At 50.0% G+C, this 230212-nt stretch carries 231 protein-coding genes, 5 tRNA genes and 2 riboswitches (1 of these 238 only partly in view); of the genes, 35 read left to right on the top strand and 201 right to left on the bottom strand.

Translation table 11 applies throughout. The features are described from left to right. Positions 1-67: 67 nt before the first annotated feature. The 29 genes from gltA to ACRQU7_RS09610 all read right to left on the bottom strand — a co-directional run bounded on the left by gltA (position 68) and on the right by ACRQU7_RS09610 (position 28266). Positions 68-1471 carry an NADPH-dependent glutamate synthase gene (gltA, locus tag ACRQU7_RS09750; RefSeq protein ID WP_141825214.1) on the bottom strand — a complete coding sequence of 468 codons (1404 nt, stop codon included), beginning with the start codon at positions 1469-1471 and terminating at the stop codon, positions 68-70. Then, the gene (locus ACRQU7_RS09745) at positions 1464-2312 is read right to left on the bottom strand and encodes a sulfide/dihydroorotate dehydrogenase-like FAD/NAD-binding protein (RefSeq protein ID WP_038325347.1); all 849 of its coding nucleotides are present in this window, start codon (positions 2310-2312) and stop codon (positions 1464-1466) included. Before ACRQU7_RS09745 ends, gltA begins: the two co-directional genes overlap by 8 nt. A gap of 137 nt (positions 2313-2449) precedes the next feature. Then, positions 2450-3928 (bottom strand): stage IV sporulation protein A, encoded by a 1479-nt coding sequence (spoIVA, locus tag ACRQU7_RS09740; RefSeq protein ID WP_038324143.1) that lies wholly within the window; start codon positions 3926-3928, stop codon positions 2450-2452. Positions 3929-3986: 58 nt separating this feature from the next. Continuing rightward, a complete protein-coding gene (locus ACRQU7_RS09735) occupies positions 3987-5522 on the bottom strand; it encodes an SPOCS domain-containing protein (RefSeq protein ID WP_444640480.1) in 1536 nt (511 codons plus the stop codon). Positions 5523-5967: 445 nt separating this feature from the next. Continuing rightward, complete coding sequence (locus tag ACRQU7_RS09730) at positions 5968-6603, bottom strand: thiamine diphosphokinase (RefSeq protein ID WP_243122449.1); 636 nt, start codon at positions 6601-6603, stop codon at positions 5968-5970. Beyond that, a complete protein-coding gene (gene rsgA, locus ACRQU7_RS09725) occupies positions 6588-7475 on the bottom strand; it encodes a ribosome small subunit-dependent GTPase A (protein ID WP_444640477.1) in 888 nt (295 codons plus the stop codon). The genes ACRQU7_RS09730 and rsgA overlap by 16 nt, the downstream gene beginning before the upstream one ends. A 5-nt stretch (positions 7476-7480) precedes the next feature. After that, on the bottom strand, positions 7481-9514 hold the full coding sequence (pknB, locus tag ACRQU7_RS09720; protein WP_141825212.1) for a Stk1 family PASTA domain-containing Ser/Thr kinase: 2034 nt from the start codon (positions 9512-9514) through the stop codon (positions 7481-7483). 14 nt (positions 9515-9528) lie between these two features. Further along, on the bottom strand, positions 9529-10266 hold the full coding sequence (locus ACRQU7_RS09715) for a Stp1/IreP family PP2C-type Ser/Thr phosphatase (protein ID WP_444640475.1): 738 nt from the start codon (positions 10264-10266) through the stop codon (positions 9529-9531). Beyond that, the gene (rlmN, locus tag ACRQU7_RS09710; RefSeq protein WP_444645573.1) at positions 10247-11278 is read right to left on the bottom strand and encodes a 23S rRNA (adenine(2503)-C(2))-methyltransferase RlmN; all 1032 of its coding nucleotides are present in this window, start codon (positions 11276-11278) and stop codon (positions 10247-10249) included. Before rlmN ends, ACRQU7_RS09715 begins: the two co-directional genes overlap by 20 nt. A 20-nt stretch (positions 11279-11298) precedes the next feature. Next, the gene (rsmB, locus tag ACRQU7_RS09705) at positions 11299-12651 is read right to left on the bottom strand and encodes a 16S rRNA (cytosine(967)-C(5))-methyltransferase RsmB (RefSeq protein ID WP_444640473.1); all 1353 of its coding nucleotides are present in this window, start codon (positions 12649-12651) and stop codon (positions 11299-11301) included. Continuing rightward, positions 12651-13355: a zinc metallopeptidase gene (locus ACRQU7_RS09700; RefSeq protein WP_444645571.1), complete on the bottom strand. Its 705-nt coding sequence runs from the start codon at positions 13353-13355 to the stop codon at positions 12651-12653. Before ACRQU7_RS09700 ends, rsmB begins: the two co-directional genes overlap by 1 nt. 28 nt (positions 13356-13383) lie before the next feature. Next, on the bottom strand, positions 13384-14310 hold the full coding sequence (gene fmt, locus ACRQU7_RS09695) for a methionyl-tRNA formyltransferase (protein ID WP_444640471.1): 927 nt from the start codon (positions 14308-14310) through the stop codon (positions 13384-13386). A gap of 17 nt (positions 14311-14327) precedes the next feature. Then, on the bottom strand, positions 14328-14801 hold the full coding sequence (def, locus tag ACRQU7_RS09690) for a peptide deformylase (protein ID WP_444640469.1): 474 nt from the start codon (positions 14799-14801) through the stop codon (positions 14328-14330). A gap of 15 nt (positions 14802-14816) precedes the next feature. Further along, the gene (priA, locus tag ACRQU7_RS09685; protein WP_444640467.1) at positions 14817-17270 is read right to left on the bottom strand and encodes a replication restart helicase PriA; all 2454 of its coding nucleotides are present in this window, start codon (positions 17268-17270) and stop codon (positions 14817-14819) included. 16 nt (positions 17271-17286) lie between these two features. Continuing rightward, positions 17287-17496 carry a DNA-directed RNA polymerase subunit omega gene (locus tag ACRQU7_RS09680; protein WP_038324132.1) on the bottom strand — a complete coding sequence of 70 codons (210 nt, stop codon included), beginning with the start codon at positions 17494-17496 and terminating at the stop codon, positions 17287-17289. Continuing rightward, positions 17489-18100 (bottom strand): guanylate kinase, encoded by a 612-nt coding sequence (gene gmk, locus ACRQU7_RS09675; protein WP_444645569.1) that lies wholly within the window; start codon positions 18098-18100, stop codon positions 17489-17491. Before gmk ends, ACRQU7_RS09680 begins: the two co-directional genes overlap by 8 nt. After that, a complete protein-coding gene (gene remA, locus ACRQU7_RS09670) occupies positions 18090-18368 on the bottom strand; it encodes an extracellular matrix/biofilm regulator RemA (RefSeq protein ID WP_038324128.1) in 279 nt (92 codons plus the stop codon). The genes gmk and remA overlap by 11 nt, the downstream gene beginning before the upstream one ends. 32 nt (positions 18369-18400) lie before the next feature. Then, complete coding sequence (locus ACRQU7_RS09665; RefSeq protein ID WP_038324127.1) at positions 18401-19279, bottom strand: YicC/YloC family endoribonuclease; 879 nt, start codon at positions 19277-19279, stop codon at positions 18401-18403. Positions 19280-19440: 161 nt separating this feature from the next. Further along, positions 19441-20841 carry an oxaloacetate decarboxylase subunit alpha gene (locus ACRQU7_RS09660; RefSeq protein WP_038324126.1) on the bottom strand — a complete coding sequence of 467 codons (1401 nt, stop codon included), beginning with the start codon at positions 20839-20841 and terminating at the stop codon, positions 19441-19443. Positions 20842-20853: 12 nt separating this feature from the next. Beyond that, complete coding sequence (locus ACRQU7_RS09655) at positions 20854-21270, bottom strand: biotin/lipoyl-containing protein (RefSeq protein ID WP_038324125.1); 417 nt, start codon at positions 21268-21270, stop codon at positions 20854-20856. Positions 21271-21310: 40 nt separating this feature from the next. Continuing rightward, a complete protein-coding gene (locus ACRQU7_RS09650; RefSeq protein WP_444640463.1) occupies positions 21311-22669 on the bottom strand; it encodes an acyl-CoA carboxylase subunit beta in 1359 nt (452 codons plus the stop codon). Between the two features lie 108 nt (positions 22670-22777). Next, positions 22778-23077 carry a hypothetical protein gene (locus tag ACRQU7_RS09645; protein WP_444640461.1) on the bottom strand — a complete coding sequence of 100 codons (300 nt, stop codon included), beginning with the start codon at positions 23075-23077 and terminating at the stop codon, positions 22778-22780. 16 nt (positions 23078-23093) lie between these two features. Further along, complete coding sequence (locus ACRQU7_RS09640) at positions 23094-23927, bottom strand: pseudouridine synthase (protein WP_444640459.1); 834 nt, start codon at positions 23925-23927, stop codon at positions 23094-23096. A gap of 26 nt (positions 23928-23953) precedes the next feature. After that, entirely contained in the window at positions 23954-25102 is a 1149-nt protein-coding gene (locus ACRQU7_RS09635; protein ID WP_444640457.1) for a D-alanyl-D-alanine carboxypeptidase family protein, read from the bottom strand. 45 nt (positions 25103-25147) lie between these two features. After that, entirely contained in the window at positions 25148-25609 is a 462-nt protein-coding gene (gene ytfJ, locus ACRQU7_RS09630; protein WP_141825200.1) for a GerW family sporulation protein, read from the bottom strand. Positions 25610-25611: 2 nt separating this feature from the next. After that, a complete protein-coding gene (locus ACRQU7_RS09625) occupies positions 25612-26259 on the bottom strand; it encodes a DUF2953 domain-containing protein (RefSeq protein ID WP_038324118.1) in 648 nt (215 codons plus the stop codon). A gap of 31 nt (positions 26260-26290) precedes the next feature. Next, positions 26291-26851: an SMC-Scp complex subunit ScpB gene (scpB, locus tag ACRQU7_RS09620; protein ID WP_038324116.1), complete on the bottom strand. Its 561-nt coding sequence runs from the start codon at positions 26849-26851 to the stop codon at positions 26291-26293. Beyond that, a complete protein-coding gene (locus tag ACRQU7_RS09615) occupies positions 26821-27561 on the bottom strand; it encodes a segregation and condensation protein A (protein WP_444640454.1) in 741 nt (246 codons plus the stop codon). The genes scpB and ACRQU7_RS09615 overlap by 31 nt, the downstream gene beginning before the upstream one ends. 12 nt (positions 27562-27573) lie before the next feature. Then, entirely contained in the window at positions 27574-28266 is a 693-nt protein-coding gene (locus ACRQU7_RS09610) for a site-2 protease family protein (protein WP_042081815.1), read from the bottom strand. 212 nt (positions 28267-28478) lie between these two features. Between ACRQU7_RS09610 and rpmB the strand changes: the two genes are divergently transcribed. Continuing rightward, a complete protein-coding gene (gene rpmB, locus ACRQU7_RS09605; protein WP_081928271.1) occupies positions 28479-28667 on the top strand; it encodes a 50S ribosomal protein L28 in 189 nt (62 codons plus the stop codon). 108 nt (positions 28668-28775) lie between these two features. Here rpmB and plsY read toward each other — a convergent pair whose 3' ends face one another. From plsY to hisH, 10 genes are all read right to left on the bottom strand, one after another. Further along, the gene (gene plsY / locus ACRQU7_RS09600) at positions 28776-29507 is read right to left on the bottom strand and encodes a glycerol-3-phosphate 1-O-acyltransferase PlsY (protein WP_444640451.1); all 732 of its coding nucleotides are present in this window, start codon (positions 29505-29507) and stop codon (positions 28776-28778) included. A gap of 13 nt (positions 29508-29520) precedes the next feature. Next, positions 29521-30843 carry a ribosome biogenesis GTPase Der gene (gene der, locus ACRQU7_RS09595; RefSeq protein WP_444640449.1) on the bottom strand — a complete coding sequence of 441 codons (1323 nt, stop codon included), beginning with the start codon at positions 30841-30843 and terminating at the stop codon, positions 29521-29523. A gap of 5 nt (positions 30844-30848) precedes the next feature. Next, the gene (locus ACRQU7_RS09590; protein ID WP_444640447.1) at positions 30849-32153 is read right to left on the bottom strand and encodes a DUF512 domain-containing protein; all 1305 of its coding nucleotides are present in this window, start codon (positions 32151-32153) and stop codon (positions 30849-30851) included. Positions 32154-32239: 86 nt separating this feature from the next. Further along, on the bottom strand, positions 32240-32422 hold the full coding sequence (rpmF, locus tag ACRQU7_RS09585; RefSeq protein WP_038324106.1) for a 50S ribosomal protein L32: 183 nt from the start codon (positions 32420-32422) through the stop codon (positions 32240-32242). Positions 32423-32449: 27 nt separating this feature from the next. Further along, positions 32450-32944, bottom strand: a complete 495-nt coding sequence (locus tag ACRQU7_RS09580) for a YceD family protein (protein ID WP_444640445.1) — start codon at positions 32942-32944, stop codon at positions 32450-32452. 141 nt (positions 32945-33085) lie between these two features. Then, a complete protein-coding gene (locus tag ACRQU7_RS09575) occupies positions 33086-33502 on the bottom strand; it encodes a hypothetical protein (RefSeq protein WP_444640443.1) in 417 nt (138 codons plus the stop codon). Between the two features lie 57 nt (positions 33503-33559). Then, positions 33560-34900, bottom strand: coding sequence for a glucose-6-phosphate isomerase (locus tag ACRQU7_RS09570; protein WP_444640441.1), 1341 nt, complete (start codon positions 34898-34900; stop codon positions 33560-33562). A 106-nt stretch (positions 34901-35006) separates the two neighbouring features. Beyond that, positions 35007-36155 (bottom strand): D-alanyl-D-alanine carboxypeptidase family protein, encoded by a 1149-nt coding sequence (locus ACRQU7_RS09565; protein ID WP_038324098.1) that lies wholly within the window; start codon positions 36153-36155, stop codon positions 35007-35009. Positions 36156-36246: 91 nt separating this feature from the next. Continuing rightward, positions 36247-37005, bottom strand: coding sequence for an imidazole glycerol phosphate synthase subunit HisF (hisF, locus tag ACRQU7_RS09560; protein WP_444640439.1), 759 nt, complete (start codon positions 37003-37005; stop codon positions 36247-36249). Positions 37006-37028: 23 nt separating this feature from the next. Continuing rightward, on the bottom strand, positions 37029-37640 hold the full coding sequence (gene hisH, locus ACRQU7_RS09555) for an imidazole glycerol phosphate synthase subunit HisH (RefSeq protein ID WP_444640437.1): 612 nt from the start codon (positions 37638-37640) through the stop codon (positions 37029-37031). A gap of 195 nt (positions 37641-37835) precedes the next feature. Here hisH and ACRQU7_RS09550 point away from each other — a divergent pair, with 195 nt between their 5' ends. Continuing rightward, complete coding sequence (locus ACRQU7_RS09550) at positions 37836-38423, top strand: manganese efflux pump MntP (RefSeq protein ID WP_038324090.1); 588 nt, start codon at positions 37836-37838, stop codon at positions 38421-38423. Here ACRQU7_RS09550 and ACRQU7_RS09545 read toward each other — a convergent pair. Beyond that, positions 38416-39429, bottom strand: coding sequence for a helix-turn-helix transcriptional regulator (locus tag ACRQU7_RS09545; protein WP_141825192.1), 1014 nt, complete (start codon positions 39427-39429; stop codon positions 38416-38418). The genes ACRQU7_RS09550 and ACRQU7_RS09545 overlap by 8 nt on opposite strands. A 190-nt stretch (positions 39430-39619) precedes the next feature. On the opposite strand from ACRQU7_RS09545, the gene ACRQU7_RS09540 reads away from it, so the two are divergent. Next, the gene (locus ACRQU7_RS09540) at positions 39620-41179 is read left to right on the top strand and encodes a CoA-transferase (RefSeq protein WP_038324088.1); all 1560 of its coding nucleotides are present in this window, start codon (positions 39620-39622) and stop codon (positions 41177-41179) included. A gap of 141 nt (positions 41180-41320) precedes the next feature. On the opposite strand, the gene ACRQU7_RS09535 is transcribed toward ACRQU7_RS09540, so the two are convergent. The 9 genes from ACRQU7_RS09535 to ACRQU7_RS09495 all read right to left on the bottom strand — a co-directional run bounded on the left by ACRQU7_RS09535 (position 41321) and on the right by ACRQU7_RS09495 (position 50868). Further along, entirely contained in the window at positions 41321-42340 is a 1020-nt protein-coding gene (locus tag ACRQU7_RS09535; protein ID WP_038324086.1) for an electron transfer flavoprotein subunit alpha/FixB family protein, read from the bottom strand. Between the two features lie 18 nt (positions 42341-42358). Continuing rightward, a complete protein-coding gene (locus ACRQU7_RS09530; RefSeq protein WP_444645480.1) occupies positions 42359-43141 on the bottom strand; it encodes an electron transfer flavoprotein subunit beta/FixA family protein in 783 nt (260 codons plus the stop codon). A 29-nt stretch (positions 43142-43170) separates the two neighbouring features. Next, positions 43171-44310: an acyl-CoA dehydrogenase gene (locus ACRQU7_RS09525; protein ID WP_038324084.1), complete on the bottom strand. Its 1140-nt coding sequence runs from the start codon at positions 44308-44310 to the stop codon at positions 43171-43173. Between the two features lie 43 nt (positions 44311-44353). Then, positions 44354-45193 (bottom strand): 3-hydroxyacyl-CoA dehydrogenase NAD-binding domain-containing protein, encoded by an 840-nt coding sequence (locus tag ACRQU7_RS09520; protein WP_038324083.1) that lies wholly within the window; start codon positions 45191-45193, stop codon positions 44354-44356. A gap of 36 nt (positions 45194-45229) precedes the next feature. Next, entirely contained in the window at positions 45230-46006 is a 777-nt protein-coding gene (locus ACRQU7_RS09515) for an enoyl-CoA hydratase-related protein (protein WP_444645477.1), read from the bottom strand. A 38-nt stretch (positions 46007-46044) separates the two neighbouring features. Next, a complete protein-coding gene (locus ACRQU7_RS09510) occupies positions 46045-47235 on the bottom strand; it encodes an acetyl-CoA C-acetyltransferase (protein ID WP_038324076.1) in 1191 nt (396 codons plus the stop codon). A 366-nt stretch (positions 47236-47601) separates the two neighbouring features. Then, positions 47602-48630 (bottom strand): threonine aldolase family protein, encoded by a 1029-nt coding sequence (locus tag ACRQU7_RS09505; RefSeq protein WP_444645474.1) that lies wholly within the window; start codon positions 48628-48630, stop codon positions 47602-47604. Positions 48631-48646: 16 nt separating this feature from the next. Beyond that, positions 48647-49810, bottom strand: a complete 1164-nt coding sequence (locus tag ACRQU7_RS09500) for an alanyl-tRNA editing protein (protein WP_444645472.1) — start codon at positions 49808-49810, stop codon at positions 48647-48649. Between the two features lie 179 nt (positions 49811-49989). Further along, complete coding sequence (locus tag ACRQU7_RS09495) at positions 49990-50868, bottom strand: DMT family transporter (protein WP_444645470.1); 879 nt, start codon at positions 50866-50868, stop codon at positions 49990-49992. Positions 50869-51148: 280 nt separating this feature from the next. Here ACRQU7_RS09495 and ACRQU7_RS09490 point away from each other — a divergent pair, with 280 nt between their 5' ends. After that, on the top strand, positions 51149-53239 hold the full coding sequence (locus ACRQU7_RS09490; protein ID WP_444645468.1) for a sodium-translocating pyrophosphatase: 2091 nt from the start codon (positions 51149-51151) through the stop codon (positions 53237-53239). A gap of 76 nt (positions 53240-53315) precedes the next feature. Here ACRQU7_RS09490 and ACRQU7_RS09485 read toward each other — a convergent pair whose 3' ends face one another. Both ACRQU7_RS09485 and ACRQU7_RS09480 read right to left on the bottom strand, forming a co-directional pair. Next, positions 53316-54188, bottom strand: coding sequence for a DegV family protein (locus tag ACRQU7_RS09485; RefSeq protein ID WP_444645466.1), 873 nt, complete (start codon positions 54186-54188; stop codon positions 53316-53318). A gap of 114 nt (positions 54189-54302) precedes the next feature. After that, positions 54303-54665, bottom strand: coding sequence for a winged helix-turn-helix transcriptional regulator (locus ACRQU7_RS09480; RefSeq protein ID WP_444645464.1), 363 nt, complete (start codon positions 54663-54665; stop codon positions 54303-54305). 281 nt (positions 54666-54946) lie between these two features. Between ACRQU7_RS09480 and ACRQU7_RS09475 the strand changes: the two genes are divergently transcribed. After that, entirely contained in the window at positions 54947-55495 is a 549-nt protein-coding gene (locus ACRQU7_RS09475) for a flavodoxin family protein (RefSeq protein WP_444645462.1), read from the top strand. 202 nt (positions 55496-55697) lie between these two features. On the opposite strand, the gene ACRQU7_RS09470 is transcribed toward ACRQU7_RS09475, so the two are convergent. The 4 genes from ACRQU7_RS09470 to ACRQU7_RS09455 all read right to left on the bottom strand — a co-directional run bounded on the left by ACRQU7_RS09470 (position 55698) and on the right by ACRQU7_RS09455 (position 57696). Continuing rightward, positions 55698-55850, bottom strand: coding sequence for a hypothetical protein (locus ACRQU7_RS09470; protein ID WP_444645460.1), 153 nt, complete (start codon positions 55848-55850; stop codon positions 55698-55700). Between the two features lie 132 nt (positions 55851-55982). Beyond that, a tRNA-Leu gene (locus tag ACRQU7_RS09465) sits at positions 55983-56069 on the bottom strand. A 114-nt stretch (positions 56070-56183) separates the two neighbouring features. Then, the gene (locus ACRQU7_RS09460) at positions 56184-56657 is read right to left on the bottom strand and encodes a putative ABC transporter permease (protein ID WP_444645458.1); all 474 of its coding nucleotides are present in this window, start codon (positions 56655-56657) and stop codon (positions 56184-56186) included. A 307-nt stretch (positions 56658-56964) separates the two neighbouring features. Then, entirely contained in the window at positions 56965-57696 is a 732-nt protein-coding gene (locus ACRQU7_RS09455; RefSeq protein ID WP_444645456.1) for a transglycosylase SLT domain-containing protein, read from the bottom strand. A 282-nt stretch (positions 57697-57978) separates the two neighbouring features. On the opposite strand from ACRQU7_RS09455, the gene ACRQU7_RS09450 reads away from it, so the two are divergent. Beyond that, on the top strand, positions 57979-58506 hold the full coding sequence (locus ACRQU7_RS09450; RefSeq protein WP_444645454.1) for a DUF6512 family protein: 528 nt from the start codon (positions 57979-57981) through the stop codon (positions 58504-58506). Between the two features lie 50 nt (positions 58507-58556). Here the strand turns inward: ACRQU7_RS09450 and ACRQU7_RS09445 are convergent, their stop codons facing one another. Next, positions 58557-59399, bottom strand: coding sequence for a deoxyribonuclease IV (locus ACRQU7_RS09445; protein ID WP_444645452.1), 843 nt, complete (start codon positions 59397-59399; stop codon positions 58557-58559). A gap of 178 nt (positions 59400-59577) precedes the next feature. Between ACRQU7_RS09445 and ACRQU7_RS09440 the strand changes: the two genes are divergently transcribed. Continuing rightward, positions 59578-60852 carry a M14 family metallopeptidase gene (locus ACRQU7_RS09440; RefSeq protein ID WP_444645450.1) on the top strand — a complete coding sequence of 425 codons (1275 nt, stop codon included), beginning with the start codon at positions 59578-59580 and terminating at the stop codon, positions 60850-60852. Between the two features lie 100 nt (positions 60853-60952). Here ACRQU7_RS09440 and ACRQU7_RS09435 read toward each other — a convergent pair whose 3' ends face one another. The 4 genes from ACRQU7_RS09435 to pdaA all read right to left on the bottom strand — a co-directional run bounded on the left by ACRQU7_RS09435 (position 60953) and on the right by pdaA (position 63038). Then, entirely contained in the window at positions 60953-61144 is a 192-nt protein-coding gene (locus ACRQU7_RS09435; RefSeq protein WP_038324061.1) for an alpha/beta-type small acid-soluble spore protein, read from the bottom strand. Between the two features lie 114 nt (positions 61145-61258). Continuing rightward, positions 61259-61801, bottom strand: a complete 543-nt coding sequence (locus ACRQU7_RS09430) for a hypothetical protein (protein ID WP_038324059.1) — start codon at positions 61799-61801, stop codon at positions 61259-61261. Positions 61802-61879: 78 nt separating this feature from the next. Further along, entirely contained in the window at positions 61880-62098 is a 219-nt protein-coding gene (locus tag ACRQU7_RS09425) for a hypothetical protein (protein ID WP_038324058.1), read from the bottom strand. Between the two features lie 130 nt (positions 62099-62228). Next, positions 62229-63038, bottom strand: a complete 810-nt coding sequence (gene pdaA, locus ACRQU7_RS09420) for a delta-lactam-biosynthetic de-N-acetylase (protein WP_444645447.1) — start codon at positions 63036-63038, stop codon at positions 62229-62231. A 642-nt stretch (positions 63039-63680) separates the two neighbouring features. Here pdaA and ACRQU7_RS09415 point away from each other — a divergent pair. Next, positions 63681-63920: a hypothetical protein gene (locus ACRQU7_RS09415; protein WP_038324057.1), complete on the top strand. Its 240-nt coding sequence runs from the start codon at positions 63681-63683 to the stop codon at positions 63918-63920. Between the two features lie 197 nt (positions 63921-64117). On the opposite strand, the gene ACRQU7_RS09410 is transcribed toward ACRQU7_RS09415, so the two are convergent. Together ACRQU7_RS09410 and ACRQU7_RS09405 are read right to left on the bottom strand one after the other, a co-directional pair. Further along, on the bottom strand, positions 64118-64885 hold the full coding sequence (locus ACRQU7_RS09410; RefSeq protein WP_444645444.1) for a polysaccharide deacetylase family protein: 768 nt from the start codon (positions 64883-64885) through the stop codon (positions 64118-64120). A 106-nt stretch (positions 64886-64991) separates the two neighbouring features. Next, positions 64992-66671: a GGDEF domain-containing protein gene (locus ACRQU7_RS09405; RefSeq protein WP_444645442.1), complete on the bottom strand. Its 1680-nt coding sequence runs from the start codon at positions 66669-66671 to the stop codon at positions 64992-64994. A gap of 201 nt (positions 66672-66872) precedes the next feature. Between ACRQU7_RS09405 and ACRQU7_RS09400 the strand changes: the two genes are divergently transcribed. Continuing rightward, positions 66873-67451 (top strand): thymidine kinase, encoded by a 579-nt coding sequence (locus ACRQU7_RS09400; RefSeq protein WP_038324053.1) that lies wholly within the window; start codon positions 66873-66875, stop codon positions 67449-67451. Positions 67452-67509: 58 nt separating this feature from the next. On the opposite strand, the gene ACRQU7_RS09395 is transcribed toward ACRQU7_RS09400, so the two are convergent. From ACRQU7_RS09395 to rpsU, 10 genes are all read right to left on the bottom strand, one after another. Then, positions 67510-69420 carry a polysaccharide biosynthesis protein gene (locus ACRQU7_RS09395; RefSeq protein ID WP_444645440.1) on the bottom strand — a complete coding sequence of 637 codons (1911 nt, stop codon included), beginning with the start codon at positions 69418-69420 and terminating at the stop codon, positions 67510-67512. Between the two features lie 115 nt (positions 69421-69535). Beyond that, positions 69536-70156, bottom strand: coding sequence for an ABC transporter ATP-binding protein (locus ACRQU7_RS09390; protein WP_444645438.1), 621 nt, complete (start codon positions 70154-70156; stop codon positions 69536-69538). A gap of 14 nt (positions 70157-70170) precedes the next feature. Beyond that, positions 70171-70953, bottom strand: coding sequence for an ABC transporter permease (locus ACRQU7_RS09385; RefSeq protein ID WP_444645436.1), 783 nt, complete (start codon positions 70951-70953; stop codon positions 70171-70173). Beyond that, complete coding sequence (locus tag ACRQU7_RS09380) at positions 70931-71971, bottom strand: ABC transporter substrate-binding protein (RefSeq protein WP_444645567.1); 1041 nt, start codon at positions 71969-71971, stop codon at positions 70931-70933. The genes ACRQU7_RS09385 and ACRQU7_RS09380 overlap by 23 nt, the downstream gene beginning before the upstream one ends. A 36-nt stretch (positions 71972-72007) precedes the next feature. Beyond that, complete coding sequence (locus ACRQU7_RS09375; protein WP_444645434.1) at positions 72008-72712, bottom strand: Crp/Fnr family transcriptional regulator; 705 nt, start codon at positions 72710-72712, stop codon at positions 72008-72010. Between the two features lie 131 nt (positions 72713-72843). Beyond that, positions 72844-73257 (bottom strand): CD1247 N-terminal domain-containing protein, encoded by a 414-nt coding sequence (locus ACRQU7_RS09370; RefSeq protein ID WP_141825170.1) that lies wholly within the window; start codon positions 73255-73257, stop codon positions 72844-72846. 46 nt (positions 73258-73303) lie between these two features. Then, positions 73304-73861: an elongation factor P gene (gene efp / locus ACRQU7_RS09365; protein ID WP_038324043.1), complete on the bottom strand. Its 558-nt coding sequence runs from the start codon at positions 73859-73861 to the stop codon at positions 73304-73306. Between the two features lie 79 nt (positions 73862-73940). Continuing rightward, positions 73941-74378, bottom strand: a complete 438-nt coding sequence (aroQ, locus tag ACRQU7_RS09360) for a type II 3-dehydroquinate dehydratase (protein ID WP_141825169.1) — start codon at positions 74376-74378, stop codon at positions 73941-73943. A gap of 12 nt (positions 74379-74390) precedes the next feature. Continuing rightward, entirely contained in the window at positions 74391-74906 is a 516-nt protein-coding gene (locus ACRQU7_RS09355) for a YqeG family HAD IIIA-type phosphatase (RefSeq protein ID WP_444645431.1), read from the bottom strand. Between the two features lie 85 nt (positions 74907-74991). Next, the gene (rpsU, locus tag ACRQU7_RS09350; RefSeq protein WP_009060718.1) at positions 74992-75168 is read right to left on the bottom strand and encodes a 30S ribosomal protein S21; all 177 of its coding nucleotides are present in this window, start codon (positions 75166-75168) and stop codon (positions 74992-74994) included. A 201-nt stretch (positions 75169-75369) separates the two neighbouring features. Here rpsU and ACRQU7_RS09345 point away from each other — a divergent pair. After that, positions 75370-75445, top strand: a tRNA-Trp gene (locus ACRQU7_RS09345). 103 nt (positions 75446-75548) lie between these two features. Here ACRQU7_RS09345 and cutA read toward each other — a convergent pair. Both cutA and ACRQU7_RS09335 read right to left on the bottom strand, forming a co-directional pair. Beyond that, complete coding sequence (cutA, locus tag ACRQU7_RS09340) at positions 75549-75896, bottom strand: divalent cation tolerance protein CutA (RefSeq protein WP_444645428.1); 348 nt, start codon at positions 75894-75896, stop codon at positions 75549-75551. Between the two features lie 11 nt (positions 75897-75907). Continuing rightward, positions 75908-76390, bottom strand: a complete 483-nt coding sequence (locus ACRQU7_RS09335; RefSeq protein WP_185741068.1) for an LURP-one-related/scramblase family protein — start codon at positions 76388-76390, stop codon at positions 75908-75910. Positions 76391-76608: 218 nt separating this feature from the next. Between ACRQU7_RS09335 and ACRQU7_RS09330 the strand changes: the two genes are divergently transcribed. The 7 genes from ACRQU7_RS09330 (at position 76609) to ACRQU7_RS09300 (ending at position 81822) form a co-directional block, all read left to right on the top strand. After that, a complete protein-coding gene (locus tag ACRQU7_RS09330) occupies positions 76609-77334 on the top strand; it encodes an ABC transporter ATP-binding protein (RefSeq protein ID WP_444645426.1) in 726 nt (241 codons plus the stop codon). Positions 77335-77690: 356 nt separating this feature from the next. After that, a complete protein-coding gene (locus tag ACRQU7_RS09325; RefSeq protein ID WP_444645424.1) occupies positions 77691-79139 on the top strand; it encodes a cell adhesion protein in 1449 nt (482 codons plus the stop codon). Then, a complete protein-coding gene (locus tag ACRQU7_RS09320; RefSeq protein ID WP_444645422.1) occupies positions 79136-80485 on the top strand; it encodes an ABC transporter permease in 1350 nt (449 codons plus the stop codon). The genes ACRQU7_RS09325 and ACRQU7_RS09320 overlap by 4 nt, the downstream gene beginning before the upstream one ends. 122 nt (positions 80486-80607) lie before the next feature. After that, a tRNA-Asp gene (locus ACRQU7_RS09315) sits at positions 80608-80684 on the top strand. Positions 80685-80687: 3 nt separating this feature from the next. After that, positions 80688-80763 (top strand) — tRNA-Thr (locus ACRQU7_RS09310). Between the two features lie 192 nt (positions 80764-80955). Beyond that, the gene (locus ACRQU7_RS09305) at positions 80956-81297 is read left to right on the top strand and encodes a FlxA-like family protein (protein ID WP_141825162.1); all 342 of its coding nucleotides are present in this window, start codon (positions 80956-80958) and stop codon (positions 81295-81297) included. Positions 81298-81444: 147 nt separating this feature from the next. Next, on the top strand, positions 81445-81822 hold the full coding sequence (locus ACRQU7_RS09300; RefSeq protein WP_185741067.1) for a VOC family protein: 378 nt from the start codon (positions 81445-81447) through the stop codon (positions 81820-81822). A 104-nt stretch (positions 81823-81926) separates the two neighbouring features. Here ACRQU7_RS09300 and ACRQU7_RS09295 read toward each other — a convergent pair whose 3' ends face one another. The 3 genes from ACRQU7_RS09295 to ACRQU7_RS09285 form a co-directional block, all read right to left on the bottom strand. Further along, a complete protein-coding gene (locus ACRQU7_RS09295; RefSeq protein ID WP_243122443.1) occupies positions 81927-82532 on the bottom strand; it encodes a zinc dependent phospholipase C family protein in 606 nt (201 codons plus the stop codon). Between the two features lie 905 nt (positions 82533-83437). Beyond that, the gene (locus ACRQU7_RS09290) at positions 83438-84460 is read right to left on the bottom strand and encodes a hypothetical protein (RefSeq protein ID WP_444645419.1); all 1023 of its coding nucleotides are present in this window, start codon (positions 84458-84460) and stop codon (positions 83438-83440) included. A 124-nt stretch (positions 84461-84584) separates the two neighbouring features. Continuing rightward, complete coding sequence (locus tag ACRQU7_RS09285; RefSeq protein ID WP_444645417.1) at positions 84585-87314, bottom strand: AAA domain-containing protein; 2730 nt, start codon at positions 87312-87314, stop codon at positions 84585-84587. 759 nt (positions 87315-88073) lie between these two features. Here ACRQU7_RS09285 and ACRQU7_RS09280 point away from each other — a divergent pair. Together ACRQU7_RS09280 and ACRQU7_RS09275 are read left to right on the top strand one after the other, a co-directional pair. Then, positions 88074-89522, top strand: a complete 1449-nt coding sequence (locus ACRQU7_RS09280) for a tyrosine-type recombinase/integrase (RefSeq protein WP_444645415.1) — start codon at positions 88074-88076, stop codon at positions 89520-89522. A gap of 505 nt (positions 89523-90027) precedes the next feature. Beyond that, complete coding sequence (locus ACRQU7_RS09275) at positions 90028-91086, top strand: site-specific integrase (protein ID WP_444645413.1); 1059 nt, start codon at positions 90028-90030, stop codon at positions 91084-91086. Between the two features lie 87 nt (positions 91087-91173). Here ACRQU7_RS09275 and guaA read toward each other — a convergent pair whose 3' ends face one another. The 12 genes from guaA to glnA form a co-directional block, all read right to left on the bottom strand. After that, entirely contained in the window at positions 91174-92709 is a 1536-nt protein-coding gene (guaA, locus tag ACRQU7_RS09270; protein WP_444645565.1) for a glutamine-hydrolyzing GMP synthase, read from the bottom strand. A 66-nt stretch (positions 92710-92775) separates the two neighbouring features. Further along, positions 92776-94602 carry a glutamine--fructose-6-phosphate transaminase (isomerizing) gene (glmS, locus tag ACRQU7_RS09265; RefSeq protein ID WP_444645411.1) on the bottom strand — a complete coding sequence of 609 codons (1827 nt, stop codon included), beginning with the start codon at positions 94600-94602 and terminating at the stop codon, positions 92776-92778. 89 nt (positions 94603-94691) lie between these two features. Further along, complete coding sequence (locus tag ACRQU7_RS09260) at positions 94692-95969, bottom strand: adenylosuccinate synthase (protein WP_444645409.1); 1278 nt, start codon at positions 95967-95969, stop codon at positions 94692-94694. A 157-nt stretch (positions 95970-96126) separates the two neighbouring features. Beyond that, the gene (gene purB, locus ACRQU7_RS09255) at positions 96127-97557 is read right to left on the bottom strand and encodes an adenylosuccinate lyase (protein ID WP_444645407.1); all 1431 of its coding nucleotides are present in this window, start codon (positions 97555-97557) and stop codon (positions 96127-96129) included. A gap of 24 nt (positions 97558-97581) precedes the next feature. Beyond that, positions 97582-99015: an amidophosphoribosyltransferase gene (purF, locus tag ACRQU7_RS09250; RefSeq protein WP_444645563.1), complete on the bottom strand. Its 1434-nt coding sequence runs from the start codon at positions 99013-99015 to the stop codon at positions 97582-97584. Positions 99016-99050: 35 nt separating this feature from the next. Continuing rightward, a complete protein-coding gene (purC, locus tag ACRQU7_RS09245; RefSeq protein ID WP_141827914.1) occupies positions 99051-99755 on the bottom strand; it encodes a phosphoribosylaminoimidazolesuccinocarboxamide synthase in 705 nt (234 codons plus the stop codon). Positions 99756-99835: 80 nt separating this feature from the next. Next, positions 99836-103051, bottom strand: coding sequence for a carbamoyl-phosphate synthase large subunit (carB, locus tag ACRQU7_RS09240; RefSeq protein WP_444645405.1), 3216 nt, complete (start codon positions 103049-103051; stop codon positions 99836-99838). Further along, a complete protein-coding gene (locus ACRQU7_RS09235; RefSeq protein ID WP_444645403.1) occupies positions 103048-104124 on the bottom strand; it encodes a carbamoyl phosphate synthase small subunit in 1077 nt (358 codons plus the stop codon). The genes carB and ACRQU7_RS09235 overlap by 4 nt, the downstream gene beginning before the upstream one ends. Positions 104125-104218: 94 nt before the next feature. Beyond that, positions 104219-105439 carry an LL-diaminopimelate aminotransferase gene (locus ACRQU7_RS09230; RefSeq protein WP_444645401.1) on the bottom strand — a complete coding sequence of 407 codons (1221 nt, stop codon included), beginning with the start codon at positions 105437-105439 and terminating at the stop codon, positions 104219-104221. 45 nt (positions 105440-105484) lie between these two features. Further along, complete coding sequence (gene dapF, locus ACRQU7_RS09225; protein ID WP_444645561.1) at positions 105485-106318, bottom strand: diaminopimelate epimerase; 834 nt, start codon at positions 106316-106318, stop codon at positions 105485-105487. Between the two features lie 13 nt (positions 106319-106331). Further along, entirely contained in the window at positions 106332-106874 is a 543-nt protein-coding gene (locus tag ACRQU7_RS09220) for an ANTAR domain-containing response regulator (RefSeq protein WP_444645399.1), read from the bottom strand. A 46-nt stretch (positions 106875-106920) separates the two neighbouring features. Then, positions 106921-108252: a type I glutamate--ammonia ligase gene (glnA, locus tag ACRQU7_RS09215; RefSeq protein WP_444645397.1), complete on the bottom strand. Its 1332-nt coding sequence runs from the start codon at positions 108250-108252 to the stop codon at positions 106921-106923. Between the two features lie 346 nt (positions 108253-108598). On the opposite strand from glnA, the gene gdhA reads away from it, so the two are divergent. After that, positions 108599-109930: an NADP-specific glutamate dehydrogenase gene (gene gdhA, locus ACRQU7_RS09210; protein ID WP_141825153.1), complete on the top strand. Its 1332-nt coding sequence runs from the start codon at positions 108599-108601 to the stop codon at positions 109928-109930. 86 nt (positions 109931-110016) lie between these two features. On the opposite strand, the gene rlmH is transcribed toward gdhA, so the two are convergent. The 12 genes from rlmH to ACRQU7_RS09150 all read right to left on the bottom strand — a co-directional run bounded on the left by rlmH (position 110017) and on the right by ACRQU7_RS09150 (position 122228). Beyond that, a complete protein-coding gene (gene rlmH / locus ACRQU7_RS09205; RefSeq protein ID WP_444645394.1) occupies positions 110017-110496 on the bottom strand; it encodes a 23S rRNA (pseudouridine(1915)-N(3))-methyltransferase RlmH in 480 nt (159 codons plus the stop codon). Positions 110497-110504: 8 nt separating this feature from the next. Beyond that, the gene (locus ACRQU7_RS09200) at positions 110505-111299 is read right to left on the bottom strand and encodes an MBL fold metallo-hydrolase (protein ID WP_038324013.1); all 795 of its coding nucleotides are present in this window, start codon (positions 111297-111299) and stop codon (positions 110505-110507) included. A gap of 66 nt (positions 111300-111365) precedes the next feature. After that, complete coding sequence (locus tag ACRQU7_RS09195; protein ID WP_038324007.1) at positions 111366-112649, bottom strand: UDP-N-acetylglucosamine 1-carboxyvinyltransferase; 1284 nt, start codon at positions 112647-112649, stop codon at positions 111366-111368. 298 nt (positions 112650-112947) lie between these two features. Beyond that, a complete protein-coding gene (locus tag ACRQU7_RS09190; protein WP_038324471.1) occupies positions 112948-114600 on the bottom strand; it encodes a M23 family metallopeptidase in 1653 nt (550 codons plus the stop codon). A 191-nt stretch (positions 114601-114791) separates the two neighbouring features. Next, on the bottom strand, positions 114792-115250 hold the full coding sequence (locus tag ACRQU7_RS09185; protein ID WP_444645391.1) for an S-ribosylhomocysteine lyase: 459 nt from the start codon (positions 115248-115250) through the stop codon (positions 114792-114794). Positions 115251-115264: 14 nt separating this feature from the next. Beyond that, the gene (locus ACRQU7_RS09180) at positions 115265-116155 is read right to left on the bottom strand and encodes a zinc dependent phospholipase C family protein (protein WP_444645389.1); all 891 of its coding nucleotides are present in this window, start codon (positions 116153-116155) and stop codon (positions 115265-115267) included. A 76-nt stretch (positions 116156-116231) separates the two neighbouring features. After that, positions 116232-116966 carry an amino acid ABC transporter ATP-binding protein gene (locus ACRQU7_RS09175; RefSeq protein WP_444645387.1) on the bottom strand — a complete coding sequence of 245 codons (735 nt, stop codon included), beginning with the start codon at positions 116964-116966 and terminating at the stop codon, positions 116232-116234. After that, positions 116953-117690 (bottom strand): ABC transporter permease subunit, encoded by a 738-nt coding sequence (locus tag ACRQU7_RS09170; protein WP_081928264.1) that lies wholly within the window; start codon positions 117688-117690, stop codon positions 116953-116955. The genes ACRQU7_RS09175 and ACRQU7_RS09170 overlap by 14 nt, the downstream gene beginning before the upstream one ends. 78 nt (positions 117691-117768) lie before the next feature. After that, positions 117769-118611, bottom strand: coding sequence for a transporter substrate-binding domain-containing protein (locus ACRQU7_RS09165; protein WP_444645385.1), 843 nt, complete (start codon positions 118609-118611; stop codon positions 117769-117771). Positions 118612-118757: 146 nt separating this feature from the next. After that, positions 118758-119651 carry an RluA family pseudouridine synthase gene (locus ACRQU7_RS09160; protein ID WP_444645383.1) on the bottom strand — a complete coding sequence of 298 codons (894 nt, stop codon included), beginning with the start codon at positions 119649-119651 and terminating at the stop codon, positions 118758-118760. A gap of 63 nt (positions 119652-119714) precedes the next feature. Then, positions 119715-120785 carry a branched-chain amino acid aminotransferase gene (locus tag ACRQU7_RS09155; protein ID WP_444645381.1) on the bottom strand — a complete coding sequence of 357 codons (1071 nt, stop codon included), beginning with the start codon at positions 120783-120785 and terminating at the stop codon, positions 119715-119717. A 111-nt stretch (positions 120786-120896) separates the two neighbouring features. Beyond that, positions 120897-122228: an RsmB/NOP family class I SAM-dependent RNA methyltransferase gene (locus ACRQU7_RS09150; protein ID WP_444645379.1), complete on the bottom strand. Its 1332-nt coding sequence runs from the start codon at positions 122226-122228 to the stop codon at positions 120897-120899. Between the two features lie 74 nt (positions 122229-122302). Between ACRQU7_RS09150 and ACRQU7_RS09145 the strand changes: the two genes are divergently transcribed. Further along, the gene (locus ACRQU7_RS09145) at positions 122303-122494 is read left to right on the top strand and encodes a hypothetical protein (protein WP_052010555.1); all 192 of its coding nucleotides are present in this window, start codon (positions 122303-122305) and stop codon (positions 122492-122494) included. An 80-nt stretch (positions 122495-122574) separates the two neighbouring features. Here ACRQU7_RS09145 and ACRQU7_RS09140 read toward each other — a convergent pair whose 3' ends face one another. The 34 genes from ACRQU7_RS09140 to ACRQU7_RS08975 form a co-directional block, all read right to left on the bottom strand. Further along, positions 122575-123510, bottom strand: a complete 936-nt coding sequence (locus ACRQU7_RS09140) for a YitT family protein (protein ID WP_444645376.1) — start codon at positions 123508-123510, stop codon at positions 122575-122577. 21 nt (positions 123511-123531) lie between these two features. Next, on the bottom strand, positions 123532-123924 hold the full coding sequence (locus tag ACRQU7_RS09135) for a ribonuclease III domain-containing protein (RefSeq protein WP_038323995.1): 393 nt from the start codon (positions 123922-123924) through the stop codon (positions 123532-123534). Between the two features lie 46 nt (positions 123925-123970). Beyond that, positions 123971-125242, bottom strand: coding sequence for a GTPase ObgE (gene obgE, locus ACRQU7_RS09130; protein WP_444645374.1), 1272 nt, complete (start codon positions 125240-125242; stop codon positions 123971-123973). A gap of 119 nt (positions 125243-125361) precedes the next feature. Further along, positions 125362-125646: a 50S ribosomal protein L27 gene (gene rpmA / locus ACRQU7_RS09125; RefSeq protein WP_038323988.1), complete on the bottom strand. Its 285-nt coding sequence runs from the start codon at positions 125644-125646 to the stop codon at positions 125362-125364. Between the two features lie 4 nt (positions 125647-125650). After that, entirely contained in the window at positions 125651-125965 is a 315-nt protein-coding gene (locus tag ACRQU7_RS09120) for a ribosomal-processing cysteine protease Prp (RefSeq protein ID WP_038323987.1), read from the bottom strand. A 5-nt stretch (positions 125966-125970) separates the two neighbouring features. Beyond that, positions 125971-126279 (bottom strand): 50S ribosomal protein L21, encoded by a 309-nt coding sequence (rplU, locus tag ACRQU7_RS09115; RefSeq protein ID WP_444645371.1) that lies wholly within the window; start codon positions 126277-126279, stop codon positions 125971-125973. Between the two features lie 131 nt (positions 126280-126410). Next, positions 126411-127298: a polyprenyl synthetase family protein gene (locus tag ACRQU7_RS09110; protein ID WP_444645369.1), complete on the bottom strand. Its 888-nt coding sequence runs from the start codon at positions 127296-127298 to the stop codon at positions 126411-126413. Beyond that, the gene (locus tag ACRQU7_RS09105; protein ID WP_038323985.1) at positions 127291-127506 is read right to left on the bottom strand and encodes an exodeoxyribonuclease VII small subunit; all 216 of its coding nucleotides are present in this window, start codon (positions 127504-127506) and stop codon (positions 127291-127293) included. The genes ACRQU7_RS09110 and ACRQU7_RS09105 overlap by 8 nt, the downstream gene beginning before the upstream one ends. Further along, positions 127499-128719: an exodeoxyribonuclease VII large subunit gene (gene xseA / locus ACRQU7_RS09100; protein ID WP_444645366.1), complete on the bottom strand. Its 1221-nt coding sequence runs from the start codon at positions 128717-128719 to the stop codon at positions 127499-127501. Before xseA ends, ACRQU7_RS09105 begins: the two co-directional genes overlap by 8 nt. A 5-nt stretch (positions 128720-128724) precedes the next feature. Then, complete coding sequence (locus tag ACRQU7_RS09095; protein ID WP_444645364.1) at positions 128725-129657, bottom strand: peptidase M22; 933 nt, start codon at positions 129655-129657, stop codon at positions 128725-128727. Then, positions 129641-130063 carry a transcription antitermination factor NusB gene (nusB, locus tag ACRQU7_RS09090; protein WP_444645362.1) on the bottom strand — a complete coding sequence of 141 codons (423 nt, stop codon included), beginning with the start codon at positions 130061-130063 and terminating at the stop codon, positions 129641-129643. Before nusB ends, ACRQU7_RS09095 begins: the two co-directional genes overlap by 17 nt. Positions 130064-130431: 368 nt before the next feature. Next, the gene (locus ACRQU7_RS09085) at positions 130432-131010 is read right to left on the bottom strand and encodes a SpoIIIAH-like family protein (protein ID WP_444645360.1); all 579 of its coding nucleotides are present in this window, start codon (positions 131008-131010) and stop codon (positions 130432-130434) included. A gap of 24 nt (positions 131011-131034) precedes the next feature. Further along, on the bottom strand, positions 131035-131625 hold the full coding sequence (locus ACRQU7_RS09080; RefSeq protein ID WP_444645358.1) for a stage III sporulation protein AG: 591 nt from the start codon (positions 131623-131625) through the stop codon (positions 131035-131037). Further along, positions 131615-132091 (bottom strand): stage III sporulation protein AF, encoded by a 477-nt coding sequence (locus tag ACRQU7_RS09075; protein WP_038323978.1) that lies wholly within the window; start codon positions 132089-132091, stop codon positions 131615-131617. The genes ACRQU7_RS09080 and ACRQU7_RS09075 overlap by 11 nt, the downstream gene beginning before the upstream one ends. Then, complete coding sequence (locus ACRQU7_RS09070) at positions 132088-133227, bottom strand: stage III sporulation protein AE (RefSeq protein WP_141825133.1); 1140 nt, start codon at positions 133225-133227, stop codon at positions 132088-132090. The genes ACRQU7_RS09075 and ACRQU7_RS09070 overlap by 4 nt, the downstream gene beginning before the upstream one ends. A 2-nt stretch (positions 133228-133229) precedes the next feature. After that, entirely contained in the window at positions 133230-133619 is a 390-nt protein-coding gene (locus ACRQU7_RS09065) for a SpoIIIAC/SpoIIIAD family protein (RefSeq protein ID WP_141825132.1), read from the bottom strand. 3 nt (positions 133620-133622) lie between these two features. After that, positions 133623-133817, bottom strand: coding sequence for a stage III sporulation protein AC (spoIIIAC, locus tag ACRQU7_RS09060; protein WP_038323975.1), 195 nt, complete (start codon positions 133815-133817; stop codon positions 133623-133625). 18 nt (positions 133818-133835) lie between these two features. Beyond that, positions 133836-134276, bottom strand: coding sequence for a stage III sporulation protein AB (locus tag ACRQU7_RS09055; RefSeq protein ID WP_038323973.1), 441 nt, complete (start codon positions 134274-134276; stop codon positions 133836-133838). Beyond that, positions 134263-135282, bottom strand: a complete 1020-nt coding sequence (locus ACRQU7_RS09050; RefSeq protein WP_444645354.1) for a stage III sporulation protein AA — start codon at positions 135280-135282, stop codon at positions 134263-134265. Before ACRQU7_RS09050 ends, ACRQU7_RS09055 begins: the two co-directional genes overlap by 14 nt. 106 nt (positions 135283-135388) lie before the next feature. Further along, entirely contained in the window at positions 135389-136963 is a 1575-nt protein-coding gene (locus ACRQU7_RS09045) for a DUF4153 domain-containing protein (protein WP_444645352.1), read from the bottom strand. 11 nt (positions 136964-136974) lie between these two features. Continuing rightward, positions 136975-137184, bottom strand: coding sequence for a helix-turn-helix domain-containing protein (locus ACRQU7_RS09040; protein ID WP_038323972.1), 210 nt, complete (start codon positions 137182-137184; stop codon positions 136975-136977). 13 nt (positions 137185-137197) lie between these two features. Next, the gene (locus ACRQU7_RS09035; protein ID WP_444645350.1) at positions 137198-137644 is read right to left on the bottom strand and encodes a DUF2975 domain-containing protein; all 447 of its coding nucleotides are present in this window, start codon (positions 137642-137644) and stop codon (positions 137198-137200) included. A gap of 66 nt (positions 137645-137710) precedes the next feature. Beyond that, complete coding sequence (locus ACRQU7_RS09030; RefSeq protein WP_444645348.1) at positions 137711-138226, bottom strand: hypothetical protein; 516 nt, start codon at positions 138224-138226, stop codon at positions 137711-137713. A 231-nt stretch (positions 138227-138457) separates the two neighbouring features. Continuing rightward, positions 138458-140437 carry an NAD-dependent DNA ligase LigA gene (gene ligA, locus ACRQU7_RS09025; protein ID WP_444645346.1) on the bottom strand — a complete coding sequence of 660 codons (1980 nt, stop codon included), beginning with the start codon at positions 140435-140437 and terminating at the stop codon, positions 138458-138460. Positions 140438-140471: 34 nt separating this feature from the next. Further along, a complete protein-coding gene (gene yunB, locus ACRQU7_RS09020) occupies positions 140472-141119 on the bottom strand; it encodes a sporulation protein YunB (RefSeq protein ID WP_141825126.1) in 648 nt (215 codons plus the stop codon). A gap of 116 nt (positions 141120-141235) precedes the next feature. Further along, positions 141236-143209: a bifunctional 4-hydroxy-3-methylbut-2-enyl diphosphate reductase/30S ribosomal protein S1 gene (locus ACRQU7_RS09015; RefSeq protein ID WP_038323966.1), complete on the bottom strand. Its 1974-nt coding sequence runs from the start codon at positions 143207-143209 to the stop codon at positions 141236-141238. Next, positions 143206-143805, bottom strand: a complete 600-nt coding sequence (locus tag ACRQU7_RS09010; RefSeq protein WP_444645343.1) for a lysophospholipid acyltransferase family protein — start codon at positions 143803-143805, stop codon at positions 143206-143208. The genes ACRQU7_RS09015 and ACRQU7_RS09010 overlap by 4 nt, the downstream gene beginning before the upstream one ends. Positions 143806-143809: 4 nt before the next feature. Further along, positions 143810-144445 carry a lysophospholipid acyltransferase family protein gene (locus ACRQU7_RS09005; protein WP_444645341.1) on the bottom strand — a complete coding sequence of 212 codons (636 nt, stop codon included), beginning with the start codon at positions 144443-144445 and terminating at the stop codon, positions 143810-143812. 13 nt (positions 144446-144458) lie between these two features. After that, complete coding sequence (gene cmk / locus ACRQU7_RS09000; protein WP_141825122.1) at positions 144459-145133, bottom strand: (d)CMP kinase; 675 nt, start codon at positions 145131-145133, stop codon at positions 144459-144461. Beyond that, a complete protein-coding gene (locus ACRQU7_RS08995; protein ID WP_444645339.1) occupies positions 145130-146398 on the bottom strand; it encodes an NAD(P)/FAD-dependent oxidoreductase in 1269 nt (422 codons plus the stop codon). The genes cmk and ACRQU7_RS08995 overlap by 4 nt, the downstream gene beginning before the upstream one ends. Next, a complete protein-coding gene (locus tag ACRQU7_RS08990; protein WP_444645336.1) occupies positions 146370-147254 on the bottom strand; it encodes a MurR/RpiR family transcriptional regulator in 885 nt (294 codons plus the stop codon). The genes ACRQU7_RS08995 and ACRQU7_RS08990 overlap by 29 nt, the downstream gene beginning before the upstream one ends. Positions 147255-147407: 153 nt before the next feature. Beyond that, positions 147408-147941: a hypothetical protein gene (locus ACRQU7_RS08985; protein WP_444645334.1), complete on the bottom strand. Its 534-nt coding sequence runs from the start codon at positions 147939-147941 to the stop codon at positions 147408-147410. Between the two features lie 22 nt (positions 147942-147963). After that, positions 147964-148605, bottom strand: coding sequence for a DnaJ domain-containing protein (locus ACRQU7_RS08980; protein ID WP_444645332.1), 642 nt, complete (start codon positions 148603-148605; stop codon positions 147964-147966). Further along, positions 148589-149494, bottom strand: coding sequence for a DUF5685 family protein (locus ACRQU7_RS08975; protein WP_444645330.1), 906 nt, complete (start codon positions 149492-149494; stop codon positions 148589-148591). Before ACRQU7_RS08975 ends, ACRQU7_RS08980 begins: the two co-directional genes overlap by 17 nt. Before the next feature lie 352 nt (positions 149495-149846). Here ACRQU7_RS08975 and ACRQU7_RS08970 point away from each other — a divergent pair, with 352 nt between their 5' ends. Next, positions 149847-150083 (top strand): hypothetical protein, encoded by a 237-nt coding sequence (locus ACRQU7_RS08970; RefSeq protein ID WP_141825118.1) that lies wholly within the window; start codon positions 149847-149849, stop codon positions 150081-150083. A 69-nt stretch (positions 150084-150152) separates the two neighbouring features. Here ACRQU7_RS08970 and ACRQU7_RS08965 read toward each other — a convergent pair whose 3' ends face one another. From ACRQU7_RS08965 to ACRQU7_RS08865, 21 genes are all read right to left on the bottom strand, one after another. Continuing rightward, positions 150153-152204, bottom strand: a complete 2052-nt coding sequence (locus tag ACRQU7_RS08965) for a methyl-accepting chemotaxis protein (RefSeq protein WP_444645328.1) — start codon at positions 152202-152204, stop codon at positions 150153-150155. Between the two features lie 179 nt (positions 152205-152383). Then, a complete protein-coding gene (locus ACRQU7_RS08960) occupies positions 152384-153409 on the bottom strand; it encodes a rod shape-determining protein (RefSeq protein ID WP_038323951.1) in 1026 nt (341 codons plus the stop codon). A 61-nt stretch (positions 153410-153470) separates the two neighbouring features. Then, on the bottom strand, positions 153471-154133 hold the full coding sequence (locus ACRQU7_RS08955) for a ComF family protein (RefSeq protein ID WP_444645325.1): 663 nt from the start codon (positions 154131-154133) through the stop codon (positions 153471-153473). Then, positions 154123-156339: an SF1B family DNA helicase RecD2 gene (gene recD2, locus ACRQU7_RS08950; protein ID WP_444645323.1), complete on the bottom strand. Its 2217-nt coding sequence runs from the start codon at positions 156337-156339 to the stop codon at positions 154123-154125. Before recD2 ends, ACRQU7_RS08955 begins: the two co-directional genes overlap by 11 nt. Before the next feature lie 64 nt (positions 156340-156403). Further along, entirely contained in the window at positions 156404-156739 is a 336-nt protein-coding gene (locus ACRQU7_RS08945) for a hypothetical protein (protein WP_038323944.1), read from the bottom strand. A gap of 50 nt (positions 156740-156789) precedes the next feature. Next, positions 156790-157974 carry a methionine adenosyltransferase gene (metK, locus tag ACRQU7_RS08940; RefSeq protein ID WP_038323942.1) on the bottom strand — a complete coding sequence of 395 codons (1185 nt, stop codon included), beginning with the start codon at positions 157972-157974 and terminating at the stop codon, positions 156790-156792. 68 nt (positions 157975-158042) lie between these two features. After that, a riboswitch (SAM riboswitch) is annotated at positions 158043-158139 on the bottom strand. A 113-nt stretch (positions 158140-158252) separates the two neighbouring features. Continuing rightward, positions 158253-158888 carry an ECF transporter S component gene (locus tag ACRQU7_RS08935; protein ID WP_038323938.1) on the bottom strand — a complete coding sequence of 212 codons (636 nt, stop codon included), beginning with the start codon at positions 158886-158888 and terminating at the stop codon, positions 158253-158255. A 174-nt stretch (positions 158889-159062) separates the two neighbouring features. Next, positions 159063-159191: riboswitch (FMN riboswitch) on the bottom strand. A gap of 41 nt (positions 159192-159232) precedes the next feature. Then, a complete protein-coding gene (locus ACRQU7_RS08930) occupies positions 159233-160483 on the bottom strand; it encodes a CapA family protein (protein WP_444645320.1) in 1251 nt (416 codons plus the stop codon). Between the two features lie 199 nt (positions 160484-160682). Continuing rightward, a complete protein-coding gene (gene tuf, locus ACRQU7_RS08925) occupies positions 160683-161888 on the bottom strand; it encodes an elongation factor Tu (protein WP_038323936.1) in 1206 nt (401 codons plus the stop codon). Between the two features lie 102 nt (positions 161889-161990). Further along, on the bottom strand, positions 161991-164072 hold the full coding sequence (fusA, locus tag ACRQU7_RS08920) for an elongation factor G (RefSeq protein WP_444645318.1): 2082 nt from the start codon (positions 164070-164072) through the stop codon (positions 161991-161993). 71 nt (positions 164073-164143) lie between these two features. Beyond that, positions 164144-164614, bottom strand: a complete 471-nt coding sequence (gene rpsG / locus ACRQU7_RS08915; RefSeq protein ID WP_038323934.1) for a 30S ribosomal protein S7 — start codon at positions 164612-164614, stop codon at positions 164144-164146. 148 nt (positions 164615-164762) lie between these two features. Further along, on the bottom strand, positions 164763-165200 hold the full coding sequence (gene rpsL, locus ACRQU7_RS08910) for a 30S ribosomal protein S12 (RefSeq protein WP_038323933.1): 438 nt from the start codon (positions 165198-165200) through the stop codon (positions 164763-164765). Positions 165201-165364: 164 nt separating this feature from the next. Next, positions 165365-168907: a DNA-directed RNA polymerase subunit beta' gene (gene rpoC, locus ACRQU7_RS08905; RefSeq protein ID WP_444645315.1), complete on the bottom strand. Its 3543-nt coding sequence runs from the start codon at positions 168905-168907 to the stop codon at positions 165365-165367. Positions 168908-168924: 17 nt separating this feature from the next. Continuing rightward, on the bottom strand, positions 168925-172683 hold the full coding sequence (gene rpoB, locus ACRQU7_RS08900) for a DNA-directed RNA polymerase subunit beta (protein WP_444645559.1): 3759 nt from the start codon (positions 172681-172683) through the stop codon (positions 168925-168927). Between the two features lie 281 nt (positions 172684-172964). Further along, the gene (locus ACRQU7_RS08895; RefSeq protein ID WP_038323928.1) at positions 172965-173396 is read right to left on the bottom strand and encodes an RrF2 family transcriptional regulator; all 432 of its coding nucleotides are present in this window, start codon (positions 173394-173396) and stop codon (positions 172965-172967) included. A 14-nt stretch (positions 173397-173410) separates the two neighbouring features. Then, positions 173411-174505, bottom strand: a complete 1095-nt coding sequence (gene rpoD / locus ACRQU7_RS08890) for an RNA polymerase sigma factor RpoD (protein WP_141825110.1) — start codon at positions 174503-174505, stop codon at positions 173411-173413. 12 nt (positions 174506-174517) lie between these two features. After that, complete coding sequence (gene dnaG / locus ACRQU7_RS08885; protein WP_444645312.1) at positions 174518-176284, bottom strand: DNA primase; 1767 nt, start codon at positions 176282-176284, stop codon at positions 174518-174520. Positions 176285-176309: 25 nt separating this feature from the next. Beyond that, positions 176310-177308, bottom strand: coding sequence for a deoxyguanosinetriphosphate triphosphohydrolase (locus tag ACRQU7_RS08880; RefSeq protein ID WP_444645310.1), 999 nt, complete (start codon positions 177306-177308; stop codon positions 176310-176312). A 77-nt stretch (positions 177309-177385) separates the two neighbouring features. After that, positions 177386-178009 (bottom strand): IMPACT family protein, encoded by a 624-nt coding sequence (locus ACRQU7_RS08875; RefSeq protein WP_444645308.1) that lies wholly within the window; start codon positions 178007-178009, stop codon positions 177386-177388. 77 nt (positions 178010-178086) lie between these two features. Further along, complete coding sequence (gene rpmE / locus ACRQU7_RS08870; RefSeq protein ID WP_038323919.1) at positions 178087-178290, bottom strand: 50S ribosomal protein L31; 204 nt, start codon at positions 178288-178290, stop codon at positions 178087-178089. A 102-nt stretch (positions 178291-178392) separates the two neighbouring features. Continuing rightward, positions 178393-179184, bottom strand: coding sequence for a M15 family metallopeptidase (locus ACRQU7_RS08865; protein ID WP_444645305.1), 792 nt, complete (start codon positions 179182-179184; stop codon positions 178393-178395). 280 nt (positions 179185-179464) lie between these two features. Between ACRQU7_RS08865 and pyk the strand changes: the two genes are divergently transcribed. Continuing rightward, complete coding sequence (pyk, locus tag ACRQU7_RS08860; protein WP_444645303.1) at positions 179465-181222, top strand: pyruvate kinase; 1758 nt, start codon at positions 179465-179467, stop codon at positions 181220-181222. A gap of 110 nt (positions 181223-181332) precedes the next feature. On the opposite strand, the gene ACRQU7_RS08855 is transcribed toward pyk, so the two are convergent. The 7 genes from ACRQU7_RS08855 to ACRQU7_RS08825 are packed head-to-tail and all read right to left on the bottom strand — an operon-like array spanning position 181333 to position 187337. Continuing rightward, positions 181333-182343: a hypothetical protein gene (locus ACRQU7_RS08855; RefSeq protein ID WP_444645301.1), complete on the bottom strand. Its 1011-nt coding sequence runs from the start codon at positions 182341-182343 to the stop codon at positions 181333-181335. A 35-nt stretch (positions 182344-182378) separates the two neighbouring features. After that, positions 182379-183791 carry an aminopeptidase gene (locus ACRQU7_RS08850; protein ID WP_141825105.1) on the bottom strand — a complete coding sequence of 471 codons (1413 nt, stop codon included), beginning with the start codon at positions 183789-183791 and terminating at the stop codon, positions 182379-182381. Further along, complete coding sequence (locus tag ACRQU7_RS08845) at positions 183784-184383, bottom strand: lytic transglycosylase domain-containing protein (RefSeq protein WP_038323912.1); 600 nt, start codon at positions 184381-184383, stop codon at positions 183784-183786. The genes ACRQU7_RS08850 and ACRQU7_RS08845 overlap by 8 nt, the downstream gene beginning before the upstream one ends. Then, positions 184380-184985, bottom strand: coding sequence for a dephospho-CoA kinase (gene coaE, locus ACRQU7_RS08840; RefSeq protein WP_185741062.1), 606 nt, complete (start codon positions 184983-184985; stop codon positions 184380-184382). Before coaE ends, ACRQU7_RS08845 begins: the two co-directional genes overlap by 4 nt. Continuing rightward, positions 184978-186000: an L-threonylcarbamoyladenylate synthase gene (locus ACRQU7_RS08835; RefSeq protein WP_444645298.1), complete on the bottom strand. Its 1023-nt coding sequence runs from the start codon at positions 185998-186000 to the stop codon at positions 184978-184980. Before ACRQU7_RS08835 ends, coaE begins: the two co-directional genes overlap by 8 nt. Before the next feature lie 4 nt (positions 186001-186004). Further along, a complete protein-coding gene (prfA, locus tag ACRQU7_RS08830) occupies positions 186005-187099 on the bottom strand; it encodes a peptide chain release factor 1 (RefSeq protein WP_444645296.1) in 1095 nt (364 codons plus the stop codon). A 40-nt stretch (positions 187100-187139) separates the two neighbouring features. Next, the gene (locus ACRQU7_RS08825; RefSeq protein ID WP_038323909.1) at positions 187140-187337 is read right to left on the bottom strand and encodes a DUF951 domain-containing protein; all 198 of its coding nucleotides are present in this window, start codon (positions 187335-187337) and stop codon (positions 187140-187142) included. A gap of 163 nt (positions 187338-187500) precedes the next feature. On the opposite strand from ACRQU7_RS08825, the gene ACRQU7_RS08820 reads away from it, so the two are divergent. Then, positions 187501-188481, top strand: a complete 981-nt coding sequence (locus ACRQU7_RS08820; RefSeq protein WP_444645294.1) for a biotin--[acetyl-CoA-carboxylase] ligase — start codon at positions 187501-187503, stop codon at positions 188479-188481. Positions 188482-188520: 39 nt separating this feature from the next. On the opposite strand, the gene ACRQU7_RS08815 is transcribed toward ACRQU7_RS08820, so the two are convergent. The 3 genes from ACRQU7_RS08815 to ACRQU7_RS08805 all read right to left on the bottom strand — a co-directional run bounded on the left by ACRQU7_RS08815 (position 188521) and on the right by ACRQU7_RS08805 (position 192572). After that, the gene (locus ACRQU7_RS08815) at positions 188521-190206 is read right to left on the bottom strand and encodes a glutamine--tRNA ligase/YqeY domain fusion protein (protein WP_444645292.1); all 1686 of its coding nucleotides are present in this window, start codon (positions 190204-190206) and stop codon (positions 188521-188523) included. Between the two features lie 15 nt (positions 190207-190221). Next, positions 190222-191691, bottom strand: coding sequence for a glutamate--tRNA ligase (gene gltX, locus ACRQU7_RS08810; RefSeq protein WP_444645290.1), 1470 nt, complete (start codon positions 191689-191691; stop codon positions 190222-190224). 77 nt (positions 191692-191768) lie between these two features. Further along, positions 191769-192572, bottom strand: a complete 804-nt coding sequence (locus ACRQU7_RS08805; protein ID WP_444645288.1) for a M15 family metallopeptidase — start codon at positions 192570-192572, stop codon at positions 191769-191771. Positions 192573-192704: 132 nt separating this feature from the next. Between ACRQU7_RS08805 and ACRQU7_RS08800 the strand changes: the two genes are divergently transcribed. The 4 genes from ACRQU7_RS08800 to ACRQU7_RS08785 all read left to right on the top strand — a co-directional run bounded on the left by ACRQU7_RS08800 (position 192705) and on the right by ACRQU7_RS08785 (position 194019). After that, positions 192705-193322 carry a superoxide dismutase gene (locus ACRQU7_RS08800; RefSeq protein WP_444645286.1) on the top strand — a complete coding sequence of 206 codons (618 nt, stop codon included), beginning with the start codon at positions 192705-192707 and terminating at the stop codon, positions 193320-193322. Positions 193323-193328: 6 nt separating this feature from the next. Continuing rightward, positions 193329-193541, top strand: a complete 213-nt coding sequence (locus ACRQU7_RS08795) for a DUF6774 domain-containing protein (RefSeq protein ID WP_141397594.1) — start codon at positions 193329-193331, stop codon at positions 193539-193541. Positions 193542-193581: 40 nt separating this feature from the next. After that, positions 193582-193767 (top strand): hypothetical protein, encoded by a 186-nt coding sequence (locus ACRQU7_RS08790; protein WP_444645284.1) that lies wholly within the window; start codon positions 193582-193584, stop codon positions 193765-193767. Between the two features lie 176 nt (positions 193768-193943). Then, positions 193944-194019 (top strand) — tRNA-Pro (locus tag ACRQU7_RS08785). Positions 194020-194069: 50 nt separating this feature from the next. On the opposite strand, the gene ACRQU7_RS08780 is transcribed toward ACRQU7_RS08785, so the two are convergent. The 10 genes from ACRQU7_RS08780 to ACRQU7_RS08735 form a co-directional block, all read right to left on the bottom strand. Further along, complete coding sequence (locus ACRQU7_RS08780; RefSeq protein ID WP_444645282.1) at positions 194070-195779, bottom strand: recombinase family protein; 1710 nt, start codon at positions 195777-195779, stop codon at positions 194070-194072. A 41-nt stretch (positions 195780-195820) separates the two neighbouring features. Continuing rightward, positions 195821-196012 (bottom strand): hypothetical protein, encoded by a 192-nt coding sequence (locus tag ACRQU7_RS08775; RefSeq protein WP_444645280.1) that lies wholly within the window; start codon positions 196010-196012, stop codon positions 195821-195823. Positions 196013-196145: 133 nt separating this feature from the next. Further along, the gene (locus ACRQU7_RS08770; RefSeq protein WP_444645278.1) at positions 196146-196340 is read right to left on the bottom strand and encodes a hypothetical protein; all 195 of its coding nucleotides are present in this window, start codon (positions 196338-196340) and stop codon (positions 196146-196148) included. 542 nt (positions 196341-196882) lie between these two features. Continuing rightward, positions 196883-197125: a helix-turn-helix domain-containing protein gene (locus tag ACRQU7_RS08765; RefSeq protein WP_415534138.1), complete on the bottom strand. Its 243-nt coding sequence runs from the start codon at positions 197123-197125 to the stop codon at positions 196883-196885. 150 nt (positions 197126-197275) lie between these two features. Continuing rightward, positions 197276-197692, bottom strand: a complete 417-nt coding sequence (locus tag ACRQU7_RS08760; RefSeq protein WP_444645276.1) for an RNA polymerase sigma factor — start codon at positions 197690-197692, stop codon at positions 197276-197278. Positions 197693-198266: 574 nt separating this feature from the next. Further along, positions 198267-198770 carry an AAA family ATPase gene (locus ACRQU7_RS08755; protein ID WP_444645274.1) on the bottom strand — a complete coding sequence of 168 codons (504 nt, stop codon included), beginning with the start codon at positions 198768-198770 and terminating at the stop codon, positions 198267-198269. Next, positions 198767-199438, bottom strand: coding sequence for a class I SAM-dependent methyltransferase (locus ACRQU7_RS08750; protein ID WP_444645272.1), 672 nt, complete (start codon positions 199436-199438; stop codon positions 198767-198769). Before ACRQU7_RS08750 ends, ACRQU7_RS08755 begins: the two co-directional genes overlap by 4 nt. Then, the gene (locus tag ACRQU7_RS08745; protein WP_444645270.1) at positions 199431-200003 is read right to left on the bottom strand and encodes a TetR/AcrR family transcriptional regulator; all 573 of its coding nucleotides are present in this window, start codon (positions 200001-200003) and stop codon (positions 199431-199433) included. Before ACRQU7_RS08745 ends, ACRQU7_RS08750 begins: the two co-directional genes overlap by 8 nt. A 337-nt stretch (positions 200004-200340) precedes the next feature. Then, positions 200341-201756, bottom strand: a complete 1416-nt coding sequence (locus tag ACRQU7_RS08740) for a relaxase/mobilization nuclease domain-containing protein (protein WP_444645268.1) — start codon at positions 201754-201756, stop codon at positions 200341-200343. Between the two features lie 67 nt (positions 201757-201823). Next, positions 201824-202114, bottom strand: coding sequence for a CD1845 family protein (locus ACRQU7_RS08735; protein ID WP_412368054.1), 291 nt, complete (start codon positions 202112-202114; stop codon positions 201824-201826). A 184-nt stretch (positions 202115-202298) separates the two neighbouring features. On the opposite strand from ACRQU7_RS08735, the gene ACRQU7_RS08730 reads away from it, so the two are divergent. The 4 genes from ACRQU7_RS08730 (at position 202299) to ACRQU7_RS08715 (ending at position 207079) form a co-directional block, all read left to right on the top strand. Further along, entirely contained in the window at positions 202299-202616 is a 318-nt protein-coding gene (locus ACRQU7_RS08730) for a hypothetical protein (protein WP_444645265.1), read from the top strand. A gap of 74 nt (positions 202617-202690) precedes the next feature. Beyond that, positions 202691-203896, top strand: coding sequence for a DNA cytosine methyltransferase (locus ACRQU7_RS08725; protein ID WP_444645263.1), 1206 nt, complete (start codon positions 202691-202693; stop codon positions 203894-203896). Next, entirely contained in the window at positions 203874-206108 is a 2235-nt protein-coding gene (locus ACRQU7_RS08720) for a sensor histidine kinase (protein WP_444645261.1), read from the top strand. The genes ACRQU7_RS08725 and ACRQU7_RS08720 overlap by 23 nt, the downstream gene beginning before the upstream one ends. 131 nt (positions 206109-206239) lie before the next feature. After that, positions 206240-207079 carry a hypothetical protein gene (locus tag ACRQU7_RS08715; protein WP_444645259.1) on the top strand — a complete coding sequence of 280 codons (840 nt, stop codon included), beginning with the start codon at positions 206240-206242 and terminating at the stop codon, positions 207077-207079. A gap of 156 nt (positions 207080-207235) precedes the next feature. On the opposite strand, the gene ACRQU7_RS08710 is transcribed toward ACRQU7_RS08715, so the two are convergent. From ACRQU7_RS08710 to ACRQU7_RS08600, 23 genes are all read right to left on the bottom strand, one after another. After that, the gene (locus ACRQU7_RS08710; protein ID WP_444645557.1) at positions 207236-207577 is read right to left on the bottom strand and encodes a plasmid mobilization protein; all 342 of its coding nucleotides are present in this window, start codon (positions 207575-207577) and stop codon (positions 207236-207238) included. 2 nt (positions 207578-207579) lie between these two features. Continuing rightward, positions 207580-207768 carry a DUF4316 domain-containing protein gene (locus tag ACRQU7_RS08705; protein ID WP_444645257.1) on the bottom strand — a complete coding sequence of 63 codons (189 nt, stop codon included), beginning with the start codon at positions 207766-207768 and terminating at the stop codon, positions 207580-207582. Positions 207769-207818: 50 nt separating this feature from the next. Beyond that, positions 207819-208613 (bottom strand): defense against restriction DarA-related protein, encoded by a 795-nt coding sequence (locus tag ACRQU7_RS08700; RefSeq protein ID WP_444645255.1) that lies wholly within the window; start codon positions 208611-208613, stop codon positions 207819-207821. Between the two features lie 125 nt (positions 208614-208738). Further along, complete coding sequence (locus tag ACRQU7_RS08695) at positions 208739-209110, bottom strand: cysteine-rich VLP protein (protein ID WP_444645253.1); 372 nt, start codon at positions 209108-209110, stop codon at positions 208739-208741. 202 nt (positions 209111-209312) lie between these two features. Beyond that, positions 209313-210074, bottom strand: a complete 762-nt coding sequence (locus ACRQU7_RS08690; protein ID WP_444645251.1) for a DUF4366 domain-containing protein — start codon at positions 210072-210074, stop codon at positions 209313-209315. Next, positions 210071-210340 (bottom strand): DUF4315 family protein, encoded by a 270-nt coding sequence (locus ACRQU7_RS08685; RefSeq protein ID WP_444645249.1) that lies wholly within the window; start codon positions 210338-210340, stop codon positions 210071-210073. Before ACRQU7_RS08685 ends, ACRQU7_RS08690 begins: the two co-directional genes overlap by 4 nt. Positions 210341-210353: 13 nt before the next feature. After that, a complete protein-coding gene (locus ACRQU7_RS08680; protein WP_444645555.1) occupies positions 210354-212039 on the bottom strand; it encodes a C40 family peptidase in 1686 nt (561 codons plus the stop codon). A 466-nt stretch (positions 212040-212505) separates the two neighbouring features. Continuing rightward, positions 212506-214887 carry a VirB4-like conjugal transfer ATPase, CD1110 family gene (locus ACRQU7_RS08675; protein ID WP_444645247.1) on the bottom strand — a complete coding sequence of 794 codons (2382 nt, stop codon included), beginning with the start codon at positions 214885-214887 and terminating at the stop codon, positions 212506-212508. Further along, positions 214832-215230 (bottom strand): PrgI family protein, encoded by a 399-nt coding sequence (locus ACRQU7_RS08670; protein WP_444645245.1) that lies wholly within the window; start codon positions 215228-215230, stop codon positions 214832-214834. The genes ACRQU7_RS08675 and ACRQU7_RS08670 overlap by 56 nt, the downstream gene beginning before the upstream one ends. 44 nt (positions 215231-215274) lie before the next feature. Then, complete coding sequence (locus tag ACRQU7_RS08665) at positions 215275-215793, bottom strand: MT-A70 family methyltransferase (RefSeq protein ID WP_444645553.1); 519 nt, start codon at positions 215791-215793, stop codon at positions 215275-215277. Between the two features lie 173 nt (positions 215794-215966). After that, entirely contained in the window at positions 215967-216362 is a 396-nt protein-coding gene (locus tag ACRQU7_RS08660) for a DUF7007 domain-containing protein (protein ID WP_444645243.1), read from the bottom strand. A gap of 42 nt (positions 216363-216404) precedes the next feature. Then, the gene (locus tag ACRQU7_RS08655; protein ID WP_444645241.1) at positions 216405-216875 is read right to left on the bottom strand and encodes a septation protein SpoVG family protein; all 471 of its coding nucleotides are present in this window, start codon (positions 216873-216875) and stop codon (positions 216405-216407) included. A 58-nt stretch (positions 216876-216933) separates the two neighbouring features. Further along, positions 216934-217800 carry a VirB6/TrbL-like conjugal transfer protein, CD1112 family gene (locus ACRQU7_RS08650; RefSeq protein WP_444645239.1) on the bottom strand — a complete coding sequence of 289 codons (867 nt, stop codon included), beginning with the start codon at positions 217798-217800 and terminating at the stop codon, positions 216934-216936. 12 nt (positions 217801-217812) lie between these two features. Continuing rightward, positions 217813-218028, bottom strand: coding sequence for a Maff2 family mobile element protein (locus ACRQU7_RS08645; RefSeq protein ID WP_444645237.1), 216 nt, complete (start codon positions 218026-218028; stop codon positions 217813-217815). Between the two features lie 84 nt (positions 218029-218112). After that, the gene (locus ACRQU7_RS08640) at positions 218113-219942 is read right to left on the bottom strand and encodes a VirD4-like conjugal transfer protein, CD1115 family (RefSeq protein WP_444645235.1); all 1830 of its coding nucleotides are present in this window, start codon (positions 219940-219942) and stop codon (positions 218113-218115) included. Then, positions 219932-220405, bottom strand: coding sequence for a PcfB family protein (locus ACRQU7_RS08635; protein ID WP_444645233.1), 474 nt, complete (start codon positions 220403-220405; stop codon positions 219932-219934). The genes ACRQU7_RS08640 and ACRQU7_RS08635 overlap by 11 nt, the downstream gene beginning before the upstream one ends. A 93-nt stretch (positions 220406-220498) precedes the next feature. Beyond that, positions 220499-221290 carry a DUF6674 family protein gene (locus ACRQU7_RS08630; RefSeq protein WP_444645231.1) on the bottom strand — a complete coding sequence of 264 codons (792 nt, stop codon included), beginning with the start codon at positions 221288-221290 and terminating at the stop codon, positions 220499-220501. A 50-nt stretch (positions 221291-221340) separates the two neighbouring features. Continuing rightward, positions 221341-222054, bottom strand: a complete 714-nt coding sequence (locus ACRQU7_RS08625; RefSeq protein ID WP_444645229.1) for an antirestriction protein ArdA — start codon at positions 222052-222054, stop codon at positions 221341-221343. Beyond that, entirely contained in the window at positions 222041-222403 is a 363-nt protein-coding gene (locus ACRQU7_RS08620; protein WP_444645227.1) for a DUF7768 domain-containing protein, read from the bottom strand. The genes ACRQU7_RS08625 and ACRQU7_RS08620 overlap by 14 nt, the downstream gene beginning before the upstream one ends. 296 nt (positions 222404-222699) lie before the next feature. Further along, complete coding sequence (locus ACRQU7_RS08615) at positions 222700-224091, bottom strand: ParB/RepB/Spo0J family partition protein (protein ID WP_444645225.1); 1392 nt, start codon at positions 224089-224091, stop codon at positions 222700-222702. Positions 224092-224188: 97 nt separating this feature from the next. Beyond that, positions 224189-226051: a DUF5057 domain-containing protein gene (locus tag ACRQU7_RS08610; RefSeq protein WP_444645223.1), complete on the bottom strand. Its 1863-nt coding sequence runs from the start codon at positions 226049-226051 to the stop codon at positions 224189-224191. Between the two features lie 67 nt (positions 226052-226118). Next, entirely contained in the window at positions 226119-226709 is a 591-nt protein-coding gene (locus ACRQU7_RS08605; protein ID WP_444645221.1) for a hypothetical protein, read from the bottom strand. Between the two features lie 45 nt (positions 226710-226754). Continuing rightward, complete coding sequence (locus tag ACRQU7_RS08600) at positions 226755-227342, bottom strand: hypothetical protein (RefSeq protein WP_444645219.1); 588 nt, start codon at positions 227340-227342, stop codon at positions 226755-226757. A 365-nt stretch (positions 227343-227707) separates the two neighbouring features. On the opposite strand from ACRQU7_RS08600, the gene ACRQU7_RS08595 reads away from it, so the two are divergent. Together ACRQU7_RS08595 and ACRQU7_RS08590 are read left to right on the top strand one after the other, a co-directional pair. Continuing rightward, entirely contained in the window at positions 227708-228274 is a 567-nt protein-coding gene (locus tag ACRQU7_RS08595) for a class I SAM-dependent methyltransferase (RefSeq protein WP_038323903.1), read from the top strand. Positions 228275-228582: 308 nt separating this feature from the next. Next, entirely contained in the window at positions 228583-228732 is a 150-nt protein-coding gene (locus ACRQU7_RS08590; protein WP_185741061.1) for a hypothetical protein, read from the top strand. Here ACRQU7_RS08590 and ACRQU7_RS08585 read toward each other — a convergent pair whose 3' ends face one another. Both ACRQU7_RS08585 and ACRQU7_RS08580 read right to left on the bottom strand, forming a co-directional pair. Next, complete coding sequence (locus ACRQU7_RS08585) at positions 228733-228906, bottom strand: hypothetical protein (protein WP_444645216.1); 174 nt, start codon at positions 228904-228906, stop codon at positions 228733-228735. A gap of 483 nt (positions 228907-229389) precedes the next feature. Beyond that, positions 229390-229752 (bottom strand): VOC family protein, encoded by a 363-nt coding sequence (locus ACRQU7_RS08580; protein WP_141825092.1) that lies wholly within the window; start codon positions 229750-229752, stop codon positions 229390-229392. 304 nt (positions 229753-230056) lie between these two features. Between ACRQU7_RS08580 and ACRQU7_RS08575 the strand changes: the two genes are divergently transcribed. Further along, positions 230057-230212, top strand: the 5' portion of a protein-coding gene (locus ACRQU7_RS08575) for a hypothetical protein (RefSeq protein WP_243122439.1). It continues 138 nt past the right edge of the window; 156 of the gene's 294 nt are visible here — the first part of the coding sequence; the start codon lies at positions 230057-230059; the stop codon falls past the right edge of the window.

Raw genomic sequence — 230212 nt, 5'->3', positions numbered from 1 at the left:
ATGCCGGCGGAAGATGCCCTGATATAAAAAAACCGCCGTAAAATACGGCGGTTTGGTCGGTTTGTCCCTATTTTGCTTTATCTGCTTTGGCCTGAATGTACTGATCGATGGAGCGTGCGGCTTCCTTGCCGCCGCCCATGGCCAGGATCACGGTTGCGGCGCCGCTGACGGCGTCGCCCGCGGCGTAAACGCCCTCCCGGGTCGTCGCCATGGTCGCTTCATCCACAACGATACAGCCCTTCCTGTTTGCTTCCAGACCCTCGGTCGTAGAGCGGATCAGCGGGTTCGGCGAGTTGCCGATCGCCATGACCACACAGTCCACCGGGATCTCAAAGTTCGAGCCCTCTTTGGGCACCGGCTTGCGTCTGCCGGAGGCGTCCGGCTCGCCAAGCTCCATCTCGATGCACTCGATCGACCTGACCCTGCCGTTTTCGTCGCCGTGAATGGCAACGGGATTGCGCAGAAGGTTGAAAAGGATGCCTTCTTCCTTTGCGTGGTGGATTTCCTCTTTCCGCGCGGGCATCTGCTCTTCGGCGCGGCGGTACACAATATACACATTCTCCGCGCCCAGACGCTTGGCGGTCCTCGCGGCATCCATCGCCACGTTGCCGCCGCCCACGACGGCGACGTTCTTCGGCCGGATGATCGGGGTGTCGTATTCGTCCAGATAGGCCTTCATCAAGTTTACTCTCGTCAGGAATTCATTGGCCGAGTATGTCCCCACCAGCTCCTCGCCCGGAATATTCATAAAGCTGGGCAGTCCGGCGCCGGTGCCGATGAATACGGCTTCATAGCCCATTTCAAACAGCTCGTCTACCGACAGCACCTTGCCCATGACCATATCGGTCCGGATGTCGACGCCCTTGTCCTTCAGGCCGTCGATTTCCTTCTGCACGATCTCCTTCGGCAGTCTGAACTGCGGGATGCCGTACATCAGTACGCCGCCCGCGGTATGCAGCGCTTCGAACACGGTAACGGAGTATCCCAGGGCCGCCAGATCCCCGGCGCAGGTCAGGCCCGCGGGGCCCGCCCCGATCACGGCGACCTTGTGTCCATTCGGCTTTTCCTCAAATGTCTCAGCCCCGCCGTGCTTCATGTGCCAGTCGGCCACATAGCGCTCCAGCCGGCCGATTCCTACCGGCTCCCCTTTGATGCCGCGCACACATTTTTGCTCGCACTGGGATTCCTGCGGGCAGACCCTTCCGCAGACGGCGGGAAGGGAGTTCGTCGTCTTAATGATCCTGTACGCGTTTTCCATATCGCCGGAAGCGACGCAGCCGATAAACTCGGGAATGCGCACGCCGACCGGGCATCCGCCGACACACGGCTTGTTTTTGCAGTTCAGGCACCGCTTGGCTTCTTCCATGGCCATTTCTTCCGTGTAGCCGAGCGAGACCTCTTCAAAGTTCTTGTTGCGCACATTGGGGTCCTGCTCCGGCATCGGCGTTTTTACTTTGGACATATTAGGCATTTTTCGCACCCTCCATCAAGCGGCAGTTGTATTCGCGCGTCGCTTCTTTTTCCGACTCAGAATAGGTCCTCGATCTTTTGATGGCCTCGTCAAAGTCCACCTCGTGGCCGTCGAAATCCGGACCGTCCACACAGGCGAATTTGGTCTTTCCGCCGACCGTCAATCTGCATCCGCCGCACATGCCGGTCCCGTCGATCATAATGGGGTTCATGCTGATCAGCGTTTTGATGCTGTATTCCTTTGTCAGGCTGCAGACGGCGCGCATCATGACGAGCGGCCCGATGGCGATGACCAGGTCATACCCGGCGCCGTCCTCAATATTTTTACGCAGGGCGTCGGTCACAAAGCCCTTGTTGCCGTTGGAACCGTCGTCCGTGGTTAAAATCAGATGGTCGCTGACCGCCTTCATCTCGTCTTCCAGGATGATGATGTCTTTGTTCCGGAACCCCGCGATCATGTCCACCTTCGCGCCCATGCCGTGCAGGGCCTTCGCCTGCGGGTACGCGATCGCGCAGCCGGCGCCGCCGCCGATCACCGCCACGTTTTTATAGCCTTCCAGCTCGGTCGCTTTTCCCAAAGGCCCGATGAAATCCAGAATCGCGTCGCCGACATTCAGCTGATCCAGCATCAGGGTCGTCTTTCCGACCTTCTGATAAATAATGGTAATGGTTCCCTTCTCGCGGTCGTAATCCGCTACCGTCAGAGGAATCCTTTCCCCGAATTCATTGACACGCAGAATAATGAACTGGCCGGCCTTCGCCTTTTTCGCAATATATGGCGCTTCTACCGCCATCAATGTCATTGAATCATTCAATATCCGCTTTTCCACAATCGTAAACATCGGTACACTCCCTTTTCTTTAACGAGTAGTAAAACATAGTCTTTTTTTATTATAAAGGTTTGTATCAGATTTATCAATAAAAAAATGTGATTCGGCTAATTTTGCCGAATCACATTTGCGGTTGTATTTTATACATTTCACAGGATAATGCATATCAGGCCGTTGCAGCCTTCATTGATGATCCGCTCTATCGTCTCGCGCACCTTATCCCGTGCGTCCGTAGGCATTCTGTACAGCTTGTTGTGAAGTCCCTCGTTGACAAGCTCATGCAGGCTCTTGCCGAAGATATTGGATTCCCAGATTTTGGAGGGACTTTCCTCAAATTCCTTCAGCATATACATGATCAGATCCTGCGACTGCTGCTCGGAACCCACAATCGGCGTCAGCTCCGTCGTGATTTTCGTCTTCATCATGTGGATGGAAGGCGCGGCGGCTTTCAGGCGCACCCCGTATTTGCCGCCCTGCTTGATAATTTCGGGCTCGTCGAGCGTAAGCTCCTCAATATCCGGCATCACAATTCCGTAGCCGGTGTCCTGCACATCCTGATAGGCGTCTTTGATCTTGTTGTATTTATCCCGGATTTTTGCAAGTCCGAGGATGCTGTCGAGAAGCCCGCCCTCATCCTCAATATCGATACCGGTTTTTTCACCCAGAATTTTATAGAACAGATTCGGCTGGAGATTGACGGCGACCCGCGCGTTGCCGGTTCCCAGATCGATGGATTCGGTTTTCGCCCCGCTAACATATTCGCATTGATTGATATCGTTGACGATTGATCCGACTTCCCGTATCCGGGAGATTTTCGAAGCTGAATTCTGGATGGTGCCGTAGACGGCGGAACGCAGCCAATGATTTTTTTCAAGGCTGGAAAGCCAGCGCGGCATATCGACCTTAATTGCCTTCACCGGGAATTCAAACAGCACTTTGGAAAGAATATCCCTGATTTGCCCCTCTTCCATTTCAAGGCAGTTGACGGGCGCGACGGGCACCTTGTATTTCTCCTGCATCTGCGAAGCCATGGAAGCCGAGGAATTCGAATTCGGGTCGGTACAGTTGAGAAGGACAATAAAAGGCTTGTTGATTTCCTTCAGCTCTTTCACGACCCTCTCTTCCGCTTCCTCGTATTCCTCCCGGGGAATATCGCTGATGCTGCCGTCGGTCGTGATGACCAGCCCGATGGTCGAATGCTCCGTAATGACCTTCTTGGTCCCGATTTCCGCAGCCATGTTGAACGGAATCGGCTCGTCGTACCACGGGGTCATCACCATGCGCGGCTGATCGTTCTCTATGTATCCGAGCGCGCTTGGAACGATGTAGCCGACGCAGTCGATCATGCGCACCGAGAAGGTGGCGCTGTCATCCACTTTTACTTTGACGGCCTGTTCCGGAATGAATTTCGGCTCCGTCGTCATAATGGTACGTCCTGCGGCGGACTGCGGCATTTCATCGATTGCGCGGTCGCGCCTGTAGCTTGAATCCATGTTCGGAACGACGATGGTATCCATGAATTTCTTAATAAAAGTGGATTTTCCGGTTCTTACCGGGCCTACCACCCCAATATAAATATCACCGTTCGTGCGCTGGGAAATGTCACTGTAAATATTGCGTTCTTCCATTTTACCTCCCCCTCAGGCAGAGAAATTTAATTTTTATTGCGAATGTCTCTCAAGGAATCTACATAGGAATCAGCAGCATCCCCCTGTTCTCAACGACATCACCGGCAAGGTCGTTTTCCAGTTTAATCGCATTGACCGAGGTGCAGTATTCACGGGCGATATTCCATAAGCTTTCACCCGCATTGGCGTAGTAAATACTTAATGCCGCGGATTTGTCCTGTGCCCTGGGTTTGGTTTCGTCAGCTGCGACATCTGTGATCAGCTTCAGGCTGTACTGGCTGTAAATTCCGGCGCTGAGCCTTAATTCAACCTTCAGATCAATTCCTCCGCCCGTAATCCGGTAGCTGATTCCCGCTACAAGCATCGAAGCGCTGCATTTGATATTATCCTCTTTCGCCTGGTAAGGACGGGCATATTCAAAATCCATCAGCCGTTCAAAATAGACCGGCTTATTGTCCGGATTCAGAGCAAGCACACAGATATTGAATTTCCCTCTATAATTGATCTGTCCGTTCGCATAGTCGGCGGAAACAGTGCTCATTTCATTCCAGATATCGATAATCTTCGAAATCGGTACATCCTCCAGTGCCAGAGAACCCTTGTGAATATCGGTATCGTTGATGAATTCAACAGCATTTTCGATGTTTTTCTGTTTGGAGTTGATGTTTAGCTCGTACTGTTTGGAGTAGGCGTCCGTTACCATGGTAACGTCGGAATTCTGATAGGCGGATGCGTTCACAAACACCCTGGCCTGAACGTCAAAGTAGGTCTGGTCACCGGAATAATCGTTTTTGATCTGTGCTTCCAGCCCGGAAACATTCAGCTGAATATTGAAGATGCAGTTTTCTGAAGCTCCCTCACAGTCAACCATTTCATTGAACGGAAGCGCGTACTCCATCACTTCCAGAGCAGCTTCGTTATCCGCTGTGGAATACAGGAATTTTACGCATACTTCTCCCTTGATCATCAGCTTGTTTGCGACGGGAGTGTAGTCCTGAAGCACCGCAAACGCGTCGGAACGGACCAGATTATCCGCGGGCGGTTTGCCCTGCCCGAGCTCCAGCACCTCTTCCACCGTAAACTGCTGCTGAGCGAACCCGGCCATCTTGTTGATTGACAGAGTTTTTTTCTGCTCTTCCACTCCCTCGCCGTCTATGTTGGAGACCACCTCGTTCTCCCCCTGCGCAATCACTTTCGCGCATGCGGAAAAAGAACCGTGTATGTCCAGGCGCCGGGGGCTGGTCGCACGGCAGTTAATATATTCCACCCTGGTAAACGCAAAAATCTGCGCGTTGTCGGCAGTCTGCTTCAACTGGATGGCAGCGGAAAACGACTGACTGGTTTCATAGCAGTGAACAGCCGTACCGCCGGGATCAAGATAGAGTATTTTCACGGTATAACTGCCCTCCAGCGCCAGTCTGTCCCCTGTAATGCTTCTGGAGCTAATGTGCGGATAAACCTGACACTTTAAAATGCGCTGTATATCGGGGCAGTAGTCAGGCAGGCTGATGTCGAGATCCACCGGCTGCTCCTGGCAGCCATCATAAATCACTTCGCTGGCGGCCAATGCCTCACGGTTAAGCATATAATCCATAAAGGTTCTCTCCTTTTCCTGTTTCTATCTAATTGTTATTCTAATCTTGTACGGTTTATGCGCATTCGCATAAAAAATTACCGGCTGCATCAGCAGCCGGCATCCATTTTTTAATATTCTTTTTTTATGTTAAAAAACTTTCGTAATACAAATCCTAAAAATTTCGAGCTCTTCAAAACGACTACTTTCATCTCACAAACCTCCCATTATGTTCCACACCTTAAAAGTGTGATTCCCAATATGATCATGATGATCGCTACTATAAACAGGATTAATCCCGTTGGGCAAAAACAAGAGGCAGCCAGCCCGAGCCCAAAAGCAACCGAGCATTTTGCAATTAAGCAATTATTTCGTTGCCACATCCAGCTCACCGCCATTATCAAAATAAGACGATATTTCTTTTGTCTTATCCTCATTATATTCAGCGGCAAAGATTTTGGTTCGCTTACGACAGTAAAAAAATCAGGGCATTTCCGCTGTGAACAAAAATCTGCGCCTGATCTTCCGTGATCTCATTGCTGACGCCGAGCGGATAAGCGGAGGAAATGGACGCTTCCCTGAGCGGATATTTCATTCCCTCATAGCTCACCGTACAGAAACCGACGCCAAAAGGGAAAACGGAAATCATCCGGCCTTTCAGCCCGCTCAGCGTCAGACGGCCGCCGGAAAGCAGGAATACCCGGCAGTCCCTGTCCGCAATCACCGCTTTACAGCCCTGAGAAGCCAGATACTGCAAAGCGCAGAAATTGGAAAAGGAATGATCGATCCTGCCGCCCAGAGCACCGAAAAGAGTAAAATCGCGGTATCCTCTTTTGATCGCTTCCTTGATGGCCGCCATCATGTCGGTATCGTCTTTTTCCTTGTTCAGACGGATGGTTTCAATGTTTTTCGGCAATTCATTCTTTACAGAGTCGAAATCGCCGATGAGCAGATCGGGCGTAAGATGATGCTCCAGCGCAACGTCCAGACCGCCATCGGCGCAAATAATAAAAGAATGATCACGATCGATTTCATTCAGAATCCCGCCGTATTCGCAGGGCGACGAACCGATAATCACGCATTTTTTCATTTCATATTCCATTCTTTCAAATCTTTTACCTCATTGTACATGGCGACATAGCTTTCGTGACGGGATTTACTGATCGTCCCCTCTTCCACCGCTTTCAGAACTGCACAGCCCTTTTCGCAGGTGTGGGAGCAGGAGACAAATTTGCACTGATTCAGATAGGGTTCAAATTCCCGGAAACAATACTGAAGGTTTTCCTTTTTCACCAGATCGTAGCGTTCCACGCTGATGGAAGAAAAGCCCGGCGTATCCGCAACATAGGTATTCTCCCCCAGCTTTAAAAACTCAACCTGTCTTGTGGTGTGCCGGCCGCGTCCAAGCTTCTGGCTGATTTCTCCGGTCTGAAGATGGAAGCGCGAATCGATCCTGTTCAGCAGAGAGGATTTTCCGACCCCGGAATTTCCGGTAAAAGCTGAAATTTTTCCTTTCAGCAGCTTCTCTACTTCTTCAACTCCCTCTCCCGTAGCCGAAGAAATCGTAAGCAGCGGAATCCCGGTTGTCTGATAAATATCGTTCAGCCACTGGCAGTCTTTCAAATCGCTTTTGGAGATCACGATAACAGGCTCAATGCCCTTGTCCTCCGCCGCAGCAATGGTTTTGTCAATTATCAGCGTACTGGGGGACGGATCGCAGATCGACACAACGATCACCAGCTGATCGATGTTGGCAACCGGCGGGCGCACCAAGGAATTCTTTCGCGGGAATATTTTCTCAATCGTGCCTGTCCCGTCTTTCTCCAGACTGACGGTTACACGGTCGCCGACGAAAGGGGTCACCTTGTTTTTCCGGAAAACGCCCCTGGCTTTGCATTCATACAGCGTATCGGCGGCCTCCACATAGTAGAAACCGCCGATACCTTTTATAATGGTACCGTTTATCTTATCCATAGGCATCAGTCCGAAGGAGTGATGATGCCGCTCGGGATATCGCTGCTTCCCCCCGTACTGCTGGCATTGTTATACGGATAGCTTTCCCCTGCCGTGGAAGTGCCCGCGTCAAAGTCAAGCGTAAACTCCTGATACTTGTTTCCGTCCAGCTGAATAATCAGCTGCTTTTTGCCGCTGCTGCCTTTAAAAGTAAGCTGACATACGTCATTATAGGACGGGTTCACGGTCTTTTCCGTCTGGAGCTCGTTGCCCAAATACGCTTTCAGGTTGATGTCGTGTGTCACTTCTTTCGGGAGCTTGACAAAGACATCGATGGATTTCTCCGATTTCTTACCGGAACTGATGACGATGGATACCGCGCTGCCTTTCACGACCTGCACGCCGGGCAGGGGGGAGGTTTCGATGACCACGTTCTTTGCTTTATCGCTGTCATCCTGTGCGGTAATATCCCCGACTGTCAGACCCGCCGCGATAATTTCCGTTTTGGCATCCTCTATATTTTTGTCGATCACGGCAGGAACGGCCGTCTTTTCTTCCTCGCCGCCGGTGCTGATATAAATCTTCACCTTTGTTCCTTCCGTAACCTGCGTTCCCGCGGCCGGATCGGTATATTTTACATGACCCTTCTCGGTTTGATCGTCGATCACCGGCAAAGCGTCGTACAGCAGATTTACTTTTTCCAGGTCGGCAATCGCTTCCTCCTGTGTCTTGTTGGAAACGTCGGGGACAGAGACCGGTTTGCCGCCCGCATTAATGGTAAGGGTGATTTCCGCATTGGCTTTTACGGTTGTACCCTCTTTGGGGCTTTGGCTCAGAACAATGCCCGTTTTCTGAGTAGAATCGTTTTTCGTTTCGGTAACAAAGGTCAGATTTTTATACTGATCGTTGTTCTTTACTTCTTCTTTTACCTCATCGTAGGTTTTTCCTTTGAAATCCGGTAAAACAATATTTCCGACTCCACTGTTGCAGCTGTGAAACAGTGCGGCGATTCCAAAGCCGATGACGACAATCAGAAACGCAGAGGCAATCCCCGCGATCACTAAAGAGGCGGTCGACTTTTTCTTCTTCTTTTTGGGTGCTCTGGACGGTTCTTCCTCATATTCATAATTATCGTTGTACGCGGAAGGTTCCGCTCCCTTTACCGTGTTGATCGCGTCAATATATTTGGTAGGCTTCTCATCGATAAAATATTTGTACTGAAAGCTGATGCTGGGATTTCTCCGGAAAGCTTCGATATCTCTGAGCATTTCGGCGGCGGACTGATACCTTTGCGTGGGATTTTTCTGCATCGCCTTTAACGTGATTTCCTCCAGGCCTTCCGGCACGGAGGGATTGATTTCCTTGGGAGGCTTGGGGTCTGCCTGCAGCTGCATAATGGCGACGGAGACAGCGCTGTCGGCTTCAAACGGGAGACGGCCCGTAATCATTTCGTAAAGCATGACCCCTACGGAGTAAATGTCCGCCTTTTCGTCGGTCAGATCTCCCCTTGCCTGCTCCGGCGCGATGTAATGGACCGACCCGATCGCTTTGTCCGTCATCGTCCGCGTTTCACTGCGTGAGAAACGGGCAATGCCGAAATCGGTCACTTTAATCGTCCCGTCCTGCAGCAGCATAATGTTCTGGGGCTTTATGTCACGGTGGACAATTCCCTTCTCATGAGCGTGCTGAAGCGCGCGCAGAATCTGGACGGTAAAATGGATGGCTTCTTTCCATTTGATTTCCTTCTGCTGATCCAGATATTCCTTTAACGTGATTCCATCGATAAATTCTTCAACAATATACTGAATTCTGTCACCAAAGCTGACGTCGTAAACCTTGACAATGTTCGGGTGGGAAAGCACTGCAATTGCCTTGGACTCATTTTTGAAGCGGCGGATAAACTCGTCGTTTCCCAAAAACTCGTCCTTGAGTATTTTGATTGCGACCGTACGGTCGTCAATCGTATCATACGCGCGGTAAACCAGAGCCATTCCGCCGGTACCGATCAGTTCATGTATTTCATAGCGTCCGTCGAGCCGTTTCCCTGTGTACTTATCCATAAAATCAACTCCTGTCAGCAGTAGTTTTCAATGATGACAACCGTAATGTTGTCACCGCCCCCACAGTCTTTCGCGAGCGTTACAAGCTTGTCTGTCAGGCTTTCGGCGTCCATGGTTTTGGACAGCGCAAAAATCTGTTTGGCATCGATATAATTCGTAAGACCGTCCGTACAGATCAAAAGCATGCTGCCGGAACGAAACTCATTTTCGCAGTAATCAATTTGAATGGAAGGTTCGACTCCAAGTGCACGGGTGATAATGTTTTTCTGGGGATGGATTTTTGCCTGCTGCTCCGTAATATCCCCATTATTAACCATTTCCTGTACCATGGAGTGGTCCGTAGTCAATTGCCGAATATTATTTTCCGTTATTAAATACGCCCTGCTGTCCCCGGCATGGGCAATATGGGCAACCCCGTCCGAAACGATCACCGCAACCACGGTCGTTCCCATACCGGTAAGCTGGATATGGTTCATTGCTTCGTCATGGATGGCGAGATTGGCGTTGTGAATCGCCGCCATCATCAGATTCTTTAGGGAACTGTCAGTCATCCCTTCATGATAGGATGCGGCAATGCTTTCGGAAATTTTCTCTACCGCAATTTCACTCGCAACATTGCCTCCGTTGACACCGCCCATTCCGTCACAGACAACGGCCCACGCGGAATGCTCGGAAAAGGTACCGCTCTTGCAGGCGTCCTGATTGGTTTGTCTGACAAGGCCAATATCACTTTTACTGAATACTCTCAACATTGGCCACCTCCTCTTTGTACCTGCGTCTGAGCTGTCCGCAGGAAGCATTGATATCCGAGCCGAGCGTCCTCCGGACGGTGACGGTGATTCCCTTACCCGAAAGGACGCGGCTGAATTTTTGCAGTCTGTCGGCAGAGCTTTTTTTAAATCCGGCTCCGCTGACATCATTGACAGGGATCAAATTGACATGGCTGAGTATCCCGCTGAGTCTTCCCGCAAGCTCCCTTGCACAGGCGTCGCTGTCGTTCACCCCGTGAATCATGGCATACTCAAAGGAAATCCGGCGGCCCGTCATATCGGCATAGTACCGGCACGCTTTCATCAACTCCTCCATTCCCCATTTCCGGTTGACCGGCATGGTTCTGGAGCGGATTTCGTCGTTCGGCGCGTGCAAGGACACCGACAGGGTAAGCTGAAGCTTCTTTTCCGCCAGATCATAGATTTTATCCACAACGCCGCAGGTGGAAAGAGAAATGTGCCTCATCCCGATGTTCATTCCCTCATCGGAAGAAACCAGCTCCAGAAAGCGAAGCACGTTCTGATAGTTATCCAGCGGTTCTCCCATCCCCATCATCACAACATTTGATATCCGGATACCGGCATCCTTCTGGGCCGACTGAATCTGCGCAAGCATTTCGGAAGCCGTCAGGTTCCGTGAAAAACCGCTTTTCCCCGTTGCGCAGAACGCACAGTTCATTTTGCAGCCGACCTGTGTGGAAATACAGATCGTATGACCGTGATGATAGTCCATCAGAACGCTTTCCACATATTCTCCGTCATTCAGGCGAAACAGATATTTTACGGTTTCATCCAAACGGGATTCCAGTTTTTTTTCTATCACAGCATTCGCTATGTAATATTTTTCCGACAGTACCTGCCGAAAGGCTTTGGACTGATCGGACATTTGTTCAAAATCTTCAACTCCTCGATGCAGCCATTTATAAACCTGCAAAGCACGAAAAGCCGGTTGGCCGTCAGCGGCAAAATCGGCTTTGATTTCTTCGAGAGTCATTGATTTCAGATCCTGCAAACTCAAGACATCCACTCCTGTTTTCTTCGAAAAGCCGCGATAAAGAAGCCGTCCGTCCCGTGAACGTGAGGCATCAGCGTCAGCTGGTTCTCCGGTTCCCCTTCGACGGCATGGCAAACCTGATCGGGCAGATTGAGCGGCAAAGGCTCAAAGTCATGGTTGTTGCGAAGGAATCTTTCCGCCACCTCGCCGTTCTCTTTCGGGTTCAAAGTGCAGGTTGAATAAAATAAAGTTCCATTCGTCTTGACCAGTTTTGATGATTTACACAGAATAAGGTACTGCAAATCAGGCAGACTGTCAATAGCTGACGGTAATTTATACTTAATTTCCGGTTTCCTGCGAATGATTCCGAGACCGGAGCACGGTACGTCGCAAAGGACTTTATCCGCCGGGGCCAGATCGTCTTCCGCTACGGAAGCGTCCCGTACGGCGGCGCTGATTACAGAGAGCTTTAAACGCTGCGCTCCCTGACGGATCAGGTTCACCTTTCCTTTATATTTGTCAAAGGCGAGAAGCTCGCCCTTGTTTTCCATGAGTTCGGCCATGGTAAAGGCTTTTCCTCCGGGCGCGGAGCATACATCGATGACCCGCTCGCCGGGAAGCGGATGAAATAAAAAACAGCAAAGCTGAGAAGAAAGATCCTGTATGTGAAACAAGCCCTCCCGGTAGCTTTCCGACTGGCCGATTGCGCCCGTCTGCTGCAATTCGACTGCCTGATCTATCCATGTAATGGGGATGGCCTTTACGCCTTCCATATTCAGCTTTTCAATTAAGTTTTCCTCAGAAATACAAATATTATTCGTTCTGGCAAATACGGGCGGCTTTGAAAAAGTGCTCTCCAGCAAACGGAGCGTACATTCTTCCCCATATGATTTCTGCCACAGAGCAATCAGCCATTGCGGGCACGAATATTGAATGCTGAGAGACAGCAGTTGATCCTTTTCGGCATCCAAAATGTTTAAATTTTCAAGATTTCGGATCAAAGACCGAAGAACCGCATTAATAAAGCCAGATGCCTTTACAGCATCATTTTCTTTTGCAAGAATAACAGATTCGTTGACCGCAGCCGACTTTGGAATTTTTTCAAGATATAAAATCTGATAAGCGCCCATACGCAGGATTTCCAGCACCTGCGGCGAAAGCTTTTTAAGCGGCATTTTGGAAAATCGGCTGATGAAGTAGTCCAGCGTGATCCGGCGTTCCAGCACTCCGTAAAAAATCGCGGAGGCAAGCGCTTTGTCGCGCGTTTCCAAAGAAAAGGAAGCCAGCGTTTTGTCCAGAACAATATTGGAATAGCCTTCGTTCACATCGACATGCAAAAGAGCGGCAAGTGCTGCGGCTCTCGCACTGTCCATCAATCTCTGCCCCTTCTGTTTCCGGCGAGTACAAGCAGTCTCAGCAGGGACATAATGGCGGTAAAGCTTGCAGCCAGATATGTCATTGCCGCCGCCCGCAGAACTTTTTTTGCGCCCTCCAGCTCATCAGGATACAAAATACCGGCCTCGTCCAACGCGCGGATTGCACGGAAACTGGCGTTGAACTCTACAGGAAGCGTTGCGAGCTGGAACAATACGGCAAAGCTGTAAAGGGCAATTCCCAGATTCACAACAAAGTCGTACTGAACAGGCAAAAACAGTCCGACAATAATCAGCGGAACCGCGAGCCGGGACCCAAAATTCGTGATGGGAACCAGAACGGTGCGGATTTTGTTCGGCAGGTATCCCTGCGCGTGCTGAATCGCGTGACCCGCTTCATGAGCGGCCACACCAAGCGCCGCAATAGAGGTAGAAGCGTAAACCTGGTCGGAAAGGCTGATCGTATTGTCCCGGGGATCAAAATGGTCGGTCAGGCTACCGGATATGCGCTGTACCTGTACGCCGGGGGCGCCGCCGAACTGCGCGACACTGGAGGCCACCTGTGCTCCCGTCATATTTCTTGCCGTTGAGATACGGGAATATTTCTCAAAAGTCGACTTTACCCGAAACTGTGCAATCATTGTCACAATCAGCGCAGGTACAATATATACGAAGTATGTATAGTCAAAATAATAAAATCCCATACCCATCATAATCCCTCCGTTACTTCCTTTATTTTACCATAAAATCTTCGCCGGTTGGATGCCCGCGAAGAAAATCTTTTCCGTTCATTTTTTTCCCGCCTTCGTATTGAACCTCCAGAAGTTCGAGGGCGGTCTTTTCCCCGCAGCAGACAACAAACGAACCGTCCGCCGTCAGAATTTCGCCTGGCTTGCCTTTGTTTTGGCCCGCCGGTCCGGTTCTGTGAATTTTCAAAAGCTTGCCGTGATAGGTCGTATTTGCCACAGGCCACGGGGAAAGTCCCCGAACCAGATTGTGGATCTTACCGGCCGGCTGGTTCCAGTCAATACGGGAAAGCTCTTTTGTCAGCATGGAGGCATAGCAGGTGTTTTCCTCGCTCTGCGGAATACGCTGAATCGTTCCGTCTTTTACTTTTTGAAGAGTTTCAACGATCAGATTCGCGCCCATCAAAGAAAGCCGGTCATGCAGCTCGCCGGAGGTTTCCTCCGGTCCGATTTCCGTCCGGGCGGTCAGCAGCATGTCTCCGGTGTCCAGCCCCTCCGACATATACATTGTGGTAACACCCGTGGTCTTTTCACCGTTGATCACGGACCATTGAATCGGGGCAGCCCCGCGGTATTTCGGTAAAAGGGACGCGTGAACATTGATACAGCCGTAAGGAGGAATCTCCAGAACCTCTTTCGGCAGTATTTTCCCGTAGGCGACGACGACGATCACATCGGGGGTCAGATTCCGGATCGTTTCGGCGGCTTCGGCGGTGCGAAGCGTTTTCGGCTGGAAGACCTCGATATTTTTCTCGCCGGCCAGCACCTTGACCGGAGGCGGCGTAAGCGTATAGCCTCTCCCCTTCGGTTTGTCGGGCTGCGTAAAAACAGCGCAGACATCATGCCCCGCGTCAATCAGGCTTTTCAGGCACGGAACGGCAAAGTCCGGCGTTCCCATAAAAACAATACGCATTGAATCACCCGCTTTTCTTATTTTAACTTCGCCAGTTCTTCATCACTCAGCATATGAATCACATGCGATTTAAACAAAATACCGTCCAGATGGTCGATCTCATGACACATCACCGTGGCGAGCAGTTCTTCCCCTTCTATTTCAAAGAATTCCCCTTTACGGTTCTGCGCGCGAACCTTTACATGCATCGGGCGCTTCGTAATGCCGTATTGCCCCGGAGCGGACAAACAGCCTTCCAGACATTCCTGCTCCCCGCTCTGTTCCAGAAAAACAGGATTGATCAGCTCGATCGGACCTTCGCCGATATCGATGACAACGGCCCTTCTCAAAATTCCCACCTGCGGCGCGGCAAGGCCGACTCCGTCGGCGCTGTGCATGGTTTCCTGCATATCGTCCAGCAGGGTTGCTAGCTTTTTGTCAAATTTATCTACCGGACGGGAGACTTTATTCAGAAACGGATCTCCCTCTTTTATAATGTTTCGTATCGCCATAATTATACCTCCAAGTTACATAATACTGTCAGGGTTCATATCCGCAAATACCGATACCGAGGAAAATTCACGCACTCCCGCAAACTGAATCAGCAGGCGAGAGATCATTTCCCTGAATTTTGTATGATTGCGGCATTTAATGATCAATTTATATCTATATTTATTACTTACTTTCCCGATTAATGCCGGAGAGGGGTTCAGCACTCTCATCGGCTGCCCGGAATACTCGCTTTGTGCAAGAGTTCTCAGCATATTTAAAAAGGCTTTGCTGGCTTCCCGCACTTTCGCTTCCGTACCGCCTACAAAACCGACAACACAAATATCTGAAAAAGGAGGATAGAGCATCGCTTTTCGGATCGCAATTTCCCCTTCATAGTATTCCTGATAATCCTGCCTGGCGGCAAGCTTGATAATATCGTTTTCCGGGGTAAAGGTCTGAATAATTGCTTTCCCCGCAAACTGACCGCGACCCGAACGGCCGACTACCTGTGTCAGAAGGTCGAACGCACGCTCATAGCTCCTGAAATCATCGCTGTAAAGTGTCTGATCAGCCGAAAGCACACCGACAAGCGTAACATTTTCAAAATCAAGTCCTTTTGCGACCATCTGCGTCCCGATGATAATATCGTATTCTCCTTCGGCAAACTGCCGGAGTTTTTTCTCATAGGCAAACCGCGTCATCGTCGAGTCGGTGTCCAGCCTCAGAATACGCGCATCGGGCAAGAGCTCCCGCAGCTGCTGTTCGGCCCGCTGCGTGCCATAACCGGTGAAGTGGACCTTATTTTCATGGCACTGGGGGCACTCTTTGACCAGCGGCATGGAATAGCCGCAGTAATGGCACATCAGGCGGTGATTGGCAGAGTGGTATGTCAGCGAAATGCTGCAGTTCGGACACGTCATTACATGGCCGCAGGCCTTGCAGGAAACAAATGTGTTATATCCCCTGCGGTTCAGCAGAATAATCGACTGACGGCCGTTTTTCAGATTCTCATCCAACGACTGATGCAGAACCGAACTCAGAATCGTATTGTTTCCGCTTTCCACTTCCGCATTCATATCCACCACCGTTACTTCGGGAAGGACGGCATTGCCGTAGCGGGTGGAAAGCATATTGAAGCTGTAACGCCCATTCTGTGCAAGATAATGGCTTTCAATGGACGGAGTCGCCGAGGACAGTACAAGCAGCGCCTTATGGTAGGCGCAGCGAAACTTTGCCACATCCCGCGCATGATAGCGCGGAGACGATTCCGATTTATAGGTGTATTCCTGTTCCTCATCCAAAATGATGAGTCCCAGATTGTCAAACGGAGCAAAAACCGCTGAACGCGTTCCAACAGCGATCAGCGCTTCCCCGTTTCTGACTCTTTTCCATTCGTCCATACGCTCCCCAAGGGTCAGTCCGCTGTGAAAAACAGCAACATCCCTTCCGTAGCGCTGGTGAAACAAAAAGATCGTCTGAGGGGTGAGGGATATCTCCGGCACCATCACAATCACGCCGCGGCCGTCCGATCTGACCGCATCGATCAGCTTCATAAAAACGGACGTTTTTCCGCTGCCGGTAACACCGTACAGCAAAGAAACCCCGCCGCTGCCGGAAGTGTATTGCCGGTATAAATTCGCGTATGCCTGCTGCTGCTCCGCAGAAAGGATGATATCTTCCGCGGGCCCGCCGTTCTGAATATGATCGTAGGGATTCCGATAAATTTCAATCTCGTAGTATTGCGCAATATCCTTTTTGACCAGCGCGTCCACAACCACAGGGGTAACACCCGCAAAATAACAGAGCTCCTTTAAAGAAGCGTTGCCGACATCGCTGAGAAGATTGTAAACGCTTTTCTGTTTCAACGTCAGTTTATGCGGTTCCTGATTTTCGGTTAACCGCACCATTTTCTGCGAGGCGTCTCCTATCTGCCGGACAGTTCCGCTGCTTTTTACCAGGATGTTCGCCTTACAGAGCTTTTCAGGGACATTGGAATCACCGGAAAGTCCCAGCTCCTTTAAAAGCTTATCACGGTCGACGCAGGCGCCGGCATGGGAAAGATAGAAAACGATCTGTCTTTCAACTTCGTCCAAGCTATCCATATCCAAAGAAGGAACGGGAACGGCAAGCGAATATTCCGTCCTGATTTTAAAGTTGATTCCCGTTGGCAAAAGCAGTTTGACGGCATCATAAAGCGTGCAGAAATAATGTTCTTTCAGCCAGACAACAAGGCGAAGTGACTCCTGAGAAAGGAGCGGAGCCGGGTCCAGAAACTCCAAAACCGGCTTCAGCTTTTCCGCACTGTCCTGATGGGTTAGTGCGAGGACCATTCCCTGCCGCTTACTGTCAGCCCCGCCGAAAGGTACCATTACACGGCATCCCGGCTTAACCGATGCGAGAAGCCCGGAAGGAACCGTATAGTCAAAAGCTTTATCAAAATGATAAACGGTTTTATCTACCGCTACTTTTGCAATGGTAAAATCGGACATTTTATACCTCGCCGGATCATTCTTTGGAACGGCTGTCAGGCTCGACAATCTTGTATTTATTTTCCATCAATTCGTGAACGGCCACATCAACCGGTTTTTCAATCAGGATTTCTCCCCTGTTTTCAGCATCGGCCGCAATTTCTCTCGCTCTTTTTGAAACAGCGATCACAAGGGAATAACGGCTTTGATTTGGTTTTACAATCAAATCTGCAGATGGTTTAAGCATGATTCAGTATCCTTTCAATTAAAAGATTATCTCTCTTTACTTTATGCTTTTCGGCACAAATAATGTGAATAATTTCGTCGACCGCATGATCGACCGTATCGTTAATCACGGCGTAATCGTAGTGGACTGCTTCCAGGATTTCATTTCTGGCGACAGCAAGCCTTTTTTGTATCGCTTCTTCGCTTTCCGTTCCGCGGTCCTTCAGCCGCTGCTCAAGCGCCGCGAGAGACGGAGGAAGGATAAAAATGCTGACGCTGTCGGGACATTTATTTTTAATCTGGGACCCGCCCTGCACTTCGATTTCTAAAATGACATCATCCCCATTTGCAAGCCAATTATCAATGGGTTTGCGCGGAGTGCCGTAAAAATTTTCGCAGTATTCCGCGCTTTCAATCATTTCGTCCTGTTGTGTCATTCTGATAAATTCATCTCTGTCCACAAAAAAATAATCTCTGCCGTGGACTTCTCCCTCACGGGGCTGACGGGTTGTAGCCGATATGGATAAGCGGACGTTCGGATTCTTTTCCAGCAGCTTTTTCAGGATAGTATCTTTTCCCGCACCTGACGGACCGGAAAACACAATCAGAAGCCCCTTATTCTTCATCGTCATCAAGCTCCTCATCGGTAAGGTCTTCCTCGCGGTCATTCAGCCTGTTGGCGACGGTCTCCGGCTGCACGGCGGACAGAATCACATGGTCGCTGTCCGTGATAATCACCGCTCTGGTGCGGCGGCCGTAGGTTGCGTCGATCAAAGTGCCGCGCTCCTTCGCGTCCTGTATCACGCGTTTGATCGGAGCGGATTCCGGACTGACAATCGCAACAAGCCGGTTGGCGGAAACCATGTTGCCAAATCCGATATTAATAAGCTTCATAAAGATATCCCCCTCCATTGCCTTGGCAATGATTACTCAATATTTTGTATCTGTTCGCGGATTTTTTCAATCTCCGCTTTGATATCCACAACCATGTACGCGATTTGGGAATCAATGCATTTGGAACCGATGGTATTTGCCTCACGGTTCATTTCCTGTACGATAAAATCCAGCTTACGGCCGATCGCCTCATTGGAATTCAGCATATTGGAGAACTGTTCAAAATGGCTGCGAAGCCGTACGGTTTCTTCAGAGACAGCAATCTTGTCGGCGAAAATAGCAGTTTCAGTCAGGATTCTCTGTTCGTCGATATTGCTGTCGCTCAACAGCTCGGTCAGCTTCTGGGTCAGCTTCTGCTGATATTCGCTTACGGTCTGCGGAGACCGCTCCTCGATTTTCCCGACCGTCTGCAGAATCGTTTCCGCACGCTGCAAAACATCCGCCTTTAAGCGTTCCCCCTCTATTTCTCTCATTTTCAAAAACGCAGCCAACGCCTGGTCGGTGACCTGCCGGACGGAATCCCAAATGATCTGCTCGTCTTCGGGCGCTTTATGGACGGTAAAGATATCGGAATATCTTGAAACGGTCCCCACGGAAATATCGTCCCGCAGACTGTATCGCTGCGCAAGCTCCCGCAGCGCATTCACATATCCCGCCGCCAGAGAATGGTTGACCAGAACCTGGGCATCCGTATCCTCCATGGTCTCAATGAAAGCATAAACGTCGATTTTCCCTCTGGAAATTTTGCTTTGCAGGTATGATTTCAATTTCTCATCCAAAAAACCGTATCCGCGGGTAATCCGGGATGAAAACTCAAAATACCTGTGATTCACGGATTTAATCTCAATGATAATGTCCCTTCCGTTGATCACCTCTTCGCATCTTCCAAAGCCCGTCATGCTTTTAATCACGCAGTATCATCTCAATTCACTTTAAATTTATCGTGCAGAGCTTTCTGCCATTTTGAACAAAGAGCATTATTAACAATAATATCAGTTTTCCATAGGAATTGTCAACTAGAGCAAAACAATTCAGCCCCAATTTTGGGGCTGAATTGATCGAGAAAAGGATATTAGACTGGATGAACCATATTTTCGGCATCTGCGTGCTTTCCGTCAATGCCGTATTTTTTCTCCGCGCGTTTCTTAAAGAAGTCGGTCGCGACCTTCGGGAACTGGGCATAGGAAAGAACGTCTTCCTCCTGTTCCGTCCACTGGGCGCACTCTTTGCGAAGAGATTCGAGTTCGGGCTGCAGCAGGTCGGCCGGACGGCATGTGACTCTCGGCGTATCGCCGATAATCTTCTTCGCAAACTCGTCGTCTATCGGCAAAGGAGTGGAGCCGTATTTTCCGGCGACCAGATCCTTAAATTCATTCGTACACATTTTGTAACGCTCGCCGGTGATGATATTGTACACAGCCTGCGTGCCGACGATCTGGGACGTAGGCGTAACCAGCGGCGGATAACCGGAATCCTTGCGGACACGCGGGACTTCCTGAAGAACCTCTTCCAGTTTGTCTGCCTTGCCGGCCTGCTTCAGCTGTGAAAGCAGGTTGGACAGCATTCCGCCCGGCACCTGATAAATCAGGGCCTTCGTGTTGGTCGCCAGCATGCTGGGGTCGAGCAGGCCGCTCTTGATGTACTTCGCTCTCAGGGTCATGAAATATTCCCTGATTTCGTTGAGCAGCACCAAATCCAGGCCGGTATCGTATTCCGTTCCCTTGAACGCCGCCACCATGGACTCCGTCGGAGTGTGGGAGGTTCCCAGCGCCATAGGAGACATGGCCGTGTCAAGCAGATCGGCACCGGCTTCCACGGCTTTCAGCTCACACATGGAAGCAAGGCCGGAGGTATAATGCGTATGCAGCTGAACCGGGATTTTTACCACGGATTTGATGGCTTTGACAAGATCGTAGGTCTCATAAGGCGTTAAAAGGGCGGCCATATCTTTAACGCAGATGGAATCCGCTCCGGTTTCCTCGATCCTCTTCGCATAGTCAATATAATATTCATGAGTAAAAATCGGGCCGGTCGTATAGGAAATGGCGACCTGTGCGTGAGCGCCCTCTTTTTTGGCGGCCTTGATAGCGACATTCAAATTCTTGATATCATTCAAGGCGTCAAAAATTCTGATAATGTCAATGCCGTTCGCTACGGAACGCTGGACAAAATATTCCAGTACATCGTCGGCGTAATGACGGTAGCCAAGCATATTCTGCCCTCTGAAAAGCATCTGAAGCTTTGTGTTCGGGCAATTTTTGCGCAGGGTCCTCAATCTTTCCCACGGGTCCTCGTTCAGGAAGCGCAGACAGGCGTCAAAGGTGGCACCGCCCCAGCATTCCAGAGAATGATACCCGACCTTGTCGAGCTTATCAAGGATGGGCAGCATGTCTTCAATGGGCATTCTGGTTGCAATCAAAGACTGATGAGCGTCGCGCAGAATCGTTTCGGTAATTCCAATTTTTTTAGCCATGATAATGCCCCCTTACTGGAGGGAAACAAGAGGAGTGCCGGAATCAACACTGTCCCCTTTGTTTACATGAACCGCCGCGACGGCAGCGTCGTGCGGAGCCATAATCTCATTCTCCATCTTCATTGCCTCTAAAACCAGCAGGACGTCGCCCTTTTTCACAGCCTGGCCAGGGGTCACGTTAACGGAAACGATCGTGCCCGGCATTGGGGAGGAAATCAGTTCCGCATCGGCCGGAACAGCCGCCTTCGGAGCGGGAGCCGGTGTCGGCGCCGGTGCAGCGGGAGCACTTGCCTGAGCAGGTGCGGGGGCCGCAGCCTTGGCAGCCGGGGCGACGGGCGCGGAAGCCGCGGCTCCAGGAGCAGAACCGCTTACTTCTTCAACCTGAACATCATAAACAGTGCCGTTAACGGTTATCTTAAGGTTTTTCATATGTTTGACCTCCTAAATAATTCAAATTGATCTGCGGTAACTATATTTGAATGTTGCTGTGTTTCTTGGGAAGACCGGAAACTCTTTTGCCCGATATCATCTGCAGAGCGGCAATCACGCGGATTCTTGTTTCTTCCGGAAGAATAATGTCTTCCACAAATCCGTGGGCAGCAGCGCCAAACGGAGACGCTTCCGTTGTTTCATATTCTTCAATCAGCTGCTTACGGTCCGCAACAGGATCGGCGGAGCCCGCCAGACGGTCATTCCAGAGAAATACGGCCGCGGTTTCCGGTGCAAGCGGAGAAACCACCGCGTTCGGCCAGACCATAGTATAATCGGCATTGGCTCCGCGTCCGGCTGTCGCAACGTAAACAGGACCGTAAGCCGAGCCGGTAATGACGGCGACTTTTCCGGTCGTTGCTTCCGAATAGCAGCTGGACAGCTTAGAGGCCTCCCGCAGGGAAGTGAATTTTTCAGCGTTTACAAAGGTGACGACTGGCAGCGAAAACGCATCGCAGAATCTTATAAAGCGTGCCGCCTTGGCGCAGGCATCTGCATCCAGCACGCCGGTCAAGGCAATGACGCCTGTGGTTGAGCCGTCGATCTCGGACAGTCCCGTAACAGCGGCTTTGCCGTATTTTTCACTGAGCTCCAGAAAGCTGTCATCATCGCAAACCGCCGAAAGAATGGAATGGATATCGGAGTCATCGGTCAGGTCGGCCGTGTCGGCAGAACCCTGCATATCCAAGACCGGGGCCCCGGAAAGATTATTGGAAGGCAGAAGGGTAACCAGCTTGCGTACGGAAGAAATCGCGTCCTGCTCGTCACCGGCAGCAAGATGGCAAACGCCCAGCTCCGCGGCCTCCTCTGCGGAACCGTGTTCCCCATTGGTATCGATGGTCAGTTCGCCCTTATCCGACATCACCACAATGTCGGCGCTGGCGGCGATCATCGCGGATGTACCGATGCAGGGACCCAGCACAAGTGAAATCTGAGGAACAACTCCCGAAAGATTATTGGCGGTCAACAGAATGTCGCCGTAAGCCGCCAGCATATTGCCGCCCTCTTTCAGCCGGCCGCCGATAGAATCGTAGATCCCAACGACAGGAAGTCCTGTTTTGAGGGCGAGATTATATAGCTTTTTGATTTTTGCAGCCTGAGCGCTCGACATGGCACCGCCCGCAACGTCGCTGTTCTGGGCAAAAGCATAAGCGGGGACGCCTTCAATTGTGCCATAACCCGCAACAACTTCCGCATAGTCTTCCCCAGACCTGGCCAAGCTGTCGATTTCATTGAAGCTACCTACGTCAAATAGAGTGCTGATACGTCGATGGCCTGCCGCATTTTTCGCCGTGTCACGGGCGGTGCGCAGCCGTTCCGCACAATCGACCTTACTCATTTTCCATTCCTCCGTTTTATATTGAATTTTCATGTAAAAAAATTAACGAAATCAAATTAAGTATAATATATTACAAAGAAGTTAGCAAGTATTTCCGGAAAATTTTGTTTATTTTTGACATATCTTTATAAAATTCGACAGAGGACTTGTGAACTTATCATTTGACCATAAAAAACCGCATCCTGAAAGGAACTCCTGAAGCCCGTCTATCCGGGATTCCATCCGATAGGCGCCGATCGCCGCTCCATAGGAGGCGGCAGCCCGGAGCATGCTGTCCGCGCACAAACGGCCATGGGCATCCAACTCTTCCAGGCTTTCGCACCCGGTGATCTCCATTTTCAGCATCCGGATCACCGAAGACTGCATATCGACGGCCACATAGCCCAGCTCCCGCCTCCCATCCATCATCACGAGAACCTTCGCATTATTTTCTGCGGCGGGAACGGTCCGTATGATTTGGGCGGCTCTGTCTTGGTCGTTTAATGTCAGAATGGAAATCATCCGCTTCACTCCCCGCTTCTTTACTCTGCTTGTCCGCTTTTGCCCCGGCAGTGAGCTTTTTAACTTCCTCGGAGGTAAGGGGACGCCACGTTCCGGGCTGGAGCATTCCAAGCTTTACAGGACCGACCGCAATCCGCTTCAGCCGTGCTACTTCCAGACCGAGCTGTTCGCACATTTTGCGGATCTGGCGGTTTCTTCCTTCGTACAGTACGATTTCCAGCACCACGCGCCCGGCTTCCTGGGAAAGAACATTGACCTTGGCGGGTGCGGTTTTTCTGCCGTCGATTACGATGCCCACCGCTATCTGGGTCAGCTGATCTTCCGAAATGGAAGGATGCACCGTTACGCGATAGGTTTTGGGAATGTGCAGCGACGGGTGGGTCATCGCGTTGGCAAACTCCCCGTCGTTCGTCATCAGCAGAAGCCCTTCGGACTCCCGGTCCAGACGGCCCACCGGATAAATACGCTCTGGCACATCCTTAATGAGCTCTGCCACACATTTCCGGTCCATCTCATCACTCATGGTGGTGATAAAGCCGCGCGGCTTGTTCAGCATGATATAGATCGGCTTCACATGAGTGTCCAGCAGTCTGCCGTTCACGCTGACCTTATCCTTTTTCGGATCTACCTTATCGCCGATTTTTGCTGTAACGCCATTTACCTTTACTTCCCCGGCGGAAATCATTTCTTCCGCCTTTCTTCTGGAAGCAACCCCGCAGTCCGCAAGCATTTTTTGCAGCCTAACATCTTTTGCCATTGTATAATACATCCTTTATATTTAATTTATAAAAACAAATTTTTTACCCAGTCCCCAAATATCTGGAACGGATTTTTGTGGATCGCAGCTCCCGGGACCTGCCCTTCGGCAATCAGGTCCGTGGTGGCAAGCGTTTTCCCATTCAACGTGTACCTGACAACGCCAAGCGTCTGCCCTTCTTGTACGGGCGCATAAAAAAAAGAGGGCAGTTCAACAGTCCTTTTTATGTTCGGTATTTCATCAGCGGTCACAACGATTTCTTTCCCCGCGCTGCCCTTCACCATAATCTGGTTCGACGAACCGCCCACAACCGGGATCTGCACAGTGAAAGATGAGTCGTCAACGGGATACGAGGATAATTGCGCGAACCCGTAATTCAGCATTTTCTGATGATCGTTCCAGTCGTCGGGCGCATCCAGCGTAACCGCGACCAGACAGACCCCCTCCCGTTCCGCCGAGGAAACCAGACATCTTCCGGATTTTTTGGTGAAGCCCGTTTTTACCCCGATACAGCCCTCGTACATGCTCAGCAGCTTGTTGTGATTGGTAAAACGAATGGTCTGAACCGGATTCACATATTGCACAGTGACCGCCTTTTGGGAGGCGATGGCCGCAAAATCAGTATTCTGCATTGCCGCCATAGCCAATTTGGCCAGATCACTGGCCGTTGTATAATGCTCCGAATTGTCCAGGCCCGAGGGCGTGACAAAATGGGTGTCCTTCATCCCTAACTGCTGCGCCCTTTTATTCATTAGCTCCGCAAAGGCATCTAAGGAACCGCCTATGGCGATGGCCGCGGAATTGGCCGCGTCATTTCCCGAAACGACCAGCATCCCTTCCGCCAGAGACTTCAGGCTGAGCTTGTTGCCGGGCTTCAGGCCCATGGAGGAGCCCTCTACCCGAACCATGCTGTCCGTTATGGTAACGATTTTATTATCCACCGCGGCGGTTTCCAGCGTAATCAGAGCAGTCATGATTTTTGTCGTGCTTGCCATGGGCCGTTTGTCATCTTCGTTCTTCGCGTATAGTACCTGCCCATTGTCCGCATTCATCAATACCGCCGATTTTGCGGAAACCTGCGGCTGGACATCCGCCCATACGAAAACCGGAAAGGAAAAAGAGAAAAATAACAGACATAAAAATAAAGATATTTTCTTTTTTAACAAAACAACCACCTGCCTATAAATTTATATGCAAGCGGTTGCTTCAATATTGAAAAATTATATTTGCGGATCGTCCAGTTTCACATCTTTTGTCTGTGAAACATCATCCCCGTTTTTGTTTTCAGCATTCTTTGATTTTTTTCCTTCGCCCTTTTTGTTAAAAAGACCGCTGATTTTATCGACCATATCGGGGAACATGCCGATCACTCTGTCCGCGGTATTGTTGTAAGGATCAATCTGCAGCATTTTCACCGAGCCGTTGCAAATCGTAATGAAAGCCACCGGATTGATGGAAACGCCGGCTCCGGTACCTCCGCCGAAAAAGTTTTTTTCCGACTGGACTTTACTCGGGAAGTCGGAACCGCCGGAAGCGAATCCATAGCTGATTTTGGAAATCGGAATAATAATGGAGCCATCCGGTGCGGTAATCGGGTCGCCGACAATGGAATTGATGTCAACCATTTGTTTGATTTTTTCCAGAGTTGTATTCATCATGCCTTCAATAGGATGATCGCTCATTTTTAATGCACCGCCTTATCTGTCGTTTTATTTATTTTAGTCGGGTTTATTTTTATTTTTTTCAGCAGCATCAGTGATTTTAATAGCGCGGGCAGCATAGACGAAAGAATAAAAAGCAGCTTTGTTTTTATTTCGCAGGTAAAGAAAATCCGGCACTCCTTCTCGTTGAAGTCGGGAGCGATATGGATATGATAGTCCTTGCATTTCACTCGGGTAACAAGCACCGCCATTGCAGGATAAACCACGGAACAGGTGCATCCGTAGAAAATGGCGGCCTGAGCGGCGTCTTCATCCGCAACCGCAATATCAACAAAAATACGCTGAATGACAACGTGAGAAAAAAGTTTTTTAGCCGCCCCTGTGGCAATAGAGGCAAATTCACTGATGATGTCCAAAAAGCCGGATAAGCCCTTACGCTTTATTATGTCCCTGAATTTTGAATATGCGTCACTTTTTTCTCCTGTTTCTTCCTTTCCAGTTTTTTCCGGTTCCCCGGTTTCCTGGGATTCCGATGGAATTTGATAGCTGAAAAACAAATACTTGATTTTCGCGGAAAATTCCTGTTCAAAACAGGCGGAAACAGAAACGGGAAAGAGCAGAAGGACAAAAAGAAACAGGACAATTCCCAAAACGATCAATAAAGCTGTCATAATGCCTCCTGCAGTTTATCCATTTATCCGGTCATCCGGCGGAAACGTCCGCCATTTCCTCTGCCTCGTTTTCCTCCTGCCGTGATTTTTCAAGAGGAGGAAGCTCGCTGAGAGAAGAAATATTCAAGCACCGCAAAAAATTAGGCGTAGTACCGTAAAGCAGCGGCCTTCCCGGAAGCTCCAGCCGGCCCCGCTCTTCGATCAGTCCCTTTGAAGTCAGACTGCCCAGCACCCCGGAACAGTCCACACCGCGGACCTGCTCTACAAAAGCCTTTGTTACCGGCTGATTATAGGCAACAATGGCAAGCACCTCCATGCCCGCCTGGGACAGGGGGGTGTTGCGGCGCATATCCAGAATCCGCCGGACATATTCGGCATATTGAGGATTGGAACACATCTGATAATGATCTTCCAGCTTTACAATCTGGACGCCCGCCTCTTCACGGTTGAACTCGTCCATCAGGTTTTGAAGCATTTTCGCGACGGTGGACTTGTCCAGCTCCAGCGCGTCCGCTATTCTGTCAATGGAAACCGGATCTCCGCTTGAGAAAAGGATCGCTTCTATTGCTCCCTGAAATTTCTTGATCTCCAATTTTTCACACCGCCATTGATTAATTTTACCACCGCGCTGCAGCTTCCGCCTTCGATACGCACCCGCTTCCCTTTCACCAGCTCCAGGACCGCCAAAAAAGTAGCCACCAGATCGGATTTGTCCCGTTTTTCCTCAAACAATTCTTCGTATCTGATGCCGTCTCTCTGCCAAAGGCGGCGCAGTACATAGATAATCCTGGAGGAAACCGTTACGGTTTTGTGCGTAACAAGGTGGGAAAACGCTTCGGGAGGCGGCGGAATCAGACGCCTGCCCCTCCCCACCGCGTTATGGTAAGCATGAAAAAGCTCCGCGGGCGTATGATTGCGCCGGTAAGTGGGATCAACCTGTATTTCAGAAGGTTCGCGGACAAAAGCGTTAAAACTGAAATGTTCGGCTAAAACCTGAGCGATACGCTTGCACTCCTGATATTCGAGAAGCTGTCCGCTCAGTTCCCGCCGAAGCTCGTCCGCTTCCTCGTGCTTAGGGAGCAGATAAACGGTTTTCATATAGACCAGCCGCGCCGCCATTTCCAGAAAATCGCTCGCGATATCCATATCCTGTTCCTTCATCGCCTGTATGTGCTCCGTGTACTGATCCAGAAGCTCGGCAATCGGAATCTCACAGATATTCAGCTTATTTTTGGCAATCAGATAGAGCAGCAGGTCAAGAGGCCCTTCAAAAACAGGCAGCCTATAGGATAGTTTTTCCATAATCCTTCCCTTTTATAACAGGCCGAACAGTTTGAACGGAAGTTCCGCCAGCCACAGCACAACGTTCAGGCAGGCACTCTGCAGAACGGCAAGGGGAACGCGGAGCATACCGCTGAACAATACTACGAAGGCAATCATGATGATAATGTTCTGGTACCTGTAATAATTGTAAAGCGCTTTACTGGACAGAAAGGCGCCCAGAATTTTGGAACCGTCCAGCGGCGGCAGCGGAATCATATTAAACACCGCAAGGGCGACATTGATCGTGATATAGGCGATAAAGAAGGTCTGGACAAACGCAGGGACATTCGCCTTCATCGCAATCCAAAGCCCTTGATAAATCACGGCGCCGACGAGAGACGCCAGCAGGTTGGACAAGGGTCCCGCCAAAGCCGTAATGGCCATGTCGCGTTTCGGGTTTTTAAAGTACCGGGAATCAACCGGAACCGGTTTCGCCCAGCCGAAGCCGAACAGAAGAAGGAACAGCGAACCGACCGGGTCAATGCTGGCGAGCGGATTCAAAGTCAGTCTGCCGCTGTATTTGGCCGTTTTGTCGCCAAGCTTGTAGGCAACCCAGCCGTGCGCACATTCGTGCAGAGGCAGAATGCAGAAAATGATAAACAGGGTAGCCAGTATTTGGGATAAAGCGGAAGCCATATCAAACGGCTGTCCTGAAAAAACGTCACTGATCATGTTAAACAGCATATCATAGTCTCCTTTATGGGATATTATTATAATACCTTTCGGCCTAAAAAACAAGCAAGGCGATAAAAACCGGAAGATTTATCGCTGAAATTCATTTTTCTGGGATAATATCATCAAAAAAGGCCGGAAAAGGCTTGCATTTACATTTATTATCTGATAGAATACTACTGTTGCGATTCTATAAACAGTCCTTTTAAAGGAGGTGCAGACACATGGCAAAATGTGATGTTTGTGGCAAGGATATGGCTTTCGGTATTAGGGTCTCCCACTCACACAGACGTGCGAACAGAACTTGGAAGCCCAATATTAAACGTGTTAAAGCAGTTGTGAACGGTACTCCTAAGCGTATTTACGCCTGCACCCGTTGCTTGCGTTCCGGCAAGGTAACCCGGGCCGTCTGATCAAAAAAACATTATGTTTAGAGGAGCCTTAAAGGGCTCCTTTTTTCTGCATAAAAACGGATAAAAGCAGTGCCGCTATGACCGGAATCCATAGCGGCACTGCGATTTTTATGTTTTGTGGTTAATCGTGATTTTCTTTTCGGTCCCGTTCTTGATTCTTTCAATATTGGTTCTGTGCTTATAAATCAGAACAAAGCCCATACAAAATGAAACGGCGGTCGTGATCCATACATAAGAAATCGGAACCGGCCCGGCGGCCGCCTGATTTCCTCTGAAATCGATAAAAAAAGTAATGATGAATGTGGCAACCGGGAAAGTCGCCGCCGCGCAGATGGAGGACAGAGAGACAATCCGGGTGGTCAGGAACAAAACCAGAAACACACCGATCACGATTAGGAACACACGCCAGTCGATCAATGCGATCATCGCGGCGCTGGTCAGTACGCCCTTTCCGCCCTTGAAACCGAAATAGACCGGATAAATATGTCCGAAAACGCAGGCCACACCCGCAATATAGGCACCGTACTGCGCCACAACGTGCGGATTTATCATCAGGGGCGCCGCAGCCTGGCTGCAAACATACTGAAAAACCGCCCTGCCAATCATAACGGAGACCGCGCCTTTGGCGAAATCAAAAATAAAGGTAAAAATCGCAGCTTTGACGCCAACGGAACGCAGAACATTGGTAGCTCCCGCGTTTCCGCTGCCCAGCGTGCGGATATCCACATTATTATCGAATGCTTTTGTAAAAATGATAGAAGAACTGATACTTCCTAAAAAATATGAAACAAGCGCTACTAAAACCGATGGCAGTGCAAAATCCCTAAAATAACTGAACATCAGTAACTCCTCCTTACTTATCTCCTCGCTCACGCACAATAAGCCGAATGGGGGTGCCTTCCAGTCCAAAAGTCTCTCGGATTCGGTTTTCAAGGTACCTTTGGTATGAAAAGTGGAACAGCTGTGCGGAATTTACAAAGCATACAAAGGTAGGCGGTTTGACCGTCGCCTGTGTCATGTAATAGATTTTCAACCTCCTTCCCTTGTCCGTCGGCGGCTGGACTCTGGCCACAGCCTGCGCCAGGACATCGTTGAGCATGCCTGTGGCAATCCGCATGGAGTTGGAGTTTGCGGCATGCTTGATCAGGTCAAAGAGACGGTCGAGCCTCTGGCCTGTTTTTGCTGAAATAAAGATCATAGGGGCATAGGACATGAAAGAAAAGTCGTCTTCCAGCTTTTTGCGGTATTCTATCATGGTACGGTCGTCTTTTTCTATGATATCCCATTTGTTGACGACAATGACGCAGCCCTTCCCCGCTTCGTGCGCCAGACCGGCCACCTTGGAATCCTGATCGGTAAACCCGACCGAGGCGTCTATCATAATCACACAGACGTCGGCCCGTTCTATCGCCATCTGCGCACGGATGACACTGTATTTTTCAATGGAATCGTCCACTTTGCTTTTTCTGCGGAGCCCGGCGGTATCGATCAGCGTGAAACGTCCATGCTGATTTTCAATGGTCGTATCGATCGCGTCCCGCGTTGTGCCGGCAATATCGGAAACAATGCACCTTTCCTCGCCGGAAATCTTGTTCACAAGAGAGGATTTTCCCACGTTCGGCTTGCCGATAATGGCAACCTTAATGATTTCACTGTCGGTCTCGTCTTCTTCCTCATCGGGAAGATGCTCCACAATCCTGTCGAGCAAATCGCCAGTGCCGTGGCCGTGAACGGAAGAAACCGCCACCGGGTCGCCGAGCCCCAGATTGTAAAACTCGTAAAATTCCGCCGGAGGCTCCCCGATCGTATCGCACTTATTGACGCAGAGGATTACGGGTCTTCCGCTTTTCAGCAGCATGGCCGCTATGTCGGAGTCCGTGGCCACAACGCCTGTACGGATATCCGTAACAAGCACGATCACATCAGCCGCGTCGATCGCAAGCTGGGCCTGCATCCTCATCTGGGTTAAAATTACGTCGCTGGAATCGGGTTCAATCCCGCCCGTATCAACAATGGAAAACGTTCGGTTCCCCCACTCGCATTCTCCATAAATTCTGTCCCTGGTAACCCCAGGGGTATTGTCTACAATGGAAAGCCGTTCACCGATCAATTTATTAAAAAGTGTCGATTTTCCGACATTTGGTCTGCCTACAATTGCAACTATAGGTTTAGCCAATCACATCAACTCCCTAATACTGTATTCAAAAGCTCATATCCGTCATTGGGAGATACGGTAACTTTTATATTCAAGGCTTTGCTCAGATCGTCAAGGGAAATATCGTCCAGAAAAACATCCCCCTCGCGGCGAAGCATAACGGCGGGCACAATCAGCTCGTCGCCTAAATCTTTTCCCTTTAACTGCTGTATGATATCGGTACCGGTTACCAGCCCCGTAACATTTATGGTTTCCCCAAAATAATGATTCATGATAGGAATTAGATTACATGCTAAATTATTGCATTTTATTCTTAATTCGTCAAGTAAAGAGTTCAGAAAATTATAAACGCTTGTCCCCGTTACCAGCGTAACGCGGCGGGGCTTGGAAGGAGCCTGAAAATCTTCCAGAGCGCTTTCAAATTCCTGTTTCAGATTCGCCATCAGGCCCACCCCGTTTTCCAGCTGATCGAAATCGCCGTAGAATTCGGCCGGCGGAATGGGACGCCCCGCCTTCAGGTAAAATTCGTCCGCGGCATAGCAGATTCTTTCCCCGAACTCGGCTGTAAAGCGGTCCCCGAATTCCTCCAGAATCCGGACGGCCGCTTCCGCAGAATCCCTGTCGAACGACTCAAGCGGGAACAGTCCTTCCCTGAACCGGGTCAGCCCGACCGGTACGGCGGCAATGCTCTGCACCGCGGGATAAAGGTTTCCCAAATCGGTTAAGCTGCGTTTTAACTCTTCTCCGTCGTTGATTCCCTTACAGACAACGAGCTGCGTATTCATTTTAATGCCCGCCTGTGCGAGCCGGTACAAAATTTGAAGCGATTTCCCGGCAAAGCGGTTCCCCATCATTTTTACCCGAAGCTCGGGATTGGTGGTATGAACCGATATGTTCACGGGGCTGATGTGCATTTTTATGATTCTGTCGACATCATGGTCGCTCATATTGGTCAGAGTAATGTAATTGCCGAACAAAAAAGAGAGACGGGAATCATCGTCTTTGAAGTAAAGGGTGCTGCGCATTCCCTTCGGCAGCTGGTCAATAAAGCAGAAAATGCATTTGTTGCGGCAGGAATGCTGTTCGTCCATCAAATAAGTCTCGAATTCCAGCCCGATCGACTCGTATTCCCCTTTTCGGATGGAAATCGTACGGCGATTCCGGTCTCTGTCCGTCAGCAGGAGGGACAGGTTCTTGCTCGTCTCGTAAAATCGGTAGTCCAGAACGTCGTTAATCTCATTGCCGTTGATGGAAACAAGCGTTTCCCCCGGCAATATCTTCTTTTTTTCGGCAGGGCTGTCCTGATCGACCGATAGAATCTTAACTGACATAATAACTCCTCTGCTGCACAAAGATTTCATAAAAAAATAAGAGAAGGATTGCTCCTTCTCTACATTTTTGGAAAATCAAACAAAGCTTATGCTTCTTTTTTGATTACTTCCCTGCCGTTGTAGTAACCACAACTGCCACAAACTCTGTGCGGAGTTTTAAACTCGCCACATTTAGGGCATTTCACCAGAGCAGGAGCACTCATCTTCCAAACATTTGAACGTCTTTTATTCTGTCTTGCACTCGACACTTTTCTCTTTGGTACCGCCATCTTCAGCACCTCCTTATAAAACTCAGACTAATCTATTAGTTTTTTAAGAGCCTCCAAACGAGGATCAATCTGATGAAAATCACAATTGCATGTTCCATCATTCAAATTTTTCCCGCAGGAAGGACACAGGCCTTTGCAATCATCGCTGCATAAATACTTGGACGGCAGCTCAAGCAAAATATCCGCCCGGATCAGCTCGTCCAAATCCAACTGGTAATCGGGAACCTCCACATAGCTGACATCGTCCTCATTTTCCAAAGACAACACCAAGGTATGCCAAAAGGTATAATGATAGCATTTGTCGATCTGCTTCGTGCATCGGTCGCACGGAATGGAAAACTCAAACGAAACCTCGGCGTTAAGCTGCGCAAAGCCGTCCTGACCTTTCACGGTACCCCGAACCTTCACAGGCGAAACAAAAGGATGATAGCCATTGATATCAGTAGATGACAAATCCAGCAGGTAGTCAAAGGAACAGCTTTCCTCCCTGTCGGAAAACACCTTTTTCAAATCAAGAAGCATAATTACACCTCAGCGCTACATTAGCTTATTATATAGATTTATCTATGTTTTGTCAATAGAAAATTACAATATATTCATATTCATAAAGATGCTGCCGAAGACGAAACGCCTGCGGCAGCATTATGAAAGAAAGGTTTGCCCTTAGCTCTCAACGGAGAAGGAGCGGATTTCCTCCGGCAGCTCCTCTTTGCTCGCGGAAACAAGAAGTGAAATGTTGGTATCTGCCTGCGTGGAAAGGGCATTCATTTTTTCAGTAAACTGTACGAGGGCTTTCATATCATGCCCAATTATCTTTAAGGTGGAATCAACAAAAATATCCGTCAAGTCATAGTTGCCTGCACAAATACCGCTGATAAAACCAACGAGTGCGTCCGCACCCTGAATTCCATATGCATCGCTGTCGATCAGCCTTACCTGATGGGATAAATCGTAGGTCAATTTCAGACCTTTTTCAATGACTACAACATTGCCGTTTGACTTTTTCGCTGCGTCGTTTGCACTTTCGATCAGCTTTTTTGTTTTTCCTGAACCTTTTTTGCCAACGATAAGAGTTATCATGAAAACTCCTCCTATATTATATTATTTCCGCAAAAGCGGAGAAAACTCCTGCTTTTGCTAGTTCTTTAATCTCGCCTCCAAAGCACTCTTTTCCGATTCATAACCCGGCTTGCCAAGAAGAGCAAACATGTTTTTCTTGTAGCTTTCGACCCCGGGCTGGTTGAAGGGGTTTACACCGAGCAGGCTTCCGGAAATCGCACAGGCCTTTTCAAAGAAATAAACCATGTAGCCGAGACTCTCTTCAGAAAAATCGGGTGCGCGGAGTACAACGCTGGGGACACCTCCGTCAGCGTGTGCCAGAACAGTTCCCTCAAATGCTTTTTCATTGATATAGGCCATACTCTTTCCCTGCAGAAAGTTCAAGCCGTCAACATTTTCAGGGTCTGTTTCTATAAACAAATCTTTTTTCGCTTTATCGAATAAAACAACCGTCTCAAATAGGGAACGTCTGCCGTCCTGAATGTATTGACCCATGGAATGCAAATCGGTCGAGAAAATAACCGAAGCCGGGAAAAGGCCCTTATGATCCTTGCCTTCGCTCTCGCCGAACAGCTGCTTCCACCATTCGCACATCATGGAGTAACACGGCTCATAGCTGACAAGGACTTCAATTTCTTTTCCCTTGCGGTATAAAAGGTTGCGGGCGGCTACGTACTGATAGCACGCATTGGAATCCACATCCGGATTGTTCAGTTCCTGCTGTGCCTTTGCCGCTCCGGCCATCAGCGCGTCGATATCGGCTCCGCTGACCGCGATGGGCAGAAGGCCGACTGCCGTCAGCACGGAATATCTGCCGCCGACGTCATCCGGAATCACAAAGGTTTCATAGCCTTCCTCCGTCGCAAGCTGCTTCAATGTGCCGCGCGCCTTGTCGGTGGTGCAGTAAATCCTCTTGCGTGCTTCTTCCTTGCCGTATTTCTTTTCCAGAAGCTTGCGGAGCACCCGGAAAGCGATTGCCGGCTCGGTCGTAGTGCCGGATTTGGAAATCATGTTGATGGAAACGTTCCTGCCCTCGCAGAGCTCCAGAAGCTCGCTCAGCGCGGAAGAACTGATGCTGTTGCCGGTAAAATAAATATCCGGGGTATTTTTCCTGACCAGGTTATAATTCGGGGAATTTAAAAATTCGATAGCCGCGCGTGCACCAAGATAAGAACCGCCGATGCCGATCACAATAAAAACATCGGTATCCGACTTGATTTTTTCCGCCGCCGCTTTAATCCGGGAAAATTCCTCTTTATCATAATCGGTAGGAAGGTTTACCCATCCGATAAAATCATTGCCCACACAATTTCCTGAGTGCAGAGCCTCATGGGCCTGACGGATCTGCGGGGCAATCGCCGTGTATTCATTTTGTCCGATGAAACTTGAAAGATGTTTTAATTCCAGTCTGACAGACATTTTTAGCTTCCTCCTAAATGATACGTTCGATATGATTATATTACAATATATTGGCTACATTTGCAAGGAGGAGCACTATATTTTATAATTATTTCATAAATTCTATTCAAAGCATTTTGAGCAGATATTTTGCCAGAAGCCGGAAGGCGGAGCCAAACGTTATCTCGGAAACAGAATTTTTTGCACAGATATTATACTCCTTCACAACCTCGTCCCCAAGCTTGCAGGTGATTTTTCCCACGACCTGACCCTTCGTCACCGGGGCCGTTATTTCCGGCTGAAAAGAAACGCTGTATTTGATTTCTCCGGCCTTTCCTTTCGGTACCAGAATGCTGCCGTCCGTTTCGGCGGTTGTCTCAACCGTATCGCTCATCCCGTTCAGCACGGGGACAGGCTTGGCAGCCTCCTGCGGAACGGCGGGAGTGGTCACAGACCAGTTGGCAAAACCGTAGTCCAGCAAAGCGGACGCAGCAGAAAACCGCGTCTTTGTGTCCGCCGCGCCCAGTATAACCGAGATCAGCTTCACATTGTCGCGTTCGGCGGTGGCCGTCATACAGCTGCCCGCCTTTCCGGTGGTTCCGGTTTTCAACCCGGTGATCCCCTTATAGGTCTTCAGCAGCTTATTGGTGTTGACCAGCTGAGTCTTGCCGTCACGGATATTTTCCATCCAGATTTTTGTATAGTCAAAGATTTTCGTATGTTTTATCAGCTCACGGGACATCAGCGCGACATCGTACGCGGAGGTGACATGCCCGTCTTCGTCAAGGCCGTTGCAGTTCTTGAAAACGGTGTCCTTCATGCCGAGGGTCTTTGCTTTCTGATTCATCTGCTGCAAAAATTCATCCTCGCTGCCGGAAACATACTCCGCCAGCGCTACGGCCGCGTCATTCGCACTGGCGACTACCGTAGCTTTCAGCATGTCGTCCACCGACATCGTCTCCCCCGGCTTCAGCCAGATGTCGGAGCCGCCCATGGACGCCGCGTGTTCGCTTGTGGACACCATATCGGTAAGCTTGATTTTACCGGAATCAAGCGCTTCCATGACGAGAAGCAGCGTCATGACCTTCGTAATGGACGCGCAAGGGCGCTTTTCATGTGAATTCTTCTCGTAAAGTATTTTTCCGGTCTGCGACTCCATCAGTACGGCTGACGGGGCTTTCACCTCCGTGTCGGACAGTGCAGCCGCTTTCACCGGCAAAACTGAAATAAGCATCAGAACCACGAGGAAGCATGCCGACAATTTTTTTAACTTCATCTCCAGCACCTCCAATTTATTAGTAATTCTTATGCCAAAAAAAGAGGTTCTATCCATAAAAAATGAGGCCGAATCAAATTCGGCCTCATTTTTACTGTCTGACAGGGATTCCTCTTTGCGCGAGATATGTTTTCAGTTCCGGAATCGTGATTTCCCCGAAATGGAAGAGCGAAGCCGCCAGAACCGCGTCCGCTTTTCCCGCGGTAAACGCATCGTAAAAATGCTCAAGCTTTCCCGCCCCGCCGGAAGCAATCACCGGAATATTGACGCTTTGCGAGATCGCCGCGGTCAGTTCCAGATCATACCCGTTCTTCACGCCGTCACAGTCCATGCTGGTCAGAAGGATTTCACCCGCTCCCAGCCGGGCCGCTTCCACCGCCCATTCCACGGCGTTTTTTCCCGTATCGATGCGGCCTCCGTTTTGATAGACCGTCCAGCCGCCCTCTCCCCTGCGTTTCGCATCAATCGCGCACACAACGCATTGGCTGCCGAACTTTTCCGCGGCCTCGCTGATCACGGCGGGGCGGTTCAACGCGGCGGAGTTGACGGAAACCTTGTCCGCACCCGCCCGCAGCAGGGCTGTAAAGTCATCCACCGTTCTGATTCCGCCGCCGACTGTGAACGGAATAAAAATCTGTTCGGCCACCTTGCTGACGATGTTCAGCATAATGCCGCGTTCATCGGACGACGCAGTAATATCCAGCAGCACAAGCTCGTCCGCACCCTGTTTGTCATATTCAATGGCAGCCTGCACCGGGTCTCCCGCATCGCGCAGATTGACAAAGGAAGTTCCTTTTACGACTCTGCCGCCGTTTACATCCAGGCAGGGAATAATCCGTTTTGCATACATAATCATAACCTCCGCGCAAAAAATCAAGAAACAAACGATACGAAATTTTTCAGCATCTGCAAGCCTGTTTTCCCGCTTTTTTCCGGATGGAACTGGGTCGCAAACAGATTGCCGCGCTGGACGGAGGCGTCGATGGCGACCCCGTAGTCGGTGGTCGAAGAGACGACCTCCGGGTCCTCCGCTTTCAGATAGTAGGAATGGACAAAATAGACATAGGGATTGGGCTCCATATTTTGAAAAAGTCCGTTGCTTTTTTTCACAGAAAGAGAATTCCACCCGATATGCGGGATTTTCAGTCCCGTCTCCGCGGGAATCTTTTGAATTTTTCCTTTTAATACGCCAAGCCCGCTGATTCCCGGAGTTTCCTCGCTTCCTTCAAAGAGAAGCTGCAAACCGAGGCAAATTCCCAGAAAGGGCTTGCCGCTCTCTATAAAATCCAGCACCGGGGTCACGAAATCGGCTTTTTTCAGGCAGCTCATCGCGTCGCCAAACGCGCCCACACCGGGCAGTACCGCAGCGGAAGCGTGTTTCAGTTCCTCCTTGTCCGCCGTAACGAGGATGTCACAGCCGATAAAATGAAATGCCTTTACAACGCTTTGCAGGTTTCCGGCACCGTAATCGATCACAGCAATCATAATTCATTATCCTTCTCATTAAACTTGCATCCGATTGTACCTAAATTTTATCATGAATAAAACAAAAACTCAATTGATTTAACATATTAATTTATTACTATATTAAAGCAAAAGCTTGTCCATCGTTATGATTGACATCGCTTCAATAAAAAGGTATGATAATATTCATGTCTTTTTTGATTCGGAGGAAAAACCATGGATTACATTTCATTGGTCGGCATTGCTTTGGGTCTTGCCATGGACGCGTTTGCAGTCAGCATTACAAACGGGGCCACGATCCGAAAAGTCACACCGAGATTCTCCTTAAAGCTTGCATTCAGCTTCGGACTTTTTCAGGCATTTATGCCCATGCTCGGCTGGCTCATTGGAAAAGCGGGAGAAGGTTTTATCAATGCGGTGGATCACTGGATCGCTTTGGTTCTTCTTTCTTACCTGGGAATCAAAATGATGATGGAATCCTCTAAAGAACCGGAAGATAAAAGCACCGGTCAAAGACAAAACGACATCGGTTTCAAAACCCTTGTTACTCTTTCCGTTGCGACCAGCATTGACGCTCTGGCTACCGGAATTCTTCTTCCGTCCGCAGTGGGCGCAAAAACGGCAGCCCTGATGGTTTCTTCCGTGGGAATCATCGGAACCGTCACCTTTTTCCTCTGCCTGATCGGCGTTTATATCGGAAAAAATTTTGGGAAGCTGCTTTCTTCAAAAGCGGAACTGTTTGGCGGGACCGTCCTGACGGGCATTGGCGTCAAGATTTTCGTGGAACACATGTTTTTTACGTGATTTGATACGCGGCTCGCATTGCTTCGATCCGCTTGAGCATCTCGTCTTTCAGCGTCTGCGGCGACAGAACGATCACCCGGTCCCCGTACTGCAGCAGCCACTCAATCAGGCCGTCGCTGACATACACGGAGGCCCTCACGGTGAAGGCGTTGCTGTCGTGACAGGAAAACTCGATGTCCCCGCCGAATTTATCGACGATCGTCTCGAGCAGGCTGTTGGAGCACCGCAGCACAATGCGCTCCTGTTCCCCGTTGTACATATTGAATGTTCTGCGAAGATAGTCCGCGGTATCGAAATAATCCCGATAGGAGCAGACCTCGCTGAACGGACGCGCCTCCAAAGCGGTCAAGGCGATCCGTTTCATCCGGTCCAGCCGGTAATTGCTGATCGTATCGTATTTTTCATAATTCCCCGCCAGGTAATATTTATCGTTCGCCCACAGAAGCGCGTAGGGGCTGATGGTAAATTCCCGGCCTTCATCCAGCTGCGCTTTCCCGCCCGCAATCACGCGATGGTGATAGGAAAACGATACTTTTTTATGCTGGGCAACCGCCCGGTTGATGGTATCGATATTATAATAGATTTCTTCATTATCAAATTTTATGCGTTGATCCACATAAATTTGTTTCAAAACCGTTTCAGCCTGATGACAGCTGAGAAGCTCACAAAGCTTGTCCGTCAATTCGGCTGTTTTTTTATTGGTGATAAAGGGCGCCGTAAGCACGGCGTCCATTAGCAGACGGACTTCAGCCAGTTCAAAATCGCGTTTTGCTATAAAGAAGCCCTGCCGAGGGGAACGGGTATAGACAATATCCACCCCGAATTTCGTCAGGACATCAAGATCGCGGTAGACGGATTTTCGCTCTGTCCCGATCCCCTCCTGCTCCAACAGACGGCAAAGCTCCACCGCGGAAACCGGATGCTCGTCATCGGAATATTTTCTCAGCAGCTTTAATAATAATAGAAGTTTCATTTTCGCGTTGCCATGGTCTGTCAAACGTTTCACCTGCTTTCCTTCTCTTAAATTATTTTACCATAATATGGCAGAATTTGGTATCATTCTTTACCAATCTGTCAAAAGATCGTATCTTTTGACCGTATTGGCCACTAAAAGACATATTTTGGTACAAAGGAACTTGTAATTTTACACGGAAATGATATAATATTAACAAAGTATTTTTTCGGAGGATTGAAGAATGGGTGTAAAGATATTGACTGCGCGGCAAGCGGCCGATCTGGTGCCAAACAATATTAATTTCGCGACAAACGGATTTATGGGCGCCTCGGTTGCCGAGGAAATCGCAATGGAAATTGAAAACCGTTTTCTGGAAACCGGCGAACCGAATAACCTTACCCTGCTGTTTTGCGCTGCTCAGGGCGACGGAAAAACAAAGGGCCTGAACCATCTGGCCCACGAGGGTCTGGTGCGCCGGGGAATCGGCGGCCACTGGGGGATGGCGCCCAGACTCGGCAAACTGGTCATTGAGAACAAAATACTGGCGTATGATTTCCCTCAGGGCGTTACCACCCACATGTTCCGCGATACAGCGGCACATAAACCGGGTACCATCTCCCAGGTGGGCCTCGGTACCTTTGTCGACCCCCGCAGCCTGGGAGGGAAGCTGAATCCCCTTACACGGGAAGCGGAGGATTTGGTCAGCCTAATGGAAATCGACGGAAAAGAATTTCTTTTTTACAAGACCCATCCCGTTGATTTTGCCATTCTGGGCGGCACCTATGCGGACGAGAACGGAAATATTTCCATAGAGCGTGAAGGCGTTCGTACGGAAACGCTCGCGGTGGCACAGGCATGCAAAAATTCCGGCGGCACCGTGATCGTTCAGGTCGAAAAAGTCGTGGAAGCGGGATCTCTCGACCCGCAAAAAGTGGAAATCCCGGGAGTTCTGGTGGATGCGGTGGTCGTTGTCAGCGATATCAAATATCATATGCAGAACTATGGCACACAGTATAATCCCGGTTTCTCTGGAGAACACAGAATGGGGCTTTCCGAATTTACCCCGGCACCTCTGAACAACAAGAAAATCATTGCCCGCCGCGCGGCGATGGAGCTGAAAGACGGCAGTATTGTCAATCTTGGGATCGGTATCCCGGAATACATCTCTTCCGTCGCTCAGGAAGAAGGCATCACAAATAAATTTTCTTTGACCGTAGAGTCCGGTATCTTTGGGGGCAATCCGCAAAGCAGCATAGACTTCGGCGTCAGCCTGAACCCTGAGTCCATCATTTCCATGCCCTCCATGTTCGACTTCTATCAGGGCGGCGGACTCGACCAGGCGTTCCTGGGCTTCGCCGAATCCGATAAGGAAGGCAATGTAAACGTATCCAAATTCGGTGCGAAGCTGCCCGGCTGCGGCGGATTCATTGATATCTCCCAAAACTCCAAACAGGTGTTTTTCTGTGGGACCTTTACGGCGAACGGTTTAAAAACCGAAATAAAGGACGGCAAACTCCATATTTTGCACGAGGGCAGTGCCAATAAGTTCCGTGAGAGCGTCGAACATATTACATTCAGCGTAAAGACAGCCATCAAGAATCATCTTCCGGTTATGTACATTACGGAACGCGCCGTGTTCAAGCTGACAGAGGACGGCGTTATGCTGACGGAAACCGCCCCCGGTATTGATCTGGAAAAAGATGTGTTTGCCCATATGCCCATGAAGCCGATCATATCCCCCGACCTGAAACAGATGGACGCACGTATCTTTATAGACGAAAAAATGGGTCTGAAAGAATAAACCTGAAGGAAAACAAATGACCATCCACCTGAATAGAATGATAAGGGAGTTTCCCCGGCTTGGCCGGGGAAACTCCCTTAATTTATACATAAAAGGACTCCGTGCACAATTACACGGAGTCCTGATTTTAGCAGTGCGAAATCACGCGTTGCGGGCAGCCATTGCCTTTTTGACCTCTTCTGTAAACAGAGGCAGAATTTTGGTAACATCTCCGACAATGCCGTAATCGGCTACTTCAAAGATCGGAGCGGTTTCGTCCTTGTTGACAGCAATAATCACATCGGACTCTTCCATACCGGCAAGGTGCTGGATAGCGCCGGAAATACCGCAGGCAATGTAGAGATTCGGGCGGACCGTCTTCCCTGTCTGACCGACCTGAATGTCTTTCTCCACCCAGCCGGCATCAACACATGCTCTGGAGGAGCTGACGGTGCCGCCGAGCGCGTCGGCCAAATCCTTGAGCAGGGAAAAATTCTCGGGACAGCCCATGCCGCGGCCACCGGAAACGAGGATTTTTGCGTCCTGGATATCCATTTTATTGGATACCTTCTTGATGATATCAACGATTTCCACATTCTGGTGGTCCCCGCCGATTTCAAGATCATACTTTTCGACCGGAACTTCCGCTCCCTCGATCGGCTTGATCTTCTGCATAACGCCGGGGCGCACGGTTGCCATTTGCGGACGGTGATCCGGGCAAAGGATCGTCGCCATGATGTTTCCGCCGAATGCGGGACGGGTCATTCTCAGGTTCTTGGAGCCGTCGTCCGCGACTTCAAGCTTTGTACAGTCGGCTGTCAGACCGGTTTTCACTCTGGCGGATACGCGCGGAGCCAGGTCGCGGCCGATCGCGGTTGCACCGTAAAGGACAACTGCGGGTTTGTATTTTTCAATGACGTGATACATGCTGTGTGCATAAGGCTCCGTGGCATAAACCTCGAGCGCCTTGTTGTCGACCATGATAATCTTATCGGCGCCATGTCTGGCCAGCTCTTTGCAAAGGCCGGATACGTTGTAACCAAGCAGAACAGCGGTCACTTCTGTTTCCATGTCTTTAGCAAGTTCCCTGGCTTTTCCAAGAAGCTCAAAAGAAACGCCGGCTATTTTGTTGTCGACCTGCTGTACGAAAATAAATACGCCTTTATATTCTTGAATATCCATACTGCTCACCACTTTCAACTATATAATGAATTTTTCTCTGAGTTTCTCGAGCATATACTCAGCCGACTCCTGTGGGTCAAGGTTTACAAGCTGACCCGCCGCCTTCAAGCTCTTTGTAAATGTCTGTGCAACTCTGGTTGGTGAGCCTTTTAATCCGATTTGAGCGTCATCCACTTCAATGTCCGCACGGGTAATGGTTTTGACTTCTTTGCTTCTGTATGCGTCAAAAATTCCGCCCGGAGTCATGTAGCGCGGCTGATTCAATTCGCTTAAAGCAGTAATCAGGCAGGGCGTTTTCAACTTGAGGATGTGATATCTGTCTTCATACTGGCGTTTTACGGTGATGGAATCGCCCTCAACTTTGATTTCCTCCGCATAGCTGACATTCGGAATGCCGAGGTGCTCGGCAATCTGGGGGCCAACCTGAGCGGTATCGCCGTCGATGGCCTGGCGGCCTGTGATAATCAGGTCGTATGGAAGTGTTTTGACCGCTGCGGCGATCGTAGTGGAAGTTGCCAGAGTGTCGGCGCCGCCGAAAGCCCTGTCTGTTACCAGAATCGCTTCGTCCGCGCCCATCGCAAGCGCTTCGCGCAGAGCGGCATCGGCCTGCGGCGGGCCCATGGACAAAACGGTAACGTGCGCGCCCTGCTCGTCTTTCAGGCGAAGGGCGGCTTCCAGGCCGGCCTTATCATCGGGATTGATGATGCTGGGCACGCCTTCTCTGATCAGTGTTCCGGTTACCGGGTCCAGCTTCACTTCGTTGGTGTTTGGAACTTGTTTTATGCAAACAACAATATTCAAAGATTGTCACTCCTTTTGGGCTTTTATAGTTATTTAAGTTCGTTCGAGGAAATAACCATGCGCTGAACTTCGCTGGTACCTTCGTAAATCTCGGTGATTTTGGCATCACGCATCATGCGCTCAACTGGATATTCTCTCGTGTAACCATAACCGCCATGAAGCTGAACTGCTTTTGTGGTAACTTCCATTGCAACTTCAGCCGCAAACAGCTTTGCCATTGCAGCTTCTTCTGAATAAACCTTCTGGGCATCCTTTGCCATAGCGGCGCGATAAACAAGCAACTGGGCCGCTTTGATCTTTGTTGCCATATCCGCGATCTGGAACTGTGTGTTCTGGAATTTCGCAATCGGTTTGCCGAACTGCTTTCTTTCCTTCACATACTTGACGGTTTCCTCATAAGCGCCTTCCGCAAGACCCAAAGCCTGGGCAGCGATGCCGATACGGCCGCCGTCGAGTGTGTTCATGGCGATTCCAAAGCCCTTGCCCTCTTTGCCGAGCAGGTTTTCCTTCGGAACGATGCAGTTTTCAAAAATGAGCTCACAGGTAGAAGAACCGCGGATACCCATCTTCTTTTCTTTCTTGCCTACGCTGAAGCCCGGGAAGTCCTTCTCAACGATGAACGCGGAGATGCCCTTTGTTCCCTTGCTCTTGTCCGTCATGGCAATGATAATATAAGTATCGGCATAGCCGGCATTTGTGATAAAGATTTTGCTGCCGTTCAGCACATAGTGGTCACCCTCCAGGACAGCTTTCGTCTGTTGCATGGATGCATCAGTACCCGCGTTCGGCTCTGTCAGAGCGAAAGCGCCTAATTTGTCACCCTTTGCGAGCGGAACAAAATACTTTTCAATCTGCTCGGGAGTACCGAATTTTAAAATCGGGGAAGCGCCCAGGGAAGTATGTCCGGACACAACCACGCTGGTCGTGCCGCAAACCTTCGCAATCTCTTCAATGCACATGACATATGCAAGCGTATCGCAGCCCTGGCCGCCGTATTCCTTCGGGAAGGGAATTCCTAAAAAACCATACTTGTGCAGTTTTTCGACTGTTTCTACAGGAAAGCGCTCTTCTTCATCCAGTTCCTGGGCAAGAGGCTTTATTTCATTTTCTGCAAATTCTTTGTACAGCGTGCGAAGCATCTCATGCTCCTTGCTAAGTACGAAATCCATACTCGTTCCTCCAAAATCTATAATTTGCAACAATCAACCATCTTTATTTTGTATAATCGTAAAAACCCTTACCGGTCTTTCTGCCCAGCAATCCGCCGCGGACCATTTTTCTGAGTAAGGGATGAGGACGGTATTTACTGTCGCCCGTTTCGGACTGAAGCACTTCCATAACAGCAAGAACGACATCCAGACCGATCAGATCGCCCAGAGCCAGGGGGCCCATCGGATGGTTGGCGCCCAGCTTCATTGCCGTATCGATATCTTCAGCGGAAGCGGTGCCGTCGGCATAGATTCCAACCGCTTCATTAATCATAGGAACAAGAATTCTGTTGACAACGAAACCGGCAGCTTCCTTGACCTGTACAGGAGTTTTACCGATTTCAACAGAGATAGCCTTGATTTTTTCGACCGTCTCGTCCGGAGTCGTGATGCCGGCAATTACTTCGACCAGCTTCATAACCGGAGCGGGGTTGAAGAAATGCATGCCTACGACCGCTCTGTCGAGCCCGTTGGAAATTTCCGTAATGGAAAGAGATGACGTATTGGTGGCAAAAATCGCATCGGGCTTGCAGATGCCCTGCAGAGCCTGGAACAGTTCCTTCTTCAGATCCATTCTTTCAAGAGCGGCTTCAACAACCAAGTCACAGTCGGAAACAATTTCTCTTGTCCCGGTTGTGATTTTGGCAAGAATTTCGTCGGCCTTTGCCTGATCCATCTTTCCTTTGGCAATCAGTCTCTCAAATCCTTTGGCGATTTTCTTTTTCCCGCCGGCGGCAAACTCTTCGTTAATATCGCAAAGCTTAACCGTATATCCATCGGTCTGAGCAAACGCCTGGGCAATTCCGGAGCCCATGGTTCCGGCGCCGATAATACCAACTTTCATTTTAATTCCTCCTAAATTAATGATTATTTATAGAAATTATTTGTTTACGAAAGGATCCGGTTTGCGCTTTTCACAGAAAGCCGCCATGGCGTTTTTCTGATCTTCCGTTTCAAAGCAGGTACCGAACTGAGCGGCCTCAATGGCAATTCCGGAATCGATGTCGACCTGGATCCCGTCATTGACCGCTTTTTTGGTGGCGCGGACAGCGATCGGAGCGTTGCCCGCGATTCTGCCGGCAAGCTTCAAAGCTTCTTCCATCAGCTGCTCCGCCGGATAAACCGCGTTGACAAGGCCCAGCCTCAGGGCTTCCTCCGCCTTGACCTTACCGCAGGTGTAGAGCATTTCCTTGGCTTTGCCGATGCCGATGGTACGGGCAAGCCTTTGGGTTCCGCCAAACCCGGCGGTAATGCCGAGGCCCGCTTCGGGCTGTGCAAACACTGCGTTTTCAGCAGCGATGCGGATGTCGCAGCTTAAAGAAAGCTCGCAGCCTCCGCCAAGAGCAAACCCGTTTACCGCGGCGATCACCGGAATCGGGAAAGTTTCGATTTTTCTGAAAACAGCGTTGCCCTTTGCACTGAAGGCTTCCCCTTCCGCCCGTGTTTTGCTGCTCATTTCGGCGATATCCGCTCCGGCGACAAAGGACTTCTGTCCGGCGCCGGTAATGATCAGGCATCTGGTAGTATCGATGGAAACACTGTCCAGCACAGCCTCAAGATCGGTCAGAACCTCGCTGTTCAGGGCATTCAGCGCCTTTTCGCGGTCAATGGTAATAATCCCGACAAAATCCTTTTGCTCGTATTTTACGTAACTCATAATTCAATAACCTTCTTTCTGCAGTTGCAGTTTATTAATTATTCGTCATCGCCCATTTTTACGATTGTGGAAACGCCCATGCCGCCGCCTACGCAGAGTGTGGCAAGGCCGTACTTGGATTTTCTGCGCTGCATTTCATACAGAAGGGTAACCAGAATTCTGCATCCGGAACATCCTACCGGGTGGCCCAGCGCGATAGCGCCGCCGTTTACGTTGACCTTGGACTGGTCGAATTTCAGATCGTGCGCAACGGCAAGAGTCTGAGCAGCGAAAGCTTCGTTTGCTTCAATCAGGTCCATATCATCCACGGTCATGCCTGTCTTCTCCATAACCTTGCGGGTGCTGTAGATCGGGCCGAGACCCATAACGGAAGGATCCACACCGGCGGAAGCACCGCCAACCCAGGTTGCCATCGGTTTTACGCCGAGTTCTTTTGCTTTTTCTTCGCTCATCAGAACGATGGCGGCAGCGCCGTCGTTAATGCCGGAAGCGTTTGCGGCGGTAACGGTGCCGTCTTTCTTAAATGCTGGCTTCAGCTTGGAAATACCTTCCGCTGTAACGCCTGCACGAGGGCCTTCGTCCTTTGCAAACAGAACGGTTTCTTTTTTTACTTTAATCGGAACGGGAACGATTTCTTCGTCAAATTTGCCTTCCGCCTGTGCCTTTTCGCACTTCTGCTGGCTGAATGCGGAAAACTCGTCCTGCATTTCACGGGTAATTCCGTACTGCTCCGCAACATTTTCAGCAGTGATGCCCATGTGGTAGTGGTTGAAGGTATCTTCCAGACCGTCGTGAATCATGGAATCGAGCAGCTCGCCGTTATTCATGCGATAGCCGAAACGGGCATCTTTCAGAAGGTACGGAGCGCCGGACATGCTTTCCATACCGCCGGCCACGATGATGTCAGCTTCGCCGGATTCAATCAGCGCAGCAGCAACGTTGACGGTTTTCAGAGCGGAACCGCAGAGATTGTTAAGAGTGAACGCCGGAACAGTTACCGGAATGCCTGCATAAACAGCGGACTGACGGGCGACGTTCTGGCCAAGGCCGGCCTGATACACACAGCCCATAATGACTTCGTCAACCTGCTCCGGTGCTACGTTTGCACGCTTCAAAGCCTCTTTAATAACAATGGTACCGAGGGTTGGGGTCGGGACGTTGGAAAGTGCGCCGCCCATCTTGCCGATGGCTGTACGGCACGCGCCTGCTAAAACAACTTTTCTTGACATAAAAATTTTTCCTCCATTCATGTTTTTGCAATTCGTCCAATTGCGAAGCATCATGTTCTTCAATTTACAACATTTTACTGAACGCGGGTATGTGTTAAATATATCACAATATCCTTCGATTTGCAATACAATTAAAATGAATATCTCAAAAAGTGTTACAAAATTATCAAAAATTGTCACATAAATAAAAGCAGCGCATTTAAAAAAACCAGTAGAATTCTATAAGAAAGCCAAAAAAACCGCCTCTATGAGCCGGTTTTCTTTTGAGATTATGAAGGATGATGTCAAGATCACTGCATATTTACAAAAATCCATAACCGGTCTTTGCTCTGGGGTCAGCATAAAAAATTAAAAAAATTCTTTGATTCACCGAACAAAACCAAGAAAATCCTTCATAAAAGCTTCCGCTTCCGACTTTGGCGTAGCCCAGGAAGTGACCAGACGAATCGCTGAAGTGGATGCATCGATCTTTGCCCAAAATTCAAAGCCGTACTTTTCCCTGAGCTTTTCAATGAGAGTATCCGGAAGAATCGGGAAAATCTGATTGGTCGGAGACGGGGCCAGAAATGGAAATCCCGCCCCGGCAATCCCTTCCCGAAGGAAAGCCGCCATTTCGTTTGCGTGCTTTGCCAGATCAAAATATAAATGATCCCGGAACAGTTCTTCAAACTGGACGCCAAGGACCATCCCCTTGGCGGCAACGGCTCCCCTCTGCTTCTGCATATAGCGGAAATCTTCTTTCAGCTCCGGGTTGCAGATCACAAGCGCTTCTCCCAGTAAAGCAGCGTTTTTGGTACCTCCAATATAAAATGCGTCCGTAAGATCGGCCAGGTCCCGCAGGGTCAGGTCGTTTTCGCCGCAGGTGAGTGCCGAGGCCAGCCGTGCGCCGTCCAGATACAAATAAAGCTGATTGGCTCTGCAGAATTCGCTTAACGCGGAAAGGGAAGCCTTGGTGTAAATCGTTCCGATTTCGGTTGAGTCGGATACATAGACCAGCTTCGGGCGGACCATATGCTCATCCGTATGTCCGTCCAGTACCTCCTGAACCATTTCGGGAGTCAGCGTTCCGTCTTCCGTATGTACCGTTAACACCTTATGTCCCGTAGCCTCTATGGCCCCGGTTTCATGCACATTGATATGCCCTGTTTCGGCAGCCACGGCGGCCTGATAAGGACGTAAAAACGCTGAAATCGCTGTCAGATTCGTCTGAGTCCCGCCTTCCAGAAAATGCACCGCAACGTCGTCACGGCCAATGCGCTGCCGGATCAGTTCAGCTGCGTGCAGGCTGTGGGGGTCATTTCCGTATACGGCGTTCTGCTCCCGGCTTGCTTTTGCGAGCGCCTCCAAAATTCTCGGGTGGGCACCTTCACTGTAATCATTACGAAAACTGTACATTTCTACTCCTCCGCCATCAAAGATGATCTTCTATAAAAGATTTGATTTCCTGCTGTAATCCCCGAACGGTACCCTGTACAAGCTCTTTGGAGCCTCCGCCCCTTCCGTTGAAAGCCTGGTTCAGTTCCTTTCCAAACGCACGGACATCTTCCTTTGCGCTGCCCACTGCATACTGATATCCGTCAGCGTCATCTCCCGAAAGGACGGCGGCAACTCCGGAACAGCGGTCACACAACAGCAGGCAAAAGATACGAAGGTCCGCCGGTGCAAGATCCGGCTCAAACAAACAGATATTTTTCGTCCCTTCCGGCACCTGATCGCATTTGGAAACAAAAATCTGATTTTTCAGGGAAGTCAGCTGCTGCTTCAAAGCGTTGGTTTCTTCCAGCAGATGCTCCACCGCTTCTTTTATTTTCTCCGGCTTCGCGGACAGAAGCACTGAAACGGCACCGACGCTGTCTGTTTTTTCATTGTAATCATCCACCGCTTTTTTGCCGCATAATAGGCCGACACGCGTGCCGCCTTTATAATGCTGGGCGGATACCAGCTTAACGATCCCGATCTCCCCGGTTTTTGCGACATGCGTGCCGCAGCAGGCACAGACATCGTACCCGGGGATTGTTACAATGCGCACCTCCCCGGTCAGCTCTTTCTTGCTCCGGTAGGAAAGCGCAGAAAGCGCCTGCGCGTCGGGATAAGACGTTCCAATGGGAACATTCCGGTAAATCACTTCGTTCGCCAGGGCTTCCACCAGCGAAAGATCATCCTGGCTGAGCTCTCCGTTAAAATCGACGGTTATGGCCTTGGACCCCATGCGAAAACCGACGTTGTCCAGACCAAAAAGACGGTTTACAATTCCCGAAACGATATGTTCCCCCGAATGCTGCTGCATCAGCGTAAACCGGTGCGGCCAGTTGATCCCTCCCGTTACCGCAGAATCCACGGGAAGCGGCCTGTCCGTCGTATGAACGATCCAGCCGTCCTGCTCATGTACATCCAGAACATTGACCGTGTTCAGCACCCCGATATCCGCGGGCTGTCCCCCGCCCTCCGGATAAAACAGCGTCCTGTCCAGCACAACGCCGTAATGCTCTCCCTGCTTTTCACAGCGGAGAACCTTTGCTCGGAAGGTTCTGAAATACGTATTTTTATAATATAATTTTTCCGTTTCCTGATTCATTCCATTTCCCGCTTTCTAAAAAACTTCACAATCACTATCTCCGCACAGCCGGCGGACTGGCGGAACATAAAACCGGCGTTATCATAACCCGTTGCGGTTATTATAGCACAGAATCGAAAAAGGACCAACAGCTTACGCCGCGGCCCTGACAAAATGTATTCCGACGTTCAAAACAAATTCTAATCGTTCAGAGAATTCTGAGAATTGACTGAAACAAAACGGTCTCTCCAGACACACCATCCGGTTACGGCGGCAATCACAATGGCTCCGCCCAGAAGAGCGAATTTTCCTGGCCGCTCTCCGTCAAAAAGAAAGACCCAAAGAGGATTCAGCAGCGGTTCAATCGCGCCGACCAGCGAGCATGCAAGCGGTGGACAGTCCTTCACCGCAAGCCCATACAGGATATACGGAATGCCAAGCTGTATGACGCCCAACGCCAGAATACTGATTACCGCGGTGGAAGAAACGGGAGTCGGAAAGATAAAAATCATCGGAACTCCGATCACTGCAGTAAGCAGATGGCCGAAAAGGATGCCGCTCATACGCGAGTCGTCATCCGTACGCCCGGTAATCACATACATTCCCGCCATAAACAGTCCGGCGAGGATTGCAAGGCAATTGCCAATCAGCTTACCCGCGCCAAGCTTATCAAAGAAAAACAGAGAAATTCCAAACAGCGTTACCACTACGGTAATAAGATCCATCCTGTGGAAATGCTGATGGAAAACCAGCGCGGAAATAATCAAAATGAAGACAGGCGAGGTAAACTGCAGCACAATGGCGTTGGCAGCCGTGGTCATTTTATTGGCGGAAACAAAGGCAAAAAACGTTGCCGCAATACAGACGCCGCTCTGAAAGGAGGACGAATTCAGCTTAACCCGGCGCCCGGTCATACGCATAAATACCAATACCACTACTGCTGCAATCAGGCTGCGAAATCCCGCGATAACCATTGCGTTCCACGGGACCAGTTTGATGAAAATACCAGCAATGCTCCACAGACCGGCACAGACGGCCATAAGCCCGACGGAACGCCTTTGGGAAGAAGATGAAGCCATTTTACATATCCTCTAATATCTGAATTTTTTCATTCAGCGCGTCGGGCAAGCCCCGCGCCTTTCACATACCTCAATATAATACTTGAACCGCAATAAAATTGCAATAAAAAACGACAAAAATTACGGTACCTAATTTGTCACTTTAAAAGGCTTTATTATGAAAAACATCAAAATATACAATATTTAGGTGAAAAAACCGTCTATTTTAATCTGTATTTACATGGTTCATCGTGATATAATGCAAAATAAATGAACATTTTATTAACAAGGAGTTGGTACCATGCAATTCACCGTCACATTTTTCCTATTGATTTCCATCGTGATCTCAGCTCTCTCCTTTCTCTTCGCAGGCTGGCTGTATCAATGGGTCAAGAAACGCCCGTCTTCCAACAAACGCATTGCAGAAGTCGGCACTCTGATTAGAAATGGAGCAAATACATTTCTAACCAAAGAGTATGCGGTTCTCGCGAAATTCGCCGGTATTGCGGCAATCCTTATCCTTATATTTTTGCCAACACCAATTTGGAAGGGGAATCCTCTTGACAATCTGGTAATGGCTTTGGCGTATCTGGGCGGCACTGTTTTTTCCGCGATCGCAGGCGTCATCGGCATCAGAATCGCCACTATTGCGAATGTGAAAACAGCGGAAGCAGCGCAAAACGGCATTAAGCCGTCCTTCATGTCAGGGTTCCGCGGCGGCGCGGTCATGGGCATGGCCGTTGTGGGAAGCACCCTGCTCGGCGTCACGCTGGTAATGCTGATTACAAACAACACGACCGCCCTGCTTGGCTTCAGCTTCGGCGCAAGCTCTCTTGCCCTGTTTGCGAAAGCCGGAGGCGGTATTTTCACAAAAACGGCCGATATCAGCGCCGACCTGGTCGGCAAGGTTGAACTCGGCATTCCCGAAGACGACCCCAGAAACCCCGCGGTCATCGCGGACAACGTAGGCGATAATGTGGGCGACGTCGCCGGTATGGGCGCCGACCTGTTTGATTCCAACGTTGCTTCTATGGCGGCTGCGCTTGTTCTTGCGGCCTCTCTGGATAAAGCGGCCGGCGGAACCATAAACACAAGCACGGTGTTCTGCTACGCGGCCCTCGGGCTGCTGGCGTCGATCATCGGTGTTGCGACCGCCAGAATGGGCAAACACGGCAACCCGACAAAGGCACTGAACAGCAGCACCTATGTAACGACAGCGCTGTTTGGCGTTTTGACGGCGCTTGCCACCTGGATATTCAACTTCCAATGGCGCATTTGGGGCGCTAGCGCAGTCGGCCTTCTGGTCGGCGTCGTCATCGGAATTGCAAGCGACTATTTTACAGACGACACAAAGAAACCCGTACATAATGTAGCAAAAGCATCCGAAACCGGCCCGGCGTTTACCATCCTGTCCGGTATTTCTTACGGATTCCTAAGCACTCTGCCCGCCATGATCGGCATTGCGATTTCCGCTCTGGCAGCTTACAAGCTCTGTGACCCGATCGGCCCCGGATATGCCATGTACGGCATTGCAATGGCGGCCGTCGGTATGCTTTCCATTGTCGGTATGATTATCTCCAACGACGCTTACGGGCCCATTGTCGATAACGCGCGCGGACTTGCGGAAATGGGTAACCTCGGCGATGACGTTCTGGAAATTACGGATTCTCTTGACAGTGCCGGCAATACCGTTAAAGCGGTCACAAAGGGATTCGCAATCGGAGCCGCAGGCTTAACCGTTATTTCCCTGCTCGGCGCATTTATCAGCCAGGTAAATGATTCCGCGGCGGTACTTGGATTAGAGGGAATAACCGGCTTCGACATCATGAACCCCATCGTTTTCTTTGGACTGCTTATTGGCGCCGCCGTGCCTGCGGTATTCTCCGCAATGCTGATGCTCGGCGTGGACCGCAACGCCCAGAGAATGGTTTCCGAAATCCACCGTCAGTTCCGGGAAATCCTCGGCCTGAAGGAAGGCAAAGAAGGCGTTGTTCCTGAATACGACAAATGTATTGAAATTGCCACCTTCGGCGCTTTGAAGGAATTGATTCCGGCCGGACTTGTCACGATCATCATCACCTTGCTGGTCGGATTTATCGGCGGCGTCCAGGCCATAGGCGGGTACCTCGGCGGCAATATTATCAGCGGTCTGCTTCTGGCGCTGTTCATGAGCAACGCCGGCGGACTTTGGGATAATTCAAAAAAATTCATAGAGTCCGGCAACAACGGCGGCAAGGGTTCCGACGCGCATAAAGCGGCGGTAGTCGGCGATACGGTCGGCGATCCTTTCAAGGACACCGCGGGCCCCTCGATCAACACGCAGATTACCGTGGTTTCCCTCGTTGCTTCCCTGATGTCCACTCTGTTCCTGACTTTATCCATCTTCCATTAATCAATGATTGATCTCATTCCTATAAAAGGGGCTCCCGCTGAAAACAGCCGGGAGCCCCTTTCGCAGTTAAGGAAACTTATTTTTCCGTTCCGATAAAGAACAGAGCGGCAATACCGCAACCGGTGTGGCTTCCGATCACGGGACCCATATCGCTGATGATGATTTCCTTCACGGAGAATTTTTCCTGAACAAGGGATTCCAAAAATTCAGCCGCTTCCATATCATCTCCGTGGCCGATAAAAATAGTCTGGTCCTCAGGATGGACACAGGTTTTGACCATATGGTCAACCAACGCTTCCAAAGATTTTTTGCGCCCTCTCACATTGGCAACAGGAAGCAATTTCCCCTCCTTGTCGACATGGAGCACGGGCTTGATTCCCAGCGCCGTTCCTACTACGGCGGATACCGCGGAAACCCTTCCTCCGCGTTTTAGATGGTTCAGGTCGTCGACCGTAAACCAGTGACACATATGATCACGGTTTATTTCTACCCATTGCTCCAGTTCCTCCAGCCCGAGGCCCTCCCGCTTTTTCCGGGCAGCGTAATAAACAAGCATTCCTTCTCCCACCGAGGCGGCTTTGGAATCGATACAGACAATTTTTCTGCCCGGGTACCGCTCCATCAGATCGTCCGCAGAAATCCGGGACGCCTGATAGGTACCGCTTAAATTAGACGAAAACGCGATATACAAAATGTCCTTCCCCTGTTCGAGAATCGGACGGAAGTATTTTTCATAGGTAATGCTGTTGATTTGGGAAGTGACGGACATCTCCCCGTTTTTCGTTCTCTCATAAAAGGTGTGAAAGCTCATTTCCCGTGCGTCGGGGAAATGCCGATACACTTTTCCGCTCATCGTAAATTCCATCGGGATAACAACGATTTCAAGCTGCTCCGTCAAAGCAGCCGGAAGGTCGCAGGTGGCATCTGATACAATAACATACTGATTCATACTTGCACTCCTTCTAATTTGCTTTTTCACCATTTCCGCGTTTATGTGCCAATGTTCCTGCAGAATCTCGGAAAAACAGTCTTAACCGTCTCTCTTAACATTGTGCTGACAATTCTATCTGCAATTTTTTGAATGGGGCAATCGATTTCTTTCGCCCCACTCACACATCATATCTAAGACGGGAATCAAAGACTTTCCTCGTTTTGAAAGAGTGTATTCCACCTTTGGCGGTATTTGTGGGTACTCTGTGCGGATAATTAGCTGGTCGGCTTCCATGTCTTTCAATGTACTGCTGAGCGTTTTGTAGGTGATCGTACCAATGCAGCGCTTCAATTCATTAAACCTCATAATCTGCTTATGCTCTGAAAGCCAATACATGATAATCATTTTATATTTGCCGCCTATGATCGACAAAGTATAGCCAAAACCAGTACTTTCAATAACTGCCCCTGTTGGGCTGCAATCTTCAATCGCCATCTCACACTCTCCCTTAGTATAGTATATATCTCAAATGTGCGTACTTGACTTATAATATATATACACTATTCTTATCTTAGTGTCAATCAGAAAAGACGGCCGAACAACAGAAAAAACTTTCAGCTGAATTTATTACGCTCGAGAAAAGTCATACAACCGGCTTTCAGCTGCGACATTCCAAACAGCGCAATTCCAGTCAGTCCTCTCAAAGTGCTGAGATTCATCACAGATGAGGATGGTAAACACTGGTGAATAAAAATATATGAAGGGATGAATTAAAAATGGGCAAAAAAATCCTGGTACTTACGGGCAGCCCCAGAAAAGGAGGCAACAGCGATTTAATGGCGGATGCATTTATGAAAGGAGCGCAGACCGTCGGACATACTGTAACAAAATATGAAGCAGGCCTAAACAAAATCAATGGCTGTAAAGCCTGTAACAGATGTTACTCCAAAGCGGAAGCCTGCGTATTTGAAGACGATTTCAATACATTGGCTCCATTCTTGGAAGAAAGTGATATGCTCGTTCTTGCAACACCCATGTATTGGTTTACCTTTCCGGCACAGCTTAAAGCAGCTTTAGATAAAATGTATGCACTGCTGATCGGCGGCAGGCAGAGCAATATCAAAGAAAGTATTTTACTTGCCTGTGCCGAAACTGAAGAAATGGCTGATTTTGACGGTTTGGTCAGAACCTATGAGCTGATCGCATCCTATCAAAAATGGACCGACCGTGCTCGTCTATTGATTCCATCCGTCGCGGAAAAAGGAGATATTCTGCAGACGGATGCACTGAAAAGGGTGGAAAGCCTTGGATTATCAATAAAATAAACCATACTGATCTGTCTCTTTCCGATTGTTTCGAACCCGGTCCGGCGCGAGAGCGATGTTTTCCCCGTCTGCCCATAGCAAAAAACAGCAGTCCAACCTTACCGGTTAAACTGCTGTTTTTGTTAAAATGGTAGAAAAAAATTTTGAATGAAACCTTCAATCTTTCAATTATACTTCAAATCTCATACGCTAAAATTATTTTTTACTTTTTGTGTCTAACAGACCATAGAATAAACGCACCCATGGTAGCAATTGCAGCGATGCTGCCGGCTCCAAATATATGAGATCCTGCACCAATAGCCTCTGCAAACACACCCACAATGATGGTTGCCACAAATGCAATGATTTCAAACATAAAGACTACCTCTCCCCTATTTGTGTTTCACCATTTATCGGTGAATACAAAAATACCACTGCATCCATAATATCACATTGTTTTATAAAAAAGAAGACATACATTCCCCTTAGCGGAAAAAGTATGTCTTCTTGGTGCGAGGGGGGGGACTTGAACCCCCATGAAATTGCTTTCACATGGACCTGAACCATGCGCGTCTGCCAATTCCGCCACTCTCGCGTGACGACTCAATTATATTATCATATCAGTACCCATGTGTCAATATCAAAAATGAAGTTTTTAACAGAAAATGTCGTTTTTCATCCAGAAACGAGCTGATCCACGACGGAGCAATCAAGTTTTGCCGTGGAACCGGCTTCTTGTTTTCAGCTTTTTATGAAAAAGGTAATAACGCGGCTGCTCCTCTTCAAAAATCCAGCAGCGCAGATAATCGTCCAGAACAATCCCCACCGCAGAAAGAAAATACCATCCTATACTGGAAGACAGACAGATCTGCCCGAACAGGTTGAACGGCTTTTGCGAGTAATCCCAGACCTCCCAACCAAAATGGACATTCACAATCATGCCGGTGATCAATTCCAATGCCGTTATCAAAAGCATTCCGATCAGCATCTGTAAAACCAGCGGCGTTTCCCAGGACAGGAAACGGTTGATATATCCCAATCCTAAAAAGCAGACGCCGCCTAAAATAAACATGCTCCAATGGGAGTATCCCCGGTAACAGATTTCCATGATAAGATAAATATCCCCGCCGATCACGAGCAGAAGGGCATCCTTCAACAAGAAATTCCGGACCTTACACAGCATAACATCACCCCCTTGATTGTATTCCGGCAACGGTTTCCCTATTCCCGGAACAGAAAGAAAAGGATGTTATGCATTACAAACAAAGTAAGCATGAACAGTATAATTGCTTTACAGTTTCGACAAAATCCTCTGTAATCAATACAAATGACAGATCGGGAATCCCTTGGTATCAAATCGGCTCAAAAAGCGCTTAAACAAGATATCTGTTTTCAATCAGCGACCAAGATCCGGCAAATTCCCACCACCTGTAAAGCTCTATAACTTTTCAGATGGCGAGAAATTTTCCTTTCTTTACCAGCCAAATCCATTATGCTTCTTTTTTAATTTTATTCATCTGATCAATCACTTTTCTGGAATAGGGCGTAGAATAAACCCCCTGTTTCCAAAGCTTCTGCGCACCGGCTTCTCCGTTGTTGTAGACCATCAGGGCCTGATTCATGTTGCTGTACTTATTGACGATCCACGAAAGCATATGGACACCGGCTTTAATATTCTGCTTGCTGTCCAGCAGATCCGTAACCTGCAGGTCCCGTTCCAAAGATTCCTTGTGACAGATATTAATCTGCATCAAGCCGTAATCGTTGGTCTTGCTGATGCTTTTTGAGTTGTAATGGCTCTCAACACCGATCAGAGCGATTACCAGATCCTCCGGGACGTTTTTGGTTTTGCATTCGCTGAAAATGGTGTCCTGTATATCTGTGGCCAGTGGAATGTCATAATATTGCGGTGACTGAATCTGTTCCGTTACTTCCTGCGACTTTGATTCCTGCGATTCCGTCGTTTTCTCTGTCTTCGACTCGGGTTTTTCTGCCATAGAATTCTGTTCCTGCCGGCTGGCTTCGTCAGATACCACCTCGCTGGACGCCTGAGAGGAACTTTGTGAAAGCTGGCTTTGTGAGGACGAACTTTGGGTGACGACAGGAGTTTCTGCCGGAAGTGTCTGGTTATGAAAGGATCGCCCGATACAGAAGATCGCAGCTATCATGCACAGCGCATAAATAGTTTCTATCCTGCAATGTATTTTTCCTGGAGTTTTCATTCTTTCTCCCCCGTTATTTTTAAGAACCTTTCCTTTGAAATCGTTAGCCAATACGGCAATTGGGAGCTTCCTTTGATTTAGAATCTCCTATTTTGCAATTTTTGACCTTTCTTTCAGAAAATATTCAGAAAACGGTTGAGACGCAAAAATCAGTCGCGTTATCCGCCTATCGCGGCCGGAGGATGAAAACTTCTGAAACTCCATTTTATAAAGCAATTTCGATGATTTAAACTCCTATTTTCTTAAGCCACATCATAGAATTAAACGAAAAGGAGGGATACCATGCAAAATTTACTTGCCTGGGAAAGCATCGGTTTTATTTTCGTGATAATTTTTGGCACTATTCTGCATTTCCTTTACAATTGGACGGGAAACAACCGGGTGATAGGAATGTTCAGCCCGATCAACGAAAGCGTATGGGAACATTTAAAAATGCTCTTTTTCCCCATGCTTCTATTCAGCATCGTGGAATATTTCGCTGTCGGAAAAGAGTATGGAAATTTTATTACGGCAAAATCACTCGGCATCCTGCTCGGGCTGCTTTTTATCATCGTCTTCTTTTACACTTACGCCGGAATGATCGGAAAAAATTATCTTTGGCTGGACATCCTCACCTTTATTTCAGGGGTTCTGATTGCTTTCCGTTACAGCGGAGGAAAGATTTCCGAATCCTCCAAGTCCGGTACCGAAACAGGCTGGGAAGGACTGCTGTTCCTTGCGGTGCTTGCCCTCAGCTTCTTTGTTTTTACTTTCCGTCCCCCGCATATCGGGCTGTTTTCCGCCCCGGCTTCAAAAAAAGCAAGTAAATAATGGGTACGCGGCTTATTCAGCAATTATAAAGAAGAAGCTCCCGCTTTGTCTTAAGAAGGAGTCTCTTCATAGACACTCCGAAGAAGCTTGATTTCTGCGGCGTAACCGTCAAGATCGTTCGGCGTCTCCAGATAAAACGGCAAATGCCGTAAAGCAGGATGGTTGATCACGCGGGTGATCGCCTCGAGCCCGATCTTCCCTTCCCCGATTCGAGCGTGACGGTCTTTATGGCTGCCCAGAGAATTGAGGCTGTCGTTCAGATGAACGGCCTTCAGCCGGTCGAGCCCAACGACTTCGTCAAAGTGGTTCAGAACGTCGTCAAGACCGTTTACAATGTCATATCCGGCGTCAAACACATGGCAGGTGTCGAGGCAAACACCCATTTGTTCCTTCCGCTCGACCCCGTCCAGAATCAGCCGTAGCTCCTCAAAAGTACGGCCTACCTCCGTGCCTTTTCCGGCCATTGTCTCCAGCAGAACCGTCGTATGCTGCTCCGGCTTCAAAATCGCATTGAGCATTGCGGTAATCAGTTCTATTCCCTTTTCCGTTCCCTGCCCCACATGGCCGCCGGGATGAAAATTATAAAGATTCCCCGGCAAAAACTCCATCCGGTTAAGGTCGTCCTCCATTGTTTCCATGGCGAAGCTTCTGGTTCTCTCATCAGCCGAACAGGCGTTCAGCGTATAGGGAGCATGCGCAAGGATGGGTGCGAACCGGTTTTCTTCCATCAGCTCCAGCAATGCCCGGACATCCTCCGGATTGATTTCCTTCGCTTTACTCCCTCTGGGATTCCGTGTAAAGAACTGGAACGTATTCGCCTGTATGGTAAGGGCATCCTTTCCCATGGCCAGAAATCCTTTGGACACGGAAAGATGGCAGCCTATTTTCAGCATTTTTATTGACTCCTTTCAGGGCTTTTCTTTGTCTTCCTTTTCCCGCTGCTTTACGGAGAAAACGAAAAATCGAAAGAAACGTCCATGGAAAATATAGCATAAAGCCTCACTTTCCGCAATACATTAGTACCATGAATCAATGAGCGGTTTTCAAAAAAGAATTTTGAGGTGAGCCATCATGAGAACACTGCGATTGGGGATGTCCGGGACGGATGTCATGGAAATTCAGGCAATGCTGCAAAAGATCGGCTACAACCCCGGCCCCATTGATGGAACCTTCGGCCAGCAGATGCGCCGGGCAGTCCTGCAATTTCAGCGCGCGTTCGGTCTTACTCAGGACGGCATCATCGGCCCGGCTACCTATAGGGTCATGGAACGATACCTGCTGGGATATGATCTGTACCGGATAAGACCGGGTGATACCTTTTACAGCATAGCCCGTCGGTACCATACGTCCCTTCCTCTGCTGCTCGGAGCAAACCCCGGTCTTAATGCCGGAAACCTCACGGTCGGCCAGCAAATCGTTGTTCCTTACGGCATGGACGTAGTGGACACCAATATTGACTATACTTATCAGATTTTAGAGCGGGACATTCAGGGGCTGAAAGCACGGTATCCCTTTTTAGAGGTCGGCGTTGCCGGGCTCAGCGTCCTTGGAAAAAACCTGTATTATCTAAGGCTTGGCTCGGGTCCGAATCAGGTTTTCTATAATGCAGCCCATCACGCTCTGGAGTGGATCACGTCCCCCCTGCTGATGAAGTTTACGGAAAATTTCCTATATACCTATACCCTGAACCAAACGCTGGGCGACGGATATAACCCCAGGGAAATCTGGAACCAGAGCAGTATTTACATCATTCCCATGGTAAATCCCGACGGAGTGGACCTGGTCCTGAACGGCCTGCAGCCTGACAATCCGTATTATCAGGACCTGATTGCCTGGAATAACGGCAGCACCGATTTCTCTACGGTATGGCAGGCAAACAACCACGGTGTGGATCTAAACCATAATTATAACGCCGCGTGGCAGGAATCAAAGGATGCGGAAGCAGAATACGGCATTACCGGTCCCGGCCCGACAAGATATTCGGGGCCGTTTCCCGTGTCGGAACCGGAAACACAGACCGTCGTCAATTTTACGCAGACCCACGATTTCCGGCTGGTGATCGCCTACCACACGCAGGGAAGGGTCATCTACTGGAATTTCATGGATATGGCTCCCCCGGAAGGCAGAACCATTGGAGAGGAATTTGCGGCAATCAGCGGCTACCGGTTGGACCAGACTGCCGGAATTGCTTCTTACGCAGGCTACAAGGACTGGTTTATTCAGGATTACCGCAGGCCCGGCTATACGATTGAAGTCGGTCTGGGCAGAAATCCGATTTCTATTTCGCAGTTTAACACCATTTATCAGGAAAACATCAACGTGCTGCTTCATGCCGCCACTGTATAAAACAATTTCTTATACAAAGCCCGCATAGATAAATCTATGCGGGCTTTCAAAAAATTGGAGCGCCATACCGAACGGCATGACGCTCCAACAATGGAAATTTTTACTTCATGTTCTGCTCGTAGCTTTTAATCATATTTTTGACCATCTGGCCACCGACGGAACCGGCTTCTCTAGAAGTCAAATCACCGTTATAACCTTGCTTTAAGTTGACGCCGACTTCAGAAGCGGCTTCCATCTTAAACTTGTTCAGAGCTTCTCTTGCTTCAGGAACTACATTCTGTTTACTTGCCATAATCAAAACACTCCTTCAATAATTTTCAATTCGTTTTTGAATTTTGATTTGTTTTGCGTTTGCTTTCCTATTTTGTGTACATGGGGTGTTTTTATGAATGTTAATTTTTGCAAGTTAAAGCTCATAACCATTTGCGGAATCGATACCGGACAGCAGAAGCACGGCGCACACCGCTAAAATACGCGTAGGACTGAGCTTTGGCGGGAATCTGACCGTAAAATCGCGGGGCTCCACCATTTTTCCGTCAAGCGTCATCACACTGCGCTGAAGGCTCAGCGCAGCACTCGTTTCATCGATACCGGCAATACTGAGCGTATCTTTGGAACTTGTGCCGCAGGTAATCGCCGCGGCTCCGGTTCCATTGAGCAATTCCGCCGCGCTTGCATTTTTCATTTCCAGAATGGACAAGAATCCCTCCGGAATCAAAATTTTTTCTGAAGAATGAAAACTGTTTTTAAACAGGATGATGCCGCTTTCCAGCTCGATTTGCGGCAGTTTTTCGCAGTCATAGAGAAAAAATTCGACCTTGTCGCTTCCAAGACGCACAAGTTGCCGCGTATTGAAATACTGTACTCCGCCGTATTTTTCCAGCGCCGGAAGCAAAGCACATGAAACAGATGTGTCGGTAGATTTGCCACACAAAATAATGTTTGTCATTTTACACTCACTCCCGTAAATCAGTACAAACATTATTTGCGTTTGCTCGTAAAGTATGTAGCTAAGAAAAGAATTCATTCATGATTTATTTAAAAATTCATTTAAATAATTCCGAAGTCTTTCCGCCATTTCCGTATTCAGCTGCACATTCAGCGGACAGGTCTCCAAACCGGATTCCTGTCCTGCGGCGTGAACCCAAATGGAGAAATATTCCTGATTAAAGTTTACGTCCATTGCGGTCTTGTTATAAGCGCTGATCAGTCTGCCGCACTTTCTTATATCTGTTATTTTCGCCATTTTTGTCCTCCTTGTTTTTATAATCACGATTTCCTTGACGAAGCATGACATGTGATTTACATAAAATCATTAGAACTATTGTAGCATTCGTGTATTCACAAAACAAGCATATTTCGTGAAATGATTTTTCCTATTTCCCGCTTAATTCGTTCAGGGTCCCAAAGGTATACCCGGCGGTTTCCCATTTGGAGAGCAATTCGTCTAATATCTCGGAATTTGTTTTGGAGGTACTGTGCAGCAGCACGATTGCCCCGGGGTGGATACGGGGAATCAGCTTGTCAAAGGCCTGTTCCTTCGTCGGCTGCTTATCCTGGTACCAGTCCACATAAGCGAGGCTCCAGAAAATCGTTTTATATCCGAGCTCGCTGGCCTGCTTCAGGTTATTTACACTGTATTTTCCCTGTGGGGGACGATAATATTTCTGCATATCCTGCCCGGTGATTTCCTTGAATTTCGTTTCCACCGCTGAAATCTCCTTTTGAAACGATGTCATATCTGAAATTTTTGACATATCGGGATGCGTATTGGTGTGGTTTCCGACAATATGGCCTTCCGCAAGCATCCGTTTCACGAGATCAGGGCTTGTATTCAGATAATTCCCCACTACAAAAAAAGTCGCTTTTACATTATGTTTTTTCAGCGCATCCAAAATCGCCGGCGTATACCCATTTTCATACCCGGCATCAAACGTCAGGTAAATCACTTTTTTATCTAACGCCCCCACATAATAGGCGTTATACTGTTTTAAAAAATCCGCGGAGGCATTTCCCGTAGGCTGCTTGCCGTTTTCCCCAAAGCCGAGCCCCCAGTTGGTATTGGCGGCGGCCGTCTGTACGGCGATTTCCTGCTGACGATGGGTAAGCGTAAGTATGCCTGCCAGCAGAAAAATAAAGACTGCCATGACAATTTCAATTTGCTTTTTTCTAACGGTTATATACACGGTATTTGTCACCTGCCTTACAGTAAAATATATTATGCCATCGCAGATAATATCAGAAAAATTTTCAGAAAATAAAAAATCCCTCCCAACCGCAATACAGGGTTGAGCGGGAATGGAAAAGAAAGCCGGGATGATACCGTAATAGGAACAGAAACGGGACAAAACCCGGTAATAATAAAAGCACCTTTTATAAAGATGTGGATATCGGTCCGTTAATTTAACACTGAACAAGATTTATTTCTCTTATAAATTGACAAATTTTCTTTTTCAGAACCGTATTCAGCTAAAATATTATCTATATTTCGTTAAAACTTCCCCAAAATATATGTTGACATTCATTGAAAAGTGTAATATTCTTTAATCGTAAATAAGAATGATAATCGGGAGTTATGCGTTATGAAAATAATCGAACCGGAATAGTATCGTCAGATGGCGGATCTGTCCCCCCAAAAAGTAATATTCCTCCATATTGACAACCGGTTGCTTGCAATTGAATTTATGGAGGGCCTTTCATGACCACTCCCTATTGGATTGGTCATTTTTATTATAAATCATCCTATCAAGATTCGAGGTGAAAAGAAATTGGACATTATTAAAACCCTGTTCACATCTGTGCGTTCGCCATAAGAAAGGAGATTCATTATGAAAACGAATGCCCGTTCCGTGGTCATCTGGAAAAAAACCTACGACACCGTTACAAAGGATGAAGGAAAACGTCATGAAGTGAAAACGATTCAATGGTGTCTGCCGAACATTAATTCAAAGACCCTTCTGAAGGCTCTGAATGTCTTTCTGCTCATTCTTTTACTGATTGCCATTCTTACGGACAAAATGAAAGAAGTTGCCCCAATAATGACGTTCATCTTGGAGCAACTTCGCTGAAAAAAAGCACATAAGCCAATACACATTATCCTGCAATGTGTATAAACTCTAGTTTTTAAATTAACATAAAATTCATATTCTGTCAATGTTTATTTCACAAAAATAATTATATTCCGGCACAAAAGGGTACCGCATGAATTCGCGGTGCCCTTTTTCTATCGATTTCCCTCCTTTGAAAGGCAAAGCGGAATGGAATTTTATCCGTTTTCTTTCACCTGCATTCCGGTATGGTCTATGGTGTAGTTGTCTTTATAGATCAGCTGGGATACGGGAACGATCTGGTAACCCTGACTCTGCAGCGCCTCTATGATTTTGGGAAGGGCCGCCGGTGTGTTTTTCGCGCCGTTATGGAACAAAACAATGGAACCGGGTTTTACCGTGGTGGTCACCCGGGTAACGATAGCGTTCGGCGGCGGGTTTTTCCAATCCAGACTGTCCACGTCCCACTGAACACAGTACATATTAAGAGATTTTACGGTTTCCATCACAGGATTGTTATAATCGCCGTAAGGCGCACGGAAAAGCAGCGGACTGGTACCGGTGACATTTTTGATTTTATTGTTGCATTCCGCCACCTGTGCTGTCATTTCCGTCTGCCCGAGCTTCGGCATATGGGGATGCGTGTTGGAATGATTGCAGACCTCATGTCCGGCAGCCGCAAGTGCCTTGACGGATTCGGGATATTTATCTACCCAGGCGCCCACCACAAAAAAAGTCGTTTTGACGTTGTATTTATTCAGAATATCGATCAACGTCTGTGTCTCTTCATTTCCCCACGCCGCGTCGAATGAGATCGCAATCTTCTTTTCATCCGTTTTTACGCAGTAAATTGGAATCAGACGCTTACTGGAAGATGCCCTGATTGCCGCTACGCCCTGAAATGCAAGAAACACAGCCAATATACCGCAAATCAGGCAGCATAAAACCGTCAGTATTCTTTTTCTGGTCAGAATCAAAAATCTCATGACAATGCCCCCTTGGCACAATTATATGCACACGGAGGGTTTTCCTATTTTCTTTTTCACTCAGTTTTCTTAAATTTCTGCTTATTCCTTCAACCGGCTCCCTGCGTTAAAGTCCTTTTGAATATACGGTGTCTTTCATTTGTTTTTTATTCTCATACATCAGCTTATCCGCACGGTTCAGTGTTTCAAATAAATTTTTGTCATTTGGCTCGTATTCCGCGTAGCCGTAGGCGATTTCGATCCGGCTGGGATTTTTTTGGTTGTATTCGTTTAACAGCCTTCTAAAATCATGGACACATGCTTTGGTACTGCTGACCAGATAGTTTTCAATAATCACTGCAAATTCATCCCCACCGATACGGTAGCAGCTTCCATACCCTTCAAAGCTCTGCTGGATCACGTCCGAAGCCGCCAGAATCAGTTCATCCCCGCATTTGTGCCCAAAGTTATCGTTGACCATCTTTAAATTATTTACATCAAACGCCACAATCGCCACATGGGAACGGTCACGCTGAAGGTTTAACGCTTCCATTTTGATTTCAAAGGCTGTCCGGTTCTTTTTCTGTGTCAGCACATCAAGATAGGCAAGACGTTTCAGAACGCGGGCTTCCATGCCAAGCTCAATCATCGAAAAATATTGGGAAACCGTATCAATAGAAGGAAGAACGACAAAGAAGAAAAGCCCCGAGCGGCAAAACAGCGCCCCGTCCTGATAAACACCCGTGTAATACCGGACCATATCGACCATAAAAAGAATAAACATCAAACCAAGCCCGGTCAAAAAAGGAATTACTTTACGGTCTTTATACTTCAATAAATTTTCAAGCGCGGTATAAACAGAAAGAACGAGAGCCAACGCCATAATAATATGGGTCAAAAAGACTGTTTCAGGAAAATCCAACAAATTGAATACCTGCAAAAACGTGCAGATCAAAAAATTCGCCACGGCGGCGACACAGAGCAGATCGAACAGCTCCGCGTGGTGTTTCGCATAAACCGTCTTGATGAACAGTAAATATGGAATGGGACAGAGCATGAGCGAAAAATACATGATATAGCCAAGCGCCAGAACATTTCCGGTTACAAGCTGCAGAACCGACGTTTCCGTTAATGCGGAAACAGAGATGCTGATGGCAAACAGGCTCTGATACAGAAGAGCAAGATTGTTTTTCATCCTTGTCCGGGCAATAAAATACAGCATCAGCAGCACAACTCCAAAAATCAGGACCAGAGAACTGATCATCGTGCTGAGGAAAAATTTCTGCATCAAATAGATAATATTCGCGCTTCTCGTCCCTATGGTAATTGCATTGAATGTAGATGCATATTTCGTATAAGGAGAACAGATTTCAATGGTAACCATCTTTCCCGCCGAGGCTTCCGGCAGAGGAACAATATGCCACGCCGTACATGCCGGGGATTTTCCAAACAGGAGATGCGTTTGATATCCAAACTCATCAATTAATTTGTCTCCTACAAAGACACGCATCCTTGCATGATAGGTCGGAAAAGAGAGCGTCATTTCACTGCCGAGATCAGAAGGAAGCTTGTTGGAAATAGAATCGGCCCTGTTTTTTTCGGCTCCCGGTACGGAGCGCGCCGGCAAATCGATTTTCAGACTGTTCCCGCTACTGCCTGTAAACAGCCACCCCGTGTTAAAATCGGTTACTCCTCCCCCATCCAGCCTGATTTGTTCCGCTTGAAAAGTGACGTAAATAAAGGCAATGACCACCGCAGACAAACTCACAAGAAAAAACTGAACATACAGCATTTTAGGTCTGCTCAAACGGTTCACCGCCTTTTTCTAAATTTAGCATACAGAAAATTATAGCATATCCAATCTTAATCAGCAATCATTTATTGAATCAGACATTTTGTGGCTATTATTTTTAAATATTGTATTCATCACCAAATTTTAGTATTTCATAAGTAAATAAAGGATGCTATACTTAGGAAAGATTTTCAAAAATAAACCGGAGGAATGAAAATGCCGAAATTGTATTTCAAATATGGCGCAATGGGCAGCAGCAAAACGGCACAGGCGCTGATGGTGAAATTTAACTATGAAGAAAAAGGTTACCGGGTAGGTTTATTAAAACCCTCTGTGGACAACAGGGATGGCCTTACCATTGTAAAATCCAGGATCGGTCTGAAAGATACCGGTATTTTAATTGATAAGAGCGTGGACCTGTATCAATGGTTCCAGCAAAACCATTACGATGTCCTGATCATAGACGAAGCGCAGTTCTTATCCGCCCCTCAAATCGATCAGCTGAAGGATATCGCGATCGAGTTTGTCCCTGTTCTCTGTTTCGGATTAAAGACCGATTTTCAGACGCATATGTTTGAAGGCAGCAAGCGTCTGTTTGAAATCGCGGACTCTCTGACGGAAATCAAATCCGTTTGTACCTGCGGACGCAAGGCGGAAGTAAACGCAAGAATTTGCAACGGAAAAATCATACGGGAAGGGGAACAGGTCTTTATCGGGGGTAATGAAAGTTATATCGGCCTATGCTATGAGTGCTGGAAAAACGACAGGATAGACAATCCCCGAAAACAGAAATAGAATGAGGAAAGCCCGCGGCCAGTAAATGGACTGACCGCGGGCTTTTATTTTATGAAAATCAATTTGCAAGTGCATCCGTCTCTTCAGCATGGCCGGAATAAGTCGGTACCAGCTCATGAACGACATTCATCATTTCTACATTATTGGAACCGGCGACATCCCTCAGCTTTTCAATCTGATTGATAAACGTATCCTCATTGAACGGGATCGGTGTACCAATATAGATCAATTCATGGGAAGTCTTCTGACATCCGCCTTCGCTGTCCAGAAGAAGCTCTTCATAAAGCTTCTCACCGGGACGCAGCCCCGTGTATTCGATTTTAATATCAACATCCGGCTGCAAACCCGAAAGGCGAATCAGGTTTTTTGCCAGATCCACAATTTTCACCGGCTGACCCATATCCAGCACAAAGATTTCACCGCCGCGCGCCATGCCTCCGGCCTGGATCACCAGACGTGCCGCTTCGGGAATCGTCATAAAATACCGGATGATATCCGGATGGGTAACGGTGACCGGGCCTCCGGCCGCAATCTGCTTCTTAAAAAGAGGAATGACGCTGCCGTTGCTGCCCAAAACGTTGCCAAAACGGACGGCGACATAATCGGTCTTGCTGTGACGGCTGCTGTACTGAATGATCAATTCACAGATACGTTTCGTCGCACCCATGATATTCGTCGGGTTGACCGCCTTGTCGGTCGAAATCAGCACCATGCGCTTCACGCCGTATTTGTCGCAGGCCTGCGCCACATTCAGCGTACCGAACACATTGTTTTTTACCGCTTCTCCGGGGCTCAGCTCCATCAAAGGCACATGCTTATGGGCGGCGGCGTGAAAAACGACGTCCGGTTTGCAGACGGAAAAAACATGCTCGATTCTTCCCTTGTCGCGGACTGAACCGATCAGGACTTCCAGATTCAAATGCTTGAAGCGCATCAGAAGCTCATTCTGCAAATCGTAGGCGTTATTTTCGTATATATCAAAAATAATCAATTTTTTCGGATTAAAATAAGCGATCTGACGGCACAGCTCGCTGCCGATGGAACCTCCGCCGCCGGTTACCAATACGGTTTTATTTTTGAGATAACCGCTGATTTCCGCAATATTCAGCTTGATTTCATCTCTTCCCAGAAGGTCTATAATATCGACGTTCCTGACTTTCAGAGGATCGGCGCTGTCCTCGATGATTTCATACAGCGCGGGAATCGTCTTCAGCTGACAGCCTGTTTTCGCACAGATGCTCAGGATATCCTGCTTGTCCTTTTTACTGGCCGATGCAATCGCCAGCACAATCTGGTCGATATTATAGCGAACGGCCATTTTCGGAATGCTTTCACGGCCGCCGACCACCTTGACGCCATGAATTCTGGTTCCCCGTTTGCTTTTGCTGTCGTCAATGGCGATCACAGGGATACCCTTGCTTTCAGGGGCGGCCTTCATATCCTTGATGACCATGGAGCCCATTTCCCCCGCGCCGATAATCATCACGCGGTGAAACTCCTCGCCGTCTTCCCTGTTGATCTGACTTCTGCGCTTCATTCTGCGGATCAGCCGGAAGCTGAACCGGGAAGCACCCACCAAAAAAATGGTCAATACCCAGCCGATAACATAGACACCCCATGGAAAACGCCTGACTCGAAAAAGGCCCCATGAAATTTGCTGCGCGAAGGTAAAACCCAGAATGGTTACAAGTAACGCCGCAAAGGTGGCTCCGTAAAAAATCAGCAATAATTCATCAAGGCTGGCAAACTGCCACATTGTCTTATAAAACCGAAAAACCGTAAAGGATGCAATATAAATGATCGAAATCCACGGAATCCAGGTACAGAAGGATTCCCAGTCATAAGTGGGGAGATAAATCTTCCCGTCATAACGTAAAACAAAAGCAATCCAGTAGCTGAAAAATACACAGAGAACATCTATTATGATTTGAGCGAATGTTCTTCCAAAAGTAGCCCTTTGATTCTTCATATCATAAATTACCCCTACTAAAACAAATTTAACTGCATTAGTATAGCACAAACCATACACAAATGAAAGACACAATTTGTAAAGGAACACAGCGGTATGGGAAGAATCTGCAGATTTATACAGGATTTTTTACAATTATGTCAGCAATTCTGACCGGAGGACCTTCCAGAATATAAATGACGTCGGCCAGCATTTCCGCCTCCTCAAAATCGTGGGTAACAATGATTTTCAGCGCGCCTGCCGTTTCCTTTTGAAGCAAAGCGATCATTTCATCCCTGCGCTCCGCGTCCAGCCCCTGAAAGGGCTCATCCATAAGATACAGATCCCCGCCGTAAGCAAGCGCCCGCGCAAGGGCGACCCGCCGCCGCATTCCGCCGCTCAGCTCCGCCGGTCTTTTATTCCCCGCTTCCGCCAGACCGACCAGGCTGAGCCATTTTTCCGCCTGCTCCGCGTTCTGCCCGGCTTTTCCGCGAAGAACAGCGGTAATATTATCTTTGGCAGAAATCCATGGCAGTAGGCGGTTTTCCTGAAAAAGATAGGAAATCCTCCCATTGCCGGTTCCCTCAATTTCGCCGGAATCAAAGGGCTCCAGGCCCGCTATGCAATTTAAAAGCGTCGTTTTTCCACAGCCGGAAGGGCCGAACAGACAGACCGTTCCGGTTGAAGGAAGCTGGAGAGAAAACTGCTCCAGTACCGTTTTTCCATTATAATTTTTCGTCAAATGATCAATTTTCAATTCACACCGCTCCATCACTGCACAACGTTGTATTTCTGTCCTACTTTTTTCATGAACCGGACCATCAGCCATTCCAGAATGACGCTCATGACAATGACGAGCACCGTCCATGCAAACAAATCATCCGTTTCAATATAGATTTTGGAATTATAGATTTGCCTGCCGATCGACAGCGGAGTGACGGAAAGCACCTCGGCTGAGATGCCGGCCTTCCAGGCAAGCCCCATCCCGGTTGTACAGGCTGCGGTAAAATACGGCATAACGGAAGGCAGATAGACGCGTTTGACGGTTTTTACCAGTCCGAACCGATAGGACGCGGCCATCTGCAGAAGGTTTTTGTCGGTCTTTTTAATGCCGTTGACCATGTTTGCCCATATAATCGGCGTCACCATCAAAAAGGACGTAAACGAAGGCACATGAGTGGACGGAATCCATACAAGCGCAAGAATGATAAACGAAGCCACGGGCGTTGCCTTGATGATGCTGATGACCGGATAAAAAATATCGTACATCATACGCGAAACGGAAGTCAGGACCGCCAGCACGCTTCCGAAAGCCACGCCAAGCAAAAAGCCTTCCACTATGCGGAGCATGGACAAAAACGCAGTCAGCCAGAATTCTTTGGTCTGGGAAAGCTCAGACAGCCTTTGCAAAACACGAACAGGAGATACGATCAGTATCTCCTGTTTTACAGTAAAATAGGCCAGCTGCCATAGGCCAATCCAAAATACGGCGGCCAGAAAGGTTCTGAACCCTTTGTATTGAAAAAGATTCTTATTTTGTGTAGTAGAAGTCATCACCCGGTAATTTACCTCCAACGGACTTCTGATTGGCTGTGAACAGAACATTCAAAAAATCAGGAATTTTCGCTTTCATTTCGTCTCCGTCCATATAAACGATATTGCAGTTGGGAATCGCCTTTTTGGCGACCGCAGCAGGCATGATATCGTATTTTTCGGACAGGGCAGCCGCTTCCTCCACCTTCGTATTGGTATAATCGGTGGATTCCTTGTATTCTTTGAGGAACGCGTCAAAAGCTTCCTTATGCTGCTCTGCAAAATCCTTGCGGACAATCAGACATCCCATGGTCAGAACGCTCTTTCCGCCCGCAACCTTATTCCATTCATCCGTGATATTCAGCGCAATTTTTACGTCCTTATCCTTCGCCGTCACCTGAGTGACAAACGGTTCAGGAAGAACGGCGATCTTTGCCTTTCCGGAAACCATCAGCGCAGCAAGCTCCGCGTGTTCCGCTTTATATTCTACCTTAACATCCTTACCGACTTCAAGACCGTTTTGGCTTAAAATGTAATTTAATGCATACTCCGGTGTGGAGCCCTGGCCGGAAGAATAGATGGTTTTCCCCTTCAGGTCCTTGATGCTGGAAATGTCCTCTCCCTTTGTCAGGATGGAAAGCACACCGAGCGTGTTGACGGCGGCCATCTGGACCTTTCCCTCCGTCTTGTTATACAGCGTAGCGGCAAGGTTGGTGGGAACGGCAGCCACGTCCACTTCCCCTTTGGAAATCTTGGATACGATTTCGTCCGGAGCGCCTACAATCGTAAATTCATAGTTTTCGGCGGCGGTCTTGGCATCGTTGTCGCTCATCAGCTTTAACATGCCCAGTCCGGTCGGCCCTTTGAGGGCCGCAATCTTAATGGTCGTCTTTTCAGCAGCGGCAGAACTCGGCTGCGCGCTGGATACCGCTTCGCTGGAAGCCGGCTCACCGGAGGATGCCGCCGCAGGTCCGGCGCATCCCGCAAGAACGGACAGAGCCATACAGGCGCTTAATCCCAGTGATATTATTTTTTTCATCAGTCTCATTTTTCTCCCTCTTTATCTATCGTTAAATTATGATTCATCACCAAACTGACCGGACCGCAGCCGCTCAATCTGATTGATTGTCACCTTTCTTCCTCCGCGTGTGATGACGCCTGTATCGGATAAATCATCGAAAGCGCGGTACAGGGAAGCACGGCCAATGTTCAGCGTATTGGCAAGCTGGGTCAGCGTACACGGCAGCTCCAATACAAGGGAATATTCATTCTGGGCGGACAGCGAAAGGAGGAACGTCGCCAGGCGGCAAACAGCAGTTCCCCCGGTGAAATTGTCAATCCTGCTATTTAAGAAACAGATCCGGTCCGACAGATAGCTGATGTAATTCTCAGCAATCCTTGTATGGTTCTCGAAAAGCTCATGCAGAAGCTGCTGGGACAAAAACAAAACGCGGCTCTTCTTGACGGCAATAATCTCGGATACATACCGGCGCGAGTTGTTAAAAAGGCAGGCAACCCCAAAAATTCCTCCCGAATAAAAGGTATTCATAATCAGGTTTTCGTTTTCCGGCTTCATGGCCTTTACAACCCCGGAAAAAACGATTCCCAGGCTTTTTTTATAATTGCTTCTGGTATATATTTTCTCACCGGCTTCGTATTCCATACAGCTGCATTCGCCGTTTTGAAAAGCGGCTTCCGCTACGCCCTTTTCAATCCCATTGAACAGAAAACACTGTGCCAGCAGCAGACAGTATTTGTTTTGCTTTTTAATCGGTTTCATAAATGTTCACTTTCTGTTTCATTTGATACACTTTTTTTACTATTATAAGCATTTTACCGAAATCTGTCAATATAAAAGCAAAAAAGAGCACTGCACGGAGCAGCACTCTTTTCCTTCAGCCAAAAAGCTTTTTATTCGTGATTACAGTCCTCGCAGCCGCAATCGCATTCTTCTTCGTCAATATCGAATTCCAGCGTTTCGCCGCAATTCGGGCAGTCCATCTGGCCATCCTCAATAATATCTTCGGACAGGCAAATCGTCTCATGGCAATTCGGACAGGTTACTTCATAGTAGCAGTCCCCGTCGTCCTCATCCTCATCTTCGTCCTCATAAAAATCTTCTTCCAGAGAACCAAGATCCTCGTCGACCGCATCCAGCTGGTCAGCCATGTCGTCAAAGCTGTCCTGCATATCGGATACGGATGTCGCCATGTCGTCCAATAAATCAATTATTGCGTTAATGACCTTTACTTCCTTTTTGTTCTCATCAAGCTCAAGGCCTTCCGCAAGGCCGCGAATGTAAGCAACCTTCTCTGTGTTTGTCATAATTCTGCCTCCTTAAACATCATTTACTGAACATGCATAGTGTTGGTTATGCGCGTTCCATATATTCGCCGGTACGGGTATCTATTCTGATTCTTTCGCCTTCCTCGATAAAAAGAGGAACATTGATTTCAGCACCGGTTTCAACTGTGGCAGGTTTCAGGGCGTTGGTCGCCGTGTTGCCCTTGAAGCCCGGGTCCGTTTTGGTGATTTCCAGCTCTACAAAGTTTGGCGGCTCAACACCGAAAACATTGCCTTTGTAGGAAAGCACCTTGCAGGTCATATTCTCCAGAACGAATTTAAAGTTGTCGCCTAGAACACTCTGATTGATCGGAGTCTGCTCAAAGGTCTCCAGATCCATGAAGTAATAGAGGTCGCCGTCATTATAAAGATATTGCATATCCTTACGCTCAATATAAGCGGTAGGGTATTTATCGTTTGGATTGAAAGTTCTTTCTACCACGCTGCCGGTAATGACGTTTCTGATCTTGGTGCGGACGAAAGCCGCGCCTTTTCCCGGCTTAACATGCTGGAACTCAATAATGGAAACGACGTTTCCGTCCATTTCAAAGGTAACGCCATTCCTAAAATCGCCTGCAGATATCATCGTATTATCCTCCAATAATTTTTTCCGATTATTATCTTATAATAATTTCAGAAAATTTTCAAGACATTTTTATACGGAACTACATTAAATCCCTCAGCGCCGCCAGCGCCAGAAAATAGCTGTTTTTCCCGAACCCGGAAATCTGGCCCGCGCACACTTCGGATATCACGCTTTTATGCCGGAAATCCTCACGCGCGTAAATGTTGCTCATGTGGGTTTCCACGAAAGGAATTCTGACACAGGCGATCGCATCGCGCAGCGCATAGCTGTAATGCGTAAGAGCGCCGGCGTTGATCACCACGCCCTGATAGGTCCCGCGTGCGCTGTGGATTTTGTCAATCAGATCGCCTTCGTGATTGGACTGAAAGATATCGCAGTCGTAATCCAGCTTTTTAGCATTCTCAATAATCTGAAGATGAATACTTTCGGCAGTTTCGTCCCCGTAGACGCCCTTTTCCCGGACGCCGATCATATTGAGGTTTGGCCCAAGAAGCACAAGAACCTTTTTCCTGCTCATTCTAACACCTTCTCAACCAAAATATTTCTTTCCACGCCCCGCTGCCTTGATGATGTAGCGGATCGGTTTTTCCAAACCGCGGCGTATTTTGAAAGAAAATGAACTTTCCTTGCCCGCAGGAACGAGCAGAATCGATTTCATAAACGACAAATTGGAGCCGACTATATCCGTAAAGACCTGATCCCCAACTGCGACCACTTCGCTGCGCTTGACACCCATTTTACGGATGGCGCGGAAATAGCCCAGGGGGATCGGCTTTAACGAAAGGGACAAAAAAGGAAGATCGTATTTCGCCGCAAATGGTTCAACCCGTTTTTTAGAATTGTTTGACATAATGATAATACTGATACCGTTTTCGCGCATGTGACGCGTCCATTCCACGGTACCCTCGAAAGGAGTCGGAGAATCATGAATAGCCAAGGTGTTATCCACATCGAGAATAAGGGCCCTGGCGTGCATGGCACGAATCAGTTCCGGAGTAATATCCGTAACTTTGTCCACAGCAACAGTAGGCAGAAACAATGCCAATAACCATACCTCCATTTCGGAGAAAATAAAACCAGGCTAAAAAAGCGGGCAATCAAGCCCGCTTTTCCGAATCATTTTTGTACTGTTACTTAAACTTGCGTTTGCGGGCTGCTTCGGACTTCTTCTTACGCTTAACAGAAGGCTTTTCATAAGCTTCTCTCTTACGAACCTCAGCAATAACCCCGGCTCTTGCGCACTGTTTCTTAAACCTTCTCAGAGCACTGTCCAAGGACTCATTGTCTTTAATTCTAATTTCAGCCATTTATCTTTTCCCTCCCATCCGCCATAAGGCAGGGGTATTAGTAAGTCATATTACATAAAAATAATTATACATAACGTACCGGAATATGTCAAGCCCAATGTTGCTAACTTTGCATAAGTTACACCGAGTTGTGAATTTTGTATTGACAGGAAAAACAGAAAATGATAAGATAGTATCCGCAGTCCAAGCAGGAAATCATATAGGGGTATAGCTCAGTTGGTAGAGCAGTGGTCTCCAAAACCACGTGCCGAGGGTTCAAGTCCTTCTGCCCCTGCCAGTCAAGAGTCTCGATACGCAATTTGCGTACGGGGCTTTTTTTTTTATTTCTGTGCCCGCGTCAAGGCCTTCCCGTGGGCGCGTTTTATTGTGCCCAAAATAAATCAGCCATCATTTCCCCTGTCAAAAAGGTCGTTGACAAGCGGCAGAATATTGATCACCGGCTCTTCATAGGGATGGATGCTTTTGATCACCCGGACCGCGTTCGCGGCCAATTCCCTTCTGCACCGGATTTCCATTTTGCACTCTTCCCCCAAACAGATTTCTCCAGCCGTACCCTGATAGGGCTGAGCGCCGTCCAGCGGGCGCCAGTATCCGCTGACCTTCGACACGGAAACGCAGTGATCGTAGCTCCCGATTTTCCCTGCTCCCACACGGCTTAAAGCATCCCGGATAGGAACCACAAACTCTTCCGGCACAAAAATCTCCAGCTTTACTTCACGGAACTCCAACGGTAAGCCCCCTATTGGTTGGATTCGTTATGCATACAGTTGTCAATGGCAATCACCATGCTGGTAAAGAATGCGGCGTTCTCCGGATTTGCTACCGTCAGGCAGTAAGTATCCCCCCAGGAAAGCCATTTTTTATGAATTTCACCGAAAACCTGCCCGTTGTGATAAATGGAAAAATCCATTTCCATAAAGCCGCCCTCAATTTCAAAATCGCCGTAGCTGCTCTGCACATTCAGCCTTGGGGTGAAGAAGGAAAACTCCTTCTTGATCCTTGCACAAAACTGTTCACCGACAAAAATTTCATATTCAGGCAGAAAGGTCAGCACCTTCTGTTTAATATAATATAGCTCTCTGCCCATCAAATCATACAGATGAATTTTCGCTCCCCAGGTGAAAAGCTCTCCCTCCACCGTATAAACCGGTTCGCCAAGCTCATTACAAACGCTGTATTTATCTTTCAAAGAAAATATTTTCTGCTTAATGTACAGATCCAAAGAAATACCTCCATTATCAGGCGGCAGTGTCATTCCGCTCTTTTATATTAATCTTATCATAAACAGAAGAATATGCAAGCATGACTTTTATTTTCCGATTCAGAATGATTACATATTTGTTTGTTGTTTTCATACGGGAATCATATTAGAATAGAAATTACCAAAATATTACTTTTTTCTTTTCTTATTTAATATTTATTTAAGTTTGGAGAATCCGTATGAGCCTGATTTGTTTAAAGGATGTCCGCAAGGTTTACCATGTGGACAAAGAAAAAATTGTGGCGCTCGGCCGAATCAATATCACGATTGAGCCTCGGGAAATCTGCTGCGTGCTCGGAACCTCCGGCTCCGGAAAATCGACTCTGCTGAATATGATGGCGGGACTGGAGAAGGCAACCAAGGGCAGTATTCTCATTGACGGAAAGGACGTCACGAATTTTTCCGAAAAACAATGGGCGCTTTTCCGGCAGAAAACCATCGGTTTCGTCTTTCAGTCCTACAACCTGATGCCGACGATGACCGCGATCGAAAACGTGGCGATGCCCCTGATGTTCAAGGGCATGAGCAAAAACGAGCGGGTCAAAAGGGCGGTACATATGCTGAAAATCGTCAACCTGGGCGACCGGCTGCTGCACAAGCCGACACAGATGAGCGGCGGACAGCAGCAGCGGGTAGGAATCGCCCGCGCGTTTATCGCGCGGCCCAAAATTGTGTTTGCGGACGAACCCACGGGCAATCTGGACAGCAGGACCAGCCGTGAGGTAATGGAAATCATGGTGGCCATGGCAAAGAAATACCATGAGACTTTGATTATTGTAACGCACGACAGGGAAATCGCCAAATATGCCGACCGGGTGATTACGATCCACGACGGCAGCGTGCAAAGCGACGTAAGGAACCTGTCTGTTAACAGTGGGGTAAACGAGGAGGAATTAAGTTCATGAAAAGAACGGGGAAACAGCGTGTTTCACTTATTTTGACGGTATTGCTGATCGCGGCTTTTTGTTTTAGCGGTCTTCCCGCTTCGGCAACGACGGATGAACCGGACCCAATTGTCCAAAGCGAAAAGCTGACGGTGGCAAAGGGTAGTCCTTTTGAAGCAACTTTTGATTTTTTTCATGACAATTATGGAGATCGTAACAAAGTGGATAGAGACAAAATTGTCATTAATGTGAGCAGTTCCAATGGTGCTATTTCCTTAGGAAAAAAAACATTTTCTGCCGCTAAAGGAGAAATTGAAATTGATCCTGACGAGGACAATTCCACGTTTGATTATCGTTTAGTTATCCCAGAAAAATATATGAAACGTTCTACTGACCGTGCCGGAACACTAAAATTTTCAATAACTTACTATGATGGGGATACTAAGCTGGACACCTTTACCGTACAGAAAACCATCTTTGACCCTGACAGCACCAGCAGCGACACGGAGGATCAGGGCAAACTGGTCGTGCAGTCCTATCGGCTTGACCATACGCCGGTCAAAGAGGGCGAAAAATTCAATCTGACCTTTACGCTGAAAAACACCGGCAGCGTCGTCTGCGACAACATCATGGCCGTGCTGGACATCTCCACAGCGGAAGGAGTCAGCATCAACGGCGTCACGGATACGCAGTACATCAACACGCTGGACACCGGCGCCACCGCCACCATTTCCTATCCTATGACTTGTCTCTCAAAAATGACAACCAACAACTACGTCGTAAGCCTGATTCTTTCCGCGGATGAGCTGGACAAATCCGTTACTTCAAAAGTCTTTATTCCCGTGACCGGTACCAAGACGGACAAGGACGAAACCACCAATGAAAGCAAGCCGCTGATTATCATAGAAAATTACGATTACGGTGGAAAAGCAGTGATGGGCGGTAAAGAATTCAATCTTGCCATGCGGTTTAAAAACACCAGCGCCAACACGCAGATTGAAAACCTGAAAATCACCGTCTCTTCCGTGGCCGGGGACGACGACAAATCCGTGGCGGGCGCGTTCACCCCCGCAAAATCTTCCAATACCTTTTATATTCCCAAGGTCGGCCCAAACGCGGTCTTTGCCGAACAGATCGCCCTGATTCCCAAAGCCGACGCCACCCCGAATTCCTACGGCGTTTCCATCGCCTTCAATTATGAGGCCGTTCTGGACGGCAAGCGGGATGCCATTGAGGCAACGGAAACGATCTCTATCCCTCTGTCTCAGTCCGACCGCTTTGAAGCAAATGAAGCGGAGCTGCAGGGCCCGATTTCTCTGGGAGACTCCGGCCAGCTGAATATTAATTACGTCAATAAGGGAAAAAGCAAAATATTCAATCTTTCCGTCAAGCTGGACGGAAACTTTACAACGGGTGAATCAAACACCTATATCGGCAACGTGGACTCCGGAGTCGGCGACACCTTTCAGGCCACGCTGAACCCCACCGAAGAAGGGACCATGACCGGTACGGCGACGTTCAGTTACGAGGACGCAAACGGAGAAATCAAAAATCTGGTCAAGGAGTTTTCCTGCGAGGTAATGGCCGCAATGGGTCCGGGCGAAGGAATCGATTCCGAACCCGCCGTTCCGGCAAACGCGGGCGCTTCTTCCCCGCCGCTCTGGTGGGTTCTCGGTGGAATCGGAGGAGTAGTAGCGGGAATCATCGTATTAGTCATCATACTTAAAAAACGGAAAGCAAAGAAGCTGAAGCAGCTGGAGCAAAGCGACGATTACGACGACCTTCCCATAGAGGCCGGTCAGCCGTTCAATGAGGAAAAGCCATGAAATGGAAAGATATGCTTTCAATGGCGCTTGGCAATCTGTTCAAGCGTAAGGTCAGAACCCTTCTGACGGTGATGGGCGTTGTGATCGGAACCTGTGCTATTGTCGTCATGATGTCGTTCGGCATCGGGATCAAGCAGTCCATGGAAACCATGATGCAGAACATGGGCGACCTGACGGTTATCACGATCAACAATGAGTCCCAGACTCCGGATTCCGCGGCGCTGGATGACAAAACTCTGGAACAGGTAAAAGCCATAAAGGATGTTGTGGCTGTCACTCCCGTCTTTTACCTTGACCCTTCCGCCGTTACCATTAAAAGCCGGAAATACAGCTATCAGGGAATGATTTACGGCGTTTCGATGAGTGCGCTGAAAGAATTCGGGTATCAGGCGGAAACCGGAACGCTCCCGGCGGAAGGAGCCCCGGAAACGACCATTTTGTTTGGCAAGGACGCGGAATATGATTTTATCGACAGCCAGAAATCCAGCAACAACATGATTTTTCCGCAGGCCGATAAAAACGGCAAGATGCCCGACCCTTATGTTTCCGCCCTCACCGACAAATTTCAGGCCGAAATCAACCTGCCGGAGGACTCTACCGCGAAAACCAAGCCGATCAAGCTTCAATGCGTCGGTACTTTGGTGGAAGACTGGGGAAAGAATCCCTCCCCCAGCCATTCCGTTTTTATGGATGTCACCCTTGCGAAGCAGCTCCGTGATAAATACAACAAGCTGAACAATATCAAAAAGGACCCCAACAAAAAAGACGGATACGACAGCGCAAGCGTGAAGGTCGCTTCCGTTGAGGCTGTCCCGGACGCGGAGAAGGCAATACAGGATATGGGATTCTCCACCTACAGTATGGAAAGCGTCCGCAAACCGCTTGAGGAGCAGATGAGAACCATTCAGATGATTCTGGGCGGCCTTGGCGCGATCTCGCTTCTGGTGGCGGCTCTGGGGATTACAAACACCATGATTATGTCCATCTACGAAAGAACCCGTGAAATCGGCATCATGAAGGTACTCGGCTGTGTCGTTCGGAATATCCGCACCATGTTTCTGGTTGAAGCCGGAGCTATCGGGTTTATGGGCGGCGCCATCGGGATTGCACAGAGCTATGCGATCTCTTTTCTGATCAACACCCTGTACGCCGCACAGAACGCGGGCGGCGGAGATGCAATGGGAGCCGCGGCCGGAGGAGGCGCCGCCGCTCAGATCTCCATCATTCCGGTCTGGCTGGCACTGGGGGCACTTGTCTTCTCCACCATGGTCGGTCTGGTTTCCGGATTCCATCCCGCGAACCGGGCTGTCAAAATCAGCGCGCTGACCGCAATCAAGCAGGAATAGCGGCAACCCTCCCCGAAAATCGGGGAGGGTTTGTCAAATAAAAAATAATTATTTTTTTGTCGTTTATCTGTTGACAAGTAACGGCCTTTTCAGTATAATGATATTCGTTGTCCACGGTAAATGGCTCGGTAGTTCAGCTGGTTAGAACGCTAGCCTGTCACGCTAGAGGTCGTCGGTTCGATCCCGATCCGAGTCGCCATTTGCTGCTATGGCTCAGTTGGCAGAGCACATCCTTGGTAAGGATGAGGTCATGCGTTCGAATCGCATTAGCAGCTCCATAAAAACCCGCTAAAACTTGGTTTTAGCGGGTTTTTTGTGTTATCTGTAACTTTGTAAAGCCCTCCCCTCTGCCTAATCCCATTGAAACATAAAGCAAACTTAAATTTCAAAAAAAGCATTCATTTCCATGTGAAGGTACCGATATCATTCATAAGAGGAAAATTTATCAATAAAAAGGACAGTGATTCATTATGAGTATTTCAGCGGTTTCAGGCATCGGCAGCTACACCGCGACATCAGGTACCAGCAGCCAAAGCGAAATCAGCAAATTAAGAGCGCAGGAAAAACAATTGCAGCAGGAGCTTACCGAATTGGACACCGATTCCTCCGGACAGGATTCCAATCAGATTCAGGAGCAGAAGGCTCTGCTCCAACAGCAGATTTCCCAGATTCAGCAGCAAATTCAGCAGCTTCAAAATGAGGCAAATAAAAAGGTGCAGGAAACGCAAATGACCGATGCCGCACAGGCGGGCAACAGGATCGGAGATTCCGTCACTTCTTTAAGCGATCATCTTCTTGATATTACCGTATAAACCACGAGAGCCCTCCCGGCTATAAGATCGGGAGGGTTGAATTTTTTATTGACTTTATCCTTTACCGCATGTAATATTAAAACGATACAAATTTGTGTGATGTGTGACAATCAGCAAGGGATTTGACGAAATATGGAGGATGAAAAAATGATAAAAAATGTTCCTACGGGCCTCGCTCACGTGGCAATTCCAGCCGGAGACTTTACCACTACAGTAGAATTCTATAAAAACCTTGGTTTTGTCCCGGTTGTGATGCATGAATTTTCCTGCATTTTGGGAAACGGAAGCTGCCGTTTGGAAATTTACCGCCGCCGTGTGGATGAGAAGCCTGCCGGTGCGATTGATCATATCGCCTTAGTAAGTGAAAATATCGATGCGGCATACGAGGAAATCGTTGCAATGGGGTGTAAGATTGTCAGCAACGGAATCGAATCAAACGAAATGTTTGCTCCCAGAAGCAATCGCTTTTTTCTGTTCCTGGGGCCTAACAATGAGCGGATTGAATTCGCTCAGGTTTCAGATTAAACCCAGTCGGTTGAAGCTGCAAACAAAAACCCGTCCAAACTTACGTTTGACGGGTTTTTCTTTTATCATAAGTATTCAGTAAAAGTACGATAAGGATCAAAAATCTATGCCGTCTTTCTCATTCCCAGCTCCTGCTGCAGCACTTGACTGTACTGCGAAAGAATAGCAAGGCTGACGGAAAGCACCAGTATGGCACACGCCTGGATGGCACAGAACAGTTCCGTACCAAAATCGTATTCCTTTGCCGGTTTCTTTTCAATCAGGCCGCGCATCCTGTTGTTGATTTCCGTTACACTCACCGGAACGGCCGCATTTGCTACATAATCCATCCCGCGAAAAGCGGAGTAATTTTCCCTCATAAACTGCAGCAATTCGTTCTCATACCGGACATGCTGCCTGATGCTGCCGCTGAATTGAGAACTGTGTGCGCAGCAGAAGAAATCCGCGTAGTAGTGACACAAAATGCCAAGCTTTTTGGACGCCTTCGCACTGATGATCTGGTAATCGTTCCTGCAAAGCTTTTCCGTCTTTCTGCGCACCATTTTATTGCAGTATCTCATTTTGTGAGGACGCAGAAAAGAGATTCCATGGTCGGGACACGTATTACCCGTCAGAAAACGCGATTTATTTAAAACAATGCCGTATTTCTCGTTCAGGTACTCATACACAATGGTTCCAATTAAAATATGATTCATGCTGTTCAAATCCATTGTCCTCCCCGCCGTCTGTTGTATAAACCTTACTCAATATAACATACCTATTTTTATTTTTAATATTTTAAACGTATAACCATAACTTTACTATTGCCGGGCACGTAGAATCAAAAATACCAGGCAAAACCCTTTCTCATCAAACGGATTGTTTTTTATTATATCACCATAAAAAGACAATTACAATGGAGAAAGCGCTGCAGAAAGTTTAAAAGACGAAAGTATTTTATAAGAGCTGAATTCGGCCTAGAACTCACATTTGTGATACCGTCAAGGCGGCATAGAGACATTATATCCAAATAGGCAAAAGAGGCCGCCAAAGAACTTGAAAAGCACCCCAGCGGTATCATACCGGTATCCAAGATAACAAAGCAACCCCGGAAGACCAGCAATAATGCGGCTTCCGGGGATTTTTAAAACTATTCCCACTCTGTTCCGAGTTTGTTTCCAGCATTATTTTCAATGCTTTTTGGTGCTATTATTCGCAAAACTTCTACTCAATTTCAGAGGTATTTTGATTTGCAGAGGGTTGGTGTACTTTTCGTGTACTTCAGTTTCACATATTTCACAGGTATCACAACCACTGCAAGTCACTATCTTTGATTAACATTATACCGCACTTTGCTTGCTGCTGCAATACATCAACCAGAGAGTCGTATGATTGCAACATTACGGAAATTAAATATGCTACCACACCAAGGCATGGGCTTTTATAAATGAGGGCCCATGCCTTAATCTATTAAAGTATATTGGCACGGCGGCTGCAAACCACATTTTGAGCACAAATGTTGAACTTGCTATTGTTATAAGTATATCAAGAATTTCTCGGTATAAAACATAACGGGAAATGAGAAATATCGCTTCACTTTTACTTGCATAGTTACTCAAAGATCCTTCAAAAGTATTTAAATCTCCTTTTTCAATTGATCCAGTTTGCTCCTATCATAGAATAACATATAAATCAATTGTCGGATGACCTCGTCTAACAGGCAGCAGATATGCTGTACAGCCCAGTTTTTTCTGCTGTACTCTGAATAATCAAAATTAAACTGACCATCCATGAACGCTACTGCATAATCTTCAACACATTTTTCAAAAGAAACAAAATCTCCATGTGCAATTTTATTCCGCAGTTTGCGTAGAAGGCACGCACACTCTTTTCGTTCATCATCTGAAGCAAATTGATGACGGAGAAAAAAGAGTAGCTTGATATCCAATTCAGATTCGCGTTCTTTTTCAAGAAACAGTTGACACAATGAATATGACTTCATCAAATGATATTCATTGTATTCGTTATCCTTATGAATCGAACTGACCAGGTAGTCAAACAAAAGGTAGTCATTCTTGTTTTGCAAAAATGTATCAAATAAATTGCCCCATTCTTGCAAAGAACGAATATATTCGGATGCGGGCTCTCCACCCCAGAAAATACGATAATGGTCAATCTCATCATGGTTTGATGAGTATGTCCACTGTGGGACGGGTTTAGGAAAAGTGATTATCCTATCATCATAGTGATAAGATAAAAAGTTGATGAGATCTATGATTTTCTCTGCGTAGTCCTCTTCACATAGACGACCTTCAAAACAATTTGTATCCCATCCACCAAGAGGCATATCGTCATAGCTGTAGTTGAAATCAAGGTGGATCATATTGCTTGCAAGTTCATCATAGTGTTTCTTCTCAAACACCATCGGAAAGTTTTTTTCCGGAAACACATTTTTATATAATTTATAAATGCCGCATGGATAGTTAGTTCCCAATTTCTCTTGGTAAATCCGATCCGTATTTTGGACGAGACATAATTCATTTGACAGCTCATCTTGCCACTCGTTTTGTTCTTCGTTTGGGAGGTTCGATAAATATAGTCCAAGTTTCTCTGATATACATATTTTAGGAATTTGACCATAGAAATTCAAAACGACCATTTTACCGCCTCCATTTTACAACTTATTATGCGAAAGAATATGCAGTTCAAATTCTCCTACAGCAACAGAATTCAGAATTGCAAATAAAAACGAACTACACCTAATTGCTATACTCTACCACGATCTAGTTGGCTAGAATTTGTTCCAACATCTGACGAATTTTTTGCTCCTCCCGACTTCCGTTCGTGGACAGGCGGAGTAGCGGGAGTCCGTACGCTTTAAAAATGTGTTCTTTCATTAAATCTCGTTCTTGTTGCCGAGGATTATTTTCGTGAGATGCAAATCCGTCCACTTCGATGACAAAAACCGGCATTCGAGTAGCATCATTGTACACGACAAAATCAACAGAAGCCCTGTGGTTGATATACTCTAGTTCCTTCTCAGTCAGTAATTGTGAATCATGAAACAAATTTTTCAGCAAAACCTGAAATGCAAAAGAATAGTCCTTATAATTCGACTCTTTTAAGATATCGGACAGTAGCTGAAACATAATATTTTCAGACTGATACCGTGAAATTGCAGGAAGCCGTTTTCCAAATTCGAGCAAGGTATGAGAGTATTCTCGATAAAGCAAGTCGAATATAGATACAACCTTTGACTCTACAATAGCGGCATACAGCAACTGATATTCTATATACCCAATGAGTGCTTTCAGTTCTTTGGCCGATCGTTCAAAATGGGTTTTGTCCGTAACCAAAACAAACTGTCGCTGTGCGCGAGAAACAGCAACATTGATCTTGTGCGGATCGTCCACAAATCGAAGGCCAATATGACCATACCGTGTATTACTCAACACGGTTGATAAAATCATAATTTCTTTTTGCCGGCCCTGGTACTTATGTATTGTGTCACACTCCAGCTCCTTTGAGAACAAGGAATCCGCCTTTTGTGCCTGCTTCACATAGGGGGTAGTAAAACCAATTTTCGAAGTGTCTAACCGATCTGGATCCGTTAGTATCTCTTCCATGATTGTATCTAGCTCACGCTGATTGAAGTTTCCCTTTCCGTCACCTCTGGTTACCGTTCTCATGTGATTTCCGGGAGCCGTTTGACATAGGACAAGCGGGGTCTGTTCTGTGCCTTTTTTCAGAACAATAAGTTCTCCGCCATAATAGCGTTGATTGCAAAATTGAATAATTGCCGGTTCACAGCGATAATGCTCACGCAGCAATTTCCGCGAAGCCTTTTCGCCAAGCGCCTCTATCACTGAAGATAACAGGCTGTGGCAAAAGTAGTCATAAGACGGGTTGGGGCATTGAGTGATAAGCTTGTCCTTTATCTTTTCATCCACAATTTGCGGAAGCTGCTTGGTATCTCCGACAATCACCACATGCTTACAGCAGGATAACGCAAGGACACCGCTTAAAATATCTACCTGCGAAGATTCGTCAATGATTAAATAATCAAATAGGAACCCTTTTGGGATGCTGTTGATAATTGAAAAAGTCGTGCTGAGGACTACCGGATAGTGAGTCAGGAAACGATCAAATTCTTTTTTAAACGACTCTTTAGTAAATGTCATATCTTCTACCTTGGCATATCGCTTTGCAAGGTTGTCATTTAATATTTCTCGAGAAGCTTCCTGATATGCCTTTCGCCGCCCGTCAAAATTTGAGCGTAATAATTGCGATTTGAGTTCTTCAATTTGCCTGCTGATTTCTGATATTTTAGCCACATAATAATAGTTCTGTACTTCCAAAACCAATTCAATTTCATTCTTGCTTAATAGAGAAAACTCTTTAAAGCGATATTTTATAAAAAGTTTTAGTCTATAAAACAACGATGTTTTCTTATTTTGAAGAACATTCAACTGAGTTTCCGCCAAAAACTGCACAATTTTTTCTGCTGGTAGTTTTGAAATGCTTAATGACTCCATCTCATTATAATCTTGAGATTGGCGATAACGGCTGAAATACTCGTACTCCAATTGATAATTTGCAAGCTGCTGCTCCAGTTGAGCCTTTTTCCGTTCCATCAGAAACAATTTGCTCAATTCGCTTATTTCATCTTGAGGTAAATTGACATCTTGGCCTGCTAATATCTCTAAATCTGGATGAGGAGGATTTGCAAAAAACGCTTCTTGCTTATCTTTCCTCCCCAGATCCGCAAGCAAAAAGTGGTAGCCCTCCTGGCTCAGTTTCTCTTGTACATTCCGTACCGCTTCATTCGTACCGGAAACCATGGCGACATTTAGATTTCTCTGTCCCACAAGATTTGAAATGAGATTAATAATGGTCTGTGTTTTTCCGGTTCCCGGAGGTCCCTCGATGATAGAAAAGGAGTTGCAAAGAGCTTGAATAATTGCATCCTGCTGGCTTTGATTAAAGTCAAATGGAAAAATCAAAGGGGTATCATCTAATTCCATTTGCTTATATGTACCGTTCATATACTGAGCCAAAGAACTCTCGGGGTGAACGCAAGAAATTGATGTAAATGCCCTGGCTACAAAAGTTGCTCCTTTTTCTCCATCTGTTTCTCCGATCTTTACATGCTGCGCAATATCACACCAGTACTCCCAAAGTTCCCGATGCTTTTTTTGCAAATCGTCTTCTACTACAATCGATTCGCGAGGATATATTTTGGATTTTCCCGTATTAAAAATTACACGATACAGCTTTCCAAAATCCAAAAGATGTATAACATCCAAAAGCAGGATCGCATCATGGAGTATAATTTTATTACTTATATCCACTTCTTTATATAAATCTGCAATATATGTATTTTCATATCTTGGTGTATATTTCTTTCCGTTAGAAAGCGTAATTTTAACATAAGGATGCTGGGGTTCTATGCTAGTGACCTTATCAGTGTAATCTTTTCCCCTCATCATAACTAGCTTAGAAAAGATATCCATAAATCCAGCACTCCTATACCAATTTATCTAACCACCACTCCAAGGGCATATTTGATTCCTAAATTGAGGAGAGCTTCCCGTCGAATTGTTTCCTCTCCTCCGCTTACAAAAAAATTTCACATAATGTCATAGGTCACCGGGCTATGACAAAGAGCCAGAATGCGTAACCTAATTCACCTGCATAGCGAGACTGTCTAGTGGTACCTTTATAAGTTTTTATAAGTTAAAGTATAGCTGTTTTTCCAAATAAGAGCAACCGCTGTTTCGGCTTATTATACCAATATCATTGGCTCGCGATTAAGCTGTAGGATTGTTTATGACAGATACCATAAGCAAGCCTACAGCTTCATAGTTGCATACATGATGGAAATAAAATCTAAATACAAAAATATCCACTTACAGAGTCTCCACTCTTTATATAATTCGAGCGTAGAATCAACCAAAGCGAGTCGCATTTCGAATGCGACTCGTTATGACCACTTCGATACCTCTCCGTGCATTTATTTCGGGTATCGGCTCTCAGAACACCTTCGGAAAAAAGGAGAGAACTGACGGAGAGAGCTAAGGAATATTTACTCGCCTACGATAGCCGAAAAGCCGCATAAAATTAACGCTCATCGGCTGAGAGCGTCCAAAACGGTCGTTCATTTTCGCGTGCGGCTCGTTTTGAACACACAGATTCGAACTTTTTCTATATTTCAACCCCTACCGCCGTATTTTATGGCGGTATTTATATTAATAAAAAAGGAGGCTAGATGTATGATTTCAGGACATTTAAGTGCAAAGGCAGGCAAATGGTATATGGTACTGGAGCTACGCACACCAGAGGGAAAGCGCATACCAAAATGGATTGGCACAGGTCTACCAATAAAGGGAAATAAACATAGGGCAGGGGAGATGCTATATCAAAAGCGTTTGGAGTATAGTGCCGCAAGGGGTACGTCCGGTAATATGCTATTTTCTGAATATCTCGAACAGTGGATTAAAGGTCGCCAATGCGAACTCGCAAAGGCGACCTTTGACAGCTATAAGGCAATTTTAGAACGGCAAGTCATCCAATTCTATGCACCAAAAGGAATTGCTTTATCTGCGTTAAGGCCTGCTGATATTATTGCATATCACCAGGAGCTTCGAAAGAGAGGCGTCTCAGAAAACACCGTTCTGCGTCATCACGCTGTCATCCATAAGGCACTAGAAGATGCATGCTACCACGAACTAATTACCACAAACCCTGCCACACGGGTGAGACGACCGAGAAAGGAGATGTATGTCACTAAGCCCTATACCGCACAAGAATGCCGTCAGCTTTTGGATTCCATTCAGGGAGAAAAGCTGGAGCCGATACTGACGATGGCAGTTTACACAGGAATGCGGCGTGGCGAACTACTAGGACTGCGCTGGGGAGCAATTGATTTTTTGGAAAATATCATTAATGTCCAGCACGAGGTGGTTCGAGGCAATGTAAACGGGCGGACGGCCTTAGTTGCTCAGGATAAGCTAAAGCGTACAGCCAGCCTACGCGCACTTCCAATGGTTGAGCCGCTACGCAATATGTTACTGGCGGAGCGGCAACGCCGCTACGGAGAAAAGTCGGTTGAGGTGTATGATTATATCTTTGTAGATAAAAAGGGACGACCGCTAAAACCGAATTACGTTACAGCGGCATTTCCAAAGCTTTTAGCAAAGCATGGGTTGCGGCTAATTCGCTTACATGACCTTCGTCACAGCTGTGCAAATTTACTCATTACCGCACGCACACCGCTTATTGAAGTCCAACAGTGGCTTGGACATAGCAGTATTCTGACGACAGCCGATCTGTATTCCCATCTAACCTTTCAAGAGAAGCTCAACAGCGCTGATACTATAAAAAATTTTAATAAAGAAAGAAGGCGCAATATGAAAAAGAACGAGAGAATGACCGTATCTGAATGGATTGTGGAGCTTGATTCCGAAAGCCTTAATAATGTTCAAGCATTTTTGGATACCGGTGCATTACAAAGCCTTATAGAATCGGATTCGGGGTGCTATGATGCCATCATACAATCCGATAATGAGGAGCCGTTATTTGTTGAGGTGAATCTTGATGTAAATAGCTGTGTTGAAGATTTGCACTGTACCTGCAATATCGGATTTTGCATACATCTTGCCACGGTATTGCATGAGATCAATGCCGGCCGTGCAAACTTTCTTTGTGAAAACGAGAATTGAAGTATCGCTGCAGATATGAAAAAGTCATCAGTCTATGTTAGCTTGAAGAGTGTTGTTCAATACTTTGCTGAGTGTCACCTCAATAATTTGAGTTGTAACATAAACAGTGTTACAGAAATAAAAATCATGTTACAGTGAATACGAGAAAATATTTCCCCTTCCTTTAAAAGCACCATCTAGCTATGTATTGAATGGCTTGATGGTGTTTTTGTATAGCCTTATTTTTCAATGGAAAGGAGCACATTGATGAAACCAACCTACCCTTCTCATGATAAAAAATTCCTAGTTGCAAATGACGTCGCTGTTATTTTAAATGTTTCACGGAGTACCGCCTACAGAATAATACGCAGGCTTAATGAGGACTTGAAAAAGTCTGGAAAAATTACAATTGCGGGTAAAGTATCCGCTAAATACTTTTATGAAAATGTGTACTTATAACGGTTAGTCTTGTGCTTTTGATAAATGCAATGCTACAATGTATTTATGGTAGCAGAAGGAGGTGCAAATGCCTACCTACAAAGACCAAAAAACCGGATTGTGGTATTGCAAATTTGTTTTTACTGATTGGACGGGCAAAAAGACACAGAAAAAGAAGATGGGCTTTAAGCTGCAAAAAGAGGCGAAGGCTTACGAAACAGAGTTTTTAAGTAAGGTGCACGCTTCTTGCGACATGTTGTTTTCTTCTCTTGTTGAACTATATATGGAAGATTGCAAGCCGCGCTTAAAACCAACAACTTATTCAAACAAAGAGTTCCTAATCGGTGCCCATTTACTTCCCTATTTTGGGAACACGCCAATCAACAAGATATCCGCAACTACAATTCGGAAATGGCAAACGACACTTATTTCGCATCCCACCGGCTACAGTGAAACATATCTCAAAACTGTGCATAACCAAGTCTCTGCAATCTTTAACTTCGCCTGTAAATACTACAGGCTCCCAGAAAATCCTGCCCGGATCTGCGGTGCTATGGGAAAGAAAAATGCGGACTGCATGCTGTTTTGGACGGTGGATGAGTTTAAGCGGTTCATTGCAGTTGTTAGCAACAAGATTGTTTCCACTACGATTTTCAATCTGCTTTTCTGGTCTGGAATGCGTTCCGGAGAAATGCTTGCGCTGACCTTAAACGACTTCGACTTTGATGCGAACACAGTGTCAATCAACAAAAACTATGCACGGCTCGACAACGAGGATTTGATCCTCGAGCCGAAAACACCAAAAAGCAAACGGAAAGTTACCTTGTCGCCCTTTGTCTGCGACCTCATTAAGTCTTATGTTGAAAAACTTGTAGACTACGAACCAAACGAACGGTTATTCACCGTGACAAAGCACTATCTCAAACATGAGATGGACAGAGGCTGTAAGAAAAGCGGTGTCAAGGTTATTAGAATTCATGACCTTCGCCATAGCCACGCAAGCCTGCTGATTGAGATGGGGTTCTCCCCATTGTTGATTAGTGAACGGCTGGGTCATGAAGATATAAAAACCACTTTGCAGACCTATTCGCATCTTTACCCAAACAAACAGGGCGAGGTGGCTGAAAGGCTTCAAAGTTTCTTTTAGCCTCATTTCGTGTACCTTTTGTGTACTCAGAGGTGAAAAAGAAAGCCGCAAACCTCGATAAATACAGGGTTTGCGGCAATGGTTACATTATTCCCACTCGATCGTGGCGGGGGGCTTGCTGGTAATGTCGTAAACAATGCGGTTGACGTGTTTGACCTCGTTCACGATACGGTTGGAAATTTTGTCAAGCAGGTCGTAAGGGATTCTGGCCCAGTCCGCGGTCATAAAGTCGGAGGTCGTTACGCCACGCAGCGCGATGGTATAATCGTACGTTCTGCCGTCGCCCATAACTCCGACGCTCTTAATACCGGTCAATACGGCGAAGTATTGATTGATGCTCCTGTCAAGGCCCGCATCGGCAATTTCCTCTCGGAAGATTGCGTCCGCATCCTTCAGGATATCCAGCTTCTCGGAAGTGATCTCGCCCATAATGCGGATGGCGAGCCCCGGCCCCGGGAACGGCTGTCTCCAGACCAATGGGCCCGGAATACCGAGTTCCAGACCGACTTTGCGGACCTCATCCTTAAACAAATTTCTGAGAGGTTCAATCAGGCCTTTAAAATCAACGTCATCCGGCAGTCCGCCGACATTGTGGTGGCTCTTGATGACCGCCGCGTCCCCTGCCCCGCTTTCCACAACGTCGGGATAAATCGTGCCCTGGCACAGATAGTCCACATGGCCGATCTTTCTGGACTCTTCTTCGAAAACGCGGATAAACTCTTCCCCTATGATTTTCCGCTTGCGCTCAGGTTCAGAAATACCGTTCAGCTTTGACAAAAAGCGTTCCTGTGCGTTTACACGGATCAGATTCATATCGAACTGCTTACGAAAAACATTTTCTACGTCATCGCCTTCGTTCTTACGCAGAAAACCGTGATCCACAAAAATACAGGTGAGATTTTTACCCACCGCTTTATGAACCAGCAGAGCCGCAACAGAGGAATCCACCCCGCCGGAAAGTGCGCAGATCACCCTTTTATCGCCCACGGTCTCTTTAATCTGCTGAATGGTCGCCGCCGCGAAAGAAGACATTTTCCAGTCTCCGGCACAGCCGCAGATCTTATAAAGGAAGTTTCTCAGGATCTCATTGCCATGTACGGTGTGCTCCACCTCGGGGTGAAACTGCAGGGCATACAGACGTTTCTCCTCGTTTTCCATGGCCGCGGTCGGACAGTTCCCGCTTGTGGCAGTCACCCGGAACCCGTCGGGAACCTGCGCAATATAAATGGTGTGACTCATCCAGCAGACCGACTGTTTTTCCAGATCGGATAACAGCGCGCTGGCGGTATCGAAATCCACCGTTGTTTTTCCGTATTCGCGCACCTTGCTGCTTTCCACCCTGCCGCCGAGCAGATAGGCCATCAGCTGCGCGCCATAGCAGATTCCAAGCACGGGAATCCCCAGTTCAAATATTCCGGGGTCACATTTAGGGGCATTCTCATCATATACCGTGTCAGGCCCGCCGCTGAAAATAATTCCCTTGTATCCTGCCGTCCCGATCTGTTCAGCACTGGTCTTATAGGATTTAATCTCACAGTATACGTTTAAATCCCGGACCCGGCGAGCAATCAGCTGGCTGTATTGCCCGCCAAAGTCGAGTATTAAAATTGCTTCGTTCTGCATCATATGTTCGTGCACTTCCATTCTTTGAACTGTCGCCGGATTTCACAAAAGCAACAGAGTAATCTTTTATTCAACAGTTACCGATTTTGCAAGATTCCGGGGTTTATCAATGTCGCAGCCCTTCATCGACGCAACATAATACGCGAAAAGCTGAAGAGGAACGACCGCCAGAGACGGCAGCATCATCTCACACATCTCGGGAATGTACAATGTATGGTCGGCTTCCTGCTCGATCTTTTTATTGTTTTCAGTAGTCAGGCCAAGCACTACGGCACCGCGCGCCTTGACCTCTTTCACATTGCTCATCATTTTATCGAAAAGTATCTTCTGGGTAGCCAGAGCCACCACCAGCGTACCGTCTTCCACAAGGGAAATGGTGCCGTGCTTCAATTCGCCGGCCGCGTATGCGTCGGAGTGGATGTAAGAAATCTCCTTCAGCTTGAGAGAGCCTTCCAGAGACATCGCATAGTCCAGATTCCTGCCGATGAAAAAGACGTCCCTAACATTAAAGAACTGCGACGCAAGGAATTGGATATGTTCTTTGTTGTTGAGAATCTCGGCAATTTTATCGGGAAGCTCCTGAAGCTGGGAAACGTAATAAGCGTAATCCTCTTTGGAGAGATTTCCGAGCTTATCGGCAAAATAAACCGCCAGCAGATAAATGACCGCAAGCTGGGTGCTGTAAGCCTTTGTCGTTGCCACGGCGATTTCAGGACCGGCCCATGTGTACAGCACGTCGTCGGAATCATTGGCAATGGAACTGCCAACCACATTGACGATGGAAAGCGTTCTTGCGCCGAGCTTTTTTGCCTCGCGCAACGCCGCCAGCGTATCCGCCGTTTCGCCGGACTGGCTGATGACAAGCACCAGGACCTTATCGTCGATAATGGGATGGCGGTACCGGAATTCGGACGCAACATCGACTTCCACAGGGATGCGCGCAAATCTTTCCAGAATATATTTTGCAATCATTCCAACATGGTAAGCGGAGCCGCAGGCCAGAATAAAGATCTTTGAAAAGCTCTTCATCTGTTCCTCCGTCAGGGTGATATTGTCCAGAACAATTTTCCCATCCTGAATCCTGGGGGAAATCGTGTCTCTCACCGCTTTGGGCTGCTCCATAATTTCCTTGGCCATAAAATGCTGATAACCGCCCTTTTCGGCAGCGGAAATATCCCAGTCGATATGGCAGGGCTCTTTCGGAACAATTTCCTTATCCGTATTATAAATCATTACGGATTCTTTCTGAAGCACGGCGATTTCGTTATCGTTCAGGCGATAAATATCCCTTGTTTTGCTTAAGATAGCGGGGATATCGGAGGCAATAAAGTTCTCGCCCCTGCCAAGGCCGACAATCAGCGGGCTGTCTTTTCTGACGGCGACAATCTGGTCGGGGTTATCCTCACAGATGATGCCGAGAGCATAAGAGCCCTCCACCTTATTGATGACACGGATGACAGCGTCCAGAATATCTCCTTTGTAGTAGTATTCCAGAAGCTGCGCGACCACCTCCGTATCCGTTTCCGATACGAAATTGATCCCCTTTTTAATGAGCAAATCCTTCAACGAGAGATAGTTTTCAATAATTCCATTGTGCACAACGGCAAATTTTCCGGAGTCACTGACCTGAGGATGGGAATTAATATCCGACGGTTTGCCATGTGTCGCCCACCTTGTATGGCCGATTCCCACAGTGCCGAGGACGTCTTTTCCCCCGTTGATCATGTCGCTTAATACCTTCAGTCTTCCCTTTGCTTTCATAACATGGAGGGAAGTTCCGTCGTAAACGGCGATTCCGGCTGAATCATAGCCCCGGTATTCCAGTTTTTCCAGTCCGCTCAGCAAGAAAGGAGCAGCTTGATCGTCTCCGATGTAGCCAACGATTCCACACATAGTATCACACTTTCTCCGGTAGAATTGAATCTGAAAATAACGAGTGCCAACACTGCCACCGGAAATGTCGGCACTCCATTACGGGAACCTTATCTGTAAATAATATCTTCACGCGCAGGGCCGTTGGAAACAATCTTAATCGGAACTCCGATCGCCTTCTCGGCGAATTCAATATACCGGCGCGTGTTTTCCGGAAGATCCTCATAGTTTCTGATCCCGCGGATATCGCATTTCCAGCCGGGCAAAGTCTCAATAATCGGTTTGCAGTGTTTCAGCCGTACGGTCGGGGGGAAAGAATCGATCCGTTCGCCGTCCAGCTCATAGGCTACGCAGACCGGAATTTCATCCAGATACCCCAGTACATCCAGAACAGTCAGTGCAACGCAGGTAGCGCCCTGCACCTGGCAGCCGTACCGGGAAGCGACCAGGTCCAGCCAGCCCATTCTGCGCGGCCGTCCGGTCGTGGCGCCGAATTCACCGCCGTCGCCGCCCCTGCGGCGAAGCTCATCGGCCTGTTCCCCGAAAATTTCGCTGACAAATTCCCCTGCGCCGACGGCGCTTGAGTAGGCTTTTACGACTGCGATAATTTCCCTGATTTCATAAGGAGGAAGGCCCGCTCCGATGGTACCGTATCCGGCCAGCGTCGAAGACGAGGTAACCATGGGATAAATCCCGTGGTCGGGGTCCTTCAAAGCGCCGAGCTGTCCTTCCAGCAGGATATTTTTTCCTTCCTGAACCGCTTTGTGCAGAATGGAAAACGTATCCGCTACATAGGGCTCCAACAGCTTTTTATATTCCATCAGCTGATTGTAAATCTCATCCACCGTCAGTTTGGGCTGGTGATACAGATGCTCATACAGCACGTTTTTCAGCGTAATGACTCGGTCGATCTTCTCCTTTAAAGAGTTCTCGTCGTCGTAAAGCTCACTGATCTGGAAGCCGATCTTCGCAAACTTGTCGGAATAAAAAGGTGCGATTCCAGACTTTGTCGACCCGAAGGAATGGGAAGAAAGACGCGCTTCCTCAAACGTATCAAGCTGAATATGGTATGGCATGACCAGCTGTGCGCGGTCCGAAATAACGATGTTCGGCTTCGGAACGCCGCGCTCCTGAAGCGCCTTCAATTCCTTGACGAAATTCTCTACGCTGAGCGCAACGCCGTTGCCGATGATATTCGTGATATGGCTGTAAAAAACACCGGATGGCAGCTGGTGAAGGGCAAATTTGCCATAGTTGTTTATAATGGTGTGACCGGCATTGCTGCCGCCCTGAAACCGAATGACAATGTCGGACTGAGCTGCTTCGACGTCGGTGATTTTACCCTTGCCTTCGTCTCCCCAGTTTGCGCCAACAATTGCTTTAATCATATGCATTCACTCCGCCGTGCCGCTACGGAATTTGCTGAAAAACTGCCCTGCGGCCGAATTTAGGCAGTATGGAAACAACTCAATTATAATATCACACTTATTCTGAAAAGCAAAGCAGAATAACAATAAAAAAATAATTCCTATTTCTCTGTATCAATTATAAATTTATTTCCGCTTTTTCATCGGGAACAAACTCATAAGGCGCGATCGCCCTGCCGACTACTTCGTCAATAAACTCCTCGGTCTGCTGCGGCGCCCTGCCCACATACTTTTCCGGCTTGACGATCGCGTAAAGCTCCTCGAGCGTCACGCCGAAGATCGGATCGGCGGCAATACGGGAAAGCAGATCGTTTTCCCCGCCCTCTTCCTTGACCACTTTGGAAGCGGCCATGGAATGCACCCGGATCCTTTCGTGAAGCTGCTGGCGGTCCGCGCCGCGCTTGACGGCGTCCATCATGATGTTTTCCGTCGCCATAAACGGCAGCTCCCTTAAAAGGTGCTGCTCGATTACCTTCGGGTAAACGACCAGTCCGTCCGCGACGTTCGCGTACAGGTTCAAAATGCCGTCCACGGCAAGAAACGCTTCCGGAACACTGATACGTTTGTTCGCGGAATCGTCCAGCGTACGCTCAAACCACTGCGTCGCCTCCGTAATGTACGGATTCAGGCTGTCGATCATGACATATCTGGAAAGGGAAGCGATTCGCTCGCTGCGCATCGGGTTGCGCTTGTAGGCCATCGCGGAGGAACCGATCTGGTTTTTCTCAAACGGCTCTTCAATCTCCTTCAGATGCTGCAAAAGACGGATATCATTGGAGAATTTGGCCGCGCTCTGCGCAATTCCGCTCAGAACGGAAAGCATCTGGCTGTCCAGCTTTCTTGAATACGTCTGGCCGGAGACCGCAAAGCAGGAGGTGTACCCCATCTTTTCGGCAATGAGTTCGTCCAGCTTCTTTACCTTTTCGTGGTCTCCGTCAAACAGCTCCAGGAAGCTGGCCTGTGTGCCGGTGGTACCCTTGGAGCCCAGAAGCTTCGCCTTGGAAAGCTGATACTCCACATCCTCCAAATCCATCAGCAGGTCCTGAATCCAGAGCGTGGCCCGCTTGCCCACCGTGGTGGGCTGTGCCGGCTGGAAATGGGTAAATGCCAGCGTGGACAGGTCCTTATACTGCACGGCGAATTTGGAAAGCACGCGGATCACGCCGACCAGCTTGTTCCTTACCAGCCGCAGCGCCTCCGTCATGATAATAATGTCCGTGTTGTCGCCCACATAGCAGGACGTCGCGCCAAGATGGATAATCGGCATGGCCTTCGGGCACTGCTGACCAAAGGCATAAACGTGCGACATTACGTCGTGGCGCACCACTTTTTCGCGCGCTTCGGCAACTTCGTAATTGATGTCGTCCTGGAACCGGATCATTTCATCGATCTGTTCCTGCGTGATGTTCAGCCCGAGTTCTTTTTCAGCCTGCGCCAGTGCGATCCACAGCCTGCGCCATGTTCTGAATTTTTTATCCGGTGAAAACAAATATTTCATTTCGTCGTCCGCATAACGTGACGAAAGCGGTGATTCATAAGTATTTTTCAATGGTATGATCCTCCAAACAGGAAATTAGAATCTTTTGATCGGCGTGCAGTAGTCGTAATTCTTATTTGCAATCAGATAATCCGGCACGGGCGCGGGATATTTCCCGGAGAAGCACGCGTCGCAGAAGCCGCTGCACCCGCCCATCATTTTCGGCAGATTGTCAAGGTGCAGAAAATCGATGGAATCCGCGAAGCTCATCTTCCCGATTTCCTCAATGCTGTGCTGGCAGGCGATCAGATCGTCCTTGGACGGAATGTCCGTTCCGTAATAGCACGGCCATAAAAAGGGCGGAGAACTGATCCTGAGATGGACCTCGGTCGCCCCGGCGTCCTTCAGCATGGTGACGATGCGAGCGCTGGTCGTTCCGCGTACAATGGAATCGTCCAGCATGACCACCCGTTTCCCTTTTACGCAGGAGGAAAGCGCGTTCAGCTTGATCCGTACACTGCGCACCCGCTCGGACTGGCTTGGCTTTATAAACGTCCGCCCGATATAGCTGTTCTTTACAATCCCCTTCTGATAGGGGATACCGGATTCCTCGCTGTAACCGATCGCGGCGTCAATTCCGGATTCCGGCACACCGATTACGATATCCGCTTCGACCGGGTTCTGCTTTGCAAGCAGGCGTCCGGCTTCCTTTCTCGCTTCATAAACGCTTTTTCCGTCAATGTAGCTGTCCGTTCTCGCAAAATAGATATACTCGAAGACACAGAGCGATTTTTCCACGTTTACAGGGTCCTTGATGGAACGCAGGCCGTTGCTGTCCACAACAACGATTTCCCCCGGCTCCACGTCGCGCACATATTCCGCCCCGCACGCGTCCAGCGCGCAGGTTTCGGACGCAAAAACATAGGAATTGTCAAGCCTGCCAATGCAAAGAGGCCGGAAACCGTGCGGGTCGCGCGCGGCAATCAGCTTTTGCGGGCTCATGACCACGAGGGAATACGAGCCCTGGATTTTCGGAAGCGCACGGCGGACTGCTTCTTCAATCGAAGGAGCATCCACACGCTCCCGTGCAATGATATAGGCGATGACTTCGGTATCGATCGTCGTCTGGAAAATACATCCCCTGTGTTCCAGCTCATGGCGAAGCTCGTAGGCGTTCGTCAGATTCCCGTTGTGGGCAATCGCGAGGGTTCCCTTGATATAACGCATGACAAGGGGCTGAGCATTTTCGCGCACGCTGCCGCCCGCAGTGGAATAGCGGACATGACCGACCGCCATTTGGCCGACAAGGTCATCCAGAATTTTATCGTTGAACGCCTCGGTGACAAGGCCCATGTCCTTCGAGTAGGAAATAACCCCGCGGTCGCAGACGGCAATTCCGCAGCTTTCCTGCCCCCTGTGCTGCAAAGCGAGAAGCCCGTTGTAGGCGGCGTAGGCGGGTGCCGTCCCGCCGTCGGAATAAATTCCGAAAACGCCGCATTCTTCGTGCGGTTTGGAAAGATCGTAATCCATCACAGAGCTGTTCAAATACTCACCATCCCTATCCATTATAAGCCGATGCGCTTCATTACCTCGGCGTAAGCCTCTTCCACTCCGCCCAAATCTCTGCGGAAGCGGTCCTTGTCAAGCTTTTCGTGGGTACTGACATCCCAGAAGCGGCAGGTATCCGGGGAAATTTCATCCGCAAGAATAATCCCGTCGGCGCAGCGGCCGAATTCCAGTTTGAAGTCGATCAGTTCTATGTTGACGGAGAGGAAAAATTCTTTCAGGATTTCGTTGATCTTCAGCGACATGGCGCTGATCTGGTCAACTTCTTCCTTCGTTGCAAATTCAGCGGCAAGAATGTGGTATTCGTTGACGATCGGGTCGCCCAGCTCATCATTCTTATAGCAGAATTCCAGCACGGTGGTCTTCATTGGGGTGCCTTCCTCCAGACCGAGCCTTTTCGCAAGGCTGCCGGCCGCTTTGTTGCGGACAATTACCTCAAGAGGGACGATTTTGACCTTCTTTACAAGCGTTTCGCGGTCGCTCAGTTCTTTGACGAAATGCGTTTTGATGCCGTGTTTTTCCAGCAGCTGGAACAAATAATTGGACATTTTGTTGTTGACAACGCCTTTGCCGACGATTGTCCCCTTTTTCTGTCCGTTAAAGGCAGTTGCATCGTCCTTGTAATCGACGATGCAGTAGTCCTTATCATCCGTTGCGTAAACCTTTTTTGCCTTGCCCTCATAGAGAAGCTCACATTTTTTCATCATTATTTTCCTCCTATAACTCATTTATATCCATGATTTGAATACGCGGATTTTCTTCTCCATTTCTTTGAATGGAGCTGTCAGATAAAGTTCAGGAACTTGGAAACCTTCGTGATGTCAATCACGGAAAGCTGAGTGGTTTCCACGTGCTGGGCACAGGTCAGGAACGCGTTGGCCGTATCCAGCGAAGTCAGGCAGGGAATGCCGGATTCCACCGCGTTTCTGCGTATTTTATAGCCGTCCCTGTTGTGCACCACCCCGCGGGACGGAGTATTGATGACCAGATCGATTTTGCCAGAGGTAATATGGTCGAGGATATCCGGGCTGCCCGTTCCGATCTTATTGGTGCGGATGGTCGGGATATCGTGGTCGTTCAGAAAATCGGAGGTTCCCGCCGTAGCGTAGATCGTCCATCCAAGGTCGTAGAGCCCTCTGGCAATGGGCAGAGCCTCTTCCTTATCGCTGTCCTTCAGGGTAAAAATCACCCTGCCGTTTTTAATCATGTGTACGCCGGCGCCGTAAAACGACTTGATCAGCGCCTCATCAAAGGTACGCGCGATTCCCAGCACCTCGCCGGTGGATTTCATTTCCGGGCCGAGGTTGACGTCGGCCCCGTAAAGCTTTTCAAAGGAGAAAACCGGCATTTTGATAGCGATCAGGTCTTTTTCCTTCTGCAGTCCGTAGTGGTAGCCCATGTCCGGCAGGGTCTTGCCAAAGAAGGTGCCAACAGCCAGCGGTACGATCGGGATACCCGTTACCTTGCTGATATAGGGCACGGTCCTGGAGGAACGCGGGTTTGCCTCGATGACATACACTTCCTGATCCTTGACGATAAACTGAATATTCAGCAGTCCCCTGACCTTCAGCGCCTTTGCGAGCCGGCGGGTATACTCCACAATCAGCTCCTGCATATCCTTCGGTACGCCGATGGCGGGATAAACGGAAATACTGTCTCCGGAATGGATACCGGCACGCTCAATATGCTGCATGACACCCGGAATGACCGAGTCGATTCCGTCACAGACGGCGTCGACCTCCACCTCGGTGCCCATAATGTATTTATCCACCAGAATCGGATGCTCCTGCGCAATCCGGTTGATGATGCCGATTTGTTCGACGATGTCCTCGTCGGCATACGCGATATGCATGCCCTGTCCGCCGAGCACATAGGAAGGCCGGATAAGTACAGGGTAACCCAGCTCGTTCGCCGCCCGGATGGCTTCGTCACAGGTAAAGACCATACGGCCGTCGGCACGCGGAATCTGGCATTCAAACAGGATTTTGTCGAACCGCTCGCGGTCTTCCGCCTCATCGATGCTGTCAAACGAGGTCCCGAGAATCGGAATGCCCATTTTTTCAATGGCCCCGGCCAGCTTGATGGCGGTCTGGCCGCCGAACTGCACGACGGCGCCGTCCGGCTTTTCCAGATCGATAATATGGCGCACATCCTCTTCCGTCAGGGGCTCAAAGTACAGCTTGTCGGCAATGTCAAAGTCCGTGCTGACGGTTTCCGGATTGTTGTTGACGATGATGGTTTCATAACCAAGGTCCCTCAGCGCCCAGACACTGTGAACGGAACAGAAATCGAACTCGATCCCCTGCCCGATGCGGATGGGGCCGGAACCGATGACAAGGATTTTCTTTCGGTCGCTCTGCGGCAGGGATTCATTCTGGATTCCGTAGCTGGAGTAATAGTACGGCGTTTCTGCGTCGAACTCGGCCGCGCAGGTGTCGACCATTTTATAAATGGGATGAATGTCCCACTCGTCTTCCATTGCCCGGATTTCTTCTACGGTCTTGCCGCTTAGCTGCGACAGGGTTTTGTCAAGAAATCCAAAATCCTTTGCTTTCAGAAGCAGGGCCTTATCAATCGGCCCCGCGGCAAAAGCTTTTTCGACCTGGATGATCGAAAGCAGCTTGTCAAGGAACCAGAGATCGATTTTCGTAATATCGTGAATCTTTTCCGGGGCCACGCCGCGCCTAAGCGCTTCGGAAACTACCCAGAGCCGCCGGTCGTCGACGACATAAAGCTGTTGCTCCAGCTCGCTGTTCGTAAGGCTGCGGACATTGGGGTCAAGCAGGCTGAAAACATTCTGCTCCAGCGAGCGGATGGATTTCATCAAAGCCGCTTCAAAGGTCGGGGCAATCCCCATGACTTCGCCGGTCGCTTTCATCTGGGTACCCAGGCTGCGCTTGGCGTAAACAAATTTATCAAACGGCCATCTCGGAATTTTCACCACGCAGTAGTCCAGTGTCGGCTCAAAGCACGCAAAGGTCTTTTTTGTGATGGCGTTCTGAATTTCGTCCAGTGTATAGCCCAGCGCGATTTTGGAAGCCACCTTCGCGATCGGGTAGCCCGTCGCCTTAGAGGCAAGCGCGGAAGAACGGCTTACGCGGGGATTTACTTCGATCACGCAGTACTCAAAGCTTTTCGGATTCAGAGCGAACTGAACGTTGCAGCCGCCTTCCACCTTCAGCTCCCGGATGATGGCAAGCGCGGCGGAACGGAGCATCTGCGTTTCCTTATCCGCAAGCGTCTGGCAGGGAGCGACGACAATGGAGTCGCCGGTATGAACGCCGACGGGATCGAAGTTTTCCATGTTGCAGACCGTGATGCAGTTGCCGTTGCGGTCGCGCATGACTTCGTACTCGATTTCCTTCCAGCCGGAAATACACCGTTCAATCAGCACCTGGTTCACGCGGCTGCGGTGCAGGCCGAGTGTTGCGATCGAGAGCAGCTGCTCTTCGTCGGCCGCAATGCCGCCGCCGCTTCCGCCCAGTGTGTACGCGGGGCGTACAACAACGGGATAACCGATTTTCCTCGCGATTTTGACGCAGTCCTCAATATTTTCCGCAACGGCGCTCTGCGCGCAGGGCTGCTGGATGCGCTCCATGGCTTCCTTAAACAGCTCCCTGTCCTCCGCCATCCGGATGGTGTCGGCGTTTGTGCCGATCATTTCCACGTTGTTTTCCTTTAAGAAACCGGACTCCTCCAGCTCCACCGCAAGGTTCAGCGCGTTCTGGCCGCCCAGGGTCGGAAGGATACTGTCCGGATTTTCTTTGAGAATTACTTTTTTGATGGTTTCAACGGTCAGAGGCTCAATATAAACCTTATCGGCGATCTGCTTGTCCGTCATGATCGTCGCCGGGTTTGAGTTAATGAGGATGACCTCTATACCCTCTTCGCGGAGCGCGCGGCAGGCCTGCGTTCCAGCGTAATCGAACTCCGCAGCCTGACCGATAATGATCGGACCGGAGCCGATGATGATTACCTTTTTGATATCTGTTCTCTTCATATCTGGCCTCCTCCTATCAGCTTGAGAAATTGATCGAAAAGAAAGCCTGTGTCAAGCGGGCCCGGAGAAGCTTCCGGATGGTACTGCACAGAAAACACTTTTCCATTTTTATAGTTCAATCCCTCAATACTGCCGTCATTCATGCTGATAAAGCGGACGTCGGCTACTGAAGGATTGATTGTGTCACCATTGACCACAAATCCGTGGTTCTGGGAAGTAATATACACCCTGTTGGTACTCAAATCCTTGACCGGGTGATTAATTCCTCTATGGCCATATTTCAATTTATAAGTATCAAATCCCTGAGAAAGCGCCATCAGCTGATGTCCCAGGCAAATCGCAAAGGTTGGGACGCCGTGGGCATACACCTTCTTCAGTTCGGAAATAGCCTTTGTGCACTCCTTCGGGTCGCCGGGGCCGTTGGAGAGCATGATGCCGTCCGGTGAAAAAGACATCATATCCTCAAAAGAGGCGTCGTACGGGAAGCATTTTACGGTACAGCCGCGCCTCACAAGCGAACGGATAATGTTGCTCTTCACCCCATAATCCGCCAGAGCGATCTTAACGGGTCCGTCGCCGTACACCTTCTGTTCCCCGCTGCTGACAAGAGGGACGCAGGATTCCAGCACAAAGGCGTCGATCTGTTTTTTCATTGCCGCGGGATCAATCTGATCTCCGTAAGCAATCATGCCGCGCATGGTGCCGCTTTCACGCAGCACCTTCGTAATGGTGCGCGTATCCACGCCCTGAATGCCGGGAACATGGTTCTGTTTCAAAAAGGTGTTCAAATCCACGTCACAGCGGAAATTACTGGCCGCGCCGGAAACGGACCGTACAATAAAGGCCCGCAGCCACGGCTTTGTAGATTCCGTATCATCATAGCAGATGCCGTAATTTCCAATGAGAGGATAGGTCATGACAACCCCCTGCCCCGCATAGGACGGGTCGGTCAGCAGCTCCGTGTAGCCGCACATGGCGCTGTTGAACACGACCTCGCAGAGGACGTCATGTTCATCGCCAAAACCCGCTCCCTCAAAGGTCATTCCATTTTCAAGCATCAGCAATGCTTTCATTTAATCACCAACCATTCTTATTATTCAACATCAATCGCAATTGTTCAGACAGCAAATCGGTTTCTAGTCCTAAATGGAATGGACAATTTGACCGTTAAGCTTTGAAGGAGCGGATGATTCTTTCCAACGCTTTTTCCGTATTTTCCTTCGTGTTAAAGGAAGTCAGGCGGAAATAGCCTTCGCCGCCCACGCCGAAGCCGGAACCCGGAGTACCGACCACGCCGGTTTTTTCAAGCAGAAGATCGAAAAACTCCCAGGAAGTAAGTCCGTCGGGCGTTTTCAGCCAGACATAGGGCGAGTTCACGCCGCCGTAAACTTCAAATCCCGCCTTTTTCAGGCCATCCACAATGATTTTGGCATTATTGAGATAGTAAGCGATGTTTTCCCTGACCTCCCGCCGGCCTTCCTCGGAGAAAACCGCCTCTGCGCCGCGCTGGACGACATAGGAAACACCGTTCATCTTTGTAGACTGGCGCCGGTCCCACAGCTTGTTCAGAGAGACTCCGCCGAACACCAGTTCCTTTGGAAGAATAGTGTACGCGCAGCGCGTTCCGGTAAAACCGGCGGTCTTTGAAAAGCTTCTGAACTCGATCGCGCATTTTTTCGCGCCCTGTATCTCATAAATGCTGTGCGGCATGTCCTTTTCCGTGATAAATGCTTCGTACGCGGCATCGTAGAGGATAACGGATTGATTCGCAAGCGCGTAATCCACCCACTTTTTCAGCTCTTCGCGGCTGATTCCGACACCGGAGGGATTGTTGGGGAAACAAAGATAGATCATGTCGGCTCGCTCTTTGGGCAGCTCGGGCAGAAATCCGTTTTCCTTCCGGCAGGGCATGTAGACGATCTTGCTCCACCCCTTGCCCTCGCTGTACTCTCCGGCTCTTCCGGCCATCACATTGGTGTCGACGTAAACCGGGTAAACCGGGTCGCACACCGCAACCACGTTATCCGCACCGAAGATATCCCCGATGCTGCCGGTATCGCTTTTCGCGCCGTCGCTGACAAAAATCTCATCGATGTCAATCTGCACCTCGCGCTTTATAAAATCGTTTTCCGCGATTGCGGTACGAAGAAATTCATAACCGGCTTCCGGACCGTAGCCGCGGAAGGTTTCCGCTTTGCCCATCTCTTCCGCGGCGGCCTGCATGGCCTTTACCACCGCTTTCGGCAGCGGGCGGGTAACATCCCCGATTCCCAGACGGATAATCTCCGTTTCCGGGTGCTGCCCGGAAAATTCGTTCACCTTTTTCGCGATATCCACAAAAAGGTAGCTCGCGGGCAGCTTTACAAAGTTTTCGTTTACTCTTAACAAAATACTACATTCCCTTCATTCATGATTTCCGGCAGACAGCAGAAGCTAAATCTCTATCGTCCCGTCAAAGACGAATTCCGCCGGACCGCGCATCAATACCTTATCCGTCTTTTCTTCCCATTTGATATGCAAATCGCCGCCCCTGAGATGGACGGTTACACTGCGGCCTGTTTTCCGGTTCGCCGCACAGGCAACCGCCACGGCGCACGCTCCGGTTCCGCACGCCCAGGTTTCCCCGGAGCCGCGTTCCCACACGCGCATATTCACTTCTTCCGGACTCAGCACCTGAACAAACTCAATGTTTGCCCTGTGCGGAAAAATTTTGTCGCACTCCAGCATCGGACCGATTTTTTCAATCTTCACCTTGGTTACATCGTCGACAAACAGCACACAGTGCGGATTTCCCATGGAAACGCAGGTCACCCTGTATTCCGTTGTGCCGAACACAACGGGCTCGTCGATCATCCGGTCCTTCGGGTACGTCACCGGAATTTTTTCAGTCTGAAAATCCGGCCTGCCCATGTCCACGGTAACGGAAACGACTATCCCATTTTCGACATCCAGATAAAGCGTTTTTACGCCGCTCATGGTGTCGACTTTCAGAACGTCCTTTTTTACAATTCCGCGTTCGTACACGTATTTGCCCACACAGCGGATCCCGTTGCCGCACATCATTGCCTGCGACCCGTCCGCGTTATAAATATCCATACGGCAGTCGGCTTTGTCGGACGGCTCTATTAAGATAATTCCGTCCGAACCGACGCCGAAATGTCTTTCACTGAGCTTTATGGAAAGCTCGGATGGATTTTGGACTTTTTCCTCAAAACAGTTGATATAGATATAGTCATTGCCGATGCCCTGCATCTTTGTAAATTTCAACAAAATCCACCTCCTATAAATTCAGAATAATCATTGCGGTTTCTATCATTTTTTTACCTGAATCCATACTTTTCTTTTGAATAAACCGGTGTGCCTGCGGTTCGGTAAAATTATTGCGTTCCATCAGAATATTTTTCGCCTGTTCAATCACCTGTTTTTCATCATAGTTCCCATTGGCGATCTTCTTTTTAATGGTTAGGCTGCTGTAATCGGAAATATTCAGCAGCATATTCACGGAAGAAAGCAGGTCCATCCGATTGATCGGCATGATTAAGCTGGCGCAGGAAAGCGATTCGGAAATATCCATCTGCTGGGACTTTACGATAAACAGGAAATCGTAATTGGAACCGACCGACCTCGGCAGGTTCAGCGCCGGCATATCCATCAGCTTTACGCTGCAGACCACCACGCCTCCATGATAATGCCTGTTCGCAAAATCGATTACCTGCGAGCCGGTTGTACACACACCACTGACATTCAAACCGCCGGTACGGAGTACGGCCGCTATTTTTTTAGCGTAATCCGCATTTGAATTCGCTACAAGAATACTGCTCATATTTAACAACTCCGTAGAAAGGAATGTGGTGTTTTTGGCAGCCTAATCAGAATTTATTCAGATACTGGTCCAGCTCCCACTCCGTAACCGTAGTGGAAAAGTCGTACCACTCTCTTTCCTTCGCCTCGGTGTATTTGTTAAACACATGGTCACCCAGTGTCTTTTCAATAAAGGGGTCCGCCTTCATTTCTAAAACAGCGTTGTTGAGATCCGTCGGCAAAGCCTCGATTCCCGCAGCCGCTCTTTCCCCGATATCAAAATCATAAATGTTCGCGGCAACCGCGTCAGGCGGCGTCAGGTCATTTTTGATTCCGTCCAGTCCCGCCGCGAGCAGCACCGCAAACTCCAGATAAGGATTGCAAGCGGGATCGGGGTTGCGCAGTTCCACCCGCGTGCCTTCCCCTCTGGAAGCGGGTACACGGATCAGCGCGCTGCGGTTGCTTAAAGTCCAGGCGATATTGCAGGGCGCCTCAAAACCCGGGACCAGTCTCTTGTAGGAATTGACCAGCGGGTTGGTAATGGCGCACATCCCTTTGATATGCTTTAAAATACCCGCAATAAAATTATATGCAATATGGCTTAACCCGGTCTCGCTGTCCGGATCGTAAAAGGCATTCTTTCCGTCTTTGAACAGGGACATGTTGGTATGCATCCCGGAACCGCAGCGACCGTAAACCGGCTTGGGCATAAAAGTGGCGCAAAGCCCGTGGGAATCCGCGCAGGACTTCACGACCATCTTAAAGGTCAGAATATTATCCGCCGCGGAAAGCGCCTCGCTGTATTTAAAATCGATCTCGTGCTGCGCAAAGGCGACCTCATGGTGCGACGCTTCGATTTCAAACCCCATCTCTTCAAGATTCAGGCAGATATCGCGGCGCGCGCTTTCGCCCAGGTCGGACGGTCCCAGATCAAAATAGCCGGCGGTATCGTGCGTAACGGTCGTAGGATGCCCGAATTCGTCCGTGTTGAACAGGAAAAATTCGCATTCTGGGCCCACGTTGAACGTGTAACCCATCTCCGCCGCTTCCTTCAGCGTCCTTTTCAGGACATAGCGGGGGTCGCCCTCAAACGGCTCTCCGTTCGGCTTGTAGATATCGCAGATCAGCCGGGCGACACGGCCGTGCTGCGTGTGCCACGGAAGGATGGTAAAAGAATCCAGATCCGGTCTGAGGTACATGTCGGACTCCTCGATCCTGACGAACCCTTCAATGGACGAGCCGTCGAACATGCACTGATTGTCAAGCGCCTTTTCGATCTGGCTGGTCGTAATGGCCACATTTTTCAAGGTACCCAGAATGTCCGTAAACTGCATGCGGATAAACCGCACATTATTTTCATCAATCATCCTGATAATGTCGTCTTTTGTATATTTACTCAAATCGATACCTCCCTGAAAATAAAAATAACAAGGGTGCTCCTTTACAGAACCTCCTTGTCTACATCATTTCAATAATAAGTATATTCTATTATATTCTGTATGCAGTGTCAATCTTTTTCGAATTGAAAGGGACATTTCATTTTAATGCACAAATTTTCAATCGCTCCCCTTTATTTTCCGTCTTTTTGCAGAATTGATACGTCTGTCCTGCAAAAAGCAAGTATTTTTTTATAAATTTTAATTGTAAATGATTGTATCCGGGCTTTTGCTGTGCTAAACTGTTGAATTGAGAAGTATTATTAAGTCGAATAATACCGTTCTCAATTTTATATAGGAGGATATACCCATGTCTTATGTTAAAGAGCAACTCGCAAACGTTATCCAGCAAAATCCCAGCCAGCCCGAATTCATTCAGGCGGTAACCGAAGTTTTAACGTCCCTGGCTCCGGTTATTGAGCAAAATCCCCAGTATCAGAAAGCCGGTATTCTGGAAAGGCTGACCGAGCCGGACAGACAGGTGAAATTCCGCGTAGCCTGGGTGGACGACGCAGGCAACGTACGGGTAAACCGCGGCTACCGCGTTCAGTTTAACAATGCAATCGGACCGTACAAGGGCGGCCTTCGCTTTCATCCGTCCGTAAACATCGGTATCCTGAAATTTCTTGGATTTGAACAGATTTTCAAGAATTCCCTGACCGGCCTGCCGATCGGCGGAGGCAAAGGCGGTTCCGACTTTGACCCGAAAGGCAAATCAGACCGCGAGGTCATGGCCTTCTGCCAGAGCTTTATGACGGAGCTCTGCCGCCACATCGGACCGGACACAGACGTTCCTGCCGGCGATATCGGCGTAGGCGGCCGCGAAATCGGCTACCTGTTCGGCCAGTACAAGCGCCTCAGAAATGAATACTCCGGGATACTGACTGGCAAGGGACTGACCTTCGGCGGTTCCCTCGTCCGCACGGAAGCGACCGGTTTCGGTCTGCTTTACTTTACCGACGCAATGCTCCGTAAAAACGGCAAATCCATCGAAGGAAAAATCATCGATATTTCCGGTTCGGGCAATGTCGCCATTTATGCCTGCCAGAAGGCGCAGGAGCTCGGCGGAAAGGTCGTGACTATGAGCGATTCCACCGGCTGGATCTACGACGCTGAAGGAATCGACCTCAAGGCGATCAAGGAAATCAAGGAAATCAAGCGCGGACGCCTGTCCGAGTATCAGGCATATCGCCCGAATTCCGTATACCATGAGGGCAAAGGCGTTTGGAGCACTCCATGCGACATTGCGCTTCCCTGCGCCACCCAGAACGAGCTGCTTCTCGACGACGCGAAAGAACTCGTGAAAAACGGCGTATTCGCCGTAGCGGAAGGCGCCAATATGCCGACCAGCATTGAAGCTACGGAATACTTCCAGGCGAACGGCGTTCTGTTTGCCCCCGGCAAGGCATCCAACGCAGGCGGCGTCGCAACCTCCGCACTGGAAATGAGCCAGAACAGCATGCGTCTTTCCTGGAGCTTTGAAGAAGTCGACATAAAACTGAAGAGCATTATGGAAAACATTTTCACGAACGCCTCCGACGCCGCGGAAAGATACGGCTGCCCGAAGAATTATGTAACGGGCGCCAATATTGCGGGCTTCGTCAAGGTAGCGGACGCCATGCTCGCGCAGGGCACGGTTTAATTAAAACTCTACTTAACAAAAGAATTACCGCCGCCCGGAAATATTCCGGACGGCGGTTTTTATGTGCTCATACCGTTTAAAGGCGATCATTTATGATATTTGCCGTGATGGATGATCTGAAAGGCGCGGTATATCTGCTCACAAAGCATCACACGGGCCAGCTGATGAGGAAAAGTCATCGGCGACATGGAAAGGCGGAAATCGGCCTTTTGCTTTACTGCCTCACTGAGCCCAAACGAGCTTCCGATGACAAAGCTGACTGTGCTGGTTCCGTTTACGGCCAGCGTATTGATTTTATCGGAAAGCTGCTCGGAAGAAAGCGCTTTCCCCTCAATGCAAAGCGCTAACAAGGCGGAATTTCCCGCGGCGGAAAGAATGGCGTCCCCCTCTGTTTTCAGGGCAGCCCTGATCTGAGCGTCCGACGGATTATCCGGCAGCCTGCACTCAGGCAGCTCGAGGATGGAAAAGCTGCAGAATGCGCGCAGCCTTTTTTCATACTCCGCGCAGGCGTCCTTCCAATAGGCTTCCTTCAGTTTTCCGACACAGATAAGATGAACCGTAAGCATAATTCCACCTAAAAAATAATTCCTTTTCCCGTGTTGTTTTCTCTCGGCGCAACTGAAAGCTGGAAGTCGACTCCCTCTTTCAGCCCGGCCACGGAAAGAGAACACAGGGCCGTTTGAAACGCAAGCTCCGGCGTGTTGTTTTCAGCGCTCAAGTGTGCCAGAATAAACCGCGTCGTTCCCTTTTGCGCCAGATTCGTAAGCTCATCTGCGCAAGCCTGATTCGAAAGGTGGCCCGTGTCGGACAAAATCCTCCGCTTCAGCGGGTACGGATATGGCCCGTTTTTCAGCATTCCGACGTCATGGTTTGATTCCAGCACCACCAGATCCGCACCGGTCAGCTGATCGCGCACCGTGTCGGACAAAAAGCCGAGATCGGTGGAAAAGCCGACGCTTCGCCCGTCGTGGGTCTGCACACGGTATCCGACGCTTTCCGCACAGTCGTGGGAGGTACGGAAGGGCTTGATAAACATACCGGCGCACTCCATTCCCTTTTCACCGATCACATCAGCCTGAAAAGTCCCGTTGGCGCACCCCATCCTTTCCAGCGCATCTAAAGTACCGGAAGAGGTGTAAACCGGAATGTGCTTCCGGGAGGCCAGCACGCGCAAGCCCCGGATATGGTCGATATGTTCATGCGTAACAAAAATCGCTTTCACCGACTCAATACCTATCCCACAGGTTTCCAGCATATTGTTGAGCTGCTTTGCCGTTCTTCCCGCGTCGATCAGAATCCCCTCGCAGGAAGAACCTATGTAATAACTGTTTCCGCTGCTTCCGCTGAAAAGCGGACATATTCTCGCCATGAATAACCTCCCAAATAAAGAAAAGGGAAAGACCGATGTCAATCCCTTTCAAATCGTTCAAAATATTCAGATTGCCTGCGCCACTGCCGGCTCAGGAACATGAATCCGCTGAATATCCGCCCCTAAATTCAAAAGCTTCTGCTCTACATTTTCATATCCGCGCTCAATATGGTTGATGTCCTCAATCTGAGTGGTGCCCGACGCCGCAAGCGCCGCAATCATCATCGCCGCACCGGCACGCAAGTCGGTTGCCTTTACAGGAGCGGCATTCAAATGATCCACGCCTTCCACAACAGCAAGCTTGCCGTCAACGGAAATCTGCGCTCCCATTCTTCTGAGCTCCTCCACGTAGCGGAAACGATTGTCCCAGACACTCTCATTAATGATACTCGTCCCGTTTGCCATGGAAAGAAGCACCGCGATCTGCGGCTGCATATCCGTCGGGAAGCCCGGATGGGGCATTGTCTTGATATTGCATTTGTTCAGTTTTCCCGTGCGGCTGACACGGACCGCGTCGTCGAATTCCTCCACCTGAACACCCATTTCCTCCAGCTTTGCGGATATGGATTCCAGATGCTTGGGAATTACGTTTTTGACAAGGACATCTCCGCCGGTCGCCGCCGCGGCAACCATATAGGTCCCCGCTTCAATCTGGTCGGGAATAATGGAATAAGTCGTTCCGGCCAGGTGGGTCACACCGTATATTTTGATCACATCGGTGCCGGCGCCCCTGATATCCGCTCCCATGGAATTCAAAAAGTTGGCAAGGTCGACAATATGGGGTTCCTTTGCAGCATTTTCAATGACTGTCATTCCTTTTGCCTTTACAGCAGCCAACATAATATTTACGGTTGCGCCGACAGACACAACATCAAGATAAATATTGGCTCCTGTTAAAGCCTGCGTATAGACGTCCACCATGCCGCCTTCCAGCTTATAGGCCGCGCCGAGGGCCGCAAAGCCCTTCAGGTGCTGGTCGATCGGGCGGACCCCAAAGTCGCATCCGCCCGGCATGGTAACCACCGCGTGGTTAAAGCGGCCAAGCAAAGCGCCTAAAAGGTAATAAGACCCACGTATATGACGCGCCAGTTCGTAGGACGCCACGTGGGTATGAATCGGTCTTGGATCAATTTCAATCGTCGATTTGTCGATATTGCGAATCTTAGCTCCCATATCATACAGGATTCTTGTAATGGAAGAAACGTCTGTAATATTCGGAATATTTTCAATACAGCACACACCATCTGCCAAAATCGCTGCCGGTATAATTGCGATCGCGGCGTTCTTTGCACCGCTGATGGTGACTTCACCGGTCAGGCGATTGCCACCCTTAATAACGTACTTGTCCAATGCGGCACGCTCCAATCTAAAGTTAAACAATACTATTATTACATTTTTACGCAAAATATTAAGCGTTTTCAATGAATATATTGTTGTAAATATTTTGAAAGTAATCAACTAAAATATACGAAAAAAGAAGGAAGAAATAGCCAATTATTTATTTCATTGCACTGTTAATGATAATAATACACAATGATGGAAAAGTCAATAACCAACAAAACAAATAGTCCGTTTTTGTAAATATCACTAAAAAGCGTTCTGTTTCCCGTTCTGGGAAACAGAATGCTTTCCGTGTTTTGCCAAAATATTACCTGCTGACATAACTCAGCGGATTCACCTTGGTGCCGTTTTTAATCACTTCAAAATGACAGTGCGGACCGGTGGAGTTTCCGGTGCTTCCTACAAGGGCAATCGCCTGCCCTTTGGAGACCCTCTGGCCCGCCGAAACCAGAATTTTGCTTGCATGGCCGTAAAGCGTCTGCAGCCCGCCGCCGTGGCTGATTTTTACACAGTAGCCGTAGCCGCTGCTCCAGCCCGCCGATACAACGGTACCGCCGTCGGCCGCAACAATCGTTTTCCCGTAGGCGCTGCCGCCGGAGATATCGATCCCGGTATGGAAGCTGCCCCAACGCCATGTGAAATAAGTGGTTATGGTGTGAAGGGAGGGAACCGGCCACATCAGGTTTCCGCTGCTGACGCCGGCGCCGCTGTACTTCGGCCGCTTCTTGGTTCCCGTGATTACCACCTTATCGGTGGACGGCACCACAACGGTTCTGCTGATGACGTCGCGCTTTTGTTCGACGCCGTTTACATAATACACCTTGTCAACACATTTCTGCGTTCCGTTTACGCCATCGGTCTTCACTTTGGAATAATCGGTATACTGGGAATCATCCTTAATCGTTACTGTTTTATACGAAAGAGGAACTTCATACGTCAAATTTTTGGTCAACTGAACATTCAGCGTCGGGACTGCAACCTGCAGGTTGATCAAATCCCCCGGCATCAGATTGTCCCCCAGCTGATTGCTGTTGATTTTGTTCAGCTCGGAAATGGTCGTATGGTTTGCCTTGGCAATGGAAGTAACCGTATCCCCTTCTTTTACGGTATAAGTCACCGCCGACTGGGAAGTACCGTTGATCAGTTTATCCATTGACTCGGTAGCCATAATGGTTGTGGTCGGAAACAGCCCGTTGATGGTCTCCACATCCTGCGCAAAGTCCACCGAAGCGCTCGTGTCCCCGCCCTTTGCCTTGTTCAAAACATTCTGCAGCATATAGCGCAGATCCGCGCTGCTTTTCACCGCGCCGAGCAGCTCGCCGTTTACATAAAGGCCGCTTGCTTCCTCAATGATTCCGTTTGACTGCTGGATAATCTTGTCGCAGACCGAATTAACCTCCAAAAAGCTGTTTGCATCCACTACTTCAAGCCGAAACGTGGGGGTGACGTTGATATTGATATCACTGTCGGCCGTGTCGTGAACCATGCGCTGGCTCACCATTTCGCTCGCCTCTTCAAAGGTTTTTTCATTCTGAATAGTAGCGACTTCCTTCCCGTCATAGGCAAGAACCAAGCCGTAATTCAGTCCGTTCCAGAAATGCACGGTAGCCCCCAAAAGAAAAATCGCTCCTATGGGAACCACAATGTTCAAAATAGAAAACACAAAGCCCCTGTGACGGACAAAGCTTTTTCCCGTAACGGTAAGATACTCTTTAAAAACACGTCCGTAGCCCAGTTTTCTTGCCTGTGCAATCCTGTCTCGGGCAATAGAAAACCCTTCCCGGATGGACTGAAACTCTTCTTTCAGGCGGGAAATCCGTTTGCCGACTGTGGCGGCGTAGATCGATCTGCATAAATTCGTAAACGGTCTGAAAAACCGGGAAAGCCTGCGTCCAACTCTTTTCAGGATTCTGACCGTCTGGATACCTACAATATATAAATCATCCGCTGTTTTATTCAATAACTGATAACCGGAATCTCTGTATGCGCTTTTTGTTTTCTTTAGCTTCGAGAGCTGCATGAAACAAAATCCTTTCGGGTTAATAAATTGTTACAAGTTTGTAATACGTTTTTAATCATATAACAAATTTGCCTATTTTGCAACCCGTTGGAATCAAATTAACAAATATGCAACAATTTGGCATTTAAAATTCAGCCTAAATAACGGAGCTTCTCCTCAGTCCACCCCATAATCACCGGAAGGAACGCTTTTGCCTCTTTTTTCGCGCCGTCAAGGTCGTGTTCCAGATAATTTCCACACTCCGCCGCCGCGGCTCCCGGGATAGCCCCTTCAAAATCAGCGATAAAATCAAAGGCCTCTATCATCAGCTGAATAGCGTCCGCGTGGTTCAGATTTCTGGTCAAAAAATAGAAACCGGTCCGGCAGCCCATTGGGCCAAAATAAATAATATGGTCCTTATGCCTGCTGTTGCGTACAAAGGTCGCAAACAGATGCTCAATGGTATGCATGGCGGCATTCGGGAGAAAGGGCGGAATATTCGGCCTTCTCATCCTGATATCATAGGTTACGATATCCCCGTCGATACGGGAAGTGTAAATACCGGGCATCAGCCTGGTATGGTCAACACAAAAACTTGCGATTCTTTCCATTGTATCAATCTCCTTCATATAAAGAAAATGTTGTCCGTCAATTTTTCAAGATCATCTGTTTCCAGAAAACCGCCGATTAGGTGGAGACTGTCTTCAACGGACTGCTCATAAAGCTCCAAAAAGCTTTCCGTGTGAACGGTTTCACTGTCCGCAGGCCAGCTCCATGCATTGTGCAGGATATTGGCGTAATCACATCCGCCGCCTTCGCTGATCCCGCGGAAATGGCAGGAAACGGTCCGTTTGCCCTTTCTTTCCCTTCGCTCTATCCACGCCTGCTTTAGAGTGGTGCGGTCGTTTAAAAGTCCGAACACCGCGCGGCAGTCGTTGGTCGCCTGATACAGCGGAACACCCGCGTCCTTAACCCCAAATAACCCGTGAAGCAAAAAAGCGTACAGATCCGCAATGTGCAGCTGGACATTCTTATTTTTCGGAACCGTTCGCTTCAGGTTAAACTCCGTCGGCAGCGCCGCTCTTTCATACCGGAGCAAAATCACATCGAGCGCGGATTCTATCTGATTGTGCAGAATTTCTTCATCCTGCATCGGCTCCTGTTCAAGAAGAGCCTTCGCCCCGGACTGAATAAAGGGATGGCAAATCCGGTCCAAGGAGTAATGGCAAAGGAAGCCGTCGATATACGATAAAGCCATTGCCTTATTCGGCTGCCGCAGATAATATTCCCGCATCAGCGCCAGCGTTTTTGAAGGATTCTCCAGATGAAGCTTTCCGGCGTAGTCTTTCAGGCTCTCTCCCCTCTGCCACGGTAGATAGCGGTGGCAGTACAAAAAGTCCGGACCCTGTGCGCCCCAAAGGAACGCGTCCAGATTCCGTTCATCGCTCGCCTGTGTCTGTTGCAACTGTTCCAGAACTCTTTGCGCATGAAGATAATGCGTGATCGCAGCCGGCATCTTTTAAGAACCACCTTCACAAGAATAAGAGCGCAGCATATGCTGCGCTCTTATTCTACCATATTCGTATTGTTTTTTAAAGAACTTTAGATAAAAAGTCCTGCAGGCGCGGATTCTGCGGATGGTCGAAGAACTGATCCGGGACAGCTTCTTCCAAAACCTGGCCGTCATCCATAAAGAGTACCCGGTTGGCAACCTCACGGGCAAAGCCCATTTCATGCGTCACCACTACCATGGTCATCCCTTCGGCGGCAAGCTCCTTCATCACCTGTAAGACTTCTCCGACCATTTCGGGGTCGAGCGCGCTGGTGGGTTCGTCAAAAAGCATGACGTCCGGGTTCATGGCAAGCGCACGCACAATCGCAATTCGCTGCTTCTGTCCGCCGGACAGCTGAAGCGGGTATGCTTCCGCCTTGTCCGCCAGCCCTATCCGCTCAAGCAGCTGCTTCGCCTGCTGCTCCGCCTGCTCCTGTGTTTTCAGCTTTAGAGTGATCGGCGCAAGCGTAATGTTCTGAAGCACCGTCAAATGCGGAAATAAATTGAAGTGCTGGAACACCATCCCCATTTTCTGACGGAGCTGGTTGATATCGCACTCCGGCACATTGATCTGAACACCCTCAAACCAGACTTCGCCGCCGGTCGGCTGCTCAAGCAGATTCAGACAGCGCAGAAACGTGCTTTTCCCGGAACCGGAAGGCCCGACAATTACGACCTTCTCGCCTTTTTCAATATTTTGGTCAATGCCCTTCAGAACATCCAGATCGCCGTTCAGGGTATGGAACGTCTTGTGCAGATTCTTAACGGTTATCACTTCTGTGCAGCCTCCTTTCAAGCTTGCTGAGCAGGGCGGTCAGGCCCATGACGATCAGCAGATAAATGCCCGCAACAGCCAGAAGGGAGGTGTACGGATCATAGGTGATGCTTCTGATGATGTCGCCGCCCTTGGTCAGGTCCTGTATCGCGATGTAGCCCGCGACGGAGGTTTCCTTTAAGAGAGCGATAAATTCATTGCCGATTGCCGGCAGAACGTTTTTCAGAGCCTGGGGAAATACGATCTTCACCATGGTATCGCGCTGGTTCAGTCCGAGGGAACGCCCGGCCTCGACCTGCCCTTTGTCCACGGACTGGATACCGCTCCGGATGACCTCCGCAACGTAGGCGCCGGAATTGATACCAAACGCAAAGATCGCCGCAACGACCCGGTCCAGATTCACAGGCGGCTGAAAGACGATGTACCACATAATCATCAGCTGGACAACGACCGGCGTACCGCGTATCACCGTCAGGTATACACTGCACACTGCGTTGAGGAATTTCAGCTTCGATTTGTCATTATTGTGCGTCACCTTGACAAGAGCGACGACGGTCCCCAGGATAATCCCGATAATGACCGCAAAAAAGGTAATCATAAGAGTGTTTCCCAGACCGAACAATATGTTTGTATATCTGTTTTTCAGAATAAACGCATCATAGAATTTCTGCGGAAATTCCGAAAAATATGAGAGCGGCAGGGCCGCCGTCAGTATATCCATCATTTACCCCCGTTTTTAAACTGAGAAAAGCAGGGGAGCAGATTTTTCCGCTCGCCCTGCATTCTGTTGATAAGTGGGAAATCAGGCGCCCAGAGCCTCTTTGTACTTCTCAATAATCTTGTCAAGCTCACCGCTCGATTTTAATTCGCCCAGAACACCGTTGACGGTATCCAGCATCGCTTTATCACCCTTCGGCACCGCAATGGCATACTGTTCGGTAGTCAGGGCCTCATCCAGCTTAACCAGCTTATCGGAATTTTTCTCCACAAATTTCTTGGCCGGGAAATCGTCGATGACAACTGCGTCGATTTTGCCGTTGATCAGATCGGTGACGGCATCGACACCCTTGGCATAGCGCTCGGTAGAGGCAACCTTGATATCGTTCTTTCCGTCTTCATTGGTGCAATAGGTGTCCCCGGTCGTCCCCTGCTGCACACCGACCTTCTTGCCGTTCAGGTCCGTACGGGACTTGATCGCGCTGTCCTTTAACACAATGATCGCCTGGGAAGCGTCGAAATAGGTGTCGGAAAAATCAACATTTTTCTTTCTGTCCTCATTTGCGGTCATACCGGCGGCTACGAAGTTGGTCTTTCCGGAACCAAGCTCCGTGGTAAGAGTATCAAAAGCAATGTCGTTGATTTTCAGCTGAACGCCGAGCTTTTCCGCAATTTTATTGGAAATATCAATGTCGATTCCAACGATCTTATCCCCGTCCTTGTACTCGAACGGTTCAAATTCCGCGTTGGTAGACATGGTGACAGCTCCGTCCGCCTTAACCTTATCCACACTGGTCTGCCCGCCGGCCGAAGCGGCGGCCTGGCTGCCTGTCGCGGACGCCGTGGTTCCAGATTGGGCACAGCCCGCCGAAGAAAGCATCATGGCGGCAACGAGTAAAAACGCCGCTATTTTAGAAAACTTTTTCATCTTGTTAACCCTCCGTAAAATGAAGTTGATTTGTTGGATTTGTTTGTTTAGTATGGTTTGTATTATAGCGCATAAATATGCAAAAATCAAGCATAATATAAATAAAAATTCATTTTAATGGATTTGTATGCATTTGCACTGCATTTTTACTCTGTTTTTGTGTATTCTTCCATACCGCATACCGTAAGAAGCGATTGGATATCGTTGGGAAGTGCACAGGAAAGGTCCATTTCCGTTTGTGTGACCGGATGAATAAAATGAATATTCATGCAATGGAGTGCCTGTCTTGAAAGGAATCGCAGGCTGCCGCCGTAAAAATCGTCCCCCGCGAGGGGATGACCGATATGGGACATATGCACGCGAATCTGATGGGTTCTGCCCGTCCCCAGCCGGAAGGAAACCAGGGTGTATCCGCCGCCGCTTTTCAGCGCCCTCCAATGCGTGACCGCCCTTTCTCCCTTTTCCGTGACCTCACGCTGAATGCTGTGGCCCTCTTTGAGCCCGATCGGTTGATCGATCGTCCCCTCGCCCATAAGAGTTCCCTCACACACGGCAACATATTCCTTTTCTATTTTTGCGGCAAGCTGCGCCGCGCAGTAAGAATTTTTCGCCAGGACGACCAGCCCGGTTGTATCTTTATCCAACCGGTATACGGGACGGAAAGAAAACCGCTCCCCTTTGGAAAGGAAATAAGCCGCCGCCGCGTTTGCAAGGCTGTCGCAGTCGTGGCCGGGTGTGGGATACATCGGCATACCGGAAGGCTTATCGACAATCAGAAGATCGCTGTCCTCATAGACGACCGCAAGGGGGACGCTGAGCGGTTCGTGCAGCTTCGTGTCGTCCGGAATCCGGATGCATACCGTATCCCCCGCTTTCAGCACTTCCGTCACAATGGCGTGCTGGCCGTTTCTCGCAATGCCCATGGGTTCGCGTTTCAGACGGATCATCAGCCGGGCGGAGATTCCGCAGTACGAACGCAGAAAGCTTTTCAGCCTGATTCCGTCGTATTCTTTTGACACTGAAAAAGAAAGCTCACGCATAAGTCCTCCTGAAAAGGAAAAGGCGGCGCAACCAACGCCGCCTGACAAATTCATTCGAAATCGTTATTTTACTTCAACAGTCCAGCCGAATTCGTCCTTGATCTTTCCCCATTGGATTCCCGTCAGGGTATCGTACAGACGCTGGGAAATCGGCCCGATTTCCCCGTTGTTAATGTTCATTACATCGTCGCCCCATTTCAGATGGCCGATCGGGGAAATGACAGCGGCGGTGCCGGTGCCGAACGCTTCCTTCAGCTGACCGTTTTCCGCAGCCTGCGCAAGCTCATCAATGGACAATTTTCGCTCGACGACCTTCATGCCCCATGATTTGAGCAGTTCAATAGAGGACATGCGGGTGATTCCCGGAAGGATGGAACCCTGCAGTTCGGGAGTTACGATTTCATCCCCAATGACAAAAAACACATTCATGGTGCCGACTTCTTCAATGTATTTGCGCTCCACGCCGTCCAGCCAAAGGACCTGGGTGTAATTCTGTTTTTCCGCTTCATCCTGCGCTTTTAAGGAAGCCGCGTAGTTACCGGCCGTTTTGGTATAGCCCATTCCGCCTTTGACGGCACGCACATAATTGGTTTCCACATAAATTTTCACCGGATCCAGTCCTTCCGGATAATAGGCCCCAACGGGCGAACAAAGAACAATGAAAAGCAGATGCTGTGCCGGATGCACTCCCACATGGGGATCGATACCGATGATAAACGGACGGATGTAAAGGGAAGTTCCCTCCTCGGACGGAATCCAGTCCTTTTCAATGGACACCAGCTTCTCGATTGCTTTCTGGCTGAACGCTTCATCGATCAGCGGAATGCAAAGCCGGTCATTGGAAGAATTGAGACGGGCCATATTCTTGTCCGGTCTGAAAAGCAGAATTCTGCTGTCAACCGCACGATAAGCTTTCATTCCCTCAAAAACAGACTGGCCGTAATGCAGGCACATCGCCGCCGGCGATAGTTCAATCGGTCCAAACGGGACAATTCTGGCGTCGTGCCAGCCCTCTCCCTCATCATAGTTCATAATGAACATATGATCTGTAAAGATCGTACCGAATCCGAGTTTACTTGAATCGGTTGGTTTCAATTGTGGATGTTCAGTCAGTTCAACTCTGATTTCCTGCATTTCAAATGCCCTCTTTCAAATTAATTATCGATTATTATAGCATCCTTTTCGGGTAATTTCAAGCTTTAGCATCTTAAAGTGTTTTGAAATATGTCCTTCAGGAAGAAAGCATCAATGATTGCGCAGCCCTTTGGGATACCTGTTTTTCAGGCGGCCGCCGGAGCATTTTCCGAAGCCCGTGAGAACACCGTCAACCGCAACGCCGGTAAAGCCGTGACAGCGCAGGTCCGCCTCCGTTTCTTCCCCGCGCAAAAAAGCGGCGATCTGTTCCGAATCGTGCGGCAGGTCGACGACCGAATTGAGCTCCTGCGGCTTTGCGGACATGAACAGCGCGTGAGCCGGTTCCATACGGTTTTTCCTTGCTTCCCCAAGCAGTACGCCCGCACGGATTACCCCAAGCCCTTTCAAATAAGGAAGCTCCCGCGGAAGGATCAGGAAGGAGTCCCCTATCTGCTCTACCGGGGAGGACAGCTCCGTCTTAAAAACCTGTCCGTATAAATCCTCCGCCATTTCCATCATGGAGGGCTTCTTCGGTGAATAGGGAGCCGGATAAGCGCTGTTGCCGGAAACCCGGCGCATCACAGCGACAAAATGTCCCTCACCCCCATCCATGGGAAAAATCCGGCGCGCCTGAGGGAGAAAAGCGGGACGGCCGAACGGTTCCCCGCAATCGATCAGGGCAAAGTCGCCTCTTTCCTTCAAAAACGCGGAAACGACTCCTTCATTCTCTTCCGGAGAAAACGTACAGGTAGAATAGACCAGCACGCCGTTTTCCTTTAAGGCATGAGCGGCACTGCGCAGAATGGCGAGCTGGCGGACGGCACAGGCTTCCACATGTTCCTGGCTCCAGTCCTGTAGCGCCTGTTCGTCGCGCCGGAACATCCCCTCACCCGAACAGGGGGCGTCCACCAGCACCTTGTCGAAATATCCGGCAAGCCCGTTGCAGAGCGCCTCCGGATGGCAGGAAGAAACCACTGCGTTCCTGACGCCCATCCGTTCCAGATTGGAAAGCAGCACATTTGCCCTGCTCCTGACGATTTCATTGGACCAGAGCAGCCCGCCTCCCTGTAAAAGAGCGGCAATCTGCGTCGATTTTCCGCCGGGAGCAGCGCACAGATCCAACACCCTCTCCCCGGGCACGGGGTTCAGCGCGGTTACCGCGCTGGTCGCGGAAGGCTCCTGCGAGTAAAAAGCGCCCGCGTGGTGCATGGGCAGGGAGCCGACCTTTTGCGCATCCTGCGGGATATAATAGGAAACCGGCGAAAAAGGCGTCGGCTCCAAAGAAAACGGCAGAGATGCCTTGAGCGTTCTGTCGTCGCATTTCAGCGTATTCAGTCGGATACCCCGGTAATACGGTTTCTGATAGTCGTTTAAAAACGCCGGATATTCCCCGCCCAGCATGGATTCCATTTTATTTTTAAAGCTCTGCGGCAGCTCAATCAAATCCGTCAACTCCTGAATTGATCTGTATAATTCGCGTAAAGATACTAATAATACGGGTGAAGGGGGTGAAAATTTTGGATAATCAGACTTCAAAAACGAACCGCGCTTCCAACAACAGTACAAATGAGAGCACAAACCGTGCTTCCAACAGTACGAATCGTGCGTCAAACAACAGCACGAACACCAGCAACAACAATCATTACAGCAACAAAACTTCCAACAATGCAACACAGGCTACAAACAAATCTTCCGATAACTGCAAATAACGGAAAAGCGGCAAGCCAAAGATTGATTCACCAATGCGAGAACAGGCGATTCTGTATGGAAATACAAGACCGCCTGTTCTTCATTTTTCATTTTTCTTTGCATTGACGTGCGCAATCAGTTCTTTCAGCGTCTTATCTTCTGCTTTGACCTGACGGAAGCCCTCGCCGGAAATTTCTCCCGCATCGCCGATAATCATAAACGCGTCGTGGTCGTGTGAGCGGACAATGTCCTTCACCTTGACGACCTCGTAACGGCGGACAGCACACAGCAAAACTTCCCCTTCACGTCCGCTGTACGCGCCGCGGGATTTCAGCACGGTGACCCCGCGGTCCATATCGGTCAAAATATCCTGCGCAATTTCGTCGTTTTTTACAGACATGATAAACAGCAGCTTCCCGGTCCCGGTGTCGGTACCGTAGAGGAGCGCATCGATCAGACGGGTGGAAACAAAAATGGTGATCGTGGCGTAAAGCGCGCTTTCAATATTGCCGTACACAAAGGCGGAGGCGACGACAATCATCATATCCACACAGAGCATCAGCTTCCCCATGGACAGATTGCGCAGCCTTCTGCCTAGCAGACGGGCTACAAGGTCGGTGCCGCCCGTGGTTCCTCCGCGCATGAATACGAGAGAAAGCCCGATTCCTTCTATGATTCCGCCAAAAATGGCCGCCAGCATCTTTTCGCCGGTATAAGCGGGAACGATTTTCCCGACCAGGTCAATGGAAACCGATACGAATACCGTCGCCACAATCGTTTTGCCGACGAGCTTGTACCCGATTTCCATAATCGCCCAGATGAAAATAGGAATATTCAGCAGCAGGCCGGTCATACCGATCGGCCAGCTGAACAGATAGTTGATCATCGTACTGGCGCCGGTAACGCCGCCCGGCGCAATCTGATTCGGGGCGGTAAACACATTGACGGAGACCGCGTAAATCAGGCTGCCGACAACGAAAAACAGGACATCCTTTAAAGCACCGATTGCTTTTTCCTTCGGAGTTTCGGAAAGCATAACAGCATCTCCCAAATCAAATTAATCGTCACACACAATCTTAAAAATCTCACGCAGGCGGTCAATGTTGCCGGAAAGGTAAAGATAGCCGAACAGGGCTTCAAAAGCGGTTGCAGCGTGATAGTCCTCAACCGCCGCATTCTTGGGGACATGGTTCGTGTGCGCGTTGCGGCCGCGTTTGAATATTTCCAGCTCCTCTTCCGTCAAAAGGGGAAGAAGCCTCTGGGAAGCCTTTGCCTGCGCGCCGCAGCAGACCTGTTCTACCGACTTTTTATGAAGGGATTTGACCGGACAGTTCCCCTGGCACACAAGGCGCTCACGTACAAAAAGCTCAAAGACGCCGTCGCCTACAAAAGCGAGCGTCAGCGGGCTTAACAATTTCGGATTACAGTCCGCGGGAAATAATCGTTCCAAGCAAAGCGCTCCTCGTCATTGATATATTGGAAAACATGAGTGGAGATTACTCCATAAAGTCAAATTCAATATCGTAGATACTGACGGTGTCGCCTTCCTGAACACCCGCCTCATGCAGCGCGTCTATGACGCCGGAATTAATGAGCACGCGCTGAAAATACTGAAGCGATTCATAATCGTCAAAATTAACCGAATTGATGACGGGCACCAGCCACTCGCCCTCTACCACAAACATGCCGTCCTGATTGGTCACCTTTACCTCATTATGTCCGATTTCCTCCACAGAAACAAGCGGGGCGGGTTCCGGCTCAAACTGCCTGACAGGTGGCAGCTTGCTGAGCATCTCTGAAATTTTATTGAGCAGCGGGTCGACCTGATAGCGGATCGCCGCCATAATCGGGAAAAACTCATAGCCCAGCTTCTCCGCATAATTTTTGAAATCCTCAATCTGCTCGTCCGTCGCGAGGTCGCATTTGTTGCCGGCAACAATCATCGGCCTTTCGGCTAAATCGGGATTGAACTTTTTCAGCTCCGCGTTGATGGTCTGAAAATCCTGCTTCGGGTCCCTGCCTTCGCTGCCCGCAACATCGACGATGTGTACGAGCATCCTGCAGCGCTCCACATGCCGCAGGAACTGGTGTCCCAGCCCCGCGCCCTCCCCCGCGCCCTCGATCAGCCCGGGAATATCGGCTACAACGAACGATTTGCCCTCGCCCATGCGGACGACGCCGAGCACGGGGGTAATCGTCGTAAAATGATAATTGGCGATGGTGGGTTTTGCCTCGCTGACAACGGAGACAAGGGTCGATTTTCCCACATTCGGATAACCGACCAGCCCGACATCCGCCAGAAGCTTTAATTCCATCAAAAGCTCCATGGACTCACCCGGCATCCCCGCTTTCGCAAAGCGCGGAGTCTGGCGTGTCGCGGTCGCGAAATGGGTGTTTCCCCAGCCGCCCCGGCCGCCTTTTGCAATCGTCTGCGGCTCGTCGGCGGACAGGTCCGCGATCAGTCTGCCGGTCGCAGCGTCCTTTAACAGGGTTCCCCGGGGAACCCTGATTATCAGGTCGTTCGCTTTTTTCCCGAAGCAGCGTTTTCCCCTGCCGTCTTCACCGTTCGGAGCAACATATTTTCTTTTATAACGGAAATCCGCCAGCGTGGAAAGGTTGTCGTCCACCTGAAAGACAATATTTCCGCCCCGGCCGCCGTCGCCGCCGTCCGGGCCGCCGGACGCCACATATTTTTCACGGTGAAACGAAACCTTGCCGTTGCCGCCGTTTCCCGCTTTTATCGTAATTTTCGCACTGTCTATAAACATCTGAGCTTTACCGCCATTTCTGTGAAATATTGCCTTCGATTAGTATACCATGTTTGGTTCGGAAAAGCCAAAAAATCCCGGGCGAAAACGGCCCGGGATTTTCATTCACCTGAAAAGGCTTATTGCTCCACCGCGTAAACGCTGACTTTTTTGCGGTCACGGCCAAGACGCTCAAATTTTACATGACCGTCAACCAGGGCAAAAAGGGAATCGTCGGAGCCGATGCCGACGTTCTCACCCGGATGAATATGGGTTCCGCGCTGTTTGACAAGGATGTTTCCGGCAAGTACAAACTGGCCGTCCGCACGCTTCACACCAAGACGCTTGGATTCTGAATCACGGCCGTTCTTGGTGGAACCCATTCCTTTTTTATGCGCAAATAACTGAATATTTATCTTTAGCATTTCCTTACACCTCCGTATAGCTTACATGAATATTTTGAGGATACTGTTCTTCAAGCTCCAGCATATGGAGTTTGAAACCCGCGAGAATGTCGCGGCAGTCTTTCGCCTCATTTGATGAAATTCTGACGAGCATATAACCGTCTTCAACAGTAACCTGGGCATTCGCTCTGACAACTTCCGTAATGGTGTTGGCTGTCATATATGCCGCAGAGGAAACCGCCGCACAGACGATATCCCTGCCCGCTACCCCGTTGTGACCGCTCAGGGAAAATCCCAGAAGAGCGCCGTCAGGCCGGGTGAAAAATTCTGCACAAATCATGACAATTATGCGTTAATTGCGGTAATCTGTACTTTGGTATAGGGTTGTCTGTGACCCATTTTACGCTTCTCGCTTTTTTTCGACTTGTAAGTAAAGACTGTGATTTTCTTTCCCTTACCGTTTTTAATAACCGTACCGGTTACGGTAGCTCCCTCAACATAAGGAGCGCCCACTTTGAGTCCGTCGTCGCCGTCAAGTGCAACCACTTTGAAATCGACGGAGGAATTTTCTTCTGCCGCAAGCTTCTCGATATAAATGACATCGTCATTTTGTACCTTGTACTGCTTGCCGCCTGTTTCAATTACTGCAAACATGAATGAAAGGTCCTGCCTTTTCTCTAAACTCGCTATCACCGGGCGGGTTTCCCGCTTATAAAGCCCGTAATATGCGGCTTAACAATATTATCATATTCCGTCAATTTTGTCAATAAACACGGCAAAATTCCTTACTTTTTACGAACAGCCAGTTTTTTTGCAAATTCGGTAAGGTATTCGGCTTCCGAGCCAAAGCAGTCGAGAGCTTCTACGGCCTTTGCGGTCAGCTCGTCGACGGTTTTCGAGGCGTTTTCCAGCCCCATCAGGGAAACATAGGTGCTTTTATTGTTTTCATTGTCGCTGCCGGCCGGTTTCCCCAGCGTCTGGGTATCCCCCGTCACATCCAGAATGTCGTCCACAATCTGAAACGCCAGGCCGATTGCCCGCGCGTAGCTTTCGGCGGCCCGCATCTGTTCGTCGCCGGCTCCGGCAAGCACGCAGCCCATCTGCGCGGACGCCAGAATCAGCGCTCCGGTTTTATTTTCATCCATTTTCTTTAGAGTTTCCAGCGAAATGGCCCGGCCTTCGCTCATCAGGTCAATCACCTGTCCCCCGACCATGCCGTACGCACCGGCGGCGCGGGCAAGGTATCCCGCGGCCTTCGCGGCCCTTTCGGCCCCGGCAAGCCGTACGGCTTCTCCGGAAAGCATGGCTTCAAAGGCCATGGTCAGAAGCGCATCCCCCGCGAGCAGGGCAATGTCTTCGCCGAACACCTTGTGGTTGGACGGGCGTCCGCGGCGCATATCGTCGTCATCCATGCACGGCAGGTCGTCGTGGATCAGCGAATAGGTGTGGATCATTTCGACCGCACAGGCAAAAGGCAGCGCAGCTTCTTCCTCTCCGCCGCAGAGCCTGCAGAATTCCAGCACCAGAATCGGCCGGATCCGCTTGCCCTCTCCGAGCAGGCTGTAGCGCATGGCATGGATCAGGTCGGCCTGTATGATTTCTTCCTCGGGAAGGTACTGTGCCAGCTTGGCGTCTACCCTCCCGACCAGATGTTTCTCCCGCAGATCAAGCATTTTTTTCACCGCCGGATTCTTCAAGTTCGGTGATCTGCCTGATTTTCTGCTCGGCGCCCTCCAGCTTGCCGTAGCACAGGGCGGCCAGCGCGGAGCCTTCCTCAAACAGCTTCAGAGAGCTTTCCAGCGACTCATTGCCGTTTTCCAGCCGGTCGACAATTTCGCTCAGTTTGATCATGGCTTCTTCAAAGCCCATTTTCTTATTCATCTTTTTCCTCCATGCTGTCCACTACACAGCCCAGCGTTCCTTCGTTTAACAGCACCGAAATCCGTTCCCCCGTTTTTACGTCGGAAATACGGGTGACGACACGTCCGTTCTGACCGTAAGTAATAGAATATCCCCGGGAAAGCGTTGCCAGCGGGCTTAGGGCGTTCAGCCTGCCGCTGACGGAAGAAAGCGCGGACCGGGCGTCCACCGTTTTCCTGCGCATGGACTGATTGAGCCTTACGGCAAGCTGATCGGTGCGAATCCGTTCCAGTTCAATCAGATTGAAAGGATTTTTAAAGGAATAGCGGGAAGTCAGCGCGTCCAGATTCTGTTTGAGGCCCGTGAGCTTCTTCCGCATGCTTTGCTTTAGCCGAGACAGGTCGTAGCGAACCGTATATTCCAGCTCCGCGCAGTCGGGTACGGCAAGCTCCGCGGCGGCCGACGGGGTCGGTGCGCGAAGGTCGGCCACAAAGTCGCAGATCGTAAAGTCGGTCTCATGCCCTACGGCGGAAATGACCGGAATCCCGGAGGCGGCTACGGCCCTTGCCACCGTTTCCTCGTTAAAGGGCCAAAGGTCTTCCAGTGAACCGCCGCCGCGCCCGAGAATAATCACATCAGCACACAGAAGACGGTTGAAACGGGCAAGCGCGTCCACAATCTGCGGCGCGGCGCCCTCCCCCTGTACCAGCACGGGACAAAAAACAATTTCAGCCAAAGGATACCGCCGCGCGAGAATCGAGGTAATGTCGTGTACCGCCGCGCCGGTGGGCGAGGTAATCACACCGATCCGTTCCGGAAAAGCGGGCAGCGGTTTTTTCCGCTCCGGAGAGAACAGGCCCTCTGCTTCCAGTTTTGCTTTCAGCTGTTCAAAGGCCAGGTTCAGCGCGCCGAGGCCGTCCGGCTGCATATCGTCAATATAAAGCTGATACTGTCCCGTCGCCTCATAAACGCTTACGCGGCCCCGCACAATCACCTTCATGCCGTCCTGCGGCAGAAAACGGATACGCCGGGCGTTCTGGGCAAACATCACCGCCCGAATCACGCATTTTTCATCCTTGAGGGACAAATAGAAATGTCCGGACTTATAGTGGTTAGTGAAATTGGAAATTTCGCCGCTGACAAAAACATGCGCCAGATTTTCGTCGCCGTCAAATTTGGATTTGATATAAGTGTTCAGCTGCGTTATGCTCAGCACAACCGGAAAATCCGTCATGTACATTATGCCCCCTTTATTGAGGTTAAAATCGCAATTCCCGCCGCATTGTCCGCTGAAAATTCCGGGACGGCGAAAGCGGCGCCGTATTTTTCCGTCATTGCGTCCCGGATCAGGCTGTTGGACATGACCCCGCCCGCAAACAGCAGGGGAAGCTTGCCGTATTGCTTCAGCAGTTCGGCGGTCATCCCGTCCAGCGCCGCCAGGATCGAGCACAGGCAATAGGCCGCGATCTCTTCTTTCGGCGCTCCTGCTTCCAGCATTCCGGCGCATTGGTTTTCCACGCCGGAAAGGGAACAGTCCGCCCCTTTGAGCGACGGTCTGATACGATAGGTTTTATTCGCCTGCAGGGCCAGCTGCTCCAGCGCTTTCCCGGAAGGAAACGGCAGGCCGAGCATGCCCCCCACCCTGTCCACAGCCTGTCCGCCTTTTAAATCCAGAGACTGCGCGATGATCTGCGTACGGAAGATGGTCCGTTCGTCCGGGGTGACGAGGACCGCCTCCGTCGTACCGCCGGAAACATGGAACGCAATGAATTTTTCGTGAAGCAGGCTCAGTCTGCCGGCAGAATACAGCGCGGCTGCAATGTGCCCCGCCTGATGGGAAAACGAATACAGCGGTATCCCCAGCGAAAGCGCAACGGCCTTTGCCGTACCGAGCCCGACCGTAAAGCAGGGCATGTAAGAGCCTTCCAGGTCGCGCGGTCTGTCCGACACCCCTACCGCGCCGACGGAAAGCTTTTTCCGAATCAGCGCTTCCAGCACCTGCGGCAGCTGCTGCACATGGTGAAACACGGCGTCGCTCTGCCGCAGGCCAAGCTCCCCCTGCTTTACGGGAAGAAGCATTTTCTGCTGAAAAACCGTTCCGCCCTGAAAAAGAGCGGCGGAGGTTGTGTAATTGCTGGTGTCGATTCCAAGCGCGTCAATCGGCTGTTTCATGGGATTCCTTCTCAACAAGCTCTTTTGCCACCGAACCCAGCACGCCGTTAACAAACGGAGCGTCGTCCGCTCCGCCGTATTTTTTCGCAAGGTCGACCGCCTCATTTATGGAAACACTCACGGGAATGTCCTTCTCAAACATCATTTCGTAGATGGAGAGCTTCATCAAAGCCAGAGCCACCTTGGAAAGGCGGTTCATTTTCCAGCCGCGAATATTTTTTTCGATCCGGGCGTTGAGGGTTTCTTCGTTTTCTTCCACGCCGACGGCGATTTTTTCGGCAAAATCATCGATGATGATATCTCTGGACAGGCCGGCCGCGTCAATAATCTGTTCCGTTGGATCGTGGTTGATGCTTCTTTCAAAGATCAGGGCAAACGCCTGTTCCCTCGCCTCGTGTCTCTTCATTTTCTTCCTCCGTCTTTTCAGCCGTCTTTCATCCGTATATTAAAAGAACCCCCCACTGAACTGTGGAGGGTTTTAACCGCTGATTATATTTTCAAACATCCACGGGTACATTATACCACAATCTTTTTCAGAATCAAATATTTTATCTGATACTACAGCAATTCCATTTCAGCTTGCAAGATAAAACACGTTCCTTCCCCGCCTTCGGCGGGGAAGGAACGCAACCTTGTTGCAGAATCAACTGGAAATGCTGTAATTTCTCAATAATCAGCAGAAACGCCTTTTTCCTGTTGTTTATAAAAAATCAGCATAAACAGAAAGGAATTGAAAATTCTATGTGCGGCAATCAGGTTGTAAAAACCGGGACGCTATTTTACTTCGACTATTTTAATTTTGTCATAGGAGACGCCCGACTGGCCGGAAACAATATCTTTGATCACAATCGCGTTGTTCTGTGTAGAATCGTTCGTTTTCACCACAACATTGCACTCCGAATTCTGAAGAAAGACCACGCAGTCCGAAAAGCCCTTCGCCTTGATCAGGCTTTCGGCATTGTTTTCTTTCAGGGTATTCTGCGCGATAACGGCCGCCTGTGCGACTGCGTCCTTTTTCGCCGCATCGTTGGATTTCGCGTCGGTCAGAACCTTTTCCAGAAGCTCAACCGCCGTATCCCGTGCTTTCTGGCGCGACAGGCGCGCTTCACTGAAATAGCTGGCCGCAGGCGCGTTCGCCTGTACGGACGATGATGAGCCAGAAGTCGTCTTGGACGACCCGGATACCGGAGCCTCCGCAAGCTGGGCTTCTCCGAACTCATGATCCGCCGTTGAGGTAACCGCGTTGGTGGCGAGCAATTGATTGTCGCCCGAGAACTGCCAGTTTAAATACACCGCCGCACCGAGCGCCACAATCAAAGCCGCAAGAACAAGCTGACGCTTTCCCATAGTCATAGAATAAATTCCCCCCGTTTAAAATTATTTTGCTTTTATAACGCATACGCGTACAGAAGTAATATCCAGCGCTGTTGTCACAGCGGAAACAATATCCTGCTGTACGACCGGGTTGTCGCCGCCGTCGCAGACAACGACAACACCCTTTATGATCGGCTGAACCTCAGTTACCGCAAGCGCTTTCTGGGCGCCGTCGGCATCCTTGACAAGTATGTAAGTGGTCTCCGTATTGTCATTCGCCTCGTTTTTGGTGGTGGAACCGTCGGATTTGTCCTCGGTGGTCTGATTGCTTCTTTTTTCCTCGGTGGCATACACATACTGCGTACTCCGTTCAAGCGTTACCAAGACCTTGGCCTCCCCCGCCCCCTGTATCCGGTTTACAAGATCCGTCAGGCTGATTTCCAGCTCCTTGGCGTACTGCTCGGCCGTAACCACGGACTGGGACGATACGTCCTTCGTATCGGTGCGGTCATGGTTCAGATAGCCCGAGAGGAAAATCAGGGCAATTCCGATCAAACCGCCGATGATAATGACCTTGCGGTAAAAATCATTGTCCGCCAGCTTAGAGAAAACCGTCTTCTTTTCCTCCTCGAAGCCGTTGTCCTTAGCTTTCATCGGAAGATACCTCCATTTTCAGTCCTAACGTTTTTTCCAGATGGGCCGAAGCCTTTTCTCTGTCCTTGCCATATCCTTTTGCCAGAATGACAACCACCTTGTTAATTGATATGCTGCCATCTTCGTTTGTATCCATAATCACATTAACATTTTTGCATTTAATATCGATATTGTTCAACTCTGATACGACCAGATTCGTGATACTCTCCTGCGCGGCGGCGGAATACTGCTTTTCCACCGTTTTTTCAAGCTGTGAATTGACCGGGCTGCCTGAATCCGCCTGAATGCCCATGGAAATTTTCGGTACGATTTTTGCGAGAGGAACGATCAGCGCGCAGATCACAAAAGCGCCGATGACAAATTTGACCATCCTTTCCATGGAACCGCTTGGGACAAGCCCCTGCAGCATTGCGGCGACAAGGGCCGCCATGCAGATTGCGGCCGACCATTCCCTGACCGCGTTCATGACCCACCTCCGATAATCAGCAGAATCACGGTGGAAACCATCAGGATCATCATGCAGCACAGAATGATACTGATCAGCGTTTCGATCACGTCTCCCGAAGCCTTCAGCAGTGAACTGATTTCCTTCAGCTCAAAGATATCGCCGATCCCGATGCAGACCTGAAGGGTCAGCAGCCAGACAAGGCACTGAATCAAAATGGGCAGAAAAACAAAAAGCCCCGCAAGCAGTCCGAACGCGCTGACGCCGGATTTCAGCATTTTTACGCACCCGTTGATGGTGTGGAGCGCCTCCCCCAGCGCGTTGCCCACCACGGGCACAAAGCTGCTGACGACAAACCTTGCCGCGCGGGTCCCCGTTGTATCCAGTGCCGTTGCGACAATGCCGTGCATGGTCAGCAATCCGGTAAAAATGGTCATACAGAACCCCATGATCCATTTCACGGCCTTGCTGAAGGCTGCACACAGCCCGTTCAGGTTGATATTCGGGGAAATCGCGGACACGATGGAAAGCGCCAGAAAGATGTTCATCATCGGAACCAGAATATTGGAAGACAGCAGAGAAATCACATTTCCCGCCGCCATCATCAACAGATTGTAGGAACCGGCCGTGGCGGGCTGTCCGGCCACGATCATGATTCCCGCCAGGACCGGAACACAGGCCAGCAGAAACCCGGCTGCCGTTTTGATCACCGCCGCCGCGCTGGAAATACACGACACAATCGGGTTCACAACAATCACACAGATACAGAGCGTGGAAACCATGCCGATGACTCCGCCCAGCGACTTTTCCCCGAAGGAAAGCTTCATACCGTTCAAAAGCGCGCACAGAAGCATGACCGCGATTACCGAAACCGCCGCCCGGAACGGTTCCCCCGTTTTGCCCGCGACCACGGAAAGAATCTGGTCAAACAGGCCTTTCGGCGTGATGGAGGTAATGTCTTTCCAGTTGGTATCTTCAATCCCCATTTCTTCCAGCGCTTTTCTGGTATCGTTGGGCAGTTTGTCCGCAAGGTCAGCCGCCCCGCTTTCCTGAAGCTGCCGGGAGTAATAATCGTCCTGCTTCGACGCGGCGTGCACCGGCAGGGAAAACGCCGTCACCAGGAGCAGCAGAACGGCTAAGCATACAATTTTTTTCATCCTTATCCACCAATCAGTCCTACCGCCGTGCTTGCGATCTTTTCGAAGAGCGGCAGCGACAGCACCACAATTGCGATTTTTCCAGCGAGCTCCACTTTCGAAGCCAGCGCGCTTTCCCCCGCGTCCCGGCAGGAATCGGCTGCGAACTGTGCCAGAAAGCAGATTCCAAGGGATTTGAATAGGATTGCAGCGTACTCGGCGGAAAGCCCTGCCGAGGAAAGCAGGGTATTGATCTGCTGAACTGCGGGGGCAATATTCCCCAGTATCGCAAACAGGATGAGAACACCGGCGCAGATACTGACAACAATGGAATATTCCTGATGATACCGCTTCAGCATAACCGCGAGGATCGCCGCGATCACTGCAATTCCCGCAACGGCAATCATATCCATGGCCTACAAACCGAATATGGATTTAATAGACTTAAACAGGGCGTCTATTTGCTGGATAATCATCATGAGCACTACGATCAGACCGGCAATGGTCGTCATCATTGCCTGGTCCTCCCTGCCCGAACGAATCAGCAGCTGGTTCAGCACCGCAACGATGATGCCGATCGCAGCAATTTTAAAAATCAAATCCACATCCATTTTTTGATTCCTCCATCCTTAACATAGCAGGAGTGCCGCCGCCATTCCGGAAAACACGCCAAACATTTGGTACAGCCTTGATTTTCGTTCCTTTTCGCCCCTTGCCTCTTTCAGGTTCTGGGCCGTGAGCTCATAATAGAGAGCGCAGTGCGAAAGCTGCCCGTCGGTATCGCTTACGCCGAAGCCGCTCCCAAAGCCTTTCAGCAATTCCACATCTTTATCGTTGAACCCGCCGCTTTTCGCGCAACCTTTGACCCCGGCCTGCCACGCGGACTGAAAATCCCCGTTCTTTTGAAAAGAGTCCCCGCACTGCCGCAGAAACTCCAAATCGCCGCCGTGTCTCTGCACGATCTGTTCTACCGGCAGCGCGGAAAACCGGATTTCCGTCTGTGCGGAAGAAACAAAACGCAAAAACCGTTCGAGCTGCTCCACCCGCACGGCAAGCCTATGCGACTCCATATACCCCGCAAGCGCCCCTGCGGCTATCAGAATCAAAGCGCCCGTCAATTTTAGCAAGCAAATCACCAGCCTTGTAAATTCCTTGTATTTTCCCCGGTTCCCTGTGCCCGTTCAGCATGGCCACACAGCCGAAGGCCCCCGTTTTCAAAAGGTGCACCGCCTGCTTTTTCATCAGGAATTCCTCGATGCTGCCCGCGTGAATGGAGGAAATAATGCTGACGCCCGCGTTCAGGCTCTGCTCCACCGCGGCGACCTCGTCGTTTCCGCCAAGCTCGTCGCAGATAATAAACTCCGGAGAAAGGCAGCGGACAGCCTGCATGATTCCCTCCGCTTTGGGGTAGCCGTCCAGCACGTCGCAGCAGAAGCCAAGGTCGTTCTGCGGTATCCCGAGACAGATACCGGCCAGTTCCCCGCGTTCGTCGACCACGACCACCTTCCGGATATCCCCGCAGGTACCGCTGGACAGCTGACGGGCAACGTCGCGCAGGATGGTGGTTTTTCCGCTTGCGGGCGGGCCGGCAATGAGCAGGCCGGAATGAATCTCCTTTTTCAGGGAATGGAAAATTTCGGCAGCCGATCCCGGAATCTCCCGGGAAACGCGGATGTTAATGGAAGAAATATCCCGGATACCGGTAATTTCACCGTTCTGGAACACCGCGGTTCCGCTGATGCCGACCCGATGCCCCCCTGCCAGCGTGACAAACCCGTTCTTGATCTCATTCTGATGGCTGTAGATCGAATAGCTGCAAATATTCCGGAAGCATTCCTCAATATCTTCCTTTGTGGAAATCATGGCGTCCTTGCCCGGATAGCACGCCAGTCTTCCCGTTTGATTCAAGAAGTAGATTCCGCCCGTGCAGCAGATGGAAATCGGTTTGTTGACGCGGAGCCTGATCTCCTGCGCCTGTTTTTTGATGTCGCCGGGCAAAAGCGAGAAATATCCTGCGATCCTGCCGCAGATTGCTTTTGCCGCCGAATCAAATCTTGGGTCACTGTAGTTATCCATATCCCTTGTCCTCTCTTTCAATAACATAGATATGGACAACTTGGCTGTGTTAGAACCAAAAAAATAACTCCGCGGGATGATTTCCCGCGGAGCCGATTGCTCTGTTTTATTCTATTGGAAGGCGGAGAGCCGTCCATTTCTGCAGATTCATTTGTTGAAATTTACTTGTTTCCTGCTTCTGCTCCCGCAGAAAAATTTCCAGATCCTTCTTTAAGGAAGGATCTTTTGCATTCCGGTATAATTCCAGTGCATAGGGCTTTGCGGCGTCCGGGGCGCTGTACATGATATCTACGTCGACGGTTTCCAGCGTTCCGTTTTGGTACCGGTCGATATTATACCTGACAATCCTTCCGTCGATATTTGCGTAGCAGAGAATCAAAAAGCTAACCGCGCAGGTCAGTACGATGCCGCGGGCCAGATTGATTTTCCGAAACCGCGAGACGATAATGAGAACAAAAACCACCGCCAGGACTACCATGAACCAACTGGTATATACCCGTTTCGGGGTCAGCCCGTAACGGGCGATATACAGGATCATTTTGCTGAGGGCGGAAGCAATCAGCAGAAGTGTTTCCACTGAAAGAAAAACATGAATGGCTCTCATTACGCGAAATTCCCCTTCCTCCCGCCGAATCAGTACGGAAGAAAACGCGATAACAGCAAAATTAATCATTGCGACTTTGCACAGTTCAAAGAACCCCCGCCGTGCAAATTCCGCGAGCGTAAGCCCGTTTTGCCCCTGCCCCGAAAAAGCGCTGAACAGGGAGGCTGTCTGCGCCCCGAAGAAAACCAGATACAGGATGCACAGGAGCACGGTTCCCGTGACAGCGGCCGCCGTGGGAACGACTCTGCATTTTTCGGATAATTTGGCGGCCTTCTCTGCGGTAATCGAGTCGGCCCGCCTTTTCTGAATATTGCCGTACAGCAGGCCAAACAGATAGCTTCCCGTCAGAAAAGCCGGAAGAAGCCGGAACAGAAAATTGGCGATATGGATTCCCACATCGGAAGAAAACTGCTTCACCAAAGCCTGAAACGCCCCGTCCGCCTGCATCAGAAGCGAAAGGACAATCCACAGAACCGGCAGCGCCGCCAGCGCACCGGCCAGTGAAGCCAGCAGGACCTTGCTTTTCCTGTTCTTTACCGCCGAACGCCGGATGATTCTGGAAGCGCAGCTGAAATTCAAAAACGGGATTTTGAAAAGCTGATTCACCATATCGGGCATAAAACAGGCACCCAGCCTTTCTTCCATCCGGCCCGAGGTCAGCACCGCGACCCAGTAGACCGCGCAGCCCATCAGAAACAGAAAGTTGAGAAACTGCAGAGAGACATTGGTGAACAGGGAGAAATTGACGGACGACAGAACCACCAGAGCCAGCCAGAACCAGCTGTTTTTCGGAACAGATTTTCCGCGGTTTTTCAGGTAGAGAAGAACCAACGTACAAAACACGGCGGTAAAAAGGGTCACACCCAAACCAAAGCATTCCGGTGTAATCAGCCAGACAAAAAGATAACCGCACACCAGAAACAGCAGTGCAAACAGGGTATCCGTACCGGTAAAAGGAATCGGGATTTCCGGTTTTTTTGCAGCGGGGATCTGACCGTACCCCAGCGTTGAGGGCAAAACAGGCGCACCAGTGGTTACGGGTACCGAAGCGGTCCCGTTTTCTTCAGCGATATTCATAGTAATCTCCTTTATTCCGTATCGGTATATTCCAAAATATCCGCGGGCTGACACTTCAGCTCACGGCATAAAGCTTCCAGGGTGGAAAAGCGGATTGCCTTCGCCTTATTGTTTTTTAAGATGGATAAATTCGCCGGCGTAATTCCTATCTTTTCCGCAAGATCACCGGAGGTGATTTTCCGCTTCGCCATGACGACGTCTAAATTAATAATAATGGGCATATTTTTCCATCCTTTAAATCGTGAAGTCATTTTCGCTTTTCAGCTCGATCGCCTGTTCAAAGACGTTTTTAATGACGCGGATAATCAGCGCAAAGAAAGCGCAGGCCACCGCGACAATAAAAAACGAGGCATAATAAAAGCCCGAACCAAAAGTGATGACGCCAACGGCAATACAGCTCCAGGAAATAATCCGCAGCATTTTCGTGTTTTGCGGCACAAAGACACTGCCCACGCGGATATTTTTCAGCAGGGTATTCAGGCAGTAAAGCAGGATAAAACCCGGCACCGCGCAAAGATAGATGGTAATGCGAAACGGCAGATGCAGCGCCTGTATAGCCGGAGCATCCCCGAAATACCAGCTGACAATCGTGGGGGCGGCGCATACGCCCACCGCCAGCAGGACGGCAAACAGTCTGGTACAGAAAATGGAAAGCGTCAATGATTTTGAGTTGTTCCACATACGATGGACCCCTTTCTATTCCGATCCGGAGCTTATGGTGGGAAGCAGGTTCTCCAGTCAGTGCTTTTAAGTGTCTAGTTCGTAACAGTACAGATTCCTATTGTCCGCATCATACAGCGCAATGGTAAAGTTATAGGAGGAACGGCTGAACAATTGGGTGCTGTCTCTGGGATTCCCGCTTTCACTGTGCCTGTCATAAAAATAATAGTACCCATGCTCGATTGCGGGAATCAGCGCTTCGCCCTCGTCGGTCTGGACCAGCGCGCCGTAGGAAGCATCGCCGTCCTCTTTCCCATATACAGCCCTTTGCAGGTTTTCGTTCAGCGGAAGTCTGCTCCAGCCACCGCCGTTATCCATCTGCTTCGCCGCAGACACACCGGCGGTCTTATCAAAGCGCATTTGCGTAAAGGTATATCCATCTCCATGAAAACCGTCATGCGTATCCGTGCGTTTGACCATTTGACCGCCGGACAGATCAATTCGAAGCGTTTCCGAAACGTCTTTCGTTCCGTCGTCGTGGGAACACGACGCCAGAGTACCTACCAGAAGCAGCATACACAAAATAAGTAGTAATCGTTTCAACCGTACCCCTCCCGCCGTTTATTTTCCGGCTCCGGCCGGATGCAGAAATAACACTTCCTGTGCTTTCTTTTGTATTATATCACATCAATTATTAATTATCAATATTATTTTATTGTTTATCGATATATTATATTCGTTCTACAATATTCTATTCTCCACGTTCAGGAGACACAGAACGCCGCGGAACACAAAACGTGCTCCGCGGCGTTCAAAACATTCTATAAAAAGTCGCTATTGAATCATCTCATTGAATTCCTCTTCGGAAATGACCGTTATTCCCAGCTGCTGCGCCTTTGTCAGCTTGCTGCCGGCGTCTTCTCCCGCCAATACAAAGTCCGTCTTTTTGGAAACACTGCCGGACACCTTCCCGCCCATCTTTTCTATGATGGCGCCCGCCTGGGTCCGGGTCAGGGTCGGGAGCGTTCCCGTCAGTACGAAGGTCTTGCCGTAAAAGCGGTTGTCGTCCACCACCGTTTTACAGAGCATGTTTACCCCCGCGTCTCGCAGCCGGCCGATCAGATGCGCCGTATTGTCCAGTGTAAAAAACTGGACGACACTGTCCGCCATTACCCCGCCAAAGCCGTCGATTGCGGCGATTTCTTCCGACGCAGCATGAAAGATCGCGTCCATATTCCGAAAATAGGAGGAAAGCAGTTTGGCGGCCTTCAGGCCGATATGGGGAATTCCGAATGCATAGACCAGCCGGTAAAGGTCGTTTTCCTTCGACTTTTCAATTGCGTCGATCAGATTCTGAGATGATTTTTCGCCCTTGCGTTCCAATGACACGATCTGGTCGTGACGCAGAGTATATAAATCCGCAGGAGAGGAAAGCAGTCCCTGCTGAATCAGCTGTTCAAGCACCGCCGGGCCAAGTCCTTCAATGTCCATGGCATCGCGGCTGGAAAAATGGATCATATGGCGCAAAAGCTGCGCCGGACACTCGGGATTGGTGCAGCGCGTAGCCGCCTCACCGTCCTCGCGCGCCACCCTGACCCCGCAGGACGGACACACCTCGGGCATGACATACGGTTCGGAATCCTGCATATGCGATACAACGGAAACGACTTCCGGAATAATTTCCCCGGCTTTTCGCAGGATAACGGTATCGCCGGTGCGGATATCTTTTTCATGGATAAAGTCTTCATTGTGAAGCGTCGCGCGGCTTACCGTCGTTCCCGCCAGCGTAATGGGCTCAAAAACGCCCGTCGGGGTCAGGACGCCGGTACGCCCGACATTGATTTCAATATTGAGCAGTCTGGTTTCCTTCTCCTCCGGCGGATACTTGAACGCCTCCGCCCATTTGGGGAATTTTGAGGTGCTTCCCAAAACATCGCGCTGCGCAAAGGAATTGACCTTGATGACGGCGCCGTCGATGGAATAGTCCAGCGAGCCGCGCAGCTCCCCGATCCGGTTGACCTCGGCTATGACCTCTTCCACCGTGGAACAGGCGGTAAAAAAGGGCGGTACGGCAAATCCCAGCTCCTTTAGAAAGTTCAGGGCGTCGTCATGGTTGTGAAGCTCCTCCCCAACCATCTGCTGCACATTGAACACAAAAATGTCCAGAGTGCGGGAAGCGGTAACCCTGGAATCCTTCTGCCGAAGGGAACCCGCCGCGGCATTGCGCGGATTTTTAAAGGGCTTTTCATCGTTCAGCTCCTGACGCTCGGAAAGGCGGAAAAAGCTCTCGTGCGACATATATACCTCGCCGCGCACTTCCAGAAACGGCAGCGGTCTGGTCAGCTGTTTCGGTACGGTGCGGATGGTTCTGAGATTATCCGTTACATCCTCTCCGACCGTACCGTCTCCGCGGGTGGAGCCCCTGACAAACTGGCCGTCCCGATACTCCAATGAAACGGACAGGCCGTCAAATTTCGGCTCAACAATGTAGACCGGGTGGTCTACGGCAGCACGCACCCTGCGGTCAAAGTCGATCAGCTCCTGCTCGGAAAAGGAATCGTGCAGGCTTTCCATGGGAACGGTGTGCACGACGGGCTGAAATTTATTCAGCACCTCCGCGCCGACCTTCTGCGTGGGGGAATCGGAAGTGACCAGCTCCGGAAACTGTTCCTCAAGCTGCTGCAGACGGCGGTACATCATATCGTACTCATAGTCGTCGATTTCCGGAGCGTCTTCCGTATAGTACTTTTTATTATGATATTCGATTTGCTTTCTCAGTTCTTTCAGCTGCTTTTTCGCTTCTTTAACATCCATGAAAATCAACCCTCTCGCTACTAATAATAGCAGATTAATTTATGTTTGCAACTACCTGCGGCACGTCGCCTACAATGATTGTTTCCGCAACGGGGACATTGGTGTCCACTTCCGTAGTGGTATCAAAACCCGGCAGAAAAGAATACACACTGGTGTGTACATTCAGAACGATCTGATGCTTCGTCTGGTTGATTCCGGCGGACTCAAAGGAACTTTTGAAGTCCGCGTTCACGTTTCCGGAAAGCGTCAGCCTGAGCGGCACCTCCGGGCCCCAGCCGTGAAGCAATTCATTTCCTGTAAGCGTCCCCAGGGGAACGCCCGTATCCATATGGCCGTTGTTGCCGATTTTTTTCTGCACATTGGCAATAATAGCGGATTTAAGCTGATTCATCTTTACCATCTGCGTTGTAATTGCCAATATTTTGCCCGTACTGTCCCGTTCCACCGATACCAGATCCTGATAGGTCACTCCGTTTTGAGTCAGCTCTTCGGTTACGGCGTTGTTGATGGTGTCGATGGATTGAATGCGTGCCTGATTGGTCGTAATCGATTTGATGATGGGACGGAAATGGGAATCAATTAATATTATAAACCCCAGGCAAAAAATTATGACAATCAGCGATTTCCAGTAAATTCGCGTATGTATACGGTTACCATATCCGAACCTGTGCCACCTTCTCATAGCAACACCTCCCAAGTCTCATACCCTCATAATACTCGGAAGGAATCAAAATGTGAAAGGACAGCAAAAAAGCGCAAAGAAACCTGAGTTCCTTTGCGCCGTTAACAATCGAAAAATTATTCGGCAGGTACCTCTTCCTCAGCCTGCTCAACGGGTTCGAGCAAAGCTCTGATCGAAAGGCTGACACGCTTTTTGTCAAAATCGATCTCGGTGATTTTGGCTTTTACAACATCGTTAACCTTCAAAACATCCTGCGGCTTTTCGATTCTGTGATCGGCGATTTGAGAGATATGTATCAAACCGTCGATACCAGGAATAATTCTTGCAAAAGCGCCGAAAGCGGTCATGCCGACAATCGTAACATCACAAACTGTGCCCACAGGATAATCACGCTTGAGGACCTCCCACGGATTGTCCTCCGCACGCTTGTAGCCAAGAGAAATCTTGCCCTTTTCCTGATCGAGGCCCTTGATATAAACCTGAACCGTATCGCCGACATTGACGACCTCGGAAGGATGCTTGATCCTGCCCCAGGAGAGCTCGGAAATGTGGATCATGCCGTCGATGCCGCCCAGATCTACAAACGCGCCGTAAGCGGTCAGGGACTTGACAACACCGGTATATTCCTTACCTTCCTCTGCGGTTTCCCAGAACTTCTCCGCCTGTGCTTTTCTCTCGTCCTTCAGTACGGAACGGATGGAGCCAACAGCACGTCTACGTCCGCGGTTTACTTCGATAATACGGAAATTGACTTCTTTCTTCAGCAGGTCTTCCAGCGAATCGCCGCGGGAAGCGGTAGCCTGAGAAGCGGGGATAAACACACGTACGCCGTTTGTGACAGCGATGACGCCGCCCTTGATGACTTCGGTGACAACTCCGGTCAGAACAGCTTCGTTTTCCTCAGCTGCGGTAACGGTTTCCCAGCCCTTTGCGGCATCCAGACGCTTCTTGGAAAGCATGATGGTGCCTTCCTGATCGTTGGTACGCATGATGAGAAGATCCATCTCATCGCCTACCTTAACAAGGTCCTCCGGCCGTACGTTGGGGTCGGCGGAAAGCTCCGCGGCAGGAATAAAGCCGGCCTGCTTTCTGCCTACATCGACATAAACTTCGCTGGGAGTAATGCCGACAACTACACCGCGTACCTTTTCATCTGTATTTAAATTCTTTAGGGATTCTTCGAGCATCTCCTCAAAGTTTCCCTCGGCATTATTCTCCATTAAATCTTGACCAGCACCCTCATTGATTTCTGACATGGTATCAAGTACCTCCTTTATAATGCTTGCCGGCGTCGAAGCACCGGCAGTAATGCCAATACATTCGGATTCTTTTAGAACCGACAGCGGCAGCTCGTCCGCTGTTTCTATCAGATAAGTGGTGCAGTTTTTCATGCACACATCACGAAGTTTTGCTGTATTGGAACTTTCCCTGCCGCCGATCACAATCATCACGTCGCACTGTCTGGACAGAAACTCCGCTTCCGATTGACGCTTAGCAGTCGCATTACATATTGTATCAAAAATTGTTGCATTTGTATATACCCTTTTTAGCATTTCCAAACAATTTTCCCATTCAGAGACGCTGAAAGTCGTCTGAGCAACTACACAGGGAGAATCTTCCTGCGCAACAGGAAAATGTTCCAAAATATTTTGCAGCTCCCCGGCATTTTTGAAAACATAACATTTTCCTGTGCAGTGCCCCCGGATACCCTCTACTTCCGGATGATGGGCATCGCCGGCAATCAGCACCGTTTTTCCCTCAGCGGAAGCTTTTGAAACAATATTGTGTATTTTTGCGACGAAAGGACAGGTTGCGTTCACAAAATCCGCTTTTTTCTCAAGCAGGCTGTCATAAACCGCCTTCGACACCCCGTGGGAACGGATGACCATGGTCGAATCCGGAGGTACCCCGTCGGGCGATTCCACGATCGTGACGCCGCGCGAGGCAAGCTGCGCCAATGTCTGCGGATTGTGGATAATCGGACCCAGCGTACAGACCTTTTTCCCCTGATCCAAAAGCTCATTGACCATTTTCACTGCCCTGTTCACGCCGAAACAAAAGCCTGCGGAATGGGCGACGATGATTTTCAATGTTTTTCCTCCAGCATGTTGTTGATTTTTTCCGCGATCATTCCCGCCGCCGCGCGGAGGGAAACGGACGAATGATCCTTCAGTCCCAGTTCCTCAAAAGGAATCGGCTCCCCGAAACGGACGGTCACCCGGCAAAACGGCCTGATGATGCCGTCGCAGTAAATGGATACCGGCAATACGGGCGCCTGTGCTTTATAGGCAAGCATGGCCACCCCGGCTTTCGGCCGGAACGGCGCGTTGTCAAAGACACATTTCCCCTGCGGGAAAATCCCCAGAAGCCCGCCGTCGTCCAAGATGCGCAAAGCAGTCTTCATGGACTGCGCGTCGGCGCTTTCCCTTACAACCGGGAACGCACCCATGCGGTACAGCCACCAGCACACCAGCCTTCCGTGATTTTCAAAGAGTTCGGACTTCGCCATATAACGGACCTGCCGTCTGAAAGGCGCCGCAAGAAAAAGCGGGTCGATCACCGATTTGTGATTGCTGCAGACAATCAGCTTTCCGCTGCCGGGAATATTCTCGACTCCCCTGTACTGTACCCGGTAAACGAGCCGGGCCAGAGGGGCAGCCAGACGAAGACAGAAAAAATACAGCATTCTTTCAGACCCTTGCGGCCAGAAAAGTGTCCAGGTCCCGCTCGCGAAGCTCGGCTATTTTCTCCATCACAAAACGGGAAGCGCTGCGGTACTCGCTGCCGGAGCCGTTTTCAATACCCAGTTCGTCCGGCTGGATCAGTTTTCCGTACGATACCATGCATTTGTGGAACATTTTCGGCAGTCCGCCGTCCTTCGCGGTAATGCAGCACGGCAGGATCGGGGCGTTGTATTTATGGGCAAGCATCACCGCGCCCGCCTTTGGCTGAAGAAACTCCCCCGTTTTGGAGCGCGTACCCTCAATAAAGACGCCCAGCGCCTGTTCGTTTTCAAGCAGCTCTCCCGCACGGTTGATCGCCGTTTTGTCGCCCCTTCCCCTTTGTACGGGGAAAGCGCCTAGCGAAGAAAGCAACAAGCCCAACGCTTTGTTTTCAAACAATTCCGCTTTGGACATGAAAAAAATCTGACGCTGCTGCGTAAAAGCCAGCCGAACCGGATCCGACAGGCTGAGATGGTTGCAGCAAACAACGACCCTTCCGCATTCGGGCATATTTTCCCTGTTATTCACCCGATAGGGAATAAAATATTTCAGAAAACCCTGAACAAAAATCTTGCCAAAATTATAAAGCGGCGTACGTTTCATAGTCTCACCAGTTTCATTTATTATATTGCAGATTTTTTTTAATAATGGCAACCAGCTGTTTCACCGACTGCTCCAGCGTATTGCCCGTAGTGTCCACGATCACGGCGGTTGCAGCGGGGACAAGAGGCGCGACGGCACGGTGCGAATCATTGTAGTCCCGCGTTTTCAAATCGCTCAGCACGTCGTCATAATCCACATGCTCGCCCTTTTTTATCATTTGCTGGTATCTTCTTCGGGCCCGTTCCTCCGGCGAAGCGGTCAGAAAAATTTTGACCTGTGCGTCTGGCAGCACGACCGTTCCGATATCGCGGCCGTCCATAACCACATCATTGTTCTTTGCGATATCCTTTTGCAGGGAAAACAAAAAATCCCTGACGGCGGGAATCGCCGAAACGTTGGACGCCGCCATGGAAACCTCCGCGGTGCGGATTGCGCTGGAAACGTCTTCTCCGCAAAGGATCACCTTTTGCTCCCCGTTTTGAAAGGTCAGCGTAACATGAACCTGTTGAAGCAGCGGAGTTACCGCGCGGACGTCCGACGTGTCCACTCCCTGTTTCAGCATATAAAGCCCGACGGCACGATAAAGAGCGCCGGTATCTACATAAATAAAGCCGATTTCCCTGGCCGCACGGCGGGCGATCGTGCTTTTGCCCGCCCCGGCAGGCCCGTCAATGGCAACTGCGGTCATTCGTTTTCCTCCTGCCTGTTCAGTGAATTCGCCGCAAGGCGGCCGGTGCAGAAAGCGATCTGCAGATTGAAGCCTCCTGTGTATGCATCCACATCGAGCACTTCCCCGGCGAAATAAAGTCCCCTGACCAGCTTTGATTCCATGGTTTTGGGATTGATTTCCGAGGTTTTCACTCCGCCGGAAGTGACAATGGCTTCCTCGATCGGTCGGAAACCCGAAATGGAAATTTCAAAGGATTTCAGGAGGCCCGCAAAAGCCCTGCGCATTTCTCTGGTAATCTGGTTGCACTTTGTTTCAGCGGGAATTCCGGATTTTTCTACGATGACGGGAATCATTTTACTGGGCAGCAGCGCCGACAGCGAATTTGAAAAGTCCTTGTTATGGTTCGATTCAAAATCGCGCTGAATCCGGGCGTCAAGCTGTTCCGGAGAAAGTGCCGGCTTCAAGTCGATTGAAACGCGGTAGCGTCCCGGCGACATCTCCCCCATATGGGCGCTTGCGCTCAGGATCACGGGGCCGGAAACGCCGAAATGAGTAAAAAGCATTTCCCCGAAGTCCTCGTAGATGTTTTTTTTCTTTACCGTATCCCACACCTTTACGGCGACATTTTTCAGAGAAAGCCCCATCATCCTGCGGCATTCTTCGCCGTAAGCGGTCAGCGGAACCAGAGAAGGACGCAGCTGAGTTACCGTATGTCCGGCCTGTCTGGCAAGACGGTAGCCGTCGCCGGTGGAACCGGTGCCGGGATAGGAAGCGCCGCCGCAGCAGACGATAACGGAATTGGCCGGAATTTGGGAACCGTTCTGCAATTCCGCGCCGAAAACCACATGGTCCTTTAAAATTAATCTTTTTACTTCACCGGTGATCAGGTCCGCCCCACTATCCCTGACAAAACCGGCCAGCTTATCGACTACGTCGGCCGCTTTGTCCGACTGCGGGAACACCCGGTTCCCTCGTTCCGTTTTGACCGGCAGGCCCAGCTCCCCGAAAAAGCGGATGGTGTCCTGCGGGGAAAACCGGTTGGCGGCGCTGTAAAGGAACCGTCCGTTTGACGGAATGGAAGCGATAAAGGTCTGCACGTCACAGTTGTTGGTAATATTGCATCTGCCCTTTCCCGTAATCATCAGCTTCCGGCCGGGGCGGGTATTTTTCTCGACCAGGCAGACGCGCAGCCCGTTGCCCGCGGCAGTTCCTGCGGCCATCAGGCCGGCGGCTCCGCCGCCGATAATCAGCGCATCATAAGGCCGGTTCAATGGATTTATCATCTACCTTTTCATACACTCCGTATTCATCCCAAATATCTTCCAGACGCTTAAACACGTGAGAAACCTCTTCCGACTTCTTCAGCGTGGTCGTGACAATCAGCGCGTTGATCAGGCTGAGCGGCGCCACCAGCGAATCCACAATGGACGCAATGTCGCTGCGGGCAAGCAGAAGGTTGTCCGCCTCCATTGCCAGAGGTGACAGCGCGCTGTCCGTAATGGCGACGACCGTAGCGCCCCGGTTGTGGGCAAAGTTCATCGCTTTGACCGCTTTTCTGGAGTACCGCGGGAAGCTGATGCCGATCACAACATCCCGCTCATCCACACGGATCATCTGCTCAAAAATCTCGCCTTCGCTGGTCGACTGCACCAGAAGGACGTTTTCAAAAATCAGATTGAAGTAATAGGATAAAAAGGTGGCCAGAGCCAAAGAGCTTCTCGCACCTAAAATATAAATTTTGCGCGCCTTGACAATAGCGTCCACCGAACGGTAGAAGTCCTCGTGCGGCGTTTCTTCCATGGTTCTGCGGATAATATCAATGTCCTGATTGAAAACGGAATCAAGGATATCGTTGTTGCCGATGCGGCTCGCCGTTACCTCCATTCTCTGAACGGAGGTAAGCTTGTTGCGGATCATCTCCTGCATGGCCTGCTGAAGCTCCGGGTATCCGGTGTAGCCAATTTCCGTCGCAAAACGGACAACGGTCGACTCGCTGACCCCGACGGTAGCGCCCAGCTTGGAAGCAGTCATAAACGCCACCTTGTCGTAGTGTTCCTCAATATATTTTGCAATCAGCTTTTGCCCTTTTGAAAAGTCGCCCATCCTGTTTCTTATTCTGACGGCTAACAAATTATTCATTCTACCAACTCCTGTTATTCATATTAATTCGAAACGGCATAAAAATCAAGTGCCTTTCTATGTTTTTGCAGGAGGTAATTCCCTGCAATTCATTTTTTTGACCTTCGCAAAAAAAATTCCCCTTTACAGGGGTAGTATTAGCATAACCATCTTTTATTTCAGCCATTTGCCGACATACCGGTGGAATCTTTGAAAATACAGCGCAACGAGGGAGGAAATCGCGTAATCGTACACGGCGAACACAAAATTGCCGGCAACCAGAAAGACCCACGGAAGATAAATCCCGAAAACGGTAAAGCTGTCTTCCGGCACGCCGAGCACCCGGATGCTGAGAAAAAATCCCAGGATCATCGCGGCATTAAAGACTCCAAATTTGAGGAAATAAGATAAAACGCGGCGGTGCATTCCTTCAATCTGCGCCTTCAGGATCGGATAATAGCCGAAAAAAACGACGAACAGCATAGCGGCCTCTTTATCCCCCGCAAGCAGAAGAGAAAGAACCGACGACGCAAGATAGACAGGCCACGCCCACCCCACGCCCAGCTCGACAACGACCACGATGAGCAAAATGCCGGCAAAAGCGGGCAAGGCATAGGTTCCGATGGAAATCAGTCCGGTCAAAAACATCGTCACGGTGCAAAGCGCCGTTATGACTCCGCAAAAGGCCAGACGAATCGTTCTGCTCAAGTCGATTCCTCCCTGAACAAAATCAGCAGCAAGGGATTAAATCTCCGCCCATGCACTCACAGCAGCAGTCTGCGCAGATCAACGAAGAACAGACATCGCATCCGCTGCAGCTGCCGGTACGCGGCACATTGGGGTTGTACCCTCCATACACGCCGTTTCGCTGATTGGTAACCTGATTCATAGCGGCGCGGTACTCGCCGTTGTAGGGGTCCATCTGACAGGCCCTGGCAAAATTATTGTAGGCCTCTTCCAGCCAGCCCCTTTTATACAGCACGGTCCCCTTTAAGAAATACCACTCGGCATTCCTGCTTTCCGACGGAACGCCGTTCAGAATCTGTTCCGCGTCCGCAATGCGGCCCAGCATAATCAGATTCCGCACGTCATTGAAGCCGGAGGAATAGGAATTCCCGTAGCTTTGTCCGGCATAGCCCGTATTCGGTGCCGTATACCCGGCATAGCCGCCGTTTTTCTGCTGTTTTCTTTGTGCGACAACCGTATCGTAAGCCTCGTTAATTTCTTTCATCTTTTCACCGGCAAGGTCGGCGATCGGACTTCCGGAATAATTATCGGGGTGATATTTTTTGGCAAGTTCGCGATAAGCGGCTTTTATCTCGTCGTCTGTCGCCGTTGAAGATACTCCCAATACCTTATAAGGATCTGACATGCACTTTCTCCTTCTTAAATAGTAATTCTTTTTGTATTTCCGGCAAGCCTTTCAAAACAACGTTCTGAATGATCTCGCCAAAATGATCCAAATCCAAAATATTCAAAGCGGCCGTCAGTTGGGAAAGCGTCAGGTTCAGAACCTCATTTGCATAGCTTTTCGCCTTTTCCAGTTCCTCCGGACTGCTGGCATCATTCAAGCCGCATTGAATAATAAACGGATTGAACGACGCTGTTTTCAGATCCTTTTCCATATCATCCGCGGCGTCAATAATATATACCCAGCGGCCTAAAAAATAACCAAACTGCCGCAAAATCCGTACTTTAGGAGAATCTGGCTCCCCATCCTCCCCTGCAGAAGCCTCAAAAACCTGCTGCAGCATCTTCGCCGTCGGCTCCGCGCAGGAATCAAGACACGGGTCGGGCGCCTGCTCCGCGGCCTTCTGTTCTTCCATGGAAGCTGAAATAATCGCGTCCAGCCGGGGAAAATCGGCGGCGGCTTTTCTGTGTGCCCGCGCAGCGAGGAGCAGCAGGGCATACGCGCGAAGCTTTCCCCAGAAGCGGGAGTCCGCAATATCGTCCCTGATTTTATAATAAGTCATAATGACGGAAAGGGCTGAGGCAGAGACGAATTCCGGTTCCCCGGAACTGCAGAAGGTGCATTTTTTCAACGGATTGACAACGCAGCGTCCGCTTTGAAAGCCGGGACACTCCGGACGAAACGCAAGCAGCATCAGTGCATAGAAAGTGCAGTCATAGCTTAAAGTAAGCCGCGATACCATTCCGTAGCTTTTGCCCAGCTGACGGCACAGGGAACAGTATACCCCCTTGTACTGTTCATACTCACGGACAAGCAGCTCCGATTTTTGCGGTCTTACGTAACCAAACACAGAATCATCCTTATAATCATAGCATATTTTATAGTATTCGTATATTATTTTACTATATCTGACACCATAATTTAATGAACGATATGTAAATTTTATGGATTCCACACTCAAAGGGAAAGAATGGCCTAAATTTTTTCCAGTTTTATTTTTAAAACTAATTTTTGCACAAATTTATTTAGTTGCAATTGTGCATAATGTATGGTAATATGATCATACAAGGAAAAGAATTTTTCCTTTGGTGGCCTTATTCAAAACAGGAAAGAACAGATCAATTGGCGGGTTATTGTATTTGTTAAAGGCGCATGCTATAATCTGCTTAGAAGGAAATCCCATTATTTAGGAGGTTAAGAATATGAAGCTGTACGACATTGATGTGGTAAAACTGATTGAACTCTTGGACAAAGCAAAAGGAAATGTCTACCTGATTACCGAGGACGGAAACACCCTGAATCTGAAGAGCAAGCTCTGCCAGCTGTACGGTGTGCGGGCGCTTTTGGAAAGCGCGAAAAATTCGACGGTTTCAGCCGAACTGAACGTAGAAAATCCGGAAGATGAACTGATGTTTATCAACTATATGATGAGCAAATAAATTTTACCGATAACGACAGCCGCCGCTGCAGTATTGCAGCGGCGGCTGTTTTCATACGATGCTCGGCGGTTATTTTTTCAGTTCAAACCGCGCGACCCTGTCGCGAAGCAAGCCGGCCTGAGCGGACAGCTCTTCGGCGGCGGCAGCGCTTTCCTCCGCGGTTGCCGAGTTGGTCTGGACCACCGCCGAAATCTGGGAAACGCCCGCATCGATCTGTTCAATAGAATTGGCCTGGTCGCTCGAAGCAGCGGCGATCTGCGTGACCAGATGATTGACTTCCGTGGATTTCTGAACGATCTGATTGAGCAGCTCCGCCGTTTTACCGGCGATTTTGGTTCCGTTGTCCACAGCCCTGACGGAATCCTCAATCAGCGAGGTGGTATGCTTCGCCGCCTCCGCGCTCTTGCTGGCAAGGTTTCTGACTTCGTCAGCCACCACGGCAAAGCCTCTGCCGGCCGCGCCCGCCCTGGCCGCTTCCACCGCTGCGTTCAGCGCCAGAATATTGGTCTGAAATGCGATATCGTCAATGGTTTTAATGATCTTTGTAATTTCGTCGGACGATATCCGGATGCGGTCGATCGCCCCGGTCATTTCCCCGATTGTCTGTTTGCCGGTATCCAGCTGCCGTTCCGCGTCCTGCGCAAGCCGTTTGGCGTTGCCCGCGTTCTCCGCATTCTCTTTCACCTGCCGTGATATTTCATTGATGGAAGCCGACAGTTCTTCCAAAGAACCCGCCTGTTCGGTCGCCCCGCTGGAAAGCGCCTGTGCCCCGTTGGCGATTTCGCCCGCCCCGCTGGCCACCTGCTGGGCCGCCGTTTCAATTTCCACGAACACCGTGTTCAAAGAATCGATGATTTCCAGAAGCGCCTTCTTAATGGGAGCAAAATCTCCTACATAATCGTGCTTAACCTCCAGCCGCAGGTTTCCGTTGGACATATTGACAAGTACGTCGGATATTTCCTCTATGTAGCTGCTCAGCTTTCCGGAAGTATCTTTAAAGTTAGCCGCCAGTTCGCCGAGCTCATCCTTGGTATGTACCTCGATATCGGAATGGAGCTTTCCGTTTCCCATATCCGTCGACAGCGCGACGATACTGTCAATCGGAGAGAGAGACCGTCTGATCTGATAAAATACAATGAATCCGATGACGGCAATCCCTATGAGTCCGCCAATGCCGACGAGAATGATCAGGACGGTGATCTCCCTCAGCGCTTCCGACTTCTGGACAACAAACGTGCTGGTCCAGTTTTCGTCGATCCCCTCAATTTTCAGCGGCTGGGTAACCCTGTACTCCTGACTGCCTGTCTTGCCGTCATATTTCGTCCCCGCTTTTTTCTGATCGGCCGTATTGGAAACATAGTTCGAACCGGCGGAAAGAATATAATTGCAGGAGGTGGAGTACCCGCCCAAGTCGTAATCAAGATGATTGATCGTATCCGTCAGGATATCAGTGGTTGCAACTCCCAGAAAATTGTCGTCCTCATCCAGAATCGGGTTGCTGATCGTAATCAGCCAGACGATTCTTCCGGAACTCAGCTGATAGGAATACGGTTCCGAAATATGCGGCTTTTTTGTCTGTTTGCTGACCGCATAATATTCCCCATCCTTGTAAGTACTGTAGTCGCTTAAAATATCCAGCTTCTTTTCCGTGCCGAACAGATAGGCATAATAGGACCGGCCGTCCGCACTGTGTTCAAACATTCCGTTCGGTTCAAACGCCACATAAGCCGAAAAGATGCGTGTGTCGTCCAGATACGCGGACAGGTCTTTCTTGATAAACTGATCACGCGTATAGGAGTCCAGCTCCTTGTAGCGATAAACTTCGAGAGCCAGCGCCTTTGACAGGGTCTGCATGTTGTTCAGATAGGAGGACGCCATATAGGCGTTGTTTTCAGCCAGGTTATTGATATTGTTCACGACCGTTTTTTCCTGTGACGCAGACAGGTAGATGTTCAGGAACACACATAACGCCACCATCATAACGGCAACGGCAGAAATAATCCGGAGCGGGATTCTGAATACCAGCTTATTTTTGTCGGCTTTCAGATGAATCTTCCGAAACCGGATTTTCTTGAAATTCAGTTTCCGAATTTTGATTTTGGGTAATTTGATCTTTTTCATTTTTTCTCTCCTCTCAACCGCATTGATTTCCGACTTGCCGCACCAGGACTATAGCCGCGTCCCGATGATTAATGTTATATATCGACAGCTTCTTTACAAAATGAAGCAAGCCGGATATAAAAAAGCATTGTTGTAAAAACTCACAACAATGCTTAGTTTTTGAAATCATTTCTATTTAATTAATAAGCGGCGCTCAGCGGATTCAGTACGCCGTACCCCTTATTTTGGATGTCGTCAATAAACTGAATGGCCTTGCCAGCTCCCAGCGCGACGCAGATCTGGGAATCCTCGGCAAGCTTTACCGGCATTTTCGCCTTTTTGGAAATTAGCATATCGACACCGTAAAGCTGGGCCGACCCGCCCGTCAGAATGATACCGTCCGAATAAACGTCCCCCATCAGCTCCGGCGGCGTTTTTTCCAGCATCTCCTGAATGGTCCGGACAATCTGCATCGCCGGTTCAATCAGGGCCTCCAGCATTTCGTCGCAGGAGATGTCCGCCCACTGCGGCAGCCCGGTCATTGCATTTCTGCCCTTAATTCTGTGACTGCACAGGTCCTTTCTGGGATAAACGCAGCCGATCGCGATTTTTGCTTCCTCAGCCATGCGCTGGCCGATAATCAAATTGTATTTTCTTCGGATATACTTGATAATTGCTTCATCAAAGGCATTCCCAGCGACCTTAATGGAGCGCGAAATTGCAATGCCGCTCAGGGAAAGCACCGCCATATCCGTCGTGCCCCCGCCGATATCGACGATCAGAGTGCCGTGCGGCGTGGAAATGTCCACACCGGCACCCAGCGCCGCGGCCACGGGTTCCTCAATCAGACAGATTTTGCGCACGCCCGCCGCGCTGATCGCGTCCACCACCGCGCGTTTCTCAACCTCTGTAATCTGGCACGGCACGCTGACGACAACGCGGGGCATAAAAACCTTGCTCCCGCTGATTTTTTTCAAATAGGTGCTAATTAGATACTGCGCCAGATCAAAATTGGAAATGACGCCGTTGCAAAGCGGATGGGAAACGGAAATCTTGTCCGAGGTACGTCCCACCATCCTGTAGGCTTCCGAGCCGATTGCCACAACTTCGTCCGTTTCCACGTTAACGGCAACAACTGCCGGTTCATTAAGTATAATGCCTTTCCCGTCAAGGTAAATCTTGACGGCTGATGTACCAAGATCTATCGCAATGTCAGTACCCAGCACGTAATCACATCCAATCTCTATTCATCTTATTATATTATTACAAAATCAGAAATTTTTCAACTTAAAGTGCGCGGGCCACTGCGGCACACGTTATCTTTTTTGCTCCGCCGTCAAGCAGAACACAGCCGCATTCCCCCAGCGTAGCGCCGGTAGTCACAATATCGTCTATCAGCAGGATGCTTTTTTCCGCTGTCTGCTCCCCGTCCCTGATCCGATAGACGCCCCGGACATTGCTGCGGCGTTCCTTTTCGCTCAGCTTGTGCTGTTCCCGGTTGTTCCGGAGCTTGACCAGATACTCCCGGTAAGGCAGGCCGAGGCGTTTTGCGACCGCCCTTGCCAAAAGCTCCGACTGATTATAGCCTCTCGCTTTGTACCGTTCCCCCGAGATGGGAACGGACGTAACCGAATCGAACCGCGCTTTGGGAAAGCTTTTTCCGATTTGCACAGACATGCTCTCCGCATAAAAATCCGCAAAATCCTTTTGCCCGTAAAATTTAAACCGGAGAATGGATTCCCGGATTTTCCCGCTGTATAAATAGGTCGCGGTACATAAAATAGTTTCACCGGAACCCGGCAGATAAATGCATTTTTCGCCGGAGGTATGTAAAATTTCTTTTTCGCATTTTTCACATACGAATTGACCGGAGGGAACGATCCCGCGGCAGAAAATGCACTTCGGCGGAAAAATCATATCCAGAAACATCGAAAAAAGCTTAGCGCTCATTCTGCGCGCCTCCGGTCAGAAAATAGTAGAGCCCGGAGTACCGGCGCATTTTTTTATCGTTTTCAACCATGTGCTGAATCGCTTTCTGCGACCCGACTAGAATCAAAAGGGACTTTGCACGCGTAATCGCGGTATACAGCAAATTTCTGTAGGAAAGCTGGGGCGCTCCCTGAAACATGGGCATCACAACGGCGGTAAATTCGTTTCCCTGGCTCTTGTGTACCGTCATGGCATAGGCAAGCTCCAGCTCCGCCGCGGTCTCCAGCTCGTAAAGCACCATGCGGTCATCCATCTGCACCGTAATAGTGGAAGCCCGGCGGTCAATACCGCACAGAATACCGAGATCGCCGTTAAAAACGCCTTCCCCGCTTGTCCCGTCCGGTTTCACCCAGGCCAGGTTATAGTCGTTTTTGATCTGCATCACCTTGTCGCCCTCCCGGAACAGGGTGCCGTTAATGGTGATTTCATTTTTTGTTTTATCCGGAGGATTGATCACTGCCTGCAGCTTTTTGTTGAGCTCCACAGTACCCAGTTCCCCTTTTCTGGAGGGAGACAGCACCTGGATATCCGACAAAGGCGAGTATCCGTAGCTTGCGGGCAGACGGACCGCGCACAAATCAACAATCGTGGAGCTGATTTCCGCGGGGCTTCCGTACGGCAAAAAGAAAAAGTCGCTGTTTCTGACGGAAAGCTCCGGCATCTCTCCTTTTACAATTCTGTGCGCGTTCATAACAATCAGGCTTTGCATGGACTGGCGAAAAATCTGATTGAGCTGGACAACGGGCATCAGTCCGGTGGCGATCAGGTCGCCCAGCACGTTGCCCGGCCCGACGCAGGGCAGCTGGTCGCAGTCGCCGACCATGACAAGGCGGCAGCCGAGCGGAAGGGCGCGCAGGACCGCCTCGAAAATATTGGCGTCCACCATGGACAGCTCGTCAATGACCAGCGCGTCGCATTCCAGAAGATTCTTCTCGTTCTTGGAAAACACAGGCAGATCGTTTTCATCCCATTCCACCTGAAGCAGGCGGTGGATCGTTTTCGCGTCCTGCCCTGTCAGCTCGGACATCCGCTTGGCTGCTCTGCCGGTCGGCGCGGCAAGCAGAACCTTCTCCCCCTTCGTCTCCAGAATCTTGATGATCGCGTTAAGGGTGGTGGTTTTTCCGGTTCCTGGCCCGCCCGTCAGAATCAGCATACCCTTGGAAAGAGCCTCTTTGATCGCCCGTTTCTGTCCGTCGGCGTACTGAATCTGAAACGTTTCCTCAATATTTGAAATATAATTGTCAATTCCAAGAATGGACTGCGCCGGAAAGCGAAGCATCATGTTCAGCCTTCCCGCGGAGTACAGCTCTGACCGGTACAGCTTAGGGGTAAAAATATACTCCCGGCCATCAAAAAGGACGGCGCAGACAGACATTTCCGCCTTCAGGGCTTCCAGCGTGTCAAGAGCCTGCTCCGGCCCAATGCCGAGCATCTTCTGCGCGGCGGCCAAAAGCTTGTCCGCGGGCAGGCAGGTATGGCCGTTTCCGACATTGTGCTTCAAAACGTGCAGAATGCCTGCGCGGACCCTGCAGCCGTCGTCCTGCGGCCTCTCAAGAGAGGCGGCAATATCGTCGGCGCGCTCAAAACCGATTTCCAGCCCATCCTCACACAGGCAATAGGGGTCCTCCTGCACGCGCTCCGCGGCCTGCGGGCCGTAGAGCTTCCAGACCCTGACGGCCTCGTCGGGTGAAATGCCGAAGCTGCTTAAATACAGCATGATTTCCCGGATGCCGTGTATCTTTTTGAACTCATCGCTCATTTTCTTCGCTTTTGCCCTGGTAATGCCCTTAATGGCGCAAAGGCGCTCCGGTTCCTCTTCCAGCACCTGCAGCGCGTTCATGCCGAACATGTCCACAATTTTCCCGGCGGTACCCGGGCCGATGCCCTTGACAGCGCCCGACGAAAGATATTTCAGCATGGCGGCCGCAGTGGAGGGCTTCGAGCGCTCAAAACCTTCCACCTTAAACTGGGTCCCGTAGTTCGGATTGTTAATCCAGCTGCCCACAACGCGCACTTCCTCGCCCGCGCTGACCAGCGGCATCGTACCCACGGCCGTAACCAATTCTTCCCCATTATTGATTTCTATAATCGCATATCCGTTCTTCTCATTTTTAAAAATGACCTGTTCCACGGAACCGGTCATTTCCAGCATCTGATCTTCCCGCATGAAACTCCCTCGTATTTTATGATTCATAAATTTAGTATAATACATGAGCTATGTATTTGCAAATTTATTGACATAGAATATCCGGCAGTTCTTCGGGAGTACAGACTTCTACCCCGGGGTTTCGGTTGGAAATAATTCTGCATACCACGTTTGTTTCTTCATCCATACCTTTGTCAAGACAAATCAGCATTTTTTCGTCGCCGCGAATCCATTTAAGTCTTTCGATCGCGCTTTCCAACAGCATTTCGGCGCCTTCATCGTGGCCTTCCAGGGAAACGACCAGATAAAGCTTGCCCGGACGGGAGGGCCTGAGCATCCAGAAAATGATATTCCTGACGATTTCAGCGGCGCCGATGATAGCCAGAAGAACAAAAGCGATTTTTGCAAGGATCTCAAGCATAAAAAGTCACCTCAACACAGTTTATGTGCTGAGGTGACCAAATGCTATGCTTATTTTGCCAATGCGGCTTTTAGAGCGTCGACCTTGTCTCGCTTTTCCCACGCAACGTTCAGGTCCTCCCGGCCCATATGGCCGTAATTGGAAACGGAACGGTAAATAGGACGGCGAAGATTCAGGTCATGGATAATCGCCGTGGGACGAAGGTCAAACACCTTTTCCACCGCCGCCGCAAGCTCGTCGTTGCTGTATTGGGAAGTACCGAACGTATCCACCATAATGGAAACGGGTCTTGCCACGCCGATCGCGTAGGCGATCTGAATTTCACATTTTTTTGCCAGGCCCGCCGCAACAACGTTTTTTGCCGCGTAGCGCGCCGCGTAAGCCGCGGAACGGTCGACTTTGGTAGGATCCTTCCCCGAGAAAGCGCCGCCTCCGTGCCTTCCGTAGCCGCCGTAAGTGTCAACGATGATTTTTCTTCCGGTCAGTCCGCTGTCGCCCACCGGACCGCCGATCACAAAACGGCCGGTCGGGTTCACAAAGAACTTCGTCCTGTCATCCAGCCATTTTTCGGGAATCACCGCTTTTATCACATGCGCGATAATATCTTCTCTGATCTGCTCCAGCGTGGCGTCGGGGTCATGCTGGGTGGAAACCACAACGGTATCCACGCGCACCGGCTCGTCCCCGTCGTACTCCACGGTCACCTGCGTCTTGCCGTCCGGCCTCAGATAGGACAGGGTACCGTCCTTTCTGACCTGGCTCAGGCGCTTCGACAGCCTGTGCGCCAGAGAGATGGCAAGCGGCATCAGCTCCGGCGTTTCGTCGCAGGCGTATCCGAACATCATGCCCTGATCGCCAGCGCCGGTCACGTCGTTTGCGTCCGTCGCGCCCTGCTTCGCCTCATAGGACTGATTGACGCCCATCGCGATATCGGGCGACTGGATATCGATGGAGGTGATCACGCCGCAGGTGTTGCCGTCAAAACCGCAGGCGGGGTCGTCGTAGCCGATGTCCTTGACTACCTGCCGCGCCACCGACGCAATATCCACATAGCAGTCGGTAGAAATCTCTCCCATGACATGGATAACGCCGGTGGTGGCCGTTACTTCACACGCAACGTGAGCTTCCGGGTCCTGTGCAATAATTTCATCCAGCACGGCGTCCGCAATCTGGTCGCAGAGTTTGTCCGGATGGCCTTCCGTTACTGATTCCGATGTAAAAAGATGTCTTGCCATTGAGCAATCCTCCTAAAATAAAATAAATAAAAAACGCCGTCCGGAAAATCCGAACGGCGTGTATGATTACCTCATCTTTCGGCTTTACCGCAGGAATTGGCACCTTACGCTTTGTAGGTTGCCGGACATCATAGGGCCTGTTCCCTCCGTCACTCTTGATAAGGGCATATTTAATTTTCTGATGTGATTATAACATAGATCAGATTGATCGTAAAGAACAAAAATAGGCAAAGTGCATGTCCCTGATCGGGGATAAACTGTACGGTTTCAATAAATGATTATCTTCTGCCGATTCTGTTGTGCAGAATCGGGCTGACACGCTTATAGGTCAGCATGGTCACAGCGGAAACCAGCACCCCCTTGAGCAGGTTGAACGGCGCTACGGCAAGCATGACAAAGGATGTAAGATCGTTGATGGAAGGATTGACCGCGTGTCCCATCGCGATCAGCGCGTCCAGCGGCATATTAAACACCTTGGCGTAAAACGGCAGCAGCACAAAAGCGTTCAGCAGGCTTCCCGCAACAATCAGCGTAAACGTACCGACCGCCATACCGATCAGCGCGCTTTTTTTCGATTTGCGGTGTCTGTAGATCAACGCGCTGGGAATGACAAACGAACAGCCGATGATAAAGTTCGCGATATCGCCGACTCCGCCCGTCGAGCTTCCGTGAATAATAAGGTAGAGCAATATTTTGACCAGCTCAATGACAACGCCGGCAAAGGGACCCATGGCAAAGCTGCCGATCAAAACAGGAAGCTCGCTCAGATCGATTTTATAAAAGCTGGGCGCAAACCAGAGCGGTATTTCCACGACCATCAGGACAGCGGCGATGGCGGACAGAATTCCGATTTGCGCGATGCCTCTGGTATCCAATAATTTCGCTGACTTTTTTTCGTTTGTAATCGTATTCATGATTTCTCCTATCTTCTTCATAAGTATTTTCGCTTCGGCACTAAAGCGGGGTGAAAAGGATGCAGGAAACACACAGGCTACTTCGTCTTCCTCATTGAAAAACTCCCTTTCTAGTTGCCAACGAAAAAAAGTCCCACAGTAAAAAACTGCGGGACGAAAGTATACGCAAACACGCGCAATCTTCTTCCATCCGGACTATACCGTCGGCTTTGGAATCAAACCAAATCAGCTTTCGCTCGCGGGCTCGTCGGCTTACGCCGCTTTACCGCCGGTGGGGAATTGCACCCCGCCCCGAAGACAACTTTATTTAATTTATATTATTATAGCACTGTGAGAATTGTGTGTCAATCTTTCTGCAGATATTCTTTCGGAATACTCTGACTGACAATATTGTTGATGTATTTCAGGCTGAACGCCGGAGTATAGCGCTTTACGCCGTGAACGGCGGCCAGAGCGTCCGTGTACTGACTCAGCGGATAAATCGTAATACCCGCGCATCCCTTGCCGTAGTGCGTGACGATCGGCTTGAATTTCATATCCGTAAAGGTCGTTTTGTCCGTTGTAAAATCCTTGGTCATTGTAACGGTCAGAATGCCGCTGACCATATTATCCCCGCTCTGCTGGGCGGAAACAAGGTTGCCGAACGCAAAAATGACAGGACACTTCGTCCCGTCCTTCCGGGTCAGGACCGTCAGCTTCTGTAAAACATGGGGATGATTTCCGAAAATGATGTCCGCTCCCCAATCGACCATATTCTGCGCAAGCGTCTTCTGCTTGTCCGAAAGCGTGTAGGTATTCTCATTTCCCCAATGCACGGAGATAACCACGACATCCGCCATTGATTTTGCTTTTTTGATCAGTTTTTCTATCAGTTCGGTTTCGTTTGCGTAGATCAGCCGATATTTGGAATTTTTGGGAAGATAAAGCCCGTTTGTCATTTCCGTAATACCGATATGGGCGGTTTTGATCCCCTTTGATTCCACGATCCGGATATTCTGCAGATCTTCCTCATCGCGGTAGGCGCCCACCACCTTTACGGACGGTTTAGTCGCCCAGTAGTCCAGCGTGGCGGCAAGGCCCGCTTCGTTTTTGTCCAGAACATGGTTGTTGGCGTGATTAATGACGTCAAACCCCAGATTGACCAGCTCGTCCCCCAGCTCGGTAGGGGAGTTGAAGCGCGGATAGCCCGACAGCGGCGCGATCTTTCCCGCAATCGGCGTTTCCTGATTGACAACGGAGATGTCCGCATTTTTGATATCCGCCGCTATGCGCGTATAGACCGGAGAAAAATCAAAGCCTTTCCCCCCTGTCCGGCTCTGCGCCTGCTTATAGATCACATCGTGAATCAGGTCGTCGCCAACGCCCAGAATCGTAATGGAAACCGGCTTTTGAACCGGTTTGGACTCCGCTTTTGACACTGCTTCCGACGAAGCCGCCGCATGTAACGGTGCGGATACTCCGGACGGCAGTCCCGTTTTCCCGGTCCCCTGATTCTGCAGGAATAAGACCATGGAAGCAACACAGGCGCCTGCCAGAACCACAGCCAGACACACACGGAAAACGATCCGGGACAGATTGTTTTGATCCTTCTTCATATAAAAACCCCTAAAAAGTTATTTGAATACTTCCCCACCAAGCGGTTCAGTATATTTTGCCGAATCCACGCTCTATTTGTCTACATTATAACATGACTGCTGACAGAAAGCTACTTTTGCCCGCGCAGAACGCACCCTTTTAAAACGTTAAAAAGGCCCTGCCCTTTCGGGCAAGGCCTTAACAAACAAGAGTTACAGATTACTGAGCGTTGATCTTAATAACAACGCCGGAGCCAACTGTGTGGCCGCCTTCACGGATAGCGAAGCGGAGGCCCTCTTCAATAGCGATAGGGGTGATCAGCTCAACGTCCATTTCGACGTTATCGCCGGGCATACACATCTCAGTGCCTTCCGGCAGGGAGATAACACCTGTAACGTCTGTAGTTCTGAAATAGAACTGAGGACGATAGTTGTTGAAGAACGGAGTATGACGGCCGCCTTCATCTTTGGTCAGAACGTAAACCTGGCCACGGAACTTTGTGTGCGGATGAATGGTTCCCGGCTTTGCAAGAACCTGGCCGCGCTCAATTTCCGTTCTCTGGATACCACGGAGAAGAACACCGACATTATCGCCGGCCTCTGCGAAGTCAAGGGTCTTTTTGAACATTTCAAGACCTGTAATAACAGACTTTCTACGCTCTTCGGTCAGACCGACGATCTCAACTTCTTCGCCGACCTTAGCTCTGCCGCGATCGACTCTACCGGTGGCGACCGTACCACGGCCGGTAATGGTGAAGACGTCTTCAACAGGCATAAGGAAAGGAAGGTCGGATTTACGCTCAGGAGTCGGAATGAAGCTGTCAACAGCGTCCATCAGCTCATGAATGCATTTGTACTCCGGCGCATCCGTATCCGTAGATTTGGACTCAAGCGCTACAAGAGCGGAGCCGCGGATGATCGGTGTGTCGTCGCCCGGGAACTCATACTCGTTCAGAAGGTCACGGATTTCCATTTCAACAAGGTCAAGGAGTTCAGGATCGTCAACCTGGTCGACCTTGTTCATGAAAACAACAATATAAGGCACGCCAACCTGACGGGCCAGAAGGATATGCTCTCTGGTCTGCGGCATCGGGCCGTCAGCAGCGGAAACAACAAGGATAGCACCGTCCATCTGAGCAGCGCCGGTGATCATGTTCTTTACATAGTCGGCGTGGCCTGGGCAGTCAACGTGAGCATAGTGACGGGCAGCCGTCTGATACTCAACGTGAGCGGTGTTGATGGTAATACCGCGCTCTCTCTCTTCAGGAGCCTTATCAATATTTGCATAGTCAACGAAGTCAGCCTCACCGCTGAAGTTAAGGACCTTGGTGATCGCCGCGGTCAACGTGGTCTTGCCATGGTCAACGTGGCCGATAGTACCAATGTTTACGTGTGGTTTGGATCTGTCAAATTTTGCTTTTGCCATTGGAATTCCTCCTTTTTATTTATACGATAATAATTTTAATGATTTAACTATGCCTATCATTTTATCAATAACATCAATAAAAATCAAGCGTAATTTTACAAGTTATTCGCACTTTTTGTTGCGTGAAGAAATAATGTTTTCCGAAACCGACTTCGGCACTTCCGTAGAAGTGGCGGGTTCCATGACGTACTGGCCTCTGCCCTGTGTCTTGGAACGCATATCGGTCGCGTAGCCAAACATTTCAGAAAGCGGAACATGCGCCCTGATCTGCTGTGCGCCCGGAATCGCATCCATGCCTTCGATCATGCCGCGGCGGGAGTTCAAATCGCCGATGATGTCGCCCATGTACTCCTCGGGCACCGTAACGGTAACCTTCATGATCGGCTCCAGAATGACCGGATTCGCCTTTCTCATAGCCTCTTTGAAAGCCATGGAACCGGCAATCTTAAACGCCATTTCGGAGGAGTCAACCTCATGGTAAGAGCCATCGTAAAGGGTTACCTTGGTGTCGACTACCGGATAGCCGGCGAGAACACCGGAGAGCATAGCGCCCTGAATACCCTGGTCAACAGCCGGGATATATTCCTTCGGAATCGCACCGCCGACGACGGCGTTGACAAACTCGTAGCCATTGCCCGGGTTCGGCTCAATGCGGATCTTAACATGACCGTACTGGCCGCGGCCGCCGGACTGACGGGCATACTTGGTGTCAACATCCGCATTCCCGCGGATGGTTTCCTTATAGGATACCTGCGGCTTGCCGACGTTCGCTTCCACATGGAACTCACGCAGAAGTCTGTCGACAATGATCTCAAGGTGAAGCTCGCCCATGCCCGCGATGATCGTCTGACCCGTTTCCTCATTGGTATACGCCTTAAAGGTAGGATCTTCTTCCGCAAGCTTTGCGAGGGCAATTCCCATTTTTTCCTGGCCGGCCTTTGTCTTCGGCTCGATTGCGACTTCAATAACCGGGTCCGGGAATTCCATGGATTCAAGAATAATCGGATGCTTTTCGTCACAGAGTGTATCACCTGTGGTGGTATTTTTCAAACCAACCGCAGCCGCAATATCACCAGCATAAACAACGTCGATATCCTGACGGTGATTGGCGTGCATCTGAAGAATACGGCCCAAACGTTCGTTGTTGTCCTTGGTCGAGTTGTAAACGCTGGAGCCAGCCTGAATGGAGCCGGAGTAGACGCGGAAGAAGCACAGCTTTCCGACATACGGGTCTGTGGCAATCTTAAACGCCAGAGCGGCGAAAGGCTCGTTATCGCTGGCATGGCAATCCTGTTCCTCGCCGGTTTCCGGATTCACACCCCTGATAGCGGGAACATCCGTCGGCGCGGGCATATAAGCCACGATTGCGTCAAGAAGCTTTTGAACGCCCTTGTTTCTGTAAGAAGTACCGCAGGTGACGGGAACCATATGGTTGGCAATCGTGGATTTACGGATTGTAGATATGATTTCGTCCTTCGTGAGAGTTTCCCCGTTCAGGTACTTCTCCATCAGGGCATCGTCCTGCTCCGCGACATGCTCAATCAGTTCGGTGTGATACTGGTTGGCAAGCTCGAGCATATCCTCCGGGATATCCTCCACTTTCATGTCCTTGCCCATATCGTCGTAGTAAATATCAGCCTTCATATCGACAAGGTCGATGATGCCCTTAAAGGTATCCTCGCTGCCGATGGGAAGCTGAATCGGCACGGCATTGCACTTCAGCCGATCTTTCATCATCTGGACAACACGGAAGAAATCTGCGCCCATGATGTCCATTTTATTTACATAAGCCATACGGGGGACATGATATTCCTCAGCCTGACGCCAAACCGTCTCCGACTGCGGCTCAACACCGCCCTTGGCACAGAAAACCGTTACCGAGCCGTCAAGCACGCGCAGCGAACGCTCAACTTCTACGGTAAAGTCAACGTGGCCCGGGGTGTCAATGATGTTGATCCGGTGGCCCTTCCAAAAGCAGGTAGTCGCAGCGGAGGTAATGGTAATACCTCTCTCCTGCTCCTGCACCATCCAGTCCATGGTCGCAGCACCATCATGCACTTCGCCAATCTTATGGTTAATTCCTGTGTAATACAGGATACGTTCAGTTGTTGTTGTTTTACCGGCATCAATGTGCGCCATAATACCGATATTGCGGGTTAATTCAAGTGATACCTGCCTTGGCATAGTTTCCTCCTTAAAGTCTGAAATGTTGGGATTTGTACACTATTTCAGGTAACAGACCAACATGTGTTGGATTACCATCTGTAATGAGCAAATGCCTTATTGGCCTCTGCCATCTTATGCGTATCGTCACGCTTCTTGGCAGCGCCGCCAGCACCATTTACAGCATCAAGAATTTCACCGGCAAGTCTCTCTCTCATCGTCTTCTCAGATCTAAGTCTTGAATAGTTGGTTATCCAACGTAAGCCTAATGTTTGTCTTCTTTCAGGGCGAACCTCCATAGGAACCTGGTAGGTTGCACCGCCGACACGGCGGGCCTTGACTTCGAGAGCCGGCATAACATTTTCCATAGCGGCCTCAAAAACCTCCAAAGGTTCTTTCCCTGTTTTCTCGTTGATAATATCAAATGCGCCATAAACGATCTTCTGGGCTACGCCCTTCTTACCGTCGACCATAATATTATTGACGAGACGTGTTACAAGCTTGGAATTATACAGTGGATCGGGCAAAACGTCACGTTTTGCGATATTACCTCTTCTTGGCACTTTACTTCCCTCCTTCACATGAATGATATCATAGGTACTCGAAAGCGACAAACTCCCGTGGCCAACACAGAGGCGTTTCTATATGAAAAACGCCGCTGCATTCTGTTTAAAACATGCAGCCGTTCGGTTTCTGTCAATTTAAACTACCTTATTTTTTCGCAGCTTTCGCCGCGCCGGCCTTCGGCCGCTTTGCGCCATACTTGGAACGAGCCTGCATACGCTGTGCTACACCCTGCGCGTCAAGCGTACCGCGGATAATGTGGTAACGCACGCCAGGCAGGTCCTTCACACGGCCGCCGCGGATCATCACGACACTGTGTTCCTGAAGATTGTGGCCGACACCGGGGATATAAGCACTGACTTCAATTCCGTTGGAAAGCCTGACTCTGGCGATCTTTCTGAGCGCGGAGTTCGGTTTCTTCGGAGTTGCGGTCTTTACCGTTGTGCAGACACCACGTTTTTGCGGGGAATCCTGATCGATGGAAACACGTTTCTTGGAATTCCAACCTTTCAAAAGCGCAGGGGCTTTCGCCTTTACTACAGCAACTTCTCTGCCCGTATGGACTAACTGGTTAAATGTTGGCATAAGACACCTCCTCACATCAATTTTTATATGTTAAGCGAATATATAGTATATCCGCCGTAACAGTGAAATAATCTTTAAACAACTTATTCCTGTCCTGAAGGGTCAGCCTCAGAACAGGAATGAAGCGCTCAATCAGTAAACCATCACAATTGTTTATTATAAGGCTACACCGCGTCGTTTGTCAAGTCTTGATTTACGGGCTCGATCTTTACGTCGCTGTAGCATTTCATGCCCGTACCGGCGGGAATCAGCTTGCCGATAATGACATTTTCCTTCAGTCCGAGCAGCGGGTCGACCTTGCCTTTGATCGCGGCGTCGGTCAGAACACGCGTTGTCTCCTGGAAGGAGGCGGCCGACAGGAAGGAATCGGTGGCGAGCGAAGCCTTTGTAATACCAAGCAGAACCGGTGAAGCGGTAGCTTCCTTCAGATCCGGCTCGCCGTTTTTGATACGGTCGCGAATGGCCTGGTTCTCTGTTTCCAGTTCCACCTTCTCAATCAGGGAGCTCGGCAGAAGCGTGGTATCGCCGGAATCCTCGATCTTGACCTTCTTCATCATCTGGCGGACAATGACTTCGATATGCTTATCGTTGATATCAACACCCTGCATCCGGTAAACGCGCTGAACTTCCTCAATAAGGTAGTCCTGAACAGCGTGAGTACCACTGATTGCAAGAACGTCGTGCGGATTGACGGAGCCTTCGGTCACCCTTGTTCCGGCCTTGATCTGCTGGCCTTCCGCAACAATCACGCGGGAGCCGTACGGAATCAGGTAGGACTTGGAATCGCTCGTTTCGGAGTTCGTCACAACGACATGGCGGTTCTTCTTGATCTCCTCAAAGGAAACCGAGCCGGCTATCTCACTGATAATGGCAAGATGCTTCGGCTTGCGGCCTTCGAAAAGCTCTTCAACACGCGGAAGACCCTGTGTAATATCCTCCGAGCTGGCGACACCGCCGGTGTGGAAGGTTCTCATGGTCAGCTGTGTGCCCGGCTCGCCGATGGACTGCGCCGCAATAATTCCGACCGCTTCGCCGACCGCGACCGTCTGGCCGTTCGCAAGGTTCGCACCGTAGCACTTCTTGCAGACGCCGTGCTTTGCACAGCAGTTCAGCACGGAACGGATCTTAATGTGTTCCACGCCGCTCTTGACAATGATGTCGGCGTCCTGGTCGTTCATCAGCTTATCCTTGGAAACAAGGACCTCCCCCGTCTTCTCATCGACAAAGTCTTCGACAAGATATCTTCCGAGTAGACGCTCGTGAAGGGGCTCGATCGCTTCCTTACCTTCGCGGATATCGTATACCTCAAGGCCGTCGGTTGCGCCGCAGTCGTCCTCACGAATGATGACATCCTGGGAAACGTCGACAAGACGGCGGGTCAGGTAACCGGAGTCGGCCGTTCTCAGAGCAGTGTCCGCCAAGCCCTTTCTGGCGCCGCGGGAAGAAATGAAGTATTCCAAAATGTTCAGGCCCTCACGGTAGTTGGCCCTGATCGGAATTTCAATGGTTTTACCGGATGTGTTGGCAATCAGTCCGCGCATACCGGCCAGCTGGCGAATCTGGCTCATGGAACCACGGGCTCCGGAATCCGCCATCATGAAAATCGGGTTGTAGCGGTTTAGGTTTTTCTGCAGCGCAACGGAAACATCCTCCGTTGCCTTTGCCCAGGTTTTCAGAACCGCGTTGTAACGCTCACCGTCGGAAAGAAGACCCATCTTGAACTGGCCGTCAACGGTATCGATCTGCTTTTCGGCAGCGTCAATGATCTGTTTCTTTTCCGGCGGAATCGTTGCGTCGCTGACAGCGACCGTGATCGCGCTCAGGGTGGAATATTTGTAGCCCTGCGATTTGATGCTGTCCAGAACGTCGGCCGTCTGGGCGGTGCCGTGCGCTTTGATACACTTATCGATAATGACGCCCAGCTGCTTTTTGCCGACCAGAAAATCGATTTCATACTTAAACAGGTTATCCGGATTGGAACGGTCAACGTAGCCCAGATCCTGTGGAATCGGCCTGTTGAAGATCATACGGCCAACGGTGGTGTCCACCAGCCGGGAAACCTCTTCCCCGTTGATTTCCATGGTTCTGCGGACCTTGATCTTCGCGTGAAGGCCGACGGTCTTGGAATCATAAGCCATAATGGCTTCATTATGGTCTCTGAATATTTTGCCTTCGCCGAGTTCCCCATCCTTTTCCAAAGTGAGGTAATAGGAACCCAGCACCATGTCCTGTGTAGGAACGGTAACGGGGCGTCCGTCGGAAGGCTTGAGCAGGTTGCCGGCAGCCAACATCAGGAAGCGGGCCTCAGCCTGCGCTTCTGCGGAAAGCGGAACGTGAACAGCCATCTGGTCGCCGTCGAAGTCTGCATTGTAAGCCGTACAGGCCAGCGGATGCAGCTTTAAGGCACGGCCCTCAACCAGCACCGGCTCAAACGCCTGGATACCGAGTCTGTGCAGTGTAGGCGCGCGATTCAGAAGGACCGGGTGGTTCTTGATGACGATTTCCAGCGCGTCCCAAACCTCGGGCTTCGCGCGCTCCACCGCTTTTCTGGCGGCCTTGATGTTTCCGGCGGCGCCGGTTTCCACAAGGCGTTTCATGACAAAGGGCTTGAACAGCTCCAGCGCCATTTCCTTCGGAAGGCCGCACTGGTACATTTTCAGTTCCGGGCCTACCACAATAACGGAACGGCCGGAATAGTCGACGCGCTTGCCCAGAAGGTTCTGGCGGAAACGTCCTTGCTTGCCTTTCAGCATGTCGGAAAGGGATTTCAGCGGACGGTTGTTCGGTCCAGTTACCGGGCGGCCGCGGCGGCCGTTGTCGATCAGGGCGTCAACGGCTTCCTGCAGCATGCGTTTTTCGTTGCGGACAATGATATCGGGAGCGCCAAGCTCCAAAAGCCTTTTCAGGCGGTTGTTTCTGTTGATTACACGGCGGTAGAGGTCGTTTAAGTCGGACGTCGCGAAACGGCCGCCGTCAAGCTGTACCATCGGACGGATATCCGGCGGAATGACCGGAACCACATCGAGGATCATCCATTCCGGACGGTTGCCGGAAAGGCGGAAGGCTTCGATCACTTCCAGACGTTTCAGAATGCGGACACGCTTCTGGCCGGAAGCGCCGGCAAGCTCTGTCTTGAGCTCTTCGGAAATAACGTCGAGGTCGATTTCCGCCAGAAGCTTTTTGATCGCTTCGGCGCCCATGCTGGCTTCAAAGTCGTCCTCATACTTTTCACGCATATCACGGTACTCTTTTTCGTTCAGGAGCTGCTTTTTCTGCAGCTCGCGGACGTTGCCGGGGTCCGTTACGATATACAGTGCGAAATACAGAACCTTTTCCAGCATACGGGGGGATATATCAAGGATCAGTCCCATTCTGGACGGAATTCCCTTAAAATACCAGATGTGGGAAACAGGAGCGGCCAGCTCGATGTGGCCCATGCGCTCGCGGCGAACCTTCGCCCGGGTGACTTCAACACCGCAGCGTTCGCAGATCTTCCCTTTATAGCGAATTCTCTTATACTTTCCGCAATGGCATTCCCAGTCCTTTTGGGGCCCGAAGATACGTTCACAGAAAAGACCATCGCGTTCGGGCTTGAGGGTACGATAATTGATCGTTTCCGGTTTTTTCACTTCGCCATGGGACCATTCTCTGATTTTTTCCGGTGAAGCAAGTCCGATCTTGATTGATTCAAAAACATTAAATTCCATATTGCAACCCCATTCTATTATATTTCGTCGCTGCCGTCAGAATTAAGGTCAAAGGGTTCGTCCTTATCAAATTCATCTTCCTCATCACTGTCATCGCTGGTGTCGTCTTCAATATAGTCGTCCACGTCGTCAAACAGGCTTTCGTCGTCATCCGAGTCCTCCACCGAATAGCCTTCAAGGTCGTCGGCAACATTCGGCTCGTCAAAGCTTTCGTCCGAAGGATTGAAGCCCATGTCGTCATCATCGTCAAAGTTCTGCTTCAGATCGATTTCCTCATTGTTCTGGTTCAGCACCTTGACGTCAAGGCCCAGGGACTGCAGTTCTTTAATCAGAACCTTAAACGATTCCGGAACGCCCGGCTTCGGAATGTTCTGGCCCTTCACGATCGCTTCGTAGGTCTTTACGCGGCCCACGACGTCGTCGGACTTGACGGTAAGAATTTCCTGCAGGGTATACGCCGCGCCGTAAGCTTCCAGCGCCCAGACTTCCATTTCGCCGAAACGCTGGCCGCCGAACTGCGCTTTGCCGCCCAGAGGCTGCTGTGTGACAAGGGAGTAAGGTCCGGTGGAACGGGCATGGATTTTATCGTCAACCAGATGATGCAGTTTCAGGTAATACATAATGCCGACGGTAACCGGGTTGTCAAAGAACTCTCCGGTACGGCCGTCCTTCAGAATGGTCTTGCCGTCCTCACTGATGCCGGCCTTTTTAAAGCATTCGACAATGTCGTCTTCATGCGCGCCGTCGAATACCGGGGTCATGATCTTCCAGCCGAGCGCCTTTGCGGCATAGCCGAGGTGAACCTCAAGCACCTGTCCGATATTCATACGGGAAGGAACGCCCAACGGATTCAGAACAATGTCGAGCGGGGTGCCGTCCGGAAGGAACGGCATGTCTTCCACCGGAAGGATACGGGAAACAACGCCCTTGTTGCCGTGGCGGCCGGCCATCTTATCGCCCACGGAAATTTTACGCTTCTGGGCAATATAGCAGCGGACAACCTTGTTGACACCGGGGCTTAGCTCGTCGTGGCTGTTTTCGCGGGTAAATACCTTTACGTCGACCACGATGCCGTATTCGCCGTGAGGCACTCTCAGAGAAGTGTCCCTCACCTCTCTGGCCTTTTCACCGAAGATGGCGCGCAGCAGGCGCTCTTCGGCGGTCAGCTCCGTCTCGCCCTTCGGCGTGACCTTACCGACAAGAATATCACCGGCACGCACCTCGGCGCCGATGCGGATGATTCCGCTTTCGTCCAGATCGTGAAGCAGATCCTCGTTGACGTTCGGAATATCCCTTGTGATTTCCTCCGGCCCGAGCTTCGTGTCTCTGGATTCAATTTCGTATTCTTCAATATGAATGGATGTGTAAACATCGTCGCGGACAATCTTTTCGCTGATGAGAACAGCATCCTCGTAGTTGTAGCCTTCCCATGTCATGAAGCCGATCAGGGCGTTTTTGCCCAGACTGATTTCGCCGTCCTTGGTCGCGGGACCGTCGGCAATGACGGAACCGGCTTCCACTCTCTGGTTGACATCGACAACGGGAACCTGATTGATACATGTTCCCTGGTTGGAACGCATAAACTTAGTAACATGGTAAACGTCGACGCTGCCGTCGTCGCAGGTCACCCGGATTTCATCCGCGCTTACGCTGCGGACAACGCCGGAGTGTCTGGCGATCACGCATACGCCGGAGTCGACGCCGGCTTTATATTCCATACCGGTTCCGACGATCGGAGATTCGGTTTTCAGAAGCGGAACCGCCTGCCGCTGCATGTTGGAACCCATCAGCGCACGGTTGGCGTCATCGTTTTCCAGGAAGGGAATCATCGCGGTGGCGACGGAAACAACCATCCTCGGCGAAACGTCCATATAGTCCGCTTTCTCGCGCTCGATTTCAAGGAACTCGTCGCGGTAACGGGCGTTGACCTTGGCATTTTTGAAACGCCCCTGCTCGTCGAGCGGTTCGTTCGCCTGCGCAACGATATAATCGTCCTCAATATCCGCGGTCATATAAATCACTTCTCGGGTAACGCAGCCGGTCGCTTTGTCCACGCGGCGGAACGGCGCTTCAATAAAGCCGTACTCATTGATTCTGGCAAAGGTCGCCAGATAGGAAATCAGTCCGATGTTCGGACCTTCCGGCGTTTCAATCGGGCACATGCGTCCGTAGTGGCTGTAGTGAACGTCACGGACTTCGAAGCCCGCGCGGTCTCTCGACAGACCGCCGGGACCCAGGGCGGAAAGACGGCGCTTATGCGTCAGCTCCGCAAGCGGGTTCGTCTGATCCATGAACTGCGACAGCGGGGAGGAGCCGAAGAATTCCTTGATCGCCGCCACAACAGGACGGATATTGATTAAGGAATGAGGGGTCAGGACTTCCAAATCCTGTGCCTGCAATGTCATTCTTTCACGTATAACGCGCTCAAGTCTGGAAAAACCAATTCTAAACTGATTCTGAAGCAGTTCGCCGACCGAACGGATACGGCGGTTTCCCAGATGGTCGATATCGTCGAGATTGCCAAGGCCCACAGCCAGGCAGTTCATATAGTTGATCGAAGAAAAAATATCGTCGATGATGATGTGCTTTGGAATCAGCTCATCCGCTCTGGTTTTAATGGTCTCCTTCAGTTCCTCGTCCGAAGAACAGGAATCCAGAATTTCAGCCAGCACGCTGAAACGCACTCTCTCGTTGATCCCGCATTCGGCTTTCGCGTCGAACCCGACAAATTTGTTGATGTCAACCATGCCGTTGGAAATTACCTTTACCTCACGCTCGTTGACATTGACGAACGCGATGGACACGCCTGCATCGTCAATTTCATGCGCTTTGTCGTGAGAAAGGATTTCACCCGCTTCCGCCATCAGCTCGCCGGTAAGCGGGTTGACAATGGGACGGGAAAGCTTCTGGCCGGTAATGCGTCCGGCAAGATTCAGCTTCTTATTATATTTGTAGCGGCCGACACGGGAAAGGTCGTAGCGGCGGGCATCAAAGAACAAACCGTTGATGTGGGACTGAGCACTCTCAATCGTCGGCGGTTCGCTTGGCCTTAATTTTCTGTATACTTCAAAAAGAGCCTCTTCGGTGTTTTTGCAGGGATCTTTTTCAATAGTGGCGTTCATACGGTCGTCGTCGCCGAAATATTCGCGGATTTCCTCGTCGGTTCCAAGGCCGAGCGCGCGGACAAAGACCGTTACCGGAATTTTCCTGTTTTTATCGATACGGACATAGAAAACGTCGTTGGCGTCGTTTTCATATTCCAGCCACGCGCCGCGGTTCGGGATAACGGTGGAGCTGAACAGTTCCTTGCCCGTCTTGTCATATTCCATTTTATAATAAACGCCGGGTGAACGGACCAATTGGGAAACAATCACGCGTTCCGCGCCGTTGATAACAAAAGTGCCGCTGTCCGTCATGAGCGGAAAGTCGCCCATGAAAACCTCGGATTCTTTTATTTCCCCGCTTTCCTTGTTGAGCAGGCGGGCGGTAACCCTTAGAGCGGCCGCATAGGTAGCGTCGCGCTCTTTGCATTCTTCCACACTATAATTCGGTTTGTCGTCGTCCAGTTTGTAATTCACAAAGTCCAGCACAAGATTGCCGGTATAGTCAGTAATTCCGGAAACATCCTTGAAAACCTCCTTGAGGCCTTCGTCAAGAAACCACTGATAGGAATTCTTCTGTACCTCGATCAGGTTTGGCATGTCCAAGACTTCATCAATACGCGCGAAGCTCATGCGAACATTTTTGCCTACTTGCACCGGTTTGACATTCACCATTGGCTCGATCACTCCATTCATATATTTACCATCTTCGCAAGAAATAAAGCACAAAAATAAGCTGCATCCATCTCCCCTTTTGGAAGGTTTTCATGGGAACCTCTTGCCTTTTTGAAATTGTTGTGATATGATAGAGCAAGATAGACGTGAGTATATGTTTCCATGATGATGCAGTATATTATTTTATTACAATATATTGTGTTTGTCAAGCCATGTTTTACAAATTTATTATTTAAATGGTAAAAATCCGACGACTAAACAGCCGCCGGATTTTTTTATGTTCATTTTTCCCCTTTTTTCCCCATTATATCGCCTGTATCGCCATTGCTGAGGGAATCGAAGGTATAGGAGTCCAGTTTTTTACGTACAATGGACGAAATCTCGTCATAGATCTGATGAACCTTACAGCAGGTGTTGTGCTGGCAGGCGTACTCGTCCTGCTGGCATCGGCTGATCATGTACGGGCCTTCGACCGACTCAATCACTTCCCGCAGGGTGATTTTGCCGGGTTCCCGCGCAAGCATATAGCCGCCGTGCGCTCCCTTGTACGAGACGATCAGACCGCCCGCCACCAGCTTGCGCAGAATTTTCAGCGCAAACCGCAAAGGTACATGGGCCTGGTCGGAAATGGACCTCGCATCTATTTTTTGATTGGATACCGCCAGCATTTCCACAATTCTGACGGCGTAATCGGCTTCCAGTGTCATGACCATTGCAGTCATCCCCTTTAATCCAGGAAATCTTTCAGCTTTTTGCTGCGGCTCGGATGGCGCAGCTTGCGCAGAGCCTTCGCCTCAATCTGTCTGATACGCTCTCTGGTAACATTGAATTCCTTTCCGACTTCCTCCAAAGTGCGGGAACGGCCGTCTTCCAGACCGAAGCGCAGACGGAGCACCTTTTCCTCCCTGGGGGTCAGCGTATCGAGCACATCGGCAAGCTGTTCCTTCAAAAGCGTGTGGGAAGCGGCGTCCGCCGGCGCCGGGGCGTCGTCATCCGGAATAAAGTCGCCGAGATGGCTGTCCTCTTCCTCGCCGATCGGCGTTTCCAGGGAAACCGGCTCCTGTGCGACACGCATGATTTCACGCACTTTGTCCACCGGCATATCCAGCTCTTCGGAGATCTCGTCGGCGGTCGGCTCGTGGCCGTTGGTATGAAGAAGCTGGCTGGAGACCTTCTTTACCTTATTAATGGTTTCCACCATGTGAACCGGGATTCGGATGGTCCTTGCCTGGTCGGCAATGGCGCGGGTAATCGCCTGACGGATCCACCACGTCGCGTAGGTGGAAAATTTAAAGCCCTTGGAGTAATCGAATTTTTCTACCGCCTTAATCAAACCTAAGTTGCCTTCCTGAATCAGGTCCAGGAACTGCATACCGCGCCCCAGATAGCGCTTCGCAATGCTGACGACCAGGCGGAGGTTCGCTTCGGAAAGGCGCTTTTTTGCGGTCTCGTCCCCGTCGGAAATGCGAATGGCAAGGTCGATTTCCTCCTCCGGCGTCAAAAGGGGAACCCGGCCGATCTCTTTCAGGTAAACCTTGACAGGGTCGTCAATCGCAATTCCTTCCGTGCTGAGCGCAGATTCGATGTCTTCGTTTTCGTCCACCTGTGTGTTGAAATCAATGTCTTCCAGCGCTACGTCGGCAAAATCTTCAATAATTTCCACACCCTGTGCTTCCAGCGTATCATAGAATTTTTCGATCTGCTCGGGTTCAAAGTCCAGTTCTCCGATCGCGTCCAGAATTTCCTTGGTCGAAAGCTGTCCTTTGCTCTTTCCCTGCTCGATCAATTCCCTGATCACTGTTTTCTTGTCCGGTGCTCCCATAAATTAGTCCCCCTATTTCTTCTGTGACCTCAGCTTTTGCAGGTAATCCTGTATCTCCTGCGGCTCTGCTGAATTTACGTTTTCTACGCTCATTTTTTCATATTCCTGCTGAATAACATCGATATATTCCTCTGCGTCCCGCATCGTAACGGAAACACCGTGAAATTTTGCAAAAATCTTGGCAATGGAAGAAATCTCCTCCATGGAGAACTCTTCCGCTATATCTGTAAGGCTGACCGCCTTCGCATTCCTAATTCTTTCCATTATTGTCCCATATACACGGCGGTTAAACGTCGTCGCAAATTTTTCGGCCGGCAAAAGCCTTTCTATTGCTATAGCGTTCTCAGGGTATTGAACAATATACGCAATCAGCGCCTCTTCCGCGCTTGCAGCCCTTAAATGCTGCATTTTTTCGGGGTTAATGCTGTCGCGAACACCCGCCGACTGCTGCTGGAACGCCTTGAACGCCTTTTGCTCTTGATTTTTTTTCAGTTTCGAGCGGTTCTTCTGTACCTGCTGCAAAATGGCCGTACGCTCAATTCCGATTTCCTCCGCAAGCTTTCCTGCGTATACCTCCTGCTCAATCCGGTTGTCCAACGTGGCCAGCACCGCGGAAGCGCCTGTGAGGTAATCCACCCGGCCCTGCGGCGTCTGAATGTTGCAGCCCTGCCGAATTTTTTGCAAACGGTATTCTACGTCGTTTCCGCTGGCGTCAATCAGCTGCTTGAATTTCACCCGGCCGTTCTGGCCGTTCGATCGTATGTATTCGTCCGGGTCTTTTCCTCCGGAAATCGTAAGCACCTTCACCAGCAGCCCAGCCTCGCGCAGAATCGGGATGGCGCGCGCGGTCGCCTTCTGCCCCGCTTCGTCCGAATCGTAGGAAAGAACCACTTCTTTCGTATACCGCGCCATCAGGCGGGCCTGATTCGGCGTCAGCGCCGTGCCCAGCGTGGCGACCGCGTTGGTGAACCCGGCCTGATGCATGGAAATCACGTCCATATAGCCCTCGCACAGGATCAGCTGCTCGGTGCCGCTGTTTTTGGCAAAATTCAGCGCGAACAGAAAATTGCCTTTATTGAACACAGGCGTGTCCGAAGTATTGAGATATTTCGGCTTTTCATCGGTCAGCACGCGGCCGCCGAAGGCAATCACGTTCCCCCTTAGATCGATGATGGGGAATATCACCCGTGAAAAAAAGCGGTCAACAGCTTGTCCCGACCGGCCTTTGAAAGCGACATTGGCCAGAATCATTTCGTTCTGCGTGTAGCCCTTTTTCTCCAGACACCCCACCAGCGAGTAACGGGAAGCCGGAGCATACCCCAGCCCAAAATGGCGAACCGTGGCGGGCGACAGGGCACGACGGTTCAGATAATCCATGCCCGCCTGCCCCTGCTCCGAATTTAATATTGAATAATAGTGCCGCGCGGCCTCGCGGTTGATTTCCAGAATGCGCGCCCGCAGCCTGGCCATGCCGTCGTCGACCTGGTTTTCCGGCACCTGAAGCCCGGCGCGCTGCGCCAGAAAGCGAACCGCCTCCATGTAATCCAGATTTTCAATGCGGCGGACAAACGTAATGACGTCGCCGCCTGCACCGCAGCCAAAGCAGTAAAACGAACCGTTTTCCGGATACACGTTGAAGGACGGTGTCTTTTCATTGTGAAAAGGACAAAGTCCGACCAGATTCCTGCCGCTGTGCCTGAGATTGACATAAGAAGCGACGACTTCGGATATTTCGCAGCGCGCCTTTAACTCCTGCATAAAAGCTTCCGGCAATGGCATATCGTCACCTCATTTTTATTAAGATTTACAATTTCCAGGATTTTGGCACATAAATATCCTGAAACAGCTGGACCGCAAAATGATCGGTCATCCCCGCAATATAATCGCATGCGGCGCGCTCGGTTCCGTCCTGCTCCGCAATCAGGCACATATCCGGCGGGAAACGCTCGGGCCGCTGCAGATAATAGCTGTACAGCGTGCCGATCAGATTCGGAACCTTTTTCTCTTCCGCCTTTGCGTAGGGATTCAGATAGACGGACTCAGACATAAAATCGTGCAGCCTGTCAAAGGCTTCCTGAGCCCTCGGGTCCATTCTGATTTCCCCGTTCCGGCTGTTTTCCACGACGGAATGGACCAGGGTATCGATTCTCTCCGTCCGCCGTCCGCCCAAAACGGACTTGATATCTTTCGGAATATCGCTTTCCAGCAGTACCCCCGCCCGCTCGGCGTCGTCCATATCGTGATTTATGTAGGCAATCCGGTCCGCCGTACGGACTATTCTTCCCTCGAGCGTCATTGCCTCCCTGCCCTTGGTGTGGCACAGGATTCCGTCGCGCACCTCTTTTGTCAGATTGAGGCCGGCGCCGTTTTTCTCAAGCTTTTCCACGATGCGCACGCTTTGCTCGTAGTGGCGGAACCCGCCGGGACAAAGCTGGTCCAGCGCCCGTTCCCCCGCGTGGCCAAACGGCGTATGCCCCAGATCATGGCCGAGGGAAATCGCCTCCGTCAGATCCTCGTTCAGCCGGAGCGCCCTTGCTATGGTGCGGGCGATCTGGGAAACCTCCAGCGTGTGGGTCAGGCGCGTGCGGTAGTGGTCACCTTCCGGGGAAAGAAAGACCTGCGTCTTATGCTTCAGCCGGCGAAAAGACTTGCAGTGAAGGATTTTGTCCCGGTCCCGCTGATAGGGCGTGCGCAGATCGCACTCCTCCTCGGGAACATCCCTGCCCAGCGTATTCCTGGAAAGCGCGGCATAGGACGAAAGGGTTTGTTCTTCAATCTCCTGTGTACGTTCACGGACCGTCATCATACCACCGCCTGTTTTTCTATATTCTTTGGGTTTCATATAGATATACGCAGGATTATACAAAATCCCTTCAATTCTCAGGAAAATTTAAAAAACTTTTCTCCTGTGACCTCCGTTTTGCACTGACCGCAGGTGGCGTCGGCCAGTTTTTGTTCAAAGGAGCGCATATCTTCGTCGCCCATATGAAAAGATAGCCTTACAGAGTCGGTAAACTCCGCATTGTCCACCGTCCCGCCGCTTTCCGGTATCAGCGCGCTTACTCTGCCGTACTGATTGTAATCGCAGCAGACCTCGGCCGTCAGGCAGGTTCTCATCGTAATGATTCCGACCTGCTCCAGTGCGATGGACGCTCCGTGGGAATAGGCACGCACAAGGCCCCCGGCACCGAGGAGGATTCCGCCGAAATACCGGGTGACGACGACCGCCGTATCCACCACCTCGGATTTCACCAGCACGTCCAGCACCGGGATCCCCGCCGTGCCCTGCGGCTCGCCGTCGTCCGAATAGCGCCTGATCTGCCCCTGACGGAGAGAGTACGCGTAGACGTTATGGGACGCGTTCCAGTTTTTGGATTTTACGGAATTGATGAATGAAACCGCCTCTTCCTCGGTTTTTACAGGCTTTACGCAGCCGATAAAGCGTGAGCGCCTCTCCAGAAATTCTGCGAGGGCTTCCTTTTCAACCGTTCGATATTCAACCATGGGCATCCTCCACAAAAAATAAGCGGCGCAGAAAGCCTGCGCCGCCTAAGCTAATCCAAGAAAACTCAATCTGTCAATTACTTGCCCATACCGTAACGCTTCTTAAACATATCAACACGTCCGCTTGTATCAACAAGCTTTTGCTTACCTGTAAAGAACGGGTGGCACTTGGAGCATATTTCAACGCGGATGTTTTCCTTCGTGGATTTTGTGTTTATAACATTCCCGCATGCGCATGTGATCGTAGTTTCTTTATACTTGGGATGTATATTTTCCTTCATTACCTGTCACCTCTTTCAACCAAACTGCAACTTAACATTTGAATTTTACCATAGAGATTCCCAAATTGCAAGTAAAAAATCATATTTCAGGAATATTTCTGCTTATTTCGGACTTTGCTTGCGGATATACGCCTCAAACTCTTCCAGGCACATGGAATATTCCCGCATCTTTACGGCGTTGCCGCCGCCGACATACCGAAAATGACGCGGGTTGGACGCCACACCGGTGATCGCGGCCTTTGCTCCGGTGTACCGCAGCACGAAACCGTACTGCACGCTGTTCTTGACAAGCCATTTATACTGCGGGGTAGCGGAAAAATCAGTACCCGCGGCCTCGCCCTCCGCCGCAAACTCCACCGCCATGCCGGTCTGATTTTCATTGTACCCTCCGCGCCCGACGGTATTCTGCACCTGATTTTCCGCCCTCACCTGCGTAAATCCCTGATTCTTCACCAGATCCTGTACGGCGGCGGCGAAGAGCTTGTCCTGCTCCTTTGCGTCCACATAGCCCCTTGTCAGCTTCAGGGGACATCCCGCGGACTTCGCATCGTCCATCATTTTCCGGAGCGCGGGAAGAATTCTGGCATCGACGGTGATTCCCTCCAACTGATCTGACTGAACCTGAAAATCGGATTTGAGCGGGGTGGACGCGTTTACCACCACCAGATTATAGGAATCGTCGTAGACAGGCAGCGCCCCGCTTTTGGAAGAGGCTTCTTCGGCCATGCTGGAAACCGAAGCGGATGCCGGTTTCGTGAACGGATTCTTGAGCTGGACCCACACCAGAATGGCCCCCGAGGCAACCGAAATACAGACGATAACCGCAATGACAGTCATAACAATTTTTATTTTTCGCACCTGATCGGCATTCCGCCAGCCGGTGCGGCTTTTCACTATCTTTTCTCCGCGTCTGCGCAATGAGCCGCCCCCTTTCCTACGGTTCGTTTTACCGCAATCCGTCAAACCGATTTTCCTTTGCGGAGGGGAAATCGGCAGCCTTCTTATCATGATATCATTGTATAACTTAAATCAAATAATTTCAACCGCTTTCTCAATTTCAGGCTTGTATACAATATCTGACAATTCATTTGATTTATGGTGATAAATATAATATCATATACACTGGGTAAAATTTTTGATTTCTATTTTTACGTTAGGATTGGAGTCTTAGAACATGAGAAAAACCAAAATCATATGTACTCTCGGCCCTGCGACAGATAATATCGACGTACTGCGGCAGCTGATGCTCGCCGGCATGGATGTCGCCCGACTGAACTTCTCCCATCAGACCTCTGCGGAGCAGAAGGTGCGCGCGGACGCCGTAAAAAAGCTGCGCAGCGAACTCAAGATTCCCGTCGCGCTTCTGCTCGACACCAAAGGGCCTGAAATCCGTGTCAGGGACTTTAATCAGCCGAAAATCACACTGAAAACCGGGGAAAACTTTACGCTGACCAGCCGGGATATTGTCGGTGACGAAACCATTGCTTCCATCACTTTCGCGCGTCTTCCGCTGGAGGTTTCCACCGGGGCCAGAATTCTGATCGACGACGGCCTGATCGAACTGAAAGTACTTTCCTGCACCGAAACCGACATCCACTGCAGCGTCGTCAACGGCGGGACCATTTCGGCCCATAAGGGAATCAACGTACCGGGCATCAATCTTTCCCTTCCGTTTATCAGCGAAAAGGACAAGGAGGATATTGCTTTCGCCGTGCGGGAGGACTTTGACTTTATTGCCGCTTCCTTTACGCGCAGCGCAAAAGACATTATCGAACTGAGAACGGAACTGGAGAAACATAACTGCCATAAAATCCGTATCATTGCCAAAATTGAAAATTCCGACGGTGTGGAAAATATTGACGACATTATCCGGGTATCGGACGGCATCATGGTCGCCAGAGGCGACCTCGGCGTAGAGATTCCGCTTCAGGAAATCCCCGTCATCCAGAAAAAGCTGATCAAAAAGGCTTACAATGCCGGCCTGCAGGTCATTACGGCGACCCAGATGCTGGATTCCATGATCAAGAATCCGCGTCCGACGCGGGCGGAAGCTACCGACGTCGCAAACGCCATTTACGACGGAACCAGCGCCATCATGCTCTCCGGCGAAACCGCCGCGGGGAACTACCCGATTCAGTCTTTGAAAACCATGGCGACCATTGCGGAGCGCACCGAACGCGATATTGATTACAAGGGCCGTTTTGAAAAACGTGATTTCACCGAACAGCCCAACGTTACTTCCGCGATCTCCCACGCAACCTGTACAACCGCCCAGGACCTCGGCGCGGTCGCGATTATGACCGTGACGAAATCCGGCAGAACCGCCCGCATGATTTCCAAGTACCGTCCGGAATGCCCGATCATTAGCGGGACCACCGACCCCACCGTCCAGCGCCAGATGAATCTTTCCTGGGGCGTTGTGCCGATTATGATGGATGAAAAAGACAACACCGACGAGCTGTTCGACCACGTAGTCGACGTTGCCCGCAATCAGGGCCTTGTCAAAAACGGAGACCTCGCGGTGATTACCGCCGGTGTGCCGCTCGGCGTTTCCGGCACCACCAATCTTCTGAAGGTCCAGCTGGTCGGCGACGTGCTGGTATCCGGCATCGGCGTTACCAAAGGCGCCGTCTGCGGCAATCTGTGCGTCTGTGCCGATGAGGACGAAGCTCTGAGAAATTTTAAGGACGGCGACATCCTCGTCATTCCGCAGACCAGCAACAAAATTCTCCGTATCATAAAAAGCGCGGCGGGGATCATCACCGAATTCGGCGGAATGAACTCCCACGCGGCGATTGTCGGGCTGACACTGGACAAGCCTGTGATCGTCGCTGCGGAAAACGCGGTACAGATTTTAAAGAGCGGCACGACGGTCACGCTGGACGCGTCCCGCGGCATTGTGTTCAGTGGAATTGAAAAATGTACGCTGTAAGCCATCCGTTCAGCCTCAAAAAATCCTGAGATTTTATATTTGAAAGATACAAAAACAGCCTGACCTGTGTTTTCCCCACAGTGTCAGGCTGTTTTTATTCTTGTAAGGTCTCAATCGCCAGAGAGATAATCCGCAAAGCTGATTTTCTCAACGGAATCGCTGTAATACTTAGGGCTGATATCAATCGATTTCAGATACGCCTGTAAATTCTTTTTGAGCAGAGTTTCATAATCTTCCCTGGAATACCGGGAAATCATCTTTTCCGCAACATCGTAATGCGTTCCGCAGAACTCCCTGATGGACGGCGCCCAGTAGCTTCCGTCCTTCGCCTGCGTATACGCCGTGCAGTCAGAAATTTTTCCGTCGCTGCCGACGGTTCCCGTAATCGCCGCGGGAATCACCGCTCCGCCCGTATTCGTTAAAGTATCGCCAAGCACCTGAAAATCCTTAACCAGTACCGTGGCAAAAACCGTGACTGTCGTCCCCTGCGTCTCGCTCCCGTAAAGGACGGGAGCGGCAATGGTGACAGTATCATCTTTTTGAGAAGCGTACCGGTCCATAGCCGCTGTATAAACAAAATCAAGATTGCGGTCGTTCGTTGTTTCCCAATATTCCTTTTTGGGCAGAGAGGCCGGCTCATAGGGATCCAGCTTTTCGTACCATTCCCGCGCCGTTTGAAAGCTGCCCTCCGGCACATTGTTTCTATCGCCAAGCAGATCGACGCAGATCGCTTTCATGATCTCGCCGCGAAGCCCATCCGATCTGCCGCTTTTGAATTCTGCGAGCAGATAGGTAAGCGCCGTATCCCCCTGTTTGAGAATATTTTCATACTCCTGCCGATGCGCGCTGATATAGTCGTTCGGTGCGGAGCCGGACAAGGGGGAGGACAGGATCGTTTCAAGGTCCGCTTCGACGCTTTCCTGTGCGGCGGACCGGGAGGAAAACGAGTCCTCTTCCCCGGTTTTCCCCTCTGAAACAGCCGGGAGACTTTCCGCCGAGGAAGCCGGTTTTTCCGGAGAACCCGAGCGGCAGGCCGCAAGGATGCCCGCACAAGCCGTCAGCGCCAGCAAGGCGCAAAAAACAGCCGTGCTTTTTCTAAGCGGCGATAAAAGCGGGTTCATATCAGCCCTCCTGTCTCCGGATAACGGTGTTTTTTTCAGCTTGCCTCGTAAAAAGCCTTGATTCCCTTATAGGTCATATAGACGTCCAGTTTCGCTACAATCTCAAACGGAGAATGCATCGAAAGAACCGGAACGCCGACGTCGAGAACATCCACATTCAGATTGGCAATGTATAACGCAACGGTTCCGCCGCCGCCGCCGTCCACCTTGCCCAGCTCGCCGATCTGCCACAGCACGTCGTTCTGCTCAAAAATGTTTCTGACCTCGGCGACGAATTCCGCAGACGCCTCGCTGGAGCCGCTCTTTCCCCTGGAACCGGTGTATTTGGCCATACCGACACCGTCGTTGATATAGCAGGAATTGGTCGGCTCGTACGCGCTGGCGTAGTTCGGGTCATACGCAGCCGTCACATCGGCGGAAAGGCATTTGGATTTACTCAAAACATGCCTTGCTTCCAGCCCCTCGGCATGAGCCAGGTCGGAAATGAAATAGTGCATAAACTGGGAGTTCAGGCCGGTGTTTCCGTCGCTGCCGATTTCCTCCTTGTCGGCCAGAACCGTAAGGATAGTGCTGTCGGGTGTTCCGGCCTGCAGAGCGGCCATCAGAGCCGGATAGGCGCAGACCCTGTCGTCGTGGCCGTAAGCGCCGATCATGCTGCGGTCGAAACCGATATCGGAAGCTTTGAATGCCGGTACGAATTCAATATCCGCGGAAACGAAATCCTCCTCGGTCATCCCGTATTTGTCGTGAATCAGTTTCATAATGTTCAGCTTTACCAGATTTTCACCCTCGTCGGCCCGGACGGGACGGCTGCCGGAAACGATGTTCAGGTTTTCGCCCTCAATCGCTTTGGAAAGCTTCTTCTCCATCTGTTCGGCACTGAGGTGCGGAAGCAGATCGGTTATACAGAACTGCGGTTCGCCCGGCTCCTCGCCGATACGGATTTCCACGGAAACGCCGTCCTTGCGTACGGCAAGGCCGTGCATGGAGAGAGGAATGGCGGTCCACTGATATTTTTTGATTCCGCCGTAATAATGGGATTTGAAGAAAGCAATGTCGTCTTTCTCATAAAGCGGATGGGGTTTCAGATCAAGCCTTGGCGAATCGATATGGGCGGCGGCGATGCGCACGCCGTTTTTACAGCCGTTTTTGCCGATCACTGCAAGGATCACGGCCTTTCCGCGGTTGTTATAATAAACCTTATCTCCCGCCTGATATTTTTTCTGAGGGTCAAAGGGCACAAATCCGGCCTTTTCAGCCGCCTTCAACGCAAAAACGGTCACTTCGCGCTCTGTTTTCGCAAGATCCAAAAACTTTTTGTAATCCTCGCAGAAATCATCGGCCTTTTTAACCGTCTCATCCTCCATTTGAAAATAGCCGTTTTTCCGGTTGAGCAAAAGCTCCTCCGTCAGCTTTTTCAATTCGTCTTTTTCATATTTCTTAGCCATCGATTGTTTCTCCTTTGCTGTTAAATTGATATAGTTTTTTATAATTCGCATAATTCTTTAAGACGGCGTCCACATAATTTCTCGTTTCCTCGTAGGGGATGCTGTCAAGCACGGCGCCGTCTTTGGAAATATCCGGATTTTTCAGCCATGTGTTTACCGTACCGATTCCGGCATTGTACGCGCTCAGCGCGGTCGCCTTCTCGCTGTACCTCTCAAACAGAAGGGCCAGAAGCTTGCAACCGTAACGAATGTTGATGTCCGGCGCGTAAAGGTCCTCTTCCTCATATTTCGTATCGCTTTTCAGCTTGGTCTGCACCCACTCAAAGGTATCCGGCGTCATCTGCATCAGGCCGACGGCCCCGGCGTGCGACCGGGCGTTCGGGTCAAAATTGCTCTCCGCCTTGATCACGGAATAAACCAGCGCAGGGTCAAGCCGGTTGGCTGTCGCCTCTTTCGCCACAAGCTGTGTATATTGAAGGGGATACGCCCTTTTCATGAAAAAAGTATACCCCCGATTCAAGGCAAAATAACCGATCAGCAACAAAATGACGGCCGCGGCGCAGGCCAGAAGAATTCTTTTAAAATGTTTCATGCATAATCTCCGATAATTTTCTCCAAAAGCTGATTCACTCTTTCTTGGATGTCGTCGTCACTCATGGTGCCGGTAAGCTGATACCGTGCGCGGGAGCTGTAATACGCGTCGTCCTGCTGCATGCTCATCCGTGCTCTGGCCAGCTCCGGCGTGATGGAGTCGCGGTTTACAATGCGGTAAAGCCGAACTTCGGCGGGCGCGGTGACGGCCACAGAGGTCGTGCAGAGCGAATCGGATCCGCTTTCAAAAAGGAGAGGAGCGTCCAGAATAATCGCCTTCGCCGTTTGTTGCCGATATTCGGCGATCTTACGGATCACTTCCTCCTTGATCAGCGGATGGGTAATCGCATTCAGCCGCTCTGTGCTTCTTTGATCGGCAAAGGCGCGCTGCGCCAGCAGAGTGCGGTTGAGCCGGTTGTCTTCCCCAACAATATCATTCCCAAATTCGGCTTTTAAAGCCGCAAGGCATTTTTCGTCCGCAATGGTTTCGCGGGCAATCCGGTCCGCGTCCACAATCAGGCAGCCCGCCTTCTGAAAGGCGGCGGCCACGGTCGATTTTCCGGCGCCCGTCGGGCCGGTCAGTCCGATTACCAGGTCAGTCAAGATGCAGCACCTCAAATCCAGCCGCGCGGATCAGCCGGTTATAAACGGCAAGACCCACGCCTTTCGGCTCCGGGCAGCGTGCGTAAACGGTTTTCGCGTGAATTTCGTCAAGGCGGCGCAGCGCGTCGAAAAGCTCGCGCGCCTGCTCGCCGTAATCGTCTTCCCCTCCGTAGCAGACGGTCGGAACCGTCAGCTCCGCGTCCTCCCCGCTGTAGCAGAGGGCCGCGGTACCGTCGCCACCGTGGCTGTTTACATAATTTCTATATGCGTCAAAACTGCCGTCAATGATAATTACGTTCGCTTTCGGCGAATAATGCTTATACTTCATGCCGGGAGAAGAAGCGCGAACACCTTCCTTCAGCGGATGCAGCACCGCGCTGTCCATTTCCACCGTTCCCAGAACGCTGCGGAGCTGCTCCAGCGTAATCCCGCCCGGCCTTAACAGGCGCGGAGGATCGCAAGCCAGAGTAACGACCGTCGATTCCACCCCGACCCCGCAGGGCCCGCCGTCCACCACCGCTTCTATTCTCCCGTCCAGATCGTTCAGGACATGCTCGGCGGCCGTAGGGCTGGGATGCCCGGAAAGGTTGGCGGACGGTGCGGCAAGCGGAATCCCCGCGGCATCGATCAACGCCCTGGCGGCGGGATGGGACGGAAAACGGATGGCGACCGTGTCGAGTCCGGCGCTCACCTCATCCGGAATTTTGTCCGACTTCGGCAGAATGATCGTCATCGGACCGGGCCAGTATGCCTTTGCCAGCTTTTCGGCTTCGGGCGTTACTTTCCGAACCAGCCGGCCAATCTGGGCAAAGTCAGAAATATGTACAATTAAAGGGTTATCCATGGGCCTGCCCTTCGCGGCAAAAATACCGGCGACGGCTTTTCCGTCCAGCGCGTTGGCGGCAAGCCCGTAAACCGTTTCCGTCGGGATACCGACCAGACCGCCGTCCCTGAGAATTTGGGCGGCGGTAAGGATGTCTTCCCGATTGTTTGCGTTCAGCCTTAGGGTCTGCATTGTTTTATTCTCTCTCTTCCGATTGGTTATCTATGGTGTTTTGGAGCTTTGCGGCTCTGTCCGCCGTAATCAAAGCGTCTATAATTTCATCGAGACTTCCATTTAAGATATCGTCCAGGCGGTAAATGGTCAGACCGATCCGATGGTCGGTCATCCGCCCCTGCGGATAATTGAAGGTGCGTATCCGCTCGGAACGGTCACCGGTTCCCACCTGTGACCGGCGTTCGGAGGCTATTTTTTCGTCGTGCTCCCGCAGCTTCGCCTCATACAGCCTGGAACGCAGCACTTTCATTGCCTTGTCTTTATTTTTGTACTGGCTCCGCTCATCCTGACATTCCACCACCGTGCCGGTAGGCAGATGGGTGATCCGGATCGCGGAGGAGGTTTTATTGATGTGCTGGCCGCCCGCTCCGCTGGAACGGTAGGTGTCGATCTGTAAATCCTTCGGATTGATCTCGAGTTCCACTTCGTCGGCTTCCGGCAGAACGGCGACCGTAGCGGTGGAGGTATGCACCCTGCCCTGCGTCTCCGTTTCCGGCACACGCTGCACGCGGTGCACGCCGCTTTCATATTTCAGGCGGGAATACGCCCCGTCGCCGGTAATCATAAAGCTGATTTCCTTAAACCCGCCCAGCTCTGTTTCGCTGACGTTCAGAATTTCCGTTTTCCAGCCCTTCGTTTCCGCGTACATGCTGTACATACGGTACAGGACGGCCGAAAAAAGGGCGGCTTCCTCGCCGCCGGCGCCGCCCCGGATTTCAACGATAACGTTTCGGTCGTCATTGGGGTCGCGCGGCAGAAGCAGGATTTTCAGCTCCTCGGAACACCGCTCGATGTCCGATTTCGCGGTCTGAAATTCCTCGTCCGCCATCTCCTTCAGATCTTTATCGAGGCTGCCGTCCTCCAGCAGCTCACGCGCTTCTGCCATGGAGCGGACGGCCTTTTGGTATTCCCCGTATTTTTCGACGATGGGCGTGATATTTTTATGCTCCTTCATCAGTTCGGTATACTGGGCCTGATTGGATAAAACCGAAGGGTCGTAGAGCTTATGATTTAACTCCTCATACCGTTTTTCAAAGACTTCCAGATTTTCAAACATAGTCATTCTCCTTCATTTATTCTGTTGATAAATAAAGGAGCTACAATTCGTGCTGCGGTTCTTCCCTGATAATCTTTTTGATATTCTTTTCACATTTCAGCCTGGGGACCATAATTTCATGCCCGCAGGAGGTACAGCGAATTTTAAAATCCATGCCGGAACGAAGAACAAGAAAGGTTTTACTCCCGCAAGGATGCGCTTTTTTCATCTGTAAAATATCACCCGGCCTGACATCCATGTTAAGCACCCCACTTTCTTCAATTTACTTTCTTTAGAAAACATATAATATAGTATATCACTAAATCCGCTGAACCTACAATATATTTTTCATATTTGCTTGCCCTCGTACAGGGAAAAAGGGTATAATCTGCTTATGATTATGAAATAAAGGCCGTGATCGCATGTCTACGAAGGACGAAATATTAAAGTATCTGCAAAAGCATAACGACTATGTTTCGGGCGAGGAGCTCAGCGAACAGCTGATGGTCTCCCGCACCGCCGTCTGGAAGCACGTCAACACCCTGAGAAGCGCTGGCTATGAAATCGAATCCGTTACAAACCGCGGCTACCGCCTAATTTCTTCCCCCGATCAGATTACGCCGGAGCTCATTCTTTCGGGTCTGGAAACAAAAACGCTCGGAAAAACCGTTTTCAGCTTCGACAGCATCGATTCCACCAACGCACAGGCAAAACGCCAGGCCCTTTCCGGCGCTCCGAACGGCAGTCTGTTCATCGCGGAGCGGCAGACCGGCGGCAAGGGCCGCCTTGGACGAGCTTGGGAATCCCCTTCCGGAACGGGACTGTGGTTTTCCGTTCTGCTGCGGCCGGGCAGCCTGCCTGTACAGGTAACGGGCATTACGCTCTTAGCCGGACTCGCCGTCTGCCGGGCGATCCGCAAGCAGACAAAGGCCCCGGCCATGATCAAATGGCCGAACGATATCGTGATCGGAAGTAAAAAGGTCTGCGGCATCCTGACGGAAATGGCCGCGGAAATCGACCGGATCGAGTACGTCGTCGTCGGAATCGGCATCAATGTGAACATGGAAAATTTTCCCGACGAGCTGTCTGTAAAGGCAACCTCCCTGCGCATGGAATGCGGCTGGCCGGTCGCCCGCGCAGGACTGCTTCAGGAAATCCTGAAGCAGTTTGAAGAAACTCTGTGCGATGATATCGACCGTCCCGAAGCGATCCTCGCGGAGTACAAAACACTCTGCGTTTCCTTAAACCGCACTGTCGGCTTTACCCGAAATGAAGAGTCCGTCACCGCGACGGCGGTGGATATCTCCCCCGCCGGAGAGCTGATCGTCCGGTGTGAGGACGGAAGCCTGTTATCCATCAACGCCGGAGAGGTCTCCGTGCAGGGAATATACGGGCAGACATAAAAAACTCGCTGCTTTTCCGGCAGCGAGTTTTTGCATTCTTTATTTCTTTTTGAAGCTGTCTTTCAGAGAAACGCAGCGGTTAAAGACCGGGTGTTCCCGCGTACTGTCGCGGTTATCCTGACAGAAATATCCCTGACGCATGAACTGATAGGAATGAACTCCCTCCGTCTGAGCGAGGGACGGTTCCACCTTACAGTTGGTCAGCACCTTGAGCGAATCCGGGTTCAGCTGGGTAAGGAAGTCCCCTGCCTCCGGGTCCGGCACGGTAAACAGGCTGTCATACAGACGAACCTCCGCATCGGCGGCGGTTTTTGCGTCCACCCAGTGAATGGTACCCTTGATCTTTCTGCCGTCCGGCGTATTTCCGCCGCGTGTCTGCGGGTCATATTCCGCGTAAACCTCGGTGACATTGCCGTTTTCATCTTTTTTGCAGCCGGTGCAGCGAACAATATACGTCGTTTTCAGCCGAACTTCATTGCCCGGGAAAAGACGGAAGTAGCCTTTTACCGGCTCCTCCATGAAGTCTTCCTTCTCGATCCACAGCTCGCGGGAAAAGGAAACCGTTCGTGTGCCGTCCTCCTGACGTTCGGGATTGTTCTCCACTTCAAATTCCTCGGTTTTATCCTCGGGATAATTTGTTACGATCAGCTTGACCGGGTTCATCACGGCCATGGTCCGCTGCGCGTTCTGATTCAAATCCTCCCGCAGGCAGTGTTCCAAAAAGCCGTACTCCACCGTACTGTTCACCTTGGAAACACCGATGCGTTCACAGAAATTCCGGATGGAAGCCGGCGTGTAGCCCCTGCGGCGAAGCCCGCAGAGCGTGGGCATGCGGGGGTCGTCCCAGCCGCTGACATAATCGTTTTCCACCAGCAGGCGAAGCTTGCGCTTGCTCATGACGGTATTGTTGATGCCCAGACGGGCAAACTCGATCTGTCTGGGCTTGTCCGGCAGATCGATATGGTTGATGACCCAATCGTAAAGCGGCCTGTGGTCTTCAAACTCCAGCGAGCACAGCGAATGGGTGATTCCCTCCAGCGCGTCCTCGATAGGGTGTGCGAAATCGTACATGGGATAAATGCACCAGGTGCTGCCGGTGCGGTGATGCGTCATATGATTGATACGGTAAATGACGGGGTCGCGCATGTTGAAATTCCCGGAGGCCAGATCAATTTTGGCCCGGAGCGTCATTTTTCCATCCTCAAATTCCCCATTTTTCATGCGCTCAAACAGATCGAGGCTTTCCTCCGCCGGTCTGTCGCGGTACGGGCTGACCGCCGGGTTTGTCAGGTCGCCCCGGTTCTCACGCATCTGCTCCGGAGTCAGTTCGCAGACATAGGCAAGGTTTTCTCGGATCAGCTTGACGGCCAATTCATACATTTTCGGAAAGTAGTCGGAGGCATAGTAAAAACGGTCGTCCCAGGTGAACCCCAGCCAGCGGATGTCCTCCTGAATGGCGTCCACGTACTCCGTGTCTTCCTTGGTCGGATTGGTGTCGTCCATCCGCAAATTGCAGATGCCGCCGAACTTCTCCGCGGTACCGAAGTCGATGCAGATCGCCTTGGCGTGGCCGATGTGCAGGTATCCGTTCGGCTCGGGCGGAAAACGGGTGTGGACCCTTTTCCCCTCAAACCTGCCCTGAGGAGCAATATCCTCTTCTATAAAGGTATGAATAAAATTACCGGAAGCTTCCGCTTCACCGGCAGTCGTTATTTCGTCACTCATTTTCGTTTCCGCTCCTTATGCCTGCAATTTTTCAAGACCGATATGAAGCCTGCGGGTGGATTCCCGCTTGCCCAGTATGGCAAGGATTTCCATGGCTCCGCCGGGCGTGACCGTCATCCCCGCCGCCGCGATGCGCACCGGCCACAGCAGGGTCCCGTTTTTCACTTCCAGCCTTTGTGCAAGCGCAATCAGCAGATCGTGGAGTCCCTCCACCGACCAGTCGTCCGTTTTCTCCAGTTCCGCAATAGACTCCTGCAGCATCTGGACCGAATTTTCAAGATTGGTCTTGCTCTTCTTATTTACAAAGAAATCAACCGGGTATTCCGGCAGTTCCTTCAAAAATTCGATCATCTCCGGAATTTGCGTAAACTGGGTCACGCGGGGCTGTAAAATGGAAGCAAGCACCTGCCAGTTCAGTTCCGCACTTGGGAAAACTTCTCTGAAATACGGCATGGCGTTCTCTATGAATTCCTGCTCCGACATGGCGCGGATATATTCCCCGTTAAACCAGTTCAGCTTGTCGTAATCGAACACGGCGGGCGATTTGCTGATGCCGCCGATCGAAAAATTCTCTACAAGCTCCGGAAGCGTAAACAGCTCGCGGTTTTCCTTCGGGCACCAGCCCAGAAGCGCGATATAATTGACGATGGTCTGCGGCAGATACCCTTCCCGTATTAGATCCGCAAAGCCGGTGGAGCCGTGGCGCTTGGACAGCTTGGAAACGCTGCCGTCCTCATTTTTTCCCATAATAAGCGGAAGATGGACATAGGTAGGCACGTCCCACCCGAAAGCCTGATAAAGCAGGTTGTACTTCGGGGTGGAAGTCAGGTACTCGCTGCCTCTGACCACATGGGTGATCTGCATAAGATGGTCATCGATGACGTTCGCGAAATTATAAGTCGGATAACCGTCGGATTTAATGAGAATCTGATCCTCCAGTTCCTTGTTTTCAATCGTGATGGAACCGTATACAGTATCGTCAAAGGTCGTGGAACCCTCTATCGGCATCTTTTGGCGGATTACATACGGCTTGCCCTCCCGAAGCAGCCGGTCGACCTCTTCTTTGGGCAGGTCGCGGCAGTGGCGGTCATATCCCCCGGAGAAAGTTCCGTCCTCTTTGCTTTCATGCAGCGCGTCCAGCCGCTCCTTGGTGCAGAAGCAATAATACGCTTTTCCTTCCCTGATAAGCTGTTCCGCATACGGTTTGTAAATATCTTTGCGCTCGCTCTGCACATAAGGGCCATACTCGCCGCCGACATCCGGTCCCTCGTCGTGCTTCAGGCCGACTTTTTCAAGCGTATTGTAGATAATATCCACAGCGCCTTCTACAAGCCTTTCCTGATCGGTATCCTCAATACGCAGTACAAAAGTGCCGCCGAGCGATTTCGCAATTAGATATTCATACAAGGCCGTACGAAGATTTCCGACATGCATAAAGCCTGTCGGGCTCGGTGCGAACCTTGTTCTTACTGTTTTTTGCTGCATTGATTGCCATACCCCTCTCGTTGTTATGAAATTGGAAACCTGTTATTGGTTCATTATACCAAACTCGAGGGTAATATTCAATGAGAAGCAGTTTGATTTTTATTGAGATAGTCTATATATTCCTCAAGGCACAGATTCAATTCTTTCATCTTCTTCGCATGCTCCACCCCGACATAACGGAAATGCCATGCTTCGTATTTGATATGGGTGATATCCTGCTTGTCCTTTGGATAGCGAAGAATAAAGCCGTAATCCTGCGCGTGCTCCGAAAGCCAGCGGAATTCTTTGGTACCGCCGAAATCTTCAAGCACACCGTTCACATCAATGGCAAGCCCCGTAATGTGCTCGCTGGTACCCGGAGGCGCAACCGATTTTGCAGCCTCGCTTACCGCGTCCTCATAGCTGATTCCCGCTTTGTAGTAAGCTTCAATTTCTTCCGAATAGAGCTTCTGCTGTTTCTCATCATTGCGATAGCCTGAAGAAAGCCACAGGTGAATATCATCCTTTAAAGCGGCGTCGCGCATCTGGCGAAACGGTTCGACGATTCTTGAGTCCATATTCACATTGAATTCATTTACAATTTTGGATTGGAAGGTTTCCGGAAGCGTATGCTCGTAATTGACCAAAACGAGCCTCCAGTCATCCGGCTGCTCGAACTGCTGGCCGGCCGGCTGACTTGTCCGGCTTGGGCTCGGCTGTACAGCGGAAGACACCGACGCTTTGCTGCTGACGGCTGTCGGCTTTGCTTCGGCTTTTTTTGCATCAATGTGTTCAAAGGCCATAACAAAAACGGCAGTCGTCGCCGCCATGAGAGCCAGTTCTACTATAACAACAGCAAATGCTGAAAGTGTTTTCCGAATTTTATTCTTTTCCTGATACATTCTTTTCCCACCTATAAAAAACGAATCATTTTTATTATAATACAAACCTCACTAAAAATGCATCCTTCTTTTTCTGTCAATTACATTTTCCCTGCGTATAATATAGTATTTGGAAAAAAGAGATGATGTTTTATGTATGACCATTATCCGTTTCAGCTCCTGCCGCTTCCCTATGCATACAATGCTCTGGAACCTTATATCGACGCCGAAACAGTAGAAATTCACCATGACAGGCATCTGAAAGCGTATGTCGACCATTTGAACGAAGCGCTGCAGCCATATCCGCAGCTGCACAATATGACCCTAGAGCAGCTTCTCATTAACTCGGACCGGCTCCCAAAATGTATTCAGACCGCAGTAATCAACAACGGCGGCGGCGTATACAACCACAATTTTTATTTTAACATTATGGGGCCTGTCAATCATGAGCCCGGTGCTCAGATGCTGCGCGCAATTGAAAAAGCGTTCGGCAGCTACAGCAATTTCAAAGAACAGCTAAAAGAAGCTGCTGTAAACCGCTTCGGCTCGGGTTACGCCTGGCTGGCTGCCAACCGATGCGGCGATTTGAAAATTCTATCTACCGCAAATCAGGATACCCTTCTAAAAACCGGCCTGAAACCGATCCTTCTGATTGATGTCTGGGAACACGCATACTATTTGAAATATAAAAATCTCAGGCCTGATTATGCCGAAAACTGGTTCAATGTACTCGATTGGTTCCAAGTGGAATCCTTTTTTCAGAAAGCTTGAGCTGACATGAACAACTGTTGTGGTGAAAAACTTGTAACACTTGCTGCGGCTATTTCCATACAGATCGCTCAGTGCGTCACCAACGACGAACTGGCAGTATTAGGAGAACTCTTCACAGTCATTGGAGATCAGTTGTCCCTGCTGGCCGTTACAAATCCGTTATGCTGCCCGGACAGCAGTAAAAAAGCTCCGCCAAAACAGGAAAACGACAGCGCATGAATTCACTGCAAGTGCAGAGAATACTCTTCGGGGTGAATTTATGAATGAAGGATTCGACCATCTTCCGCTGGAATTCAGCATGCTTTTCTCAAACGATCTGAGAGTTCAGGAATACCTGAATTCAAGGCCCGTTTCTCAGCGATATCAGGCGGAAAAATATCAATATGAGAACTACGAGAAAAATGAGTCGCCGCACAGCGTCCGGGAAAAAGAGGGCAAAGAATAGCCAGGTCAGCATCAGAGCCTTTTCTGATGCTGATTTCTTTATGATTGCTGTCCTTACAGATTCGCTGTAAGGACCCGTTAAATTCATCGGAGAGATTTTTTGGCAGTTTATCGGTAAAAATAGAAGTTTTCACTTGCAAGGCTTTGGATGTTGTGATATACTAATTAACGTTGTTTCCGGGTGTGGCGCAGTTGGTAGCGCGCTTGACTGGGGGTCAAGAGGCCGTGAGTTCAAGTCTCGCCACTCGGACCATGTCGAGTGTCCTTATAGGATCTGAGTATCCTTTAAGGACACTCCGTTTTTTATCCGGCTTTTGCCTGGGAGTAGCTTAGTGCTACTCCTTTTCTCGTTTTTAAGCGGACATCCGCTTCCGGGATACTCTCGCGCTCCGGCACGGTAAAGGCTCCGATGCAGTTATAAAAAATGGTGATGCACTGAACAGTTTGCCCACCGACCTTCTCGGCGTGATATACGTCGATATGGTCAATCAACTCTGTCACCATCCGCTGTGAAAGTTCCTGTGCATCGGTATACCGGCGTATGGTTTCCAAAAAGTTGTCAGCGGTCATGAGCTGCCCGCCCGTTTTTCGCAGCTCCGATTTGAGAGCCTTGGCTTTGGCGGCGTTCTCGCCCTGCTCCTGTTCGTACTTCTTGGACATTTTGGCAAACCGCTCATCGTTGATCTTCCCGGATACGTTATCCTCGTATAACCGTTCAAAAAGCGTGTCCAGTTCCTTATCCCGTGCCAGCAGACCGTCAAGCTCCCTTTGCCGCAGCGACCGTTCACATGCCGCCGTCTTTGCCGAATGTCCGATAATCGCTTTCACAAAATCATCTTCATACTCGTCGGCAAACTGTGTGAGACGGCGTATTTCCTGCAAAACCACCTGTTCCAAAAAATCCAGCCGGATGTAATGGGTGGAGGTGCATTTTCGGTATCCGGTGTTATGGTTGCAGCAGCTAAAAAATTTGATGTCGTGGTTTCCCTGATTGAAGTGATAGTTGAGATTGCCGCCGCATTCAGGGCATTTCAGCAAACCAGAGAAGATGCTCCGTTCTCCGCTGACCGTCGGCTTTTTCCGGCGTGTGCCACGACGTAAGCTCTGAACCTTCTCCCACGTTTTCCGGTCGATGACGGCTTCGTTGACGTTGGAAAATACGACGCGGTTTTCCTCGTCGTTGGCGATGCGCTTTTTCATCTTGTACGACTTGGAATAAGTTTTGAAGTTGATCACATCGCCGCAATACTCCTGCATGGTCAGAATTTTTCTGATCGTGGTATGCCCCCATTGCGTGGGCAAAACAGAGCTTTTTGTCCCGCCGCGATTGATTCCCTTGCTTTGCCAATAGGACATGGGATTGAGAATTTCATCCCGCGCCAGCGCGGCGGTGATTTCGGAAAGGCCGTATCCGTCAAGCGCCATCTGATAGATGCGGCGAACGACGACGGCTGCTTCCTCGTCCACAATCCAGCGTTTGGCGTTGTCCGGGTCTTTCTTATACCCATAGGGCGGGGGCGAAAGAGGAACCCCGGAATTTCCTTTGAGCTTATTGACGATGCGGCGCTTTTTGGAAATATCCTTCGCGTACCACTCGTTCATGATATTGCGAAACGGAGTAAATTCATTGTCACCCTCGTCGCTGTCCACACCGTCCGAAACGGCAATCAGCCTTACATCGTGGGCGGGAAAGAATTCTTCGGTATAATAGCCGACTTTCAGATAATCGCGTCCGAGGCGGGAAAGGTCTTTTACAAGGACAGCCGAGATATAGCCCGCTTCAATCGCTTTTATCATCTGCTGAAAACCGGGACGGTCGAGGGTTGTTCCACTTATCCCGTCGTCAACGAAAAACTGAATATCCTCGTAACCTTTTTCCTTTGCCACTTTTTTCAGAATGGCTTTCTGGTTCGTAATGCTGTTGGATTCGCAATCAAGATTATCGTCGCGGCTCAAACGGCAGTACAGAGCGGCGGTATCCATATTGTGCTTTTTATTGTTTGACTGTTTCAAGACAGCCTCCTTTCCGGCAGTCAAACAAGCAGTATTTACACTTATAGTATACCGCTTCCGCCCGCCCGTGTTAAGGATGTCGCCGCCGCATAAACCCGTTCCGTATCGGCTTCCATGAGCTTTAACAGGATCGCCGCGATTGTTTCGCCCCGGTCTTTATATACCGGCGTCACAACAAAGTTGATTTTATTGACCTGATATGTGTATCGCTCCGCTTCTGTTGCTTCCGGCATATTGTCTCCTTCCCTGAACTATGTAAATTTTTTTTTAGCCTCCCCGTGTCCCGTGGGGAAACACCAAAGGGCGGCACCGGCATGGTGCTGCCCTCTAATCTTGCTCCACACTTTGGGCCAAGTTGGCCCGAAGTCAATAGGGACTGTCGCAATAATGCCGGTCGGCTTCTTCGATAGACTTCATATCGAAAACGTAATGAAGCTCCGAAAGCACGCGCTGAATATCATCGGGGCTGAATCCGCAGTTCTCCATAGCCCAAATGATATAGCCACGGCAGGCATTGTTGCTCCATTGCTGATCAAGCAATGCCGTTAACTGTTTATCCATGATAAAACTCCGTTCATCAACAGAGGGAACAGACCGCGCCGGGAAATTTCAGGCTGTCGCAAGACAGAAAGGCCCTGCGCGGTGTTCCTGACATGTAACGCGAACAGATAACCCGGACGGGCGGCGGCTTTTCCGCCCCATAGGGATTTCACCTCTCCCCATTCTGATGGCGAGGCGTCCTCATTGCCTGCGACGGCTCACGGCCTAATATGGCCGCTTCACGCTCGGACTGTGACTGAACGCAAGTATCCGGGTTTGTGTGCTTTATCCGGCGGGGCCAAGTCCCGCCCCGCCTGCGGCATGAGCCTTGTCGCTCTCTCCATCCTCTGGCAATGGAGGTCATGGCGGGCCTGTCACTCGGCACACGTACCCTTCGTATCCGGGTATCTTTTTATTCAGCTTTCAAAGTACAAACGAGGAAAAAGTATCCTCTACTTATTAGGACGGAAAAAGGCGTTTTGTGGCCTCCCCCTTCCGGCAATTTTGCAAAAAAATATCCCGCAGCTTTTTTGAACTGCGGGACACCTTTTTATTTCGGCAAGCTATTCAATCTCCGGAGAAAGATTTCGGAATAAATCGCAATCGTAAAAGTCTATGATACACAAATCCAATCCGTCGCACAGCTTCTTGACCGTGACCGCGCTCACATCCCGGCGCTCCGGCTGCAACATGCTGTATACGGTCGAGGGCGTGACGCCAGCCAGCCGCGCAAGTTGCGTATAGGATATGCCGCGCTCCGCGCATAATTGCCGGAAGCGTTCCGCAATCGCGTCTTTGATCTTCATTCCCTCACCGTCTTTTCCGTAATCTCAAAACAAGCATAACAATTTACACGCAGCAACGTATACGCACTTGCGTGTAATCTGCTTTTCTGTTAAACTGATTCTGAAAAGGAAACGGCCCCGTCCAATGGCGGGGCCGCCCGGAAATGCCGGTTATTCGGTGAGATATTTTTGCAGTTGAACGAGCGCGCGCACGACGGAACGGCCTACCGTTCTGAAATCAACTTTTTCCAGCTTGGCAATCTGCCGGTATGTCAGGTTATCGACAAAATGCAAAAGCAGCCTCCGGCGCTGTACTTCGGGAAGTTTGCCGATAGCCGCGTAAAGCTGCCGGTAGCTTTCCATTTTCATTACGAGATCGGCGGCGTCCGCCTGTGGATGGTTCATAGCCGCGTCGCTCAAACCGCCTATGAAATCCACGTAATCAAGATGTCGCCTGTCTTGCCGCCTTTGGGAACGGATTTGCCGGTCGGACTGCTCCAACAGTTCTTTGACCGGGGTTGAAACCTCAACACAAATCCGGTTTCCATTGGCGGTTTTATATGTGATCGCGATAAGGGACTTGTCCATTTATGTTTACCTCCATTCAATTCGGTCGTGGGTTAACGGCTGATGAACGGAGGTCGGCGGGGAACGGCAGCGGGGGCAAACATGTCGCGCAGGCCCGGCACGGACTTCGGGCCAACTTGGCCCGAAGTGGGGAGGTTTGTCCCGCGACACCGCGAAAAGGAATAAAAAAGCACCTGTACGGGGAGGCCCCCGCAAGGTGTTGGATTGAAAATGAGCGCAGTATTCGCCCGCGATTATTTTTGAAACTTTTTTGAAGTTGTAAAAGATTAGGCTGTCAGCTAAACCAAACCGTTACGGTGGGGTAACGGTTCCTCCCATACGAGAAACAGCGAATTCGGGTACATAAAGACCTCCTGTCCCAAAGCCGCCGCTATATCGATGGTAAAAACGAGCGCAGTTATCACGCCCTCTGCAAACTGTTTTTTCAAAAAGAAGCAGCGGCCTTGAATTTCATTTCAAAACCGCTGCTTGGTTTCTAAATATGCAATTTTTGCATACCCAATGATCTGCCAAAACTGCGGTTTTTTTTGTTGCCGCAGACGGCAGATTATATACCTTAATTTATGTAATACCCCTAATTATCAATTGATTCTATTATTTTTTGGGCAGCTTGGACTGGTGAAATATCACTTACGTCAATATGTATTGTGTTCATCTTGCTATATAGCGGAAGTCTATCTAAACTTCCTTGCAATGCATCGGATGTTCTTTCTCCCCTTTCAATAGCGTTTTTCAACCTTTGCGTAAGTGCCTCTTTTGAAATGGATAATGTGATTTTTTGTACCTTAACATCCTCCAAATTCAAATTTTTTAACAGCTTATCTATTATGGGTTCTTGGTGCATGACCCAACAGAATATTACATTTTCATATTCTGAACAGGAAAGAAAACTATTTAGCAAAAAACAAATATTGTTTTCTACCATATGTTTTGTTTCATCTGTAACTTGGAAGGGATTCATGTACCAACACCAATCTCCATCCAAAAACACACCTGGTTGCAGTAAATTGAGAAGTTCTTTACAAGTTGATGTTTTTCCGACACCCATAGTACCATTGATAAAAATTAGATTCTTCATTTTTTCTCCTGCTTCGTAGCTGAAATCATAATATTATTTTCAATTCCCCATACTTGTTTAACAGATTGAAAACCTGCTTCTCTCAATAATAATATTTCGTGTTTAATTGTAAACGGTATGTCATAGTGATAAAGGCCCTCTGTGAGATTATACTGCGATTGGAGTTTTTCCCTTTCTCCCAAATAATGTTCTTCCAAATCACTGTCGTTAGAACCAATCATGTAATCACATTCAACAAAAATGCCGTTGGGTTTGAGACATTGAAAAATATTGCTGTATAGTTTCAATTTTACGGGATGAATAAGATGGTGGAATGACATGATTGATATCGCGACGTCATATTTTTGCACTCCCAAATCAGCAGTAAGGTAGTTATCATTGATTAGATTAATAGAATGTCCTGAATACTTTTGGGCCAATTTTTCCAACATTTTATTTGCCAGATCAACGCATGTCACTTCAACGGTGGATAACTTTTTGAAAATAGATTCTAATTCCAAACCAGTTCCACATCCCAAATCCAACAATGCTTTCGCATTTGAAGGAATATATCGGGCAATTTCTTGATAGCATTTGTCTCCGCCATCAATATTTTTGATTTGCTGAACATCGTATATACTTGCACGGGTGTTGAAGAAATCGTCCATCTTTTCTGGACTTTCATTCATGGTTTACATCCTCCATTACTAAAGAAAATCGACGGAAAGCATTTTTCATAAGGCTAATTACTTCTTCGTGTGGTAAATTTATGTCGTCTGAGACAATTTGGGTTGCGATTCCATGTGAATAAAGCCATACATCTCTAAATAGACTTCGTGCGTTTTCCAAACTAAGACCAGTTATTTTCTTGGCATTCGTAATGGAGCGTTGGTTCCAATCAGCATCAAGTATTTCTTCAATGCTTTTCCCTGCACAGGTTTTATTCATAAAAAGAATGTTGAATATATTTTTTTCTTGCCTCGCAAACTCAATATAAGCGATTCCTTGAGATAGCAGGCGATTATCGTCGCTCATTCGCGCTTCCATAAATGTGTTATAATATATATTGAGTTGAATGATAACATCTTGTTTCAGAGCATCCATATTTTCGTAAATTCGAAATAAAGGCTTAGTCGAGCAGTTTAATGCTGAAGCTATGCTTCGGGCATTCACACTCTCCATACCCTCTTTTCGTACTATAGAAATAGCGGCGTTTAATATAGCCTCTTTATTGGTCGTTGGCTTTGGGGGCATTTCAAAATCTCCTTTTTGTGTGGAATCGTTTTAGATGATAGGTAACATAAGTTGCACAACATCTGTTACCATTATATCAAATATGTATATAATGTCAAGGTGTTGACTCATAAATCTTAATAACATGGTTCAAGCACCTTTATTGAAAAGTAGCATTCTTTGGCTGCTTCACAAAACGGCAAGCAGGGCAACTGTGGCCACAGTTGCATATTTTATGGATTTTCCCTTGCGGTCAAACCATAAAACTGCTTGTTGGGGCAAGCCGCCCCAAACCCTGCGACTTCGGGCCAAGTTGGCCCGAAGTCGGCGCTCCGCGTCTGTTGTTGCGTCACTGTCGCTATCGCTCCTGTTCCTTATTTTTCTGCGCGTCCGTCAGTCCAAACAGACGGTCGATATTCTCCTTCGCTGTGACAACCTCCTGCATGTCCTTTCGTACCGCGCGGTACTCCCTGTATGCGGCCCGTTTTTCCTCCGCCAGCTTTTGAGATTCAGCTTTGAGCGCGTCCATCTTCGGGAGCTTCGCCCCGGACAGGACGCGCCGAAATGTTTCCTGCGCCGCCCGGTAAAGCGCAATCTCGGCCTCATGCTCCGCAAGATATTTTTTGCTGTATTTCGCAGACTTGTAGCCGCTTAACACGGGCCGGGTTTTCGCGTAGTCCATCACCGCGCCCTTTAGCTCCGCGTTGGTGCTCATAGCGCCTTCGATAGACTTGATTTGTTCGGAAAGAACGTGAAAGCGGTCTGCGGCCTCCGTCGCCCGTTTTTCTAACTGCCCGTATTCCAGCAAGCCGTTTTCCTGCAAATATTGGAGCGTCGCGGCCATCTGTTTCAGATTGAAGATTTTGGCCCATCGCTCATAGGCGGGGCCTTTTCCGTTTTTCATTCGGGACTGAATATCTATGATCAGGCTTACCTTGCGGGTGCTTTCGGTACGCCCACCAGATGGAGCGGGCCGGCCCTCGATCACCGCCTGTATATCCTCCGGCCCGTACCCTTTTCCGAGCGTCGAGGAACGCAGGCGCGTAAACCGCTCCTGCCCCTCGGCCCGGAAACTGATTGTGCCGCCGCGCCCGCGCTTTACCTCGTAGCCGGCTTTCGCCATAGCCTGCAAAAAGGCGTCCATATTTGGCGGCTTTTCGGCAAGGCAGGCGTCGATCTGCGCTTTCAGCCGTTCCTGAAATGTCGGCGGGAGGGTATCGCCCCGCCATTCGCCGTAGTGCTTGAATTTCCCCTTGCTGTGCAGCTTCGGATGGGCAATGTAGGACAAGCCGTTTTCAAGACAAATCCGGTCGGAGAGCCGACGCACGGCCCGGGCGGAACCGATGAAATCCCGAAATTTCCGGGTGCAGTCAAGGCTTGTGGAGTTGTAGTAAATGTGGTTGTGAATATGGTGCCGGTCGATATGTGTGGTAACGAAAAAGGCGTGATTGCCCTTCGTCCAGCGCATGGCCGTTTCATAGCCTATCCGGTTGGCTTCCTCCGGCGTGATCTCGCCGGGAAGGAATGCCTGCCGAATCTGATAACAGAGAATGTCCGCATCCTTTTTTTGTTCCCGGCCCGTAATTGCCTTGTACTGCGCCTTGCTCAACAGAAATTCCGCGTCGGCGGTTTTCGGGTCGCACCTGTAGGCGGAAATCAGTTCGCCGTCCCGCGTTTTCTTTGGGTTCTGCCCGTAATCAAAGCTGTCAGTAAGGGATTGCGCGATGGTTTCCCCCTTGCTGATATGACGCGCGATCAGGCGCGTGGTTGCCATACGCCCCCTCCTTTCCCGTAAAAAAACAACTTCGGGCCAACTTGGCCCGAAGTTGTCCCGAAATATTTCAGCCCATAATATAGTCCCGGAGCAGATAGTTCAGACCGTTTAACCTGTCGATCAGCCATTCCGCTATGGCGGGGATGCCGAGAGGGGAAATGAGGAACGAGAGCGCCAGAATCACGCAGCCGTCGAACTTTCCCACAGTGAACAACATGATCACGCCGATCAGCGCCCCAATTCCCGAAACGATCTCCAGAAACGTCACAGCATAGCAGAATAAAAAGGTCAGCACGGGTACGGTAACGGTCAGCGCCAGCATGAACGGCACGGCGATCAACTTGAACAGGATTTTCATGAATACAGCCCCTTTCAATGGTTTCTATACCTATATTTTACCATCCATGAAGGGGGGCAACAATGTTGTCGAGGCCACACCGATCTTGTCACATCATTAGGTGTTTTTTCTTGCAAAAAGCAAGTGTTTTTAACTGTGTATAAAAATTGTTTGGTGCCAATAATATTGTTATGGGGGTGCACCAATGAAAAATGAAGCTATGTTTTTTAAAGACGTAATCAATTTTAGCGAGTTAGAGAAACTAACAAACATGCAAAAAGGTATGGTATATCCATATACGATCATTGCCCGTATCAGTTTAGACAAAACAAAATATGATGAATTCTGTAAGAACTTTATGAAAGGATATAACTTTCTATATCCATATATTGACACTTTAAAAGTATCTGGAAACATTTGGCACTGCTTGTTAATTGAACACGAGCCAGATGTAGCAATTCTTACTATGACAAATGGCTATCAGTATCCTAGGTTCGTTGCTATCCGGAGTGGAAATATATAGGAAATGGCTGATTGAATATTTGCGCCTTTTATGCTATAATAATCTGATTATTAAAATAGTGGAGGTGTATCTTGATGCCATTGAATTATATTGACCTCTTCGCTGGTTGTGGCGGTTTATCTTTAGGTCTATATAATGCAGGTTGGCATGGGCTGTTTGCCATTGAGAAAAATCAAGATGCGTTCTCGACGTTGAAAGCTAATCTGATTGATAAAAAGGGACACTATGCATGGCCTGAGTGGTTATCTCAGACCAATATTGATATTTACGTCCTTCTTAAAAAGTATAAAAATGAACTTGAAAAACTTCAGGGCAACGTACCTTTGGTGGTTGGTGGTCCACCATGTCAAGGATTTTCAATGGCTGGTAAACGAAAATCTGATGATGTGCGTAATAAATTATTTAAGGCATATTTAAAGTTTATTCGGCTGGTAAAGCCTGACACATTGATATTTGAAAATGTTCATGGCTTCACTGTTGCCTTTACTGATGATAGTGGAAACAAAGATAAAGCTTATTCGGAAAAAATTATAACTGCGTTAAAACGTGAAAAATACCAAGTATGCAGCAAACTGATAGATGTATCTGAGTATGGCGTTCCGCAGAAGCGTAAACGCTTTATTTTGATTGCAAGTCGTAAGATTGATACCTTAAAGTTCTTCGAGATCTTAGAAGCAAGACGAAACAGCTTTCTTGAAAGTAAAGGATTGCCACAAACAGTATGTGTTAGTGATGCAATCGGAGATTTGTTAAAATCAAACGGCACAGTCCCTTGTCCAGATTATAAAGGTTTCAGATCAGGTGTCTATGGACAAATTACATCTTCTTACCAACGACTTATGAGAGACGGTACAAATGGAAATGTTCCAAACAGCCATCGCTTTGTAAAACATAAAAAAGAAACAGAAGATTTATTCAATAAATTAATCGCAGATTCTGATGAGTCCAAAAGATATACTCCTAAAACATTTCAAGGGTTGAAAAAGCGCGGCGTTACTGTCTTGAAAGCTAATAGCGTTTGCACTACGGTTACTTCTATACCAGATGATTTTGTTCATTATTGTGAGCCACGTATACCCACAGTCAGAGAATTAGCACGAGTTCAGAGCTTTCCCGATTGGTACATATTTAAGGGTAAGTATACTACTGGCGGTGATCGAAGAGGAACCGATGTTCCTAGATATACACAGGTGGCGAATGCTGTTCCCCCTATTTTTGCGGAACAAGTAGGGATTGTGCTGAAGGAGATGATAGAAGATGGAGGAACTACTGCACTTTAAGGTTAGTTCAGGTTTGAAGAACATCATTGGGCGAGAACTAATCAATGATAAATATATCGCTATTTTTGAATTGGTCAAGAACTCATATGATGCCGGTGCACATCAGGTTACAATTAGATTTGATGCTTTAGATGCTCCAGATTCTTCGATCACTATTCTCGACGATGGAAATGGCATGAGCAAAGAAGATATTATTAGCAAATGGCTATTCGTCGCATATTCCGAAAAACGGAATCCTTCGTACCGCGATAAAATTAAGCGTTCAGTCGCCGGTGCAAAAGGCGTTGGTCGTTTCTCATGTGATAGGTTAGGCGAAGACGTCACGTTAATTTCGAAAGTTTTAACAGAAAATATTGGGCATAAAATATATATTAACTGGAGCGATTTTGAACGAAATTCGTTGGATGATTTTGCTGATATAGACGTCAGATACAGTGTAGATACTAGTAAAATTAAAACTAAAGGCACATGTATAACTATTTCAAGGTTAAGGGAGAACTGGACACGATCTGATCTTCTTGCTTTGAAAAAGGCACTAACGCAATTGGTGAATCCTTCCGCAACAAACGATTATGATCCTTTTGAAATTTTACTGCGGGTTCCAAAAGAAGATGAGCGCGATGCAAACGAAAAGGAAGATCGGAATAAAGTAAATGGAAAAATTGATAATAACATTTTTGATATTATCAATAAGAAAACAACCAAAATTGCTATAAACATATCAGCAGATGGCAAAAAAGTTACTACTGAGCTAAATGATAGAGGAACATACTTATTTAAAACCATTGAAAAAAATGAGTTTTCTTTGTGCAATATCTCATGTACACTATTCTTTTTGAATCAAGCAGCAAAAACTAATTTTACCCGTATAATGGGTGTTGAAGCTAAAAACTATGGTTCGATTTTTGTCTATAAGAATGGATTTAGAGTATATCCATATGGCGAACCAGGACGAGATTTTTTCGATATAGATCAGAGAAAACAGCAGGGCTATAAACGCTTTTTTGGAACGCGCGAATTGATTGGACAAATCGAAATCACTGGAGAAAATAATAATTTAGTAGAAACATCCAGCAGAAATAACGGCTTTATTAGTTCTTATAGTTTAACTGAACTGAAAACCTTTTTTTTGGAATATGCCCTCAAGCCATTAGAAAAATATGTAGTTCAAATTGCCCAGTGGGGAGTTTCAGACAATTTTTTAGATGCGGCTAGAAATAATGAAGCATTTAATGATATTCCAAACATTATTAAAAAAATCAAAACACGTTCAAAAGAAGAATCATACATATCAATTGATGTTAATCATAATTTACCTCAGATAATCTCCGACTATCAATCTGATGCATCCAAAGCAGCCAGAGAATTAAGAAAATTGGCTATTAACTCTAACGATGACGATATAATTAAAAAGGCCGAAGAAGTTGCGCGACATACACAAAACCTTGAAAGGCGTGCGAGGGAAGCTTCTTACGAAACTGAAATTACGCAGGAGAGATTTGAAAAATCAGAAGCGGAATTATCTACTACGAAAAAGCAAGTCGGCCTACTGACCGCTCGTGCTAATCTTACTGCGCAAGACGCAATCGATGCAATGCATATTATGAAAGGATATGCTGACACCATTGATTCGGTAATATCGGAAATGTATGAAGTTGCTAAAGACGAAAAAGTAGATATTAGCTCATTGCTTCCATATCTAAGCAGCATTAGCCAGATTTGTGAAAAAATAATGAACAGTTATAACCTTGTTATGCGAACGAACTACTCAGCTGGATCGGATAATTCACATGATGACATTGTTAAGTTTATAGATGATTATCTTAATACATCTTCACCACCGCTTCATGTGATGGTAGATGATAATACTCGTGATATTGTTGGAAACGTAAAATTCAATCCATTGGAATTTAGCATAGTTTTGGATAATATAATCAGTAATTCGCTGAAAGCAAATGCAAGTAAAATTATACTTTCTTTTGATGAATATGCGGAAGGTATTGTTATCCATTGTCAAGATGATGGATATGGTTTAAAGAATTCAACTAACTCATCAAGGATATTTGAGGCTGGTTACACTACTACAGAAGGAACAGGTATTGGGCTGAATACTGTTGAGAAATATATTGAAAAGATAGGAGGAAAAGTAGAATATAATCCAGATTATAAAAATGGATTTGAAATACTACTTTACCTAAAATCATGGACTTAAACTATAAGATTTTATGGTTTGAAGACACAGATGAATCTTTTGACACCTTAAGCAGGAGGACGGAACGATATGTAAACAGTAAGAATTTAAGATGTCAAATTAGAAGGGTTTGGGGATCTTCAGATTTCGATTTGGCAGCATATGATTTAAATACTTATGAAATTTTAGTAGTTGATTTAAGGTTATCAGAACATAGTTGTGGTTACGATATTATTCGTGCGATAAGAGAAGGAAATTATGTAAATGACGTTTTGTTTTATTCTGCTGAAGGTGTACAAGTATTAAGTGCGATAATGAAAGAATATGGTCTGGAAGGAGTTTTTATTACTGACCGTAACCACAAAATATTTGTGCCAAAAATCAAACAGCTAATTGATAAGTCTATTCGACGTTCCGAGAATGTTATTAACATTCGTGGTATTGTCATGGATGAGACAAGTGAATTTGACACTCAAATGTGTGAAATCGTAAATGCCGTCCAACCTCATATGACAAAAGAGGAAGTTCTGTCTTTAAAAGAGTATATTGCAAATCATCTATTAAAGAATAAATCAGATGACACTATAGCATTTGCGACAAAATATCAAAATGACGGTGATTGGTCCATTTCAGATGTTATTTCAGAAAATGATTTTACCTCAATGATGAAAGCTAAACTCATTAATCATATCTTAAATATAAAAAGTAACAGCTTTATATCCACTGCTGTTAATAGTTGTCATGATGATTTTCCTGAAATATTTGACAACGAGAAGATAAAATTCGTCTCCAAGTATGATGATGATATTTTGAAGTTTCGCAACAAACTAGCTCATGTGAAACAGTTAAATGCTGAGTCTCCAGTATATATAGGAAAAGTGAATGGTATTGATTACCGTTGTAATGAAGAGTTTTGTTCACTGTTACGTTCTTCTTTGATAAAGTATGGAGATTGGTTCAAAGCTATATTTTTTAATGTTTCGCAAGCGTGATTTGGCAATAGTGTGAGTTTATACAATAACACAATATTTTGTCTCTTATAATATTGTATAAAATACTTTTAGACTTCGGGCCAAGTTGGCCCGAAGTCGCTGACATAAAGAAAAAGCGGGGAGCGGAGGCAGATTTGCCGCCGCTCCCCGCCGTCGTTATAACTCTACCACCGCCGCAAGCTGTTTGAGCACATCGGATACCCGGTTCCACAATTCTGCGTAATCTTTTTGCAACACCGCAATTTCGGACAGGTACACGCCGTAGGTATTCGCGTGAATGGCAACCTGATTCAGATTGTTCGCGCATCTGCGTTGCAGGGAAACAAGCTCCCGAACGGGCGCGAGATCGACATTCAGGACGTATCCGTTCAGAGCCATTTTTCGGATATAGGCCCCCGTGTTGGCTATCCCGGCTTCGGCCATGCGCTGATGGATGGTGTCGAACTCGTCCTGCGTCACCATAACGTGCAGATGAATATTACGCTTGCGCTCATGGATATTCACCGTTCCAGTTCCCGGCTCCGCCTGCGCCGGGGCGGTTTCTTCACCCTGTCCAGCGGTTTTTCCTCCGGCACGGGAATGGACGGGGGAAACGGCAATGCCGTGTTGTTCGGGATGCCGTCAATCATGTCATAATTCTGTTCGGTGGAAAGCTCCGCGTTTTTCAGGTAATTGTCTTTGTCGTCCATAGAAAAATCCTCCTTCGCATCACTTCGGGCCAAGTTGGCCCGAAGTCTGATTATCTGTCTTTTTCCGTATTTTTCGCGGGCGTTGGGCGGGCGGCGTTGTCCTTAACCGCCTGATCTGCGCCCTCTTTCAGCCGTTCGGCAATCGGGATTTTCCGCGTGGAGCGGGTCTTGCTCTCCATCACTTTTTCATAGCGCTTGGAAAGATCCGCGTCGGAAATAAGCTCGTTTTTTACAAATACACCGAAGTCGGGATACCACCATGTCAACCGCTTGACGTCGGGAATGTGCTTCGCCTGTTCCCATTTGCCGACAACCTGTGCCTGCTGCTCCAACTGCTCCGTGGTAAGCCGGAACCGGTCGGGGTTGCCCGGAGCGGCCCGAAGCTCGTAATCGGCCATCTGCTTTTCTGTCAGGGGCGCACGGTACAGAAGATAGCCCCACGCCTGAAACTTGCCGTTTTCCACGCTTTCACGCTGATCAAAATTAACGATCTCGGCGGGGCCGTTCTCTGTTTTGGGAAACGTGCCGATGTCCACGGGCCGCTGTGTGGAGTAATATTTGTAGACATCCGGCGCGGAGCGCGCTGATTTTTCGGAAACGCCGTAGTCCTTTTGGTATTCGGCAGCGCGGGTTTCAAAATCCTTTGCCGCCGAATCGGCGCTTTGGGTATAATGGCCCCAATAAAACTCGCGCCTGCCGCCCTCGTTTTCGGTAAACTGCCATGTGACAAAGGGCTGCGGCGCGTTAGGATTTTCGGCAAGGGCAAAGCCCCGGTCGTTTTCAAAGACGATTGACTGCCTGATCGCATAGCCGTGTACTTTTTCGTCTGATGGGTTATCGCTCATATTTTTCCTCCATTCCGAAAATGTTACGATTTGAGGGGCGCGGCAATGAAATGATACCGCGCCCCCTTTAAACGGCTCCGGGGAAGCCGCAGAAATACAGGCTTTTTTCGGGGCAAATCGTAACGCTATTTCCCCGGATCACGCCGCATTTTCCGCATCCTTTCCTTACTCCTGCGGCGGTTGCCCTCCTTCTGACAGACCGGCGAACAGTACATCTGTTTTCCCTCCGGGATAAAAGGCTTGCCGCAGGCGGCGCAAATATGGAGCGCGGGAGCCTCGCGGCCCGTCAACGTAGCCTCCAATTTCGGTTCCAGCGGGAGCACCGCATCTTGAAAATACCGGCAATACGCACCCGTCCAGCATTTGCCGAGCATGTAACAGGAGCATTCCAGCGGCAGACAGCCGTACTCCGGGTCGTAGTTGGCGCACATGCCCGTCGCCAGCCTGCGGATTCCCACACGTTCATCGCGGGTCAGTTCGCGGGATACAGTCTCCATAGGCTTCACTTCGAGCCACCTTGGCCCGAAGTCGCCTCCTTCCGCGCAAGAAGTAATCTCCGGTAACAGATGCCGACGCAGGGCGCGCCTGTCCAATACTCACACTTTCGGCAGGGGGAGCCAATCGGCGGTTTACGGACAGTCCCCCGGCAGGGCCGGGGGACTTGCTTCATCATCCGTTCAAACGGGCTGTCGGTGAAGTTCATGCTTCACCGCCCCCATCGCTTTCGCCGTCACTGTCCTCGTTTTCGCTCTCAGGCAGCTCGTCGGATTCCAAATTCTCCGCATCATCGGAGCCGTTTTCGTCGGTATAATCAAAATCGTCCTCGCTCTCGGCCCGCTGATGCTTCGGGCGGTAAATCTTGAAATAGTACCCGGCCCCGCCGCCGATCACCACGACCGCCAGTACAAGCAGGAGCGTTCCCATATTGTTGCTCTGCGGCGCGGAGGAAGATTTCGCAGGGGTTTCCGTCCCGGCCTGCGACGCGGTGCCGGAGGCCGTCGTTTGCGCAGAACCGGAGGGTGTGCCTGCGGCAGTCGTGTTTCCGCTTGCGGTCGTGCCGGAAGAACCGCCGGATTTTTCAGCCAGCGCCAGCAGGTCTTTTTCCGTTACGGCGTTGAGAAAATACACGTTGTCGCCGTCGCGTTCCCGGTCAATGACAAGGTAAAACACGTTTTTATCCGGGGTTGTGATTGTGTAAAACTCCTTGCCGTCTTTGTCGGTGGCAGTGTTGACAACTGTGCCAGTTCCGGCGGGCGTAAAGACGGTGGACGCGCTGGAAGTACCGGACGTTAAAGACGAATCCGTCAATGCGACGGAAGAATCGGAAGCCGCCGACGAGCTTGATAATGACGTCGATCCTGCCGGTTCATTCGTTACCGACGCCGCATAGGCCACGGTGGTAAACGAGCACATCAGCGCGAGGGCGGCGCAGAGCGCCACCAGCTTGTGAAATTTCTTCATTCTTTGTTTTCCCCCTTTTCGGTATTGCTAGACTTCGGGCCAACTTGGCCCGAAGTGAAAAGCGTCCCGTTCTGCTCACGGAGCGCCTTTAAGACAGCCGGGAGGTCGTTCAGCGAAATGTCCGTACCGCGCACGGCATCCACAATTTCGATGTTTTCAAGCTCGGTTTTCTGTTTTTCCAAATCCCGAAGCCGAGCCTGAAACTCGTTGATTTTTTCCTTGGTTTTGTCGATGTCCTTGTTGACACGCTCGATTTTTACGTTCATAAAAATCCTCCGTTCATGGTGATGGCAATCTGCCAAAACTGAAAAAATGAGATTTCCAGTAGCTTGTCGTGATGTCCGAATAGCCGATGGGGTCGCCCGCCGCGATCATCTCCCCGTCCCCAACGTAGATGCCCACATGGGAAACGCCGGTGGTGTTGTAGGTTCCTTCAAAGAACACCAAATCGCCGGGCTTCGCTTCGGAAGCGGGGATGGGCGTACAGATGTCGTAAAGGCTCTGCGCTCCGAGCCGCCCCACGTTCCAGCCGCTGTGATTGATTACCCAACTGACGTAGCCGGAACAGTCGAACGAGGTTTCCGGGCTGGAACCGCCCCAAACATAGGGATAACCGAGATACTTTGTCGCTTCGGTCATCATGGCGGCGAAGGTTTTGTCCGACATGTATTCTGCGGGAATGTCGTAATCGGTGTACGATTCGAGAGTGGAAGCGTTCGGATACTGCGATTGAGGGAACAGGTCGGGCCGGTTGCCGTGGGTTTTCATGTAAAAGGCGTACCGGGAAAGCTGTTCCTCCGTCAGAATCGAAACCGGCAGATGGGACAAATCCTCGTTATGCAGGGTTACGGTGCAAATCGTGTAGGTATACGGAACCTGACGGGTTACGGTTTGGGTAGTCCCGTCCGGGTTCGTCACCGTGCTCATTTCCGTGCGGTAACGTGTTTCCGTCTGAACCGACTGCGTAAGCTGATACTGTTTTCCAAACAGCGTGGAAAGCGTGTTCTGAACCTCGTCAATCGTCCACGCCCCGTCATGCAGGGCGCTTAAAATGGAGATCAGCACATAAGGGTCGTGTTCAACCTTATCAAGATTAAAATGGTATTCGTCGTAGCCGGGATGGAGCGTTGCGTAATCTTGGACTTCATTTTGGAGCTTCGTTTCCATATTGGAATACGCCGTTTCCGCCGCCAGTATGTCCGAATCGTGAGACGGATAGGTTCCCGCACCCACGGCCCCGATCAGACCGTTGCCGATGGTGGTCATGGAGGCCATACAGGATTGCAAGACCAAAATCAGAAGGAAAGCGATCAGAGCAATCAACAGGCCCGCAGGGTGCCGTTTGACAAAAGCAGCGGCGGCGCGGGTAAGTTTGCCCGTCGCGCTCGCGGCTTTCCCCGCCGCCCTCGTACCCTGCTTCGCGGCCTCCCGCGCCTGCTTTTGATACTGCCGCTTGATACGCTGCTTCTGAAAGAACCGGGAAACCGAGTTCTCCTTTAGCTCCGGGTGCTCCCGCGCCATTCGGCGGTACTCAAAATCCGCTTTCGCCCGGACGTCCCGCCGTTCCAATTTGGCGATGCGCCGGGTCAGTCGGGTTTGGATGCGGTGCTTTACAAAACGGGAAGTACCCCGGACGGCCTTTTCCCCGGCAAGCTCCGTCCTGTGCGCGGCCTCCACGCCCACGTTTTCCTGTTCTACCTCATGGATTTTCTGATGGGCGTAATACCACGCGCCAGCCGCCGCCTTTTTGACGGCTGCTTTTGTCGGGTTGGGTTTTACGGGCGGCTTCTGCGACGCCGCCTTTTCACGGGCGGCGTCCAGCTTCGCGCCGGTCTTTTCGGCCCGGAACTTGGATTTCTCAAACCGCCTGTCATTCCGCGCCGCCTTTTTATCAGAAGAAGTCCCACCACCATCGGAGGCATGGCCTCCGTCACCGCCGGGCAGCGGTTCTTCCTCATGGCGCAGACGGTCGGAAAATCGGGCCTGTCCGCTATGCGGGCGGTATTTACTCCGGCCCGTGGGGGTAGGCGGCGGGGCATCCGACGTGTCGGAAGTCGGTGGGCTTTCAGACGGCGAACCCCGCCTATTGCACTTCGGGCCAACTTGGCCCGAAGTGGTACAGCCATCCCGTTCAGATTGAGGAACGCCCGGCGTATCGGAGAAGGACGGGTTTTCGGGAATCAGCGGGCTATTGGTAACAGAGAATCGCTGTTTTGGCTTCCCGGTGGCCTCAATACCCGACGTGCTGGAATCGCCCCGTACAGGCGGCGAAGCATCCGGCGTATCGGAAACCGACGGGCCTTTGGAGGCAGAAGACCGCCGTTTCAACTTCGGGCCAACTTGGCTCGAAGTGCCGGAATTTCCCTGCACACCGGGATTGTCCTCGATATGAAACCGGTGGGCCGTGTCATGTTCCGGCGCGCCGTTTTCCTCATTCCTGTTTTGCTTCATTGGCTAAATCCTCCGGGCGGGTCGTGAGCAGACGGTAAATTTCGGTGTCCTTCGGGAATCGGTCTACAAAGGGAATCGTTGTGTTCCCGTAGAACAAAAGCCCCTCGCCGGGATTACTGTGGGTGATGTACGAAAGCTGGTGCGGGGAAATATTGAGTTGCTTGGCTAAAATCTGCCGGTCGCCCTGTGCCTGTGAAAGCAGGATCATGAAGTCGGTGTTTTCAAGGATATTTTCGATTTCCCGGCTCGCCATCAAATCTTTAACGTTTTGCGTTAAGGCACTCGGCACACAGCCTTTCTTCCGCAGCATCTTCCAGACCGTCACAAAATAGCTGGCGGTCAGCGCGTCCCGAAGCAGGATATGGAACTCGTCGAAGTAGCACCACGTCGCCATGCCGTGCTGGAAATTGCTGTTGACCGCCGAAGTGACAAGCTCGTTCGTGATGTGCATGGCGATTTTGCGCAGGTTTTCCCCCAAGCCTTTGAGCACGACGCAGACAATCCGGCTGTTCAGGGTGATGTTGGTCGTATGGTTGAACAGGTTGAGGGAGCCGGTACAGTAAAGCTCCAGCGCCGTCGCAATGCGTTTCGCCTCCGGCTCCGGCTGCTGACAAAGAAGTTCGTACAAGTCTTGCGGGATAGGCATTTTTGTTGTGTCGATGCCAAGGGCAATATTTCGGTAGACGAGTCGGACGCAGCGGTCAATCACCGTTTTTTCGATAGGCTGCAAACCGTCTCTGCCGCCGACAATCAGTTCACAGAGGGACAGCAAAAAGTCCGCTTTCAGCGAAAGCGGGCTTTCCTCGTCGGCCATGCTCATTTGAATGTCCATCGGGTTGATGTGGTGGGAACTGTCCGGCGCGATGTCGATCACCTGACCACCGAGCCGCCGCACAAGCGGCGCGTATTCACCCATCGGGTCAACCACGATGATTCTGTCTCTTGTGGCAAGAAATACATTGATAAGCTCGCGCTTTGCGGCGAAACTCTTGCCGCTTCCGGTGGAGCCGAGATATAGGCCATTGGCGGATTTGAGCGTTTTCCGATCTGCCATAATGACATTGTGGGACAGGGCGTTTTGCCCGTAGTAAATCGACGGGCCTCCCATCCGAAGTTCCCGCGTCATGAAGGGGATGAAAATTGCCGTTGAGGATGTTGTCATGCCCCGCTGGATCTCAATGGAGTTGCCGCCGAGAATCAGGCTCGACATATACCCCTGTTCCTGCTGGAAATCCAGCCGTTTGAGCGCGCAGTTATATTTCTGCACGATGCCCGCCACGGTAAAAGCGTCATTCTCCAACTGCTGGCGGGCAGGAGCTATATTGAGAATGAGGAAGGTAAGCAGGAACATTCTTTCATTCCGGCTCTGCAAATCGCCCAAAAGGGCCATCGCGTCCTTGCTGAAGGTGACTAAATCCGGCGGCAGGATGTCCATATCGTAGCCTGCGCGTACCGCCTTTTTCTGTTCCTCCACCTTCATCTTGTCGATGTCGCTGATTTTGCCCTTAATTGCCTTGATAGCCTTTGTTTGGTCAACCGTCTGGATATGCAAAGTAACGGTCATTTCGGCGTCCATTTCCAGAAGTTCCGCAAGGAGCTTGTCGGAAAGTTCAGAAGCCAAAATCTGCATGTAAGAAACCGCACCCCATGTCGTGCTGCCGACACGGAAAGCGCGGCCCTGTCTGAAATCGAAAGACGTGGGGGCGATAAAGTCCTTTGTCCCCATGCCCGTTTTTGGAATGTCGCTCCAAGAAAAAACAAATGGCTCCTGACTGTTCGGGTGAAGCTGCCCGTGCAGCACTTCCAGCCGTTCCCGCCCATTGAGGGGCCGGGACTGGACGCCGAGCTTTTTGAAATTGCTCATAATATCGGCTTCCACCCGTTCCAGCCGGGGCCGGGCCGCACCGATGCTGTCCGCCTGTATGCCGAACGTGATGTACTTCGAGCGGACGATGCCGTTATTGCTTTTGGCAATCTGCCCTGTGAGCATCTCCACATACTCGCCGCGGATAGCGTCGTATTCGTCGTGCTGTGGCGGGATGTTGACGCTGTATCGGTTTTCGGGCCGGGAACGGTGGTTGAGAAAGGAAAGCTGGAACGGCAGGGCGCTGTCAAAATAGTTGAGAAATGAACAGTAACCATCGAAGATAGCCGCCTGATCGTCTGCCGACGCAACTGAATAATTGATGTCCTCGTACTCGACGGTCTTAGTGTAGAAGCCCTCCCGCACCTTGCAGATACCGTCCCGGAGCATTTCCACATACGGGATGGTCTGCTGTGCCGTTTGCGGCCCGCGTCCCTTTTTCTTACTGCTTTTTACGAGCACCGGCGGGTGACTTTTTACTTGCTTTTGCTGATTCAACCCTTTTTTCCTCCTTTCCCGCGCCGATGAACGGCGCATAGAAATTTTCTGTCCGGTACGGCCTCGTCCGGGGCCAGAGGAAAGACGCGCGGACGATATTCCGCAACACCTTTTCAAAGGGAAGCCCATCGCGCTCGTACATGGCGAGCAGAAAACATGGAAGCATCAGGGCAATCATCAGGAACATGGCCCCCGTGTTGCCGATAGCCTTACGGGTGAAAAGATAAGTCGGGATGCCGACGACCGCCGCAATACCGAAACAGATAAGCTGGCGTTTCGTGAGATTAAACGCCATTTTGGTCTTAATTCTGGACAGGTCGGTGGGTACGTTTACATAAGCCATAGGCTAAAAGTCTCCTTTCCACTTCGGGCCAAGTTGGCCCGAAGTCAAAGTGAAATGCTGTTTGTCACTTCATTTCCCCACACGTTCCAGCCGGGCGGGGATTGCCGGGCAAAAAGCTCCACACGGGGCAGATCGCCCATCAGCCTGACAATGCGGCTCCGGGCTTCGTCCGGCTTTTTGCTGTGGGCCTCCACCGGGGAAATGATGAACTGATGGATGCCCTTATCCTGCCGCTTCGGATGCCCGCGCGTCGCCAAAAGGCATATTTCCGCATTGCTCCGCGTCCAAAAGCCCATGCCGTAAAACCATGTTTTGGCTTTCCGGTTCTGTTTGAGCCAGACGAACGCCACGGTTTTGAAGCGGAAGCCCCACGCGGAAATCACGCGCAGGGCTTCCGGCAGTTGCGGAAAGGTCGCCCAAAGAAAAAGCGCGCTGTCCCTCGCGGCAAGCTCCGCCACGGGAAGCGCGCATATTTCATCACAGCTCATGGTGGGGTAGTGATTTTCGGCAACGCCCTGACCACCCTTGTTTGCGTAGCGCCACGGCGGATCGGCGTAAAGGATGTTAAATTGTTTCTCTGGAATAGTGATGAAGCCTCCTTTCTCACTTCGGGCCTCGTCAGCGCAAACTACGCTCTGCAACTTCGGGCCAACTTGGCCCGAAGTCTGCACCGCTCCGCCGCGCTTCCTCTCCCCACAAAACCTACGGTTTTGCGGTGGCCCCAAACACCCGAAATTCAGCGTTCGGCGCTGCGCGCCGGGACTGTCTGCCGGGCCGGGGCCTTTTCAAGCCCTGCCTGCCGTGCCCGCCAGTATTCCGGGTTATACTCCCGGATAGAATTGTTGATGTTTTCCTCAAATGCCGCCTTGTCCCGAATACGGTCGGGGATGCCCCACAGCTTTTTGTCCAAAAGCTCCCGGAGCACGACACTTTCCTGACAATCTTCTTCAAAGCAGAGATAGCCGCCCTGCTTGAAACCACATTTCCGGGCCGCGGGAGAGAGCATAGCCGAGATTTCTTTGGAAACCAGCGTCCCGCCGTGGCTGGCGGTGCTGACGAGAAAGACGCCGGGGCAGAGCGCGTCGCAGGTCTGCACCTTTCCCCACGGGGAATTTTCAGGGTTACTGAACATCGGAATCTCCTTTCCGGCACTTCGGGCCAAGTTGGCCCGAAGTCACCGCTCCGCGTTTTTGGTTTTGCCGCCTTTTTCGGGAGTGGGCCGGGCGGCGCTGTCCTTTGCAGCCTGTTTTTCACCGCTGGCAAGCTGCTTCTGGATGGACTGCTTTTCGGCGACGGGAACGGCGGCGGCGCGGGCCTGCAATTTTTCGACCGCATCCCGATAGGCCGTTGTCACGGCCCCGGTCAGCTCCGCGCGGAATTCTTTGGTGATGGGACGCGCCGTATCCCGGTATCCGGTCTTGCTTTTCCTGTCCGGCTTGCTGGGCATCCCAACAAAAAGGCCCTTGTCACCCTGCAAAATCTTGAAATCGTCGATCACAAAGCTGTCGTTGATTTTCAGGCTGGCAAATCCCACAAGATTGCCCTTCGGTTCGATGGGCCGGACGGAAACGTCCAGCTTCATCGGCAGCGCGGGCGCGCCCTCCTGTTCCGGGGCCTGCCCGGTTGTCGTTTTTTCGTCACTCATAATGAAAACTACTCCTTTCCACTTCGGGCCAACTTGGCCCGAAGTTACGCTTGTGCTGTCATCGCGCCCCGAAGATGCTTTTCGAGAGGCTTCCCGTCTTAAAGAGAGTGAAGCATAGAAGCACCGTATACCCCACGGCTGACCAGATTGCGCCGATGGGGTCGCCGCTTGTGGCGATGCTCTGGATCAGAACCGCATAGATGCCGACACAGACCAGCATCAGGAAGCCTTGAAACGCCACGGCCAGCAGGGAGCGAAAATAATTGTGGCCCATGCTTCCGAGTTCCCGGTTTACCGCCGTGGCAAACGGGATAGGGGCCAAACTCGTCATCATGTAAATTTCAATCATGCGTCCGTACACAATGACAAAAACCACGATGTTCAGGGCGACCATCGTGAATTTTACAAAAATGGACTGCATCCACAGCCCAAGCAGGGGGCCTATGTCCATGCCCTGCAAGGTGGTTTTCAAGTTGTCCAGCATACCGGACGTGACGGTCGTACTGCTTCCAATCAGCCCCGCCGATTGATTGACCACGCTTTGCGCTACGTCGAACACCGCCATGACGATGTTGAACGTGTTGGACAGAATCAGCACAGCAACGAAAGTTTTGAACACCCACTTGAAAAACATCCATGTGTCGATGTCGTGAAGGTTGTTCCGGTCGATCAGCATTTGAATCAGCTCATAGCACATGACGAAGGTGAGCACCAGCCCGGCAATCGGCAAGACAACCGTTTCGGAAAGCTGCTTTATCATGGAGAACACCCCGGCGTTCCATGACGCCGGGGAAGTTCCCACCTGTGTTGCAATCTCTCCGACTTGGGTATTCACGTTGTCGAAAAGCCCGCTGAGATTTCCCATGATGCCGTCGATCAGCACGCCTTTGAGCCATTTGGTAATCCAGTCGGTGAGAAAATCCATATTCTTTTACCCTTACTTGAACAGGCCGGACAGCATCGGAACAAGGGTTGTACCCAAGAGAATGACGCCGCCGCCCGCCATGAGCTGTTTAATACCCTGAGATTTCGCGCCCGGATTGTCGCTGCCGTAACCTTCCAAAAGGTTGATCACGCCCCACACGGCAAGGCCCGCGCCCAGCGCGACAACAAGGGTTTGCAGCGTACTAACCGCACTTGTGAAAAACTGCATAGCATGTACCTCCTATAAATGATTTGGATATGAAAAAAGCCGAAATTTCTGGCGGCGGGGACTTCGGGCCAAGTTGGCCCGAAGTTATGCAAACGCATCCGGGTCGTCCACATCGTCGTAATTGAGGATGTCCTCGTCCTCTCCTGCGGCGGCTTCCTCTCCGGGTGCGTCTACCTCGTAAACGGTATATATTTCATCCGGCTTCACTTTCATGCGCCGGTTAATCAGGGAAGAAATGTCGAAGCTGTTGCGCTTGTCGGCCTCAGCGGTATATTTGTAGTTCGGGTGCTTTTTCAGGTCGTACTTGGGCGAGAGGAACGGGCGGAGGCCACGAAGCTGCAAAATGCACTTGGAGCCATCCATTGTGGTCAGCTCGTCCATCGTCATAAGCTCCTTGCCGAGTCGTTGCAGATTTTGGCCGTGGCTTTCCTGCATTCCCCGCGTGACGCTCTCGGTATACATGGAGATCGTTTCTTTCCCCAAAGCCTCCGAAAGCTCCTTGACGGTGGTGTGCTCCCGGCCCCCTAAGAAAATGACCGAATCCATATTGCCTAAAATCGTCTCGGCATTGTCTTTGTAGAGGGCTTTCAGTTGAGCCTGCGCCTGTAAAAACAGGCACAGCGAAATCTCACGGGAGCGAATGACGGCTACCAGTTTTTCAAGCTGCGGCACCTGTCCCGTGTTCGCGGCCTCGTCCCACAGCACCCGTACATGATGGGGCAAGCGCCCGCCGTACTTGTTGTCGGCCCGTTCGCAAAGAAGATTGAACATCTGGCTAAAAGCAAGTGCCACAATGAAGTTATAGGTTGTGTCGGTGTCGCTGATGATAAAGAACGTCGCCGTTTTCCGGTCGCCCATGCGGTCAAGCTCTAACTCGTCGTAGCTCATAATCCCCCGAAGCTGCGGGATGTCAAAGGGGGCCAACCGAGCGCCGCATGAAATAAGGATGCTTTTTGCCGTTTTACCGCTGGCAAGCTTATATTTCTTGTACTGTCTGACCGCAAAGTGGTTAGGATTGCGCTTTTCCAGCCCCATGAACATGTAATCCACAGCATTTTTGAAGTTGTCATCATCTTCTTTCACTTCCATGCTGTTGATCATGTCCACAAGGGTATTCATGTTGCGTTCTTCCTCCGGCCCCTCAAAAACGATATATGCCACAAGAGCGCAGTACAAAAGGGTTTCTGCCTTGCTCCAGAACTCGTCGCCCTCCTTGCCGTCGCCCTTCGTGTTGGTAATCAGGGCATTCACGAACTTCAAAATGTCCGATTCCGTTTTGATGTAGGACAGCGGATTGTAGTGCATACTTTTTGAGAAGTCGATGGAATTGAACACCTTGATTTTGTATCCCTGCCGCTTCAAAAAAGCGCCGACCTGACCGAGTATGCCGCCCTTCGGGTCAACCACCACATAGGACGAATGGGCTTGAAGCAGTTGCGGGGTCAGCCAGAAGCGGGTTTTCCCGGAGCCACTTGAACCGATGATGCAGCAATTCAGATTCCGGGCGTTGGCCGGATTTTTCGGGCGCGTGTTCATCGTGAGAAATTCAGTCCCGGTGAGTATGACGTTGTTTTTGAAAACCGGGTCGATAAAGGGCTTGATGTCCTTCGGCGTACCCCATCGGGCGCTGCCGTATTCCACATCCTTTCTGAACTTTTTGGCGTTTTTTATCTTGTACCAGACGACAAGCCGGAGGATAACGGCCCCGGCAAGGCCGATCAGCCAATCGGACGCGATGAGGCCCGGCGCTATCGTTTGAAACGCCGGGCCGATAGTTTTCACCATGCCGATCAGCTTTTCCCCGAAACCGGCCCCCGCTGCGAGGCGGTACGCCGTGCCGAATTTCAGGCAGCACCAGAAAATGAACAGATAGGGAATGTTCGGCAGAATGAATCTGCGGATTTTATCGCTCATTCCGCGTCGCCTCCCGTTTCCGTTCGTGGACGCGCGTCCTCGACCGTACCACATCCGCGAATTTTCTAAGCTGCGCGAGGATGGAGGGCCGGTTTCCTCTTGCCCGCCCCATCACCAGTTTGGTATACTCCGAAAACGCCGCCGTGATGGCGTCGGCCTGCCCGGCCTTGAAAAACAGCAGATATTTGTTCGGCCCGGCCTTGTGAAAAGCATAGTCCACGTTGTATTTCCGGGCCACACGGTCAAACAACTTGGTGTCGCCGGAAAGGTCGAGGCTGTTGGTGGAAACGCGGTGGTTCATGAGCTTTTTTACGCTCTGCCTGCCCTGCGGGGTCTGCGCCTTGCGGTGCTCCTTTTGAATTTTCCGCACAACCGCAGCCAGCGCCTTTGCGAGCGTCCGACCAGTGAGTTTCGCCGCGTTAATCGAAACGGCAATTGTCCGGCGTTCTATATCTTCCTGCATCGAAAACCTCCTTTCAAACCGCCGCTTTCCTACGGCGGCGGTATATGCGAGGACGTATGGGGAGGACTTCGGGCCAACTTGGCCCGAGGTCCTTTAACGCCCGTCATGCGTCACGGGCCGGGGCCGCTCCGCCGTGGGAGCTTCCTTTTTGCACTGTGCGATTTGCTCATTGAGAGCGTTCATGGTTTTTCGGATCGAGGGCTTGCGCTCCGCCGACTTTTCCAGCGAAGCAAGACCGGAAAGGGCGGCTTCCACACTTTTTTTCATAGAAACAAAGCAGGAGCGTTCCGTTTTGAACGGGGCTTCCAGCGCCTTTGCCAGTCTGCCCGCCGACTTAACGTCCCGGACGGATTCCATCCCCGCAAGCGCGCGGGCCATGTTTTTCACATGCCGCCCGGCTTCGTGATATTCGGCGCGCACGGCTTCTATTTTGGAAATCGCCGCCCCGTCGAACCGGATGTTTTCGGTCAGGTCGTTGCGCATGGTTTCCAGCAGCGGACGGATTTTGAAAAAGCGGGTAACGTTGTGGATTGCGGAAATCCCTTTTTCCTTGAAAGCATCCACTGCATTTTTGCAGCCCTCGATCACGTTCTGCTTTACCGCGTCCATCCGCCCACGCAAAACCGCCACATTCTTTTCCAGCGTTTTGACCGCGTTTTGCAGGGCGGTCTTGACAGGATGGGCCAACTCCCGCGCCTCGTTCAGTTCCCGACGCATGGCGGCAAGCTCCTTCACCGCCGCGTCAAGCTGGCACTCCATCGCGCCGACCTGATTCAGAACGGCGCGAAAATCCTTCCGGCCGGGCGCGCTGTTGGCCTCTAAAATTGCCAAAAGCTCCTTGACGTGTTCGTTTTCCAAAAGTGATACGGTATTCTGGTCCGTCATATTGAAAATTCACCTCCTTCCCGCACTTCGGGCCAAGTTGGCCCGAAGTGTCAGCGTTCCTCACAGGCAGGGGCGGGCCGGTCTGTTTTGGAAACCGGCGCGGCGTCGATCATCTGCTGATACTGTTTGAGCGTGTCGCGGATGGATTTTTCCGGGGCGGGGTACGCGAAAATTTTGCATTCCTCCGGCAAATCGTCCCTGTCGTTGTAAAGCTCCACGAAACGGTCGCCGGTGTCCACAATATAGCCGTTTTCGGTAAACGTGCCGCCGTCCTCCAAAGAAACGTCCCGCCCGTATGCCTCGTAGTCGATGTAGTTTTCCAGATATTCCGGCACTTCCAACGCGCCCATTTCGTCGATCATGTAGCGGCCCAAATCGTCCTCGTCGCAAATGCCGGAATAATATTCGTAGCAGTCGAGGTTTTGCGTGAGGTTGATCAGCTCTTTCAGGCTGCTTGTATGGTCGCCGCAGGAAAGGGCGGCTTCAAATTTCTCCCGGTCGCCCTCGTCCAGATCGTCCAGAAGGGCGGCGAGATAGTTCAGTTCGTCCAGATCGGCGTATTCGGGCAGGCAGTCGTACAGGCCGGAAATGTTGGTTTCGTAGTCCGTGATGAAAATTTCCTCGTACCGAACGCCGTCCACATGGATACGTTGGAAAAGCGCCTGCACTTCCTCGGTCGTGGCGGGGAGCTTCAAAAACTCCCCGTCCAGAAACCCTTCGTTGTAGCGTCCGAGGTTGGTGACAAAGGCGTCAATCGCGCTCATTAACGGCCTCCGTGCGGCCCTGCCCCTTGACCGTCAGAATGCCGCCCAGCGTGGTCGCCGTGATATTCAGCCGCCCGGCTGTGGCAATGTCGTTTTTCATATCCTCGTTCACGCCGTCCCCGCAGACAACCAGCACATGGGAACGGCGCAGAAGGTCGCGCCCGATGTCGATGCCGCTTTTGTGTTCCTCCGGGATGGCGTCGTTGAGAATGAGGGGCAAGTAAAGCAGAGGGCAGACCGGGGAAAATCCGGCTTCGTATGCCGCCCGGCAATACCGAGCCGCCTGTTTCGCGTCCGCGTTCTGGTCGCCGCTCCATGCGGCGGTGATGTATGCCAATGGTCTTTTCATAAAAATAGAAAGCACCTCCGTTTCTGTCGCGCTGAATGTGTCAACCTATCCTCCCGTCCTTTCCACGCTTGGAAAGGAAGCGGCTCAAGGGAATATCCCCGTCGCATGGCCGCAGGAAAGCACAGCCGGAGCCCGCCGTCAAGAGCAAGGCCGCTTCGCGGTGGCGCACCACTCTTGACGGTGAACACCGATTGTGCTACAAAAATTGCGGCGACGGGGAATCAATCCTTTGAGCATCGGGGTACGGGGCAGCGCCCCGCGCGTCATTGTGAACTTCGGGTCAAGTTGGCCCGAAGTTATTTCTCCTGTTCGGCCTGCTTTTCCGGCTTGGCAAACTCCGGTTGCTTTTCCTTCCACTCGTCGAGCAGCTTGATAATGGTATCCTTCATTTCGCGCGGGGTCTTTTCCTTTCCGAAATACTGTGAAAGTTCCTGACTAGAAATGATCACTTTGTCTACCTCCTTTTTTTCTTCGAGCATGATTCCGTCGATCACATCGCCGTTGAGCATTCCTTTTTGGTCAAGCTCCCGCATCCGCTGTGCCTGCGAAAGCGACGGGGCCGATTGCTGGCCCTCAATGGCGACGGCGATATACCGCTGATTTTTCGGCTTGATGAAAGACATTTCCACGGCGGGGGTGAACGAAATTTTCTTATCGTCCACCATTTTCATCAGGTCGGGTACAAGGTCGTTGAGCTTGATATACCGCTGAACCTGTTTGACTGTCATTTTGTTGCGCTCGGCCACAACCGCGTTGGAACGCTGCCCGTTTTCCGACTTCGGGCCAAGTTGGCCCGAAGTGGAGATGTCGCCCCGCGCGCCCTGCCGCTTGATGGCCTCCAACTGCATTTTCAGGGCCTTGGCCCGTTCGCTCGGCAGGATATTTTCACGCTGATTGATGTTGTCCTCCACCATCTGCGTGATTGCCTCGTCGTCGGAAAGGTTTCGGACGATGCAGGGCATATCCGCATACCCGGCCAATTCGCTGGCTTTCTGGCGGCGGTGGCCGGATATGATTTCATACCCGCCGTCCTCGCGGGGACGGACGATAGCGGGCTGCGTTACGCCTTTGTCCCGGACGCTTTCCACCATCGCCCGCATTTCATCATCGTCCCGAACTTGGAACGGGTGATTTTTGAAAGCGTGAAGCTCGGACAGGTTTAGAAAAACGATCTGTTCCGTTTCGCCCTTGCGCGGAGGCTCTTTCGGCTCCTGCGGCGGTTCCGGCTCCGGGGCGGGGATTTCCTCTTTCGCCGGAGCTTTTTTCGCGGCGGCGGGTTTTTGCTTTTCCGCGCGGGGCTTGCGCTCCTTCTTGGGAGCCGGATGCGATTTTTCCGCATCTGTTTTTTCGGGAGCGGGGGCCTGTTCGGCCCTGTCGGCCTTTGGGGGCCTGCCTCTGCGTGCGGATTTCTTTTCCGACATGAGTTCACTGATTTTGTCGGATGGGACAATCACGTCGCCGGGTTCGGAGACGTGTTCGCCGCCGAAGTCTGATGGTACGGGCGGCTCAATCGTTTCTTTGCTCTCATGGGGCAGCGCCGCCTTTTCCTCGGCGGTCGGTTCAGGGGCCGGGGCCTCGCCGCCGACTTCCGACGGCGGGACGGCGGGAGCGCCCTTTTCCTCTGCCGGAATTTCACCGACCGGGGCGGTTGCCGCTTCCTCCGGCATATTGGGTTCGTCTTTTGCCATACGGTTTTTCCTCCTTGCTGATTTTTTTGCAGTAAAAAAGGGCTGAGAAAAAATCTCCGCCCGTTCTGCCTGTTTGGGTATTTTCAAAATGACCGGCTCAGTCCGCAATCGTGAAATCCAGCGTCAGCTCATGGGAAACGGTTCGCGCGTTCGCCCACGCCAAACCGAATTTGGCGGTAATCGCCAGATTCCCCGACGCTCCGTTCGCGCCGAGTGTCCCCAAAGGTACTTCCGACGCAAGATCGCCTGTGTAAACGGGCATTGCCCGGTCAACCGCCGTCCAGCCTGAATCGGCTGTTTCCCTGATTCCTACGCCGAGCGCGATAGTGCTTCCGGTCTGCGCCGCCGTCAGACTGTTCCAGTCCGAATAGGCTGTGGGAGCGACATCACCGATTCCTGATGTCGCTTTCAGACCTGCGACGGAAACCTTAATGGGAAAAGTGGAATTATTGGTGATCGGAATGTCCGGTGCGGTGAACGGCGTACTGCTGTTCGGGTCGATGGAATAGCCGATACTGACCAGGTGTGTCACGGACACCAGTTCATCCGTATGGTAGTGCGTGACAGCCGAGATATTTCCGGCGTTATCCACGGCGGCAATATGGATGTAAAAGCTGCTGCCGGACGGGCGGGAGAAAGTATAGCTGTTTGCTGTCGTGGTAATACTCCCATCCGGGACGGTATCCGGCTTATCATCCACCACGATGGAATAACCTTTCATCCCTGTTTTTAGGGATGTCGATATGACCGGAGAATCATATTTCGCGCCGTCGTTCTGGCCTGTGGCCTCCACATAGTATTGATAGCCGGTTGCGTTATCCTGAGAGGAATAATTGACGGTGTACTGCGTCCGGTCGGAATTGTGCGTGACGCTTGAAATGGCCGGTTCATTCGGCGCATCCAAATCTTGCCCCTTATGGTCATTCCAGCTTGTGTCGGTTGTAATTTGAGCGAGGTAAAACATGGTGTTTGCCGTAACGCGCTGCTCGTCCGGGGTGGCCTCTCCGTTGGAATGGCCGGTCTGAATCATAGCGCAGTTTGACCAACTGGTGAGATAAAATGTATTCGTACCTTGCCCGCCGGAGCCGGTGGCTTCTGCACTGTTGGGGTAAGTGTAGGGTTGCTGATACGTCATCCACACATCCCCGAAAGCAAGCTGATTGGAATGGGGCATCGGAACATTCAAAACCGTACCTACGTCCCCGATTGTCCACGGATAGTTGGTGAGCAAACCCTTCTTGGAAACCTTGATTTGTGAGCTTCCGAGAACGGTATAATGCGGGATGGTCTGAATATCGCAGTAATGGGCCAGCTTGAAAAAATTCGGCATGGAAATCGTATCGTTGTCCACCATCGTGTCATGCCCGAACAGGACGCCGCGCCCGGTCTTGATAAAGGCGTCGGTTTTACTCTCTGCCGCAACGGACAAATCCTGACTTGCGAAAGCGTCCCACGCACCGAAATACAGCACGTCGTATTTGTAGCTGCCGTCTGTGTTTTTCAAATAAGCGTCCGGGTTGGCGTTAAAATCGGAGATTGACACGGTATCCACGGAAATGAGGCCCTTGCCGTAGCCTTTGGAATCGTACTCGTTCGGCGTTTCCATCCACATTTTTAGGGACGCCGACTTTGGCAGGGTGTAGCTCTGGCCCTGCCACGTCGTAAAGGAAACGGTCGGATCAACAACGGGATAGACGTTCAAAACCTTCGCGCTGTCTTTGGCGGGGATGCTCTGAAAATTCGATTCATGCGCGGATTTGGAATAGAGCATGTAGCTGTACGGCTGGCTTTTATCGCTGTTTGTCCAGTTCAGAGCCACATAGTTCCCGGACGGGTTCGGCGTCGCGGTCAGCGTCAGAACCGACGCGGCGGAGGCCGCAAATGCGGGTGACGCACCTGACAGCAGAATCCCGGCGGCAAGCAGAGGCGCGAGAAAAAGCCGCCTGAATGATTGCCTCAAATAGAAACCCTCCTTTCGCGTGGAAGGTTGGCCGGGAAAATCCCGGCCAATTCCCGCGCTTATGTCTTTATGCGAGTTGGAACTGGAAAACAAGCTGGTGGTTGGCCGTGTACGCCCAGTCGAACGCAAGGCCGTAGTCTGCCGTAAGAGACAACGCGCCGGAAGTGTTCGGATTCAGCGTCCCGACCTGCAACGGCGAATCGTTCACCGCCCAATGGGTGGAGGTGCTGTATCCGCTGTTCCAGCCGGAATTGCCTTTCGCCGCGATGCCCAGCGCGATGTACTTCTTGGAATCCGCGAGGTTGAGCGAGCGCCACGCTTTTGCGGACGGATCGACGTCGGTGAAGGTAAGCGTCCCGCCCGAAGCGGCTTTCAGGGATTCCACCGTGGCGATCACCGCAACTTTAGTGTTGTTGGTCACGGTGATGTCGGGCGCGGTAAAGGTTTCGGCGTCCGGGCTGATGGCATAGGCCACGTTGATCGGGTGGGTGACGGAAATGGTCAGCGGCGAGATGGAGCCGTTGATCGTCACGTTCCCCGTGACGCTGCCCGTGCCGGTGTCGGTTTTGTCGGCGGCGAACGCCGGGACTGCCGCCGTCACGCCGAGCACGGCAAAGGTGATGATGCCCGCGAGGATCTTTCTGAATCTGTTTTTCATTGAAAAACCTCCTGATGTTTTTATTTCAGCCGCAAATGCGGTTGATTACGAAACGGAAAGACGGATTTTATAGTCGGCCATGCCGAGGTAAGCCTTGGTATCCTTGTTATAATACTTGATTGCTGCCGTCACGCTGTAGCTTCCGGGTGAAACCTGCCGGGAAAGAGTGAGGCCGTCGATGTGCTGCCCCGGATAGATCGGAGCGGATTTTGCTATGCTTTTGCCGTTCAGCACAATTTTACACTGCATAATGACAGTGTTGGAGGATGGATTCTCCACTTCCCATGTGCCGGTGCTGCCCTTAGCCCCGCTGGAAAAGGACGCCTGCGCGCTCACCTTGTCGGTGACGGTGACTTCCTGCTTTTGAAGCCGGGACAGGATTTCCTGCCGCGATGGGGTACTGCTGCTCCCCGGCTCCGCACTCCCGGTATCGTCCAGCGACGGAGCGGACGACGAGGGAACGGAACTGGACGGCGGCGGGATTGGGTAGGGATGCTGATTTCCGCAGCTTCGCAGCAAAAGCAGCAGGAGAAGCAGCAACAGCAAAAGAAGCACAAGAATGTACGGCCATTTGCGCTTTTTCTTTTCATCCTCCTTCCCGCACCTGTTCTGATTGATTTTTTCAGGTGTCATGCGGTTTCCTCCATTCGTATAGAAATGAAAAAAGGGCCTGATTTTTCAATCAGACCCCACAGGGAAATGTTCTCCCTCCCTTCGACTTCGGGCCAACTTGGCCCGAAGTAACTTCTATATACAAAAACACCGCCTATAGTCTCACTAAGGCGGTGTAAGTGCCAATTTTCTGTTTTTGATGTAAATACTACTTGCAGATCGCCTGCAAACCATTGATATTACTGGGTTTCTCCAAGTCCTATAATTTCACTCCGACCATAAAAATCCATGTGTCAGCATTTAAACTGGCACATGGATTTCTTATACCCACTGTGTAATACAATATTTATCAATTATTTTCGTCGTGTAAACAGAGGTGAATCTCAATGTATATGGGTAACTTATCTTATTGGAATGATAAATTTGAAGCGAGAGGTCAGGAATTGATGCAGCCGGAAGGCTGTTTGGTTAATGATATGCACTTCCTTCCCAAAAGCGGAATGGTTTTGGACTTAGCCTGCGGCGACGGCCGCAATACGGTATTTTTGGCTTCACACGGTTACAAAGTAACTGCGGTAGATTTCAGTAATATTGCTATTGAAAGATTGTGCCGGTTTGCTTCAGAAAATCAGTTAGACATCAGCGTACTGCAAAAAAATCTTTGTGCAGAAGAGTCTTATCTTGATTTCGGAGAGTTTGATTTAATCGTGATAAATCACTACCGTTTGGAAGACAATTTTTACCCTATTTTGGAACAGCACTTGAAAAAAGGCGGGGTTCTATGGGTAAATGGTTTTTATGAAGTACCAAAAGATAACCCTGATATTAAAGATAAAGACATGATTACTCCAACAGATTTCCATGGGCTAAAAGGATCGACTTGCGAGAACAAGACAATCTATGAAATCGGTATGAGAAAATTTATAAGGTATATTTGGAGAAAGGTTTCTTAGCTTCAAACGGAATTCAATGCCCTTTCTTGCCAGATTTTCCGGCAGGCTGAGTCTGTATGCAATTCTCGCTCCTCACGCTGCAGACCCATCGATTGATATCCATCTGATCTGCTGTTTCATCGAAAAGAGCCGCATATTATGGCGTAATAGAGCACCCCTGCAGTTTATTATAAAATACCCAAACTGCAAGAGTCCTTTCAGAAACATCTGGTAATTTCTGTAATCATATAATAATCGCATTTCGGCAATTAATGTTCAAGAAAAATCGGTATAATGAAAGAACATTAATTTGATTGGAGATGTAAACGATGGTAAAAGCAGAGACAAAGGTAGAAACAGCAGAAAAAATAAGGCATATGCTTCAGGAGCTGGGTTGGTCTGATGAAGTAATAAATGATTATCTTGTAAATTCTCCGGACTTGGGAGCTCAGGTTCCTACAACACCAAAACAGCAATGACTACATAACATGAAGCTTCCAGGAAGTATATTGCCGGACAATATCTCCCATGCTTTTTCCTTTGAATTCCGCCATTGCCTGAACAGTTTTGTATAAAACAAGAAATCCGGTCCCAAAGGGGTCTTCAATGGATCGAATACGCCGGTCTAATTTTTTGATTTCTTCTTGTGTCATTTTGTTGTTACCCCCTAAAATATTTGTTTCTATTATAATTGATTTTTCGTCAATTTTCGACACATGTAACATAATGTAACAATTTATCTTTTGGTTAAAAATGGAGATATTTCTCCGACAGCCGTAAGGCAACAGTAAAACGGGCTCATCGAGTCCATGAAATCCCGATGGGCCCTGGTCTTTATTCATAAAATCATCAATTTGGCATGTTATCTCGTAGTACAAGTTTCATTATTGGATTTTACCACATAGACTTATATCAGATATGTCAATTCTCTGAAATAAGCAGAGCCTGGCAAATATAATAATCCTTCTTCAAATAATGAAATGATGATTTACCACCAATTCCAATCTGAAATAGCAAATAAAAAGCCCTCCCAGACGGTAAGACTGAGAGGGCAAATTATTAAGGAAGATATTGGAAGAACCCCCCGTTGGCAAACCGGCCGACGGGGGATTTATCATTTTGCTGTACTGAAGACATCAGAGGTCATTTTCTACAAACTGAATGGAAACACCGTTAGGATCCTTCACAAAAAAGAAAGAGGCTCCCGGTACTTTTGTGGGTCCGCCGAAAGCGGCAATCTTTTTGGATTTGACCATGGCAAGCGTATCCGCAAGCGATTTCACTTCAAACCCCAAAGAGATACCCTCTTTCTCTGCGCCGATAGGTCTGCCGTTTTGCAGCAGCTCAATCTCAAAGCCGTTTTCGTCTTTTAAAAAAGCGATTTCTGTACCCGGGTCAGGTGAAAAACGCCGCGCTACAGAGAGCCCGACGACTTCCCTGTAAAATTCCACAGACTCGTCCAGTTTTTCCGTCGTAATCGTGCACCAGCAGCAGTTCATAAATTGATCCTTCCCTTCGTGTCTACTGTCGTTTTGATTATATCGTCAATAATTTCAGTATAGCATTGCAGAACTGCATTGTAAAGCTATGTAAACTACTGAAAATATTGTTCCGCCTGCTTCCTTCGTGCCTGCCCCAAGGCAAGACGCTGTTTATTTGCTATTCGGCTGCCATTGCATCGGCTTTGGTTCTATGGATAGTCCCTCAGGGATGCTGGGGAGGTGTGGAAGTATTGAGGCTTTGTAATCTCTCTGTGCACAAGGGCATATATTGAAATTATTCCAACAGAAAAGAGGGAAAGGAATGAGCGGCACTTACAACGTTACTCTGCATACGCCAATGGGGGTCCAAAAGGGAACCGTGACCCTTGTTGACGATCACGGAACGCTAAGCGGCTCTATCCGTGCTATGGGGAGCACAAGCTTTTTCAGAAACGGGAAAGCCCTTGGAAATTCCTTT

Source organism: Caproiciproducens puteiluti (genome assembly GCF_052442865.1).
GTDB lineage: Bacteria > Bacillota > Clostridia > Oscillospirales > Acutalibacteraceae > Caproiciproducens.
This window is presented reverse-complemented; position numbering and strand designations above follow the sequence as displayed.

Excerpts from the sequence above, each read along its gene's own strand:
- ACRQU7_RS09510 (WP_038324076.1), bottom strand. The coding sequence starts at position 47,235 with ATGTCAAGAAAAGTTGTTTTAGCAGGCGCGTGCCGTACAGCCATCGGC.
- spoIIIAC (WP_038323975.1), bottom strand. The coding sequence starts at position 133,817 with ATGGATGTGGATTTGATTTTTAAAATTGCTGCGATCGGCATCATCGTT.
- ACRQU7_RS08805 (WP_444645288.1), bottom strand. The coding sequence starts at position 192,572 with ATGTATCAGGAAAAGAATAAAATTCGGAAAACACTTTCAGCATTTGCT.
- rpsL (WP_038323933.1), bottom strand. The coding sequence starts at position 165,200 with ATGCCAACATTTAACCAGTTAGTCCATACGGGCAGAGAAGTTGCTGTA.
- ACRQU7_RS09590 (WP_444640447.1), bottom strand. The coding sequence starts at position 32,153 with ATGTCAGTTAAGATTCTATCGGTCGATCAGGACAGCCCTGCCGAAAAA.
- ACRQU7_RS09455 (WP_444645456.1), bottom strand. The coding sequence starts at position 57,696 with ATGAAAACTCCAGGAAAAATACATTGCAGGATAGAAACTATTTATGCG.
- ACRQU7_RS08625 (WP_444645229.1), bottom strand. The coding sequence starts at position 222,054 with ATGAGCGCGATTGACGCCTTTGTCACCAACCTCGGACGCTACAACGAA.
- ACRQU7_RS08965 (WP_444645328.1), bottom strand. The coding sequence starts at position 152,204 with ATGAAAAAGATCAAATTACCCAAAATCAAAATTCGGAAACTGAATTTC.
- ACRQU7_RS09165 (WP_444645385.1), bottom strand. The coding sequence starts at position 118,611 with ATGAAAAAGTTTTCTAAAATAGCGGCGTTTTTACTCGTTGCCGCCATG.
- ACRQU7_RS09045 (WP_444645352.1), bottom strand. The coding sequence starts at position 136,963 with ATGAATATCGCTGAAGAAAACGGGACCGCTTCGGTACCCGTAACCACT.
- ACRQU7_RS09485 (WP_444645466.1), bottom strand. The coding sequence starts at position 54,188 with ATGAATCAGTATGTTATTGTATCAGATGCCACCTGCGACCTTCCGGCT.
- ACRQU7_RS09735 (WP_444640480.1), bottom strand. The coding sequence starts at position 5,522 with ATGGATTATATGCTTAACCGTGAGGCATTGGCCGCCAGCGAAGTGATT.
- ACRQU7_RS08750 (WP_444645272.1), bottom strand. The coding sequence starts at position 199,438 with ATGAATGAAAGTCCAGAAAAGATGGACGATTTCTTCAACACCCGTGCA.
- ACRQU7_RS08755 (WP_444645274.1), bottom strand. The coding sequence starts at position 198,770 with ATGAAGAATCTAATTTTTATCAATGGTACTATGGGTGTCGGAAAAACA.
- pyk (WP_444645303.1), top strand. The coding sequence starts at position 179,465 with ATGAGAAAAACCAAAATCATATGTACTCTCGGCCCTGCGACAGATAAT.
- ACRQU7_RS09065 (WP_141825132.1), bottom strand. The coding sequence starts at position 133,619 with ATGGATATGATTGCCGTTGCGGGAATTGCAGTGATCGCGGCGATCCTC.
- ACRQU7_RS09570 (WP_444640441.1), bottom strand. The coding sequence starts at position 34,900 with ATGTCTGTCAGACTGGAATTAAAACATCTTTCAAGTTTCATCGGACAA.
- gltA (WP_141825214.1), bottom strand. The coding sequence starts at position 1,471 with ATGCCTAATATGTCCAAAGTAAAAACGCCGATGCCGGAGCAGGACCCC.
- ACRQU7_RS08835 (WP_444645298.1), bottom strand. The coding sequence starts at position 186,000 with ATGCAGACCCTAAGGCTGAACGCAAACAATCGGGAAGACATCCTTACC.
- ACRQU7_RS09680 (WP_038324132.1), bottom strand. The coding sequence starts at position 17,496 with ATGCTTAAACCATCTGCAGATTTGATTGTAAAACCAAATCAAAGCCGT.
- yunB (WP_141825126.1), bottom strand. The coding sequence starts at position 141,119 with ATGAGAAGGTGGCACAGGTTCGGATATGGTAACCGTATACATACGCGA.
- hisF (WP_444640439.1), bottom strand. The coding sequence starts at position 37,005 with ATGTATGCAAAACGGATTATTCCCTGCCTGGATGTAAACGGCGGCAGA.
- ACRQU7_RS08795 (WP_141397594.1), top strand. The coding sequence starts at position 193,329 with ATGAACAACTGTTGTGGTGAAAAACTTGTAACACTTGCTGCGGCTATT.
- ACRQU7_RS08990 (WP_444645336.1), bottom strand. The coding sequence starts at position 147,254 with ATGAATAATTTGTTAGCCGTCAGAATAAGAAACAGGATGGGCGACTTT.
- ACRQU7_RS08935 (WP_038323938.1), bottom strand. The coding sequence starts at position 158,888 with ATGAATACGATTACAAACGAAAAAAAGTCAGCGAAATTATTGGATACC.
- ACRQU7_RS09120 (WP_038323987.1), bottom strand. The coding sequence starts at position 125,965 with ATGATTTGTGCAGAATTTTTCACCCGGCCTGACGGCGCTCTTCTGGGA.
- ACRQU7_RS09330 (WP_444645426.1), top strand. The coding sequence starts at position 76,609 with ATGAGCCTGATTTGTTTAAAGGATGTCCGCAAGGTTTACCATGTGGAC.
- efp (WP_038324043.1), bottom strand. The coding sequence starts at position 73,861 with ATGATATCTGCAGGCGATTTTAGGAATGGCGTTACCTTTGAAATGGAC.
- ACRQU7_RS08620 (WP_444645227.1), bottom strand. The coding sequence starts at position 222,403 with ATGAAAAGACCATTGGCATACATCACCGCCGCATGGAGCGGCGACCAG.
- ACRQU7_RS08730 (WP_444645265.1), top strand. The coding sequence starts at position 202,299 with ATGAAAAATGAAGCTATGTTTTTTAAAGACGTAATCAATTTTAGCGAG.
- ytfJ (WP_141825200.1), bottom strand. The coding sequence starts at position 25,609 with ATGAGCGATCATCCTATTGAAGGCATGATGAATACAACTCTGGAAAAA.
- ACRQU7_RS09575 (WP_444640443.1), bottom strand. The coding sequence starts at position 33,502 with ATGATAACTCTTATCGTTGGCAAAAAAGGTTCAGGAAAAACAAAAAAG.
- ACRQU7_RS09380 (WP_444645567.1), bottom strand. The coding sequence starts at position 71,971 with ATGAAAAAAATAATATCACTGGGATTAAGCGCCTGTATGGCTCTGTCC.
- carB (WP_444645405.1), bottom strand. The coding sequence starts at position 103,051 with ATGAAGAGAACAGATATCAAAAAGGTAATCATCATCGGCTCCGGTCCG.
- ACRQU7_RS08815 (WP_444645292.1), bottom strand. The coding sequence starts at position 190,206 with ATGAGTGACGAAATAACGACTGCCGGTGAAGCGGAAGCTTCCGGTAAT.
- ACRQU7_RS09425 (WP_038324058.1), bottom strand. The coding sequence starts at position 62,098 with ATGGCGAAAATAACAGATATAAGAAAGTGCGGCAGACTGATCAGCGCT.
- plsY (WP_444640451.1), bottom strand. The coding sequence starts at position 29,507 with ATGTTCAGTTATTTTAGGGATTTTGCACTGCCATCGGTTTTAGTAGCG.
- ACRQU7_RS09445 (WP_444645452.1), bottom strand. The coding sequence starts at position 59,399 with ATGCTGAAAATAGGCTGCCATCTTTCCGTGTCCAAAGGATTTCTGGCC.
- rsmB (WP_444640473.1), bottom strand. The coding sequence starts at position 12,651 with ATGGACAGTGCGAGAGCCGCAGCACTTGCCGCTCTTTTGCATGTCGAT.
- rpoB (WP_444645559.1), bottom strand. The coding sequence starts at position 172,683 with ATGGTGAATGTCAAACCGGTGCAAGTAGGCAAAAATGTTCGCATGAGC.
- fusA (WP_444645318.1), bottom strand. The coding sequence starts at position 164,072 with ATGCCAAGGCAGGTATCACTTGAATTAACCCGCAATATCGGTATTATG.
- ACRQU7_RS08740 (WP_444645268.1), bottom strand. The coding sequence starts at position 201,756 with ATGGCAACCACGCGCCTGATCGCGCGTCATATCAGCAAGGGGGAAACC.
- ACRQU7_RS09745 (WP_038325347.1), bottom strand. The coding sequence starts at position 2,312 with ATGTTTACGATTGTGGAAAAGCGGATATTGAATGATTCAATGACATTG.
- ACRQU7_RS08685 (WP_444645249.1), bottom strand. The coding sequence starts at position 210,340 with ATGAACGTAAAAATCGAGCGTGTCAACAAGGACATCGACAAAACCAAG.
- pknB (WP_141825212.1), bottom strand. The coding sequence starts at position 9,514 with ATGGATAAGTACACAGGGAAACGGCTCGACGGACGCTATGAAATACAT.
- ACRQU7_RS09535 (WP_038324086.1), bottom strand. The coding sequence starts at position 42,340 with ATGGATATTCAAGAATATAAAGGCGTATTTATTTTCGTACAGCAGGTC.
- ACRQU7_RS08670 (WP_444645245.1), bottom strand. The coding sequence starts at position 215,230 with ATGGCTTATGTAAACGTACCCACCGACCTGTCCAGAATTAAGACCAAA.
- ACRQU7_RS08600 (WP_444645219.1), bottom strand. The coding sequence starts at position 227,342 with ATGACACCTGAAAAAATCAATCAGAACAGGTGCGGGAAGGAGGATGAA.
- ACRQU7_RS09505 (WP_444645474.1), bottom strand. The coding sequence starts at position 48,630 with ATGTACAGTTTTCGTAATGATTACAGTGAAGGTGCCCACCCGAGAATT.
- rpmA (WP_038323988.1), bottom strand. The coding sequence starts at position 125,646 with ATGCTAAAGATAAATATTCAGTTATTTGCGCATAAAAAAGGAATGGGT.
- ACRQU7_RS08705 (WP_444645257.1), bottom strand. The coding sequence starts at position 207,768 with ATGGACGACAAAGACAATTACCTGAAAAACGCGGAGCTTTCCACCGAA.
- ACRQU7_RS08590 (WP_185741061.1), top strand. The coding sequence starts at position 228,583 with ATGGTAAAAGCAGAGACAAAGGTAGAAACAGCAGAAAAAATAAGGCAT.
- ACRQU7_RS09500 (WP_444645472.1), bottom strand. The coding sequence starts at position 49,810 with ATGAATCAGGAAACGGAAAAATTATATTATAAAAATACGTATTTCAGA.
- ACRQU7_RS09325 (WP_444645424.1), top strand. The coding sequence starts at position 77,691 with ATGAAACGTTCTACTGACCGTGCCGGAACACTAAAATTTTCAATAACT.
- ACRQU7_RS09565 (WP_038324098.1), bottom strand. The coding sequence starts at position 36,155 with ATGAAGTTAAAAAAATTGTCGGCATGCTTCCTCGTGGTTCTGATGCTT.
- ACRQU7_RS09035 (WP_444645350.1), bottom strand. The coding sequence starts at position 137,644 with ATGTGGAACAACTCAAAATCATTGACGCTTTCCATTTTCTGTACCAGA.
- ACRQU7_RS09085 (WP_444645360.1), bottom strand. The coding sequence starts at position 131,010 with ATGACTATGGGAAAGCGTCAGCTTGTTCTTGCGGCTTTGATTGTGGCG.
- ACRQU7_RS09200 (WP_038324013.1), bottom strand. The coding sequence starts at position 111,299 with ATGGCGAGAATATGTCCGCTTTTCAGCGGAAGCAGCGGAAACAGTTAT.
- ACRQU7_RS08700 (WP_444645255.1), bottom strand. The coding sequence starts at position 208,613 with ATGAGCGATAACCCATCAGACGAAAAAGTACACGGCTATGCGATCAGG.
- ACRQU7_RS09520 (WP_038324083.1), bottom strand. The coding sequence starts at position 45,193 with ATGAAAGTTGGTATTATCGGCGCCGGAACCATGGGCTCCGGAATTGCC.
- remA (WP_038324128.1), bottom strand. The coding sequence starts at position 18,368 with ATGAAGCTTATTAATATCGGATTTGGCAACATGGTTTCCGCCAACCGG.
- ACRQU7_RS09660 (WP_038324126.1), bottom strand. The coding sequence starts at position 20,841 with ATGGCTAAAAAAATTGGAATTACCGAAACGATTCTGCGCGACGCTCAT.
- glmS (WP_444645411.1), bottom strand. The coding sequence starts at position 94,602 with ATGTGTGGAATCGTTGGCTACATCGGAGACGATCAAGCTGCTCCTTTC.
- ACRQU7_RS08580 (WP_141825092.1), bottom strand. The coding sequence starts at position 229,752 with ATGAACTGCTGCTGGTGCACGATTACGACGGAAAAACTGGACGAGTCT.
- ACRQU7_RS08820 (WP_444645294.1), top strand. The coding sequence starts at position 187,501 with ATGTCTACGAAGGACGAAATATTAAAGTATCTGCAAAAGCATAACGAC.
- ACRQU7_RS09395 (WP_444645440.1), bottom strand. The coding sequence starts at position 69,420 with ATGAAGAATCAAAGGGCTACTTTTGGAAGAACATTCGCTCAAATCATA.
- ACRQU7_RS09260 (WP_444645409.1), bottom strand. The coding sequence starts at position 95,969 with ATGATTAAAGCAATTGTTGGCGCAAACTGGGGAGACGAAGGCAAGGGT.
- ACRQU7_RS09730 (WP_243122449.1), bottom strand. The coding sequence starts at position 6,603 with ATGGAATATGAAATGAAAAAATGCGTGATTATCGGTTCGTCGCCCTGC.
- obgE (WP_444645374.1), bottom strand. The coding sequence starts at position 125,242 with ATGTTTATAGACAGTGCGAAAATTACGATAAAAGCGGGAAACGGCGGC.
- rpsU (WP_009060718.1), bottom strand. The coding sequence starts at position 75,168 with ATGGCTGAAATTAGAATTAAAGACAATGAGTCCTTGGACAGTGCTCTG.
- ACRQU7_RS09400 (WP_038324053.1), top strand. The coding sequence starts at position 66,873 with ATGCCGAAATTGTATTTCAAATATGGCGCAATGGGCAGCAGCAAAACG.
- guaA (WP_444645565.1), bottom strand. The coding sequence starts at position 92,709 with ATGCAGAACGAAGCAATTTTAATACTCGACTTTGGCGGGCAATACAGC.
- ACRQU7_RS08735 (WP_412368054.1), bottom strand. The coding sequence starts at position 202,114 with ATGAAAATCCTGTTCAAGTTGATCGCCGTGCCGTTCATGCTGGCGCTG.
- priA (WP_444640467.1), bottom strand. The coding sequence starts at position 17,270 with ATGTCCGATTTTACCATTGCAAAAGTAGCGGTAGATAAAACCGTTTAT.
- ACRQU7_RS09525 (WP_038324084.1), bottom strand. The coding sequence starts at position 44,310 with ATGGATTTCGTACTTAGCAAGGAGCATGAGATGCTTCGCACGCTGTAC.
- ACRQU7_RS08970 (WP_141825118.1), top strand. The coding sequence starts at position 149,847 with ATGAAGCTGTACGACATTGATGTGGTAAAACTGATTGAACTCTTGGAC.
- ACRQU7_RS09285 (WP_444645417.1), bottom strand. The coding sequence starts at position 87,314 with ATGGATATCTTTTCTAAGCTAGTTATGATGAGGGGAAAAGATTACACT.
- ACRQU7_RS08615 (WP_444645225.1), bottom strand. The coding sequence starts at position 224,091 with ATGGCAAAAGACGAACCCAATATGCCGGAGGAAGCGGCAACCGCCCCG.
- xseA (WP_444645366.1), bottom strand. The coding sequence starts at position 128,719 with ATGACGGATTTTCCGGTTGTGCTGAGCATAACGCAGCTGAACACTTAT.
- ACRQU7_RS08765 (WP_415534138.1), bottom strand. The coding sequence starts at position 197,125 with ATGAAGATCAAAGACGCGATTGCGGAACGCTTCCGGCAATTATGCGCG.
- ACRQU7_RS09220 (WP_444645399.1), bottom strand. The coding sequence starts at position 106,874 with ATGAGCAGTATTCTTGTAGCGAATTCAAATGCGGATTACGCTAAAAAA.
- ACRQU7_RS08995 (WP_444645339.1), bottom strand. The coding sequence starts at position 146,398 with ATGATAAATCCATTGAACCGGCCTTATGATGCGCTGATTATCGGCGGC.
- metK (WP_038323942.1), bottom strand. The coding sequence starts at position 157,974 with ATGGCAAGACATCTTTTTACATCGGAATCAGTAACGGAAGGCCATCCG.
- gltX (WP_444645290.1), bottom strand. The coding sequence starts at position 191,691 with ATGCAGCAAAAAACAGTAAGAACAAGGTTCGCACCGAGCCCGACAGGC.
- ACRQU7_RS09480 (WP_444645464.1), bottom strand. The coding sequence starts at position 54,665 with ATGGCGATTGAAGATTGCAGCCCAACAGGGGCAGTTATTGAAAGTACT.
- ACRQU7_RS08880 (WP_444645310.1), bottom strand. The coding sequence starts at position 177,308 with ATGACGGTCCGTGAACGTACACAGGAGATTGAAGAACAAACCCTTTCG.
- ACRQU7_RS09040 (WP_038323972.1), bottom strand. The coding sequence starts at position 137,184 with ATGCCCATTATTATTAATTTAGACGTCGTCATGGCGAAGCGGAAAATC.
- ACRQU7_RS09105 (WP_038323985.1), bottom strand. The coding sequence starts at position 127,506 with ATGAATAAGAAAATGGGCTTTGAAGAAGCCATGATCAAACTGAGCGAA.
- ACRQU7_RS08640 (WP_444645235.1), bottom strand. The coding sequence starts at position 219,942 with ATGAGCGATAAAATCCGCAGATTCATTCTGCCGAACATTCCCTATCTG.
- purC (WP_141827914.1), bottom strand. The coding sequence starts at position 99,755 with ATGAAAAAATGTGAGCTTCTCTATGAGGGCAAGGCAAAAAAGGTTTAC.
- ACRQU7_RS09275 (WP_444645413.1), top strand. The coding sequence starts at position 90,028 with ATGCCTACCTACAAAGACCAAAAAACCGGATTGTGGTATTGCAAATTT.
- ACRQU7_RS08585 (WP_444645216.1), bottom strand. The coding sequence starts at position 228,906 with ATGACACAAGAAGAAATCAAAAAATTAGACCGGCGTATTCGATCCATT.
- ACRQU7_RS09140 (WP_444645376.1), bottom strand. The coding sequence starts at position 123,510 with ATGCTTTCCGAAACTCCGAAGGAAAAAGCAATCGGTGCTTTAAAGGAT.
- ACRQU7_RS08800 (WP_444645286.1), top strand. The coding sequence starts at position 192,705 with ATGTATGACCATTATCCGTTTCAGCTCCTGCCGCTTCCCTATGCATAC.
- ACRQU7_RS09055 (WP_038323973.1), bottom strand. The coding sequence starts at position 134,276 with ATGGAGTCGCATAGGCTTGCCGTGCGGGTGGAGCAGCTCGAACGGTTT.
- ACRQU7_RS09290 (WP_444645419.1), bottom strand. The coding sequence starts at position 84,460 with ATGGTCGTTTTGAATTTCTATGGTCAAATTCCTAAAATATGTATATCA.
- ACRQU7_RS09005 (WP_444645341.1), bottom strand. The coding sequence starts at position 144,445 with ATGAAACGTACGCCGCTTTATAATTTTGGCAAGATTTTTGTTCAGGGT.
- ACRQU7_RS08595 (WP_038323903.1), top strand. The coding sequence starts at position 227,708 with ATGTATATGGGTAACTTATCTTATTGGAATGATAAATTTGAAGCGAGA.
- tuf (WP_038323936.1), bottom strand. The coding sequence starts at position 161,888 with ATGGCAAAAGCAAAATTTGACAGATCCAAACCACACGTAAACATTGGT.
- rpmE (WP_038323919.1), bottom strand. The coding sequence starts at position 178,290 with ATGAAGGAAAATATACATCCCAAGTATAAAGAAACTACGATCACATGC.
- ACRQU7_RS09450 (WP_444645454.1), top strand. The coding sequence starts at position 57,979 with ATGCAAAATTTACTTGCCTGGGAAAGCATCGGTTTTATTTTCGTGATA.
- ACRQU7_RS09625 (WP_038324118.1), bottom strand. The coding sequence starts at position 26,259 with ATGACAGCTTTATTGATCGTTTTGGGAATTGTCCTGTTTCTTTTTGTC.
- rlmH (WP_444645394.1), bottom strand. The coding sequence starts at position 110,496 with ATGCTTACGGTTCATCTTATCTGTGTCGGAAAACTGAAGGAAGCCTAT.
- prfA (WP_444645296.1), bottom strand. The coding sequence starts at position 187,099 with ATGTTTGAAAATCTGGAAGTCTTTGAAAAACGGTATGAGGAGTTAAAT.
- ACRQU7_RS09650 (WP_444640463.1), bottom strand. The coding sequence starts at position 22,669 with ATGAGTAAGGTCGATTGTGCGGAACGGCTGCGCACCGCCCGTGACACG.
- ACRQU7_RS08790 (WP_444645284.1), top strand. The coding sequence starts at position 193,582 with ATGAATGAAGGATTCGACCATCTTCCGCTGGAATTCAGCATGCTTTTC.
- rpmF (WP_038324106.1), bottom strand. The coding sequence starts at position 32,422 with ATGGCGGTACCAAAGAGAAAAGTGTCGAGTGCAAGACAGAATAAAAGA.
- spoIVA (WP_038324143.1), bottom strand. The coding sequence starts at position 3,928 with ATGGAAGAACGCAATATTTACAGTGACATTTCCCAGCGCACGAACGGT.
- ACRQU7_RS09700 (WP_444645571.1), bottom strand. The coding sequence starts at position 13,355 with ATGGGATTTTATTATTTTGACTATACATACTTCGTATATATTGTACCT.
- ACRQU7_RS08770 (WP_444645278.1), bottom strand. The coding sequence starts at position 196,340 with ATGGATAAACAGTTAACGGCATTGCTTGATCAGCAATGGAGCAACAAT.
- ACRQU7_RS09580 (WP_444640445.1), bottom strand. The coding sequence starts at position 32,944 with ATGCTTCTTGATTTGAAAAAGGTGTTTTCCGACAGGGAGGAAAGCTGT.
- ACRQU7_RS09615 (WP_444640454.1), bottom strand. The coding sequence starts at position 27,561 with ATGGAAAAACTATCCTATAGGCTGCCTGTTTTTGAAGGGCCTCTTGAC.
- ACRQU7_RS09715 (WP_444640475.1), bottom strand. The coding sequence starts at position 10,266 with ATGTTGAGAGTATTCAGTAAAAGTGATATTGGCCTTGTCAGACAAACC.
- ACRQU7_RS09080 (WP_444645358.1), bottom strand. The coding sequence starts at position 131,625 with ATGAAAGCTAAGGACAACGGCTTCGAGGAGGAAAAGAAGACGGTTTTC.
- ACRQU7_RS09475 (WP_444645462.1), top strand. The coding sequence starts at position 54,947 with ATGGGCAAAAAAATCCTGGTACTTACGGGCAGCCCCAGAAAAGGAGGC.
- aroQ (WP_141825169.1), bottom strand. The coding sequence starts at position 74,378 with ATGAGCAGGAAAAAGGTTCTTGTGCTTCTTGGGCCAAACCTCAATATG.
- ACRQU7_RS08775 (WP_444645280.1), bottom strand. The coding sequence starts at position 196,012 with ATGCCGGAAGCAACAGAAGCGGAGCGATACACATATCAGGTCAATAAA.
- ACRQU7_RS09110 (WP_444645369.1), bottom strand. The coding sequence starts at position 127,298 with ATGCTTGATCTGCGGGAGAAACATCTGGTCGGGAGGGTAGACGCCAAG.
- ACRQU7_RS08760 (WP_444645276.1), bottom strand. The coding sequence starts at position 197,692 with ATGGACAAGTCCCTTATCGCGATCACATATAAAACCGCCAATGGAAAC.
- ACRQU7_RS09070 (WP_141825133.1), bottom strand. The coding sequence starts at position 133,227 with ATGAAAAAAATTGTATGCTTAGCCGTTCTGCTGCTCCTGGTGACGGCG.
- ACRQU7_RS08930 (WP_444645320.1), bottom strand. The coding sequence starts at position 160,483 with ATGAAGAAGGATCAAAACAATCTGTCCCGGATCGTTTTCCGTGTGTGT.
- ACRQU7_RS09050 (WP_444645354.1), bottom strand. The coding sequence starts at position 135,282 with ATGGATAACTACAGTGACCCAAGATTTGATTCGGCGGCAAAAGCAATC.
- ACRQU7_RS09490 (WP_444645468.1), top strand. The coding sequence starts at position 51,149 with ATGCAATTCACCGTCACATTTTTCCTATTGATTTCCATCGTGATCTCA.
- ACRQU7_RS09640 (WP_444640459.1), bottom strand. The coding sequence starts at position 23,927 with ATGGCAAAAGATGTTAGGCTGCAAAAAATGCTTGCGGACTGCGGGGTT.
- ACRQU7_RS09655 (WP_038324125.1), bottom strand. The coding sequence starts at position 21,270 with ATGAAAAACCTTAAGATAACCGTTAACGGCACTGTTTATGATGTTCAG.
- ACRQU7_RS08720 (WP_444645261.1), top strand. The coding sequence starts at position 203,874 with ATGGAGGAACTACTGCACTTTAAGGTTAGTTCAGGTTTGAAGAACATC.
- ACRQU7_RS09185 (WP_444645391.1), bottom strand. The coding sequence starts at position 115,250 with ATGGAAAGAATCGCAAGTTTTTGTGTTGACCATACCAGGCTGATGCCC.
- ACRQU7_RS08725 (WP_444645263.1), top strand. The coding sequence starts at position 202,691 with ATGCCATTGAATTATATTGACCTCTTCGCTGGTTGTGGCGGTTTATCT.
- ACRQU7_RS08895 (WP_038323928.1), bottom strand. The coding sequence starts at position 173,396 with ATGGTCATGACACTGGAAGCCGATTACGCCGTCAGAATTGTGGAAATG.
- ACRQU7_RS09375 (WP_444645434.1), bottom strand. The coding sequence starts at position 72,712 with ATGAAACCGATTAAAAAGCAAAACAAATACTGTCTGCTGCTGGCACAG.
- ACRQU7_RS08635 (WP_444645233.1), bottom strand. The coding sequence starts at position 220,405 with ATGCAGGAAGATATAGAACGCCGGACAATTGCCGTTTCGATTAACGCG.
- ACRQU7_RS09645 (WP_444640461.1), bottom strand. The coding sequence starts at position 23,077 with ATGATGGATGGGAGGCGGGAGCTGGGCTATGTGGCCGTCGATATGCAG.
- ACRQU7_RS09320 (WP_444645422.1), top strand. The coding sequence starts at position 79,136 with ATGAAATGGAAAGATATGCTTTCAATGGCGCTTGGCAATCTGTTCAAG.
- ACRQU7_RS08645 (WP_444645237.1), bottom strand. The coding sequence starts at position 218,028 with ATGCAGTTTTTCACAAGTGCGGTTAGTACGCTGCAAACCCTTGTTGTC.
- ACRQU7_RS09435 (WP_038324061.1), bottom strand. The coding sequence starts at position 61,144 with ATGGCAAGTAAACAGAATGTAGTTCCTGAAGCAAGAGAAGCTCTGAAC.
- ACRQU7_RS08605 (WP_444645221.1), bottom strand. The coding sequence starts at position 226,709 with ATGAAAAACAGATTCAGAAAGATCCTCGCGGGCATCATCACCTTTGCC.
- dnaG (WP_444645312.1), bottom strand. The coding sequence starts at position 176,284 with ATGCCATTGCCGGAAGCTTTTATGCAGGAGTTAAAGGCGCGCTGCGAA.
- ACRQU7_RS08825 (WP_038323909.1), bottom strand. The coding sequence starts at position 187,337 with ATGGATGTCAGGCCGGGTGATATTTTACAGATGAAAAAAGCGCATCCT.
- rpoC (WP_444645315.1), bottom strand. The coding sequence starts at position 168,907 with ATGGAATTTAATGTTTTTGAATCAATCAAGATCGGACTTGCTTCACCG.
- def (WP_444640469.1), bottom strand. The coding sequence starts at position 14,801 with ATGGCGATACGAAACATTATAAAAGAGGGAGATCCGTTTCTGAATAAA.
- ACRQU7_RS09155 (WP_444645381.1), bottom strand. The coding sequence starts at position 120,785 with ATGCAGGAAATCAGAGTTGAACTGACTGAACATCCACAATTGAAACCA.
- ACRQU7_RS09295 (WP_243122443.1), bottom strand. The coding sequence starts at position 82,532 with ATGGATTTGAACAGCATGAATCATATTTTAATTGGAACCATTGTGTAT.
- rsgA (WP_444640477.1), bottom strand. The coding sequence starts at position 7,475 with ATGGATAAGATAAACGGTACCATTATAAAAGGTATCGGCGGTTTCTAC.
- ACRQU7_RS08690 (WP_444645251.1), bottom strand. The coding sequence starts at position 210,074 with ATGAAGAAATTTCACAAGCTGGTGGCGCTCTGCGCCGCCCTCGCGCTG.
- cmk (WP_141825122.1), bottom strand. The coding sequence starts at position 145,133 with ATGACCGCAGTTGCCATTGACGGGCCTGCCGGGGCGGGCAAAAGCACG.
- ACRQU7_RS09460 (WP_444645458.1), bottom strand. The coding sequence starts at position 56,657 with ATGCTGTGTAAGGTCCGGAATTTCTTGTTGAAGGATGCCCTTCTGCTC.
- ACRQU7_RS09540 (WP_038324088.1), top strand. The coding sequence starts at position 39,620 with ATGGGTGTAAAGATATTGACTGCGCGGCAAGCGGCCGATCTGGTGCCA.
- ACRQU7_RS09170 (WP_081928264.1), bottom strand. The coding sequence starts at position 117,690 with ATGATGGATATACTGACGGCGGCCCTGCCGCTCTCATATTTTTCGGAA.
- rlmN (WP_444645573.1), bottom strand. The coding sequence starts at position 11,278 with ATGACTCTCGAAGAAATCAAAGCCGATTTTGCCGCTGACGGCCAACCG.
- ACRQU7_RS09550 (WP_038324090.1), top strand. The coding sequence starts at position 37,836 with ATGGATTACATTTCATTGGTCGGCATTGCTTTGGGTCTTGCCATGGAC.
- ACRQU7_RS09300 (WP_185741067.1), top strand. The coding sequence starts at position 81,445 with ATGATAAAAAATGTTCCTACGGGCCTCGCTCACGTGGCAATTCCAGCC.
- ligA (WP_444645346.1), bottom strand. The coding sequence starts at position 140,437 with ATGGATGTTAAAGAAGCGAAAAAGCAGCTGAAAGAACTGAGAAAGCAA.
- ACRQU7_RS09095 (WP_444645364.1), bottom strand. The coding sequence starts at position 129,657 with ATGAAACAGCCGATTGACGCGCTTGGAATCGACACCAGCAATTACACA.
- rplU (WP_444645371.1), bottom strand. The coding sequence starts at position 126,279 with ATGTTTGCAGTAATTGAAACAGGCGGCAAGCAGTACAAGGTACAAAAT.
- ACRQU7_RS08855 (WP_444645301.1), bottom strand. The coding sequence starts at position 182,343 with ATGAACCCGCTTTTATCGCCGCTTAGAAAAAGCACGGCTGTTTTTTGC.
- ACRQU7_RS08650 (WP_444645239.1), bottom strand. The coding sequence starts at position 217,800 with ATGGATTTTCTCACCGACTGGATTACCAAATGGCTCAAAGGCGTGCTG.
- ACRQU7_RS09180 (WP_444645389.1), bottom strand. The coding sequence starts at position 116,155 with ATGCCGGCTGCGATCACGCATTATCTTCATGCGCAAAGAGTTCTGGAA.
- ACRQU7_RS09305 (WP_141825162.1), top strand. The coding sequence starts at position 80,956 with ATGAGTATTTCAGCGGTTTCAGGCATCGGCAGCTACACCGCGACATCA.
- ACRQU7_RS09515 (WP_444645477.1), bottom strand. The coding sequence starts at position 46,006 with ATGAGTTACGTAAAATACGAGCAAAAGGATTTTGTCGGGATTATTACC.
- ACRQU7_RS09075 (WP_038323978.1), bottom strand. The coding sequence starts at position 132,091 with ATGAACGCGGTCAGGGAATGGTCGGCCGCAATCTGCATGGCGGCCCTT.
- gdhA (WP_141825153.1), top strand. The coding sequence starts at position 108,599 with ATGTCTTATGTTAAAGAGCAACTCGCAAACGTTATCCAGCAAAATCCC.
- fmt (WP_444640471.1), bottom strand. The coding sequence starts at position 14,310 with ATGCGTATTGTTTTTATGGGAACGCCGGACTTTGCCGTTCCGTGCCTG.
- ACRQU7_RS08945 (WP_038323944.1), bottom strand. The coding sequence starts at position 156,739 with ATGCTTGAGATCCTTGCAAAAATCGCTTTTGTTCTTCTGGCTATCATC.
- ACRQU7_RS08630 (WP_444645231.1), bottom strand. The coding sequence starts at position 221,290 with ATGACGGACCAGAATACCGTATCACTTTTGGAAAACGAACACGTCAAG.
- rpoD (WP_141825110.1), bottom strand. The coding sequence starts at position 174,505 with ATGGGAGCACCGGACAAGAAAACAGTGATCAGGGAATTGATCGAGCAG.
- gmk (WP_444645569.1), bottom strand. The coding sequence starts at position 18,100 with ATGAAGAATAAGGGGCTTCTGATTGTGTTTTCCGGTCCGTCAGGTGCG.
- ACRQU7_RS08845 (WP_038323912.1), bottom strand. The coding sequence starts at position 184,383 with ATGAAACATTTTAAAAGAATTCTTCTGGCCTGCGCCGCGGCCGTCATT.
- ACRQU7_RS08660 (WP_444645243.1), bottom strand. The coding sequence starts at position 216,362 with ATGTTCAGTAACCCTGAAAATTCCCCGTGGGGAAAGGTGCAGACCTGC.
- ACRQU7_RS09280 (WP_444645415.1), top strand. The coding sequence starts at position 88,074 with ATGATTTCAGGACATTTAAGTGCAAAGGCAGGCAAATGGTATATGGTA.
- ACRQU7_RS09370 (WP_141825170.1), bottom strand. The coding sequence starts at position 73,257 with ATGACAAACACAGAGAAGGTTGCTTACATTCGCGGCCTTGCGGAAGGC.
- ACRQU7_RS09410 (WP_444645444.1), bottom strand. The coding sequence starts at position 64,885 with ATGAGATTTTTGATTCTGACCAGAAAAAGAATACTGACGGTTTTATGC.
- ACRQU7_RS09160 (WP_444645383.1), bottom strand. The coding sequence starts at position 119,651 with ATGCGTGAGCTTTCTTTTTCAGTGTCAAAAGAATACGACGGAATCAGG.
- hisH (WP_444640437.1), bottom strand. The coding sequence starts at position 37,640 with ATGATTGCTGTGATCGATTACGGTGCCGGAAACCTGCAAAGCGTTGTA.
- ACRQU7_RS09495 (WP_444645470.1), bottom strand. The coding sequence starts at position 50,868 with ATGGCTTCATCTTCTTCCCAAAGGCGTTCCGTCGGGCTTATGGCCGTC.
- ACRQU7_RS08980 (WP_444645332.1), bottom strand. The coding sequence starts at position 148,605 with ATGTCAGATCCTTATAAGGTATTGGGAGTATCTTCAACGGCGACAGAC.
- ACRQU7_RS09470 (WP_444645460.1), bottom strand. The coding sequence starts at position 55,850 with ATGTTTGAAATCATTGCATTTGTGGCAACCATCATTGTGGGTGTGTTT.
- recD2 (WP_444645323.1), bottom strand. The coding sequence starts at position 156,339 with ATGCGGGAAGATCAGATGCTGGAAATGACCGGTTCCGTGGAACAGGTC.
- ACRQU7_RS08875 (WP_444645308.1), bottom strand. The coding sequence starts at position 178,009 with ATGGTTGAATATCGAACGGTTGAAAAGGAAGCCCTCGCAGAATTTCTG.
- ACRQU7_RS08955 (WP_444645325.1), bottom strand. The coding sequence starts at position 154,133 with ATGAGCGCTAAGCTTTTTTCGATGTTTCTGGATATGATTTTTCCGCCG.
- ACRQU7_RS09415 (WP_038324057.1), top strand. The coding sequence starts at position 63,681 with ATGAAAACGAATGCCCGTTCCGTGGTCATCTGGAAAAAAACCTACGAC.
- ACRQU7_RS09610 (WP_042081815.1), bottom strand. The coding sequence starts at position 28,266 with ATGCTGTTTAACATGATCAGTGACGTTTTTTCAGGACAGCCGTTTGAT.
- ACRQU7_RS09440 (WP_444645450.1), top strand. The coding sequence starts at position 59,578 with ATGAGAACACTGCGATTGGGGATGTCCGGGACGGATGTCATGGAAATT.
- nusB (WP_444645362.1), bottom strand. The coding sequence starts at position 130,063 with ATGAAGAGACACGAGGCGAGGGAACAGGCGTTTGCCCTGATCTTTGAA.
- ACRQU7_RS09010 (WP_444645343.1), bottom strand. The coding sequence starts at position 143,805 with ATGCTGTATTTTTTCTGTCTTCGTCTGGCTGCCCCTCTGGCCCGGCTC.
- ACRQU7_RS09385 (WP_444645436.1), bottom strand. The coding sequence starts at position 70,953 with ATGACTTCTACTACACAAAATAAGAATCTTTTTCAATACAAAGGGTTC.
- ACRQU7_RS09235 (WP_444645403.1), bottom strand. The coding sequence starts at position 104,124 with ATGAAAGCATTGCTGATGCTTGAAAATGGAATGACCTTTGAGGGAGCG.
- ACRQU7_RS08745 (WP_444645270.1), bottom strand. The coding sequence starts at position 200,003 with ATGCCCCCAAAGCCAACGACCAATAAAGAGGCTATATTAAACGCCGCT.
- ACRQU7_RS08655 (WP_444645241.1), bottom strand. The coding sequence starts at position 216,875 with ATGAGTGACGAAAAAACGACAACCGGGCAGGCCCCGGAACAGGAGGGC.
- ACRQU7_RS08850 (WP_141825105.1), bottom strand. The coding sequence starts at position 183,791 with ATGGCTAAGAAATATGAAAAAGACGAATTGAAAAAGCTGACGGAGGAG.
- rpmB (WP_081928271.1), top strand. The coding sequence starts at position 28,479 with ATGGCAAAATGTGATGTTTGTGGCAAGGATATGGCTTTCGGTATTAGG.
- purF (WP_444645563.1), bottom strand. The coding sequence starts at position 99,015 with ATGGATTACGATCTTTCCAAACCGCACGAAGAATGCGGCGTTTTCGGA.
- ACRQU7_RS08695 (WP_444645253.1), bottom strand. The coding sequence starts at position 209,110 with ATGGAGACTGTATCCCGCGAACTGACCCGCGATGAACGTGTGGGAATC.
- ACRQU7_RS09430 (WP_038324059.1), bottom strand. The coding sequence starts at position 61,801 with ATGACAAACATTATTTTGTGTGGCAAATCTACCGACACATCTGTTTCA.